Annotated in this window: 194 protein-coding genes and 2 pseudogenes (2 of these 196 running past the window's edge); 67 read left to right on the forward strand and 129 right to left on the reverse strand. The window is 68.2% G+C overall.

From position 1 onward, the window contains the following. Both QXK92_RS08640 and QXK92_RS08645 read right to left on the reverse strand, forming a co-directional pair. On the reverse strand, positions 1-989 hold the 5' portion of the coding sequence (locus QXK92_RS08640) for a glycosyltransferase (RefSeq protein ID WP_306241243.1). It extends 178 nt beyond the left edge of the window; the window shows 989 of its 1,167 coding nt (coding positions 1-989); the start codon lies at positions 987-989; its stop codon lies beyond the left edge, outside the window. Positions 990-1,341: 352 nt separating this feature from the next. Next, complete coding sequence (locus QXK92_RS08645) at positions 1,342-2,022, reverse strand: methyltransferase (protein ID WP_306241245.1); 681 nt, start codon at positions 2,020-2,022, stop codon at positions 1,342-1,344. 711 nt (positions 2,023-2,733) lie between these two features. Here QXK92_RS08645 and QXK92_RS08650 point away from each other — a divergent pair. Further along, positions 2,734-4,083: a pyridoxal phosphate-dependent aminotransferase family protein gene (locus QXK92_RS08650; protein WP_306241246.1), complete on the forward strand. Its 1,350-nt coding sequence runs from the start codon at positions 2,734-2,736 to the stop codon at positions 4,081-4,083. A gap of 194 nt (positions 4,084-4,277) precedes the next feature. Here the strand turns inward: QXK92_RS08650 and QXK92_RS08655 are convergent. Further along, positions 4,278-5,110, reverse strand: a pseudogene (locus QXK92_RS08655) (glycosyltransferase); the annotation flags it as partial. Positions 5,111-5,153: 43 nt separating this feature from the next. Between QXK92_RS08655 and QXK92_RS08660 the strand changes: the two are divergent. After that, a complete protein-coding gene (locus QXK92_RS08660) occupies positions 5,154-5,606 on the forward strand; it encodes a limonene-1,2-epoxide hydrolase family protein (RefSeq protein WP_306241247.1) in 453 nt (150 codons plus the stop codon). Between the two features lie 205 nt (positions 5,607-5,811). Continuing rightward, positions 5,812-5,940, forward strand: coding sequence for a hypothetical protein (locus QXK92_RS08665; RefSeq protein WP_306241248.1), 129 nt, complete (start codon positions 5,812-5,814; stop codon positions 5,938-5,940). 9 nt (positions 5,941-5,949) lie between these two features. Here QXK92_RS08665 and QXK92_RS08670 read toward each other — a convergent pair whose 3' ends face one another. From QXK92_RS08670 to pgsA, 4 genes are all read right to left on the reverse strand, one after another. Then, positions 5,950-6,765 (reverse strand): hypothetical protein, encoded by an 816-nt coding sequence (locus QXK92_RS08670; protein ID WP_306241249.1) that lies wholly within the window; start codon positions 6,763-6,765, stop codon positions 5,950-5,952. A gap of 10 nt (positions 6,766-6,775) precedes the next feature. Then, complete coding sequence (pspA, locus tag QXK92_RS08675) at positions 6,776-7,597, reverse strand: phage shock protein PspA (RefSeq protein WP_306241250.1); 822 nt, start codon at positions 7,595-7,597, stop codon at positions 6,776-6,778. 135 nt (positions 7,598-7,732) lie between these two features. Continuing rightward, positions 7,733-8,047, reverse strand: a complete 315-nt coding sequence (clgR, locus tag QXK92_RS08680; protein WP_306241251.1) for a transcriptional regulator ClgR — start codon at positions 8,045-8,047, stop codon at positions 7,733-7,735. 77 nt (positions 8,048-8,124) lie between these two features. Then, positions 8,125-8,721: a CDP-diacylglycerol--glycerol-3-phosphate 3-phosphatidyltransferase gene (gene pgsA, locus QXK92_RS08685; RefSeq protein WP_306241252.1), complete on the reverse strand. Its 597-nt coding sequence runs from the start codon at positions 8,719-8,721 to the stop codon at positions 8,125-8,127. 58 nt (positions 8,722-8,779) lie between these two features. On the opposite strand from pgsA, the gene QXK92_RS08690 reads away from it, so the two are divergent. Then, positions 8,780-9,304 (forward strand): amino-acid N-acetyltransferase, encoded by a 525-nt coding sequence (locus QXK92_RS08690; protein ID WP_306241253.1) that lies wholly within the window; start codon positions 8,780-8,782, stop codon positions 9,302-9,304. Positions 9,305-9,380: 76 nt separating this feature from the next. Here the strand turns inward: QXK92_RS08690 and QXK92_RS08695 are convergent, their stop codons facing one another. After that, the gene (locus QXK92_RS08695) at positions 9,381-11,939 is read right to left on the reverse strand and encodes a DNA translocase FtsK (RefSeq protein WP_306241254.1); all 2,559 of its coding nucleotides are present in this window, start codon (positions 11,937-11,939) and stop codon (positions 9,381-9,383) included. A gap of 119 nt (positions 11,940-12,058) precedes the next feature. Here QXK92_RS08695 and QXK92_RS08700 point away from each other — a divergent pair, with 119 nt between their 5' ends. The 4 genes from QXK92_RS08700 (at position 12,059) to QXK92_RS08715 (ending at position 16,108) form a co-directional block, all read left to right on the forward strand. Continuing rightward, entirely contained in the window at positions 12,059-14,008 is a 1,950-nt protein-coding gene (locus tag QXK92_RS08700) for a SpoIIE family protein phosphatase (RefSeq protein WP_306241255.1), read from the forward strand. Between the two features lie 91 nt (positions 14,009-14,099). Further along, positions 14,100-14,414: a putative quinol monooxygenase gene (locus QXK92_RS08705; RefSeq protein ID WP_306241256.1), complete on the forward strand. Its 315-nt coding sequence runs from the start codon at positions 14,100-14,102 to the stop codon at positions 14,412-14,414. Continuing rightward, on the forward strand, positions 14,411-15,232 hold the full coding sequence (locus QXK92_RS08710) for a mycofactocin-coupled SDR family oxidoreductase (protein ID WP_306244284.1): 822 nt from the start codon (positions 14,411-14,413) through the stop codon (positions 15,230-15,232). The genes QXK92_RS08705 and QXK92_RS08710 overlap by 4 nt, the downstream gene beginning before the upstream one ends. 3 nt (positions 15,233-15,235) lie before the next feature. After that, positions 15,236-16,108 (forward strand): SAM-dependent methyltransferase, encoded by an 873-nt coding sequence (locus QXK92_RS08715; protein ID WP_306241257.1) that lies wholly within the window; start codon positions 15,236-15,238, stop codon positions 16,106-16,108. Between the two features lie 83 nt (positions 16,109-16,191). Here the strand turns inward: QXK92_RS08715 and QXK92_RS08720 are convergent, their stop codons facing one another. The 9 genes from QXK92_RS08720 to QXK92_RS08760 form a co-directional block, all read right to left on the reverse strand. Next, on the reverse strand, positions 16,192-17,868 hold the full coding sequence (locus QXK92_RS08720) for a ribonuclease J (protein WP_306241258.1): 1,677 nt from the start codon (positions 17,866-17,868) through the stop codon (positions 16,192-16,194). Between the two features lie 7 nt (positions 17,869-17,875). Then, a complete protein-coding gene (dapA, locus tag QXK92_RS08725) occupies positions 17,876-18,778 on the reverse strand; it encodes a 4-hydroxy-tetrahydrodipicolinate synthase (protein ID WP_306241259.1) in 903 nt (300 codons plus the stop codon). Between the two features lie 47 nt (positions 18,779-18,825). Beyond that, positions 18,826-19,578 carry an FAD-dependent thymidylate synthase gene (thyX, locus tag QXK92_RS08730; protein WP_133447631.1) on the reverse strand — a complete coding sequence of 251 codons (753 nt, stop codon included), beginning with the start codon at positions 19,576-19,578 and terminating at the stop codon, positions 18,826-18,828. A gap of 5 nt (positions 19,579-19,583) precedes the next feature. After that, positions 19,584-20,663, reverse strand: coding sequence for a restriction endonuclease subunit S (locus tag QXK92_RS08735; RefSeq protein ID WP_306241260.1), 1,080 nt, complete (start codon positions 20,661-20,663; stop codon positions 19,584-19,586). After that, on the reverse strand, positions 20,654-22,021 hold the full coding sequence (locus QXK92_RS08740; RefSeq protein ID WP_306241261.1) for a type I restriction-modification system subunit M: 1,368 nt from the start codon (positions 22,019-22,021) through the stop codon (positions 20,654-20,656). Before QXK92_RS08740 ends, QXK92_RS08735 begins: the two co-directional genes overlap by 10 nt. After that, positions 22,021-23,247 (reverse strand): winged helix-turn-helix domain-containing protein, encoded by a 1,227-nt coding sequence (locus QXK92_RS08745; protein ID WP_306241262.1) that lies wholly within the window; start codon positions 23,245-23,247, stop codon positions 22,021-22,023. Before QXK92_RS08745 ends, QXK92_RS08740 begins: the two co-directional genes overlap by 1 nt. Positions 23,248-23,297: 50 nt before the next feature. Then, on the reverse strand, positions 23,298-24,023 hold the full coding sequence (locus QXK92_RS08750) for a cell division protein DivIVA (protein ID WP_306241263.1): 726 nt from the start codon (positions 24,021-24,023) through the stop codon (positions 23,298-23,300). 89 nt (positions 24,024-24,112) lie between these two features. After that, complete coding sequence (locus QXK92_RS08755) at positions 24,113-24,595, reverse strand: dihydrofolate reductase (protein ID WP_306241264.1); 483 nt, start codon at positions 24,593-24,595, stop codon at positions 24,113-24,115. After that, positions 24,592-25,392, reverse strand: a complete 801-nt coding sequence (locus QXK92_RS08760; RefSeq protein WP_306241265.1) for a thymidylate synthase — start codon at positions 25,390-25,392, stop codon at positions 24,592-24,594. The genes QXK92_RS08755 and QXK92_RS08760 overlap by 4 nt, the downstream gene beginning before the upstream one ends. Positions 25,393-25,489: 97 nt before the next feature. Between QXK92_RS08760 and QXK92_RS08765 the strand changes: the two genes are divergently transcribed. Further along, positions 25,490-26,227, forward strand: a complete 738-nt coding sequence (locus QXK92_RS08765; protein WP_306241266.1) for a dienelactone hydrolase family protein — start codon at positions 25,490-25,492, stop codon at positions 26,225-26,227. A gap of 64 nt (positions 26,228-26,291) precedes the next feature. Here QXK92_RS08765 and QXK92_RS08770 read toward each other — a convergent pair whose 3' ends face one another. The 3 genes from QXK92_RS08770 to QXK92_RS08780 are packed head-to-tail and all read right to left on the reverse strand — an operon-like array spanning position 26,292 to position 29,337. After that, positions 26,292-27,383, reverse strand: a complete 1,092-nt coding sequence (locus tag QXK92_RS08770; protein WP_306241267.1) for an acyl-CoA dehydrogenase family protein — start codon at positions 27,381-27,383, stop codon at positions 26,292-26,294. Next, the gene (locus QXK92_RS08775; RefSeq protein WP_306241268.1) at positions 27,380-28,564 is read right to left on the reverse strand and encodes an acyl-CoA dehydrogenase family protein; all 1,185 of its coding nucleotides are present in this window, start codon (positions 28,562-28,564) and stop codon (positions 27,380-27,382) included. The genes QXK92_RS08770 and QXK92_RS08775 overlap by 4 nt, the downstream gene beginning before the upstream one ends. Then, entirely contained in the window at positions 28,561-29,337 is a 777-nt protein-coding gene (locus tag QXK92_RS08780) for an SDR family oxidoreductase (RefSeq protein ID WP_306241269.1), read from the reverse strand. The genes QXK92_RS08775 and QXK92_RS08780 overlap by 4 nt, the downstream gene beginning before the upstream one ends. A 102-nt stretch (positions 29,338-29,439) precedes the next feature. On the opposite strand from QXK92_RS08780, the gene QXK92_RS08785 reads away from it, so the two are divergent. Then, positions 29,440-29,766, forward strand: a complete 327-nt coding sequence (locus QXK92_RS08785; protein WP_306244286.1) for a PE-PGRS family protein — start codon at positions 29,440-29,442, stop codon at positions 29,764-29,766. Positions 29,767-29,778: 12 nt separating this feature from the next. Here the strand turns inward: QXK92_RS08785 and QXK92_RS08790 are convergent, their stop codons facing one another. The 6 genes from QXK92_RS08790 to QXK92_RS08815 form a co-directional block, all read right to left on the reverse strand. Further along, positions 29,779-33,018: a carboxyl transferase domain-containing protein gene (locus QXK92_RS08790; protein ID WP_306241270.1), complete on the reverse strand. Its 3,240-nt coding sequence runs from the start codon at positions 33,016-33,018 to the stop codon at positions 29,779-29,781. Positions 33,019-33,040: 22 nt separating this feature from the next. After that, positions 33,041-34,189: a PPE family protein gene (locus tag QXK92_RS08795; protein WP_306241272.1), complete on the reverse strand. Its 1,149-nt coding sequence runs from the start codon at positions 34,187-34,189 to the stop codon at positions 33,041-33,043. Positions 34,190-34,397: 208 nt separating this feature from the next. Next, positions 34,398-35,540, reverse strand: coding sequence for a PPE family protein (locus QXK92_RS08800; RefSeq protein WP_306244288.1), 1,143 nt, complete (start codon positions 35,538-35,540; stop codon positions 34,398-34,400). 14 nt (positions 35,541-35,554) lie between these two features. After that, positions 35,555-36,328: a PE family protein gene (locus QXK92_RS08805; protein ID WP_306241273.1), complete on the reverse strand. Its 774-nt coding sequence runs from the start codon at positions 36,326-36,328 to the stop codon at positions 35,555-35,557. Between the two features lie 191 nt (positions 36,329-36,519). After that, positions 36,520-38,046, reverse strand: coding sequence for a class I adenylate-forming enzyme family protein (locus QXK92_RS08810; protein WP_306241274.1), 1,527 nt, complete (start codon positions 38,044-38,046; stop codon positions 36,520-36,522). A 49-nt stretch (positions 38,047-38,095) separates the two neighbouring features. Continuing rightward, the gene (locus QXK92_RS08815) at positions 38,096-38,497 is read right to left on the reverse strand and encodes a nitroreductase family deazaflavin-dependent oxidoreductase (RefSeq protein WP_306241275.1); all 402 of its coding nucleotides are present in this window, start codon (positions 38,495-38,497) and stop codon (positions 38,096-38,098) included. A 174-nt stretch (positions 38,498-38,671) separates the two neighbouring features. Here QXK92_RS08815 and QXK92_RS08820 point away from each other — a divergent pair. Next, positions 38,672-38,899 (forward strand): annotated as a pseudogene (locus QXK92_RS08820) (thioesterase family protein); the annotation flags it as partial. A gap of 15 nt (positions 38,900-38,914) precedes the next feature. Here QXK92_RS08820 and QXK92_RS08825 read toward each other — a convergent pair. The 4 genes from QXK92_RS08825 to dapB are packed head-to-tail and all read right to left on the reverse strand — an operon-like array spanning position 38,915 to position 41,277. Then, positions 38,915-39,613 (reverse strand): GAF and ANTAR domain-containing protein, encoded by a 699-nt coding sequence (locus QXK92_RS08825; protein ID WP_306241276.1) that lies wholly within the window; start codon positions 39,611-39,613, stop codon positions 38,915-38,917. 25 nt (positions 39,614-39,638) lie between these two features. Next, complete coding sequence (locus QXK92_RS08830; RefSeq protein WP_306241277.1) at positions 39,639-40,091, reverse strand: flavodoxin family protein; 453 nt, start codon at positions 40,089-40,091, stop codon at positions 39,639-39,641. After that, positions 40,088-40,543 (reverse strand): hypothetical protein, encoded by a 456-nt coding sequence (locus tag QXK92_RS08835; protein WP_306241278.1) that lies wholly within the window; start codon positions 40,541-40,543, stop codon positions 40,088-40,090. The genes QXK92_RS08830 and QXK92_RS08835 overlap by 4 nt, the downstream gene beginning before the upstream one ends. Then, positions 40,540-41,277 (reverse strand): 4-hydroxy-tetrahydrodipicolinate reductase, encoded by a 738-nt coding sequence (gene dapB / locus QXK92_RS08840; protein WP_306241279.1) that lies wholly within the window; start codon positions 41,275-41,277, stop codon positions 40,540-40,542. Before dapB ends, QXK92_RS08835 begins: the two co-directional genes overlap by 4 nt. 103 nt (positions 41,278-41,380) lie before the next feature. On the opposite strand from dapB, the gene QXK92_RS08845 reads away from it, so the two are divergent. Together QXK92_RS08845 and QXK92_RS08850 are read left to right on the forward strand one after the other, a co-directional pair. Beyond that, a complete protein-coding gene (locus QXK92_RS08845) occupies positions 41,381-42,733 on the forward strand; it encodes an HNH endonuclease signature motif containing protein (protein WP_306241280.1) in 1,353 nt (450 codons plus the stop codon). 81 nt (positions 42,734-42,814) lie between these two features. Further along, positions 42,815-44,578, forward strand: a complete 1,764-nt coding sequence (locus QXK92_RS08850) for an alpha/beta fold hydrolase (protein ID WP_306241281.1) — start codon at positions 42,815-42,817, stop codon at positions 44,576-44,578. Here the strand turns inward: QXK92_RS08850 and QXK92_RS08855 are convergent. The 4 genes from QXK92_RS08855 to QXK92_RS08870 form a co-directional block, all read right to left on the reverse strand. Next, on the reverse strand, positions 44,575-45,657 hold the full coding sequence (locus QXK92_RS08855; protein ID WP_306241282.1) for a PDR/VanB family oxidoreductase: 1,083 nt from the start codon (positions 45,655-45,657) through the stop codon (positions 44,575-44,577). The genes QXK92_RS08850 and QXK92_RS08855 overlap by 4 nt on opposite strands. 3 nt (positions 45,658-45,660) lie before the next feature. Next, positions 45,661-47,397 carry an SDR family oxidoreductase gene (locus tag QXK92_RS08860; RefSeq protein ID WP_306241283.1) on the reverse strand — a complete coding sequence of 579 codons (1,737 nt, stop codon included), beginning with the start codon at positions 47,395-47,397 and terminating at the stop codon, positions 45,661-45,663. A 3-nt stretch (positions 47,398-47,400) separates the two neighbouring features. After that, positions 47,401-48,327, reverse strand: coding sequence for a metal-dependent hydrolase (locus tag QXK92_RS08865; protein WP_306241284.1), 927 nt, complete (start codon positions 48,325-48,327; stop codon positions 47,401-47,403). A gap of 64 nt (positions 48,328-48,391) precedes the next feature. Continuing rightward, a complete protein-coding gene (locus QXK92_RS08870) occupies positions 48,392-48,853 on the reverse strand; it encodes an SRPBCC family protein (RefSeq protein ID WP_306241285.1) in 462 nt (153 codons plus the stop codon). Positions 48,854-48,961: 108 nt separating this feature from the next. On the opposite strand from QXK92_RS08870, the gene ald reads away from it, so the two are divergent. Then, positions 48,962-50,077, forward strand: coding sequence for an alanine dehydrogenase (gene ald, locus QXK92_RS08875; protein ID WP_306241286.1), 1,116 nt, complete (start codon positions 48,962-48,964; stop codon positions 50,075-50,077). A 33-nt stretch (positions 50,078-50,110) separates the two neighbouring features. Here the strand turns inward: ald and QXK92_RS08880 are convergent, their stop codons facing one another. From QXK92_RS08880 to QXK92_RS08905, 6 genes are all read right to left on the reverse strand, one after another. Continuing rightward, positions 50,111-51,139: a nitronate monooxygenase gene (locus QXK92_RS08880; RefSeq protein ID WP_306241287.1), complete on the reverse strand. Its 1,029-nt coding sequence runs from the start codon at positions 51,137-51,139 to the stop codon at positions 50,111-50,113. A gap of 4 nt (positions 51,140-51,143) precedes the next feature. Beyond that, entirely contained in the window at positions 51,144-52,475 is a 1,332-nt protein-coding gene (locus QXK92_RS08885; protein ID WP_306241288.1) for a pitrilysin family protein, read from the reverse strand. Beyond that, the gene (locus tag QXK92_RS08890) at positions 52,453-54,699 is read right to left on the reverse strand and encodes a polyribonucleotide nucleotidyltransferase (RefSeq protein WP_306241289.1); all 2,247 of its coding nucleotides are present in this window, start codon (positions 54,697-54,699) and stop codon (positions 52,453-52,455) included. The genes QXK92_RS08885 and QXK92_RS08890 overlap by 23 nt, the downstream gene beginning before the upstream one ends. A 334-nt stretch (positions 54,700-55,033) precedes the next feature. Beyond that, positions 55,034-55,570: a hypothetical protein gene (locus tag QXK92_RS08895; protein WP_306244289.1), complete on the reverse strand. Its 537-nt coding sequence runs from the start codon at positions 55,568-55,570 to the stop codon at positions 55,034-55,036. Continuing rightward, positions 55,567-55,836, reverse strand: coding sequence for a 30S ribosomal protein S15 (rpsO, locus tag QXK92_RS08900; RefSeq protein ID WP_036354818.1), 270 nt, complete (start codon positions 55,834-55,836; stop codon positions 55,567-55,569). The genes QXK92_RS08895 and rpsO overlap by 4 nt, the downstream gene beginning before the upstream one ends. A 99-nt stretch (positions 55,837-55,935) precedes the next feature. After that, positions 55,936-56,910, reverse strand: coding sequence for a bifunctional riboflavin kinase/FAD synthetase (locus QXK92_RS08905; RefSeq protein WP_306241290.1), 975 nt, complete (start codon positions 56,908-56,910; stop codon positions 55,936-55,938). Positions 56,911-57,074: 164 nt separating this feature from the next. On the opposite strand from QXK92_RS08905, the gene mntR reads away from it, so the two are divergent. Further along, a complete protein-coding gene (mntR, locus tag QXK92_RS08910) occupies positions 57,075-57,779 on the forward strand; it encodes a manganese-binding transcriptional regulator MntR (protein ID WP_306241291.1) in 705 nt (234 codons plus the stop codon). A gap of 42 nt (positions 57,780-57,821) precedes the next feature. Here the strand turns inward: mntR and QXK92_RS08915 are convergent, their stop codons facing one another. The 5 genes from QXK92_RS08915 to QXK92_RS08935 form a co-directional block, all read right to left on the reverse strand. Further along, on the reverse strand, positions 57,822-59,075 hold the full coding sequence (locus QXK92_RS08915) for an acyl-CoA dehydrogenase family protein (protein WP_306241292.1): 1,254 nt from the start codon (positions 59,073-59,075) through the stop codon (positions 57,822-57,824). Positions 59,076-59,078: 3 nt separating this feature from the next. Continuing rightward, positions 59,079-60,281 carry a lipid-transfer protein gene (locus tag QXK92_RS08920; protein ID WP_306241293.1) on the reverse strand — a complete coding sequence of 401 codons (1,203 nt, stop codon included), beginning with the start codon at positions 60,279-60,281 and terminating at the stop codon, positions 59,079-59,081. Between the two features lie 153 nt (positions 60,282-60,434). After that, a complete protein-coding gene (gene truB / locus QXK92_RS08925; RefSeq protein ID WP_306241294.1) occupies positions 60,435-61,334 on the reverse strand; it encodes a tRNA pseudouridine(55) synthase TruB in 900 nt (299 codons plus the stop codon). Next, positions 61,331-62,011: a 4'-phosphopantetheinyl transferase gene (locus QXK92_RS08930; protein ID WP_306241295.1), complete on the reverse strand. Its 681-nt coding sequence runs from the start codon at positions 62,009-62,011 to the stop codon at positions 61,331-61,333. Before QXK92_RS08930 ends, truB begins: the two co-directional genes overlap by 4 nt. Further along, the gene (locus QXK92_RS08935; RefSeq protein WP_371934500.1) at positions 62,008-62,970 is read right to left on the reverse strand and encodes a metallophosphoesterase; all 963 of its coding nucleotides are present in this window, start codon (positions 62,968-62,970) and stop codon (positions 62,008-62,010) included. The genes QXK92_RS08930 and QXK92_RS08935 overlap by 4 nt, the downstream gene beginning before the upstream one ends. Positions 62,971-63,077: 107 nt before the next feature. Between QXK92_RS08935 and QXK92_RS08940 the strand changes: the two genes are divergently transcribed. Both QXK92_RS08940 and QXK92_RS08945 read left to right on the forward strand, forming a co-directional pair. Then, positions 63,078-63,653: a DUF3558 domain-containing protein gene (locus QXK92_RS08940; RefSeq protein WP_306241296.1), complete on the forward strand. Its 576-nt coding sequence runs from the start codon at positions 63,078-63,080 to the stop codon at positions 63,651-63,653. Positions 63,654-63,672: 19 nt separating this feature from the next. Continuing rightward, positions 63,673-65,373: a CocE/NonD family hydrolase gene (locus tag QXK92_RS08945; protein ID WP_306241298.1), complete on the forward strand. Its 1,701-nt coding sequence runs from the start codon at positions 63,673-63,675 to the stop codon at positions 65,371-65,373. Here the strand turns inward: QXK92_RS08945 and QXK92_RS08950 are convergent. Both QXK92_RS08950 and QXK92_RS08955 read right to left on the reverse strand, forming a co-directional pair. Next, positions 65,332-65,892: a DUF1802 family protein gene (locus QXK92_RS08950; RefSeq protein ID WP_306241299.1), complete on the reverse strand. Its 561-nt coding sequence runs from the start codon at positions 65,890-65,892 to the stop codon at positions 65,332-65,334. The two genes, QXK92_RS08945 and QXK92_RS08950, sit on opposite strands and share 42 nt — an antisense overlap. Next, a complete protein-coding gene (locus QXK92_RS08955; RefSeq protein WP_306244292.1) occupies positions 65,889-66,167 on the reverse strand; it encodes a DUF2277 domain-containing protein in 279 nt (92 codons plus the stop codon). Before QXK92_RS08955 ends, QXK92_RS08950 begins: the two co-directional genes overlap by 4 nt. A 46-nt stretch (positions 66,168-66,213) precedes the next feature. On the opposite strand from QXK92_RS08955, the gene QXK92_RS08960 reads away from it, so the two are divergent. The 3 genes from QXK92_RS08960 to QXK92_RS08970 all read left to right on the forward strand — a co-directional run bounded on the left by QXK92_RS08960 (position 66,214) and on the right by QXK92_RS08970 (position 71,710). Then, positions 66,214-66,963, forward strand: coding sequence for an enoyl-CoA hydratase (locus QXK92_RS08960; protein ID WP_306241300.1), 750 nt, complete (start codon positions 66,214-66,216; stop codon positions 66,961-66,963). A 10-nt stretch (positions 66,964-66,973) separates the two neighbouring features. After that, positions 66,974-67,363 (forward strand): hypothetical protein, encoded by a 390-nt coding sequence (locus tag QXK92_RS08965; protein ID WP_306241301.1) that lies wholly within the window; start codon positions 66,974-66,976, stop codon positions 67,361-67,363. A gap of 261 nt (positions 67,364-67,624) precedes the next feature. Beyond that, entirely contained in the window at positions 67,625-71,710 is a 4,086-nt protein-coding gene (locus QXK92_RS08970; protein WP_306241302.1) for a PE family protein, read from the forward strand. Positions 71,711-71,720: 10 nt separating this feature from the next. On the opposite strand, the gene QXK92_RS08975 is transcribed toward QXK92_RS08970, so the two are convergent. The 8 genes from QXK92_RS08975 to QXK92_RS09010 form a co-directional block, all read right to left on the reverse strand. Beyond that, on the reverse strand, positions 71,721-73,028 hold the full coding sequence (locus QXK92_RS08975; protein WP_306241303.1) for an ABC transporter substrate-binding protein: 1,308 nt from the start codon (positions 73,026-73,028) through the stop codon (positions 71,721-71,723). Further along, positions 73,025-73,858, reverse strand: coding sequence for a carbohydrate ABC transporter permease (locus QXK92_RS08980; protein ID WP_306241304.1), 834 nt, complete (start codon positions 73,856-73,858; stop codon positions 73,025-73,027). The genes QXK92_RS08975 and QXK92_RS08980 overlap by 4 nt, the downstream gene beginning before the upstream one ends. After that, a complete protein-coding gene (locus QXK92_RS08985) occupies positions 73,855-74,754 on the reverse strand; it encodes a carbohydrate ABC transporter permease (protein ID WP_306241305.1) in 900 nt (299 codons plus the stop codon). The genes QXK92_RS08980 and QXK92_RS08985 overlap by 4 nt, the downstream gene beginning before the upstream one ends. 94 nt (positions 74,755-74,848) lie before the next feature. Beyond that, positions 74,849-76,189, reverse strand: coding sequence for an MATE family efflux transporter (locus QXK92_RS08990; RefSeq protein WP_306241306.1), 1,341 nt, complete (start codon positions 76,187-76,189; stop codon positions 74,849-74,851). A 5-nt stretch (positions 76,190-76,194) separates the two neighbouring features. Continuing rightward, entirely contained in the window at positions 76,195-77,217 is a 1,023-nt protein-coding gene (locus QXK92_RS08995; protein ID WP_306241307.1) for a bifunctional oligoribonuclease/PAP phosphatase NrnA, read from the reverse strand. Further along, the gene (rbfA, locus tag QXK92_RS09000) at positions 77,180-77,713 is read right to left on the reverse strand and encodes a 30S ribosome-binding factor RbfA (protein ID WP_306241308.1); all 534 of its coding nucleotides are present in this window, start codon (positions 77,711-77,713) and stop codon (positions 77,180-77,182) included. Before rbfA ends, QXK92_RS08995 begins: the two co-directional genes overlap by 38 nt. A gap of 18 nt (positions 77,714-77,731) precedes the next feature. Beyond that, a complete protein-coding gene (infB, locus tag QXK92_RS09005) occupies positions 77,732-80,599 on the reverse strand; it encodes a translation initiation factor IF-2 (protein ID WP_306241309.1) in 2,868 nt (955 codons plus the stop codon). Between the two features lie 76 nt (positions 80,600-80,675). Further along, positions 80,676-81,044, reverse strand: a complete 369-nt coding sequence (locus QXK92_RS09010; protein ID WP_306241310.1) for a YlxR family protein — start codon at positions 81,042-81,044, stop codon at positions 80,676-80,678. A gap of 267 nt (positions 81,045-81,311) precedes the next feature. On the opposite strand from QXK92_RS09010, the gene QXK92_RS09015 reads away from it, so the two are divergent. Then, positions 81,312-82,613: a PE domain-containing protein gene (locus tag QXK92_RS09015; RefSeq protein ID WP_306241311.1), complete on the forward strand. Its 1,302-nt coding sequence runs from the start codon at positions 81,312-81,314 to the stop codon at positions 82,611-82,613. Between the two features lie 72 nt (positions 82,614-82,685). Here the strand turns inward: QXK92_RS09015 and nusA are convergent, their stop codons facing one another. Continuing rightward, positions 82,686-83,717, reverse strand: a complete 1,032-nt coding sequence (nusA, locus tag QXK92_RS09020; protein WP_306241312.1) for a transcription termination factor NusA — start codon at positions 83,715-83,717, stop codon at positions 82,686-82,688. Next, on the reverse strand, positions 83,714-84,244 hold the full coding sequence (gene rimP / locus QXK92_RS09025) for a ribosome maturation factor RimP (RefSeq protein ID WP_306241313.1): 531 nt from the start codon (positions 84,242-84,244) through the stop codon (positions 83,714-83,716). The genes nusA and rimP overlap by 4 nt, the downstream gene beginning before the upstream one ends. 196 nt (positions 84,245-84,440) lie before the next feature. Here rimP and QXK92_RS09030 point away from each other — a divergent pair, with 196 nt between their 5' ends. Together QXK92_RS09030 and QXK92_RS09035 are read left to right on the forward strand one after the other, a co-directional pair. Next, positions 84,441-84,977, forward strand: coding sequence for a hypothetical protein (locus QXK92_RS09030; RefSeq protein ID WP_371934148.1), 537 nt, complete (start codon positions 84,441-84,443; stop codon positions 84,975-84,977). Then, the gene (locus QXK92_RS09035) at positions 84,974-85,420 is read left to right on the forward strand and encodes a ferritin-like domain-containing protein (protein WP_306241315.1); all 447 of its coding nucleotides are present in this window, start codon (positions 84,974-84,976) and stop codon (positions 85,418-85,420) included. The genes QXK92_RS09030 and QXK92_RS09035 overlap by 4 nt, the downstream gene beginning before the upstream one ends. A gap of 221 nt (positions 85,421-85,641) precedes the next feature. Here QXK92_RS09035 and QXK92_RS09040 read toward each other — a convergent pair whose 3' ends face one another. The 8 genes from QXK92_RS09040 to mqo all read right to left on the reverse strand — a co-directional run bounded on the left by QXK92_RS09040 (position 85,642) and on the right by mqo (position 96,366). Continuing rightward, positions 85,642-87,396 (reverse strand): proline--tRNA ligase, encoded by a 1,755-nt coding sequence (locus QXK92_RS09040; RefSeq protein ID WP_306241316.1) that lies wholly within the window; start codon positions 87,394-87,396, stop codon positions 85,642-85,644. Positions 87,397-87,694: 298 nt separating this feature from the next. After that, the gene (locus QXK92_RS09045) at positions 87,695-89,287 is read right to left on the reverse strand and encodes an MFS transporter (protein ID WP_306241317.1); all 1,593 of its coding nucleotides are present in this window, start codon (positions 89,285-89,287) and stop codon (positions 87,695-87,697) included. A gap of 22 nt (positions 89,288-89,309) precedes the next feature. Next, the gene (cobA, locus tag QXK92_RS09050; protein WP_306241318.1) at positions 89,310-90,542 is read right to left on the reverse strand and encodes a uroporphyrinogen-III C-methyltransferase; all 1,233 of its coding nucleotides are present in this window, start codon (positions 90,540-90,542) and stop codon (positions 89,310-89,312) included. A 20-nt stretch (positions 90,543-90,562) separates the two neighbouring features. Then, positions 90,563-91,933 (reverse strand): cobyrinate a,c-diamide synthase, encoded by a 1,371-nt coding sequence (locus QXK92_RS09055; RefSeq protein ID WP_306241319.1) that lies wholly within the window; start codon positions 91,931-91,933, stop codon positions 90,563-90,565. Continuing rightward, entirely contained in the window at positions 91,927-92,550 is a 624-nt protein-coding gene (gene cobO, locus QXK92_RS09060) for a cob(I)yrinic acid a,c-diamide adenosyltransferase (RefSeq protein ID WP_306241320.1), read from the reverse strand. The genes QXK92_RS09055 and cobO overlap by 7 nt, the downstream gene beginning before the upstream one ends. 14 nt (positions 92,551-92,564) lie before the next feature. Next, positions 92,565-94,406: a magnesium chelatase subunit D family protein gene (locus QXK92_RS09065; RefSeq protein ID WP_306241321.1), complete on the reverse strand. Its 1,842-nt coding sequence runs from the start codon at positions 94,404-94,406 to the stop codon at positions 92,565-92,567. After that, on the reverse strand, positions 94,403-94,885 hold the full coding sequence (locus tag QXK92_RS09070; RefSeq protein WP_306241322.1) for a GNAT family N-acetyltransferase: 483 nt from the start codon (positions 94,883-94,885) through the stop codon (positions 94,403-94,405). Before QXK92_RS09070 ends, QXK92_RS09065 begins: the two co-directional genes overlap by 4 nt. After that, positions 94,885-96,366 (reverse strand): malate dehydrogenase (quinone), encoded by a 1,482-nt coding sequence (mqo, locus tag QXK92_RS09075; RefSeq protein ID WP_306241323.1) that lies wholly within the window; start codon positions 96,364-96,366, stop codon positions 94,885-94,887. Before mqo ends, QXK92_RS09070 begins: the two co-directional genes overlap by 1 nt. Positions 96,367-96,478: 112 nt before the next feature. Between mqo and QXK92_RS09080 the strand changes: the two genes are divergently transcribed. Beyond that, positions 96,479-97,504 (forward strand): alpha/beta hydrolase, encoded by a 1,026-nt coding sequence (locus tag QXK92_RS09080; RefSeq protein WP_306241324.1) that lies wholly within the window; start codon positions 96,479-96,481, stop codon positions 97,502-97,504. 7 nt (positions 97,505-97,511) lie between these two features. Beyond that, positions 97,512-98,891 carry a mycothione reductase gene (gene mtr / locus QXK92_RS09085; protein WP_306241325.1) on the forward strand — a complete coding sequence of 460 codons (1,380 nt, stop codon included), beginning with the start codon at positions 97,512-97,514 and terminating at the stop codon, positions 98,889-98,891. A gap of 1 nt (position 98,892) precedes the next feature. Here the strand turns inward: mtr and QXK92_RS09090 are convergent, their stop codons facing one another. Next, entirely contained in the window at positions 98,893-99,366 is a 474-nt protein-coding gene (locus QXK92_RS09090) for a Fur family transcriptional regulator (protein WP_306241326.1), read from the reverse strand. A 134-nt stretch (positions 99,367-99,500) separates the two neighbouring features. On the opposite strand from QXK92_RS09090, the gene QXK92_RS09095 reads away from it, so the two are divergent. Next, positions 99,501-100,628 carry a HoxN/HupN/NixA family nickel/cobalt transporter gene (locus QXK92_RS09095; RefSeq protein ID WP_306241327.1) on the forward strand — a complete coding sequence of 376 codons (1,128 nt, stop codon included), beginning with the start codon at positions 99,501-99,503 and terminating at the stop codon, positions 100,626-100,628. Here the strand turns inward: QXK92_RS09095 and QXK92_RS09100 are convergent. Continuing rightward, positions 100,625-109,972 (reverse strand): PE family protein, encoded by a 9,348-nt coding sequence (locus QXK92_RS09100; protein WP_306241328.1) that lies wholly within the window; start codon positions 109,970-109,972, stop codon positions 100,625-100,627. The two genes, QXK92_RS09095 and QXK92_RS09100, sit on opposite strands and share 4 nt — an antisense overlap. Before the next feature lie 536 nt (positions 109,973-110,508). On the opposite strand from QXK92_RS09100, the gene QXK92_RS09105 reads away from it, so the two are divergent. From QXK92_RS09105 to QXK92_RS09195, 20 genes are all read left to right on the forward strand, one after another. Continuing rightward, positions 110,509-118,857, forward strand: coding sequence for a PPE domain-containing protein (locus tag QXK92_RS09105; protein ID WP_371934542.1), 8,349 nt, complete (start codon positions 110,509-110,511; stop codon positions 118,855-118,857). A gap of 36 nt (positions 118,858-118,893) precedes the next feature. Then, positions 118,894-119,229: a hydrogenase maturation nickel metallochaperone HypA gene (locus tag QXK92_RS09110; RefSeq protein WP_306244293.1), complete on the forward strand. Its 336-nt coding sequence runs from the start codon at positions 118,894-118,896 to the stop codon at positions 119,227-119,229. A gap of 278 nt (positions 119,230-119,507) precedes the next feature. After that, entirely contained in the window at positions 119,508-120,563 is a 1,056-nt protein-coding gene (locus tag QXK92_RS09115) for a hydrogenase expression protein HypE (protein WP_306241330.1), read from the forward strand. A gap of 54 nt (positions 120,564-120,617) precedes the next feature. After that, positions 120,618-122,420: a nickel-dependent hydrogenase large subunit gene (locus QXK92_RS09120; RefSeq protein WP_306241332.1), complete on the forward strand. Its 1,803-nt coding sequence runs from the start codon at positions 120,618-120,620 to the stop codon at positions 122,418-122,420. A 4-nt stretch (positions 122,421-122,424) separates the two neighbouring features. Further along, a complete protein-coding gene (locus QXK92_RS09125) occupies positions 122,425-123,294 on the forward strand; it encodes a NifU family protein (protein ID WP_306244295.1) in 870 nt (289 codons plus the stop codon). After that, positions 123,291-123,914 (forward strand): DUF5947 family protein, encoded by a 624-nt coding sequence (locus QXK92_RS09130; protein ID WP_306241333.1) that lies wholly within the window; start codon positions 123,291-123,293, stop codon positions 123,912-123,914. The genes QXK92_RS09125 and QXK92_RS09130 overlap by 4 nt, the downstream gene beginning before the upstream one ends. Further along, positions 123,911-124,561: a DUF6084 family protein gene (locus QXK92_RS09135; protein WP_306241334.1), complete on the forward strand. Its 651-nt coding sequence runs from the start codon at positions 123,911-123,913 to the stop codon at positions 124,559-124,561. Before QXK92_RS09130 ends, QXK92_RS09135 begins: the two co-directional genes overlap by 4 nt. Then, positions 124,558-125,874 (forward strand): hypothetical protein, encoded by a 1,317-nt coding sequence (locus QXK92_RS09140; protein ID WP_306241335.1) that lies wholly within the window; start codon positions 124,558-124,560, stop codon positions 125,872-125,874. The genes QXK92_RS09135 and QXK92_RS09140 overlap by 4 nt, the downstream gene beginning before the upstream one ends. Then, complete coding sequence (locus QXK92_RS34070) at positions 125,862-125,981, forward strand: hypothetical protein (RefSeq protein ID WP_371872375.1); 120 nt, start codon at positions 125,862-125,864, stop codon at positions 125,979-125,981. The genes QXK92_RS09140 and QXK92_RS34070 overlap by 13 nt, the downstream gene beginning before the upstream one ends. Before the next feature lie 13 nt (positions 125,982-125,994). Next, entirely contained in the window at positions 125,995-126,480 is a 486-nt protein-coding gene (locus tag QXK92_RS09145) for a hydrogenase maturation protease (RefSeq protein ID WP_306241336.1), read from the forward strand. After that, entirely contained in the window at positions 126,480-126,728 is a 249-nt protein-coding gene (locus QXK92_RS09150) for a HypC/HybG/HupF family hydrogenase formation chaperone (protein ID WP_306241337.1), read from the forward strand. Before QXK92_RS09145 ends, QXK92_RS09150 begins: the two co-directional genes overlap by 1 nt. A 1-nt stretch (position 126,729) precedes the next feature. Beyond that, the gene (gene hypF / locus QXK92_RS09155; protein ID WP_306241339.1) at positions 126,730-129,039 is read left to right on the forward strand and encodes a carbamoyltransferase HypF; all 2,310 of its coding nucleotides are present in this window, start codon (positions 126,730-126,732) and stop codon (positions 129,037-129,039) included. Further along, positions 129,036-129,755 (forward strand): hydrogenase assembly protein HupF, encoded by a 720-nt coding sequence (locus tag QXK92_RS09160; RefSeq protein ID WP_306241340.1) that lies wholly within the window; start codon positions 129,036-129,038, stop codon positions 129,753-129,755. The genes hypF and QXK92_RS09160 overlap by 4 nt, the downstream gene beginning before the upstream one ends. Continuing rightward, positions 129,752-130,417, forward strand: a complete 666-nt coding sequence (locus QXK92_RS09165) for an SIS domain-containing protein (RefSeq protein WP_306241341.1) — start codon at positions 129,752-129,754, stop codon at positions 130,415-130,417. The genes QXK92_RS09160 and QXK92_RS09165 overlap by 4 nt, the downstream gene beginning before the upstream one ends. Then, positions 130,414-131,526, forward strand: coding sequence for a hydrogenase expression/formation protein HypE (hypE, locus tag QXK92_RS09170; RefSeq protein ID WP_306241342.1), 1,113 nt, complete (start codon positions 130,414-130,416; stop codon positions 131,524-131,526). Before QXK92_RS09165 ends, hypE begins: the two co-directional genes overlap by 4 nt. Positions 131,527-131,546: 20 nt before the next feature. Continuing rightward, complete coding sequence (locus QXK92_RS09175; RefSeq protein ID WP_306241343.1) at positions 131,547-131,819, forward strand: HypC/HybG/HupF family hydrogenase formation chaperone; 273 nt, start codon at positions 131,547-131,549, stop codon at positions 131,817-131,819. 8 nt (positions 131,820-131,827) lie between these two features. Beyond that, a complete protein-coding gene (gene hypD, locus QXK92_RS09180; RefSeq protein ID WP_306241344.1) occupies positions 131,828-132,964 on the forward strand; it encodes a hydrogenase formation protein HypD in 1,137 nt (378 codons plus the stop codon). Next, positions 132,961-133,692: a DUF6390 family protein gene (locus QXK92_RS09185; protein WP_306241345.1), complete on the forward strand. Its 732-nt coding sequence runs from the start codon at positions 132,961-132,963 to the stop codon at positions 133,690-133,692. The genes hypD and QXK92_RS09185 overlap by 4 nt, the downstream gene beginning before the upstream one ends. A gap of 21 nt (positions 133,693-133,713) precedes the next feature. Beyond that, positions 133,714-134,829, forward strand: coding sequence for an alkaline phosphatase family protein (locus tag QXK92_RS09190; RefSeq protein WP_306241346.1), 1,116 nt, complete (start codon positions 133,714-133,716; stop codon positions 134,827-134,829). Positions 134,830-134,946: 117 nt separating this feature from the next. Beyond that, entirely contained in the window at positions 134,947-135,891 is a 945-nt protein-coding gene (locus QXK92_RS09195) for a PPE family protein (RefSeq protein ID WP_306241347.1), read from the forward strand. Positions 135,892-135,943: 52 nt separating this feature from the next. Here QXK92_RS09195 and QXK92_RS09200 read toward each other — a convergent pair whose 3' ends face one another. The 13 genes from QXK92_RS09200 to dxr form a co-directional block, all read right to left on the reverse strand. Beyond that, the gene (locus QXK92_RS09200) at positions 135,944-136,720 is read right to left on the reverse strand and encodes a 3-oxoacyl-ACP reductase (RefSeq protein ID WP_306241348.1); all 777 of its coding nucleotides are present in this window, start codon (positions 136,718-136,720) and stop codon (positions 135,944-135,946) included. Next, positions 136,717-138,084, reverse strand: coding sequence for an aldehyde dehydrogenase (locus QXK92_RS09205; protein ID WP_306241350.1), 1,368 nt, complete (start codon positions 138,082-138,084; stop codon positions 136,717-136,719). The genes QXK92_RS09200 and QXK92_RS09205 overlap by 4 nt, the downstream gene beginning before the upstream one ends. Beyond that, positions 138,081-138,830 carry a gamma-glutamyl-gamma-aminobutyrate hydrolase family protein gene (locus tag QXK92_RS09210; RefSeq protein ID WP_306244296.1) on the reverse strand — a complete coding sequence of 250 codons (750 nt, stop codon included), beginning with the start codon at positions 138,828-138,830 and terminating at the stop codon, positions 138,081-138,083. The genes QXK92_RS09205 and QXK92_RS09210 overlap by 4 nt, the downstream gene beginning before the upstream one ends. Then, entirely contained in the window at positions 138,796-140,163 is a 1,368-nt protein-coding gene (locus tag QXK92_RS09215; RefSeq protein WP_306241351.1) for a glutamine synthetase family protein, read from the reverse strand. The genes QXK92_RS09210 and QXK92_RS09215 overlap by 35 nt, the downstream gene beginning before the upstream one ends. An 18-nt stretch (positions 140,164-140,181) precedes the next feature. Next, entirely contained in the window at positions 140,182-140,736 is a 555-nt protein-coding gene (locus QXK92_RS09220) for an alpha/beta hydrolase (protein ID WP_306241352.1), read from the reverse strand. A gap of 39 nt (positions 140,737-140,775) precedes the next feature. Continuing rightward, entirely contained in the window at positions 140,776-147,279 is a 6,504-nt protein-coding gene (locus QXK92_RS09225; RefSeq protein WP_306241353.1) for a PPE domain-containing protein, read from the reverse strand. Between the two features lie 296 nt (positions 147,280-147,575). Beyond that, positions 147,576-148,433, reverse strand: coding sequence for a type I methionyl aminopeptidase (map, locus tag QXK92_RS09230; RefSeq protein ID WP_306241354.1), 858 nt, complete (start codon positions 148,431-148,433; stop codon positions 147,576-147,578). Between the two features lie 261 nt (positions 148,434-148,694). After that, entirely contained in the window at positions 148,695-149,279 is a 585-nt protein-coding gene (locus QXK92_RS09235) for a DUF1707 domain-containing protein (RefSeq protein WP_306244298.1), read from the reverse strand. Positions 149,280-149,322: 43 nt separating this feature from the next. Beyond that, complete coding sequence (locus tag QXK92_RS09240; RefSeq protein ID WP_371934543.1) at positions 149,323-151,131, reverse strand: penicillin-binding transpeptidase domain-containing protein; 1,809 nt, start codon at positions 151,129-151,131, stop codon at positions 149,323-149,325. 157 nt (positions 151,132-151,288) lie between these two features. Beyond that, on the reverse strand, positions 151,289-152,143 hold the full coding sequence (locus QXK92_RS09245; RefSeq protein ID WP_306241356.1) for a GNAT family N-acetyltransferase: 855 nt from the start codon (positions 152,141-152,143) through the stop codon (positions 151,289-151,291). A 49-nt stretch (positions 152,144-152,192) separates the two neighbouring features. Continuing rightward, positions 152,193-153,365: a flavodoxin-dependent (E)-4-hydroxy-3-methylbut-2-enyl-diphosphate synthase gene (gene ispG / locus QXK92_RS09250; protein WP_306241357.1), complete on the reverse strand. Its 1,173-nt coding sequence runs from the start codon at positions 153,363-153,365 to the stop codon at positions 152,193-152,195. 20 nt (positions 153,366-153,385) lie between these two features. Beyond that, positions 153,386-154,600 (reverse strand): RIP metalloprotease, encoded by a 1,215-nt coding sequence (locus QXK92_RS09255; RefSeq protein ID WP_306241358.1) that lies wholly within the window; start codon positions 154,598-154,600, stop codon positions 153,386-153,388. A 19-nt stretch (positions 154,601-154,619) separates the two neighbouring features. Next, positions 154,620-155,831 carry a 1-deoxy-D-xylulose-5-phosphate reductoisomerase gene (gene dxr, locus QXK92_RS09260; protein WP_306241359.1) on the reverse strand — a complete coding sequence of 404 codons (1,212 nt, stop codon included), beginning with the start codon at positions 155,829-155,831 and terminating at the stop codon, positions 154,620-154,622. A 131-nt stretch (positions 155,832-155,962) separates the two neighbouring features. Here dxr and QXK92_RS09265 point away from each other — a divergent pair, with 131 nt between their 5' ends. The 4 genes from QXK92_RS09265 to QXK92_RS09280 all read left to right on the forward strand — a co-directional run bounded on the left by QXK92_RS09265 (position 155,963) and on the right by QXK92_RS09280 (position 159,533). Continuing rightward, the gene (locus QXK92_RS09265) at positions 155,963-156,634 is read left to right on the forward strand and encodes a fasciclin domain-containing protein (protein WP_306241360.1); all 672 of its coding nucleotides are present in this window, start codon (positions 155,963-155,965) and stop codon (positions 156,632-156,634) included. Between the two features lie 146 nt (positions 156,635-156,780). After that, positions 156,781-158,511, forward strand: a complete 1,731-nt coding sequence (locus QXK92_RS09270) for a cytochrome c biogenesis protein DipZ (RefSeq protein ID WP_306244300.1) — start codon at positions 156,781-156,783, stop codon at positions 158,509-158,511. A gap of 78 nt (positions 158,512-158,589) precedes the next feature. After that, a complete protein-coding gene (locus QXK92_RS09275) occupies positions 158,590-159,165 on the forward strand; it encodes a fasciclin domain-containing protein (protein WP_306241361.1) in 576 nt (191 codons plus the stop codon). A gap of 113 nt (positions 159,166-159,278) precedes the next feature. Next, positions 159,279-159,533 carry a DUF2631 domain-containing protein gene (locus QXK92_RS09280; RefSeq protein ID WP_306244301.1) on the forward strand — a complete coding sequence of 85 codons (255 nt, stop codon included), beginning with the start codon at positions 159,279-159,281 and terminating at the stop codon, positions 159,531-159,533. Here QXK92_RS09280 and QXK92_RS09285 read toward each other — a convergent pair. Further along, on the reverse strand, positions 159,526-160,329 hold the full coding sequence (locus QXK92_RS09285) for a DUF4097 family beta strand repeat-containing protein (protein WP_306241362.1): 804 nt from the start codon (positions 160,327-160,329) through the stop codon (positions 159,526-159,528). The two genes, QXK92_RS09280 and QXK92_RS09285, sit on opposite strands and share 8 nt — an antisense overlap. A 236-nt stretch (positions 160,330-160,565) precedes the next feature. Between QXK92_RS09285 and QXK92_RS09290 the strand changes: the two genes are divergently transcribed. Continuing rightward, complete coding sequence (locus QXK92_RS09290; protein WP_371934179.1) at positions 160,566-161,774, forward strand: IS110 family transposase; 1,209 nt, start codon at positions 160,566-160,568, stop codon at positions 161,772-161,774. Positions 161,775-161,810: 36 nt separating this feature from the next. Here QXK92_RS09290 and QXK92_RS09295 read toward each other — a convergent pair whose 3' ends face one another. The 7 genes from QXK92_RS09295 to pyrH form a co-directional block, all read right to left on the reverse strand. Then, positions 161,811-162,293 (reverse strand): histidine kinase, encoded by a 483-nt coding sequence (locus QXK92_RS09295; protein ID WP_306241364.1) that lies wholly within the window; start codon positions 162,291-162,293, stop codon positions 161,811-161,813. Positions 162,294-162,319: 26 nt separating this feature from the next. After that, on the reverse strand, positions 162,320-163,189 hold the full coding sequence (locus QXK92_RS09300; protein WP_306241365.1) for a cytochrome c biogenesis CcdA family protein: 870 nt from the start codon (positions 163,187-163,189) through the stop codon (positions 162,320-162,322). A 2-nt stretch (positions 163,190-163,191) separates the two neighbouring features. After that, positions 163,192-163,692 (reverse strand): protein disulfide oxidoreductase, encoded by a 501-nt coding sequence (locus QXK92_RS09305; RefSeq protein WP_306241366.1) that lies wholly within the window; start codon positions 163,690-163,692, stop codon positions 163,192-163,194. Between the two features lie 443 nt (positions 163,693-164,135). Then, positions 164,136-165,230 carry a 23S rRNA (adenine(2503)-C(2))-methyltransferase RlmN gene (gene rlmN, locus QXK92_RS09310; RefSeq protein ID WP_306241367.1) on the reverse strand — a complete coding sequence of 365 codons (1,095 nt, stop codon included), beginning with the start codon at positions 165,228-165,230 and terminating at the stop codon, positions 164,136-164,138. A 163-nt stretch (positions 165,231-165,393) separates the two neighbouring features. Further along, entirely contained in the window at positions 165,394-166,335 is a 942-nt protein-coding gene (locus tag QXK92_RS09315; protein WP_306241368.1) for a phosphatidate cytidylyltransferase, read from the reverse strand. A gap of 32 nt (positions 166,336-166,367) precedes the next feature. Continuing rightward, positions 166,368-166,925 carry a ribosome recycling factor gene (gene frr / locus QXK92_RS09320; protein ID WP_306241369.1) on the reverse strand — a complete coding sequence of 186 codons (558 nt, stop codon included), beginning with the start codon at positions 166,923-166,925 and terminating at the stop codon, positions 166,368-166,370. 91 nt (positions 166,926-167,016) lie between these two features. Further along, positions 167,017-167,784, reverse strand: coding sequence for a UMP kinase (gene pyrH, locus QXK92_RS09325; protein WP_306241370.1), 768 nt, complete (start codon positions 167,782-167,784; stop codon positions 167,017-167,019). A gap of 275 nt (positions 167,785-168,059) precedes the next feature. On the opposite strand from pyrH, the gene QXK92_RS09330 reads away from it, so the two are divergent. Both QXK92_RS09330 and QXK92_RS09335 read left to right on the forward strand, forming a co-directional pair. Continuing rightward, positions 168,060-168,296 carry a CsbD family protein gene (locus QXK92_RS09330; protein ID WP_306241371.1) on the forward strand — a complete coding sequence of 79 codons (237 nt, stop codon included), beginning with the start codon at positions 168,060-168,062 and terminating at the stop codon, positions 168,294-168,296. 222 nt (positions 168,297-168,518) lie between these two features. Then, positions 168,519-169,250 (forward strand): response regulator transcription factor, encoded by a 732-nt coding sequence (locus tag QXK92_RS09335; RefSeq protein ID WP_306241372.1) that lies wholly within the window; start codon positions 168,519-168,521, stop codon positions 169,248-169,250. Between the two features lie 12 nt (positions 169,251-169,262). Here the strand turns inward: QXK92_RS09335 and QXK92_RS09340 are convergent, their stop codons facing one another. Together QXK92_RS09340 and QXK92_RS09345 are read right to left on the reverse strand one after the other, a co-directional pair. Then, positions 169,263-170,201, reverse strand: a complete 939-nt coding sequence (locus QXK92_RS09340) for a lysophospholipid acyltransferase family protein (RefSeq protein ID WP_306241373.1) — start codon at positions 170,199-170,201, stop codon at positions 169,263-169,265. Between the two features lie 111 nt (positions 170,202-170,312). Further along, on the reverse strand, positions 170,313-170,993 hold the full coding sequence (locus QXK92_RS09345; protein WP_371934501.1) for a DUF1942 domain-containing protein: 681 nt from the start codon (positions 170,991-170,993) through the stop codon (positions 170,313-170,315). A 312-nt stretch (positions 170,994-171,305) separates the two neighbouring features. Here QXK92_RS09345 and QXK92_RS09350 point away from each other — a divergent pair, with 312 nt between their 5' ends. Continuing rightward, positions 171,306-171,725 (forward strand): MarR family winged helix-turn-helix transcriptional regulator, encoded by a 420-nt coding sequence (locus QXK92_RS09350; RefSeq protein WP_306241374.1) that lies wholly within the window; start codon positions 171,306-171,308, stop codon positions 171,723-171,725. Between the two features lie 3 nt (positions 171,726-171,728). Here the strand turns inward: QXK92_RS09350 and QXK92_RS09355 are convergent, their stop codons facing one another. The 3 genes from QXK92_RS09355 to rpsB are packed head-to-tail and all read right to left on the reverse strand — an operon-like array spanning position 171,729 to position 174,843. Beyond that, the gene (locus QXK92_RS09355) at positions 171,729-173,141 is read right to left on the reverse strand and encodes an amidase (protein WP_306241375.1); all 1,413 of its coding nucleotides are present in this window, start codon (positions 173,139-173,141) and stop codon (positions 171,729-171,731) included. A 26-nt stretch (positions 173,142-173,167) separates the two neighbouring features. Then, positions 173,168-173,983, reverse strand: a complete 816-nt coding sequence (gene tsf, locus QXK92_RS09360) for a translation elongation factor Ts (protein ID WP_306241376.1) — start codon at positions 173,981-173,983, stop codon at positions 173,168-173,170. Between the two features lie 23 nt (positions 173,984-174,006). Beyond that, the gene (gene rpsB, locus QXK92_RS09365) at positions 174,007-174,843 is read right to left on the reverse strand and encodes a 30S ribosomal protein S2 (RefSeq protein WP_306241377.1); all 837 of its coding nucleotides are present in this window, start codon (positions 174,841-174,843) and stop codon (positions 174,007-174,009) included. 303 nt (positions 174,844-175,146) lie between these two features. Here rpsB and QXK92_RS09370 point away from each other — a divergent pair, with 303 nt between their 5' ends. Further along, positions 175,147-175,704, forward strand: a complete 558-nt coding sequence (locus QXK92_RS09370) for a M23 family metallopeptidase (RefSeq protein ID WP_306241378.1) — start codon at positions 175,147-175,149, stop codon at positions 175,702-175,704. Here the strand turns inward: QXK92_RS09370 and QXK92_RS09375 are convergent. The 10 genes from QXK92_RS09375 to QXK92_RS09420 form a co-directional block, all read right to left on the reverse strand. Next, complete coding sequence (locus QXK92_RS09375) at positions 175,641-176,537, reverse strand: tyrosine recombinase XerC (protein ID WP_306241379.1); 897 nt, start codon at positions 176,535-176,537, stop codon at positions 175,641-175,643. The two genes, QXK92_RS09370 and QXK92_RS09375, sit on opposite strands and share 64 nt — an antisense overlap. A gap of 32 nt (positions 176,538-176,569) precedes the next feature. Then, positions 176,570-177,730 (reverse strand): lactate 2-monooxygenase, encoded by a 1,161-nt coding sequence (locus QXK92_RS09380; protein ID WP_306241380.1) that lies wholly within the window; start codon positions 177,728-177,730, stop codon positions 176,570-176,572. 35 nt (positions 177,731-177,765) lie between these two features. Beyond that, entirely contained in the window at positions 177,766-178,617 is an 852-nt protein-coding gene (locus QXK92_RS09385) for a siderophore-interacting protein (RefSeq protein WP_306241381.1), read from the reverse strand. 33 nt (positions 178,618-178,650) lie between these two features. Further along, positions 178,651-179,790, reverse strand: coding sequence for a DNA-processing protein DprA (dprA, locus tag QXK92_RS09390; protein ID WP_306241382.1), 1,140 nt, complete (start codon positions 179,788-179,790; stop codon positions 178,651-178,653). Continuing rightward, positions 179,787-181,298 (reverse strand): YifB family Mg chelatase-like AAA ATPase, encoded by a 1,512-nt coding sequence (locus tag QXK92_RS09395; protein WP_306241383.1) that lies wholly within the window; start codon positions 181,296-181,298, stop codon positions 179,787-179,789. Before QXK92_RS09395 ends, dprA begins: the two co-directional genes overlap by 4 nt. After that, a complete protein-coding gene (locus tag QXK92_RS09400; protein WP_306241384.1) occupies positions 181,298-181,675 on the reverse strand; it encodes a YraN family protein in 378 nt (125 codons plus the stop codon). Before QXK92_RS09400 ends, QXK92_RS09395 begins: the two co-directional genes overlap by 1 nt. Before the next feature lie 121 nt (positions 181,676-181,796). Further along, positions 181,797-183,692: a serine/threonine-protein kinase gene (locus QXK92_RS09405; RefSeq protein ID WP_306241385.1), complete on the reverse strand. Its 1,896-nt coding sequence runs from the start codon at positions 183,690-183,692 to the stop codon at positions 181,797-181,799. Between the two features lie 76 nt (positions 183,693-183,768). After that, positions 183,769-183,999, reverse strand: coding sequence for a deoxyribodipyrimidine photolyase (locus QXK92_RS09410; protein ID WP_306241387.1), 231 nt, complete (start codon positions 183,997-183,999; stop codon positions 183,769-183,771). Between the two features lie 48 nt (positions 184,000-184,047). Continuing rightward, positions 184,048-184,869 (reverse strand): formate dehydrogenase accessory sulfurtransferase FdhD, encoded by an 822-nt coding sequence (gene fdhD, locus QXK92_RS09415; RefSeq protein ID WP_306241389.1) that lies wholly within the window; start codon positions 184,867-184,869, stop codon positions 184,048-184,050. Positions 184,870-184,931: 62 nt separating this feature from the next. Beyond that, the gene (locus tag QXK92_RS09420; RefSeq protein WP_306241390.1) at positions 184,932-185,924 is read right to left on the reverse strand and encodes an NAD-dependent epimerase/dehydratase family protein; all 993 of its coding nucleotides are present in this window, start codon (positions 185,922-185,924) and stop codon (positions 184,932-184,934) included. A gap of 127 nt (positions 185,925-186,051) precedes the next feature. On the opposite strand from QXK92_RS09420, the gene QXK92_RS09425 reads away from it, so the two are divergent. Together QXK92_RS09425 and QXK92_RS09430 are read left to right on the forward strand one after the other, a co-directional pair. Beyond that, on the forward strand, positions 186,052-187,407 hold the full coding sequence (locus QXK92_RS09425) for a wax ester/triacylglycerol synthase family O-acyltransferase (protein WP_306241392.1): 1,356 nt from the start codon (positions 186,052-186,054) through the stop codon (positions 187,405-187,407). A gap of 57 nt (positions 187,408-187,464) precedes the next feature. Then, on the forward strand, positions 187,465-188,214 hold the full coding sequence (locus tag QXK92_RS09430; RefSeq protein WP_306241393.1) for a GAF and ANTAR domain-containing protein: 750 nt from the start codon (positions 187,465-187,467) through the stop codon (positions 188,212-188,214). 4 nt (positions 188,215-188,218) lie between these two features. Here QXK92_RS09430 and QXK92_RS09435 read toward each other — a convergent pair whose 3' ends face one another. From QXK92_RS09435 to rplS, 4 genes are read right to left on the reverse strand one after another with little or no spacing between them, the layout of a single operon-like run. After that, positions 188,219-188,524: a DUF2469 domain-containing protein gene (locus QXK92_RS09435; RefSeq protein ID WP_012393608.1), complete on the reverse strand. Its 306-nt coding sequence runs from the start codon at positions 188,522-188,524 to the stop codon at positions 188,219-188,221. A gap of 43 nt (positions 188,525-188,567) precedes the next feature. Continuing rightward, complete coding sequence (locus QXK92_RS09440; RefSeq protein ID WP_306241394.1) at positions 188,568-189,275, reverse strand: ribonuclease HII; 708 nt, start codon at positions 189,273-189,275, stop codon at positions 188,568-188,570. Positions 189,276-189,277: 2 nt separating this feature from the next. Continuing rightward, entirely contained in the window at positions 189,278-190,132 is an 855-nt protein-coding gene (gene lepB / locus QXK92_RS09445) for a signal peptidase I (protein ID WP_306241395.1), read from the reverse strand. A gap of 57 nt (positions 190,133-190,189) precedes the next feature. After that, entirely contained in the window at positions 190,190-190,531 is a 342-nt protein-coding gene (rplS, locus tag QXK92_RS09450) for a 50S ribosomal protein L19 (protein WP_044510756.1), read from the reverse strand. A 377-nt stretch (positions 190,532-190,908) separates the two neighbouring features. On the opposite strand from rplS, the gene QXK92_RS09455 reads away from it, so the two are divergent. Then, on the forward strand, positions 190,909-191,862 hold the full coding sequence (locus tag QXK92_RS09455; RefSeq protein WP_306241396.1) for a hypothetical protein: 954 nt from the start codon (positions 190,909-190,911) through the stop codon (positions 191,860-191,862). A 102-nt stretch (positions 191,863-191,964) separates the two neighbouring features. On the opposite strand, the gene trmD is transcribed toward QXK92_RS09455, so the two are convergent. The 5 genes from trmD to QXK92_RS09480 form a co-directional block, all read right to left on the reverse strand. Then, entirely contained in the window at positions 191,965-192,651 is a 687-nt protein-coding gene (gene trmD, locus QXK92_RS09460; protein ID WP_306241397.1) for a tRNA (guanosine(37)-N1)-methyltransferase TrmD, read from the reverse strand. Continuing rightward, positions 192,648-193,169 carry a ribosome maturation factor RimM gene (gene rimM, locus QXK92_RS09465; protein ID WP_306241398.1) on the reverse strand — a complete coding sequence of 174 codons (522 nt, stop codon included), beginning with the start codon at positions 193,167-193,169 and terminating at the stop codon, positions 192,648-192,650. The genes trmD and rimM overlap by 4 nt, the downstream gene beginning before the upstream one ends. Before the next feature lie 10 nt (positions 193,170-193,179). Beyond that, complete coding sequence (locus QXK92_RS09470; RefSeq protein WP_036354608.1) at positions 193,180-193,422, reverse strand: RNA-binding protein; 243 nt, start codon at positions 193,420-193,422, stop codon at positions 193,180-193,182. Positions 193,423-193,430: 8 nt separating this feature from the next. Beyond that, positions 193,431-193,913, reverse strand: a complete 483-nt coding sequence (gene rpsP / locus QXK92_RS09475; protein ID WP_306241399.1) for a 30S ribosomal protein S16 — start codon at positions 193,911-193,913, stop codon at positions 193,431-193,433. A gap of 276 nt (positions 193,914-194,189) precedes the next feature. After that, complete coding sequence (locus tag QXK92_RS09480; RefSeq protein WP_306241400.1) at positions 194,190-194,609, reverse strand: nuclear transport factor 2 family protein; 420 nt, start codon at positions 194,607-194,609, stop codon at positions 194,190-194,192. Between the two features lie 44 nt (positions 194,610-194,653). Between QXK92_RS09480 and QXK92_RS09485 the strand changes: the two genes are divergently transcribed. After that, entirely contained in the window at positions 194,654-195,532 is an 879-nt protein-coding gene (locus QXK92_RS09485; protein ID WP_306241401.1) for a D-alanyl-D-alanine carboxypeptidase family protein, read from the forward strand. 13 nt (positions 195,533-195,545) lie between these two features. Here QXK92_RS09485 and QXK92_RS09490 read toward each other — a convergent pair whose 3' ends face one another. The 5 genes from QXK92_RS09490 to ffh all read right to left on the reverse strand — a co-directional run bounded on the left by QXK92_RS09490 (position 195,546) and on the right by ffh (position 202,413). Next, a complete protein-coding gene (locus QXK92_RS09490) occupies positions 195,546-196,148 on the reverse strand; it encodes a TetR/AcrR family transcriptional regulator (protein WP_306241402.1) in 603 nt (200 codons plus the stop codon). A gap of 1 nt (position 196,149) precedes the next feature. Next, a complete protein-coding gene (locus tag QXK92_RS09495; RefSeq protein WP_306241404.1) occupies positions 196,150-197,970 on the reverse strand; it encodes an amidohydrolase family protein in 1,821 nt (606 codons plus the stop codon). Between the two features lie 43 nt (positions 197,971-198,013). Then, positions 198,014-199,699: a serine/threonine-protein kinase gene (locus QXK92_RS09500; protein WP_306241405.1), complete on the reverse strand. Its 1,686-nt coding sequence runs from the start codon at positions 199,697-199,699 to the stop codon at positions 198,014-198,016. 63 nt (positions 199,700-199,762) lie between these two features. Beyond that, entirely contained in the window at positions 199,763-200,842 is a 1,080-nt protein-coding gene (locus QXK92_RS09505) for an amidohydrolase family protein (protein ID WP_371934502.1), read from the reverse strand. Between the two features lie 5 nt (positions 200,843-200,847). After that, positions 200,848-202,413: a signal recognition particle protein gene (gene ffh, locus QXK92_RS09510; RefSeq protein WP_306241406.1), complete on the reverse strand. Its 1,566-nt coding sequence runs from the start codon at positions 202,411-202,413 to the stop codon at positions 200,848-200,850. A 205-nt stretch (positions 202,414-202,618) separates the two neighbouring features. On the opposite strand from ffh, the gene QXK92_RS09515 reads away from it, so the two are divergent. Continuing rightward, complete coding sequence (locus QXK92_RS09515) at positions 202,619-202,885, forward strand: hypothetical protein (protein WP_306241407.1); 267 nt, start codon at positions 202,619-202,621, stop codon at positions 202,883-202,885. Here the strand turns inward: QXK92_RS09515 and QXK92_RS09520 are convergent. Further along, on the reverse strand, positions 202,875-203,198 hold the full coding sequence (locus tag QXK92_RS09520) for a hypothetical protein (RefSeq protein ID WP_306241408.1): 324 nt from the start codon (positions 203,196-203,198) through the stop codon (positions 202,875-202,877). The two genes, QXK92_RS09515 and QXK92_RS09520, sit on opposite strands and share 11 nt — an antisense overlap. A 3-nt stretch (positions 203,199-203,201) precedes the next feature. Here QXK92_RS09520 and QXK92_RS09525 point away from each other — a divergent pair, with 3 nt between their 5' ends. The 3 genes from QXK92_RS09525 (at position 203,202) to QXK92_RS09535 (ending at position 206,787) form a co-directional block, all read left to right on the forward strand. After that, complete coding sequence (locus QXK92_RS09525) at positions 203,202-204,188, forward strand: hypothetical protein (RefSeq protein WP_306241409.1); 987 nt, start codon at positions 203,202-203,204, stop codon at positions 204,186-204,188. Continuing rightward, the gene (locus tag QXK92_RS09530) at positions 204,188-204,964 is read left to right on the forward strand and encodes an alpha/beta hydrolase (RefSeq protein ID WP_306241410.1); all 777 of its coding nucleotides are present in this window, start codon (positions 204,188-204,190) and stop codon (positions 204,962-204,964) included. The genes QXK92_RS09525 and QXK92_RS09530 overlap by 1 nt, the downstream gene beginning before the upstream one ends. A gap of 116 nt (positions 204,965-205,080) precedes the next feature. Further along, complete coding sequence (locus QXK92_RS09535) at positions 205,081-206,787, forward strand: DEAD/DEAH box helicase (RefSeq protein ID WP_371934544.1); 1,707 nt, start codon at positions 205,081-205,083, stop codon at positions 206,785-206,787. A gap of 99 nt (positions 206,788-206,886) precedes the next feature. On the opposite strand, the gene QXK92_RS09540 is transcribed toward QXK92_RS09535, so the two are convergent. From QXK92_RS09540 to sepIVA, 11 genes are all read right to left on the reverse strand, one after another. Next, entirely contained in the window at positions 206,887-209,358 is a 2,472-nt protein-coding gene (locus QXK92_RS09540) for a [protein-PII] uridylyltransferase (RefSeq protein WP_371934545.1), read from the reverse strand. A 39-nt stretch (positions 209,359-209,397) separates the two neighbouring features. Next, positions 209,398-209,736, reverse strand: coding sequence for a nitrogen regulatory protein P-II (gene glnB, locus QXK92_RS09545; protein WP_055577570.1), 339 nt, complete (start codon positions 209,734-209,736; stop codon positions 209,398-209,400). A 2-nt stretch (positions 209,737-209,738) separates the two neighbouring features. After that, on the reverse strand, positions 209,739-211,145 hold the full coding sequence (locus QXK92_RS09550; protein WP_306244304.1) for an ammonium transporter: 1,407 nt from the start codon (positions 211,143-211,145) through the stop codon (positions 209,739-209,741). Between the two features lie 156 nt (positions 211,146-211,301). Next, entirely contained in the window at positions 211,302-212,636 is a 1,335-nt protein-coding gene (ftsY, locus tag QXK92_RS09555; protein ID WP_306241414.1) for a signal recognition particle-docking protein FtsY, read from the reverse strand. An 86-nt stretch (positions 212,637-212,722) separates the two neighbouring features. Further along, positions 212,723-216,319 (reverse strand): chromosome segregation protein SMC, encoded by a 3,597-nt coding sequence (gene smc, locus QXK92_RS09560; RefSeq protein WP_306241415.1) that lies wholly within the window; start codon positions 216,317-216,319, stop codon positions 212,723-212,725. 189 nt (positions 216,320-216,508) lie between these two features. Next, complete coding sequence (locus QXK92_RS09565; protein WP_306241416.1) at positions 216,509-216,784, reverse strand: acylphosphatase; 276 nt, start codon at positions 216,782-216,784, stop codon at positions 216,509-216,511. Further along, entirely contained in the window at positions 216,777-217,184 is a 408-nt protein-coding gene (locus QXK92_RS09570) for an OsmC family protein (protein ID WP_306241417.1), read from the reverse strand. Before QXK92_RS09570 ends, QXK92_RS09565 begins: the two co-directional genes overlap by 8 nt. A gap of 84 nt (positions 217,185-217,268) precedes the next feature. Beyond that, positions 217,269-218,141, reverse strand: coding sequence for a DNA-formamidopyrimidine glycosylase (gene mutM, locus QXK92_RS09575; protein ID WP_306241418.1), 873 nt, complete (start codon positions 218,139-218,141; stop codon positions 217,269-217,271). A gap of 283 nt (positions 218,142-218,424) precedes the next feature. Continuing rightward, a complete protein-coding gene (gene rnc / locus QXK92_RS09580; RefSeq protein WP_306241419.1) occupies positions 218,425-219,150 on the reverse strand; it encodes a ribonuclease III in 726 nt (241 codons plus the stop codon). Further along, the gene (locus QXK92_RS09585) at positions 219,147-219,743 is read right to left on the reverse strand and encodes a DUF177 domain-containing protein (protein WP_306241420.1); all 597 of its coding nucleotides are present in this window, start codon (positions 219,741-219,743) and stop codon (positions 219,147-219,149) included. Before QXK92_RS09585 ends, rnc begins: the two co-directional genes overlap by 4 nt. 52 nt (positions 219,744-219,795) lie before the next feature. After that, positions 219,796-220,533 (reverse strand): cell division protein SepIVA, encoded by a 738-nt coding sequence (gene sepIVA / locus QXK92_RS09590; RefSeq protein ID WP_306244306.1) that lies wholly within the window; start codon positions 220,531-220,533, stop codon positions 219,796-219,798. Positions 220,534-220,806: 273 nt separating this feature from the next. Here sepIVA and QXK92_RS09595 point away from each other — a divergent pair, with 273 nt between their 5' ends. The 4 genes from QXK92_RS09595 to QXK92_RS09610 form a co-directional block, all read left to right on the forward strand. Next, positions 220,807-221,562, forward strand: a complete 756-nt coding sequence (locus QXK92_RS09595; RefSeq protein WP_306241421.1) for a thioesterase II family protein — start codon at positions 220,807-220,809, stop codon at positions 221,560-221,562. 660 nt (positions 221,563-222,222) lie between these two features. Beyond that, entirely contained in the window at positions 222,223-223,974 is a 1,752-nt protein-coding gene (fadD26, locus tag QXK92_RS09600) for a long-chain-fatty-acid--AMP ligase FAAL26/FadD26 (protein WP_306241422.1), read from the forward strand. After that, positions 223,971-229,508 (forward strand): polyketide synthase, encoded by a 5,538-nt coding sequence (locus QXK92_RS09605; protein WP_306241423.1) that lies wholly within the window; start codon positions 223,971-223,973, stop codon positions 229,506-229,508. The genes fadD26 and QXK92_RS09605 overlap by 4 nt, the downstream gene beginning before the upstream one ends. Continuing rightward, a protein-coding gene (locus tag QXK92_RS09610) for a type I polyketide synthase (protein ID WP_306241424.1) crosses the window boundary here: on the forward strand, positions 229,505-230,686 show its 5' end (the start). 3,330 nt of this gene lie beyond the right edge of the window; only the first 1,182 of its 4,512 coding nucleotides appear in the window; the start codon lies at positions 229,505-229,507; its stop codon lies beyond the right edge, outside the window. Before QXK92_RS09605 ends, QXK92_RS09610 begins: the two co-directional genes overlap by 4 nt.

Raw genomic sequence — 230,686 nt, forward strand, 5'->3', positions numbered from 1 at the left:
ACCACCCGGTTGGCAATCTCCCACTGATCCCCGCCGCCGGGGACCACCACCAGCGGCACCCCGGCCAGCAGGGTCTTGGCGACCATCCCGTGACCGCCGCCGCAGACCGCCACGTCGGCATGCGTCAACAGCTCGTCCTGACGGCCCAGCCCGACCGCCGCCCAGGGCGGCACCTCCAACTCCTCACCACCCAGCCGGGACACCACCACCCGCGCGCCTACCGGCAGGGTCTCCCCCGGTCTCAGGGCTTGTAATGCCAGTTCGGCCATCCCGATGGTGCCCGTGGACGCCGTGGAAGGGGCGACCACAACCACCGGCCCCGAACCCGGCGGGATCTGCAGCACGCGGTCGGTCGGCTCGAAGTGCAACGGACCTACCACGACGGCCTCGACCGGCCAGTCCGGGCGGGGGACTTCCAATGCGGGCAGGGTGGCGATCAGCCGTCGCAACGGCCCGGGATCATGCGCCGGCAGCCCGATCTCGACCCGGACCGCCGACCGCTGCCCCAGCCCCGCCCGCACGGAGCGCGCCGTCAACGCCCGCATCACGGTGTCGCGCAGCTTGCCCCGCAGCCCCGTGCCGGGCGCCAGACCGCTCCCGATCGGCGGCAACCCTTTCGACGGCAGATAAAGCGGGTGCGGGCAGAGCTCGACCCACGGGATCCCCAGCAGCTCGGCGGCCAAGCCGCCGCCGGACGTAATGACATCGGACACAATCAGATCCGGCGCCAGGTCGCGCAACGTCGGGGCGATGAGCACCGCCATCCGTGCCGCGCGGCGGTGAATCCGGGACCCCGCGTCGAGATCCTCGTCGGTGGCCACCAGGCCGTCCAGCTCGACCGCATCGATCCCCGCCGCGCGGGCGGTATCCAGCCACTCCACCCCGGTCAACAAGGTCGGCGAATCCCCGGCCACCAGGAAGCGCCGGCACAGCGCAATCGCGGGAAACGAGTGTCCAGGATCGGGTCCGGCGACCACGGCAACGCGCATCCGCCTCACCCTGCCACACCCGATCTCGCCTACGGTGGTCCCGCGATTATCGCCCTAGCCCAGTCAGACCACCCCGCTACCACGCCTCAGCACTACCATTCAAGAGGTAGGCGCAGTCTTGCCCCCTTGATTCCTACGTGAGGCAAGCGCGGCAGCACGATTTGACGACCATCGGCTGATTTAGAAGAGGACTACAAGAGAGCCGAAGCCGAGGCGCAGGGTTTGCGGCACCGACTTCGAAGCACTCATCTACGTCTGAAGATGCCCTCGAACCGAGCTCACCTTGTCCAGATTCTTTCAGGCGAAAGCAAGCGGTTCCGACGGACACAGCGGTACTGGCCGGAACGCCGTGTCACGCCGCAACACCGAACAGGTAGAAGGCCGAACGCCAACCTACTTGCATATAAGCCAAGCTCAGCATGCCTAGCCGAAGAGACTTACGTGGCGTGCGCTTGGCCTCCAACAGCTCGAGACCATGCGCCGCGGCGAGCTTCTCAAGCCTTGTTCGGTACCAGAGGGGAAACAGAATCAGAAGCCGCCCTCCGTCGGTCAAGTAGTCGCTCACTTGGCCGAACAGAGTGGGCAGGAAGCGAACCGAGGTCGCAAACTGTTGTTCGTCGCTTTCGAACTCAAGTGAAACAAATGGTGGATTCGCCAGAACGATGTCGAACTTGCCCTCGACGTTGGAGAACATGTCGCTCCGCTGCACCGTCACGTTCGTCAGGCCGTGGCGGCGACAGTTCTCAATGGTGTTCTCGACCGCATTCGAATTGATGTCTACCGCTACTACCTCGCTAGCTTTCGGCGCCGTGAACAAGGCGAATACTCCGCTGCCACAGCCGAGATCGAGTACCCGGTCCCCCGGCCGGCAATACCGGGCGGCGGCGTGCTCGTTCTCCAGCGGCTTGTAGACGCTGGGCGAGACAACCAAGTGCTTACCTTCGATCTTGATCGAGGGAAAAGCAGAATTCAGCATCCCGACATAGGGATACCAGAACTTCATGAATGCACGCTTGGCCGGCGACAATGCCATCTAGATCTCCTTCGTTGTTTGTCACGCCACTAGGGCGCTCAGACGTTCACACCCACCACCTCGCACCCGGAGCCCCGACCCGCTTACCGCTTTCGGCACAAAAGAATCCCGCGCAGGGCGACCAAGAAACCGCAGAAACATACAGCAATCTGGCACAGCTATGCGAATGTCCGACTGTTCACTTGTTACGCGGGATACTAAGACATTGTTAGATAAAGTTGCGAGCTTTCAATCCCACAGGGACGAACCTTGAGACGCCCCCGTTGCGCGTGTCACGTTTACGTATCATCAAGTTTCAGTCCCACGTCGGCTAGCGACCCTCTTTATTGCGAATGCCAAAATTTTTCCATCCGAACTAGTATTAATACGCAAGATGTTGATTTTAGACATTTATGTTTCAAGTGTTGCGCCAATATCTCATTCGCCTGCCAGCAACCTTCGGCCGCCTAGATGCCGAAAGTTACAGTGGCACTTAGTCATTCGAAGCAAAATGACCCATGGGACAGATGAATATCCGGGGTGGATGCACCGTGCCGAAAGCATGTTTATTTAAGTTTATTAAAGGTGTTTACATCAAGGCAGGCTCGGGCTAGTCTTGCCTCCAGCATCCCTTTGACATGGGATCTGCGCTCCCAAAACATCTGCTTACTCGCTTGCTCAAGCAACACTCTCAAGGTATTTCAATAACACATCACATGAGGAGGAATACTCATGACCGAACTGGCAGCAAAATTAGAATCTTTACCCGTGAGATCCGCCGCATTGGACCCGGCGACATTGACAGGGAGCATGTTGGACTTCCGCGATGTCACTGGCGACCATCTTATTAATCGACTGGATGATTTTTATGAATGGCAGGACCGACGGCGCGAGCACAGCCTATGGTTTATGGGCCGATCCACCGAAGCAGGTCCGCGGCGCCGCGTCACCGCCTACGACGACGCCGGCCGGAGAATGGACGGGATCAACTTCGCCTCTCAGGACTACCTTTCACTGTCGGGTCATCCTGCGATCAAGGCCGCTGCTGTAGATGCGATCGAGGAGTACGGCGTTCACAGCGCGGGGTCCCCTGCTCTGGTAGGAAACACTTCGGTCTCTCTAGCGCTGGAACGCCGCATTGCTGAGTTCGTGGGAGCTGAGCACGTCAGCCTTTTTCCAACGGGCTGGGCCGCAGGTTACGGAGTGGTCAAGGGATTGGTCCGCCCCAGCGATCACATCCTGATGGACCGGCTGTCTCACGCCTGCCTCCAGGAGGGTGCGCGCGCCGCGACACCGAACATCCGGTTGTTCGGACACAACGACGTCGCCGACTTGCGCGCGCAGCTTGAATCAGTCCGTTCTCATGACACCCGTAACGGCATCATGATCGTCACCGAGGCGCTGTTCTCGATGGACTCCGACACACCCGACATCGCCGCCATGCAGGATCTCGCGAAAGAATTCCGGGCGACGCTGGTAGTTGATGTTGCACATGACCTCGGCTGCCTCGGCCTCGATGGCCGCGGACATATCGGACTGCAGGGCATGATCGGCAAGGTGGATCTGGTGATGGGATCGTTCTCCAAGACCTTCGCGTCCAATGGGGGCTTCGTTGCGACGAACCACCGAAAGGTGAAGGAATACCTTCGTTACTACTCCTCGCCGAACACCTTCTCCAACGCGCTGTCGCCGATCCAGGCCGCCGTCGTTCTGCGAGCGTTCGAAATCGTCGACAGCCCGGAAGGTGCTTCGCTGAGGCAGCAGACGATGACCAACGTTCAGTTGTTACGTGGGCGTTTAAGCCAAGCGGGTTTCGAAACTTACGGCGCCCCCTCACCGATCGTCTGCGTGAAAATCGGCAATGAGGGCCTTGCCCGTCTGACAAGCCGGTGGCTGCAGGCCAATGGTCTAGTCGCCAACCTCGTCGAGTTTCCCGGAGTCGCAAAGGGGAAGGCGCGCCTACGAATGCAGGTTATGTCGAACCACACCGACCAAGACATCTCCGACGCCGTGGCCCGCGTCGCAGCGGCCCACCGATACGCAAAAGCCGAGATCACGGAGGTTGCCGACGCGTCCGATTGAACTCAAAGGGGGCGAGAATGCCTCATTCGGCTAGTCACACGCACCACGTCGCGAGGACTCCTTGTGCCTCAGCCCGCAGACTTGCCACTGCCAGGATACTTCTACCATCGAATGCGCGGTTGCGGGGAGCATTTGTGGCTGCCTTCCTCTGGCGGCCTGCGGCACGCTTGGGTAGGCATGCCGCAGGCCGACTTTGGTTCAGCCACCAGCGGCACCCCGGCCAGCAGGGTCTTGGCGACCATCCCGTGGCCGCCGCCGCAGACCGCCACGTCGGCGTGCGTCAACAGTTCGTCCTGACGGCCCAGACCCACCGCCGCCCAGAGCGGCACCTCCAACTCCGCACCGCGCAGTCGCGACACCACGACCCGCGCCCCTACCGGCAGGGTCTCCCCCGGACTCAGGGATTGCAATGCCAGTTCGGCCATCCCGATGTTGCCGGTGGACGCCGTAGACCGGGCGAGGGCAAGGTGGCGATCAACCGTCGCAACGGCCCGGGATCATGCGCCGGCAGCCCGATCTCGACCCGGACCGCCGACCGCTGCCCCAGCCCCGCCCGCACGGAGCGCGCCGTCAACGCCCGCATCACGGTGTCGCGCAGCTTGCCCCGCAGCCCCGTGCCGGGCGCCAGACCGCTCCCGATCGGCGGCAACCCTTTCGACGGCAGATAAAGCGGGTGCGGGCAGAGCTCGACCCACGGGATCCCCAGCAGCTCGGCGGCCAAGCCGCCGCCGGACGTAATGACATCGGACACAATCAGATCCGGCGCCAGGTCGCGCAACGTCGGGGCGATGAGCACCGCCATCCGTGCCGCGCGGCGGTGAATCCGGGACCCCGCGTCGAGATCCTCGTCGGTGGCCACCAGGCCGTCCAGCTCCACCGCGTCGATCCCCGCCGCGCGGGCGGTATCCAGCCACTCCACCCCGGTCAACAACGTGGGCGAATCCCCGGCCACCAGGAAGCGCCGGCACAGCGCAATCGCGGGAAACGAGTGTCCAGGATCGGGTCCGGCGACCACGGCAACGCGCATCCGCCTCACCCTGCCGCACCTGAGCTCGCCTACGCTGGCGACTATGACTGAGCTGACTCAGAGAGGGCCCGGATCCGGAGCCGAAACCACCGACAACATCCGTGTGGTCGAAGACTTCCTCAACGCCCTGCAGGCCGAGGACTTCGACACCGTCGACGAGTTGTTGCACGACAAACTCGTCTACGAGAACGTCGGGTTCTCCCGAATTCGGGGCGGCCGCAAGACGACAGCGCTGCTGAGCAAGATGCAGGGGCGCATCGGCTTCGAGGTGAAGATCCACCGCATCGCAGCCGACGGCTCCGCCGTCCTCACCGAGCGCACCGACGCACTGATCCTGGGCCCTCTGCGGCTGCAGTTCTGGATCTGCGGGACCTTCGAGCTGCAAGACGGGCGAATCACGCTGTGGCGCGACTACTTCGACAGCTACGACATGCTGAAGGGGTTCCTGCGCGGCGTGGCCGGAGTGGTGGTTCCGTCGCTGCGCGCGACGCTGTAAAGGCATCGGCCGTCACGGCGGCGGACAAATACGAAATTCCGCGTCAGGTTCCGAAACACCGCGCGACGCCTGGGGTGAGCTGGCGATCCCGGACGGGCATGTCGGCGGCAAAGGTGGGCTGATCGGCGACGGCGGCAACGGCGGCAACGGCGGCGACGGGCTGGTAGGCAAGGCCGGCAACGGCGGCAACGGCGGCAGCGCCTTCTTGTGGGGCCTGGGTGGTAACGGCGGCAACAGCGGAGTCAGCGCCACGGTTGGTGCCGTCGCCGGCGCCGGCGGCACCGGCGGACTGCTGCTGGGCCTGAACGGCCAGAACGGACTGCAGTTCCCGTAGCAGCGAGACCTAGATCGCCCGCGGCAACCCGCCGAGCTCGTCGAACGCCTGCGCCCAGCTCAGCAGGCGATCGGTCGCACCGACCAGCTCGTCACGGTAGCGTTGCTGCGAAAGGGTGGCTGCGCCTTCACCGTTCGCAGAAGACACCAATTGCGCTGCCGCAGTAACCATTTCGTTGTACTGACGGACCCCGGCGCCGAGCTGCGCGGTGTAGGCGTTGATGGTCGGCACCAGGTAGTGACGAGATGCTTCAGTGTTGTGCGCGGCTCGCTCCATCGACACCACCTCGGCGGCGGTCGCCGCCATGGCCGCCGAGGTTCGCTTGGCGGCGTCGGTCAGGTCGCTGATCTCGTCGGGCGGCAACATCTCGCCCCGCTCGATCACGCCCAGCAGCGAGAAAAAGCCACGCTCGGAGGCCCCCAGGGCGTACATGGCGGGCCGGGCGGCCGAACCGGCGGGCGGCAGCCGGCGAGGACTGGCCGGCCGCTGCGCGGGCAGGGGCTCGGACTTCAACCAGTAGTAGCGGAAGAACAACAAGGTCGCCGGAATCACCATGACGACGGCGACGGCGCCGGTGATCTGCAGCAGTAGCGCGAACCAGCCCCAGGCCGCCAACACCGCGGTCACCAGACCCCAGAACACCACCCCGGCGGTGAAGATCCAGGCCCACCGCAGGGCGCGGCGCCGTCGGCGCAACTGGCGCGCTCGCGGATCGCTGGCGGCGCTGATCTTGCGGGCGAGCAGGTCGGTCACGTCGGCGGCGGTGTCGAATCCGCGCTGCAGCAACCCGCGCCACAGACCCCGCTGATTCGACTTCGCCGCCATCGGCTCGCCCCTACTGACCGAACGGCTTATCGGGGACGGCTCCGCCCGGCTCAGTGGCCGGGGTTGCCGGGGTGACGCCCGGTGCGGCCGCGCCGCCGGCGGGCAGTGCCTCGCCCCGCATCGACGCGCGGATCTGCTCGAGGCGGGAATGACCGGCCATCTGCACCCCGGCCTGCTCGACCTCGAGCATGCGGCCCTGCACCGAGCTCTGCGCGAGCTCCGCGGAGCCGATCGCATTGGCGTAACGACGTTCGATCTTGTCGCGCACCTCGTCCAGGCTGGGGGTGTTGCCCGGCGCGGCGAGCTCACTCATCGACCGCAGCGACGCGCTGACCTGCTCCTGCATCTTGGCCTGCTCGAGCTGGCTGAGCAGCTTGGTGCGCTCGGCGATCTTCTGCTGCAGCACCATCGCGTTGCGCTCGACGGCCTTCTTCGCCTGCCCGGCCGCCTGCAGAGCCTGGTCGTGCAGCGTCTTGAGGTCTTCGACGCTCTGCTCGGCGGTCACCAGCTGGGCCGCGAAGGCCTCGGCGGCGTTGTTGTACTCGGTGGCTTTGGCGGCGTCCCCGCTGGCGACGGCCTGGTCGGCCAGGGTGAGCGCCTGACGAACGTTGACCTGCAGCTTCTCGATGTCGGCCAGCTGCCGGTTGAGCCGCATCTCCAGCTGACGCTGGTTACCGATCACCTGCGCGGCCTGCTGGGTCAACGCCTGGTGGGTGCGCTGCGCCTCCTCGATGGCCTGCTGGATCTGCACTTTCGGGTCGGCGTGCTCGTCAATCTTGGAATTGAACAGCGCCATGAGGTACTTCCACGCTTTGACGAACGGATTGGCCATCAGTTAGCTCCGCCTTCGCTTCTTCTTGTGGTCCGGATGGGCCGCAACGCTTACCCTGCCGCTCAATTTAGTGGGTCAGCCGTCGTCGCCCCACCCATGGTGCATATCTCGTGGACGCGGGTCTACCCGCGGCGCTCACGCCACGGCCAGTGAGACCACCGGAGGGATGACCACCTTGATGCTGGTATCGATGGACGCAGCGCGGCTGGTGCGCTCTTCGCGGGCCATCCGCTCGCCGGCGTCGATCAGTACCTGCGACAACGGGACCTGCAGGGCGTCGCAGATCGCGGTGAGCAGCTCGCTGGACGGTTCTTTGCGGCCGCGCTCGATCTCCGACAAGTACCCGAGACTCACCCGCGCCGAATCGGACACCTCCCGTAGCGTCCGGCCCTGCGACGTCCGGGCCCCCCGCAGCACGTCGCCAACCACCTCACGCACTAGTGACGCCATCGTGCTCCCCTTCGTCTGGTCATCCCCAAGAATTCCTGGGACTTCACGTGAACGCAGGCGGTGGGCGCAATGGTTCCCTAGGCGTCGTGTTGGGTTCGGCGAATTTCTCTGACCGTCGACGCGACGTAGTCGATGCCGGTGACCACGGTCAGAACAATCGCCAGACCCATCACCACCACCGCCGCGGTGTGCAGAATCCCGGACAGGGGCAGCACGAACAGCCCGATCGCCACCGCCTGGACCACCGTTTTGAGCTTGCCGCCCCAGCTGGCGGGAATGACGCCGCGGTGGATGACAGCCAGCCGCAACACGGTGATCGCCACTTCGCGGGTCATGATCAGCACCGTCACCCACCACGGCAGGTCACCGAGCATGGACAGCCCGATCAGGGCGGCTCCGATCAGCGTCTTGTCGGCGATCGGGTCGACGAAGGCGCCGAATTCGGTCGCCATGCCGTAGTTGCGGGCGAGCTGGCCGTCAAAGCGATCGGTGATGACGGCCACCGCGAAGATCGCCCACGCCACGACGCGCGCATAGGTGTGGTGACCGTCGCCGTAGAACAGCGCGTAAAGAAAGATCGGAACCAGCAGTAACCGCACCAGGGTGAGGACATTCGCCAGATTCGCGATACGGGCCTGACCCGCTGCCTGACCCGCCTGCGGTTGCCCCGACACGGCCTCAGAATAACGGCTGGCCAGCTCATGTGGTCAGTGATGTCGATACTGTTGCCCCGTGACCGAGAATCGACGGGATTACCGGCCGGTTGTTCGGCGGGCGCGAACGTCTGACGTCCCTGCGATCAAACAACTGGTGGACACCTACGCCGGCAGGATTCTGCTGGAAAAGAATCTGGTGACGCTTTATGAGTCCGTCCAGGAATTCTGGGTGGCTGAAGACCCGGACATGACCGGGAAAGTGGTCGGCTGCGGCGCACTGCACGTGTTGTGGTCGGACCTCGGCGAAATCCGCACGGTCGCCGTCGACCCGGACCTGACCGGTCACGGAGTCGGCCACGCGATCGTGAACCGGCTGCTAGAAGTGGCCCGGGAGCTGGAACTCGAGCGGCTGTTCGTGTTGACGTTCGAGACCGAGTTCTTCGGTAGGCACGGGTTCACCGAGATCGAGGGCACTCCGGTGACCGCCGAGGTGTTCGAGGAAATGTGCCGTTCGTACGACATCGGTGTCGCCGAATTCCTGGATCTGAGCTACGTCAAGCCCAACATTCTGGGTAATTCCCGGATGCTGCTGGTCCTGTAGCCCCCCGCGAGCAGACGCGAAATCACGCAAAACCGGCGGTTTTAGCGCGATTTCGCGTCTGCTCGCGCTGTTGGGCCTAGTCCTCGTCGAGGTCGCTGCCGTCGGCGCCGCTGCCGCCCCGGATCAGCGCCAGGGTGCCGGCCAGCTCATCCGGCTTGACCAGCACCTCGCGGGCCTTGGAGCCTTCGCTGGGCCCGACGATGCCGCGGGTCTCCATCAGGTCCATCAACCGGCCGGCCTTGGCGAAGCCCACCCGCAGCTTGCGCTGCAGCATCGAGGTCGAGCCGAACTGGCTGGACACCACCAACTCGACGGCCTGCAGGAACACGTCCATGTCGTCGCCGATGTCGGGATCGACGTCAGCGCGCTCACCGCTGGGCTTGGCTGCGGTGACACCCTCGGTGTATTCCGGTTCGGCCTGGTCCTTGCAGGCGGCGACGACGGCCTGGATCTCCTCGTCGGTGATGTAGGCGCCCTGCAACCGGATCGGCTTGCCGGCCCCCATCGGCAGGAACAGGCCGTCGCCCATTCCGATCAGCTTTTCCGCGCCGGCCTGGTCCAGGATTACGCGGCTGTCGGTCAGCGATGACGTCGCAAACGCCAGCCGGGACGGCACGTTGGTCTTGATCAGCCCCGTCACCACGTCCACCGACGGGCGCTGGGTGGCCAGCACCAGGTGGATGCCGGCGGCGCGCGCCTTCTGGGTGATCCGCACGATGGCGTCCTCGACGTCGCGCGGCGCGGTCATCATCAGGTCGGCGAGCTCGTCGACGATCGCCAGGACGTACGGATAGGGCCGGTACACCCGCTGGCTGCCGAGTGGCGCGGTGATCTCGCCAGATCGCACCTTGGCGTTGAAGTCGTCGATGTGCCGCACCCGCGACGCCTGCATGTCCTGGTAGCGCTGTTCCATCTCCTCGACCAGCCAGGCCAGCGCCGCCGCCGCCTTCTTCGGCTGGGTGATGATCGGCGTGATCAGGTGCGGAATGCCTTCATACGGCGTCAGTTCCACCATCTTCGGGTCGATCAGGATCATCCTGACCTCTTCCGGGGTGGCGCGGGTCAGCAGCGAGACCAGCATGGAGTTGACGAAGCTGGACTTGCCCGAGCCGGTGGAACCCGCCACCAGCAGGTGCGGCATCTTGGCCAGGTTGGCCGAGATGAAGTCGCCTTCGATGTCCTTGCCCAGCCCGATCACCAGCGGGTGGTGGTCCCGGCGGGTCGACGGCGCGGTGAGCACGTCGGCCAACCGCACCATTTCGCGGTCGGTGTTGGGCACCTCGATGCCGACGGCGGACTTGCCCGGGATCGGGGCCAGCATCCGCACGCTCTCGGTGGCCACCGCATAGGCGATGTTCTTCTGCAGCGCGGTGATCTTCTCCACCTTGACGCCGGGGCCGAGCTCCACCTCGTAGCGGGTGACCGTCGGCCCGCGGGTGCAGCCCGTGACCGCGGCGTCGACCTTGAACTGGGTGAGCACCTCGCCGATGGCGCCGGCCATGTGGGTGTTGGCGGCGCTGCGCTTCTTGGGCGGCTCACCGGCCACCAGCAGATCGAGCGGCGGCAGTGTGTAGGGACCTTCGACCACCCGGTCGAGCACTGGGGTGTCTTGTTTTTCGGCTTTGTCGGCCTTCGCTCCACGCCGACGGGTCCGCGGCTCGGGAACGGTCGGCGTCTCGTCGGCGATGGGCTCGGCGAGCGCCGCGTCCGCCGCCGTGGGCCAGGGCTTCGGCTCGTCCTCGGGGCGCAGCGGGGCCTCGTCGTAGTAGCCGTCCGAGAAGTCCTCGGAGGGGGCGACTTCGACCGTGTCCGCGTCGTCACCGGCGAAGTCGTCGTATTCGTCATAGTCGTCGTATTCGCGTTGGAACAGTCTGGTGCCGAACATGTTTCGCAGGGCGTCAGGCACCTCGCGGATAGTGATGCCGGTCAGCAGCAACACCCCGAACAACGCACAGATGAACAACAGGGGCGCCGCGATCCACGCGGTCAAGCCGTCCGAGAGCGGCCCACCGATCGCGAAGCCGATGAATCCCGCTGCGCGCTTGCGTAATTCGGGGTCCTCCGGCGATCCGGACCACAAGTGGCGAAGGCCGAGAAACGACAGTGCGATCAGGCTGGAGCCGAGGATCAGCCGCGGCCGCGCGTCGGGGTCGGGCTCCGTGCGCATCAGCACTATCGCCGCGGCGGCCGCAACCAACGGCAGCAGCACAACACCTGAGCCGACGAATAGGCGCAGACCTGAATCCACCCACGCCCCCACCGGTCGGGCGGCGCCGAACCATGAACTGGCGGCAACGATTACGGCGACGCCCAGCAACGCCAGCGCGATCCCGTCCCGGCGGTGTCCGGGTTCGATGTGGCGGGCCTGACCGATCGAGCGCGCCGCGCTCCCGGTCCCCCTGGCGGCCATCATCCAACTGGCGCGAGCAGCCCGTCCGCACGCGCGTCCGGTCAGCACGAGCACCGACTGATTGCGGCGTTTGGCGGGCCTGCTGACCCGTTTGACGGGCTTGCCCGGACGCTTCTTGGGTGCACGGGGAGACGCGCTTGCTCGCCCACCTGCGGCCCCGGCCCGCGAAGTGGCCCCTGACCTGCTCGTTCGTGTTCCGGAGCGGGCTGCGGTCTTACTGGCCATGCCCGCAAGCGTAGTCGCATCAATAACATCAACACCACCCGCCACACTGGTAACGGATCGTTAATCCCGGCTTGCTCATCCCGTTACCGCGCAGGCTGCGGAGAGTGCATTGTGGTGGGGTGCTGGAAGATAGGCATCTCGACAGCCGGGTCGGTGATCCGGCGGTGGTTCGGTCGGTATTCGAGGCGTTGGACGTCATGGCGTGTTGCTGGCAGGGGCCGGAGCTGCGCCTGATCGCGGCGAACGCCGCGTTCCGCTACGTCGCAGGCCGAGACGACGTGATCGGATGCACCGTCTCCGAGGTGTTCCCCGAACTGGACGGTCAGCTGATGAACCCGGTGATCGAGCGGGTCTACTCCACCGGCCGCACCGAAGTCGGACGGGAGTGGCGAGTCCAGTGGGAGCACCCGGCGTCCAATCGGGTCGAGGAACGCTGGCTCAGTTTCGTCGTCGCACCACATACCGACAACCGGGAATGGGTGCTCGCGTACGCGATCGACGTCACCGACCAGGTGATGGAGCGTGAGCTCGCTGGGCGGCAGGCCGCCGAGGCCCAACGCCGCTACGAGGCGACCCGCGATGTCGTCGACGAACTGCAGCGGGCACTGCTGCCCATCGAGCTGCCGGTCGTCCCGCATATCGACCTCGCTGCCCGCTACCTGACCGCCTCGCGCGACCAGGCCGCCGGCGGGGACTGGTTCGACGCGCTACCGCTGGACGACGGCCGCATGGCACTGGTGGTCGGGGACGTAGTGGGGCATGGCGTGGCGGCGTCGGCGGCCATGGGACAACTTCGCGCCGCGCTCGAACTGGCGGTGACCACGGCTGCGGACCTCGGCTCTGCCATCGCCCAGGTCGACGCGTTCGCCGCACAGAAGCGACCGCTGCGGGCCGCGACCGTCGCCATCGTCGTGATCGACCCGCGGACCGCGGACATGGAGTTCTGCCTGTGCGGGCACCCGCCCCCCGTCGTTGTCGGGGCGGACGGCAACACCCGGTTTCTACACCAAAGCGGAAGCGCCCCACTGGGAGTCGGGCATCACCATGCGGTCATCCGGAGATCGCTCAAGGCCGGCGATGTGGTCCTGCTGTACTCCGACGGACTCATCGAGCGCCCGGGCAGAACCATGGCAGACGGTTATGCGGAGGTGGCGCAAGTGGCGGCCGACGCGGTGGCGAACCGGGTGCTGCCCACCGGCGCGGCGGTTTCACCGGCAGCTCGTGCGTGCCAGCTGACCGTCGAATTACTCACGCGCACAGGCTATGACGATGATGTAACCACGCTGGCGGCACAGCTTGTCGCCGCACCCCCGCCCGAGCTGGCCGTGTCCACCATCGCCGACGATCACGGCATCACCGAAGCGGTCGACGGGATCCGAACGTGGCTGGCCGCGCTCGACATCAGCGACGAGGCCACGCTGGCGATAGAGCTGGCCGTTAACGAAGCGGTCGCCAACGTCGCGGTACACGCCTATCCCGACTGCGCACCCGGACCGTTGCGTATCTCGGGCGTTCTGCGTTCCGGCGGGGTGGCCGAAGTGTGCGTCGGCGACGACGGGCAGTGGCGTACGCCCGGAATCGCCGACATCGGCCGCGGGCGTGGTTTGGCGATGATGGAACGGCTCCTGGACGAGGTGACGATCAAACATGACGGCGCGCCCCGGCCGGCCGGGAAAGGCACGGTACTGACGCTGCGCCACAAGGTATCTCGGCCCGCGCTGGTCGCCTCCGGAAGCTTCGGGAGCAGCCCGTCGCCTGCGCCGCCTACTTACCGCGCCGAGCGCAACGACGAACCCGGCAAAGCGACGCTGACGGTGACCGGCGCCGTGGATGCGCTGACCGCCGACCGGTTCAACGCTGACCTCTCCGACGCCGCCCAGGGCGGCACCGTCGGGCTGACCGTGCTGCTGGACCAGGTCACGATGCTGACGAGCAGAGGTGTGCGGGCGCTGTTCATGACCCGCGAGCAGCTGGCCGCCCACCAGCGGCCGTTCACTCTGGTGGCCGCTTCGGGCACTCCGGCGGCCGTCGTGCTCGATCTGGTGGGCCTGGAGCGCACCACGGAGTAAGGCGACGGCTGAAACCGTCGTGCGATAGCGGTGTGAGTAGGGTGGCCACAGTGCTCGAACCCGCCCGCCAAAGTCGCCAGGAGGCCCCAGCATGCCCGTCGTCGTCGTCGCCACACTGACCGTCAAGCCCGAATCGGTCGACACCGTCCGCGACATCCTCACCACCGCGGTCGAAGAAGTGCACGGCGAGCCGGGCTGCCAGCTGTATTCGCTGCACCAGACGGGCGAGACCTTCGTCTTCGTGGAGCAGTGGGCCGACGAGGAGGCGCTCAAGACCCACAGCACGGCGCCCGCGATCGGCAAGATGTTCGGTGCCGTCGGCGAGCACCTGGCCGGGGCGCCGGACATCAAGATGCTGGCCCCGGTTCCGGCCGGCGATGCCGACAAAGGGCAATTGCGCGCCTGATGGCCCGGCCCCTGGAAGGCAAGACGGCCTTCATCACCGGCGCCGCGCGTGGTCAGGGACGCGCCTATGCGGTCCGGTTGGCCACTGACGGCGCGAACGTGATCGCCGTCGACCTGTGCGACCGGATCGACAGCGTGCCCTACCCGCTCGGCACCGCAGAGGACCTGGCACAGACCGTCAAACTCGTGGAGGACGCCGGGGGGCGCATCGTCGCCCGACAGGGTGACGTCCGGGACCGCGCTTCGCTGGAGGCTGCGTTGCAGGCGGGCCTCGACGAGTTCGGCCGGCTCGACATCGTGATCGCCAATGCCGGGATCGCCCCCATGCAGTCGGCCGACGGCTGGCGCGACGTCATCGACGTCAACCTGACCGGCGCCTACCACACCGTGGACGTCTCGACGCCGACCATGATCGAGCAGGGCGAGGGCGGCTCGATCGTGCTGATCAGTTCGGCCGCGGGCCTGGCGGGTGTGGGCAGCGCAGACGCCGGCTCGATCGGCTATACCGCCGCCAAGCACGGTCTGGTCGGACTGATGCGACTGTACGCCAATCTGCTTGCACCGCACGATATTCGGGTTAACTCGGTGCACCCCTCCGGAGTCGACACACCGATGATCAACAACGAGTTCATCCGCCAGTGGCTGACCGATCTGGTCAGCAAGAGCGGTCGGGCACCCGGCATGAGCAACGCACTGCCAGTGCAGATTCTGCAGGCGGAGGACATCGCCAATGCGGTGGCGTGGCTGGTGTCCGACCAGGCCCGCTACATCACCGGAGTCACGTTGCCGGTCGACGCGGGCTCAGTGAACAAGCGGTAGCTCGTGGCCCGAAACCCCGCTGCCGGAACCGCGTTCGGACCGATGCTGTTGGCCGCGGTCGAGCAGAACGAACCGGCCGGCCGCAGGCTGGTGGACGACGACCTCGCGGAGCTTTTCCTGCCGTTGCCGCTGCGCTGGCTCGCCGCCGCTACCCGCGCGACGGTGTTTCGGCGGGCGCTGATCGGCGCATCGGAGCGGACCGGCCCGGGATTATGGGCCAATCTGGCCTGCCGCAAACAGTTCATCGGCGACAAGCTCGCGGACGCTCTTGAGGACATCGACGCGGTGGCGATACTCGGCGCGGGCCTGGACACCCGCGCCTACCGGTTGACCCGCCAGATCCGCAGACCGGTCTTCGAGGTGGACCTGCCGGTCAACATCGCCCGCAAGGCCAGGACTGTCCGCAAGGTGCTGGGTGAGCTGCCGCTCTCGGTTCGGTTGGTGGCGTTGAACTTTGAGCGCGACGACCTGTTGACCGCACTGGCCGAGCACGGCTACCGGCCCGACTACCGGACGTTCTTCATCTGGGAGGGTGTCACGCAGTACCTCACCGAGGACGCCGTCCGCGCGACGTTGCAGGGTCTGCGGCCGACCGCGCCGGGCAGTCGACTGGTGTTCAGCTACGTCCGTCGCGACTTCATCGACGGCACGAATCGCTATGGCTCCCGCGCGCTGTACCGCTCGGTGCGGGGACGCCGCCGGCTGTGGCATTTCGGCCTGCTGCCCGACGAGGTCGCGGCCTTCCTCGAGGAGTACGGCTGGCGACTGGTGGAACAGGTCGGGCCGGACGAACTCGTCGAGCGCTACGTCAGGCCCACCGGCCGCACGTTGCCTGCATCCCAGATCGAATGGTCGGCCTACGCCGAGAAGGTCTAGCGGTGTCTGCCACCCCGTCGAGCGTGGAATCTACGACGCCTCAGCGGCGTGTCGCGTCGTGAACTTCACACTCGCGGGGCCGTTTACACCTCGAGGATCGTCGGCACGATCATCGGCTGCCGGCGGTATGTCTCGCCCACCCATTTACCGACGGTGCGCCGCACGCTCTGAGCGATGCGGATCGGATCGGTGACGTTGTTGGCCGCCAACGATTCCAGCTCTGCCTCGACCTTGCGCACGACGGGTTCCAGCGCCTTGGGGTCCTCGGAGAAGCCCCGGGAATGCAGGTGCGGGGTGGTCACCGGCTTACCGGTGCCCCGGTGCACCACCACGGTGACGGCGACGAAGCCCGAGGACAGAATGAGCCGCTCCCCCAGCGTGATTTCGCCGACGTCGCCGGTGATCAGGCCGTCGACGAACATCTTGCCGACCGGTACCGCTCCGGCGATGCTGGCCTTCCCGGCGACCAGGTCGACGCTGACGCCGTTCTCCGCCAACATGATCGACTCCTCCGGCACCCCGGTGCTGGCGGCCAGCTTGGCGTTGGCCCGCAGGTGCCGCCAGGTGCCGTGCACCGGCATGACGTGGCGCGGGCGTACCCCGTTGTAGAGGAACAGCAGTTCGCCGGCGTAGGCATGACCCGAAACGTGAACTCGCGCTTGGGCGTTGGTGACAACGCGGGCGCCGATCTTGGCCAGTGCGTCGATGACACCGTAAACCGCTTCCTCGTTGCCCGGGATCAGCGACGACGACAGCACGATGAGGTCACCGGCGGTCAGGGTGATGCTGCGGTGCTCGCCGCGGGACATCCGCGACAACGCGGCCATCGGCTCGCCCTGAGTTCCGGTGGTGACCAACACCACCCGGTTGGCCGGCATCTCCTCGGCCGCGGCGATGTCGATCAGGTCGGAGTCGGCTACCTTCAGAAAGCCGAGCTCGCGGGCAATGCCCATGTTGCGCACCATCGACCGCCCGACGAACGACACCCGCCGGCCCAATGCCACTGCGGCGTCGATGATCTGCTGGACACGGTCGACGTTGGAGGCGAAACACGCCACGATGACGCGTCCGTCGGCACCGCGGATCAGCCGGTGCAGTGTCGGGCCGATCTCGCTCTCCGACGGCCCGACACCCGGATGCTCGGCGTTGGTGGAGTCGCACAGGAAGAGGTCCACACCTGCGTCGCCGAGCCGCGACATCCCCGGCAGGTCGGTGGGACGGCCGTCGAGCGGCAGTTGGTCGAGTTTGATGTCGCCGGTGTGCAGCACGGTGCCGGCACCGGTGTAGACGGCGATGGCCAGCGCGTCGGGGATGGAATGGTTGACCGCGAAGTACTCACACTCGAACACTCCGTGCCGGCTGCTCTGCCCCTCTTTGACCTCGACGAACACCGGCTTGATGCGGTGCTCGCGGCACTTGGCGGCGACCAGCGCGAGGGTGAACTTGGAGCCGACGACCGGGATGTCGGGCCGCAGCTTGAGCAGGAACGGGATCGCGCCGATGTGGTCCTCGTGGGCGTGGGTGAGGACCAGCGCCTCGATGTCGTCCAGCCGGTCCTCGATATGGCGCAGATCGGGCAGGATCAGATCGACGCCGGGTTCGTCGTGGGTGGGGAACATCACGCCGCAGTCGATGATCAGCAGTCGGCCCAGATGCTCGAAAACCGTCATATTGCGGCCGATTTCGCTGATCCCGCCGAGCGCGGTGACCCGCAACCCGCCCGCGGTCAATGGACCGGGCGGTGCGAGCTCCTCGTACAACGTCAGATCACCGTAGAACAGAGGCGGCGCGCATATCGGCCGCCAGTGCGTCGAGTTGCTCCGGTGTCGCCGGCACCTGCGGCAACCGCGGGTCGCCGGCGTCGATGCCCTGCAGCCGCAGGCCTGCCTTGGACAGCGTCACTCCGCCCAGCCGGCTCATCGCGTTGCACAGGGGCCCCACCGAGAGATTGATTTTGCGGGCTGTCGCCACGTCACCGGAATGAAAGGCGGACAACAACTCACGCAGCTGACCCGCCGCCAGGTGGGAGATCACGCTGATGAAACCGGTGGCGCCCATGGCGAGCCACGGCAGATTCAACGCGTCGTCGCCGGAGTAGTAGGCCAGGCCGGTCTCGGCGATGATCTGACCCGCGCCGTGCAGGTCGGCCTTCGCGTCCTTGACGCCGACGATGTTGGGATGTGCCGCCAGCGTTCGCAGTGTGTCGAATTCGATCGGCACCACCGAGCGCGGCGGGATGTCGTAGAGCAGCACCGGCAGGTCGGTTGCGTCGGCGACGGCGGTGAAGTGCGCGATCAGCCCGGTCTGCGGCGGCCGTGAGTAGTACGGGGTGACCACCAGCAGTCCGTGTGCACCCTCGGCTGCCGCCGCCTTGGCCAACTTGATGCTGTGTGCGGTGTCGTAGGTGCCGGCGCCGGCGATGATCCGCGCCCGGTCCCCCACGGCCTCCAGGACCACTCGCAGGAGTTCGCGCTTCTCGTCGTCGGTGGTGGTCGGCGACTCACCCGTGGTTCCCGAGACGACCAGACCGTCGCATCCCTGGTCCACCAGGTGGCTGGCCACCCTCGCCGCGGCGGCGGTGTCCAGAGCGCCGTCGGCGTCGAATGGTGTCACCATCGCGGTCAGCAGGGTTCCCAGCCGCGCTGGGGCATCGAATCCGACGGTGCTCACGGTTCCCCAGATTACCTGGCTACGGCGAGGTTCATAGCACCGCGGGCTCAGGCTTCGGTCGCGAGCGGGCTGGTTGCGACCTCACTGCCGTCGGCGAGCGTGGAGACCTCGAAGTCGGCGAACACCGCGGGTGCGACGTCGACCAGCTGGCGCAGGCACGCGATGGCCAGCCGCCGAATCTCGATGTCGGCGTGCTCGCTGGCCCGCATCGCGATGAAGTGCCGCCAGGCCCGGTAGTTCCCGGTGACGACGATGCGGGTCTCGGTGGCGTTCGGCAGCACCGCGCGGGCGGCCTGGCGGGCCTGCTTGCGACGCAATACCGCGTTGGGTTGGTCGGCGAACTTGGCCTCCAGCTTGGCCAGCAGCTCGATGTAGGTGGCGCGGCTGGCGTCCGCGGCGGCGGTCAGGATCTCGCGCAGCTCCGGATCGTCCTCGATGCCGGGCGGCAGCACCACCTGGGAGTCGTGCTCCGGAACGTAGCGCTGGGAGAGCTGCGAGTAGGAGAAATGCCGGTGCCGGATCAGCTCGTGGGTGCACGACCGAGAGATGCCGGTGATGTAGAACGACACGCTGGCGTGCTCGAGCACCGAAAAATGCCCGACGTCGATGATGTGCCTGATGTAGCCGGCGTTGGTCGCGGTCCGGGGATTGGGCTTGGACCAGCTCTGGTAGCAGGCCCGGCCGGCGAACTCGACCAGCGCCGAACCCCCGTCGGCGTCGGTGGTCCAGGGGACGTCCGGGGGCGACAGGAAGTCGGTCTTGGCGATCAGTTGCACGCGCAGCGGCGCGGTTTCGGCCACGGCGATCAGCCTATCTGGCCGACGAGCACGGCGTCCCCGATGCGCACCTCGCCCGACATCAGCAGCGGGAGCAGCGCGTCGCGATACGCCGCCAGCCGTGCGATCTCGATGCGGCGCGTCTGACACAGCGCACCGAGGTCCGTGATGGTCTGCGCCGCATCCGGAGGCAGCCGCCGGACGTCACGAACCCCGACGTCGAGTAGGTCGCGCGGGCGGATCCGCTGATGACTCCCTGATGTTCCCACCACCTGTCGCTGCAACGCTTCTGAGACGTCGGCCTGGCACAGCGCGGCCCAGAGCACCGAGGCGCCGACGCCGGCTGGGGTCAGTACGACGAACTCGCTGCTGGCCACCGGCAACTGTGGTGGCATGTCCGCCACGTTCCAGACGCGGGGAATGCGGGGGTTGAGTTTGGCGAACAGCACGCACGGCTGCCTCAGCAGGAATTTGCCGCTCCTGATCGATGCACCCGCGACCACGAGGGGTGTCGCGCCCTCGTCGAACGCCGGAAGGCTGAAATGCGCAACGAACTCGGGGAAATGCTGCGGATCCGCGAATTCGCCCGATCGGGCCGCCAGGCTCGACAGCGGCACCCGGTGCGAGACCATCTCGGCCATGCCCACCATCAGGGCCTCAGCCGCTGCTATCACGCGCCGGCCGGCGGCGATCTTGTGATCGACGGCGCCGAGCAGAGCGCCGATCCGCGGCCGGTGCTCGGCCGAGACATCAGGTGCCGGAATGTCGCAGAGGATGCTCTGATTGAGCAGCGGCTGCCCGGATCCGCAACGGTGCCCATTGAGTCCAACGGCCCGCAGCGCGTAGTACCAGAAGCGCGTCTCTGCCGGGTTTTTTGGGCGGCAGGTGAACGCATTGTCGGTGACCCAGATGTCGGAATCACTGTAATGCACGCTGCCGCAATATGTTCCGACCCGACCGATGACTATCACGGGGCCGGCGGCGTTACTTGCGGCTGCTGAACCGATCGCCCCGTTGGCGCCGTAGACCCGGAACGGCCCGCGGATCCGGGGTTCCGGCGCCGCGCGGCCGCTGCGGAAGTCAAGATGATCGCCCAGCCTCAGCGCCACTGGACGCGTCCTAATCGGTCGCGCACCACCGCATCCAGCCGATCGGATTCGTCCAGGGCGTCCAGCAGCTCTGCAGTCAACCGCGCGATCTTCTCGTCGGGAGGTTCAGCGCCGGGTTGGGCGGTGGCCGCCCCGACGAAACGCCCGGGACTGAGCACGTATCCCGCGGCTCGGATCTCGTCCAGCGTGGCCGATCTGCAGAACCCCGGGATATCTTGATAGTCGGCATTTTTGGAAAGCCACGCGTGATAGGTCTGACCTATCCGGAGGATCTCGTCAACGGCCAGCGCGCGCTCGGCGCGGTCGACAAGGTGCCCGAACCCGCGCGCATCGACGAAAAGCACCTGACCCGCCCGGCGCGTCTTGGCCTTGTCAAAGAACCACAGGCACACGGGAATCCCGGTGTTGCGGAACAGCTGGGTGGGCAGGGCCACCATGCAGGACACCAGGTCCGCGTCGACGATGCCAGCCCGAATCTTCCCTTCGCCGGCCGTATTTGACGACATGGAGCCGTTCGTCATCACCACTGCGGCCCGGCCCTGTGGCGCGAGCTTGGACAGGATGTGCTGAATCCAGGCGAAATTGGCATTCTTGGCCGGCGGAACACCGAAGCGCCAGCGCGGATCCTGCTCGTTGCGCGCCCAATCCTTGATATTGAATGGCGGATTGGCCATTACGTAATCCATCTGCACGCCAGCGTGCTGGTCACGGACGAAGGTGTCTCCGCGAGCCAGACCCCTGTCGTCGATGCCGTGCACGGCCAGATTCATCCTGGCCATCCGCCACGTGTCCTCGACGCTTTCCTGCCCGTAGATGGCGATGTCACCCGGCCGGCCCTCACGCGCGGCGATAAATTGCTCTGTCTGGACGAACATTCCACCGGAGCCGCAACACGGGTCGTACACTCGTCCGTTGCCCGGCTGCAGGACCTCGACGATGACCCGGACGACGCTCGGCGGTGTGAAGAACTCGCCACCACGACGTCCTTCCGCGCGGGCGAAACTGCCCAGGAAATACTCGTACACCTCACCCATGAGATCCCGGTGGCCACCGGCCATGGCGGCCTGATCGAGAATCGCGATGAGTTCACCGAGGCGGCGCTCGTCGACGCGCTGGTAGTGCCGCGGCAGCATTCCGGCCAGCGCCGGATGTTCCGTCATCACCTCGTCCATCGCCCGGTCGACCAGCTCACCGATGTCCGGCGCTTCGGCGTTGTCGGCCAACGATTTCCAGCACGCGTCGCAGACGTGTTTAAGGAACACCAGTCCGAGGACGACGTCTTTGTACTGGCTGGCCGGCAGGGAGCCGCGCAATTTGTTGGCGGCGTGCCACAGCGTGTCCTTCAAGCTTTGATCCATCAGCCGGCTCGCTTACCGGCTGCGCGCAACTCCGCGGCCAGATCGCCGCGGTCAGCAACCTCCACGCGGCTCAATTCCAGCCAGGACGCCATCTGTGACAGCTCATCGGCCAGCGCCGCGGCGACCCTCGGCCGCGCGATATCCGGCTCGCCGAAGGCGCCCACCACCTGCAGCGTGTCCCCGGCACGGTCGGCCTTGAGGTCCACCCGCGCCACCAGCTCGCCATCGAGCAGGAATGGCCACACGTAATAGCCGTACTGCCGTTTGGCGGCAGGGGTATAAATCTCGATGCGGTAGTGGAAATCGAAGATCCGCTCCACGCGCGGCCGGAAGAAGATGAGCGGGTCGAACGGACAGAGCAGCGCAGTGCCGCGATCGCGGCGCGGAACCGTCCTCCCGGCCCGCAGGTAGCCCGGCGCGGACCAGCCCTCGACGTCCACCGTTTCGATCTCGCCCGCGGCCACCAGCCCGGCAATGGCCGGTTTCGTCTGCTGGGCGGACAGCCGGAAGTAGTCGCGAATGTCGGCCTCGGTGCCGACGCCCAGTGATGTGGCCGCGCGCAGCGTCAGCTCTCGGACGGCTTCGTCATCGTCGACCTCGCGGGTGAGCACCTCGGCGGGCAACACCCGCTCCACCAGGTCGTAGTGCCTCGCGAAACCCACCCGGGTGGCGGTGGTCAGCACTCCGGAGGCGAACAGCGCCTCACACACCCACTTGGTGTCGCTGCGGTTCCACCAGGCGCCCTTGGCCCTGCGCGGCGCCGCTTCCAGGTGCGTCTCGATCTGTCCGGCGGTGCTGGGGCCCAGCTCGGCGACGGCGGCCACGATGTCGTCGGCCAGTTGCGGGTTGGCTTTGACGATGTGGGTGCCCCAGCGCCCGTGCCGGTACTGACGCATCCGCCAGCGCAGCAGCGGCCAGTCGTCGACCGCCATCAGCGCCGCTTCGTGCACCCAGTACTCGGCCAGCAGTCGCGACTTCGGCGGCCCCCACGCGGCGCTGTCCAGCATGTCGCGGTCGTAGGGTCCCAACCTGCTGAACACCGGGGCGTAGTGGGCGCGCACCGCCACCGAGACCGAATCCAGTTGCAGCACCTGGATCCGCGAGATGAGCCGCCGCAGGTGTGCGCGGGTGACGACGCCGCCCGGACGGGGCTCGCTAAACCCTTGCGCCGCAACGGCGATCCGCCGGGCCTGCGCGGCGGTCAGCCTGGCTTTGCGGACCGACACGGCGCCGAGACTACCGGTCCGCGCGGTCCGGCGGCGGGACCGGCGCGGGGTTACGCCGTCCTGACTTGGCGATCCGCCGTCCCGTTGGTTGCCGACTGGTTGCGCTGTTCGTATGCCGACTCGAGTGCAGCCGGCACCGGTTCGAGGTCGCGGTAGACGCTCATCAGCTGTTCCAGCACGTTGATTCGTTGCTGTGTCGCCTGGTCCACCGCACGCCGGGCCTGCTCACGGTAGTGATCGGCCTCCTGCTTGGCGTCGGCGAGGAGTTGGTCTCGCTCGCGCCGGGCCTGATCCCACGCTTCACCGATCTCCGATTCGGCGTCGTTGCGCATGTTTGCCAGTTCGGCTTCCTGCTTTGCCTTGGTCTCTTCGTATTCGGCCTGCAGGGCGTTCAGCTGCTCAGCCATCTCTGCCAACCGCTCCTTCGACTTCTGCTGCTCGGCTTCCGCATCGGCCTCGGCCGCCGCGATCATCGCGTCCGCTTCCGCGCGCGCCTCGGATTGCATCTGCGACACCTCGTCGACCGCACGCCTGAGCATCTTGGCCATCCGCTGTTGCATCGCGTGCGGCGAGGGCGAGGTGTCGGTGAGCAACGCCACTTCCTTGCGCAGCGCGGCCGCTTGGTCGCCGGATTCTTGCAGCCGCGTCCGCAGGCTCTCCACGTCGTCACGCAGCAGCCGCTGCTTGGTGGTCAACACTTCGATGTGCGCGTCCACCGCGGCCTGGTCGTAGCCCAGGAACTTGCGAGAAAACGTCTTCACGGGTTCGGTTACCACTCTTGATTCCCCCTTCTGATGCTTGATATCCGGTGAGACCGCCCCCAAGCCGAGTATGTCAGCTCAATCGGTCGCGCCGAGGGGGCCGATCACGGATGGAAGTAGCTGTGAAACCGGTAACGTAACCCTGCGCGGCTGACCTGCCACTCCCCCGTTTCACCCTGCCACGACTCGTCGAGCACGGGTGCCAGCGCGTCTTCGTCGTCGCGCGGTAGGTCGATGTCGACCTCGGTGACCTCACACCTGCTGGCCAGCGGTAGCGCCAGGGCGTAGATCTGACCACCACCGATAACCCACGTCTCGGGCTCGGTGAGGGCCTGGTCGAGCGACCCGACCACCTCGGCCCCGTCAGCCGTGAAACCGGCCTGGCGGCTCAGGACGACGTTTCGCCGGCCCGGTAGCGGACGGAAGCTGGGCGGCAGCGATTCCCACGTGAGCCGGCCCATCACCACCGTGTGCCCCATGGTGATCTTCTTGAAGTGCGCCAGATCCTCCGGCACCCGCCACGGTATATCGCCTCCGCGCCCGATCACACCAGATGTCGACTGAGCCCAGACCAGGCCTACCTTCATACGGCTACTGGGGCTTTGATCGCGGGATGGGGGTCGTAGTTTCGCACTTCGATGTCGTCATAGGTGTAATCGAAAATCGAATCCCTATGAGCCAGATGCAGTTTCGGGTATGGCCGGGGCTCGCGCGTGAGTTGCAGCCCGACCTGCTCGACGTGGTTGTCGTAGATATGGCAGTCGCCGCCGGTCCAGACGAATTCGCCGACCTGCAGGCCGGCCTGGGCCGCCATCATGTGCGTGAGCAGCGCGTAGCTGGCGATATTGAACGGCACTCCGAGGAACAGGTCGGCGCTGCGCTGATACAGCTGGCAGCTCAGACGGCCGTCGGCCACGTAGAACTGGAAAAACGCGTGGCACGGCGGCAGCGCCATCTGCGGGATCTCGCCGACGTTCCAGGCCGAGACGATGATGCGGCGACTGTCCGGGTCGGTGCGCAGCAGCTCGAGTGCGGCGCTGATCTGGTCGATGTGCTGCCCGCTCGGAGTGGGCCAGGATCGCCACTGCACACCGTAGATGGGCCCGAGATCGCCGGTGGTGCTTGCCCATTCATCCCAGATGGTGACGCCGTGCTCGTGCAGCCAGCTGACGTTGGAGTCGCCGCGCAGGAACCAGAGCAGTTCGTAGACCACCGACTTCAGGTGCACCTTCTTGGTGGTGATCAGCGGGAAACCGGCCGACAGGTCGTATCTGATCTGCTGGCCGAACAGGCTGCGGGTGCCGGTGCCGGTGCGGTCGGATTTGGCGGTGCCGGTGGCGAGCACCTGACGCAGCAGGTCCTCGTACGGCGTCGCGATCGGCACGCGGTCAGCTTAGCGCGATCGCAAGCGCGGCGAAGCCGGGCGCGGCGAAGCCGGGCGCGGCGGGGCGCCGGGACGGCGACGGAGTAGAACGGACACCATGCCGAAAATCACCGACCACGTGACCACCGCCGACGGCACCTGCAACGTGACTCTTCACACTCCGGAGGGTGCGGGTCCGTGGCCGGGTGTGGTCATGTTTCCCGACGCCGGCGGGGTCCGCGACACCTTCGACCAGATGGCGGCCAAGTTGGCCGGCTTCGGTTACGCCGTGCTGCTTCCCGACGTGTATTACCGCGAGGGCGACTGGGCCCCGTTCGACATGGCCACCGCCTTCAGCAACCCGAAGGAACGGGCCCGCATCATGTTCATGCTGGGCACCGTGACGCCGGACCGGATCACCCGCGACGCCACTGCGTTGTTCGACTATTTGGCCGGACGCCCGGAGGTCCGCGGTGAACGCTTCGGCGTCTGCGGCTATTGCATGGGCGGCCGGATCTCGGTACTGCTGGCTGGCCGGCTCCCGGAGCGGGTCGCCGCAGCGGCGTCGTTCCACGGCGGGGGCCTGGTCAGCGACAACGACCAGAGCCCGCACCTGCTGGCCGACAAGATGAACGCGCTGGTGTACGTGGGCGGCGCGGAGAATGATCCGTCCTTCACCGCCGATCAGGCCGAGCAATTGGAAAAGGCGCTGACGGCGGCGGGCGTGCGCCACACGATCGAGTGGTACCAAGCCGGACACGGGTTCGCCGTCCCGGACAACCCGCCTTACGACCCTGTCGCCGACGAGCGGCATTGGGCGGCAATGACGCAAACGTTCGCCGAGGCACTCGCCTGACCGTGCCGAGCCGAGGGGCACGCCGCCACACGCGGGAGGTAGCCCAACGCGCTCGCGAGCGCCATTAGGTGGCCGGGAGGTCGACGAGGTCACCGAGCCGTGAACGGTGCCGGTAGGCGGTGCCGAACACCAGTTGATCGCTCTTGGCGCGCTTGAGGAATAGGTGCGCGGGATACTCCCAGGTCATGCCGATGCCGCCGTGCAGCTGCACGCACTCCTCCGCGGCGTGCACCGCCGCGCCACTGCAGTAGGCCTGCGCCAGAGACACTGCCACCGCCGCATCGTCATCGCCGCGGGCAGTGGTGTCGGCCGCGTAGCGGGCCGCCGACATCGCCGAGCTGACCTCGAACCACAGATCCGACAGCCGATGCTTGATCGCCTGATAAGAACCGATCGCGCGGCCGAACTGCTTGCGCTCCTTCGCGTATGCCAGCGTGGTGTCGAAGCACCACTGCGCGACACCGAGCTGCTCGGAGGCCAGTAGCGCCGCGCCCGTGTGCAACGCCGCCGCCACCGCTTCGGTACCGGCTCCGACGAAAGTCGAGCTGGCACCTGAAAACTGAACATCCGCAATGGGTCTCGTCATGTCCAGGGCCAGTCTCGGTGACACCTGCACGCCGTCGCCGTCGCGCGGGACGGTGTGCAGCTCAAGCCCTTCCGGTCCGGCAACGGGCACCACCAGCACGCCGGCCTCCGCGGCGCCGGCCACGCTGGTGACCTGCCCGCTCAGGCCGCCATCGCCGACGTCCAGTCCGGTGACCGCATCCCAGGGGGCGGTGGACAGCGGCACCACCAGTGCCGCGCTGAGTTCGCCGGAGGCCAACGCTGACACAGTCTCGGTGTCACCGGCCCGCAACAACGCGACGGTGGCGAGCACCGCGCTGGACAAGTACGGCACCGGCGCTACGGCGCGACCGATCTCCTCCATCACGACGGCGGCCTCGCGGGCGCTCGCGCCCGCCCCGCCGAGCGACTCCGGTACCAGCAGACCCGCCACACCGAGCTCTACTGCCAGCGTTCGCCAGACTCCGGAAAAGTCTTGTGGCGGAGTGTCGTAACACTTCGCCACCGATTCCGGCGGACACCGGTCGGCGAACAACTGCCGGACACCGTCGCGCAACGCGTCCTCGGTGTCGGAGTACAGCAGGTCGCTCATCGGGGCAGGTCCTTCCACGCGAGGGCCTTGTCCACCCGGTGTTCGCCGGGCAGGCCCAGCACCCGTTCGGAGACGGTGTTGCGCAGGATCTCCGAGGTACCGCCTTCGATCGAGTTGCCCCTGGCGCGCAGGTAGCGGTACCCCGGCTCGCGGCCGGTCAGATCCACCACCTCCGGCCTGCGCATGGTCCAGTCGTCGTAGCGCAACCCCGCCTCGCCGTGCAGTTCGATCTCGAAGCCCGAAATCGCTTGCGCTATGCGGGCGAAGGCAATCTTCATTCCCGCACCTTCTGGTCCGGGCTGACCACTGGCGGCCTGCTGGCGCAGTCGCTCACCGGTCAGGCGGAGCACCTCCGCCTCGACCCACAGCCGCATCAGCTCGTCGTGCATGGCCGGATTGCGCAGTGCCGCATCACTGCGCCAGGCCTTGGCGACCTTTCCGATGTGGCCGCTCTCCCGCGGCGTGCCGGCCCGCGATCCGATCGCGACCCGCTCGTTGTTGAGCGTGGTGGTCGCCACCCGCCAACCGCCGCCCTCGGGACCGAGCCGGTTGGCATCGGGTACCCGGACGTCGGTGAGGAAAACCTCGTTGAACTCGGCTTCGCCGGTAATCTGACGCAACGGCCGGACGTCGACGCCCCGCTGCGTCATGTCGCACAGAAAGTAGGTCAGGCCCGCGTGTTTGGGGACGTCGGGGTTGGTGCGTGCGACGAGGATCGCCATCTGCGCGTGCTGCGCCTGCGATGTCCAGACCTTCTGCCCGTTGACGACCCACTCATCGCCGTCGCGCACGGCGCGGGTAGCCGCGGCGGCCAGGTCCGATCCGGCACCCGGTTCGCTGAACAGCTGACAGTAGATCTGTTCGCCAGTGAACAACGGACGCAGGAACTTTCGCTTCTGCTCATCGGTCCCGTACGCAATGATCGTCGGCGCGGCCATACCCATGCCGATGTAGTTCTTGACGGTGCCGCCCATGGGCGCACCCGCCGCGGCCAACTGCGCGTCGACCCGCGCTTGCGCGCTCCGCGGCAGATCGAGTCCGCCGAAACCAACCGGCAGATGCACCCACGCCAAACCCGCGTCGTACTGTGCGCCAAGGAAGTCCCGCGCCGAAGTGCCGGCCGGGTCGTGTTCGTCCAGCAGCGCACGGACCAGGGCGTCCAACTCGGCCTCGGTGGTCACTGCCGGCCGCCGGACTGATAGCCCTGCGCCGGCCCCAGCAGCAGGCCGCCGTCGATCACCAAGGTCTCGCCGGTGATCCAGCTGGCCGCATCGGAAACCAGGAACGCGACCGCACCGGCCACATCGTCGGGCTCGCCGATCCGGCCCAGCGCGATCGAGGACGCCAGCGGGTCCTCGTGGTCCTTCCACAGCGCCTCGGCCAGCCGGGTGCGGACCACGCCGGGGGCGATCGCGTTGACCCGGATCCGGGGCGAAAGTTCCAGTGCGAGTTGCTTGGTGACGTGAATCAGCGCCGCCTTGGTGGCGTTGTACAGGCCCATAGCCGGCGACTGGTGCATGCCACCGATCGAGGCGGTGTTGACGATGGCGCCACCGTGCTCTCCCATGCCCGACTTGACCACCAACGACGTCCACAGCAGCGGCGCCCACAAGTTGACGTCAAAGATCTTGTTGAACCGGGCGTGGTCCTGGTCGATCAGCGGGCCGTAGGCCGGGTTGGTGCCGGCGTTATTGATCAGGATGTCCACTCGCCCGAACCGCTCGAGGGTCAAGTCGACGCAGCGCCGTGCGGCATCCTCGTCGACCGCATGCGCGCCTACGCCCAGAGCGCGCTCGCCCACCTCCGCCGCGGCGGCGTCTGCCGCCTCCTGCTTCCTCGCGGTCAGCACCACATTGGCGCCCGCGTCCGAAAGCTTCTGTGCGATCGCCAATCCGATGCCCCGCGAGGCGCCCGTGACAATGGCGGTGCGGCCGGTTAAGTCCAAAGAGGTCATGTGCTTACGCCTTCTGTTGTTTCAAGAAAGAAGCCCGCCTGGTGCAGGTTTGAAAGTTCGTGAACGTGGTATGCGATTTGCATGTTAGCGAAATCACATCTCCTGAAACCACTGGTGGTGGCCGGGGCTGTCGCTGCAGCAATTGCCGCGGCACCGATGGCCGCCGCTGACGTTGCCGCGACCGGGCCGGGCGCTACCAGTACCGGCATCACCCACTTCATCCCGCTGGACCCCGGTGGCGGCGGTTGCGACGCCAACGGCAACTGCGGTTCCGGTGGCACCGACCAGGGACCGAACGGCGGTCCTGGCGGCCAGGGCTGCATCCCGGGCGTCGGGTGCGGCAACGGGGGCCAGTTCTGGGGTCCGGGCGGGGTTCCCGGCGGCGAGGGCTGTCTGCCGGGCGTCGGCTGCGGCTCCGGCCACGCCTGACGGACCTGGATGTCAGGAGTCCCGGAGCCTGGTGATCCAGGCGCGGGATTCCGCCGGGTCTATCACGTCGTCCAATTCGAAGGTGGTGCCGGCGCGCAGCGCTTTTCCGTGCTGATAGGCCGCGGCGACGAGTTTGTCGAACAGCGCCTGGCGCTGGGGCTCGTCGGGCGCGGCAGCCAACTCCTTGCTGAACCCAAGGCGCACAGCACCTTCCAGTCCCATGCCACCGATCTCACCGGTGGGCCACGCGACCGTGAACTGTGGCGCGCGGAACGAGCCGCCGGCCATGGCCATCGCACCCAGGCCGTAGCCCTTACGCAGAATGATCATCCCGAACGGCACGGTCAGTTGCGCTCCCAGGATGAACATCCGACCGAATCGGCGCACTGCGGCGTCTTTCTCTGCCTCCGGGCCGACCATGAACCCAGGTGTGTCGCACAGCGATACCACGGGCAGCCGGAATGACTCGCACAGTGTCAGGAAGTCGCCCACCTTATCGGCCGCTTCCGCATCGATCGCGCCGCCGAGGTGATGGCTGCTGTTGGCGATCAGGCCGTAGGGCGTGCCCTCCACTCGGACCAGGGCGGTGACGACGCCGACTCCGTAGTCGGGTCGCAGTTCCAGCACCGAACCGACGTCGACGATGCTGTCGATAGCCCGGTGCACGTCGTAGGCGCGTAACCTGTTCTGCGGCACCACATGCCGGGCCAGACGCGGATCCGGCGCCGCCCAGTCCGCCACGGCGCCCTGGAAATAGGACAGATACCGCTTGGCCAACGACACCGCATGTGCCTCGTCGCGGGCCACCAGGCTCACCACGCCGTTGCGCCGCTGGACATCGATCGGCCCGATCGCCTCAGGCGGGTAGGCACCGAGGCCGCCGCCTTCGATCATCGCCGGGCCGCCCATGCCGATGTTGGCATCCGGCGTCGCGATGATCACGTCGCACACCCCGGCCAGCGCCGCATTGCCGGCGAAGCAACGCCCGGAAACGATCGAGATGAGGGGCACCCGGCCGGACAGTCCGGCAAGCATCCGGAATGTCGGTACGTCCAGCCCCGCCATCCCGCCGACGTCCGTGTCGCCCGGACGCCCACCACCGCCCTCGGCGAAAAGCACCACCGGGATCCGTTTCCGGACGGCGAGGTCGAACACGCGGTCGGTCTTGGCATGGTTGCGCATGCCTTGCGTCCCGGCCAGCACCGTGTAGTCGTAGGACACCACCACGGCCCTTGCGGACTGGGGGCCGAAGCGATCCGCGCCGATGGTTGCCAGCCCGGCGACCAGGCCGTCCGCGGGAGTGTTGGCGATCAGGTCTTCTTCGGAGCGCCGGCTGCGCTGGGCGGCGATGGCCAGCGCGCCGTACTCCACGAAGCTGCCCGGGTCGACGAGATCGGCGATGTTCTCCCGCGCGGTACGACGGCCCGACTTGTGCCGCTTGGCCACCGCGGCCGGACGGCCCTCGTCGAGCGTCACCAGGTGCCGTTGCCGCACTTCATCCAGATCCTCCCTGGGGTGATCCAGATCCACTGCGGCCGAGCTCTTCTCATCACCGGAACCGGATTCCGTGCGGGTAAAGACCACCAGTGGGTCTCCGGTCCCGACGACCTGTCCCGGGGCCACCAGGTTGCGAACCGTGCGCAGCGCGTCGGGTGCCACAAGAACGTGTTGCATCTTCATCGCCTCGAGCACCACCACCTGACCCCCGGCGCCCACCTCCGTGCCGTCACGAGCCACCTCGACGACCGTCCCGGCGAGCTGCGCCCGGAGCACCTCCTCACCCGGGTAGAGCTCGACCGCCGCCGGCGCCGGGTGCTGTCGCTGGTGCGCCGCGGCCGCCGACGCCAATCGGGGAAGTCTGTCGTCGACGAAACTCGTTGTCACCAAACCAGATTGAAATTCACTGTCGGACAACAGCTCTTGCAGCACCGCGATGTTGGTGCCCACGCCCTCGATGCTGAACTCCTCCAGCGCGGTGTGCGCCTTGCGGGCCGCGGCGGCAAAGGAGGTGCTGTGCACGTGGGTGATCACCTTGGCCAGCAGCGAGTCGTACCGCGGGCTGGGTGCCAGACCGGGCCGGCCGTAGGTGTCGACGCGCACTCCCGGACCGGTCGGCGGGGTGAAAGCCGTCAGAGTGCCGGCGCTGGGCAGCACCGCACCGTCGGGCGCGATGGTCTCCATGTTGACCCGGGTCTGGATGGCGATGCCGGACCGGGCGGCAGGATCACCGGCGATATCGGTTCCGTCGGAGGAGATTCCGGGAGGGATCGCCAGGTCGCCGAATGTGGCGCCACCGGCGATGGCCAACTGGATACCGACCAGGTCCAGACCGGTGACCTGCTCGGTCACGGTGTGTTCTACCTGGATGCGCGGATTGATTTCCAGAAACACGAATTGTTCTCCGCGGACCAGGAATTCGACGGTGGCCAGACCGTGCAGAGCCACCCTGGCACACAGTCGCGCCGCCGCCCCGTGCAATTCACGACGCAGGCCGTCGGAAAGGTGCTGGGCGGGCGCGATTTCCACCAGTTTTTGGTACCGCCGTTGAATGCTGCAGTCCCGATCGCCCAGCGCGAGAGCACGGGTCTGATGGGCATGCGGAGCAGCGACGATCTGCACCTCGACGTGCCGTGCGTCGGGGAGCAACGCTTCGGCGAACAGCGCCGGATTACCGAACCCGAGTTGGGCTTCCGCCGCGGCGAGGCGGTAGGCATCCTCGATCTGGTCGGCGCGCTCGACCCTGCGCATCCCCCGCCCCCCGCCGCCGGCGAGGGCTTTGAGCATGATGGCGCCGTTCTGCGCGGCGAAGAACGCGCGGATGTCCTCGACGCCGGCCGGACCGTCCGTGGCGGCCAGTACCGGCACGCCGGCGGCGATCGCCGCCGCGCGGGCCGAGGTTTTGTTGCCCACCAGTTCGAGGACGCCGCCATCCGGACCGACGAACACAAATCCGGAATCCGCGCAGGCGCGGGCGAATTCGGGGTTCTCACTGAGGAATCCGTATCCCGGGTGGATCGTCGTCGCCCCCGCCGCCTTTGCCGCGCCGAGCACCGCGGTCCGGTCGAGATAGGCTGCTACCCCGTTGCCCGGCAATGCGATCGCTTCGTCGGCCGAGTACACGTGGGGGCTATCGGCGTCATCCTCGGCGTAGACCGCGACGGTGCGCCAACCGAGTTCGGTGGCGGTGCGAATGATGCGGTGAGCGATCTCGCCGCGATTTGCGATCAGGACATCGCGCGGTGGTGGCCGCATAGGGCACAGCGTACGGCCCGGTTCAAAGGAGTCCTTGCCTGGGCATAACGACCGGCTTGACGCCGAAGCGGGGCCCCGGGCGGGTACGGCCGTCGAAGATGGCCGCGACACTTCCGGGAGCGGGCGTCGGTTGCTCGAACGAATCCTCGTCCCGGGGCACCTCCCAGTAGGTGCCCTCGGCAGCCGGAATATCGGCGGCCGGCACTGAATTCGACCAGCTCGCCGGAACCGACAGTGCACCGACCAGGTGCGCCGTGCCCAGTCCGGCAACCGTCGGGGTTTTGCCGACGACCCCCGGCTTCGCCGAGTGAGCCGCAGCGCCGTGATGGGCCGCGTCGTGCGAAATCTCCTTGGGCTCGTCGTCATCGTTTCCGCCACTGCCGATCTGGCCGACCGAGTAGTCCCAGTAGGTGGCCCTGTTGTGATCGAACGTGCCGGCCCACCACAGTTCTTCGCGGTCGAAAGCGATGAACAAGTCCAGCAACGTGGACCCGGTGCTGGCCGGGGCCTCGGCCGGTCCGGCCAGGCTCAATACGGCGTCCGGCCCTGCACCGACGATCGCGCCCAGCGCCGCCTGCTCCGCGGAAGCAGAACCGGATGCGGCGGCTTGAGCGACAGCCGCGGCTTGGTTGCCGAGACCGGCGGGATTCGTCATCTCCGTGGGGCTCAGCAGCGGATCAAGCCTTCCCGCTGCTGCCGAAGATGCGGCATAGGCGTACATGGCGGCGGCATCGCGCGCCCACATCTCGCTGTAAGCCGACTCGACGGCGGCGATGGCAGGCATGTTCTGCCCAACCGTGTTGGTCTCGATCAGTGCGGCCAGCTGGGCTCTGTTGGCCGCGACCTCGGCCGGCGGCACCGTCATCGCGAAGGCGGTCTCGAATGCGGCCACCGACGACATCGCCTGAGCGGCCGCGACCGCCGACGCGTCGGCGGTGCGGCTCAGCCACGTGACAAACGGCTGGGCGGCGGCCGCCATCGACAATGACGCCGCACTGACCCATTCTTGGGTGCTCAGCCGGGTGATGAGCGACTCGACGGAGGTCGCAGCGGTGCTCAGCTCGTCCGCGATACCGTTCCAGGCACTCGCCGCTGTGAGCAGCGGAGCGGCGCCCGCGCCCGTATGCATGAGGGCGGAGTTGACCTCCGGCGGTAGCGCTCCAAAGTCCACGTGAGATGTTCCGTCGTTGCGTAGGCCCGCTGCGGGCTTCTTCTACGAGGCGGTTACGTCAGCGCCGATGCTGGCTAGCCCCCCGACTAGTGGTCGCGTGAAGGCGCGGCCCCCAGAAACGATACCGGCCACCGCTCAGCGTGATTTTAATGAGTTTTAGCAATCGCGCTCCTCGCCAACTTGCCGTTCTCATAGGAACTTCCAATGATCAGCCGATGACGTGTTTGGGCATGACCACCGGCTTGAACCCGTAGCGAGGTCCGGCCATGCCGGACCCGCCCTTGGCCGCCATCGCCGCTCCGGGTGCCCCGGGCACACCGGCGACCACTCCGGTTTCCTCGGGCACCGCCCACCCGCTGCCCTCGCCGACCGTCGTGCCGGTGGTGACCGCCGGCGCCGCGGCAGACCAGCTTGCCGGCACGGAAAGCCCGCCGACCGACGTTGCCGCGCCCATCAGCGGAGCGGCACCAGCACCAACCGGGCTCACCACGTTGGCCACCGCGGCGGCGCCCGCCGGACCGATCCCGGCGGCCGCCCCGGCGGCGGGCAGCGTATCCAGGGTGTGTTGCAGGAACACTCCGGTGGTGATTCCGGCAGTGGTGAACCATCCCGCGGTGTTGACCGCGCCGTTGATGGTGTTCTGTACGAACGGGACGGCCAGCAGATCGGTGATGGCTTGGGTGACCGGATCCAGCGCCGCCGCGTCGGCTGCTGCCGGAGACGCCAAGACTCCAACCGCGTTGGGGATGTCGCCGATCAGAGTGTTCAATCCGGACTGCTGGGCGGCTCGGGTTACTGCCGCGGCCTGGTTGGCCACCGCCGCGGGGTTGGTGGCCTGCGCCGGCACCGCCAGCGGGTTCAGCTTCCCCGACGCGGCCGAGGACCCCGCGTAGCCGTACATGGCCAGCGCGTCCTGCGCCCACATTTCGCCGTACTGCGCCTCGACCGCCGCGATGGCAGGGGTGTTCTGTCCCAGTACGTTGGTCGCCACCAGGACGGCCAGCAGGGCCCTGTTCGCGGCCACCTCTGCCGGAGGCACCGTCATCGCGTGCGCCGTCTCGAACGCCGCCGCGGACGCGACCGCCTGGGAGCCCGCCAGCGCCGTGGATTCCGCGGTGTAGGTCAGCCAGGCCAGGAAGGGTTGCGCCGCAGCGGCCATGGACAGCGAGGCGGGCCCCATCCACTGCTCGGTGGTGAGCGCACTGATCACCGACTCGAAGGAATCCGCTGTCGTGCTCAGCTCGACCGCCAGTCCGTTCCACGCCGCGGCGGCGGCCATCATCGGCGCGGCCCCGGCGCCGGTGTACATCCGCATGGAGTTGATCTCCGGAGGCAATGCGCCAAAGTCCAGCATGTGCAATCCCTTCAGGCGTGCACCGGCCGGGCCATGACCAGGGGTTTGACCCCGTAGCGCGGCGCCCCGAATCCGGTGCTGCTGCGGCTCGCTGACGCCATTCCCGGCATGCCGGGCAGCAGTGTCGTTCCTGTCACCGTCGGCGCCGCGGCGGCTGTGGTGCCCATTGATTTCGGCGCGGTGCTCGACACCAGGGCGGCGGGGCCGGCCCAGGCAGATGAGGCCGACATCGTCGGGGGTGCCCCGACGATCCCGGCGGCGACGGGTGCCGACCCGACACCCGCTGCCCCTTCCATGCCTGCGATATCGGCGGCACCGCCTGCGGTATCGGCGGCACCCTCTACCGCACCTTCTTCGACCGGCACTAACAGGCCTCCGTTGGCCATGCCCACCAGATTCGAGGCTGCCGAGGCCCAGTTGCCTACCCCGATATTGACGATGTTGGCCACGTCGGCCAGCGGTGAATCCGTCAGGGCAGCCGGTAGTGCAGCGGCGGCCGAATTGGCCGACTCGGTCGCGGCGTACGTCTGCGCGCTGAGGCCGAGAGTGTTGACGAAGGCGTCGTACATGGCGGTTGCTTGGTCGCTGACCTGCTGATAAAGCGTGCCGTACGCGGCGAACAGGGATGCCTGCAGCGCCGACACCTCGTCTGCGGCGGCGGGAATCATGCCGGAGGTGGTCGGCGCCGCAGCGGCGGCGTTCTGAGCGGCCTGCTGGGCGCCGACGGTCTGCAGCTTCCCCGCTGCGGCCAGCAACTCGTCGGGTTGTGTGGTCACGAAAGACATGTGTTGCTCCTCTTGTGTACGGACAGTCGGGACTGTTTGTGATTGCTGAAGATCCGCACCCCCGTCCGGCAAAAACGGCGCGCCGATTCACGGCTTCGTTACACCGCCAAATTGAGCGTGTCACTTTGCTGTGGTATGTGCGCCCAAATCACCGATAGAGGAGGTGATTTTCGGGCGAAAAGCCGGGTGCGTCAGCGCAACGCAGGACCCCACTGCGCGTTTTCGCGCAGCCTGGCTTTGAGCAACTTTCCGCCGGCGTTGCGTGGCAGCGGTGTGGTCGCCACCGTCACGTACTGCGGGACCTTGTAATCGGCGAGTTGCTCGCGGCAGTATTCGAGCACCACCGGCACATCGATCTGCTCTCCGACAAGCACCGCGCCGACCTTCTCCCCCATGACGTCGTCCGGCACCCCGAGAACGCATGCATCGATGACGCCGGGCGCGGCTAGCAGCGCCGCTTCGACCTCGACGCTGGAGATGTTCTCACCGCCGCGGTTGATGATGTCTTTGAGCCGGTCGACGATGTGCACGCGTCCGGCCTCGTCGACGCGCACCACGTCTCCGGTGTGCAGCCAGCCGTCCACGATGGTGCTGGAGGTGGCCTCTGGCCGGTTCCAGTAACCGGCGGTGATATTGGGCCCTCTGGTCACCAATTCACCGACAAGCTGGCCGTCTTTGTCCGGAATCAGACCGAGATCCACTGAGGGCACCGCGTATCCGACGGAGTCGGCGTGCTCGACGGCCTCGGCGTCGGGCAGCACGGTCATCAACGACGCGGATTCGGTCATACCGTAGCCGTTGAACACGGTGGCAGCCGGAAAGGCCTGCTTTACGGACCGGACCAGCGAGGGTGCGATGGGCGCCCCGCCGTACCCTACCCAGCGGACACCGGACACATCGGCGTTGGCGAACTCCTTGTGCCGCAGCAATAACGCGTATATCGCCGGAACGGTGACCATCACCGAGATGCGCTCGGCGCCCAGCGAGGATACCAACTCGTCCAGGTTGAGGCTGGGCATGATCACTGCCGCACCACCGAGCCGGGTGGCCGCCAAAAGCTGTGAGTTACAACCTGTCACGTGGAACAGCGGCACCGAGATGAGGGTGCGTAAGCCCTCACCTAGGTCGCGCGGCTGGTCGATACACCGGATCCCGTTCTCGGTGTTGGTGACGAATGCTTCGTGGGTGGTCGGCACGCCCTTGGGATGCCCGGTGGTGCCCGACGTATAGAACAGCGCGGCAACATCTTTGGGGCCGAGATCTTCGGCAACATAAGGCGGGCCGTCCGGCAGCGGCGTATCCGCGGCCAAGTCGATATGCGCGCCCGCATCGGACAGGACGAAATCCACCTCCGGCTGGGCCGATCGTGTATTGACGGCGACCGCGATGCCGCCGGCCATCACTGTGCCCCAGAACGCCAGCACCCAATTGACTCCCGCGGGGTAGCGCACCGCGACCCGGTCCCCCGGTTTCAGACCGCCGGCGCGCAGGCCGCCGGCAACGCGTGACGCACGGTCCCAGAGCTGACGGTAGGTCAGCCGCTCCGCGCCCAATTCGACCAAGGCTTCGCTGTCCGGCCGGGCAGTCACCTGCGCGTGGAGCATGTCGAGCAAGGTGGCCGGGATGTCGTCGTAATGTGCGACGCCGTCCCTGTCGGCGGTGATCCCGTCTCGCGGGAAAGGGTTGCTGCTGCGCGAAATTTCCACTACGTCAGGCATGCCCGTTCCTCCCGTCGCCCGTGTCATTACGCTAGGGCGAAACGCAGGATCAGGCCAGTGCGAATTTGGCGAAGCTGTCGACGTCGAAGGCGTGAAAAGCTCTGCGCCGGGCTGCCGGCAACTGGGGATCGACGCTGGCTGCGTCGACCACTTGCGGTCGCACCACGTGGTAGGTCCGGCCCTTGCAGCGGATCGTCGCGGATCCGGCCGCAAGCACATTGCGCAGCCAGTCGACGCCGGTTCCGTAAGGCAGCGGCACGACGATCCCGTCCGGGACTGGGACCGCGACGACCGGTGTGGCATAGCGCCGTCCCGAATTCCGCCCGGTGTGCTCGATCACCGACGCATACCAGAAGCGACGGCCGGCCACCGCCATCATGGCCGGGTTGAGTACGTGCTTGTTGAACTGTCGGACCGCATCTCGAACGCGCGGCTTGATGGAGGTAGTCATACTCTCCGAGCTTGCTCGCACCGCTGGTCTCGGGACAGGGGCCTTGGTCCACTCCTGCGGGGACTTCTGCCGATGACCGAATATGGCTGTCCTATCGTCGTTGCGGTGACGATTCAGGAGCCGTTCTTCACTGCCGACGGTGACCGCTACATACCGGGCCCGATGGCACGGCGGACCCATTGGGGCACGGCCGGGCTGCGCCATATCAATGCCGACTACACGGTTACCGCGATCCGCTTGCCGGACGGCGAATTCGTGGCTTTGGCGGCCCAGAGCCATTACGGCACAGCCGGAGTCGCCACCGGAAGCGCGACGCTGTTCGACCGGCACGGGCCGATCGGCACCAGTTCGGCACTCGCACTTGGTCAGCCGGCGGAGGCGTTTCGGCCGGCGCACACCTGATTCTGGTGAATCCGCTTACGAAAGCCCGGATTCATGCGCCTTCACCAGCCACCGCGCAACGTCGACCAGCTTCGTGTGGGTCTCCTGCGACACCTTGAGCAGCATGCGGAACGCATGCAGACCGTCGACGTTGTTGCGCTCCATCAGCAGGCCCTTGGCCTGGCCGATGACGTCCCGGCTGTCGAGCGCCCGCTGAAAGCGCGCCTCCGAGCTCAGGCGGGCCAGCGCAACCGACGCGTGTTGAGCCAGCACCTCGCCGACGAGAACAGATTCCTCGTCGAAGACGCCTGTCTCGCCGCCGTAGAGGTTGAGAGCACCGAGACTTCCTCGACGCACGAACAATCGGAATGCCAAGAGACTCCGGATGCCACGGTCCAGCGCCGCGCCGGCAAAGCGTGGCCATCGCACTTCGCTGGCCATGTCGTCGATCTTGACCGTGTGGTGTTCGCGCAGCGCGCTCAGACAGGGTCCCTCATCCAGGGTCGACTGCAATTGGTCCAATTCCGCGACGACCTGATCGGTGGGAGCGCGTGATTCCACGCGGTCTCCCTCGAGAAGCGAGATACCCGCCCAGCGTGCACCCGGCACGATCTGCACCGAGGCTTGCACGATCTCGTGCAGCACCGTCTTCGGGTCCCGGTGGCCCTCGAGTTCGACCGCGAGGCTGCCGAGGCGGTGCAGAAGCTCACCCTCTGAACTAGGCGGTGTGCCCATCGCGCTGCTCCCGTCTCCGGCCGGCTCAGCCCATTAACGTCGCGGCGATCGTCGCGCCCAGGTTCCAGCACTGCTCGAGGTCCGTCTTCGACGGCTTGCCCGACACCACGACATGATCCGCCGCCTTCACCCACGCCAGGCCGGCGGTGATGCCGTCGACAGCTCGCACGGCTCCCTCGCTGCCCTCGTTGCCATGGATGTAGACGCCGAACGGTCTGCCCCCACTAGCGTCGAGCAGCTGGTAGTAAGACTGATCGAAGGCGTGCTTGAGGGCGCCGCTGATGTACCCGAGATTGGCCGGGGTGCCGAGCACATATCCGTCGGCATTGAGCATCTCGACCGGCGAAACGGTGAGGGCCGGGCGCCGGATCACCTCCACGCCCTCGATCTCCGGGTCGGTCGCGCCGGCCACGACTGCCTCGAACAGCTCCTGACAGTGCGGACTCGGGGTGTGGTGGACGATCAGCAGCGTGGTCACGCTTTGGCCTCCAGCTGGACCGCAGCCTTCATCGCTTCCCGGGCCCGACGCCGATCCCCCGCATAGTCATAAGCGCGCGCCAGTCGGTACCAGCGCCGCCAGTTGTCGGGATCGTTTTCCAGCTCGGTACGCACGGTTTCGAACAGCGCATCGGCGGCACCGCGTTCGATGCGCCCGGATGCCCGCCTGGGCAGCGCGCTGACGTCGAGTTCCATTCCGTCGTCGGCGATGCGACGGGCCAGTTGCTGATGGGCGAATCCGGCGCGCAGCGTCGCGATCATCGCCCACAGTCCAAGAAACGGCATGATCAGCAGCGCCGCCCCCAAGCCGACGGCCGCGGGCCGGCCTGACCCGATCATCACCAGGGCAATGCGGCCGAGCAGGAAGAAATACACCAGCATCGCCGCGCAGAGGAAGGCGATCAGCAGCTGGATCCGCAGAGTCTTCGTCATGTCAGGTTGAGCAGCGGCTCTATACCTATGGTCAGTCCCGGGCGCTCGCGGATGCGACGGACCGCCAACAGCACGCCGGGGACGAAGGACGTGCGGTCCAGGCTGTCGTGGCGGATGGTCAGCGTCTCTCCCTCGGTGCCGAACAGGATTTCCTGGTGCGCGACCAGTCCGGCCAGCCGCACCGCATGCACCGGAATGCCGTCGACGTCCGCCCCGCGGGCACCGGGCAGGCTGGTGGTGGTGGCATCGGGGTTGGGCGGCAGGCCTTTTCGGGCCTCGGCGATCAGCTTGGCGGTTCGGGTGGCGGTGCCCGAAGGCGCATCGGCCTTGTGCGGGTGGTGTAGTTCGATGACCTCGATCGAGTCGAAGAACGGCGCGGCCTGTTTGGCGAAGTGCATGGACAACACCGCGCCGATGGCGAAGTTCGGTGCGATCAAAACGGACGTACCCGGATTCTTCGCGAGCCAGGACTCGACCAGCTCGATGCGCTCGTTGGTGAAGCCCGTGGTGCCGACGACGGCGTGAATGCCGTTGTCGATCAAGAACTTCAGATTGTCCATCACGACGTCAGGGTGAGTGAAGTCGATGACGACCTCGGTGCCGCTGTCGCTCAGCAGGCTCAGCGCGTCCCCCTGGTCCACCTGCGCCGAGAGGGTCAGATCATCGGCGGACTCGACCGCCCGCACCATCGTTGCCCCGACTTTGCCTTTTGCTCCCAGTACACCGACCCGCATGGCGTGAAGCCTACTGGGCAGGGTTTCATCCACAGTCGGGTGTTTGTCCACAGGCCGGGATTCCGAAACGGCGGACGAACCCGCCGTTCAATAGAATTCGAACATGCGTGCGATCACGGCTTCGGCGGAATTGGTGGCCGCTTTCGACGCCCTCGACGCCGCCGTCGCCTCAATCGCTGACCTGCAGCACCAGATGCTGGACCCTGTGGTGCGGTGCAGGGCCCTGGAACGCCTCGAAACCTCCCGCCGACAGCAAGCCGTGGTCAGCCACGACCTGATCGCGGGCCTCGCCACGGAAGACCCTGCCGACATCGGCGGCCCCACCCACCAGGTCATCGCCGACTGGTGCCGCATCAGCTACGCCGAAGCGCGCCGCCGCATCCGCGACGCCACCCAACTGGCCCCACGCACCACACTCACCGGCCAGCGGTTGCCCCCCGAACTCCCGGCCACGTCCCAGCAATGGCGTCGGGGCCTGCTCGACGCCCAGCACCTGCGAGTGATCCAAACGTTTGTCCGCAATCTGCCCACCCCCACCCCGGCCACCGTCATCGAGCACGCCGAACACCTGCTGGCCCAGCAAGCCACCCAACTTCGGCCCGACCAACTCGACAAAGCCGCCAAACGCGCCGCCGTCCTGATCAACCCCGACGGAAAATTCTCCGACCACGACCGCGCCCGCCAGCGCAGCTTGACCTTCAAACCCCAGCGCGCCGACGGCATGAGCGAAGCCACCCTCATCGCCACCCCCGAACTGCGCGCCAACATCGAAGCCTGGCTGGCTCGGTTCGCGGCCCCTGGCAAGTGCAACCCCGACAACCTCTCGTCGGATGCCACCCCCGAGATCGACACCCGCACCCCCGGCCAACGCCAGCATGACGCCCTCAACGATCTGCTACGCCGCCAGCTCGGCGACCCCGGTCTCGGCCAGCACAACGGCCTGCCCGTCACCGTCGTAGTGACCACCACTTTGCAGGAACTGACCACTGCTACCGGCCACGGCGTCACCGCCAGCGGCACTGTGATCCCGATGCGCGAACTGGTCGAAATGGCCAGCCGCGCCGTCCACTACCTCGCCATCTTCGACGGACACTCCAACCGGCCCCTCTACCTCGGGCGTGCCCGCCGCATCGCCTCAGCCGATCAACGACTGGCCCTGATCGCCGCCGAACGCGGCTGCACCTTCCCCGGCTGCGACGTCCCCGCCGACAAATGCGAAGTCCACCACATCAACGAATGGGCCACCGGCGGCAACACCGACGTCGACACCCTCACGCTGGCCTGCGCCCCTAACCACAAACTGATCGAAAGAGGTTGGACCACAACCAAATTTGCCAACCATCGCACCGCGTGGACCCCGCCGAAGCGCTTCGACCGCGGCGGCCCCCGCACCAACGATTACCACCACCCTGAGCGACTTCTCAACGACGACGACGACGAACGGGCCGGGCCGTAGGGATGCGGCAAGACGCGGCACGCCGACGCCTCTCTAGGCTGGGATGGTCGAGACGTCGGTGTGAGAAGCGGAGGTGCGCGCGTGAGATCCAGCGAAATCCGGATCCGCGAGGCCAAGCCGAAGGACTACGCCCGGGTCGCGGCGATGCACTATCCGGTGTGGCGTCGGTCCTGGCAAGGCATCGTGGCCACCCACGTCCTGGACATGATCAGCACGCCGAAGACGTGGGCCGACACGTTCTATCCGACGACGCTCAAGCGGGGCGGCTGGCAGATGTGGATGGCCGAGGCCCGGGGCAAGCTGCTGGGAATGACGCTGTTCGGGCCGGACCTGTCCAACCCCCAGCACATTCAGATCGACGCGCTCTACGTCGTCGACGAGAGCCAGCGCCACGGCATCGGCGGCATGCTGCTGAGCAAGGCGCTACGCACCTATCCGAACAACGACATCATCCTGTGGGCCGCCAACAAGAACGAAAAGGCCCGGAACTTCTACGAAAAGCACGGCTTCACACTCGACGAGCGCACCTACGTATGGAAGCCGCTGCCCGGTGTGACCGTGCCCCACGTGGGTTACCGCCTGTACCGCTCGCTCGGCGAGGAGCCGCCAGAACAGGCAGCGGCGCCCGTCGAGGCACCGGCGAGCATTCCAGCCGTAGTCTCGCTGATCGCGCCACCGGTAACCGCGCCGAGCACAGCACCCGCCGCCTCCCCGATCCGGCCCCACCCGATCGAGGTACCCCAGGCCCACCTCGACGACCTGCGCCATCGGCTCAGCACCGCGCGCTGGCCGGCCGAAATCTCCGGAGCCGACTGGGATTACGGCACCGAACAAGCGTTCCTCAAGAACGTCATCGATCACTGGCTGCACCGCTACGACTGGCGGGGCACCGAGGCCGAAGTCAATGCTGCCGGTTCATTCCTCACCGAGGCCGCCGGCCAGCGGGTGCACTTCCTGCACACCAGGTCAGCCCGTGACGACGCCATTCCGCTGGTCATCACCCATGGCTGGCCGGGTTCGGTGGTGGAGTTCTTCGATGTACTCCCCCTGCTGCAGAAGCGTTTTCATGTGGTGCTGGTGTCGATGCCCGGGTACGGCTTCTCCGGACCTACGAAAGAGCGCGGAGTCGACGTGGCGAAAGTCGCCGCTGCCGTCGCAGACGTGATGGCCCAGTTGGGATATGACCGCTTCCTCGCGCAAGGTGGCGACTGGGGTGCACTGGTCACCCGCCACCTCGGTGAGCACTACCCCAAGCACGCGGTCGCGATTCACACCAACATGCTGTTCTCGCCACCCGACCAGAACGACCAGGCACTGCTGGCCGATGTCACCGAACAGGAATGGGCGGCGATCGCGGCGGGCGTGGAACGGGTCAAGGACGGCACCGCGTACATGGAAATCCAGTCCACCCGGCCACATTCGCTGGGTTTCGGCTTGGACGACTCGCCGCTGGGCCTGGCCGGCTGGATACTCGAGAAGTTCCACGCCTGGTGCGATATCTCTGACGGCATGCCCATCAGTACCGATCGGCTGATCGACAACCTGATGTTCTATTGGCTCACCGGCACCGCCACGTCGGCGGCGCGACTGTATTGCGAGTCCGCCCGCGCGGGCACCGGCCCGCTCAGCGACTGGTCCGGCCGTGTCGACGTTCCGACGGGTTACGCCGTCTATCCCGGCGAGATGCTGCAGACTCCGCGCGCATGGGCCGCCGCCCGATACAACCTGGTGCACTACACCGTTCATGAGCGCGGCGGTCATTTCGCCGCGTTCGAGCAGCCACAGGTGTTCGCCGACGACCTGACCAACTACGCCGATGTGCTGGTCGAAAAAGGGGTCTTCTAGGCGTCGATCACCAGGCGGCCGCCGGCCGAGCGGGAGACACAGATCAGCATCTCGTCTGCTGCCTCAGCGGTGCGGCCGCGCCGATCCACCTGCCCGGCAATGACTTTGACCTTGCAGGTGCCGCAGAACCCCTGCTGGCAGGAGTAGGCCGTCATCGGGTCGTGGTCGAGCATCACGTCGAGCGCCGAGCGGTTCGCCGCGACGCTGAGCACCTCCCGCGAGCGGGCCAGCTCCAGCTCGAAGGGAACTCCGTCGACGATCGGGGCCGGGCTGAACCGTTCGTAATGCAGTGGCGCGTCTGCGTGTTCGTTGCGGGCCACCCGGACCGCCTCCAGCATCGCGGCCGGCCCGCAGACGTACACCGCGGTCGTAGGTCCGGCCCCGGCCAGCAGGTCATCCACCGTGGCGATCCCGCCGCGTTCGTCGTCGGCCCACACGGTGACCCGCTCCGGTCCCAGCGCAAGCACTTCGTCCAGCAGCGGCATGTGCTCGCGGCTGCGACCGGCATAGACAGCGCGCCAATTGATTCCGCGCTGAGCAGCCACTCGCATCATCGGCAGGATGGGCGTCACCCCGATGCCGCCGATCACGAACAGCACCTCTCGCTCGGACGTTCCGAGATAGAACGCGTTGCGGGGACCTTCGAACACCAGGGTGTCACCGACGTCGAAGGCGTCGTGCATCTCGATCGACCCGCCGCCACCGTCGGGGATGCGGCGTACCGCGATGCGGTAGTCGGTCCGGCGTCCGGGCGGTCCGCACAGCGAGTACTGCCGCCGCCGGCCCGAGGGCAGCTGCACGTCGATATGCCCACCCGGCGTCCAGGACGGCAGCAACCCCCCGTCCTCGTCGGCCAGCGTCAGGGCGACCACATCGGGGGCGACGAACTCGCGTGCGATGACCCTCGCGCGGTGTGTGCGCGGCACCGGCGTCACCCGCGAAGGCTTCCACCGCGATGCCGCGGCGAGGCCGCCCATCACGGTGCGTATCCCCCACAACACCGTGAAGAAGCGGTCGTGGTCACGACGGCCATAGAGGTCGGCGGGCCTACTCGTCCAAATGCTGTCCGGCACGGTCATTCCCTATTGCTGCCTGATGTCCAGGCGGGCCAGCAACCGAATCGCGGACGGGCTGATGCGCCGCATCGCATACCCGAGCCTGGACTCCGGAGCGACGGGCAGCACCGCCGGACCGGTCCTGACGGCTTTGACGATCGCCTTCGCGGTGGCCTCCGGGGTGTAGTTGCGCCGACGGTAGGCGGCGTCCGCCTTGGCGCGGGCCTGTTCCTGCTGCTGCGCCGACATGCCGGCGTAGACGGTGCTCCTGGCGATATTGGTATTGACGAAACCCGGGCACACGGCCGTGACGGTGATGCCCTCGTCGGCCAGGTCGGCCCGCAGGGCTTCGCTGAATCCCAGCACCGCCGCCTTCGTCGTGCTGTAGGCCACCATCGATTTCGACGGCAGGAAGGCCGCCGCCGACGACAGGTTGATGATGGTTCCGCCCTCGCCGCGCTTGACCATCTGGGCGCCGAAGGCCCGGCTGCCGGTGATGACGCCGCGGACGTTGACCGCCATGATGTCGTCCCAGTGCCGCGGCGAGGTCTCCAGGAACCGGCCGGCCATCCCGATGCCGGCGTTGTTCACCAGGATGTCCACCACACCGTGATCGTTAAACACCTGTGCGGCAAGGTCATTCATCATGCCCTCGTCGGTGACGTCGGCCTGGTAGACGACCGCCTGGGCGCCGGCAGCACGCACGGCGTCCGCCGTTTCGCCGGCGCCGCCGGGGTCGCGGTCCACGATCACGACCTTCGCCGCGCCGTTGCGGGCCAGTTCTACCGCGGTCGCACGGCCGATGCCGGAGCCGGCCCCGGTGACCAGGGCCAGCTTGCCGTCCACTTCCCGCGGGCCGGCGCGCACTTCAGATTCGGGCTCGCCGGCGACGACCTGGTCGATCCATTCCGCGGTCAGCCGCGCGATGACGTCGGGTCGCGAGGTGACCACCCAGTGCCCGCCCTGGATCGGGACGACCCTGCCCGTCGGTGGAATCGCGCCGATATACCGTTGCAGCGCCGGGGTGATGAAGAGGTCTTTGCCGGGGATCAGCACCTGCACCGGGACGGCGGTCTGCGGCACCTCGTCGCCCGGCGACACCAGCGGCGCGGGCAGGTTTTCGCGGTACAGGTTCAGGCCGTTGAGGTAATCGCCGAGCGTGCGCTGCGGCGTGATGCGGCGGCTCAGCGTGCTCGACCGCCCGAACCGTTCCAGGCCTTCGACGACTTTCACGCCGAGCCGGGACCGAAAGAACACTTCGGGCAGCCCAGGGCTCAGGAAGAACCCGACGTACACCGACGAACTCGCCTGCCGGGCCACCCGACCGATCTCGCGCGGGCTGCGGGCCGAGCGCACGAACTGACCCATGTGCCGCACGTGCGGCCCCGAAATCGAGGTGAACGAGGCAACTTTGGCCACCACCGCCTCGTCGGTGACCGCCGACCACGCCTGCACCGAGCCCCAGTCGTGTGCGAGCAGATGCACCCGTCCGACGCCCAAGCTGTCGATCACGGTGCCGATGTCGTCGACCAGCTGCGGCAGGGCATATCCGGATCTGCTTGCCGGCGAGGATGATTCACCTGCGCCGCGCACGTCGTAGGCGACCACGTTGTAGCGCTGGGCGAGCAGGTCGGCAACCCCGTCCCAGACGTGATGGTTGTCCGGATAGCCGTGAATGGCCAGGACCGTCGGGCGCCCTGGATCGATGTCGTTGTAACAGTGTACGGCCAGCGTGACACCGTCAGATGCGTTGACAGTAGCCATGTTTCAGTGCGAGGCCCGTGCAGCGGGCGACACCGCGAGATAGTCGACGGCGCGCTCCAGCCCACCCAGCTGGGACGGGTGGAAGCCCGGGCGATAGTAGGACCCGACGACACCGATCAGCCGGCGCAGCCCGGGCACCAGCCCGCGCCGTGCGGCGCGCAGGTAGTCGCGCCAGCGCGCCTTGGTGCCGGGCGGCACGCACGGGTCCACCGAGAACATGAACCGCACGCCGCGAATCCACAACAGGGTAAGCACCGGTGTCACGGCCAGCTGGGCCCGCACCTGCCGCCAGTACCCGGCCCGCAGGTGCCGCATGGTGTCGAATGCGACGGCCTTGTGTTCCACCTCTTCGGCGCCGTGCCAGCGCAGCATGTCCAGCATCACCGGGTCGGTACCGACGGCGTCCAGCGCCGGCGAGTCCAGGATCCACTCGCCCAGCACGGCGGTGTAGTGCTCGATCGCCGAGATGAACGCCACCTGCTCGAGCAACCAGGTGTGCTGCCGGCGCACGCTGCGATGCGGCCGCTCCCCCAGGAGCTTTCCGAATAGCCAGCGCACCTGGTCGGTGAACGGCGTCAGATCGATACCCTGCGCGTCGAAGTGGGCCAGCACTCCGGAGTGCGCCTGGGAGTGCATCGCCTCCTGCCCGATGAATCCCTGCACGTCCAGGCGCAGTTGGTCGTCTTTGATCAGCGGCAGCGTCTTCTTGAAGACGTCGACGAAGAATTCCTCACCGGCGGGCAGCAGCAGGTGCAGCACATTGAGGACGTGGGTGGCCATCGGCTGGCCGGGCACGTAGTGGAACGGCAGGTCGGCCCAATCGAAAGAGACGTTGCGCGCCTCGAGAACCAGGCGTTCATGGTCGACCGGCGCCCTGGCCGAGTCCGACCTCGAATGCGGACCCACCGCCCGATCGTCAACTGTGCTCATCACGGCCCCCTTGCCTCGAGTGGCAAGTGTACTGAAATGCCCCAGGTATGCGATACCCGCGGTACTACCTTTTCTCGGCGCGCTGCTTCAGACGCTGCAGCGTCAGCTCGATGTGCTTGGCGTTGGCCGCCGTCCGATCGGCGACTCCGGTGGCCCTACCTGCCACTTTGGCGAACCAGCCGGGCCGGCGGTCCCAGGTGCTCTCGGTCACCCGGCAGCCGCCGTCGGCCGGCACGATGTCGTACTGCCAGCGTGCGATCGGGAAAATCGTGTGCCGCACGTCGAAAGCGAAGACCTTGCCCGGCTCGGCGTCGGTGACGGTGCATTTCGTCGTCCAGCGTTTGCTGCCGTTCTCGTTATGACCGACGAACACCGCCCCCTTGGTGACCGCGGCACCCTTGCGCAGCTCCATCGACACCGCCTCCTCGGCCAGCGCGGCCAGCGTCGGAAGATCGGTGATCAGTCCGTACACCGCCTCCGGGCTGGCGTCGATCTGGACGGTCGCTGTCGCCGAGGGCTGGTTCATGGGCTGATCATAGCCAGGGCGGTCACCGCCGAATCTGCGATGTTTGAGTTGTCTCCGAACGCGTGGCGTGGCTCGCGTCATCCCCGATGTTTCTTCACACTGGAAGTCATGCGCATCGGAATTCCGACCGAGACCAAGAACAACGAATTCCGGGTCGCGATCACCCCGGCCGGGGTGGCGGAGTTGGTTCAGCACGGTCATGACGTGCAGGTTCAGGCCGGGGCCGGGGAGGGGTCGGCGATCACCGATGCCGAGTTCAAAGCGGCCGGGGCCGTGCTGGCCGATACCGCGGCCGAGGTGTGGGCCGCGGACCTGGTGTTGAAGGTCAAGGAACCGATGCCCGCCGAATACGCCCACCTACGTTCCGGGCTGGTCCTGTTCACCTACCTTCACCTGGCTGCCTCGCGATCGTGCACCGACGCACTGCTGGCCTCCGGGGCCACCTCGATCGCCTACGAGACGGTCCAGACCGCCGACGGATCGTTACCGCTGCTGGCTCCGATGAGCGAGGTGGCCGGGCGCCTCTCCGCTCAGGTCGGGGCCTATCACCTGATGCGGACTCAGGGCGGCCGCGGCGCCCTGATGGGCGGGGTGCCGGGGGTCAAACCCGCCGACGTCGTGGTGATCGGCGGCGGCACCGCCGGCTACAACGCGGCCCGGGTCGCCAGCGGCATGGGGGCATCGGTGATGGTGCTCGACGTCAACCTGCACAAGCTCCGGCTGCTCGACGCGGAGTTCGCCGGCCGGATCGGCACCCGCTACTCCTCGGCCTACGAGCTGGAGGGCGCCGTCACACGCGCCGACCTGGTGGTCGGCGCGGTGCTCGTGCCCGGCGCGAAGGCGCCCAGCCTGATCCCGAATTCGCTTGTGGCACAGATGAAGCCGGGAGCAGTACTGGTGGACATTTCGATCGACCAGGGTGGCTGCTTCGAAGACTCCCGCCCGACCACCCACGACGATCCGACGTTCACGGTGCACGACACGCTGTTCTACTGCGTGGCCAACATGCCCAGCGCGGTACCCAAGACGTCGACGTACGCGCTGACCATCGCCACCATGCCGTATGTGCGCAAACTGGCCGATCTGGGGTGGCAGGCCGCCTGCCGGTCAGATCCCGCTCTGGCCAAAGGACTTTCGACGCATGCGGGCGAACTGCTGGCCGACCATGTGGCCGAGGACCTGGGCCTGCCGTTCACCGATCCGGCCGGCCTGCTCGCCGGTTAGCGAACCCGGTCAGCAGGCCGGTCAGCAGGCCGGTCAGCGAATGTAGGGGGCCAGCGCGGTGACGATGTCGGCCGCCGGGCCGCTGCGGGTCTCCCGGTAACCCTCGCCCGCCCACAGGTTTGTGCCGTGCGGGTCCTCCATCTCGATCGCCGCCGCGCGGATCGGCTTGGTCATCTGATTGACCTCCGGATATCCAAGCGGCGCAACGTGATCCAGCAGACGGGTGAAATTGTTCGCCAGACCACGGGCATAGCGGCCGGAGAACGCGCGGGTGACGACGGTCGAGTCGAACTCCGGGTTCTTCAGCGCGACCCGGTAGGCCGGATGGGTGCCGGCCTCGTCGGCCAGCAGCAGCGCGGTGCCCACCTGCGCGGCCACCGCTCCCCTGCGCAACACCGCCGCGATCTGTTCGACGGTGCCCAGCCCGCCGGCCGCGATCATCGGCACATCGTGCGCGCTGCCGATCCGGTCCAGCAGCTGGTGCAGCGACTCGGCGCCGGGCTCCATGTCCGGCGCAAACGTGCCGCGGTGGCCTCCGGCCGCGGGGCCCTGGACCACCAGGTTGTCCGCACCTGCGGCGACGGCGATTCCGGCCTCGTAGGCCGACGTCACCGTGACCGACACCAGCAGGCCCTGCGCGCTGAGCATCCGGATGACATCCGGCGGCGGCGCCCCGAAGGTGAACGACACCATCTCCGGGCGCACGTCGGCCACGACCTCGAGTTTGCGTTGCCAGTCGTCGTCGTCGCCGTGCACCGGATGACCCACTTCGACGCGGTAGTGATCGGCGACCTCTTCGAGGTCTTCGGCGTAGTACTCGAGTTGCACCCAGTCGGCGACGCTGGGCTGAGGGACGAACAGGTTGACCCCGACGGGTCCCGTCGTCGCGGCGCGCGCCTTGGCGATATCGTCGGCGAACTGCTCGGCGGTCAGGTAGCCGCCGGCGACCATGCCGAGCCCGCCCGCGTTCGACACCGCCGCGGCCAGCTCGGGGGTCCCAGGGCCGCCAGCCATCGGCGCACCCACGATGGGCGCGGCGATGTCCCAGAAACCCAAAACCATCGGGTTAACTTACCATCGCTCGAAGTTGTTGGGGCAGCGATCGTTTCGTGCTGTACGGGCCGAGGACGGCAGCGCCGTAGGGCTTGTTCAGCAGGCGCCGGGCCACCGCGTTGACCTCGTCGAGGGTGACCTGCTCGATCTTTCGCAGCGTGTGCTCGATGCTGCGGTGGCTGCCGTAGTTCAGCTCGCTGCGACCGATCCGGCTCATCCGGGAGCCGGAGTCTTCCAGGCCCAGCACCAGCCCGCCGCGCAGCGACCCTTTGGCGATCCGGCATTCGTCCTCGGTGATGCCGTCGCGGGCCACCGACTCCAGCACTTCGTTGGTGATCTTCATGACGTCGGCGAAGCGTTCGGGCAGGCAGGCGGCGTACACCGAAAGCGCGCCACTGTCGGCGAAGATGTCCAGCGACGAGTAGACCGAGTACGCCAGTCCCCGCGCCTCGCGGATCTCCTGGAACAGCCGCGAACTCAGCCCGCCGCCCAGCGCGGTGTGCAACACCGACATCGCCCAGCGGTGCTGCCAGCCGCGGCCCGGCGTGCGGACGCCGAGCGAGACATGCGTCTGCTCGGCGTCTCGACTGCTCATCACCAGGCCGGGGTCGCCGGTCACCCGCCCCGCCCCCTTGCGCGGCGCCACCGGCCGGCGCCCGCGCACCAGGCGGGCCGCGAAGTGCTCGCGCGCCAGCGCGACGACCTCGTCGTGGTCGACGTTGCCGGCCACGGCCACGACCATCCGCTCCGGGGTGTACCGGCGCAGGTGGAACGAGTGCAGTTGCGACCGCGACATCGACGACACCGATTGCACGCTGCCGATCACCGGGCGGCCCACCGGGTGGTCACCGAACAGCGCCGTCATGAACATGTCGGCCAGCGCGTCCTCGGGGTCGTCGTCGCGCATTGCGATCTCCTCGAGGACCACATCGCGTTCCAGCTCGACGTCCTCGACGGCACAGCGACCATTGAGCACCACGTCGGCGACCAGGTCGATCGCCAGCGCCAGGTCGGTGTCCAGCACGTGCGCGTAGTAGCACGTGTGTTCCTTGGCGGTGAACGCGTTGAGCTCACCGCCCACGGCGTCCATCGACCGAGCGATGTCTACCGCGGTACGGGTCGGCGTCGACTTGAACAGCAGATGCTCGAGGAAGTGCGCGGCACCGGCCACGGTCGTGCCCTCGTCGCGGGATCCCACCCCGACCCAGACACCGACCGATGCCGAGCGCACCGCGGGCAGATATTCAGTGACGACGCGCAGACCGCCGGGCAGGGTAGTACGACGCACTGCTCCCTTATCCGGGGGCGAAGCGCCCCCGGTGTCAGCTGCTGACCGTCGCGGCATCGGCGGGCGCTGCTCCCGAAGGCTCCGGAGCGGCAGCGGCATCGTCGTCGTCCACCAGAACCAGCGAGATCTTGCCCCGCTTGTCGATGTCGGCGATCTCCACCCGCAGCTTGTCGCCGACGTTGACCACGTCCTCGACCTTGGCGATCCGCTTGCCCTTGCCGAGTTTGGAGATGTGGACCAGACCGTCGCGTCCCGGCAGCAGCGACACGAACGCACCGAAATCGGTGGTCTTGACCACGGTTCCGAGGAACCGCTCCCCGACCGTCGGCAGCTGCGGGTTGGCGATGGCGTTGATGCGGTCGATCGCGGCCTGGGCCGAGGGACCGTCGGTGGCCCCGACGAACACGGTGCCGTCGTCCTCGATGGAGATCTGCGCGCCGGTCTCCTCGGTGATCGCGTTGATGACCTTGCCCTTGGGCCCGATGACCTCACCGATCTTGTCCACCGGCACCTTGATGGTGGTGACCCGGGGGGCGTACGGGCTCATCTCGTCGGGACGGTCGATGGCCTCGGCCATGACCTCGAGAATGGTGAGCCGGGCGTCCTTGGCCTGCGCGAGCGCGCCGGCGAGGACCTTCGAGGGGATCCCGTCGAGCTTGGTGTCCAGCTGCAGCGCGGTGACGAAGTCCTTGGTGCCGGCGCACTTGAAGTCCATGTCGCCGAACGCGTCCTCGGCGCCCAGGATGTCGGTCAGGGTGACGTAGCGGGTTTCTCCTTCGACGTCGTCGGAGACCAGGCCCATCGCGATGCCGGCCACCGGCGCCTTGAGCGGCACCCCGGCATTGAGCAGCGCCAGCGTGGACGCGCAGACCGAGCCCATCGACGTCGAGCCGTTGGAGCCCAGGGCCTCCGACACCTGCCGGATGGCATACGGGAACTCCTCGACGCTGGGCAGCACCGGGATCAGAGCCCGCTCGGCCAGCGCGCCGTGCCCGATCTCACGCCTCTTGGGCGAACCGACCCGGCCGGTCTCGCCGGTGGAGAACGGCGGGAAGTTGTAGTGGTGCATGTAGCGCTTGGAGGTTTCCGGCCCGAGCGAGTCGATCTGCTGGGCCATCTTGACCATGTCCAGGGTGGTCACACCCAGGATCTGGGTCTCGCCGCGCTCGAACAGCGCGCTGCCGTGCGCCCGCGGAACGACAGCGACCTCGGCCGACAACGCGCGGATGTCGGTGATGCCGCGCCCGTCGATGCGGAAGTGGTCGGTAAGGATGCGCTGGCGGACCAGTTTCTTGGTCAGCGAGCGGAACGCGGCGCCGATCTCTTTCTCCCGGCCCTCATAGGTGCCGGCCAGTCGCTCGACCACCTGGGTCTTGAGCTCGTCGGTGCGCTTGTCACGCTCGGCCTTGCCGCCGATCGACAGTGCCTCGGTGAGTTCGTCGGTGGCCACCGATGCCACCGAGTAGTAGACGTCGTCCTCGTAGTCGGGGAACGTCGGGTAGTCGCGCGTGTCTTTCGCGGCCGCCTCGGCCAGTTCCTGCTGCGCCGTGCACAGGGCGGCGATGAACGGCTTGGCCGCCTCCAGCCCTTCGGCGACCACGGTCTCGGTCGGCGCCTGGGCGCCGCCCTCGACGAGCTCGATGACCTTCTCGGTGGCTTCGGCCTCGACCATCATGATCGCGACGTCCCCGTCGACTTTGCGGCCGGCGACGACCATGTCGAACAACGCACGCTCGAGCTGCTCGACGGTGGGGAAGGCAACCCAGGTGCCGTCGATGAGCGCCACCCGGACGCCGCCGACCGGTCCGGAGAACGGCAGGCCGGAAATCTGGGTGGACGCCGACGCGGCGTTGATCGCCACGACGTCGTACAGGTCGTTGGGGTCCAGGCTCAAGACCGTCACGACGACCTGGATCTCGTTGCGCAAGCCGTCGACGAAGGACGGGCGCAGCGGCCGGTCGATCAGCCGGCAGGTCAGAATCGCGTCGGTGGAGGGCCGGCCCTCCCGACGGAAGAACGACCCCGGGATACGTCCCGCGGCGTACATCCGCTCTTCGACATCGATGGTCAGGGGGAAGAAGTCGAAATGTTCCTTCGGGTTCTTGCTGGCGGTGGTCGCCGACAGCAGCATGTTCTCGTCGTCGAGGTAAGCGACCACCGAGCCGGCAGCCTGTAAAGCCAGGCGTCCCGTCTCGAACCGGATGGTGCGGGTGCCGAAGCTCCCGTTGTCGATGGTGGCGGTGGACTCGAAGACGCCTTCTTCGATTTCAGTCGCAGACATAACGTCAGTGCGGCCTCTCTGGTTATTCAGCTGTTTCGCAAGTCGGTGCGCGAGCAAACCAGGGAGCAGTGTCTGAATGCGGCTACGGCCATCGATCGAAGCTGCCGACCTGCCCCAGATCCTGGGAGCCCGGCAGCCACTACCGAAGACCGCCCGATACAGAGCTGCTTCCCGTGACACGCGTGGCGACTCGCTGGAACGGCGCACGCGGATCTGCGCGAACCGCACCAAGGTGCTCGGGCCGAACAGGCCCAGAACGTCCTCACTCTACACCGAGCTAACTCCGGGTACTGGAAACATGGGGGCACAACCCGCCACCCTGTGCGTCCGACCTCTAGCTCCGGGGTGCGCTGCTGATGTCCTCGACGCACACGGCGAACCGCCGCTGGGAATACGTGTAGCCCAGGCCGCTGGTGCACTGATCCACCGAGACGGGTGGGTCCAAGTCTCTGAGGATCTGGGTGGCGCGCTGCCGGTTGGGCACCGAGACGTCGTTGCAGTCGACGCGGAAGGGATCGGCGATGTGGTGTGGATCCACGCTCATGCAGCCACCGATCACCCAGTCGATGTCCAGGCAGACGGTAGCGTCCGAGCCGCTGATCGAGTTGTGGGTCGAGTACGACGAATCGACGTCAGACGGGCACTGGGCCCGGTCTTTCACGACAGCGACAACTTTGAAGTTGGACTCCGGGCTCCCGCACGGCGCCTTGGCTGCCTGCGGCTGAGCAGCGGTGCCGCCAAGCCGCAGACAGTCCCCCACTGTGAATTCACTCAGGTCGGAGCCACTTTTCCCCGCCGAACACCCGGTCCCTGCGCCGACGACGACGGCCACGATGAGGGCCGCGACGGCGCCTGACGCGCCACGGGTCAGCGGCGCAGACCCAGCCGCTCGATCAGCGAACGGTAGCGCTCCACGTCGACCTGGGTCAGGTACTTGACCAGGCGCTTGCGGCGGCCGACGAGCAGCAGCAGGCCGCGGCGCGAGTGGTGGTCATGCTTGTGGACCTTGAGGTGCTCGGTGAGGTCGGCGATGCGCTTGGTCAGCAGCGCGATCTGCGCCTCCGGGGATCCGGTGTCGGTCTCGTGCAGACCGTAGGACTTCAGAATTTCTTTCTTCTGCTCGGCAGTAAGCGCCACGAAAACATCTCCATCAATAGGTCCGCGATCAAGGATTTTCACAGCGCGGCCACCGCGAACCGCAGCACGCGCCGATGTCGTCGGGCAGTCTAGCAGGGCTCAGGGCTGGTTCAGCAGGCCGCGGGTGCGCTCGGTGTCCCTGCCGATCTCCTCGACCAGGTCGGCGATCGAGTCATATCTCTGCTGACCGCGAATCCGCGCGACGAAGTCCAGCGCCACATGCTGGCCGTACAGGTCGGCGCTGGTGTCCAGGACGAAGGCCTCCACGGTGCGGGTCCGCCCGGAGAATGTCGGGTTGGTGCCGACGGACACCGCGGCCTGGTACCGCTCACCAGGAATCACGGTGCCGGTCACCGGCCCGTGCCCGAGCACCGTGAACCATGCCGCGTACACGCCGTCGGCCGGAATGGCGGAATACATCGGCGGCGCCACATTCGCGGTGGGAAACCCAAGTTCGGACCCCCGGCCGTAGCCTCGCACCACGACGCCTTCGACCCGGTGCGGGCGGCCCAGCGCTTCGGTAGCCGCCAGCACGTCGCCGGCGTCCACGCAGGACCTGATGTAGGTCGAAGAGAACGTCACGGTCTCGTTGCTGTGGTGCTCGGACAGCAGCGACATCGCTTCCACCGCGAACCCGAACCGGTCACCGGCCTTGCGCAGGGTTTCGACGCTGCCGGCCGCCTTCTTGCCGAAGGTGAAGTTCTCACCCACCACCACCTCCACCACGTGCAGGTGCTCCACCAGCAGCTCGTGGATGTAGCGGTCCGGCGTGAGCTTCATGAAATCGGTGGTGAAGGGCATCACCAGGAAGACGTCGATGCCCAGCTCCTCGACGAGTTCGGCCCGCCGCGTCAGCGTCGTCAGCTGGGCCGGGTGGCTGCCCGGATAAACGACCTCCATCGGATGGGGGTCGAAGGTCATCAGCACCGACGGCACGCCGCGGGCGCGGCCCGCCTTGACCGCATGCGCGATCAACTCGGCGTGCCCTCGGTGCACCCCGTCGAAGACCCCTATGGTCAGCACACATCGGCCCCAGTCTGTGGGGATCTCGTCCTGGCCGCGCCACCGCTGCACGCCGCAAGCCTATCGGGTGTCCGGTAGGCCGCTTTCATACCGAGGCCGCGTCCACGCCGGGGACTGCTCGGCGGGTCCGCTCCTGGGCGCAGACGCGATGTCGTGGGTGCAGGCTCGGCGCCCACGGCGCCGGATTAGGCGTGGATTGCCTAAGATTTGTGGTTGTGAGGGCTGACGACGAGCCTGGCGGGCTCACCCCGGTTGCCCAGGACTATTTGAAAGTCATTTGGACTGTCCAGGAGTGGTCCCCCGACGGGGTTCCACAGAAGGTGAGCACCAAGATGCTCGCCGAGAAGATCGGGGTGTCCGCCAGCACCGCATCGGAGTCCATCCGCAAGCTCGCCGAGCAGGGGCTGGTGAACCACGAGAAGTACGGCGCGGTGACGCTGACGGAATCTGGCCGGCGGGCGGCGCTGGGCATGGTGCGCCGGCACCGGCTGCTGGAGACGTTCCTGGTCAACGAGCTGGGATACGGCTGGGACGAGGTGCACGACGAGGCCGAGGTGCTCGAGCACGCGGTGTCCGACCGGCTGGTGGCGCGCATCGACGCCAAGCTGGGCTACCCCCACCGCGACCCGCACGGCGACCCGATACCGGCCACCGACGGGCAGGTGCCGACGCCACCGGCGCGTCAGCTGTGGGCCTGCCGCGACGGCGACACCGGCAAGGTGGCCCGCATTTCCGACGCCGACCCGGAAATGTTGCGGTACTTCGACAGCGTGGGAATCAACCTGGATTCACAGCTGCAGGTGCTCACGCGCCGCGAATTCGCCGGCATGATCTCGGTGGCGGTGTCGTCGGGCGACAGGGCGACGGCCACCGTCGAGCTGGGCAGCCCGGCCGCGCGGGCGATCTGGGTAGTGGGCTAGCGGCGTGTGTGGCGTTCTCGCCTTCGCCGAGCGGACCGTCTCTCAGCCCGACAGCAGCCCCTTGGCGATGTGGGTCACCTGAACCTCGTTGCTGCCGGCGTAAATCATCAATGACTTCGCATCGCGCGCAAGCTGTTCCACGCGGTACTCCGCCATGTAGCCGTTGCCGCCGAACAATTGCACGGCGTCCATCGCGACGTCGGTGGCGGCCTCGGAGCTGTACAGCTTGATCGCCGATGCCTCGGCGAGTGTCAGCGGTTTGCCGGCCTGCTGGCGCTCGATGGTGTGAAACACCATGTTCTGCACGTTCATCCGGGCGATCTCCATCCTGGCCAGTTTCAGCTGGATCAGCTGGAACTGCCCGATGTTCTTGCCCCACAACGTGCGACTCTTCGCGTAGTCCACACACAACCGGTGGCATTCGTTGATGATGCCCAGCGCCATCATCGCAATGCCGATCCGTTCGGCGGCGAAGTTGGCCCGGGCGCTCTCCCGGCCGTCGCCGTCGCCGGGCTGCTCACTTTCGCCCAGCAACCGGTCGGGAGTCAGCCGGACGTTGTCGAAGAACAACTCCCCCGTCGGCGAGGACATCATGCCCATCTTCTTGAACGGCTTGCCCTGGGTGAGGCCGGGCATCCCGGAATCGAGCACGAACACCAGCACCGGCCGGTTGCGTGGGTCCGTGGCGGAAGCACCGGCCGCATCGTCGGCGAGCTTGGCGTAGACGACCAGCACATCGGCGTACGGCCCGTTGGTGATGAACGTCTTCTGGCCGTTGAGGATGTAGTCCTGGCCATCCCGTTTGACATAGGTCTTCATGCCGCCGAACGCGTCCGAGCCGGAATCCGGTTCGGTGATGGCCCAGGCAGCGATCTTGTTCAGCGTCATCAAATCGGGCAGCCAGCGCTCCTTCTGAGCCAGGGTGCCGCGGCTCATGATGGTCGCCGCACCCAGGCCCAGGCTCACCGACGCCGTGCTCAGCAGCCCGATGCTGACCCGGGCGATCTCGGACACCAGCACCGCGACCATCGAGCCCTGGGCGCCGAAACCGTCTGCACTGTCAGCTTTTTCGGGCTCGGAGTCACCGTCCTTGCTGGCGCGCTCGCGGTCGAGCATCTTCTTCACCGATTCCGCAGCCAGCACATCGAGACCGAACTGGCTGAACAGTTTGCGCGCGATCGGGTAAGGCGGCATTTCGCCGGTTTCCAGGGCATCCAGGTTGGGCCGGATCTCCTTGTCCACGAACTGACGGACGGTGTCGCGCACCATCAGATCGGTTTCGGACCACTCGATCACAGCTCAGCGCTCGGCGCGCTGGTAGGCGGTGACGACGGCCGCGCCACCCAGCCCGATGTTGTGCTGCAGGGCGGCGCTGACGTTGTCCACCTGGCGCTTGTCCGCGGTTCCGCGCAGTTGCCAGGTGAGCTCGGAACACTGCGCCAGCCCCGTCGCACCGAGCGGGTGGCCCTTGGAGATCAGCCCGCCCGACGGGTTGACCACCCAGCGTCCGCCGTAGGTGGTCTGGTTGTCGTCGATCAGCTTGGGCGCCTCGCCCTCGCCGCACAGGCCGAGGGCTTCGTAGAGCAGCAGCTCGTTGGCGGAGAAGCAGTCGTGCAGTTCGATCACCTGAAAGTCGTCGGGACCGAGCCCCGACTGCTGGTAAACCTGTTGGGCGGCTTGCACATTCATGTCGTAGCCGATGATGTTGCGGACGCTGCCGTCGAACGTGGAGCCGAAATCGGTGGTCATCGACTGCCCGACGATCTCCACCGCCTGCCCGGCCAGGTCATGCCGGGCGACGTAATCCTCGCTGGCCAGCACCACCGCCGCCGATCCGTCCGAGGTCGGTGAGCACTGCAGTTTGGTGAGTGGGTCGGAGATCATCTTCGCGGCCAGGATGTCATCGAGGGTGTACTCGTCCTGGAACTGGGCGTAGGGGTTGTTCACCGAATGCTTGTGGTTCTTGAAGCCGATCTTGGCGAAATGCTCAGCCGTGGTGCCGTACTTCTTCATGTGCTCGCGGCCGGCCGCGCCGAACATCCAGGGCGCCACCGGAAAGGCGAACTCGTCGATCTCGGCCAGCGCCTTGACGTGCCGGCCCAGCGGGGACTCCCGGTCGTTGGCGCCGCCCTGCAAGGAGCCCGGCTGCATCTTTTCGAAGCCCAGCGCCAGCACGCAGTCGGCCAGCCCGCCGCGAATGGCCTGCGCGCCCAGATACAGCGCGGTGGACCCGGTGGAGCAATTGTTGTTGACGTTGACGATCGGGATCCCGGTCATGCCGAGCTCGTAGAGAGCCCGCTGTCCGCAGGTGGAGTCGCCGGCCACGTATCCAACGAAACCCTGTTCGATCTCGGGGTAGTCGATGCCCGCGTCCTGCAGCGCTTTGGTGCCGGATTCCTTGGCCATCTGCGGGTAGTCCCAGCCTTCACGCCGGCCCGGCTTCTCGAACTTCGTCATGCCCACGCCCACGACGAAAACCTTGTTACGACTCTTAGCAGGCACCTTTGCCCCCTCGGCTTGATCGACTTGTCTCCCAGTGTGCAACTCGGCTGACCAAGACGGCCGACCGGGGGCGGTCCAACGTCGAGGCTGAAGAATTGCAGACCCGTACTCGCACTTTCGCTGCAGAGTTACAGCCTCGGCGAGCAGAGAGCTCTACAACGTCGACGGGCGGATCACCACCACCGATCTGGTGCGGCGACCCTCGTCGCACAGCAACGCGATCACCCGGCCGTCCTCGGCGGCGGCCGCGTACACGCCATCGAGACCGGCCGGTGTCAGCGGCCGGCCGTTGGCGGCGGCGTCGGCCTCCTCGGCCGTCAGGTCACGACGCGCGAACATCAGCAGGCACGCCTCATCGAGGCTCAGCGACAGGCGCGGGCGCTCGGCCAGGTCCTCGAGCGTCACGGCGTGGCGCAGGTCGAACCGCCCGACCCGGGTGCGCCGCAGCGCGGTCAGGTGACCACCCACACCGAGCGCGGCGCCGAGATCGCGGGCCAGCGCGCGGATATAGGTGCCCGACGAGCAGTCGACCGCCACGTCGAGATCGATCAGGCCCTCCGCGCGACGCGTCGCCAGCACCTCGAACCGGTCGATGCGCACCGGCCGGGCCCGCAGTTCGACGGCCTGACCTTCGCGGGCCAGCTGGTAGGCGCGCCGGCCGGCGACCTTGATCGCGCTGACCGCCGACGGCACCTGCTCGATGTCACCGCGCAGCCCGTCCAGCGCCGCCGCGATCGCCTCGTCGGTGACGTGGTCCGCCGGAACCGACTGCAGCAGTTCACCTTCCGCGTCATCGGTGGAGGTGGACTGGCCCAGCCGGATGGTGGCCGCATACGACTTCGTCGTGGCGGTCAACAGGCCGAGGATCTTGGTGGCGCGCTCGATGCCGATCACGAGGACACCGGTGGCCATCGGGTCCAACGTCCCGGCATGACCCACCCGGCGGGTGCCGAAGATCCGTCGGCACCGCCCCACGACGTCGTGACTGGTCATCCCGGCCGGTTTGTCGACAACGACCAATCCGGCGCCCAGCCCGGGGCCGGTTTCGGTCATAGCACGATCGCGGTGAGCACCAGCCCGCGCTCGACCGACCAGCGCCCGGTCAACGACGCCAGCGGCGGACCCGACAGGGCTTCGGGATCGATCAGGATCCGGGAGACGAAGCGGCCGGCGGCCGGCGAGTCCGCCTGGAACGTGATGTGTGCGTCCTCGAAACCCAGCCAGCGCTTGGTCAGCGGGAACCACGCTTTGTACGTTGCTTCCTTGGCGCAGAACAGGATTCGGTCCCAATGCAATTCGTTCGGCAGTGCCGCAGGAATCTCGGCGCGCTCGGCCGGCAGGCTGATCGCGTCCAGCACGCCGTTGGGCAGCACATCGTGCGGTTCGGCGTCGATGCCCACCGAGCGCACCGGCCCGTCACGTCCCACCACCGCGCCCCGGTAGCCGGCGCAGTGGGTGAGGCTGCCGACGACACCGTCGGGCCAGCACGGTTCGCCCTTGTCCCCCTTGAGGATCGGGACGGGCGACACGCCGATCTCACCCAGCGCCACGCGGGCACAGTGCCGCACGGTGATGAACTCATTGCGCCGCTTGGCCACCGACCGGGCGATCAGCGGCTCCTCCTCGGGCAGCGGCTGCAGGTCCGGCGGGTCCGAATACAGCTCGGCATGGCCCAGGTTGTCGACCAGGGTGCCGGGCAGCAGCGACGACACCAGCGTGCGGGTGTTCACCGGGACTGCCGCTGGCGCAGTCGTTCCTGAAATTGGGCGTGCTGGGCCCGCATCTCAGGGGTGATCGTGAAGTGCCCGCCGAAGTCGTTCAGGTAGCCCGGCGCGTACTGCGGGTCGGGCAGCACCTGGCGCAGCCAGCTGTACGGCTTGCGCCGGCGCCACTCGCGCGGGTAACCCACCGACACCTCTTCGAACCGCACGTCGTCGTACCAGGTGGTGCGCGGAATGTGCAGGTGACCGTAGACCGAGCAGATCGCGTTGTAGCGGGTGTGCCAGTCGGCGGTCTTGGTGGTGCCGCACCACAGCGCGAACTCGGGGTAGAACAGCGCGTCGCAGGGGTCGCGCACCAGCGGGAAATGGTTGACCAGCACCGTCGGCTGCATCCAGTCGAGCTGTTCGAGGCGGGCCCGCGTCTTGGCGACCCGCTCGCGGCACCAGGCATCGCGGGTGGCGTACGGCTCACAGGACAACAGGAACTCGTCGGTGCACACCACGTTGCGTTCCTTGGCGATGGCCAGACCTTCGGCCTTGGTGGCGGCTCCGTTCGGCAGGAACGTGTAGTCGTACAGCAGGAACATCGGCACGATGGTGGCCGGGCCGCCCCGCTCGGTCCACACCGGGAAAGGGTGCTCAGGGGTGACGACGCCCATCTCGTCACACATGTTGACCAGATAGTCGTAGCGGTCACGGCCGAAGATCTGCAGTGGGTCTTTGTTGGTGGTCCACAGTTCGTGGTTGCCCGGCACCCAGATCACCTTCGCGAACCGCCGCCGCAGCAGATCCAGCGCCCAGCGGATCTCATCGGTGCGTTCGGCGACATCCCCGCAGACGATCAGCCAATCGTCCGGCGACGACGGATGCAGCGACTCGGTGACGGGCTTGTTGCCGAGGTGACCGGTGTGCAGGTCCGAGACAGCCCACAGTGTCGGCTGTCCCCCGCCCTGCTCATGTCCTGTCACGATTCACCACCCTAGCGATCCGCAGTGGATTGCCTCGTTTCGCTCACGGCTGCATTGCAGCGACTTGTACACTCCCGGCAAGAGGATCGCCGGGAGCAGGGGGTGTCGTGTTCGCCAAAGTGCGTCTGGCTGCAGCGCTGAGTGCGCTGGTCACAGCGGTGATCATCGGCTTCCAATTCGCTCCCCCGGCCCCGACGGCGCGCGGGCCCGTCGAGCTGCGGTCAACGGCTCAGCCGATGGAAACCACCATGAAGAGCCCGATCGTTGCGACGAGCGACCCGAGTCCGTTCGATCCCTGCACCGATATTCCGTTCGACGCGGTGCAGCGGCTGGGACTGGCTTTCACCCCTCCGGAGCCGCTCGAAGGCCTGCGCTGCCAGTTCGACGCCGGCAACTACCAATTGGCCGTGGAGCCGATCGTGTGGCGGACCTACGCCCAGACGCTGCCCGCCGACGCCGTCGAGACCACGATCCAGGGCCACCGCGCCGCCCAGTACTGGACCTTGAAGCCGACCTATCACAACAGCTTCTGGTACATCTCCTGCATGGTGACGTTCAAGACCAGCTACGGCGTCATCCAGCAGTCGCTGTTCTACTCCACCGTGTATTCCGAGCCCGACGTCGACTGCCCGTCCACCAATCTGCAGCGGGCCAACGACCTCGCTCCGTTCTACAAATTCTGATCCTGCCTACTCTGGCTGTGTGAGCATCACATCCCTTCGGCGTGAGCAACTCAAGCAGCGGACTCTGACCAGCGGTCTCGGCCGTCGGGCCGCTCTCGGCGCGATCGGCGCCGCGTTCGGACTACCACGAGCCACCACGCGTTACACCGTCGACCGCGTCGAGATTCCGATGCGCGACGGCGTCCATCTCATCGCCGACCACTACGCGCCCCAGACGTCCAAGCCGACCGGCACGTTGCTGGTGCGGGGACCCTACGGGCGCAAGCTGCCGTTCTCGCTGGCCTTCGCCACCCTGTATGCGGCCCGCGGCTATCACGTGGTGATGCAGAGCGTCCGGGGCACCTTCGGCTCGGCCGGCGAGTTCGAGCCGATGGCCAACGAGGCGGACGACGGCGCCGACACGGTGCAGTGGTTGCGCGAGCAACCGTGGTTCACCGGCCGCTTCGCCACCGTCGGGCTGTCCTACCTCGGCTTCACCCAGTGGGCGCTGCTCAACGATCCGCCCCCGGAACTGGCCGCCGCGGTGATCGCGGCCGGTCCGCACGACTTCTGCGAATCCACTTGGGGCACAGGCACATTTGCGGTCAATGACTTCCTCGGCTGGAGCGACATGGTGAGCCGGCAGGAGGACCCCCGCCGCCTCCGGCACGCCATCCGGCACCTTCGGGCGCCCCGCAAAGTGGCGAAGACCGTCCAGAGGGTTCCGTTCGGGCCGGCCGCACGCGATCTGCTCGGCTCGGGGGCACCCTGGTTCGAAACGTGGGCGACGCAACCCGAACCCGGCGACCCTTTCTGGGAGCGGTTGCGCTTTCCCGACGCGCTGGATCGCGCCGAGGTGCCGGTGTTGCTGCTCGGCGGTTGGCAGGACCTGTTCGTCGGCCAGACGACGCGGCAGTACCGGCACCTGTCCCGGCGGGGGGTGAACGTCGCGATGACGGTCGGCCCCTGGACGCACGTCCAGATGATCACCAAAGCCCTCCCCCTCACGACGCGGGAAACGCTGGACTGGCTGGACTTCCACCTCGGCGGCGCACCGGCGCTGAGCCGCCCGAGCCCCGTGCACGTCTTCGTGACCGGCCAGGGCTGGCGTCACCTGCCCGACTGGCCGCCGGCCACCGACGAACTGGCCCTGTACCTGCAGCCCTACGGGCACCTGGGCGACACCCCGCCGGAGACCAAAACCCGGCCCGCGAACTTCCGCTACGACCCGAAGAACCCGACCCCGACGACCGGCGGGCCGCTGCTGTCGGCGAAGGGCGGCTACCGCGACGACACCGAGCTCGCCCAGCGCGACGACGTGCTGAGCTTCACCGGCGCCACCCTGACCGAGGACCTGTTCGTCTATGGCAGCCCCGTCCTGGAATTGGCGCACAGTTCCGACAACCCGCACGTCGATTTGTTCGTCCGGGTCAGCGAAGTGGATGCCAAAGGCCAATCCCGCAACGTGAGCGACGGGTACCGCCGGCTCGGGGACTCCGCGCGTAGCGTCCGCGTCGAACTCGATCCGATCGCGCACCGCTTCGCGGCCGGGTCGCGCATTCGCGTCCTGATCTCCGGAAGCTGGGTCCCGCGCTATGCGCCCAACCTGGGCACCGGCGAACCGGTGCTGACCGGACGCGAGCTCAAGCCGGCCACCCACTCGGTGCACTTCGGCGAGTCCCGATTGCTGCTGCCGGCTTCAGGCGATGGCGGCACGGACCCGGTGGACGACCTCGGCTAACTCGGCATCGGCGTGCACGGGCGCCGACAGCTGGGGCGCGACGGGCAACTGCACCCAACTGGTACAGCCGGCGTAGTCGGGGGTGCGGGTCAGCCGCACCGGTTCGACGAGCGGTATCGCCGACACCACCAGGACGGCGAGCTGATGTCTGGGCCGGAAGTCGAGGCGGTCGGCGCGCACCGAATCGGCGGTCCAGATATGCAGATCCTCTATGTCGGGCAATCGCTCGGTCCGGTTAACCGCAAGTGCAGCAACGATTTTCGCAGCTGCTCGCACCGTCACCCAGTCCTCGGTGCTGTCCGCGGCGCCGGCTGCGAGCAGATCCTGATGCTCGGGACGGACGCGCTGGGCGTGGCTGTGCGCCACCGTCGGGAACAGCAGGAACTCGTCGGCAGCCACCTCGAAGCGCTTCTCGCCGATGCCGCCCTTGCGCAGCAGGATCGTCTGGCGTCCGTCGAGCAGCGCCCGCACCGCCGCGCTCCACTCTTTGAGCGCTGTCGTGGCTCGAGCGCTCGTCATCTCAGCGCTTGGCGGGCCACTGCTGGACCTTCTTGAGGGGCGCGGCGCAACGGCGGGACGGTCTTGGGCGGCTGGCGCCGAGGCGGCAGCGCGTCGAGCAGCCGGGCGGTCGAGGCGGTCACCTCGGCGACCGCGGCTTCGAACGCGTCGGCGTTGGCGGCGGACGGATGGGTGATCCCACTGACCTTGCGTACGTACTGGCGCGCCGCGGCCGCGATCTCCTGGGCAGTGGCGGGCGGCTCCAGCCCACGAAGTTCGGTGATATTGCGGCACATGGTCTCCACGATAAGCGCGGCATCGGCTTTGGCTACGGTAAGAGCCATGACCGACGAGATCCTGCTGATCGACACCGACGAGCGGGTGCGCACCCTGACCCTGAACCGTCCGCAGTCCCGCAACGCGCTGTCCGCGGACCTGCGCGACCAGTTCTTCAGTGCCCTCGCCGACGCCGAGGCGGACGACGGCGTCGACGTCATCATCGTCACCGGCGCCGATCCGGTGTTCTGCGCCGGACTGGACCTCAAGGAGCTGGGCGGGCAGACCGCTCTGCCCGATATCTCGCCACGCTGGCCGGCGCTGACCAAGCCGGTGATCGGCGCCATCAACGGTGCCGCGGTCACCGGCGGGCTCGAGCTCGCGCTCTACTGCGACATCCTGATCGCCTCCGAGCAGGCCCGTTTCGCCGACACCCACGCCCGGGTCGGCCTGCTGCCGACCTGGGGCCTGAGCGTGCGACTGCCGCAGAAGGTCGGCGTCGGACTCGCCCGGCGGATGAGCATGACCGGCGACTACCTGTCGGCCGCCGACGCACTGCGTGCCGGGCTGGTCACCGAGGTGGTGGCGCATGACCAACTGCTGCCCACCGCCCACGCCGTCGCAGCCTCCATCGTCGGCAACAACCAGGATGCGGTCAGGGCGCTGCTCGCGTCCTACCACCACATTGACGACGCCCAGATCGGCGGCGGTCTGTGGCTGGAAGCCGCTGCGGCACGGCAGTTCCGCACCAGCGGCGACGACATCGCGGCGAATCGTGAGGCGGTACTGCAACGCGGACGTTCCCAGGTGCGCTAGCCGCCTTGTGATGCCACAACCGGCTCCGCAACGCGCACGGCGTTCGAGCACCGACGTCGTCCTCACGGTCGTCCTGTTCGTCGCGCAGTTCGCGGCCAGTGTGCTCTCCTTCATCGGCGCGTTGGGGCCGGCGATGTGGTTGATGCTGCCCGGGTGCAGCGACAACTGCGACAGCGCCGGCGTCGAGCACTTCTACTCCCAGACCGGCTTCGGTATCGCCGTGGTCGCCGGTGGGATCATTGCCGGTTTGCTGGTGGCGGTGATCGGTTCGGTGACAGCCGGAATTCGACGGTCGGTGATGTGCCTCTGGCCCGCCCTGGGCCTGACCATCGTCGGTGTCACTTTCGTTGCCGCACTATTCATCTGGTTGAACGCCGTACCTGACACAGCGCCACGCTGAACTCGACCGTGACGTACCCGGCGAGCGTCGCCGGCAGTGGCTGACCGGTTCGGTGAAATGCGGCCCGGCGCGCCCACGGCCAGGGCCGACCGCCCGACCCGCTCGCCCGGCTGAACCGTATGATGCACAAATGTATTTTATCTGTTGACGTATCGGATTTGGCACCGTATTTTTTCTGGTAGCGCCGAGCGGGCGGCGCGCCCACCTTCCCCTCTGCTCCCCTCTGCGCGCGATGCATCGCGGCTCGAGAAAGGCATTGCCATGTCATTCGTCATCACATCGCCGGAGTCGATCACTGCGGCCGCCTCGGACCTGGCCCGCATCGGATCGGCCATCAGCGAGGCCAATCTGGTTGCGGCACTGCCCACTTCGTCAGTGTTGCCGGCGGCCCAGGACGAGATCTCGGCCGCCATTGCCGCGCTGTTCGGCAATCACGCGCAGCACTACCTGGCGATCAGCGAGCAGGCGGCGAACTTCCACGCGCAGTTCGTGCAGTCGATCGGCACCGCCGCCGGGTCCTACGCCACCGCCGAAGCGGTCAACGCGTCGCCGTTGCAGGCCATCGAGCAGGGTGTGCTGGGTGCGGTCAACGCCCCCACCCAACTGCTGCTGGGCCGTCCGCTGATCGGCGACGGCGCCAATGGTGCGGCGGGTAGCGGTCAGGCCGGCGGCGCGGGCGGAATCTTGTGGGGCAACGGCGGTGCCGGCGGTTCGGGTGCCGCCGGCCAGAGCGGTGGCTCCGGCGGGGCGGCCGGATTGATCGGTAACGGTGGAGCGGGCGGTGCCGGCGGGGTGGGTGGTGCCGGTGGAACCGGCGGCGCGGGCGGTTGGCTGTGGGGCAGCGGCGGCGTGGGCGGTTCAGGTGTCGTCGGCGGCGCCGGCGGCACCGCCACCCTGCTCGGCTCCGGGGGTGCGGGCGGCGCCGGTGGATACGGCGGCACCGGCGGCACCGGCGGCTGGCTCTGGGGCAACGGCGGGGCCGGAGGTTCGGCCGAGGCCGGGTACTTCGGCGGAGCCGGCGGGGCGGCCCGGCTGCTGGGCGCAGGCGGAGCCGGCGGCGCCGGTGGATATGGCGGCACGGGCGGCACCGGCGGCTGGCTCTGGGGCAACGGCGGGGCCGGTGGCGCCGGAATCGACGGCGGCAGCGGTGGAGCCGGCGGCAATGCTGTGCTCCTGGGCAGCGGCGGCGCGGGCGGTGTCGGGGGCGTGGGCACATCCTTGACACCGCACGGTGGTACCGGCGGAAACGGGGGTACGGGCGGGTTCCTCTACGGCGACGGCGGGGCCGGCGGCACCGGCGGCGCCGGCGTCGCGGGGGTCAGCGGCGGCGCCGGCGGGTCAGGCACCTCTGGCGGCGACGGTGGCGCCGGGGGTATCGGCGGACGGGGTTCGCAGCTGCTCGGATCCGGTGGAGTCGGCGGCACCGGCGGGCAGGGCGGTGCGGGCGGCGCCGGCGGCAACGGCAGCCACGGCGGCGCGGGCCAGACCGGCCAGGCCGGCGGCAATGGCGGGAACGGCGGCGTCGGCGGCGTGGGCGGCACCGGCAACGAGGGCGGCTGGTTGAACAAGATCTTCACCCCCTCGGGCGGCCAAGCCCTCGGTGGTGCGGGCGGCAACGGCGGTACCGGCGGAGCCGCCGGCGACGGCGGCAACGGTGGCGACGGCACCTGGAACATGAACGGCGGCAATGGCGGTAACGGCGGCAATCCCGGCACCGGCGGCGCCGGTGGGGCAGGTGGCGCCGGCGGCCGCTTCGGCCAGGCGGCAAGTGGCGCAATCGGCAACAGCCCGCACAGCGGCGGAAACGGCGGAAACGGCGGCGCCGGCTCGGTCTCGGTTTCACCCGGCGTCAAGGGGAATGACGGTGGCAACGGCGGCAACGGCGGCCTGTACGGCAACGGTGGCAACGGGGGTGCCGGAGGCAACGGCACGTTCGGTTCCGACGCGATCGCCGGCGCCGACGCCGCCAGCGGCAGTGCTGGCGGGAACGGCGGCACCGGCGGCAAGGGCGGTGCCCTGGCCGGCAACGGTGGCAACGGCGGGGCCGGCGGGCACGGCGGCGACGGCGGCGACGGCGGCCGGGGCTTCGACGGCCAGGTCGGCAAGGCCGGCGGCGGCACCGGTGGTGACGGCACCAACGGCGGCCGGGGCGGCAACGGCGGAGCGGGCGGCAATGGCGGGGCCGGGGGTACCGCCACCGCGGGACAGGCCGGCAAGCAGGGTGCCGGCGGCAATGGCGGCAATGCAGGCAACGGCGCCGTCGGAGGGAACGGCGGCAACGGCGGCGACGGCAGCTTCGCCAACGGCGGCAACGGCAACGGCGGCAACGGCGGCAACGGCGGCAATCGCGGAGTCGGCGGCACCGGCGGCGCCGGTGGACTCGGTCCCGACGGCACCACCGGCGCCCGCGGAGCCGACGGCTACACCCCCGTCAGCGGCGGCAACGGCGGCAATGGCGGTAACGGGGCCACCTCGGTAAACCCGAACGTGGCCGGCGGAAACGGCGGCAACGGCGGCAACGGCGGCTCTCACGGCAACGGAGGCACCGGCGGGGCCGGTGGCAACGGTGCATCCGGCACCAACGCGGTGGCCGCGGGCGGCGACGGCACCAGCGGGAGCTCCGGCGGAAACGGCGGCACTGGCGGCAAGGGTGGCTCGATGGCCGGCAACGGCGGTACCGGCGGAGCCGGTGGAAACGGCGGCGAGGGGGGTGATGGCGCGGTCGGCTTGAACGGCCAGCCGGGCAAATTCCCCGGCGGCACCGGCGGCGACGGTATGAACGGCGGCCGTGGCGGCAACGGCGGCGCCGGCGGCAACGGCGGGGCCGGCGGCACGGCAACCGCCGGGCAGGCCGGCAAGCAGGGCGTCGGTGGCAACGGCGGCAACGCCGGTGACGGCGCCGTCGGCGGCAACGGCGGCAAGGGCGGCGACGGCAGCTTCGCCAACGGCGGCAACGGTAGTGGCGGCACTGGCGGCAATGGCGGCAACCGAGGAGTCGGCGGAACCGGGGGGGCCGGCGGCACCGGGTCCGCCCCCGGCGCCCGGGGCGCCGACGGCTACACCCCCACCAGCGGCGGGAACGGCGGCAACGGCGGCAATGGCGCGGACTCCTTCAACCCGAACCTGGCGGGTGGCGACGGCGGCAAGGGCGGCAACGGCGGGCTGGACGGCAACGGTGGCAACGGCGGACGCGGCGGAAACGGAGCCACCGGCACTAACGGAACCAACAACACCACGGCCGGGGGCACCGGCGGCAACGGCGGCAACGGCTCGGCCGGGGGTTCCGGCGGCGCCGGCGGCAACAGCGGGGTGTTCCACGGCAGCGGCGGCAACGGAGGTGCCGCCGGTTCGGGCGGCAATGGCGGCAGCGGCGGCGCCGGCGGAAACGGGACATCAGGCACCACGGGCATGCCCCATGGAAGTGACGGGGGCACTGGCGGAACCGGCGGCCAGGGCGGTCAAGGTGGTCAGGGCGGAACCGGCGGAGCCGCGGGCAAAGCGGTAAATCTGAACGGCGGCACGAACGGCATTCAGGGCGCCGGCGGCAACGGCGGCCAAGGCGGCGGCGGAGGTAACGGCGGGACTGGCGGCAACGGCGGCAACGGCGCCTCGGCCAGCGGCATCACCCCGCAGGCCGGCAACGGCGGCAACGGCGGTGCCGGCGGCACCGCGGGCAAGGGTGGCAACGGCGGCGCAGGCGGAGCCGGCTCCACCACCGGAACCACCGGCGGCACCGGAATGCAGGGCAAGGGCGGCAGCGGCGGCGCGGGCGGAAACGGCGGAAACGGCGACACCACCGGTGTGGCAAACCCCACCGCCGGCAACGGCGGGACAGGCGGCGCCGGCGGTGAAGGCGCCACCGGCGGCACCGGTGGCGCGGGCGGTCACGGCGGCAACGGCGGCGTCGGCAATAACGCGGACGGCGGCGCGGGCGGCACCGGTGGCCGGGGCGGCAAGGGCAATCTCGGCGCGGGCGGCGTCGGCGGAATCGGCGGCAACGGCGGAAACGGCGGCAACGCCACCAACTCCTACCTGGCGGGCAACGGCGGCAATGCGGGCAACGGCGGCTACGGCGGTGACAGCACCAACGCCCCGGGTGCGTCGGGCGGCACCGGCGGCACCGGCGGCACCGGCGGCACCGGAATCAGCAACGGCGGCAACCTCTCTCGGCCGGGCGGCTTCGGCGGCACCGGGGGGACGGGTGGCACGGGTGGCGCTGGACGATATGGCTTGCAGATCCTGGCCGGCTCCTTCGGCAACACCGGGGGACCCGGCAGCGGATCCGGCGGCATCGCGGGTGGCACCGGTGGCGGCGGCGGTGCCGGGGGCAAGGGGGGCGGAAGCTGACCGCCGGCCCTCAGTGGCGGAACCCGGAGAGCTTGCGCTTGATCTGTCGGTTGTAGATCGCCTGCAGCTGTTTCTGGATGCTGCCGAACGTTGCGCCGACGTCAGCCCCCTTCAGGCCGATGGACTCCAGACCGGCGGATATGACACGGTCGCCGCCGGGAAGGAAGACGCGGGCGTAGTCCTGCGGACGGGTGTGTGGCAGCTGCTCGAAGGCCACCCGGGCTCGCGGATTGTCGTTCAGATACCGCTGCTGGCTGGGGTCGTCTGCTGCCGATTTCCGCACCGCGAGATAACCCGTGTGCTGACTGAAGTACGCGGTGTTACGCGGATTCGTGACGTACGCGATGAACTTGAGCGCGTTGAGCTTTCGATCGTCGGACAGCTTGGTCGGGATCGCCAGACCGGCACCGCCGGTCGGGCATGCGGCTGCTCCGCCGGGGCCGGTCGGCAACGGCGACACGCCGAAGTCGAACCGGGCCGCGGCGGTGATCCCGACCAGCGCGCCCGTCGAGGCCACCGTGGAGGCGAGGATGCCGGTGGCGAACTCGTTGGCGATATTGTTGGCAATCGCCGCGTACCGCTTGTCGTGGATCGATTCGCGCAGAAAGGTCCCTGCCGCGATGGTCGCCGGGTCGGTGAACCTCAACGTCCACTGGTCGGAATACGCACCGCCGAACGCCCAATTCGGCCCTTCGAAGGTCCAGGAGATCGCTTCGGAATTCGACCAGCCGTGCGCCAGGTTGCCCGCGCCGACAACGCTCTGCAGGCGCGGTCCCCACTCGTCGAACTCCGGCCAGGAGATCGGCCCGCGGTCCGGCAGCCCGGCCCGTTCCCAGGCGGCCTTGTTGTAGTAGAACAGCGGCGTCGACCGCGCATACGGCACCGCGTAGTGGTGCCCGCCGAACTCGTAGTCGGCCAGCAATGAGTCGACATAGTCCGTGGTGTCCACGCCCACCTGGCGGAACAGGTCGTCCAGCGGGGCCAGGACGCCACTCAGCGCGAAGTGGAACCACCAGATGTCATCCAGCACAACGACATCGGGCACGTCGGCGCCGATGAGCGCAGCGTTGAACTTCTGCGCGACCTCGTCGTAGTCCTTCCCGGCATCGATCAACTTGACCTGCAAGTCCGGGAATTCCTGCTGGAACCGGTTGATCAGCTCGCGCTCCACCCCGGTCGACAGACCGGGATGGTTGGACCAGAACGTGATCGGGCCGTTTCCGGACTTGACCGGGCTACGGTCGCCCATGCCCGCGCAGCCGGCCGTCACACCGGCCGCCGCCAATGTCAGCAGCGCTCTGCGGCTCAGCACCGTCACCCCTTCACCGCACCGGAGGTCAGGCCCTTGATCATCTGCCGCTGCAAGACAATGAAAATCAACAGGATCGGCAACATCGCCAGCAGCGTCACCGCCATCACCGGGCCCCAGTTGGTGACGCCTTCGGCCTGCTGCAGGAAGGTCAGGCCCACCGGCAGCGGTGCCACCGACTCGTCGTCGGACATCAGGAACGGCCACAGGTATTCGTTCCACTCGTTGACCACCGTGATGATGCCGAACGCCACCATCGTGGGCCCGGACATCGGTAACACCACCTGCAGCAGCAGTTGCCACCAGCGCGCGCCGTCCATCCGTGCCGCTTCGATGACCTCGGCAGGAAGCGACAGAAAATGGTTGCGCATCAAGAAGGTTCCGAACGCGACACCGGCCAGCGGCAGGATGATGCCGGGAAAGGTGTTGCGCAGGCCCAATTGAGAGATCAGCGCATAGTTGGAGATCACGGTGATCTGGTTGGGCACCATCAGAGCGGCGATGATCAACAGGAACACCGCGTTACGCCCGGGAAACCGCACGAACACCAGGCCGAAGGCGCTGAGCACGCCGAGGACGAACTTCACCGCCGCCAGCGACGAGGTGATGATGACCGAGTTGCGCACATAGGTCCAGAACGGAATCTGTTGCGTGGCAGTCCGGTAATTCTGCGGATGCCAGTGCGGCGGCCACCAGGTTGTCGGCTGCGAGTAGACGTCGGGCTGCTCTTTCAGCGACGTGAAGAACACGAACGTCAGCGGTCCGGCGATCAGCGCGACCACCACCAGCATCGCCGCGTAGCCGAGCAGACGTGCGGGGCGAAAGCGATCGGAACTCACTGGCGCTGCTCCCTGTCCATGACGCGCACCTGGTAGTAGGTGATGGCCAGCAGTACCAGGAACATGATCGTGGCGACGGCGGCGCCGTAACCGGCGCGGAAGTTTCGGAAAGTCTCGAGATACACCTGGTAGACCATGGTGGTGGTGCCGGTGCCCTCCGGGCCGCCGCGGGTCATGACGTTGATGACGTCGAAAACCTGCAGCGAGCTGATCAGCACGGTGATCGACAGGAAGAACGTGGTGGGACGCAGCTGTGGCAACGTCACCATCCGGAATGTGGTCCACCGGCCGGCACCGTCGATCTGCGCCGCTTCCAACAGGTCTCGTCGCACCCCTTGTAGCGCTGCCAGGTAGATGACGAAGGTGTAGCCGAGGTTCTTCCAGATGTAGGTGACGATGATCATGAACATGGCCCAGTGCGCGTCCTGGTAGAAATCGGGAACCCCGAGCCCGACGCGGCGCAGCAGGTCCTGGATCAGACCGAAGTGCGGGTCGAAGACGAACTGGGCGGCCAGCCCCACGGCAGCACCGGAGATCACGAACGGCGCGAACACCGTGGAGCGCACCACATTCCGGCCGCGCAGCGGCTGATCGAGCAGCATGGCCAGCGCCAGCCCCAGCACCATCGAGCCGGCCACCGCGGCCACGGTGAACACCGTCGTGTTGAGCACGATGCGCGCGGTGTCGGAACGGGTGAACCATTCCGCGTAGTTCGACAGGCCGATGAATTCGGCTTGCGGGTCGGAGATGTTCCAGTCGAAGAAGGACAGCCGGATGTTGTCGGCCAAGGGGCGGTAGATGAACAGCGCCAGCAGCGCCACGTTCGGTCCGACGAGGACGAGGAACAGCGCGTAGTCACTCCACGGGCGGCGCCGGGCCCGCTGCGTCGTCCTCACCGGCGCAGTCTAGCCCCGGGTATCGGCGCCGAGATTGCTATCAGGGCTGTGGAGAGGTGACCAATCGCAACCGCCACCGCAATCTCGGCGCGCATCAGAGCGGGCCCGTCCCGGTGACGGCCCAGCGCCCCGACAGCGCCCGCCAGGCGCCGAAGACCAACCGCAACACCATGAATGTGCTCAGCCCCGACCAGATCCCGGTCAGCCCCCAGCCGTAGGCCAGCGACAGCCAGATCAACGGCAGGAACCCGAGCAAGGCGCTCGCGACGGTGGCGGTGCGCATGAACGCGGCGTCACCGGCCCCCAGCAATACGCCGTCCAACGCGAAAACGATTCCGGCGATAGGCAATTGGGCCACCATGAACCACCACGGGACCGCCACCGCGGTGAGCACGGAGTGGTCGTCGGTGAAGAGGTGGGGCAACACCGGAAAGCCGGCCCCGAACGCGACGGCCAGCAGCACCGCCGCCAGCAGCGAGAACCACGTCACCCGCCACGCGACCCACCTGGCATGCGCGGCGTCACCGGCCCCCAGCGCGGCACCCACCAGTGACTGCGCCGCAATGGCCAGCGAATCGAGAACGAGGGCGAGAAACGTCCACAGCTGCAACACGATCTGGTGGGCGGCCAGCGCGGCGGCACCGAACCGGGCCGCTACCGCAGCGGCCGAGACGAAGCAGATCTGAAAAGCCATGCTGCGCAGGATCAAATCCCGCCCCATCACCAGCTGGGCACGCAGCGCGGCACCGTCGAGCCGCAGCGGCACCCGCTCGGCGAGCAGGGCGCCGCCGAACAGCAGCGCCGCCAGCCACTGACCGATCAGATTGGCCACCGCCGACCCCGCCAGACCCAGCCGCGGCAGGCCGAGAAAGCCGTACACCAGCACCGGGCACAGCACCGCCGAAAGCCCAAAGCCCGCAACCACATAACGCAACGGCCGCACGGTGTCCTGCACGCCGCGCATCCAGCCGTTTCCGGCGAGCGAGACGAGAATCGCCGGGGCACCCAGAATAGCGATCCGCAACCACGGCAGCGCCGCGGACGCGATCTGGTCACTCGAGCCGATCGCAGACACCACCGGCACCGCCGTGACCTGCACGACGACGACGATCGCCGCGCCCAGACCCACGCCGAGCCACGTCGCCTGGACACCCTCGTGCACGGCGGCGGCGCGGTCTTCGGCGCCGAAATAGCGCGCCGCGCGCGCCGTCGTGCCGTAGGACAGGAAGGTCAACTGGGTGCTGACCAGGCCGAGCACCAGGCTGCCGACAGCCAGGCCGGCCAACGCCACCGCGCCTAGCCGCCCGACCACCGCGGTGTCGAAGAGCAGGTAGAGCGGCTCCGCAGCCAGCACACCCAGAGCCGGCAGGGCCAGCGCGGCGATCTGCCGCCCCCCGGCAACCGGTCGGCCAGGGCCGGGCCCGCCGTCGTGCAAGGCCGCTAGTCGAGCGCCGTGCGCAGCGCCGCCACCACGTCGTCGATGGTGCCGGCGGTGGAATAGCCGGCCGCCAACCGGTGCCCGCCGCCGCCGAAGCCCATCGCGACCGTGGCCAGGTCGATCGATTTGGCCCGCATCGACACCGACCAACGCTGTGGTTCGACTTCCTTGAACACCGCTGCCACCTCGGCCTGCTGCGTGGTGCGCACGATGTCGACCACGCTCTCCACTTCCTCAGAGCGGGAGTGGAGCCACTCGTGGTGGTCGACCACCGCGTAGACCAGTCCCAGACCGCCTGCGGCGTCGGGCAGCAGGCGGGCCGTGCCCAGCACCCGGGACAGCATCGGTAGCCAGGCGTACGGGTGGCTGTCCATCAGCGAGCGGCTGACGGCGGCGTTGTCCACCCCGATGTCCACCAGGCGGGCGGCCAGCCGGAGCGCCCTCGCGCTGGCCCACCGGAACGACCCGGTGTCGGTGGTCAACCCCGCGTAGATGCAGTGCGCCACCGCCCGGTCGATCGGTTTATCCCAGACGTCGAGGATCTCGGCGACCATCATCGTGGTCGAATCCGCGGACGTGTCCACGTAGTTCGCGGTGCCGAACAGTCCGTTGGACGCGTGGTGGTCGATCACCAGCATGTGCTGGTCATCCGCGGCCAGATCCTGCAGCGAGCCGAGCCGGTGCATGCTGGGGACGTCGACGGTCACCACCAGGTCGACGTCGCGACGCACGTCGTCGGGACCCACCAGCAGGTCGCATCCGGGAAGCGAACGCAGCGACTCCGGCAGGTTCGCCGGCGCTGCGAAGCTGACCTGGACTCGTTTGTCGCACCTGTCCAGCACCATGCCCAATGCCAGCCCGGCGCCGATGGTGTCGGCATCGGGATGGACGTGACAGATCACCGCCACCGACTCAGCGGCAGACAACAGCTGCACGGCGCCGGCTGCATCGACGCGCGCCCCGTTGAGGCGCGGTATGCCGGTCAGCTCAATCTTCGGATCGATCTTGCGATTGATAATCGTCATCGGTGTCCTCAGCTTCGATGCCTCGAGCACTGCCAAGTCCCCCGGCGACCAGCGGTTCGGCCGCCGATCCACTATCACGGTACGGGTCGGCCTCCCCCGCCGGTTTGGCACCCACCCGAACCCGCGCCAGATCGGCATCCGCGGCGCGGGCACGCGCCAGCAGCTCCTCCATCCGGTTCACCGTGTCCGACGTCGTGTCGCGGGTGAAGGTCAGGGTCGGCGTGAAGCGCACACCGGTGCCCGCTCCGACCTTGGTGCGCAGCACTCCCTTGGCGCGGTCCAGCGCCGCCGCGGCACCCGGATAGTCGGGCTCGTCGTCCAGCGTCCGGCCCATCACCGTGTAGTAGACCGTCGCGTCGTGCAGGTCGTTGGTGACCTTGGTGTCGACGATGGTCACACCGGCCAGCCCCGGATCCTTGATCTCGTATTCGATCGCCGAGGCGACGATGGTGCTGATCCGTTTGGCCAGCCGGCGTGCCCGTGCGGGGTCAGCCATGGGCGCTCAGCACCGTCGTCATGACCGTTCCTTCTGAACGAGCTCGAAGGACTCGATGATGTCGCCTTCCTTGATGTCCGAGTAGCCCAGCGTCAGACCGCACTCGAAGCCCTCCCGGACCTCGGTGACGTCGTCCTTCTCCCGGCGCAGCGAGTTGATCGACAGGTTCTCGGTCACCACGATGTTGTCCCGCAACAACCGGGCCTTGGCGTTGCGGCGCACCACCCCGGAGGTGATCATGCAGCCGGCGATGACACCGACCTTGGAGGACCGGAAGATCGCGCGGATTTCCGCACGACCCAGCTGGTTCTCCTCGTAGATCGGCTTGAGCATGCCGCGCAGGGCCTTCTCGATCTCGTCGATCGCCTGGTAGATCACCGAGTAGTAGCGGATCTCCACGCCTTCGCGGTTGGCCAGCTCCGTCGCCTTGCCCTCGGCGCGCACGTTGAAGCCGATGATGATCGCATCTGAGGCCGAGGCCAGGTTGACGTTGGTTTCGGTGATGCCACCGACACCGCGGTCGATGACGCGCAGCGCCACCTCGTCGTCCACCTCGATGCCCATCAGGGCCTCTTCCAGCGCCTCGACGGTACCGGCGTTGTCGCCCTTGAGGATGAGGTTCAGCTGGCTGGTTTCCTTCAGCGCCGAGTCCAGGTCCTCCAGGCTGATCCGCTTGCGGCTGCGGGCGGCCAGCGCGTTGCGCTTGCGGGCACTGCGCCGGTCGGCGATCTGGCGGGCGATGCGGTCCTCGTCGACGACCAGCAGGTTGTCACCGGCACCGGGCACCGACGTGAAGCCGATGACCTGCACCGGGCGCGACGGCAGCGCCTCGTGGACGTCCTCACCGTGCTCGTCGACCATGCGGCGCACGCGGCCGTAGGCGTCGCCGGCGACGATCGAGTCGCCGACCCGCAGCGTGCCGCGCTGGATCAGCACGGTGGCCACCGGACCGCGACCGCGGTCCAGGTGCGCCTCGATGGCCACACCCTGGGCCTCCATGTCGGGGTTGGCCCGCAGGTCCAGGGCGGCGTCCGCGGTCAGCAGCACCGCTTCTTCCAGCGCCTCGATGTTGGTGCCCTGTTTGGCGGAGATGTCGACGAACATGGTGTCGCCACCGAAGTCCTCTGCCACCAGGCCGTACTCGGTGAGCTGACCACGGATCTTGGCCGGGTCGGCGCCCTCCTTGTCGATCTTGTTGACCGCCACCACGATCGGCACGTCGGCGGCCTGCGCGTGGTTGATGGCCTCCACCGTCTGCGGCATGACGCCGTCGTCGGCCGCGACCACCAGGATGGCGATGTCGGTGGCCTTGGCACCGCGGGCACGCATGGCGGTGAACGCCTCGTGACCGGGGGTGTCGATGAAGGTGATCAGCCGCTCAGTGCCCTCGAAATTGACGCCGACCTGGTAGGCACCGATGTGCTGGGTGATGCCGCCCGCCTCGCCCTCACGGACGCTGGCGTTACGGATGGTGTCCAGCAGGCGCGTCTTGCCGTGGTCGACGTGACCCATCACGGTGACCACCGGCGGACGCGTCTGCAGGTCCTCCTCGCCGCCCTCGTCCTCGCCGTAGGTCAGGTCAAAGGACTCCAGCAGCTCGCGGTCCTCGTCCTCGGGGCTGACGACCTGAACGTTGTAGTTCATCTCGCTGCCCAGCAGCTCGAGCGTCTCGTCGCCGACCGACTGGGTGGCCGTGACCATCTCGCCCAGGTTGAACAGCGCCTGCACCAGCGCGGCCGGGTTGGCGTTGATCTTGTCGGCGAAGTCGCTCAGCGATGCGCCGCGGGCCAGCCGGATGGTCTCGCCGTTGCCGTGCGGCAACCGCACACCGCCGACGACCGGGGCCTGCATGTTCTCGTATTCAGCGCGTTTGGCCCGCTTGGACTTGCGGCCACGCCGGGGTGCGCCGCCGGGACGGCCGAACGCACCGGCTGCACCGCCGCGCTGACCGGGACGGCCGCCGCCACCACCGCCACCGCCGGGGCCACCGCCGCCGGGACGACCGCGGAAGCCGCCGCCACCGCCGGGCGCCGCGCCGACACCGCCGCCGCCGCGGTAGTTACCGCCGCCGCCGCCGCCGGGACCGCCACTACCACCGGGGCGGGCGCCACCGGGCCGGGGTGCGCCGGTCCGCGGCGGACGGGGCCCGCCGGAGGCGCCACCGGGACGCGGCGGCATGCTGCCGGGCGAGGCTCCGCCCGGCCGCGGCGCGCCCGGGCGGGGTGCGCCGGGACGCGGAGCCTGCGGGTGCGGACGCGGGATCGGCCGGTCGACCGGCTGTGCCGAGGAGAACGGGTTGTTGCCGACGCGGGGGGTACGCACGCCGGGCTTGGGCATGGGACCCGGACGCGGACCCGGCGTCATCCCTGGTTGTGGGGCCTGTGGGGCCGCGGGCTGTCCCGGTGCGGGCGCCGCCGGGCCGGGGGTCGGCGGGGCCGGGGGCGCGGGCTTGGCCCGAGCCGCGGGAGCCGGCGGGGTGGCCGGCGCAGCGGGTGGCGCCGGAGCCGCCGGGGCGGCCGGGGCGGCCGGGGCGGCCGGCCGGTTGGGCGCCGCCGGCTTGGCGGGAGCGCTGGTGGGCGCGCCGTTTCCGACGGCCTTGTCCAGTGCGCGGTCGAGTGCCGCATCGGTTGCCGCGGGCGCCACCTTCTCGGCGGGCCGGGCCGCCGGCGGGGCGGCAGCCGGCGGAGCTGACGGTGCGCTCTTGGCTGCACCGGCCGCGGGCTTGCCACCTCCGAACGACTCGCGGAGCCGCCGGGCCACGGGTGCTTCCACCGTGGATGATGCCGATTTGACGAATTCGCCCTGCTCGGTCAGTCGAGCGAGGACTTGCTTGCTGGTGACACCGAGTTCCTTTGCCAACTCGTGTACGCGGGCCTTACCTGCCACTACATCTCCTGTCTATGAGGCGACAAGCGGTTGGGCCGCGCCTCGGGTTTAGCTATGACGCATGGTCATCGGGACTTCACGGTGTGCTCATGTTCGTTGCTACCTGTTCTGTTGCCTTGGTGGACGGGCCCGCCAGGGAACTGACGTGCTCGATCACCGCGGATGTATCCGGTGAACCGGTGATGCGCAGCGCGCGGGTGAAAGCTCGCCGCCGAATCGCTTCTTGTACGCACTTCGGGCCGGGGTGCAACCAGGCACCTCGCCCCGACAGGCTTCCGGCAGTGTCAACGATTACGGAGTAGTTACCGTTCCCGGTCGACCGAGCCACCACTCGAAGCAGTTCGACGGCCAGCTCTCGCTTCCGGCATCCGACACACGTCCGCACCGGTCCGCTGGGGTTGTCCGGGCGTTGGCGCGCCGAGACCGAAGGCTCGCGCTGGATCACGGCTCAGTCTAGCGTCACCCGACCAGTGGTCAGAACCACCCGGGGTGCGGGTCAGCGCTCGCCTCACCCCGGTGATCTCCGAGCGTCGGCCCGCGCGTGCTTGAAGCGCTCAACGCTCAACACCCGGTGGGCTCAGCATTCCCCCGCACGCCGGCACTCAATTCAGTACACGACTACTGCGGATCACCCGATCGATCGGCGTGAGGCTGGTTTGCCTGATCCCACGATCAGTGCGAGGCCCTCAAACGAGAAAAGGGGCGTATTGCCATGTCGTATGTGCTCGCTGTGCCGGAGATGATGGGGTCGGCAGCAACGGAACTGGCGACCATCGGCTCGAGGCTCGGCGAAGCCAACGCGGCGGCAGCGACCTCCACCAGCACGGTGCTCGCTGCCGCGTCCGATGAAGTATCCGCGGCCATCGCGGATCTGTTCTCGGCCCACGGTCGGGAATTTCAGGCGATGAGCGCCCAGGCTGCGGCTTTTCAGTCCCGAGTCATCGTGGCGCTGAGTTCGAGTGCGGAATCGTTTATCAGCGCGGAAGCCGTCAATCTTTCGGCGCTCGGAAACTCGCTCTGGACCTCGATCTTCGGATCATCGGCCATCGAGCCGGTCCCGGCCGGGCAGAATCCGGCCTTCAGCGGCACACAGGACCTGCTCACCCGCATTGAAACGGCGGCGCTGCGGCCGTTGAAAACCTTCCTGACCTTGACCGGGATTTACGACCAACTCGGGACACTGGGTTCTCCGGTTCAGCAGCTGTTTGTCAGCGGCCTCTTGAACCCGCTCTTCAGCGACGCGCCACCGCGCCTCTTGACCGCGCTACTGGGCGAAACGGTTCGCTACACCACCTATGAGGGGATGAGCGTCGTCGAGATCGTCCCGGCAAACCCGACCGGCAATTATGTCGTCGCACTGCACGGTGGCGCATTTGTCTGGCCGCCGATGATCTTCCACTGGCTCGGCTACTCAGTGATGGCGTATCAAACCGGCGCGACCTTTGCGGTGCCGATCTACCCGCTGATTCAGCAAGGCGGTACGGCCGGCACCGTGGTACCCAAAGTGGCCGGCTACATCTCCACCCAAATAGCGGCTCACGGCGCTTCCCACGTGAGCGTGCTCGGTGACTCCGCGGGCGCAACCATCGGACTATCGGCCGTCCAATATCTGGTGGCCCACAACCAAGCCGTGCCGCGATCGATGGTTCTACTGTCGCCACTGCTGGACCAACGGCTGGTCAATCCGAACATCGGCCTGATCGACGACCCGTTCTTCCCCGATCGCTCGAACAGGATCTATCAGGCCAACCAACTCTGGGCGGGCGATCTTGCGCTGACCGATCCCCTGGTAAGCCCGCTATTCGGGTCCCTCGCGGGGCTCCCGCCGACCTATGTCTACGCGGGCTCCTTGGATCCCGTCGCGCCAGACCAGTTCATCCTTGCGCAAAACGCCGTGTTGCAATCGGCGCCGATCAACTTCGTCCTGGCCACCGGCGGCTTCCATGACTGGATTCTGCTGAGCCCGGGCGGTCTGCGCTACTGGCCGCAGATCGAGCGGGAGCTCGGTCTCTGAGCCGCTGTCAGGGCCTCGGCGGCCGAGTTGACGCGGGCCACCGCGGCCATCAGCGCGCCGCCAGGTTGCGCTTCAGCGCTCGTGCGCCATCCCGTGGCTCGCGCCCTCCTCGGGCTGCCCCGGCGCGTCGCCCCGGATGTCGATGCGCCACCCCGTCAGGCGGGCGGCGAGCCGGGCGTTCTGTCCTTCCTTGCCGATGGCCAGCGACAGCTGGAAGTCGGGAACCACGACGCGGGCGGCGCGGGCGTTCGCGTCGATCACCGAGACCGAGACCACCTTGGCCGGTGACAGCGCATTGGCCACGAAGCGCGCCGGGTCCTCGTCGTAGTCGATGATGTCGATCTTTTCGCCGGACAGCTCGCTCATCACATTGCGGACCCGTTGCCCCATCGGCCCGATGCAGGCGCCCTTGGCGTTCAGACCGGGCACCCGCGACGCGACGGCGATCTTGGACCGGTGGCCGGCCTCGCGGGCGACCGCCACGATCTCCACCGAGCCGTCGGCGATCTCGGGCACCTCGAGCGAGAACAGCTTGCGCACCAGGTTCGGATGCGTCCGCGACAGCGTGATCAGTGGCTCGCGGGAACCGCGACTGACCCCGACGACGTAGCAGCGCAGCCGATTGCCGTGCTCGTAGCTCTCGCCGGGCACCTGTTCGGCGGCCGGGATCACCCCTTCAGAGGCCTTGGCCTCGGTACCTATCCGGACCACGACCAGGCCGCGGGCGTTGGCCCGGCTGTCGCGCTGGATGACGCCGGCGACGATCTCGCCCTCCCGGGTGGAGAACTCGCCGAAAGTGCGCTCGTTCTCCGCGTCGCGGAAGCGTTGCAGCATCACCTGCCGTGCGGTGGTGGCGGCGATGCGGCCGAATCCCTCGGGGGTGTCGTCCCACTCGCTGATGAGGTTGCCGTCTTCGTCGGTCTCGCGGGCGATCACCCGCACCACGCCGGTTTTACGGTCGATCTCGATGCGCGCGTCGGACTGGTGTCCCTCGGTGTGCCGATAGGCGGTCAGCAGCGCGGATTTGATGGTCTCGAGTAGTTCGTTGACCGAGATGCCCCGGTCCACCTCGATCGCATGGAGCGCGGCCATGTCGATGTTCATGCTCCGGCCTCCGTCCCCTGTGCCTGCCCCAACAACTCCAGCTCCGCTCGGGCTGGTGGCGAAAACTCAACTTGTACAACGGCTTTGACGACATCGGTCAACGGGATCTCCCGTATCGCCAGCTCGCGGCCGGCGCGGACCACCAGCGACAGCGTGCCGTTGCCGGCTTCGGCGACCCGGCCGGACAGCTGTGATCCGTCGGCCAGCGCGAGGTCCACCTTGCGGCCCCGCGCTCTGCGGAAGTGCTTCTCGGTGGTCAACGGGCGTTCCACGCCGGGCGAGCTGACCTCGAGGATGTAGCCGTCAGCGCCAGGACCGTCCAGACCGTCCAGCAAATCCGACGCCGTGCGGGATAGCGCCGCGATGGTGTCCAGGTCCAACGCGGTGTCGCCGTCGGCGATCACCGTGATGCGCGGCGGGCGCGTGCGGCTGTTGATGACCACGTCTTCGATCTCGTAACCTGCGCGCGCGAACTCTGCGGTCAGTAGCTCGATCACCTGCGTCTGCGAAGGTAGCCCGGTGGTCACGGCGAGCTCCTCATCTTGAGTTGTCGGTCATCGGCGGGCGCACGGCTTTCACAGCGAACTCAGAGAGCCCGGCTACCAACGATACGCCAGGATCCGCTATTGACGCCCGTACAACGACGCCGTAGTCGCATCGCCGGTCCCAGACCGCGTCGTGGCTGGCGCTGACGCGGTGCGCGGTGATGGCAGGATGTGGGGCGTGTCCAGAGCAGTACCCGTCATCAGCAGGCGGCGCGTGCTCGCCGGTGGTGCCGCTCTCGCACTCGGGGTGGCGGCAACCGCCTGCGGCGAGTCGGCGCCCAAGCCTCCGTCCGTTGAGGAGCTGGTGGGGCCGTTGGACCAGGCCCGGCATGACAGCGCGCTGGCCGCTGCGGCCGCCGGAGCGATCGGGAGTCCGCCGCAGATCGCCGCCGCGCTGACTGTGGTCGCCACGCAGCGCGCCGCGCACGCGCGGGCGCTGTCCACCGAGATCGCCCGGGCCGCGGGCAAGCTGGTTTCTTCGACCAGTGAAACGGGCAGTGTTACCTCGAGCACCAGCCCGACCGAGCCAGAGGCACCGCCCCCGCCTCCGCCACCGGTTTCCGACGTGATCGACTCGCTGCGCAAATCGGCGGAGGATGCCAACCGCCTGGTGTCGACGTCGTCGGGTTACCGGGCCGGACTTCTCGCCTCGATCGCGGCGTCGTGCACCGCGTCCTGCGAGGTGGCACTGGTGCCGGGAGGTCCGTCGATATGAGTGGTGGCAAAGACGCCGACGTCACCGCGCTCAGCGACGCGCTGGCCGTCGAACACGGCACCATCTACGGCTACGGCATCGTGTCGGCGCTGTCGCCACCCAGCGTGAACGACCTGGTGGTGGAGGCACTCAACCAGCATCGCCAGCGCCGCGACGACGTCATTGCGATGCTGAGTGCCCGCAAGGTCACACCCGCGCCGGCCGCCGCGGGCTATCAGCTGCCTTCGCCGGTGGGCAGCCCGGCGGATGCGGCGCGGCTGGCGGCACGCATGGAGAACGACGGGGCGACCGCATGGCGGGCGGTCGTCGAGCACGCCGAGACCGCCGAGGACCGCGCGTTCGCCTCGACCGCGCTGACCCAGAGCGCGGTGATGGCCGCCCGGTGGAACAAGGTGCTGGGCGGCTGGCCGATCACCACGACGTTCCCGGGCGGGAACGAGTAGTTGATAGCCACGGCGGCGACCCGCCGCGCGCGGCACCGCCGCGCTTGCGATCGCCGCTAGGCACACGGCGGCGACCCGCCGCGCGCGGCACCGCCGCGCTTGCGATCGCCGCTAGGCACACGGCGGCGACCCGCCGCGCGCGGCACCGCCGCGCTTGCGATCGCCGCTAGGCACACGGCGGCGACCCGCCGCGCGCGGCACCGCCGCGCTTGCGATCGCCGCTAGAGGCTGATCGCGGCGACCAGGTCGGTGGTCAGCGAATCGCCGACGGCCAGCTCGCTGGTCTGCCCGCTGAAACGATTGCGCAGCTCCACCCGGCCGTCGGCCCAGCCGCGCCCGACCACGACGATCCAGGGCACGCCGAGCAGCTCGGCGTCCTTGAACTTGACCCCGGGTGAGGCCTGGCGGTCGTCCAGCAGCACATCGACTCCGATTTTGTCCAGGTCGGCGGCCAGCTTGGCGGCGCCCAGCCGGGCCTCGGGGTCCTTATTGGCCATCACCAGGTGCACCCCGAACGGCGAGATCGACGCCGGCCAGCGCAGGCCGAGCTCGTCGTGGTGCTGTTCGGCGACCACGGCGACCAGACGCGACACCCCGATGCCGTAGGAGCCCATGGTCAGCCGCACCGGTTTGCCGTCCTCGCCGAGCACGTCGGCGCTGAACGCGTCGGTGTACTTGCGGCCCAGCTGGAAGATGTGGCCGATCTCGATGCCGCGGGCCATGACGAGCGGGCCGGCGCCATCGGGGGACGGGTCGCCCTCACGTACCTCGGCGGCCTCGATGGTGCCGTCGGCGGTGAAGTCACGGCCCGCCACCAGGCCGACCACGTGGCGACCGGGTTCGTCGGCACCGGTGATCCAGCTGGTTCCGTCCACCACGCGCGGGTCAACCAGATAACGGACTTCGTTGTCGCGCAGCGCTTTCGGGCCGATGTAGCCCTTCACCAGAAACGGGTATTTCGCGAAGTCCGCGTCGTCGAGCAATGCGTACTCGGCCGGTTCCAGTGCCGCGCCGAGTCGCTTGTCGTCGACCTCGCGGTCGCCGGGCACGCCGATGGCCAGCAGCTCCCACTCCTCGCCGGGCTGGCGGACCTTCAGCAGGACGTTCTTGAGGGTGTCGGCAGCTGTGACGGGGCGGTCCAATGCCTCGTTGGCCCAGGCGACCAGGGTGGCGATGGTAGGGGTGTCGCCGGTGTCGTGGACTTCGGCATCCGGCAGTCCGGCCACAGTTTCAGCGGGCAGGCCCTCGGGGCGGGCGGTGGTGACGGCTTCGACGTTGGCGGCATAGCCGGACTCCACGCACCGGACGAAGGTGTCCTCACCGATCGGGCTCTCGGCGAGGAACTCCTCGGAGGCGCTGCCGCCCATCGCACCCGACACCGCCGAGACGATGACGTAACGCACGTCGAGCCGCTCGAAAATGCGCTGGTAGGCCTCCCGGTGGGCGTGGTAGGAAGCCTTGAGGCCGGCGGCGTCGAGGTCGAACGAGTACGAGTCCTTCATGAGGAACTCGCGGCCGCGCAGGATGCCGGCGCGCGGGCGCGCCTCGTCGCGGTACTTGTTCTGGATTTGGTACAGGGTCAGCGGGAAGTCCTTGTAGGAGCTGTACTCGCCCTTGACCGTCAGGGTGAACAGCTCCTCGTGGGTGGGGCCAAGCATGTAGTCATTGCCCCGACGGTCCTGGACCCGGAACACGCCATCGCCGTACTCCGTCCACCGGTTGGTGGTCTCGTAGGGGGCGCGTGGCAGCAGGGCGGGAAACAGGATTTCCTGGCCGCCGATCGCGTTCATCTCCTCGCGGACGATGCGCTCGATGTTGCGCAGCACTTTCAGGCCGAGCGGCAGCCAGCTGTACAACCCAGGGGCGATCGGCCGGACGTATCCGGCGCGGATCAGCAGTTTGTGGCTGGCCACTTCTGCTTCGGCGGGGTCGTCGCGCAGGGTGCGCAGGAAAAGCTCGGACATCCGGGTGATCACAGGCGGCAAGCCTACTTGGGGGCCGGGTGCGTCCCGCGTCACGTGGGCCGCGGGCAGGGTCGGGCGACGCCAGGGCCGGCCACGGCGGCGGCCCCTGCCCCGCGCCGAGACTGCGGATCTGCAGAGAAAGTGCGAGAAGAGGCAACCAATTTCGCAGTCTCAGCGCAGCCTCGTTGGGCACGACGGGGTGTAAAACCTCGGCCCATCACCGAGACTGCGGATTTGCAGAGAAAGTACGAGAAGAGGCAACCAATTTCGCAGTCTCAGCGCGAAACGCCAGACCGAGATGGAGAAAGGCCTACAGCTCCCCGGCGTCGATCGCTTCCTTGACCTCTTGGGCGTGCGCAACCTGCTCGGGCGTGTAACCGATGAACAGGGCCGCAATACCGACGATCACCGCCGCTCCGGCAATCCACAGCAGGCCGTAGGTGTAGCCGTGGTCGAGCGCCTGCAGCTGCATGTCGTTCATGAACTTCACCGGGCCGGTCGTACCGCCCAGGAACAGCGTGCGCGACGTGATGACGGCCTGGATGACGGCCAGCACCAGCGGCCCGCCCAGACTCTGCAGCATCAGGGTCATCGCCGACACCGGGCCGATCTGGTCGAATCCCACGCCCGCGATAGCGGCCAGCGTCAGCGGCACTACCACCATGCCGATGCCGATCCCGCCGATCACGATCGGCAGCACCAGGTTCGGGAAGTACGGCGCCCCGCGGTGCATGCACATCGAGCCGTAGATCATCGCGCCGAGCAGCAGCCAGCCGCCGCCGATCGTCAGCACCCGCGGCGAGAACCGCGACACCAGCTGCGACGAGATACCAAGGCCGATGCCCATGGCGATCACGAACGGAATAAAGCCGACACCCGCGCGCAGCGCGCTGTAGCCCAGGATGTCCTGCACGTACAGGCCGATGGAGACCGTCAGGGTGAACATGACGCCGCCGGCCAGGAAGATCGCGATAAAGGTGACCAGCCGGTTGCGGTCGCGGAACAGCTGGAACGGGATGACCGGGTTCTCGGCGGTGCGCTCGACGATGGCGAACGCGATGGCCGCCAGCACCGCCACCACACCGGAACCGATCGTGGTGACCGACACCCAGCCCTTCTCCGGGCCCACCGAGAAAGCGAACACGGCGGCGGTGCACGCCAGCGTGGCCAGCATGGCCCCGGCGGCATCGAGCTTCATCCGCTCGCGGTTGGTCTCGCGCAGCGCGGTGCGGGCCAGGTAGATCATCACCAGCCCGATCGGCACGTTGACCATGAAGGCCAGCCGCCAGGAGTACTCGGTCAGCGCCCCGCCGACCACCAGGCCCATCACGGACCCGATCGCTGTCATGGCCGCGAAGACGGCGGTCGCGGCGTTACGCGCCGGGCCCTTCGGGAAGGTGGTCGCCACCAGCGCCAGACCGGTCGGTGAGGCGATAGCCGAACCGACACCCTGCGAGAGCCGGGCGATGACCAGCGTCACCTCGTCCCAGGCCACCGCGCACAGCACCGAGGAGATGGTGAACAGCGCGACACCGACGATGAAGGTGCGTTTGCGCCCGATGGTGTCTCCGAGCCGGCCACCGAGCAGCATCAGCCCGCCGAAAGTCAGCACATAAGCGGTGATCACCCAGCTACGGCCGGCGTCGGACAGGCTGAGCTCGTTCTGAATCTTAGGAAGCGCGACGATCGCGACCGTGCTGTCCATGGTGGCCAGCAGCTGCATCCCGCCGATCGCGATCACCGCGGCGATGAATCGGCGTGAGGGCAACCACGTGGGGTAATACCTGCTCAAGCGCTGCAAAGGGGTCTCCACTGTTTGCGTGGGACGCTCCTGGGCCGAACGTTCCGAGCGTCCCTCAGTCCAAGTGTGGACTGCCCGCTCTGAGTCGTTGAGAGCCGTCATAGCGGGTTACCTTACAGTAATCTTAAGAATTGTTTAAACCCTGAGCGCCGCCGAGACCCGCCACGGGCCCGATAACGATGATCGCGGGAGGTCGAATGCCCTCCGCGCGGACCTTCTCCGGCGTGTCCGCCAGGGTCGCCCGCAACGTCTGCTGGGCCGCCGTCGTTCCGTGTTGCACCACCATGACCGGAGTATCCCCAGGTCGGCCGCCTTTTAACAGCGCGGCGACAAAAAGTTCGATCCGTTCGACCGCCATCAGCAAAACAATGGTCCCGGACATTGCTGCCAAAGCATCCCAATTCACTAACGATTCGGGATGATCGGGCGCCAAATGGCCGCTGACCACCACAAACTCGTGATTTGTGGCCCGGTGAGTCACCGGAACGCCCGCCAGAGCGGGCACGGCTATGGCACTGGTCACACCTGGCACCACAGTCACCGGAATTCCCGCCTCGGTGCATGCCAGGACTTCCTCGTAGCCCCGGGCGAACACGAACGGATCGCCCCCTTTGAGCCGGACGACGAACTTGCCGGCCCGGGCCCGCTCGATCAGGACCTCGTTGATCGCGTCCTGGGCCATGGCCCGCCCATACGGGATCTTGGCGGCATCGATCACTTCGACGTGCGGCGACAACTCCGCCAGCAGTTCGGGCGGAGCGAGCCGGTCGGCTACCACCACGTCGGCCTGCGCGAGCAGCCGGCGACCGCGAACGGTGATCAGCTCGGGATCACCCGGACCACCGCCCACCAGCGCCACCCCACCGCGCAGGATCTCCTCGGACCCCCAATCGGGGCCCTCCGCCGCGATGACGCCCTGCTGCAGCGCCTCGCGGATGGCCGACCGGATGGCCGCCGAGCGCCGGTGCTCACCGCCGGCCAGCACCCCCACCGACAGCCCCGCGTAGCTGAAGGACGCCGGCGTCACCGCCGTTCCCTCGACCGCGACGTCCGCGCGAACACAGAAGATATGCCGCCGTTCGGCCTCGGCGACGATGGCGGCGTTCACCTCCGGGTCGTCGGTGGCCGCCAGGGCGTACCAGGCGCCGTCGAGGTCGCCGTCTTGGTAGTCGCGCAGCGAGAGGCTGATCCCGTCCATCGCCTCGACCGCACGGGTGGCGCTGCGGGTGATCACGTGGACGTCGGCGCCGCTGGCGATCAGCAGCGGCAACCGGCGCTGAGCGACGCCTCCCCCGCCGACGACGACGACCTTTCGGCCGGTCAGTCGCAGTCCCACCAGAAAGGGGCTCTCGGTCACCGGGCAAGCTTAATGTCGCGCTAGACCCGCGGCTTGGCGGCCTGCGCGACGAAGCGGGCCACCGCTTCGGGCGCCGCGGCCGGATGGATATGCAGATACGACGCGTGCACACCGGCGTGGACGGCGCCGTCGTGTTTGCGGTCGGCCTGGCCGCCCCGGTAGACCCAGGCCGGCTGGTAGCTGTCGGCGAAGGTGACCGTGGTGCGGTGGAATTCGTGGCCTACCACCCGCTGCCCGGCCGCGAACAGCGACGAATCGGTAACGGCCACCGCGTCGCGATACCCCAGGGTCAGTTGCTCGGTGAACCGCGCCGACCCGGCCAGCACCCCGCACATCGGAAAGCCGTCCAGCTCGTCGGCGAGATAGATCAGGCCGGCGCATTCCGCATGCACGGGTGCTCCCGTGGCGGCCAGTTCGGCGATCTGGCGCCGGACGACGTCGTTGGCGGACAGCTCCGCGGTGAACTGCTCGGGAAACCCGCCTGGCAACAGGACCGCGTCGGTCCCCTCGGGCAGGCTCTCGCTGAGCGGGTCGAATTCGGCGACCTGCGCCCCGGCGGCCCGCAGCAACTCGGCGTGCTCGGCGTACCCGAACGTGAACGCCTTGCCGGCCGCCAGAGCGACACGGACTTCCCTGCCCGCGGCTCCCACCGCGGTGGCCGGCTCCCACGGCGGGTCCTCCACCCGGCCGCCGGCGGCCGCCACCACCGCGGCCACATCGACGTGCCGCGCAACCAGGGCCGTCATCGCCTCTATCGCCTGCTGGGCGTGGCGGCCGTACTCCACCGCGGTGACCAGCCCCAGATACCGTGACGGCAGCTCCAATTCGGTGTCGCGGGGGATGGCGCCCAGCACCGGAACCCCGGCCTGCTCACAGGCCTGCCGCAACACCAGCTCATGGCGGGCCGTCCCGACCCGGTTGAGGATGACGCCGCTGATCCGGGTATGCGGATCGAAGGTGGAAAAGCCGTGCAGCAGTGCGGCCATGCTGTGACTCTGGCCCCGCGCGTCGACCACCAGGATCACCGGCGCACCCAGCAGCCCCGCAACGTGTGCGGTGGATCCCGCGGCAGGACCGGTCGCGTCCGGGCCGATGCGGCCGTCGAACAGGCCCATCACCCCTTCGATGACCGCAATGTCGGCGCCGCGGGCGCCGTGGCCGAATAACGGGCCGATGAGCTTGTCCCCCACCATCACCGGGTCGAGGTTGCGGCCGGGCCGCCCCGCGGCCAGTGCGTGGTAGCCAGGGTCGATGAAGTCGGGGCCGACTTTGAAGGGCGCCACCCGGTGGCCGGCCCGACGTAGTGCGCCGATCAAACCCGTTGCCACCGTTGTCTTTCCGCTGCCCGATGCGGGTGCGGCGATGACGACGGCGGGCGTTGAGCTCACCATTCGATGCCCTTCTGGCCCTTGCGGCCGGCATCCATCGGGTGTTTCACCTTGCCCATGTCGGTCACCAGGTCGGCGGCCTCGATCAGCCGTGCCGGCGCGTCGCGGCCGGTGATCACCACATGCTGGTGGCCCGGGCGGTCCCGCAGTGCGTGCACCACCTCCTCGACATCGAGCCAGCCCCACTTCAGCGGGTAGGTGAACTCGTCGAGGACATAGAAGTCGTGCCGCTGCTCCTGCAGGCGGCGCCGGATCTCGGTCCAACCGTCGGCGGCGGCTGCGGCATGGTCGATTTCGCTGCCGGACTTGCGCGACTTGCGTGTCCAGGACCAGCCGGAACCCATCTTGTGCCACTCGACCGCGCCACCCGCGCCGGTGCGTTCGTGCAGTTGGCCGAGCTCGCGGAATGCCGCCTCCTCCCCCACCTTCCACTTCGCACTCTTGACGAACTGGAAGACCGCGACGCTCATCCCGACGTTCCACGCCCGCAACGCCATACCGAACGCCGCCGTCGACTTGCCCTTGCCCTCGCCGGTGTGCACCGCCAGCACCGGAGTGTTGCGCCGCGCCCGGGTGGTCAGGCCGTCGTTCGGCACCTCGGTCGGATTACCCTGTGGCATAGTCGATTACCAGCTCACGCGACGCTGCGGACGGCCTGGGTGAGGTGATCGGCGTGCAACTGCTCGAGCCGGATGGCCGGCGCGCCCAGCTGCCGCGCCAGCTGCCCCGCCAGGCCCAGCCGGACGTAAGAGGTCTCACAGTCGATGACGACGGCGGCCGCACCTTCGGCCACCAACCTGGCCGCCGCAATCTTGCTGCGGCCCAACGGGTCCGGCCCGGCCGTGGCGCGCCCGTCGGTGAGCACCACCACCAGCGGACGGCGGGCACGGTCGCGCACCTTCTCCCGGATGACCAGTCCCCGCGCGGCCAGCAGGCCCTCGGCGAGCGGAGTTCTGCCGCCAGTGTCGAACCGGGCCAGCCGTCGCCCGGCGATGTGCGCCGACGACGTCGGCGGCAGCAGGATTCTGGCCTCCTGCTGCCGGAAAGCGATCACGGCGACCTTGTCGCGGCGCTGGTAGGCGTCGCGCAGCAGCGACAGGGCGGCCCCGCCGACGGCGGCCATCCGGTCGCGGGCGGCCATCGAGCCCGAGGCGTCGACGACGAAGATCACCAGGTTGCCTTCCCTGCCCTCGCGAACGGCCCGGCGCAGGTGGCCGCCGTGCAGGCGCAGCGGACCGGCCCGGTCGGCGTCCTCGGCCGCGGATAACAGGGTCGCGAACAGATGCAGGCCGTGCGCGCCCGGGTCGGACGGGTCGGCGGCGGCCACCACGCTGCCGGCGGCGTTGCGGGCGCGCGACCGCCGGCCGGGCGCGCCTTCGCCGACCCCGGGCACCGTCAGCGCCCAGGTGCGAAAGACTTTTGCCGGTGGCGCGCTGGGCCGGGGAGCCGGCGGCGCCTGCGTCTGAATCGAATCCGGCTGCGAGGCAAGGTCGTTGGCGGACTGACCGCCGCCGGGAGGATCGGGATCCGGTTCCGGCTCGCCCTGGGATTCCGCATCCGCGCGGGCCAGCGCTTCGTCGAGTTGGTCGCGCTCGATGCCGTGATCGTCGAACGGGTCGCGCCGGCGACGATGCGGCAACGCCAGTTCGGCGGCGACCCGGATGTCCTGTTCTTCGACGGTCAGGGCACCACGCCAGGCCGCGTGGGCGGTGGCGGTGCGGGCCACCACCAGATCGGCACGCATGCCGTCGACGTCGAACGCCGCGCACAGTGCGGCGATCCGCCGTAACTCGTTGTCAGGCAACACCACGTCGTCCACAAGGGCCCGGGCGGCGGCGATGCGCCGGGCCAGTTCGGCGTCGGCGTCGGCGTATTTCCGGGCGAACGCGTCGGGATCGGCTTCGTAGGCCATCCGCTGCCGGATCACCTCGACGCGGACGTCGACGTCACGCGAGGCGTGAACGTCGACGGTCAGGCCGAACCGGTCGAGCAACTGCGGACGCAGTTCTCCCTCTTCGGGATTCATTGTTCCGATCAACACGAACCGGGCTTCGTGGGTGTGGGAGATACCGTCACGCTCGATGTGCACGCGGCCCATGGCCGCGGCGTCGAGCAGGATGTCGACCAGGTGGTCGTGCAACAGGTTCACCTCGTCGACGTAGAGGACACCCCCGTGTGCGCGGGCCAGCAGGCCCGGCGAGAAGGCGTGTTCGCCGTCGCGCAGCACCCGCTGCAGATCCAGCGAGCCGACCACCCGGTCCTCGGTGGCCCCCAACGGCATCTCCACCAGACCGGCGCCGCCGGAGTCTGTCGCGGCCGACAACAACGCGGCGAGCCCGCGCACCGCCGTCGACTTGGCGGTGCCCTTTTCGCCGCGGATGAGCGCGCCGCCGATCTCCGGACGCACCGCGCACAACAGCAGCGCGAGCCGCAACTGGTCATGCCCGACGATCGCGCTGAACGGATAAGGCTTCACCGGGCACCCGCCGCGGGCGAACCAGGTCCCGAACCAGGTCTCAGCATCGGCACGTGCGGGATGCCGTCGTCGAGAAAATCGTCACCGTCGCGCACGAACCCGTGCCGGGCATACATATCGAACAGGTATTTCTGCGCGTCGATGCGGCAGGGGTAGTCGCCGACCTCGGCCAGGGCGGCGCGCAACAGGCGGGTGGCGTGACCGTGTCCGCGGGCACTGCGCTTGGTGCACACCCGGCCGATCCGGAAAGCCTTCTCACCGCCGGCGTGTTCCTCCATCAGACGCAGGGTGCAGATCACCTCGCCGTCCGGAGATTCCAGCCAGAAATGCCGGGTTTCGGCGAGCAGGTCGCGTCCGTCCAGTTCCGGGTAGGGACAGGCCTGCTCGACCACGAACACCTCGACCCGCAGTTTGAGGATTTCGTAAAGGGTCCGCGCGTCAAGGTCTTTGAACCAGGAGCGGCGCAACGCCTCACTCATTACGCCGCCTCCAGCTGCAACGCCTTGTTCGTCCACGACCTCAGTTCGTCGTACAGGGCGGGTTCACGCGACAAGTCAGCTCCCAGTGACGGCACGATCTCTTTGAGGGTAGGTAACCACGACGGGTACCGGTTGGCGAAACAGCGCTGCAGCACGTCCAGCATCGCCGGGACAGCGGTCGAGGCACCCGGCGAGCCACCGAGCAGGCCGGCGATGCTGCCGTCGGCGGCGCCCACGATGGTGGTGCCGAATTCCAGCGCACCGCCCTTGCCCCGGGCGCGCCGGATCACCTGCACGCGCTGCCCGGCAACCGTCAGCTCCCAGTCGGAATCCACTGCGGTCGGCGCGAATTCACGCAAAGCCGCGACCCGGTCCGGTTCGGTGAGGCGCAGCTGGGCGAGCAGATACCGCAGCAACGTCCTCTCCCGGACGCCCACGCCCAGCATGGCCGGAAGATTCGCCGGCCGTATCGACCGGGGCAGATCGCTGACGTGGCCGTGCTTGAGGAATTTCGGTGACCAGCCGGCGTACGGCCCGAACACCAGCCACGGCCGGCCGTTGACCAGTCGCAGGTCCAGGTGCAGCGCGCCCAGCGGCGGGGCTCCTGGCGACGGGCTCCCATACACCTTGGCCCGGTGCGCGGCGGTGAGTTCGGGGTTGGCGGTGCGCAGGAACCGGCCGCCGATCGGGAACCCGGCAAAGCCGCGGATCTCCTCGATTCCGGCCTTCTGCAGCAATGGCAGGGCGTCGCCACCGGCGCCGACGAAGACGAATTCCGCTGCCAACTTACGTTTTTCACCCGTGCGCCGGTTGCCGACCGTAACCGTCCAGCCACCGTCGCGCTGACGCGACAAGCCGCGTACCTCGTGGCCGAACAGCGCGGTGGCACCGCTTTTGACGCAGTAACCGATGAGCTGTCGTGACAGGGCTCCGAAGTCGACGTCGGTGCCGCCGGCGGCCCAGTTCAGGGCAACAGGTTCGGTGAAGTCGCGACGGGCGGCCATCAACGGCAGCCGGCGTGCGAACTCGGCAGGGTCCACGATCAGTTCGGTGGCGGCGAACAACGGGTTGCGAGCCAGAGCGTCACGGCGTCGCCGCAGATAGTCGACGCCGGCGGCGCCACGCACGAAACTGACGTGCGGAACCGCGTGCAGAAAAGCCGGCACGTCGGTCAGGATGCCGTTCTCGGCCGCGTAAGCCCAGAACTGCCGGGTGATCTGGAACTGCTCGTTGACCGAGACCGCTTTGCTGATGTCGATCGTGCCGTCGGGACGCTGCGGGGTGTAATTCATCTCGCACAGCCCCGCGTGACCGGTGCCGGCGTTGTTCCACGGGCTGCTGCTCTCGGCGCCGACGCCGTCCAGGCGTTCGATCACGGTGATCGACCAGTCGGGCTCGAGCCGTCGCAACAACGCCCCAAGGGTGGCGCTCATGATTCCGGCACCCACCAGCACGACGTCGGTTCTGGCTAGCTGTGCCACGCCGATCGCTAGTCCTTTCCCCTGGAGAATGCCGGTCCCCAAGGTTATCGCCGAAGGAGTTGGCCACCCAATCCACCGCATCGGCCGAGGCCGCAACCTCTAAGCTGGCCTCGTGACTGGCTGGGTGCCCGACGTCCTGCCCGGCTACTGGCAGTGCACCATCCCGCTCGGGCCCGATCCGGACGGTGAGGGCGAGATCTTCGCAACGCTGGTCCGCCGTGGCCCGCAGTCGGCGGCCGACCACGCGGTGCTGGCCGTGCACGGCTACACCGACTATTTCTTCAACACCGGGCTGGCCGACCACTTCGCCGACCGCGGCTTCACCTTTTACGCCCTGGACCTGCGCAAGTGCGGCCGCTCCCACCGGGCGGACCAGACGCCGCATTTCACCACCAGGCTGGACCGCTACGACGACGAGCTCAACCACGCACTGGCGCTGATCCGCGAGCAGTCCGACACCCGAGTGCTGATGTACGGCCATTCGGTGGGCGGGCTGATCGTCTCGCTGTGGCTGGACCGATTGCGCCGGCAGAGTGCGGGCACGCCGGCCGGTGTCAGCGGCCTGGTGCTCAACAGCCCGTTTCTGGACCTGCACGGCCCGGCGGTTCTGCGTCTGGGCGTCACCTCGGCCACCATCGCCGCGCTGTCGCGGATGCGCAGCAAGGGTGTCGCCCGGGCCAGCGGCAGCGGCGGTTACGGCTCCAGCCTGCACCGGGACTACCACGGCGAATTCGAGTACAACCTGCAGTGGAAACCATTGGGCGGCTTCCCGGTCACGTTCGGCTGGTTGCACGCGGTGCGCCGCGGACAAGCCCGGCTGCACCGCGGGCTCGATGTCGGGGTGCCCAATCTGATCCTGCGTTCGGACCACACCGTGCCCGAGAGCGCCGAACCGGCGGCCCTGCAACGCGGCGACGCGGTGCTCGACGTCAGCCAGATCGCGCGGTGGGCCGGCTGTATCGGCAACCGCACCAGCATCATTCCGGTGCCGGATGCCAAACACGATGTGTTCCTGTCGCTTTCCCAACCGCGTCAGCTAGCGTATCGCCATCTGGACCGCTGGCTCGACGAACACCTCAGCAGGCTCAACGACACCGACGCCTCGGTCCCGCCCGAGAACCAGTCGGGGAAAGGGTGACGCATCGATGGAGACCTACGACCTCGCGATCATCGGAACCGGTTCGGGCAACAGCATTCTCAACGAACACTATGCGGCCAAGCGGGTGGCGATCTGCGAACAGGGCGTCTTCGGCGGCACCTGCCTCAACGTCGGGTGCATTCCGACCAAGATGTTCGTCTACGCAGCCGAGGTGGCCAAGACCATCCGGGAAGCGGCCCAGTACGGCGTCGATGCCCACATCGACGGGATTCGCTGGACCGACATCGTTTCGCGGGTGTTCGGGCGTATCGACCCGATCGGCCCGAGCGGCGAAGACTACCGCCGGTCGGCACCGAATATCGACGTGTACGGCAGCCACACGCGCTTCGGACCGGTCGCGGCCGACGGGCGATACCTGCTGCGCACCGAAGACGGCGAGGAATTCACCGCCGACCAGGTGGTGATCGCCGCGGGTTCGCGGCCCACCGTTCCGCCGGCCATCACCGCCTCCGGCGTGAAATACCACACCAGCGACACCATCATGCGGATTCCCGAGCTGCCCGAGCATCTCGTGATCGTCGGAAGTGGTTATGTGGCAGCGGAATTCGCGCATGTTTTCTCAGCACTGGGTTCGCGCGTGACACTGGTGATCCGAGGCAGCTGCCTGCTGCGCCACTGCGACGACACCATCTGCGAACGGTTCACCCGGGTGGTGGCGAGCAGGTGGGAACTGCGCACGCACCGCAACGTCGTCGGCGGGCACAACCGGGGTTCCGGTGTGTCGCTGCAGCTCGACGACGGCAGCACCCTGGACGCGGACGCGCTACTGGTGGCCACCGGGCGGCTGCCCAACGCCGACCTGCTGGACGCCGAGCAGGCCGGGATCGACATCGAGGACGGCCGCGTCGTCGTCGACGAATACCAACGGACCTCCGCACGTGGGGTTTTCGCGCTCGGCGACGTGTCATCGCCGTATCAGCTCAAGCATGTGGCCAACCACGAGGCACGTGTGGTGCAGCGGAATCTCCTCTGCGACTGGGATGACACCGGGTCGATGGCCGTCACCGATCACCGGTTCGTCCCCTCGGCGGTGTTCACGGATCCCCAGCTTGCCAGCGTCGGATTGACCGAAAACCAGGCATTAGCACAGGGATTCGACATCTCGGTCAAGGTTCAGGACTATGGCGACGTCGCCTACGGCTGGGCGATGGAGGACACCACCGGGATCGTCAAGCTGATCGCCGAACGCGGCACCGGCCGGTTGCTGGGCGCGCACTTCATGGGCCATCAGGCGTCGTCGCTGATTCAGCCGCTGATCCAGGCGATGAGCTTCGGACTCACCGCCCACGAGATGGCCCGTGGCCAGTACTGGATCCACCCGGCGCTGCCCGAGGTGGTGGAGAACGCCCTGCTGGGCCTGAGCTGACTCAGTCCTGCGCCAGCTGCTGACAGGCCGGACACAGGCCGTGCAACGTCAGGCCGGCGCGCTCGGAGAGCGCGAAGGAGCTGCCCGCTATCGCGTGCTCGAGCGCCGAGCTCAGCTGGCGGGCCGGCACCTCGATGATCGACCCGCACCGGGTACACACGGCGTGGTGATGCGGCGCGGTGGCCATGCCGTAGGTGGTGACGCCGCCCTCGAGCGTCAACGCGTGCAACACCCCCTGGTCGACCAGGGTGGTCACGGTGCGGTAGATGGTCGCGAGGTCGGGGGGCTGGACTCCCGGCGCCAAGCACGCCGGCAACCGGTGCTGGATCTCGGCCACCGACAAGTGGCCGTTTACGGGTTCGAGTACCGCCAATACCTGGATCCGCGAGGCCATCCGACGCAGCCCGCGGGCGCGTAGCAGTTCGCCGATCCGCTCGGTGGCCGCCGGGTCCAGGCCCGCCGGTTCAGTCGTCACCTGTTCAGTGTCGCGCTGCCGGCCCGGGATTGCCAGCGCGGCCCTGCGGCGCGTCGGCTCCTGCAAGTCACTTGCAGCCATTTGACCGGCGAACCTACAGTTGAGCGCGTCTTCGACGGCGGGAAGGATCTCGGATGTCCGGTGATCAGCTCGACCGGCGGTCGCCCTGGTCACGGCTGCGGGCGGCGCTGTCACCCGCGGAGTGGGGACGGCTGGGACTGATGCTGGCGGTGATCGCCGCGCTGCATCTGGTGGGGTGGCTGACCCTGATCCTGGTGGTGGAGCCGGCGCATCTGAGTCTGGGCCACAAGGCTTTCGGCGTCGGCATCGGACTCACCGCGTACACCCTGGGGCTACGGCACGCGTTCGACGCCGACCACATCGCCGCCATCGACAACACCACCCGCAAGCTGATGAGCGAAGGCCAGCGGCCCCTGGCCGTCGGCTTCTTCTTCTCGCTGGGACACTCCTCGGTGGTGTTCACCCTGGCGCTGCTGCTGGCGCTCGGGCTGCGCGCCGTGGTCGGTCCCGTCGAGGACGATTCGTCGCGGCTGCATTTCTATACGGGGCTGATCGGCACCAGCGTCTCGGGCGGGTTCCTGTACCTGATCGCCCTGCTCAACATCTTCGTGCTGGTCGGCATCCTGCGAGTGTTCAAGCGAATGCGGCAGGGCGAGTTCAACCCCGAAACAGATGAGGCTGAACTCGAGCAGCAGCTGGACAATCGCGGCCTGATCAACCGCTTCCTCGGACGCCTCACCAAGTCGATCACCAAGTCCTGGCACATGTACCCACTGGGACTGCTGTTCGGCCTGGGCTTCGACACCGCCACCGAGATCGCCCTGCTGGTGCTGGCCGGCACCAGCGCGGCCTCCGGGCTGCCCTGGTACGCCATCCTGTGCCTGCCGGTGCTGTTCACCGCCGGCATGTGCCTGTTGGACACGATCGACGGCTCGTTCATGAACTTCGCCTACGGCTGGGCGTTCTCCAACCCGGTTCGCAAGATCTACTACAACTTCACCGTCACCGCGCTGTCGGTGGCGGTGGCACTGCTGATCGGCACGGTGGAACTGCTCGGGCTGTTCGCCGACCATCTGGGCTGGCGTGGTGGCCTGTGGGACTGGATCGCCGGCCTGGACCTGAACACGGTGGGCTTCGTCGTCGTCGGGATGTTCGTCCTGACCTGGGCCGTCGCGCTGCTGGTGTGGCGTTACGGACGGCTCGAGGAGAAGTGGGCGCCGGCGCCGGAACGCGTGGGTTAGCTGGATCCGCCGCCGCCGGTGCCGCCGGTGCCACCGGAGCCGCCGTTGCCGCCGAGCGCGCCGACGGGTCCGCCGCCCGTGATACCGGTGCCGCCGCCGATACCGCTGCTGCCCGGGACACCGCTGGATCCGGTGCCGCCGGTGCCTCCGGTGCCGCCGTTGCCGCCCTTGCCGCCGGTGCCCCCGGCCTGACCGCCGGTGCCGTCTCCGGCGTCACCACCGGAGCCGCCCTTGCCTCCGACACCGCCGGTCCCGCCGGTTCCCGCGGTGTTGGCGCCGCCTGCGCCACCGAGACCGCCGGCGCCGCCGAGCCCACCGCTGTAACCGGTACCGCCGCTGACCGGGCCGTCTGCGCCCTGCCCACCCGCGCCACCCTGGCCTCCGACACCGCCTGTGCCGGCGCTGTTTCCGGCGTAGGTGGTACGGCCACCGGTACCGCCCTGGCCGCCCTGACCACCGACTCCTGCCGCGCCCGCACTTGCCGCCGCGCCGGCGCCGGTGCCGGCCAGCCCGCCGCTGCCGCCGGCTCCGCCGGTGCCACCGGTCCCGCCGCCGCCGGCGACGTTGCGTCCGTCGTCGGCGAAGCCCGCACCGCCCTTGCCGCCCTGCCCGCCGGTACCCCCGGCACCACCGGCGCCGTTGGTTCCGCCGGTGGCGGCGCTACCGCCCTGGCCTCCGGTGCCCCCGGCTCCGCCGGTTCCGCCGGTGTCGCCCGGGCGCAACCCGGCATCTCCGGTCCCGCCGACGCCTCCGACGCCGCCGGTTCCGCCTTTGCCGCCGACGCCACCGTTGGCGCCTGCCGTCGCGGTGCCGCCGGACCCGCCGGTGCCGCCGGTTCCGCCGCGGCCGGCGGTGGCGCCGTAGTCGGCGTCGCCACCCTGGCCGCCGACACCGCCCGCACCACCGTTGCCCGCGGCGTGACCGGTGCCGGTCGCGGCGCCTCCGCTTCCGCCGGCGCCGCCTCCGCCCCCGACGCCGCCGTTGGCGCCCAGGCGCCCACGGCCACCCTGGCCGCCGGTGCCGCCCTGGCCGCCGTTGCCGCCATCACCCGTCGCGCCCGCCGCGCCCTGGCCGTTACCCGCAGCGCCCCCGGCGCCCGCGGCGCCGCCGGTACCGCCCTGGCCGCCCGCTCCCGCCGTGCTGCCCGACCCGGTCTGGCCGCCACCGTTGCCGCCGGTTCCGCCGGTTCCACCGGTGCCGCCCGCCCCGCCGGCGCCGTTGGTTCCGCCGCCGACCGTCGCGCCGCCGGCACCGCCCTGGCCGCCCGCCCCGCCGATGCCGCCTTGCGCGCCGTCGCCGGCGCCACTTCCGACGTTCCGGGACAGCCCGGCGCCGCCCTGGCCGCCCTGACCACCGGCGCCACCGGCCCCGGCGACCCCACCGAAGTAGTCGGTCCCACCGACACCGCCGGTGCCGCCGACCCCACCGGCGCCTGCGCCGGCCCCGGTGTCGGCGCCGCCCTGACCGCCCTGCCCGCCCTGGCCGCCCGCGCCGATCGGGTCGCCGAACCTGACGTTGAGGCCCCCCGTACCGCCGGTGCCGCCTTGACCACCGGTGCCGGCGGCACCCCCCTGCACGCCGACGCCGCCCTGGCCACCGGTGCCGCCGGTGCCGCCAGTCAAGTTGGTGCGGCCGCTGCCGCCGGTCCCGCCCTGGCCACCGGCGCCACCGGCACCACCGGAGAACTCGTTGGCACCGGCACCGCCCTGACCACCGGCACCACCGGTGCCGCCGGTGTGGCCGGTCCCGGCCGCGCCGTCACCACCACGCCCGCCGGTCCCGCCGGCGCCGCCGTCGCCACCGCCGGCGTAATCGTTGGGGTTCGCGCCCACGGCGCCTCCGGTACCGCCCTGGCCGCCGGTACCGGCACCACCGCGCACGTCGGCGCCGCCCTGGCCGCCGGTACCTCCCTTGCCGCCCGCGCCGGCGCCGCTGCCCAGGTTCTCGCCGCCCTGGCCACCGGTGCCGCCCCGGCCTCCGGTGCCGCCGCCGAGACCGGTGTCGGTGCCGCCCTGGCCGCCGGTGCCGCCCTGCCCGCCGGTGCCGCTGGCGTACTCACCCGTGCCGCCTTGGCCGCCGGTGCCGCCCTGACCGCCGGCGCCCGCCGTGCCGGCCGCACCGGCGCCGGTGCCGGCCGTTGCGCCGGCGCCACCGGTTCCGCCGGTGCCCCCGACGCCGCCCCGACCGCTGCCGTCTGCCGCGGTGCCCTGCCCCGCGCTGCCGCCGGTGCCGCCCTGACCACCGGCGCCGCCACCGCCGTTGGTTCCACCGGCGGCCGCCGCACCGCCCTGACCGCCGACGCCGCCGGCGCCGCCCAGGCCGCCGGTGAAGCCGGTGCCGTTGGGGAGGCTGTTGTCGGCGCCGGTGCCGCCCTGGCCGCCCGTGCCGCCGGTGCCGCCCCTGCCGCCGGTGCCGCTGCCGCTGAGGTCAGCGCCGCCACTGCCGCCGGCTCCGCCCGCGCCGCCCTGCGCGGGAGCCGTGCCGGCGGCGCCCTGACCGCCCTGGCCGCCCGCGCCGCCTTGGCCGCCCGTCATGCCGGCGGTGACGTTGCCGGCGCCGGTTCCGCCGGCACCTCCGTCTCCGCCGATTCCCGATGCACCGGTTGCGCCACCGGTGCCTCCGGTTCCCGCCGCGCCGCCGACGCCACCGGAACCGCCGTCGCCACCCCGGCCTCCGTCTCCGCCGCCCAGGCCGGTGTCGGCGGTACCCGAGCCGCCGACACCGCCGTGGCCGCCGGTCCCCCCGGCGCCTCCGCTGCCGTTGACACCCGTGGTGCCACCGGAGTTACCGCCCTGGCCGCCCTGACCGCCCTGGCCGCCGGCGCTGCCGTTCTTGCCGGTGCCGGCCAAGCCGTCGGCGCCGCTGCCGCCGATGCCTCCGGCACCGCCGGTGCCGCCGTCACCGGCCGACCCGCCGCCCTGGCCGCCGCGTCCGCCCTGCCCGCCGGTACCGGCGGCGCCCGCGTTGCCACCCAGGCCGGCGCCGGCGCCCGCCGCTCCTGCCGTCCCGCCGGCGCCGCCCGACCCGCCGGTGCCGCCGTCGCCCTCGGCGCTACCGGCACCGCCGGTACCGCCCTGGCCGCCCGTGCCACCGGATCCGCCGTCACCGTTGTAGGCACTGCCGTTGCCGCCCTGACCGCCGACGCCGCCGGCCCCACCCCGGCCACCGGTGGAGCCGGTGCCGGCAGGACCGGTGGTGCCCGCACCGCCGGTGCCGCCGACGCCGCCATCGCCGCCGATGCCGCCCGCGCCGCCGCCGCTGGCGTCCAGCCCACCGGCACCGCCGGTGCCACCGGCACCGCCGTTTCCGGCACCGCCGCCGAGGTCGGCGGCGCCCTGACCGCCTGCGCCGCCGTTGCCGCCCGTACCGGCGGTGATCAGGACGTGGTTGTTGGTGCCGCCGACGCCGCCGGTCCCACCCTGGCCGCCGTCGCCGCCGAGGCCCACCGCTCCGCCGGTGCCGCCGGTGCCGGCCAGCCCGCCGGCACCGCCGGTGCCGCCGCGCCCGCCCGTGCCGCCGGTGCCGGCCCCGACGCCGGTGTCCGGACGACCCGTGGCGCCGGTACCGCCCTGACCGCCGGTGCCACCCGCTCCGCCGCTGCCATTGATGCCGCCGGCACCCGCGTTGCCGCCCGCGCCACCGACGCCACCGGCACCGCCGGTGTAGCCGTTGCCGTTGCCGTCCCGGCCGGCGACGCCTCCGTCACCGCCGCGACCACCCCTGCCGCCGTCACCGGAGAGGCCCTTGCTGCCGGCCGCCCCGGTGCCGGCTCCGGATGCGCCGCCGGCGCCGGCGTCACCACCGCGACCGCCGGTGCCGCCGGTGCCGCCGTCGCTACCGGCAACGGTCGCACCGGTGCCGCCCGCACCTCCTGTACCGCCACTACCCCCGCGGCCGCCGTCACCATTGGCGCCACCCGCGCCTGCCGAACCGCCCTGGCCGCCCGCGCCGCCGGCGCCGCCGGCATACCCTGCTTGACCGGCGAGCGTGTTGGCGCCACCCGCACCGCCATCGGCACCCTGGCCACCGGTACCGCCGGTGCCCGCGCGGCCCGCGCTGCCCGCGGCGCCTACGCCGCTGCCGGCCGCCCCGCCGGCGGCCGCGTCACCCCCCTTGCCGCCGGCGCCGCCGTCCTGTCCGGCGGTACCCACGCCCGCGGCGCCGGCCGCGCCCGCACCGCCCCGGCCGCCGTCGCCACCCTGGCCGCCCGCGCCGTTGGTGCCACCGGCGCCTGCTGAACCGCCGTGGCCGCCGGCACCACCGGCGCCGCCGGAATACCCGGCCTGGCCCGCTGATGTGTTGGCCGCACCGCTTCCGCCGTTGCCTCCGTGGCCGCCGGAGCCGCCGCTGCCCGCCTGACCAGCACTGCCGGCAGCACCGACACCGGTGCCTGCCGCGCCGCCGGCACCCGCGTCGCCGCCTTGACCGCCGGCACCGCCGGCCTGTCCCGCGGTCCCGACGCCTGCCTGACCGTCACCGCCGCGACCGCCGGAACCGCCGTCGCCACCCTGGCCACCAGCACCGTTGGTGCCACCGGCACCGGCCGACCCGCCCTGACCGCCGGCGCCACCGGCACCACCGGCGTATCCGGTGCCGCCCGCGACGCTGTTGGCGTCACCGGACCCGCCGTCACCGCCGTGGCCCCCCGCACCGCCGGTGCCCGCGTGACCCGCGCCGGCGGCGGCACCCGCACCCGTGCCGGCCGCTCCGCCGGCACCGGCGTCGCCGCCATGACCGCCGGCACCGCCGGCCTGACCGACCGTGCCGACGCCCGCCTTGCCGTCACCACCGCGACCGCCGGCGCCACCGTCACCACCCTGACCGCCGGCACCGTTGATGCCGGTCGAGCCTGCCGAACCACCCTGGCCGCCAACGCCTCCGGCACCACCGGCATAGCCCGTACCGCCCGCGCCGGTGTTGTCGCCGCCGGTCCCACCCGTGCCACCGGCGCCGCCCGTACCGCCGCTACCGGCGTGCCCGGCACTGCCGGCTGAACCCGCCCCGGTACCGGCGATGCCGCCGCTGCCCGAGTCTCCGCCTTTGCCGCCGGCGCCGCCGCTCTGACCCGCGCCGCCCACGCCCGCGGCACCGACACCGCCGGCGCCGCCGGTGCCACCGTCACCGCCCTGCCCGCCATCGCCGTTGACGCCGGTGTAGGCCGAACCGCCAAAGCCGCCGGCACCGCCGCGACCCGCCGAGCCCCCGGCGCCGCCGGTGTGGCCGCTTCCGGCCAGGCCGTCGGCGCCGGTGCCGCCATCGCCACCGCGGCCACCGGCACCGGCGTCGCCCGCGGTGCCACCCTGGCCACCGAACCCGGCGGCGCCACCGGCCCCGCCGATGGCCCCGTTACCGCCTTGGCCGCCTGCTCCGGGACCGTTGCCGGTGTCGACGGTGCCCGCGCCGCCCTTACCACCGCCGCCGGCCGCCCCACCGGCACCGCCGTCACCGGCACGGGCGGTCTCGCCGCCGGCGTCACCGCCGTCGCCACCGCGACCGCCGTTGGCGCCGTTACCACCGTTGTTGCCGGTGCCGTCGAGGCCGGCGCCGCCACTGCTGCCGGCGCCACCGGCGCCACCCTTGCCACCGTCGCCGCCGTTTCCGCTGGCTCCGGCGCCGGAGCCGGCCACCCCGCCCCGTCCCCCGGCACCGCCGTCTCCGCCGAAGCGACCGTTCTGGGAAGCTCCCGCCGCCCCGCCGTCACCGCCGGAACCACCACCGCCGCCGGTACCGCCGTCGCCGTTCACGCCGCCCGCGGCCGCCGTGCCGCCCTGGCCGCCCGCACCTCCGGAGCCGGCGGTACCGCCGCCTCCGGCGACCCCGGTGGGACCGAGTGCGGTGCCCCCGGTACCGCCGTCGCCACCCGCGCCACCTGTCCCGCCGGTACCGCCCGTGCCCCCGGCACCGGCGGCCCCACCAGTGCCGCCGACGCCGCCGGTTGACCCGGTCCCGCCTTTGCCGCCGAAGCCGCCGTAGCCGTCGCTGCCCACCACGGACTTGCCCCCGTCGCCGCCGTTGCCGGCCGCGCCGCCGCTGCCGCCGGCCCCTGCGACGCCGCCGGGCGCACCAGCGCCACCGGTGCCACCGGCACCACCGCTGTTGCCCGCGCCGCCGATACCGCCCTGGCCGTTGTATCCGCTGGCAGTGCCGCCGACCCCGCCGTCGCCGCCGGCGCCTCCGGTACCGCCGGCGCCCGCCAGGTTGCCGGACGCCTTCGCGGCTCCGCCGGTACCACCGGCGCCGCCTTTACCGGCGGTTCCGCCCGTTCCCGCCGCGCCGTTGAAGGCGCTGTCGCCGCCGGCACCGCCCGCTCCGCCCGCACCCCCGGCACCGCCGTCACCAGCGGTCGCACCGATGCCGCCCACACCGGCCGCACCGCCGGCGGCGCCTGCACCACCGTTGCCGCCCTGGCCGCCGGCCCCCGCCGCACCGGTACCGACCGAGACGCCCGAGCCGCCGCGGCCGCCGCTACCGCCGACGCCGCCGTCACCACCGCTGCCATTGACGCCCGTCGCTCCACCGGCGTTGCCGCCGAGGCCCCCGAAGCCGGCGTCGCCGCCTGCGCCGCCGTTGTGCCCGGTGCCGGCGAGGCCGTCGGCACCGTTACCGCCGTCGCCGCCACGTCCGCCCTGGCCACCGCTGCCGTCAACCCCGCCGACACCGCCGGTGCCGGCCGCCCCGCCACTGCCGCCCCGGCCACCGACCCCGCCGGCGGCGCCGGCCCGGGCGCCGCTGCCGTTGTCCGGAATGCCATTGCCGCCGACACCGCCGCGGCCACCGGCGCCGCCGTCCCCACCGTCGCCGTTGTGCGCGGTGGCACCCCCGGCGTTGCCGCCGACACCGCCGGCACCACCGTCGCCCGCATAACCGCCGGCGGCTCCGTAATAGGTGGAAATGCCGCCGCCGTCGGCGCCGTTTCCACCGTCACCCGCATTGCCGCCGTCGCCGCCGACTCCCGCAGCGCCCGCGCCGGTCCCCGCAGTTCCGCCGCTGCCACCGTTGCCGCCCCTGCCTCCGAACCCTCCGTTCTCGGTGCCGCCGGCAGCGCCGCCGTGCGCGCCATCCGCACCGACGCCACCGGCGCCACCGGCACCGTTGATTCCGCCGGCGGCCGCCGCGCCACCCTGGCCACCGCCGCCGCCGGCCCCACCGTCGCCCCCGTTGCCGGCCACTCCCGCGGGAGCCAGCCCGTTGCCCCCTAGCCCGGCAGCGCCACCGGAGCCGCCTTTGCCACCGGCACCTCCGGTGCCTTCAGCGCCGGCCACCCCGCCGTTGCCGCCCAGGCCGCCGGTACCGCCGCCGCCGCCGTTACCGGCGTAGCCGCCCAATCCGTCCTCGCCTGCCAGCACATCGCCGCCGGCACCGCCGCTGCCGGCCGCACCGCCCACACCACCGGTACCGGCGACGCCACGATCCGCTCCGGCGCCGCCGGTGCCGCCCGCTCCGCCGTTGCCGCCGCTGCCCCCGGTGCCGCCCTGACCGGCCAGGCCTGACGAGATGCCGCCGGTGCCGGCCGCTCCGCCGGTGCCGCCCGCTCCCCCGCTGCCGGCGACGCCGCTGAGCGAGGTCGCCGCCCCGCCGGTACCGCCGGCGCCGCCCGTGCCACCGGATCCGCCATTGCCGGCGACACCGTCGAAGGTGGCGGCCGCACCATCGGCACCGGCACCCGCGTCGCCGCCTCGGCCGCCCTCACCTGCCCGGCCGCCGGTGCCGCCGGTACCGGTGGCACCCCCCTGACCGCCGGCACCCCCGTCGCCGCCCGAACCGCCGTCGCGCGCGACGTTGCCCGTGGCTCCGGCGACACCGTTGCCGCCCTGGCCGCCGGCACCGCCGGCCCCGCCGCTGCCGTTGGTGCCGCCCGTCCCCGCGCTACCTCCTTGACCGCCTGCGCCGCCATGACCACCGGCATAGCCGGCCGCACCGGCGGTGGTGCCGTCGGCGCCTGCACCACCCTCGCCGCCCTGGCCACCGCCACCGCCGGAACCGCCGTGGCCGGCCGAGGCCGCGGCACCGGCACCCGAACCGGCTGCACCGCCCGCCCCCGCGTCACCGCCGGCGCCACCCGCACCGCCCGCCCCGCCGGCTTTGCCGGCCGTGGTGACGCCTTGGGCACCGGCGCCGCCGTCGCCACCGTCGCCACCGACACCGCCCACACCATTCGTGCCGCCGACGCCCGCGGAGCCGCCCTGGCCACCGGCGCCACCGGCGCCGCCGGCAAACCCGTCAACGCCGGCGGGCGAACCGTCGGCGCCCACCCCACCGTGACCGCCCTGACCGCCCGCCCCACCGGTACCGGCGCTGCCCGCCGCGCCGCCGCCGTTACCGAACCAATTGGCCGCTCCCCCAGCGCCGCCCGCACCCGCAGCGCCGCCGTCGCCGCCGGTTCCGCCCGCAACGCCGACACCCGAGCTGACGCCTCCCATGGCTCCGGCACCGCCCGCACCGCCGGTGCCTCCGACGGCTCCGGCGCCGGCCGAGCCGAACAGCAGAGCGTTGTTGGAACCGCCGGCGCCGCCAGCACCTCCGATGCCTCCGTTGCCGCCGCCGCCGGCAATGCGCGCGCCCGCGTCGCCGGCGAGGCCGGTTCCACCGGCGCCACCCGTACCGCCGATGCCGCCGGCCCCGCCCTGGCCGAACAGCACCTGCATGTTGGCCCCGCCGGCACCACCCGCGCCGCCCGCGCCGCCGGCCTGCCCTGCCGCACCGGCGGCACCCGCCCCGCCGGCCCCACCGTTGCCCCCGCCGAAGCCACCGAGAAGTCCGCTGGCCCCGCCGGCACCGCCGTTGCCACCGGCGCCGCCTGCAGTGACCGCCGCCCCGCCCGCTCCACCGTTTCCGCCCCGCCCGAACAACCCGGCCGATCCGCCGGCGCCACCGTTGCTCCCGGCGGCCCCGGATCCGCCATTGCCCCCGCTGCCCCACAGCCATCCGCCGTCGCCACCACGGCTGCCGGTGCCCGCCGCGCCGTCGGCGCCGTCGCCGATCAGCGCGCGGCCGGTGAGGAACTCGCTGGGGGCGTTGATGAGATTCAGCGTCGCCTGCTCGATCTGCTGCAGCAGGTTTCCGTTTGCGGCCTCCGCCGCGGCATACGAGCTACCGCCGCTCGCCAGCAACTGGGCGAAGCGCTCCCGGAACAGCTCCACCTCAAGGCTCACCGCGCGGTATTGCTCAGCGTGGTCGGTGAACAGCGCGGCGATCGCCGCCGAAACCTCGTCAGCGGCCGCGGGCAGCAGATTCGCCGTGGCCCCGCCCGCCTGAGCGTTCGCCGCGCCGAGGGCCGATCCGATCCTCGTCAGATCATTCGCCGCCACGGCCAATACGTCGGGTGCTGCAAACAGGAAGGACATGCCCCGGACCCTCTCAATTGGTTGGCTGCTGGCGAATCGAACACGCGGAGTATATGAACGTGGGCCATTTCATTCCAGCAATTCACGCAGAAATCTAGCAATTATTCTTGACGACCGCAATGCGAATCTTTTAGTACCGGCGACGCGACCGACCGCCCCCTGCAGCCGACCGATCAGTGCCGATCCGTGTGATGAAAACCCCTCTTGTACAGCCCTTTTCGCGGCAATACGGGTGCACTCGAGACGGTACCGGCCAGCTCAGGCCCCCTCCTGGACGCTAACCCCCCAGCCGGGTACTGCGATCCGCATAGCGGCCTTCAGGGGGATGGAAGTTTCTGAATAATATTCAGAAATTGCTGAATTTTCTTCAATTATCGGACGCCGGGAAGGATCACTCCGAAACGAGTTAACCTAATCGTGCGAAAACCGCGATAAACGGTCTCGGATGCTGCTAATTTCTAGCGCCGTCTGCACTCGCAGGGCTTACCGGCCCGAGGTGGGCGCGCATGGTCGTCAGAGGACATGAAGGGCTGGGCATGGACTTTCCGATGTTGGCACCGGAGATCAACTCCGCGCTCCTCTACGGGGGCGCCGGGTCGGGTCCGTGGGTGGGGGTCGCGACGGCCTGGGACGGGCTGGCCGCCGAACTCAGCGCGGCTGCTGAGTCCTTCGGATCCGCGACGTCGGGGCTGGTGGGTGGTGCGTGGCAGGGCGCGGCCGCATCGGCGATGCTCGCCGCGGCCGCTCCGTACGCCGGTTGGCTGCACGCCGCGGCGGCCGGAGCCGAGGGCGCGGCGGCTCAGGTGCGAGCGGCCGCCGAGGAGTTCGAGTCGGCGTTGACGAGCGCCGTGCCGCCCGCGGCGGTCGCGGCCAACCGCGTCGAGTTCGTGTCGTTGGTGACCTCCAACTGGTTCGGTCTCAACGCCCCGGCGATCGCCGCCGCCGAAGCGTCCTACGAGCAGATGTGGGCGCAGAACGTCGCCACCATGTTCGGGTACTACTCCGGCGCGTCGGCGGTGGCCGCCGCCATTCCCTCCTTCGCCTCGCTGCCCGACCTGCTGAACGACTCGGTGATCAATTTCGGGTTGGCGGATGTGGGTCGGTTCAATGTGGGGTGGGGGGATGTGGGTGCGTTCAATGTGGGTGGGGGGAATTTGGGGAATTTCAATGTGGGTAGTGGGAGTGTGGGGGATTCGAATCTGGGTGGCGGGAATCTGGGGAGTTTGAATTTCGGGTGGGGCAATCTGGGGTCGTCGAATCTGGGTGGGGGGAACCTGGGCAGTGTCAACTTCGGCAGCGGCAACCTGGGCAGTCTGAATATCGGCAGTGGGAATGCGGGGAGTCTGAATTTCGGGTTCGCCAACACCGGCGACGGCAATATCGGGCTGGCCAATACCGGCAGCGGCAACATCGGGATCGGGTTGACCGGGGACAACAAGTTCGGGTTCGGCGGCTTGAACTCGGGGGTGGCCAACACCGGGTTGTTCAACTCCGGTTCGGGCAATTCCGGGTTCCTCAACGCGGGGTCGGGAAATACGGGGTGGTTGAACTCCGGCACCGGTAACTGGGGCTTTACCAACTCCGGCAACTACAACACCGGGTGGGCCAATTCCGGTGTGGCGAACTCGGGTTGGTGGAACTCGGGCAGCTTCAACACCGGCGGCCACAACACCGGCAGTTACAACACCGGCTTTGCCAACCCCGGGGACTACAACACCGGCAGCTTCAACGTCGGCGACACCAACACCGGGGACTACAACCCCGGCAACATCAACACCGGATACGCCAACACCGGTGACCTCAACACCGGCGCCTTCATCTCCGGAGACCGCAACAACGGCCTCTTCTGGCGCGGCAACGGCCAGGGACTGATCACCCTGAACTACTCGGTGATCGAGACAACGATGTACAAGAACACATTTTTTGCCTCGTATAACGCGCCGAATTTCTACGAGCAACAACTACAGGCTTACTACAACATGCCGTATACGGTGCAGACGACGTTGCATACGTTGTTCTCCGTCGGTGGGGAGCCGGGCTTCGGTAATGTGACGACGTCGGAATCGTCGGGCTTCTTCAATTCCGGTGCCGGTAATTCCTCGGGGTTCGGCAATTACGGGTCGGGCAGTTCGGGGTTGTTCAACATCGCCTCGGGCGCCAGCGGGTTGAGTTCAGGGCTGGGCAACATCGGCGGTCTGCTCTCGGGGGCACTGAACACCGGAGTCGCGGTCTCGGGCCTCTACAACGCCGGTTTGGGGGCAGGTCAGGGTGCGCTGGCGGTGGTCTCCGGTTTCGGCAACATCGGCTCGAACCTGGCCGGCATCGACATCTTCACCGCCCTGCCCCACAACATCGGCTTCGCCGACGTCGGCTTCTGGAACATCGGCAACGGCAACGTCGGCAACTTCAACTACGGCAACGGCAACCTGGGCAACTACAACGGCCTGGGCTTCTCCTTCCTGCCCCCCTTCCTCAACCCCTTCTCCAGCAGCGGCAACACCGGCGACTTCCTCACCGGCGGCGGCAACACCGGCAACTGGGCCGTGGGCAGCGCCAACATCGGCCACAACAACGCCGGCAACGCCAACATCGGCTACCGCAACTACTTCGGCGACGCCAACATCGGCGCCTGGAACTTCTTCTCCAGCGCCAACCAAGGCAGCTACAACATCTTCGCCCAGGCCAACATCGGCGACCACAACTTCCTCAGCCTGGCCAACCTGGGCAGCGCCAACCCCCTGGGCATCGCCAACTGGGGCTCCAACAACTTCGGGCTGGCCAACCTGGGCAACCTCAACCTGGGCTGGGCCAACAACGGCAGCGCCAACATCGGCCTGGCCAACACCGGCGACTACAACCTCGGCCTGGCCAACACCGGCACCGGCAACATCGGCATCGGCCTCACCGGCGACCACCAAATCGGCATCGGCGGCCTGAACTCCGGCTCGGGCAACACCGGCCTGTTCAACTCCGGGGCCAACAACACCGGCCTGTTCAACGCCGGAAACGCCAACGTCGGCCTACTCAACACCGGCGACAACAACCTCGGCCTGCTCCTCGCCGGCTCCAGCAACGTCGGCCTGCTCAACGCCGGAAACGCCAACGTCGGCCTACTCAACGCCGGCACCTACAACTTCGGCCTGCTCAACGCCGGCGACCACAACTACGGCCTGTCCAACACCGGCACCGGCAACTGGGGCTGGGCCAACTCCGGGCAGTACAACACCGGCTGGTACAACTCCGGCCAAGCCAACAGCGGCTTCGCCAACTCCGGGGACTACAACACCGGCTGGAACAACTCCGGAGACCTCAACACCGGCTTCGGCAACGCCGGGGACTCCAACACCGGCGCCTACAACGTCGGCAACCTCAACACCGGCATCGCCAACCCCGGTGACCTCAACACCGGCGCCTTCAACACCGGCAGCTCCAACAACGGCTTCTTCAACACCGCCGACCACAACGGCACCGCCGGCTTCTCCGCCACCATCCCGCTACCCCAAACCATCCTCGGCGACACCGGCATCACCGTGTCCAACTCCATCACCTTGTTCACCATCCCCGCCGGCACCGGCTTCTTCAACGCCACCACCTCCCCCTCCTCCGGCTTCTTCAACTACGGCTTCGGCGGCGCCGTCTCCGGCTTCGGCAACTCCGGCACCGGCACCTCCGGCCTGCTCAACTTCACCAGCGACTCCGACGGATTCGCCTCCGGCATGGCCAACTTCGGCAACGCCATCTCCGGACTGTTCAACGCCGGAGACTCTTCCACCCTCAACCCCGCCAACCTCGACATCATCTCCGGGGTCGGCATGAGCGGACACAACCTGGCCGGCCTATTCGGCATCACCTACACCAGCCCCGCCAACCTGGGCTGGGGCAACCTCGGCGGCGGCAACGTCGGCAACGGCAACTGGGGCAACTTCAACTTCGGCCTGGGCAACGAAGGCTCCACCAACGTCGGCAGCGGCAACCTGGGCAGCACCAACATCGGCAACGCCAACTGGGGCTCCAACAACTTCGGCAGCGCCAACACCGGCAGCTCCAACTGGGGCTTTGCCAACCTCGGCGACTTCAACTTCGGCCTGGCCAACACCGGCACCGGCAACATCGGCCTGGCCAACACCGGCACCGGCAACATCGGCATCGGCCTCACCGGCGACAACCAAATCGGCTTCGGCGGCTTCAACTCCGGCACCGGCAACACCGGCCTGTTCAACTCCGGCACCAACAACACCGGCTTCTTCAACTCCGGCAGCCACAACACCGGATCCTTCAACACCGGCAACTACAACACCGGCAACTTCAACCCCGGCAACTACAACTTCGGCAACCACAACATCGGCACCTTCAACACCGGCCACCTCAACATCGGCAACTACAACACCGGCGCCCACAACATCGGCAACACCAACACCGGCGCCGACAACATCGGCAACACCAACACCGGACTCGGCAACACCGGCAACCTCAACACCGGCGCCTTCATCGCCGGCAACCAAGACATCGGCCTGTTCTGGCGCGCCAACAACATCGGCATCAACTTCTCCCTCGACATCCCGATCCACACCACAATCAACTACTTCTTCGGCGATCCGAACGTCCCCGACGAGTCCGCCGGCGCTTTCCTCGTCGACTACACCAACACCTACACGCTGCTGCAATTCTCCGGACTGGGAAACACCACCACCGCACCCAGCAGCGGCATCGGCAACACCGGCGGCGGCAACAGCAGCGGCTTCTTCAACACCGGATACGGCACCAGCGGCTTCCTCAACACCGCCGTCCTGGACCCCATCACCAACGGCTTCACCAGCGGCTGGCAAAACTACGGACAAAACCTCGCCGGCATCCTCAACACCGGCACCTACATCACCGGCCTCTACAACACCGGCATCAACAACTTCCAAACCCCCGACCTCATCACCGGCCTGGCCAACACCGGCCAGGACATCAGCGGCTACTTCAGCAGTGGGCTGAACTTCGGTTTGGCGGATGTGGGTCGGTTCAATGTGGGGTGGGGGGATGTGGGTGCGTTCAATGTGGGTGGGGGGAATTTGGGGAATTTCAATGTGGGTAGTGGGAGTGTGGGGGATTCGAATCTGGGTGGCGGGAATCTGGGGAGTTTGAATTTCGGGTGGGGCAATCTGGGGTCGTCGAATCTGGGTGGGGGGAACCTGGGCAGTGTCAACTTCGGCAGCGGCAACCTGGGCAGTCTGAATATCGGCAGTGGGAATGCGGGGAGTCTGAATTTCGGGTTCGCCAACACCGGCGACGGCAATATCGGGATCGCCAATACCGGCAGCGGCAACATCGGGATCGGGTTGACCGGGGACAACAAGTTCGGGTTCGGCGGCTTGAACTCGGGGGTGGCCAACACCGGGTTGTTCAACTCCGGTTCGGGCAACTCCGGGTTCCTCAACGCGGGGTCGGGAAATACGGGGTGGTTGAACTCCGGCACCGGCAACTGGGGCTTTACCAACTCCGGCAACTACAACACCGGGTGGGCCAATTCCGGTGTGGCGAACTCGGGTTGGTGGAACTCGGGCAGCTTCAACACCGGCGGCCACAACACCGGCAGTTACAACACCGGCTTTGCCAACCCCGGGGACTACAACACCGGCAGCTTCAACGTCGGCGACACCAACACCGGGGACTACAACACCGGCAACACCAACACCGGATACGCCAACACCGGTGACCTCAACACCGGCGCCTTCATCTCCGGAGACCGCAACAACGGCCTCTTCTGGCGCGGCAACGGCGAAGGCCTGATCACCCTGAGTTATGCCGTCACACAAACCACCTCATACAAGGACACGTTCTTCGTGGCCTACAACAGCCCGGCTTTCTATTACGCGCAATTGGCCGCGTATCAGAACATGCCGTATACGGTGCAGACGACGTTGCATACGTTGTTCTCCGTCGGTGGGGAGCCGGGCTTCGGGAATGTGACGACGTCGGAATCGTCGGGCTTCTTCAATTCCGGGGCCGGGAATTCCTCGGGGTTCGGCAATTACGGGTCGGGCAGTTCGGGGTTGTTCAACATCGCCTCGGGCGCCAGCGGGTTGAGTTCAGGGCTGGGCAACATCGGCGGTCTGCTCTCGGGGGCACTGAACACCGGAGTCGCGGTCTCGGGCCTCTACAACGCCGGTTTGGGGGCAGGTCAGGGTGCGCTGGCGGTGGTCTCCGGTTTCGGCAACATCGGCTCGAACCTGGCCGGCATCGACATCTTCACCGCCCTGCCCCACAACATCGGCTTCGCCGACGTCGGCTTCTGGAACATCGGCAACGGCAACGTCGGCAACTTCAACTACGGCAACGGCAACCTGGGCAACTACAACGGCCTGGGCTTCTCCTTCCTGCCCCCCTTCCTCAACCCCTTCTCCAGCAGCGGCAACACCGGCGACTTCCTCACCGGCGGCGGCAACACCGGCAACTGGGCCGTGGGCAGCGCCAACATCGGCCACAACAACGCCGGCAACGCCAACATCGGCTACCGCAACTACTTCGGCGACGCCAACATCGGCGCCTGGAACTTCTTCTCCAGCGCCAACCAAGGCAGCTACAACATCTTCGCCCAGGCCAACATCGGCGACCACAACTTCCTCAGCCTGGCCAACCTGGGCAGCGCCAACCCCCTGGGCATCGCCAACTGGGGCTCCAACAACTTCGGGCTGGCCAACCTGGGCAACCTCAACCTGGGCTGGGCCAACAACGGCAGCGCCAACATCGGCCTGGCCAACACCGGCGACTACAACCTCGGCCTGGCCAACACCGGCACCGGCAACATCGGCATCGGCCTCACCGGCGACCACCAAATCGGCATCGGCGGCCTGAACTCCGGCTCGGGCAACACCGGCCTGTTCAACTCCGGGGCCAACAACACCGGCCTGTTCAACGCCGGAAACGCCAACGTCGGCCTACTCAACACCGGCGACAACAACCTCGGCCTGCTCCTCGCCGGCTCCAGCAACGTCGGCCTGCTCAACGCCGGAAACGCCAACGTCGGCCTACTCAACGCCGGCACCTACAACTTCGGCCTGCTCAACGCCGGCGACCACAACTACGGCCTGTCCAACACCGGCACCGGCAACTGGGGCTGGGCCAACTCCGGGCAGTACAACACCGGCTGGTACAACTCCGGCCAAGCCAACAGCGGCTTCGCCAACTCCGGGGACTACAACACCGGCTGGAACAACTCCGGAGACCTCAACACCGGCTTCGGCAACGCCGGGGACTCCAACACCGGCGCCTACAACGTCGGTAACCTCAACACCGGCATCGCCAACCCCGGTGACCTCAACACCGGCGCCTTCAACACCGGCAGCTCCAACAACGGCTTCTTCAACACCGCCGACCACAACGGCACCGCCGGCTTCTCCGCCACCATCCCGCTACCCCAAACCATCCTCGGCGACACCGGCATCACCGTGTCCAACTCCATCACCTTGTTCACCATCCCCGCCGGCACCGGCTTCTTCAACGCCACCACCTCCCCCTCCTCCGGCTTCTTCAACTACGGCTTCGGCGGCGCCGTCTCCGGCTTCGGCAACTCCGGCACCGGCACCTCCGGCCTGCTCAACTTCACCAGCGACTCCGACGGATTCGCCTCCGGCATGGCCAACTTCGGCAACGCCATCTCCGGACTGTTCAACGCCGGAGACTCTTCCACCCTCAACCCCGCCAACCTCGACATCATCTCCGGGGTCGGCATGAGCGGACACAACCTGGCCGGCCTATTCGGCATCACCTACACCAGCCCCGCCAACCTGGGCTGGGGCAACCTCGGCGGCGGCAACGTCGGCAACGGCAACTGGGGCAACTTCAACTTCGGCCTGGGCAACGAAGGCTCCACCAACGTCGGCAGCGGCAACCTGGGCAGCACCAACATCGGCAACGCCAACTGGGGCTCCAACAACTTCGGCAGCGCCAACACCGGCAGCTCCAACTGGGGCTTTGCCAACCTCGGCGACTTCAACTTCGGCCTGGCCAACACCGGCACCGGCAACATCGGCCTGGCCAACACCGGCACCGGCAACATCGGCATCGGCCTCACCGGCGACAACCAAATCGGCTTCGGCGGCTTCAACTCCGGCACCGGCAACACCGGCCTGTTCAACTCCGGCACCAACAACACCGGCTTCTTCAACTCCGGCAGCCACAACACCGGATCCTTCAACACCGGCAACTACAACACCGGCAACTTCAACCCCGGCAACTACAACTTCGGCAACCACAACATCGGCACCTTCAACACCGGCCACCTCAACATCGGCAACTACAACACCGGCGCCCACAACATCGGCAACACCAACACCGGCGCCGACAACATCGGCAACACCAACACCGGACTCGGCAACACCGGCAACCTCAACACCGGCGCCTTCATCGCCGGCAACCAAGACATCGGCCTGTTCTGGCGCGCCAACAACATCGGCATCAACTTCTCCCTCGACATCCCCCTGAGGACGAGCATCAGCTGGTTCTCCGGCAACCCGTATGTCCCGGACGAACTGGCCTCGGCTTTCCTGGTCGACTACACCGACACCTACACGCTGCTGCAATTCTCCGGACTGGGAAACACCACCACCGCACCCAGCAGCGGCATCGGCAACACCGGCGGCGGCAACAGCAGCGGCTTCTTCAACACCGGATACGGCACCAGTGGCTTCCTCAACACCGCCGTCCTGGACCCCATCACCAACGGCTTCACCAGCGGCTGGCAAAACTACGGACAAAACCTCGCCGGCATCCTCAACACCGGCACCTACATCACCGGCCTCTACAACACCGGCATCAACAACTTCCAAACCCCCGACCTCATCACCGGCATCGGCAATATCGGCGCCAATATCACCGGATTCTTCCGCCAGTTGTTCTGATCCACAGCGGTTTTCGGGGTGTTACCGTTGGCGACGGTGCATGAGCTCTCGCTGTGCCACGCGATCGCCGGGGTGGCCAAGTCCCACGCCGCGGGTCGTCACGTCGACCTGGTGCGGGTGCGGATCGGCGCCCTGCGGCAGGTCGTGCCCGAATCCCTGTCCTTCTGCTGGACGCTGGTGCGCGATGCCGAGGACATGCCGGACGCCGAGTTGCACATCGAACACGTCGCCGCGCAGATCCGCTGCCGTGCCTGCGGCCGCGGGTCGGAGGTCACTTCGCCGTGGTCCATCTGGTGTCCGGAATGCGAAAGTCCCGACGTCGAAGTACTGTGCGGCAACGAGTTTCTGGTTATTTCACTCGACGTGTCCTGAAATCCCGTCCGTACAAAGTTATTTCAGCGTAAGCGATCTTGCGAAAGGTCCGCAGCAGAGTAACTGACGGAGCCGAAAATAAACTACGCCCGTTGCGTGCCAGACGATTTGATCGAAGCGGTCACGTTATGCAATGCGTGTGCAACTGAAGTTCTGGCACATCGAACCGTTGACATTGCTCCCCACCGCGAGTAGGCCTGAAAATAGCGCCGTGCAAGTGGGCCGACGGTCGACTCCGGCGGCGTAGGGGTCTCAGCCCGGCCCCGGAAAGCTGCACTATGCCCACAGAAGCAGCAGTCAAAGCAGAACAAACGTTGATTCACGTTCTGTGGATCAACGCCGGCCTCAGTTGCGACGGTGATTCGGTGGCGTTGACTGCCGCCACCCAGCCCAGCGTCGAGGAGATCGCCCTAGGTGCCCTCCCCGGTCTCCCGCAGGTCGCCGTCCACTGGCCGCTGATCGATTTCGAATGCGGACCCAACGGAGGCGCGGACGATTTCCTGGAATGGTTCTTCAAGGCCGATCGAGGCGAGCTCGAGCCATTCGTGCTGGTTGTCGAAGGGTCCATTCCCAACGAGCAGATCAAGAGCGAAGGCTATTGGTGCGGCTTCGGCAACGACCCGGCCACCGGCCAACCGATGACCACCAGCGAGTGGCTGGACCGGCTGGCACCCAAGGCCACCGCAATCGTCGCCGTCGGCACGTGCGCGACCTATGGCGGCATCCACGCCATGGCCGGCAACCCGACCGGCGCGATGGGTGTGCCCGACTACCTCGGGTGGGACTGGAAGAGCAAGGCCGGCATACCGATCGTCTGCGTGCCGGGCTGCCCGATCCACCCGGACAACCTGGCCGAGACGTTGACATACCTGCTGTACATGGCGACCGGCCAGGCACCGATGATCCCGCTCGATGACGCCCTGCGCCCCAAGTGGTTGTTCGGCCAGACCGTGCACGAAGGGTGCGACCGAGCGGGCTACTACGAGCAGGGCGACTTCGCCACCGAGTACGGCTCGCCGAAATGCATTGTCAAACTTGGCTGTTGGGGCCCCGTGGTGAAGTGCAATGTGCCCAAGCGGGGCTGGATCAACGGCATCGGGGGCTGCCCGAACGTCGGCGGCATCTGCATCGGGTGCACGATGCCCGGCTTCCCGGACAAGTTCATGCCGTTCATGGACGAGCCGCCCGGCGGCAAACTGTCCAGCACCGCCTCGGGTCTGTACGGGACCGTGATCCGAAGCCTGCGTCACATCACGGCGAAGACCGTTGACAAGGAACCGCGTTGGCGCCACAAGGGCACCGAACTGGTCACCGGCGCCCGCCGTACCTGGTGAACGGCTCAGTTCACCATTCCCAGAGAGCCGTCTAGACGGAGAGCAGTATTCGCTATGACAACCATCATTCCCGAACCGTCAACGTCCAAGCGGGAACCCGGTCAGCTCGTCGAGATGGCCTGGGACCCCATCACCCGGATCGTCGGCAGCCTCGGCATCTACACCAAGATCGACTTCGAGAACCGTGAAGTGGTCGAGTGCCACAGCACGTCGTCGATCTTCCGGGGCTACTCGATCTTCATGAAGGGCAAGGACCCGCGCGACGCCCATTTCATCACCAGCCGCATCTGCGGCATCTGCGGCGACAACCACGCCACCTGCTCCTGCTACGCGCAGAACATGGCCTACGGGGTCAAGCCGCCGCACATCGGCGAATGGATCGTCAACCTGGGCGAGGCCGCGGAATACATGTTCGACCACAACATATTCCAGGAGAACCTGGTGGGGGTCGACTTCTGCGAGAAGATGGTCGCCGAGACCAACCCCGGTGTGCTGGCCAAGGCGGAGAAGACCGCCGCACCACATGCCGACGCGCACGGGTACAAGACGATCGCCGACATCATGCGCTCGCTGAACCCGTTCAGCGGTGAGTTCTACCGCGAGGCACTGCAAGTCAGCCGCTGGACCCGAGAGATGTTCTGTCTCATGGAAGGTCGGCACGTGCATCCCTCCACGCTGTACCCCGGCGGGGTGGGCACCGTGGCCACCATCCAGCTGATGACCGACTACATGACCCGGCTTATGCGCTACGTCGAGTTCATGAAGAAGGTCGTCCCGATGCACGACGACCTGTTCGACTTCTTCTACGAGGCACTGCCCGGCTACGAGAAGGTCGGCCTGCGCCGCACCCTGCTGGGCTGCTGGGGGTCGTTCCAGGATCCCGAGGTGTGCAACTTCGAGTACAAGGACATGGAGCGCTGGGGCAACGCGATGTACGTCACCCCGGGCGTCGTCGTCGACGGCAAGCTGCTCACCCATTCCCTGGTCGACATCAACCTGGGCATCCGGATCCTCTTGGGCAGTTCGTATTACGACGACTGGACCGACCAGGAGATGTTCGTCAAGACCGATCCGCTGGGCAACCCGGTGGACCGTCGGCACCCGTGGAACCAGCACACCAACCCGCATCCGCAGAAGCGCGAAATGGACGGCGGCAACTACAGCTGGGTGATGTCGCCGCGCTGGTTCGACGGCAAGGACCACTTGGCGCTCGACACCGGTGGCGGCCCACTGGCCCGGTTGTGGTCGACCGCGCTGGCCGGCCTGGTCGATATCGGCTACGTCAAGGCCACCGGCAACAGCGTCAAAATCAACCTGCCCAAGACGGCGCTGAAGGGCCCGGTGGAGTTCGAGTGGAAGGTGCCCAGGTACGGCTCGAACACGATCGAGCGCAACCGCGCCCGCACCTACTTCCAGGCGTACGCGGCCGCCTGCGGACTGTACTTCGCCGAACAGGCACTGGCCGAGATCCGGGCCGGACGAACGAAGACGTGGGAGAAGTTCGACGTGCCCGACGAGGGCATCGGCTGCGGGTTCACCGAGGCGGTGCGCGGCGTGCTGAGCCACCACATGGTGATCAGGGACGGCAAGATCGCCAACTACCACCCGTATCCGCCGACCCCGTGGAACGCCAACCCGCGTGACAGCTACGGCACGCCGGGCCCCTACGAGGACGCGGTGCAGGGGCAGCCGATCTTCGAGGAGAACGACCGGGAGAACTTCAAGGGCATCGACGTGATGCGCACCGTGCGCAGCTTCGATCCGTGCCTGCCTTGCGGCGTGCACATGTACCTGGGCAAGGGCAAGACGCTGGAGAGACTGCACACACCCACCCAGTCACCCGCTGCCGGTGAGTGAGGAGATGGTGGATGTCCCGCAGAACTCCGACTCGGAAGCGCAATGGCGCGCCGCGGGCGATCGGATCCAGACGCTGCTGGATTCCTTCACCGCCGGCGGGACGGCCGCCTACGAGCGGGCGCAGCACCTGGTGCGCGAAGTGGTCGGGCTTTACGGCGCTGGGCTGGAACGGATTCTGGCCCACGCGGGCCCCGAGTTGACCGAGCGGCTGGCCACCGACGACCTGGTGGCCAGCCTGCTCCTGGTGCACGGTCTGCATCCGCACGATATGCGGCGCCGGGTGTCCGAGGCGCTCGACCGGGTGCGGCCCTACCTGGGATCGCACGGCGGGGACGTCGATCTCATCGAGATCGAGGGCGGCACGGTGCGACTCGCATTCCAGGGCAGCTGCAAGAGTTGTCCCTCCTCGGCGGTGACATTGGAGCTCGCGGTGGAAGACGCGATCAGAGCTGCCGCACCGGAGATCACCGACATCGAGGTGGTGACGACCGCACGGACCGACGTGATCCCGGCCGAATCCCTGCTGGCCCCGATGCGTTCGGGTGCAGTCCCTGCCTGGCACGCCGCGCCGGAGTTGGCCGGCCTGGCACCCGGCGAGGTGGCGGGCTTCCTGATCGCCCCCGTTCCGGTGCTCGCCTGCCGGGTGGACCAGCGGATCTTCGTCTACCGGGACCGCTGCCCGGTCTGTGCGGACACTCTGGCCGGGGCACTGCTGCACGGAAGCATGCTCGAATGCCCCAGGTGCGGGACGCAATTCGACGTCGTTCGGGCCGGCGCCGGGCCCGGCGGCCACCTGGAGCCGCTGCCGCTGCTGGAGCGCGACGGAGTGCTGTCGGTGGCGCTGCCACGCGAGATACTGGGGGCTTCGGCATGAGCGGTCCCTACGACGTGTTGACCCGTATCAACAGCCGGCGGCCCCCCGAGCCGGCCGGCGAACGGTGCGAAATGTGTGCCGAGTCGATTGCCGACGAGCACCAGCACGTGGTCAATGTGGCTGGCCGACAACTGATGTGCGTGTGCCGCGGCTGCTACCTGCTGTTCACCGACCCGCACGCCGAACTGCGCTACCGCGCGGTGCCCGACCGGTATCTGGCATTCCCCGGGTTCGCGCTCGACCGCCGGGCGTGGGAGGCGATGCAGATTCCCGTCTCAGTGGCGTTCTTCTTCACCAACTCCGCGCTGGGCCGCACCGTCGCGTTCTACCCCGGCCCGGCCGGTGCCTGCGAGTCCGAGCTGGAGCTGGACATGTGGGAGGCGATCCGGGCCGCCGACCGCCGCGTCGACCTGCTCGCCGACGACGTCGAGGCGCTGCTGGTGCGGGTACCGGAAAGTGGTTCGCCGCAGACGTTTCTGGTGCCGATCGACGCCTGCTACGAATTCGTCGGCCGGCTGCGGATGCTGTGGCGCGGCTTCGACGGTGGCCAGCAGGCGCGACACTTCATCGACGACTTCTTCGCGCAGATCGCCGCCCGGGCCCGGGATACCCTGCCATGACCGAGCACCTGGATGTGTCGTTCGCCGTGCTGGACGTGGCGCCCGAACCCTATGCCGTCACACCGATACTGACCGCGCGTATCGGCGTCGTCGCCGAGGACCCCGTGCACGCGATCGCGCTGCGCTGCCAGGTCCGCATCGAACCACTGCGCCGCTCCTACACCGACGAGGAGGCCGCCGGCCTCACCGACCTGTTCGGCACCCGGGATCGCTGGGCGACCACCCAGCGCACCTTTCTGTGGCAGCACTGCGGCGCGATGGTGCCGGGATTCGCCGGCAGCACGACGGTGGCGCTGCCGCTCGAGTGCACCTACGACTTCGAGGTCACCGCGGCGAAGTACCTGCACGCGCTCCGCGACGGTGCACTGCCCCTGCAATTCCTGTTCAGTGGAACCATTTTCGTGAAGTCCGCGCGAGGATTCTCGGTGCAGCAGGTGTCCTGGGACTGCGAGGACCGCTACGACATGCCGGTCAGTGTGTGGCGCGACCTCATCGCCGTGCACTACCCCAACACCGGTTGGGTGCGTCTGCGGCACGAGACCGTCTCGGCGCTGGCCGGTTACAAGTCGGCGCACGGCTTGCTCGATCTCGACCATGCGGTGACCGCGCTCCTGACCGAGTCGGCAGTACGGGAGATGGCACCATGAGCTGGGACCAAGCCCGCGCCGTCGCGGACGCGGTGCTCTACGAGGGGTACCTGCTCTATCCCTATCGCGGGACATCGAGCAAGAATCAATCCCGTTGGCAATTCGGCGTACTCGGCCCACCCGGTGCTGCCGCGGCCGGACTCGGCGAGGACGAGGCACTGGCGGCGCAGTTCCTGGTCCGCTCGGGTGATGCGATCACCCTGGTGGTGCGTTTCCTGCAACTGCAACACCGTCAGGCCCAACGAGAGGTCGCCGGCGGCTTCGAGTCGGTCGACGCGCTCAGCACCGCAGCCGGGTCCTGGCTCACCTGGGACGAAGCGGTGGAGTGCGAGCTTTCGTTCGGCCCGTTGGCTTTCGACGACGCGCCGTTCGACCTGCCGGTACTGGCCTCCGCCGCGACCGAGATCGAGTCCGTCGGCGGCGGCCGCCTAGTCCGGGATCGGCGCGAGGTACGCGCTCACCTCACGGTCTCCGTCGAGACGGATGGGGATCTGCTGCGAATGTCCCTGCGGCTGGCCAACACCGGGACGACGGCCGGCGACAAGCGCGACGCGCTGGCCCGCTCGATGATCGGCTGCCACGTGATCGCCGCGGTCGAAGGCGGTGAGTTCGTGTCGCTGTTGGAGCCACCGGCCGCCGCGGCGGGCGCGGCAACACGGTGCCGGCACCATCGGTGTTTCCCGGTGCTGGCCGGACCGCCGGATGCCCGCGACATGCTGCTGATCTCGCCGATCATCCTCTACGACCACCCCGAGGTGGCCGAACAGAGCAGCACAGCACTGTACGACTGCACGGAGATCGACGAGATCCTCACGCTGCGCGTGATGACGATGACCGACGACGAGAAGGCGCAGGCCCGGGCCACCGATCCACGCGCTGCGCAGATCATCGACCGGTGTGACGCGATGTCCGCCGAGGACATGGGCCGCCTGCACGGAGTGTTGCGCGATCCCCACCGGGCCGCCGGGCTCGTTCCCGACGTACCCGACGGTATCGACTGGTGGGATCCACTGGCCGACAACGCGGTCCGCCCGGATGTCGACGCCGTGCTGGTGCACGGAGTGCGGGTGGCGCGCGGCAGCCGGGTCGTGTTGCGACCGCGCCGCAACGCCGACGCCCAGGACATCTTCGTGGCCGGCAAGACCGCCCGCGTCACCTCGGTGCACCAGGACGTCGAGGGCAACAGCCACGTGGCGGTGGTGGTGGAGGACGACCCGGCGGCCGACCTGCACGACTGGTACGGCCGCTACCTGTACTTCTCCCCCGACGAAATCGAACCGCTCACCGAAAGGAACCCGTCATGGATGTCTTAGGTTGGATATTCCTTGCGCTCATCGCGCTGGTCGTCGCGGCCGCAGTGGGCCTGGGCCTGGCGTCCCTGCCGGATGCCAAGCGGTACCTGCGATTGCGGCGCATGTAGGTCGGGACGGCCCGTGGCAGCGCGCATTCTGGTAGCCGGCATCGGCAACATCTTCCTCGGCGACGACGGTTTCGGCTCCGAGGTGGCCCGACTCACCGACGTTCCGCACGATGACGCACGCGTCGTCGACTACGGCATCAGCGGCATGCATCTGGCATACGACCTGCTCGAGGAGTGGGACGCGCTCATTCTCATCGATGCCATCCCCGGCCGCGGCAGTCCGGGAAGGTTGCACGTCTTCCAGGCCAATCACGACAGCGATTCCGGTGCAACCGGTTTGGACGCGCACAGCATGGATCCCCAGACGGTGTTCGCCAGCCTGCGGGCATTGGGCGGCGCCCCGCCCTACACCGTCATCGTCGGATGCGAGGCCGGCAGCGTCGAGGAACACCTGGGACTGACCGAACCGGTCGCCGCCGCCGTCCCGCGCGCCGTCCGCGCGGTGCGCAAAATCGTTGCGGCGTTGCAGGCTTCGGCACCGGCAGAGCGGCAGTGCTGATGTGTCTGGGGATTCCCGGCCGGGTGATCGGGATGCTGGAGGGATACGAGGGCCAACTCGCCCTGGTCGACGTCGCCGGGGAGCAGCGCAAGGTCAACATCGGGATGCTGCCGGAGGAGATCTTCGAACCGGGCGACTGGGTGATCATCCACATGGGCTTCGCCGTGCAGAAGACCGACCGCGCCGGCGCCGAGGAGGCCATGGCAGGCCTGCAACTGATGGGCCGGGGCCCTGCGGAGGGCGGTTGAGGTGACCACCGCACCCCTGACCCGGTCTGACGATGTGCGGCGGCGCATCACGGTGACCGGGGTGGTTCAAGGGGTCGGCTTCCGTCCGTTCGTGCACCGCCTCGCCGTGGAACTGGGGCTGACGGGATTCGTCGGGAACGACTCGGGTGCGGTGTTTCTCGAGGTGCAGGGAGATCGCGGCCGGGTGGACGAATTCTCCCGCCGCTTACGCGGTGAGGCACCCCCACTGGCCCGCATCACGTCGGTATCGGTGACCGACGCCGAATTTCCCGACGCGAGCGCACCGGCATTCCGCATCGTGGCCAGCCAGGCCGTGGACGGACCGGCGACGCCGATCCCACCCGACGTGGCGGTGTGCGACGACTGCCTCGCCGAACTGTTCGACCCGCACAACCGCCGCTACCGCCACCCGTTTGTCACGTGCACCAACTGCGGGCCGAGGTTCACCATCATCCGGTCGCTGCCCTACGACCGGCCGGGCACCACCATGTCGGGGTTCGCCATGTGCGGTCGATGCGCCACGGAGTACCACGATCCGGCCGATCGGCGGTTCCATGCCCAGCCCATCGCGTGCCCGCAGTGCGGACCGTCACTGTGGTTCGACGGCAAGCACGGGCGCACCGACGGATCCGACGCGGCTGTCTCGGCGGCCCAGCAGGCGCTGGCTTCGGGCGCCGTCGTCGCCGTCAAGGGCATCGGCGGCTACCACCTGGCCTGCGCCGTCGACGACGAGTCGGTGGTCACCGCATTGCGGGCACGAAAGTCGCGCGGGGGCAAGCCTTTCGCTGTCCTGGTTCGCGACCTCACGGTCGCGCGGCGGTATGCGCGCATCGATGACACCGAGGCCGCGGTCTTGGCCGGTCCGGCGCGGCCGATCGTGTTGCTGCGCCGCCGGCCCGGCGCACCGGTGGCCGGCGCGGTCGCACCCGGCAGCCCCCTGATCGGCCTGATGCTGCCGTACTCCCCTGTTCACCATCTGCTGCTGGACGGACCGCTCGACGCGGTGGTGCTCACCAGCGCGAACCGCTCCGACGAGCCGATCTGTTTCACCGAACGGGATGCCGCAGAACGACTTCCGCTGTTGTGCGACGCCGTCCTGAACCACGACCGGCCGATTCACGTGCCGTGCGACGACTCGGTGGTGCGCGTGGTGGACGGGCGGGAACTGCCGATCCGCCGCTCACGCGGCTATGCGCCGCTGCCGGTCGAGCTCGGTCTCGACGGCCCCGCGGTGCTGGCCGTCGGTGGCGAGCTGAAGAACACGTGCTGCCTCACCGACGGTTCGCGCGCCTACCTGTCCGGTCATCTCGGCGACATGGCCGGGTATGAGGCGCTGCGGTCCTTCGAGCGGGCGGTAGGACAGCTCAGCGAGATACGCGGCCGTCCGGCACGATTGGCGGCCGATCTGCATCCCGGCTACCACACCCGCGCCTGGGCGGAGCGGCACGCGCAGGACCGGCCGCTGGATCTGGTTCAGCACCACCACGCGCACGTCGTGTCGCTGCTGGCCGAACACGGGCGACTCGGCGAGCCGATCGTCGGGGTGGCCTTCGACGGCACCGGCTATGGATGCGACCAGACCATCTGGGGCGGCGAGATCCTCATCCTGGGTCACGACAGTCACCGGTTCCGGCGGGCCGGGCACCTGCGCCCGGTGCCGCTGCCCGGCGGCGACGCGGCGGTGCGCAATCCGTGGCGCATGGCCCTGTCCCAGCTGTGGCAGGCCGGGATCGGCTGGGATGCCGATCTGGCGCCGGTGCGCGCGGCCACGGCCGACGAATTGCGGCTCACCCGTTCCCTTCTCGAGAGCGGGGCGGCGTGCGTGCCGTGCTCCAGCATGGGGCGGGTGTTCGATGCGGTCGCCTCTGTGCTGGACGTGCGCCACCGGATCGACTACGAGGGCCAGGCGGCCATCGAATTGGAGATCCTGGCGCACGCGGCGCCGGCCGTCGAACCGCTGCACCTCGCGGTGAACGCGGACGGGATGATCGACCCCGCTCCGATGATGCGGGCGATGGTGGCGGCGCTGCGGGGCGGAGTGCCGGCGGCGGCGCTGGCCGCGGGCTTTCACCGGGCGGTGGCCGAGGCCGTCGCCGACGTGGTGTGCCGGGTGGCCGGCCCGATCCGGCTGGCCGGGCTTACCGGCGGCGTCTTCCAGAACGTACTGCTGCTGGAGCTATGTCGTAAAAAGCTGCAGGACAGAGGCTTTGAGGTGCTGACCCACCGGGCCGTGCCGCCGAATGACGGGGGGCTGGCGCTGGGCCAGGCCGCCGTCTGTCTGCTGATCGCGCGGGAGGAGGGACACCGATGAACAGCAGCACCGTCGTGGAAGGCGGACTCGCGGCCGGTTTGGCTGCTGATCTGGCGAGTGCGGCCTTCACGGCAGCCAGGCGGTTCGCCGCGGGCGCCACCATGTGGTCGATCGCGCCGTCGTGGGAACCGCATGCCAGGCACATCGCGGTCGAGTTCGTGCACCCGGTGATCGTGGGTAAGCGGGCACTGCCGGCGGTCGCACTGACCGGGCCTGACCTGGCGGACCTGGTCCGGGTGTCGGTACGGCCCGGTGACCTGGTGATCGCGGTCGCCGGCGCCGACGACCCGGACGTGCGATCGGTGGCGCGTCGCTGTCCGGCCTGGGGAGCCACCACCATCTGGATCGGCAGCGGTAGCCGGCCCGAACCCGGAGCCGCCGATCATGTGCTGTGGCTGGACGACCCCGATCCCCTGGTTCCCGTGACCGGTGGCTTCGTGTTGTTCTACCACCTGCTGTGGGAACTGACCCATGTCTGCTTTGAGCACCCTGGATTGTTGAAAGCGCCTCCCGCCGAGACGGTTTGCGTCACCTGCAGCGACGAGGGCCGGCTCGGTGAAGTGCTGGCCCCGGGTGACGGCGACCATGCCACCGTGCGAACGGCACGGGGCACCGAAACGGTGGTCACGACCCTGATCGGGCCGGTCGCTGCCGGCGACCTGGTGGTCGTGCATGCGGGGACGGCGATCTCACGCGCGGCGCGGGAGGACTCATGACGGACCAGGAGCCGACCAACTTCCTCTACCCGTTCATCGACGCGCAGGAAGAAGATCCCGATTCGCTGCTGGCCGACCTGGCGGCGTCTGCACAGGCCAAGGCCGCCGAGAGCCTCGCCGTGCGCCGTGCCACCCTGGCCGCCAATGCCGGCCTGATGGAGCGTGCCGCAACTGAAATGGCGCGGCGGTTCGGCGCCGGCGGACGGATGTTCACCTTCGGCAACGGCGGCAGCAGCACCGATTGCACCACGCTGGCCGGGCTGTTCGCCCGCCCGCCGGTCGGAAACCCCTTGCCGGCCTGGTCTTTGAGCACAGATCAGGCGATCGTCACCGCGCTGGGCAACGACGTGGGATTCGAGTTGGTGTTCGCCCGCCAGTTGATCGCGCGGGCCACGTCCGGCGACATCGCGGTCGCCATGTCCACCAGTGGGAGTTCACCGAACCTGCTCACCGCGCTCGCAGAGGCCCGCCAACGAGGCTTGTACACCATCGGTTTCGCGGGATATCACGGCGGCGCGTTCGCGGACAACCCGAATGTGGACGCCTGCTTCACCGTCGGATCCCAGAGCGTGCACCGGATTCAGGAAGCCCAAGCGCTGCTCGGCTATCGGCTGTGGCTGGCCGTGCAGCACAAGTGTGACCAGAAGGTGGGGGCCGCATGACGAACTCAGCCGGGGAATACCTCTCGTCAGGACCGCGATTCGCCGAGGGGCAGGTGATCGAGCGCATCGAGTCGTTCCGCAGGCGGCGTCCCCGCTTACTCGACGACCACATCACGCTGGCGCACGGAGCCGGCGGCAAGGCGTCGGCGGCACTGGTGGACGCCGTGTTCCTGGACGCCTTCCGCAACCCGCTGCTCGAGTCACTGGGCGACGGTGCGGTGCTCACCCTGCCCGGGGGCCAGCGGATCGCCATGTCTACCGACTCATTCGTGGTGCAGCCCAGACGGTTTCCGGGTGGCTCGGTGGGGACCCTGGCCGTGCACGGCACCTGCAACGACCTCGCGATGGCCGGTGCCGTGCCGTCCTGGATCTCGGCGGCCTTCGTACTCGAGGAGGGCTTCCCGATCGCGGAACTGCGGGAGATCGTGGCCGACATGGCGTCCGCGGCCGCCGATGCCGGTGTGCAGATCGTCACCGGTGACACCAAGGTGGTGCCCAACGTCGCCGCCGACGGCATGTTCATCACCACCACCGGCACCGGGGTGATACCCGCCGACCGCGCTTTGTCGGCCGGGTCGGTGCGTGCCGGCGACAGAGTGTTGCTGTCCGGGACGATGGGCGATCACGGCATGGCGGTTATGCTGGCCCGCGGTGACCTGGCCATCGAGGCCGACATCGCCTCGGACACGGCGTCATTGAGCCCGCTGGTGGAGCTGTTGATGACGGCTGCGCCGTCCACCCGGTGGCTGCGCGACGCCACCCGCGGCGGGGTGGGAACGGTCTGCAACGAACTGGCCCAGTCCTGCGGGCTCGGCGTGCTGCTCGAGGAAGAGCGCCTGCCGGTACAGCCGATGGTCACCGGCGCATGTGAACTGCTCGGCATCGACCCGCTCTACGTCGCCAACGAAGGAAAGTTCGTCGCCGTGGTGCCGGCCGGGGAAGCCGAGGCGGGGCTGGCCGCCCTGCGCTCCCACCCGCTGGGCGCCGAGGCCGCCGACATAGGTCAGATCGTGACCGAACCGCGCGAAAGCGTGCTGCTACGAACCGGATTCGGCGGCACCCGGATCGTCGACATGCTGGTCGGCGACCCGTTGCCGCGAATCTGCTGACATCAGAGAGGAGCCGGCCGATGTGCCTGGGCATTCCGGGACGGATCGTCGCCATCACCGATCCCGCGAACCATTTGGCCAAAGTGGACGTCAGTGGTGTGCAGCGCACCATCAGTGTGCGCCTGCTGGAAGGCGACCCGCCCGCGCCCGACGACTGGGTGCTGGTCCACGTCGGCTTCGCGATGGCCAAGATCGACGAAACCGAAGCGCTGCTGACCCTGGCCGCCATCAAGAAGCTCGGCGAGGCCTACACCACCGAGCTGGAAGCCTTCGATTCTTCCGCGATTGTTTAGGGAGCGCAATGAGATTCGTCGACGAGTTCCGGGACCCGGCGGCGGCCCGCACGCTACTGAGTGCGATCGAGCACCTCGCGGGGGCCGGTCCCGAGCACTTCAAATTCATGGAGGTGTGCGGCGGTCATACGCACACCATCTACCGCCACGGCATCGAACATCTGCTGCCCGAGAACGTGGAACTCGTGCACGGCCCGGGCTGCCCGGTCTGTGTGATCCCGATGGGCCGCATCGACGACGCGATGTGGCTGGCCGAGCGGCCCGGTGTGATCTTCACCTGTTTCGGCGACATGATGCGGGTGCCCGGCTCGGCCGGAAGTCTGCTGGACGCCAAGGCGCGCGGCGCGGACGTACGGTTCGTCTACTCCCCGTTGGACGCGCTGAAGATCGCCCTCGACAACCCGCATCGCGAGGTGGTGTTCTTTGCGATCGGCTTCGAGACCACCGCTCCGTCCACCGCCGTGACGCTGGTGCGGGCCCGTGAGTTACGGCTGCCCAACTTCAGCGTGTTCTGCAACCACGTCACGATCGTGCCGCCGATCAAGGCGATCCTGGAATCGCCGGACCTGCGACTGTCCGGATTCATCGGCCCGGGACACGTGTCGACGGTGGTGGGCAACCGGCCCTACCGGTTCGTCCCGCAGGTGTACCGAAAGCCGTTGGTGGTCGCCGGTTTCGAGCCGTTGGACATCCTGGCCTCGGTCGCGATGCTGCTGCGGCAGATCCGCGAGGGCCGGTGCGAGGTGGAGAACCAGTACAAGCGGGTGGTGCCGGAGAACGGCAACCCCGCCGCGCTGGCCCTGATGGGCAGGGTGTTCGCACTGCGACCGCATTTCGAATGGCGCGGGCTCGGTTTCATCTCGCAGAGCGCACTGCGCCTGCACGACGACTTCGCGGATTTCGATGCGGAACAACGCTTCTCGATGCCCGGCGTGCGGGTCGCCGACCCCAAGGCGTGCCAGTGCGGCGAGGTGCTCAAGGGCGTCCTCAAACCGTGGGAGTGCAAGGTTTTCGGCACCGCCTGCACACCCGAGACACCGATCGGCACCTGCATGGTGTCCCCGGAGGGGGCCTGTGCCGCCTACTACAACTTCGGGCGCATGCACCGTGACGCCGTCACGGTGGCGGGGTCAGCCCAGCCGTGACCGACGCGGCGGGCGCCGAGATGTTCGCCCGATACGCCTACGCGCCCAACGCGCTCGGCTATTGCGGCCCGCCGCTGGGCGCCACCCTGCGGGACGGCACGGTGGACGATGTGCTGACCGCGGCGCGCCGCTTCTCCGGCGCCTGGCCGTATCTGCGGGTGCTGTCGCGGCTGACTCACATCGCCGATCCGCTGGACCATCGGTTGGTCGAGTCGTATTGGCTCGGCGGCGGTGTCGGAGCGGAAGTCGCCGGGCCCCGATTCTTCGGCGAACTGCTCGCCATCATCGGCCCACAGGCCGGCCGATACTGGTCACACCTGACCCCCGACCTGGCCGGCGAGGCGGCCGGTAACCACTGCTTTCACGTCTTCGGCGTGTATCCCTGGACGCGTTTCCTGGGCCGCGGCATGGATGAACACCCCCTGCATGTGCTCGACAGTTGCCGGATCAACTGGGGCACGGTCAGCTCCCGCACCGGTGACGCTGTCGAGGTGCGGTGCCGGCGGCTGGTGTGGGACGGCCGGGGGCTCGGTCTGTCCGAACCGGAGCACCGGGTGCTCGAGGTCTGGGCCGACGGGTACTGCGCGGTGCCGGACGTGGCGGCCGGTGACGACGTCGCGCTGCACTGGGGCCGGCTGTGCGGCCGGCTGCACCCGGACCAGGTGCGCGCGCTCGCCGACAGCACGGACCGGCAAATACGGGTGACCAACCAACGTCTTGATAGGTGATTCCGTGTCACACTGGCCCTCGTGCCCGATTCCCTGTGCGACGTGCTGCCCAGCACGGCGGCTCTGCTCGGGGTACCTGGCGCGGTGGACGCGCTCGGGCTGACGGAATCGCTCGGGGACGTCGACCGGATCATGGTGGTCCTGGTCGACGGGCTGGGCTGGCACCTGTTGCCGGATCTGGTTGACGACGCCCCGCTGCTGGCCTCCGTGCTGGCCGGTCGCACGGGCCGGTTGCGCCAGCTGAACTGCACGTTCCCGTCCACCACGCCGACGAGCCTGGTGTCACTGGGCACCGGCGCCCAGCCCGGGCAGCACGGCATCCTCGGCTTCACCCTCAACATCCCGGGCACCGACCGCGTGCTCAACCACATCCGGTGGCGGGACGAACCGCCGGTGGACGAATGGCAGCCTCTCCCAACGTGGTTCGACCGGTTCGCCCATGCCGGGGTCAAGGCCCGCGCGCTGCTGCCGGAGTGGTTCATCGGCAGCGGTCTGACCGAAGCCGCCTACCATGGCGCCCTCTTCCTGCCCACGCACGCCGACGACGACTACGCACAGCTGATGATCGACGAGGTGCACGCCGCCCCCGGCCTGATCTACGGCTATACCGCTGACCTGGACACGATGGCGCACGTGTTCGGCGTCGGCTCGCCGGAGTGGCATGAAGCGGCGGCCCGCGTCGACGCCCTGCTGAGCAGGCTGGCCGAGTCGCTGCCCGCCAATGCGGCGCTGCTGGTGACCGCAGACCACGGCGGCCTGAACGTCGCCGCGGACGCGCGTATCGACATGGACGCCAACCCCGAACTGGCCGCCGGGATCAGAGTGGTCGCCGGAGAGCCGCGCGTGCGCTACCTGCACACCGAGCCCGGCGCCACCGCCGACGTAGTGGCCGCCTGGACCCAACGCCTCGCCGGTCGCGCCGATGTCTACACGCGCGACCAGGCCGTCACGGCCGGGTTGTTCGGTCCGGTCAACCCGGTTCATCTGCCCCGCATCGGTGACGTCGTAGTCGTGTGCACGGGCGGATCGGCGGTCCTGGCGACCGGCCACGAACCGCCGGAGTCGGCACGGCTGGTCGGCTTTCACGGTGCGGCGACAGCGGCCGAGATGGCCATCCCGCTGATCGAATTGCTCTAATCAAACTCAAATCTCTTTTGCATCCTCGCGGTGCGCCGGGCGCGATAGATTCAAATTTGTGGAGCTCCCAGCCGTCGTGTGTGCGCGTCGCCTGTTCGCAGGGCGGGAGATCTAGCCGTGGATTACGGGCAGTTGCCGCCGGAAATCCACTCGGCGCGAATGTATTCGGGCCCTGGTGCGCAGTCGCTGCTGGACGCTGCGGTCGGGTGGAGCAACGTCGCTGAGGGACTCGAGGAGGCCGCGGACGGATTCCGCCACGTGGCCGCGAAGCTGAACTGCGGCTGGCAGGGTACGGCGGCAGTCGCCATGACCCAGGCCGCGACGCCCTACCTCGGGTGGCTGAACGCCGCAGCGGCCAAGAGCAGACAGACCGCCGAGCACGCCCGGGCGGCCGCGGCCGCGTACCAGGAAGCCTATGCGGCGATGGTGCCCCCGCCGGTGGTCGCGGCCAACCGCTCCCACCGTGCGTCGCTGGCGGCGGCCAACGCGCTGAGCCAGGACACTCAGACGATCGCGGAGATGGACGCACACTACGAACAGATGTGGGCCCGCGACGTCGAGGCCATGTACACCTACGCCGAATCCGCGGCCGCCGCCGCGCAGCTGGCGCCGTTCACCTCCGGCCCGCTCGCCCTGGACCTGCCGGTGCTGGCCCGGCAAGGTGCACTCGGCGACCCCGACGTGATGGCCGCCGGCTCGCAGTTGATCTCCTCGATACCGCAGGTGTTGCAGTCGCTTTCGGCATCGCCGTTGACGTCCCTGGGCACCGCCCTTGCCACGGTGTCCTCGTCACTGGCGAAGCTGAGTTGCCTTGCCGTCCCGGTGAAGTTCCCGATGCACCTGCTCAACTTCCTCGGCAAGGGCCCGGCCGCGGCCCGCAAGGTCCAGGCAACGGTCCAGGCGACCTGGGGCAGAGGCATGTCGGTCGGCCGGCTGTCGGTGCCACCGGCCTGGGGCACCGCGGAACCACCCAAGCCGGCCGTTATCGACCTCTACTGCTCGAGACGGCGCCTGCGAACCATCGGAGGGCTCGCGGTCAGCGGGAGCCTGGTCTACTCCTAACGCCTCGCCGAGGCCGCGGTCAGGCCCGGTCCGGCTTCCGGAACTATGTCGGCTACAGCGGCGTCACATAGGCGGAACTGATACCGCCGTCCACCAAGAACGTCGAGGCGGTGATGAACGAGGCGTCGTCACTGGCCAGAAATGCGACGGCAGCGGCGATCTCGTCGGGGTCGGCGAAGCGCCCCAGCGGCACGTGCACCAGCCGGCGGGCGGCCCGCTCGGGGTCTTTGGCGAAAAGCTCCTGCAGCAACGGTGTGTTCACCGGTCCCGGGCACAGTGCGTTGACGCGGATCCCCTGCCGGGCGAATTGCACCCCGAGTTCCCGCGACATCGCCAGCACTCCGCCCTTGGATGCGGTGTAGGAGATCTGCGACGTCGCCGAGCCCATGACCGCGACGAAGGACGCCGTGTTGATGATCGAACCCTTGCCGGCGGGCACCATGTGCCGCAGGGCCGCGCGGCAGCACAAATACACCGATTTCAGGTTGACGTCCTGGACGTGTTGCCAGGCAGGCAGTTCGGTGCTCTCGATCAGGTCGTCCTCCGGCGGCGAGATGCCGGCGTTGTTGAACGCGATGTCGACCGACCCGCATGCGTGCGCGGCGCCGTCGAATAGCTTGTTCACCGACTCCTCGTCGGAAACATCAACTGCCACATACAGTCCGGAGAGTTCTTCGGCGGCAGCACCACCGGCCTCGGCGTCGATGTCGCCGATGACGATGGTCGCGCCCTCGGCGTGCATGCGCCGCGCCGCGGCCAGCCCGATGCCGCTGCCGCCGCCGGTGATGACCGCCACCCGGCCCGCCAGCCGTCGACTCAGGTCGATCACTGCTCCTCCTTGATGGCGATGAACACGTTCTTGGTCTCGGTGAAATGTAGCGGGGCGTCGGGCCCGAGCTCACGGCCCACACCGGATTGTTTGAACCCGCCGAACGGGGTGGTGTAACGCACCGAGGAATGCGAATTCACGGACAGGTTGCCGGATTCCACCGCCCGCGACACACGCAGGGCGCGGGACAGGTCGTTGGTCCAGATCGAACCCGAAAGACCGTATTCGGTGTCGTTGGCCAGCGTGACAGCGTCGTGCTCGTCGTCGAAGGGCAGGACGGTGACGACCGGACCGAAGATCTCCTCGGTGACGCTGCGGTCGGTCCGCCTCGGGGTGAGAACCGTTGGCGGGAACCAGAATCCGGGACCAGCAGGGGCGGTGCCGCGAAACGCGACGGGGGCATTCGGGGGCACGTAGGAGGCCACCTTGTTCCAGTGCGCCCGCGACACCAGCGGACCCATCTGGGTGCCGTCGGCCGCGGGGTCGCCCACCACGACGGCGCGCACGGCGGGTTCGAGCAGCTCCATGAAGCGGTCGTAGACACTGCGCTGCACCAGGATCCGGCTGCGTGCGCAGCAGTCCTGACCGGCGTTGTCGAACACCCCGTCCGGCGCCGTCGCGGCCGCCCGCTCGAGATCGCAGTCGGCGAACACGATGTTGGCGCTCTTGCCACCGAGTTCCAGCGTCACCCGCTTGACGTGCGCCGCCGCACCGGCCATCACCTTCTTGCCCACCGCGGTGGATCCGGTGAACACGACCTTGCGGATGCCCGGATGGGTGACGAACCGCTCCCCCACCACCGAGCCCTGACCCGGCAACACCTGCAACAGGTCGCCGTCCAGCCCCGCTTCGACAGCCAGCTCACCCAGGCGCATGGTGGTCAGCGGCGTCCACTCGGCCGGCTTGACCAGCACCGCGTTGCCCGCCGCCAGCGCAGGCGCGATCCCCCACGTCGCGATCACCATCGGGAAGTTCCACGGGGTGATCACCCCTACCACGCCCATCGGCTCGTGGAAGGTGACGTCGATGCCGCCGGCGACGGGAATCTGCTTGCCGGACAAGCGTTCCGGGCTGGCACTGTAGTACTGCAGCACGTCGCGGACATTGCCCGCCTCCCACCGGGCCGAACCCAGTGGGTGCCCGGAATTGGCGACTTCGAGCGCGGCCAGTTCGTCGAGGTGCGCGTCGACGGTGGCCGCGAACGCCCGCAGTCCGGCGGCGCGTTCGGCCGGCGCCAGCCGCGCCCAGCGCCGCTGCGCGGCGCTCGCCCGTGCCACCGCGTCGTCGACGGCGGCGGCGTCGGCATGCTCGACCGAGCGCAGCACCTCTTCGGTGGCGGGGTTGATCAGCTGCGCGGAGGTCATGCGGCCGCATAGGATCGGGCGGCGTCGACCAGGGCGGTGAACAGCCGCAGATCGTCCAGCGACTTCTCCGGATGCCATTGCACCGCAAGGGCGAACGCATCCCCGGGCAGCTCCACCGCCTCGACGACGCCGTCCACGTCCCACGCGCTGACCACCAGCGCCTCGCCCACCGCGTCGATCGCCTGATGGTGGTAACACGGCACCTCGGCGGTCTCGCCGATCAGCGCCGCCACCCTGGTTCCGGGAACGGTGCGCACCGGCAGCCTGCTGAATACGCCGTTACCGGCGCGGTGACCGGAGTGGCCGATCACCTCGGGCAGGTGCTGGTGCAGGGTGCCGCCATAGGCGACGTTGAGCAGTTGCGCGCCACGGCAGATGCCCAGCACCGGCAGCCTGCGGTCCAGCGCGGCGCGCAACAACGCGAACTCCCACGCGTCGCGGTTGACGCGCGGCTCGTCGGTGGTGGCATGGGGTTGCTGCCCGTACGCCGCGGGGTCCAGGTCGTAGCCCCCGGTGATCACCAGCGCGTCCAGGCTGTCCAGCAGCCGGTTCACCGCGTCGACGTTGACCGGCTGCGGCGGCAGCAGCACCGGTATCCCACCGGCCAGCATGACGCCCTCGAAGTAGTCGGCGGGCAGGTACGCCGCGGGAATGTCCCACACCCCGGTCCGCACCTGCTCCAGGTACATCGACAGTCCCACCACCGGGGCGTTACAGCCGCTCAAAGCCACGAATCCTCTCCCAATCGGTGACCGCGGCGTTGAACGCCCGGAGTTCGACGCGCGCGTTGTTCAGGTAATGCGCGACCACGTCGTCGCCGAAGGCCTCCCGCGCCAGCGCCGACTCCCCGAACAGCGTGGCGGCCTCGGCCAGCGTTCCGGGCAATCGCTCGACGTCCTGCGCCTGGTACGCGTTGCCGGCGTAGGGCTCGCCGAGTTCCAGGCCCCGGTCGATACCGTACAGACCGCCCGCGATCAGCGCGGCGACCGCCAGGTACTGGTTGACGTCGCCACCCGGTATCCGGCATTCCACCCGAATGCTGCGTCCGTGCCCCACCACCCGCAGTGCGCAGGTGCGGTTGTCCAGCCCCCAGGCCACCGCGGTCGGAGCGAAGCTGCCGTCGGCGAAACGCTTGTAGGAGTTGATGTTCGGCGCGAAGAACAACGTGAGTTCGCGCACCGTGGCCAGCAGGCCGGCGACGAAGCTACGGAACGTCGCCGACATGCCGCCGCTGCCGTCGGCGAATGTCGCGGTGTCGTCCGGGCCGCGCAGCGACAGATGGACGTGACAGCTATTGCCTTCGCGCTCATCGTATTTCGCCATGAACGTCAGGCTCTTGCCGTGCTGGTCGGCGATCTCCTTGGCGCCGTTCTTGTAGATGGCGTGGTTGTCGCAGGTGACCAGCGCCTCGTCGTAGCGGAAGCCGATCTCCTGCTGGCCGTTGTTGCATTCGCCCTTGATCGCCTCGACCCGCAGACCCGCGCCCTGCATCCCCAGGCGGATGTCGCGCAGCAGCGGCTCCATGCGCGAGGAGGCCATGATCGCGTAGTCGATGTTGTAGTCGCTGGCCGGCGTCAGGTCCCGGTAGCCGCCGGCCCACGCCTGACGGTAGGACTGGTCGAACACGATGAATTCCAGCTCGGTGGCCACGTCGGCGACCAGTCCGCGCTGCGCCAGCCGGTCAAGCTGGCGGCGCAGCACGGCGCGTGGCGACACGGCCACGGGGCTGCCGTCGGCCCAGGCCAGGTCCGCGATCACCAGCGCGGTGCCCGGCAACCACGGCACCGGGCGCAGCGTCGACAGGTCCGGCGTCATCACCATGTCGCCGTAGCCGGTCTCCCAGCTCGACATGGCGTAGCCGGGCACGGTGTTCAGGTCGACATCGACGGCCACCAGGTAGCTGCAGCACTCGGCGCCGTGCGCGGCCACCTCGTCGACGAAGAACCGGCCGGCCACCCGCTTGCCGACCAGCCGGCCCTGCATGTCGGTGAACGCGACGATGACGGTGTCGATGTCACCGGTGCCCACCAGCTGCACCAGTTCCGTCAACGCCAGGCGTGACGAATCATGTTGTGGCACTTGACTGAACCCCCGCGCCTACCAGGCGCTGGTGCGCAACACGATTTCGGTGGCCAACTGTGCTGTCGACTCCTGGGCGTTGCGGCGGCCCGCCAGGTCCACGACCCGGTAGTCGGAAAAGACCAGCCGCTGGCTGTCGCGCGCCGCGTCTCGCGCGGCGGGAGAGCTCACCAACACGGTGGTGCCGATCTCCACCGGTGGGCAGTCGTCGTCGCGAACCACCCCGTCGGCACCGGCCACGGCCGGGTGCCCGCGATCGATGGCGACCAGGCCGGCGAACCGGCCCAGCCTCGTAGCCGCCAGTTCCCAGGCGAGTTCCGCGCCGTCGCGGTCACCCACCACCACGGCCCAGCCGATCCCCAGCGAATCGAGGATTCCGATGACCGACTTCGCGGTCAACCGCGGATCCGCGGCGATCACGACGGTTCGCAGCGACGCGGTGTGCAGGCGCTCGCAGATCGCGTCGTACGCCACGACGGCGCGCTGCTCGGCGCCGAGGATCACCACCACGACACCCTTCTCCGGACCGGCAACTCCTACCTGGGCGGAGAACCCGTCGAGCGTGGTCATCATCCTGGACACCCCGCCAAAACTACGCCCAATGGTCCGCGTTTACACGCCGGGAAGCAGACCCGTCAGTTGGCGGAGCAGGAAGGTGGCGACCTCGAACGCGAGATTGCCGACATAGAGCGCCCGCGGCAGGTAACCGACGTCCAGCAGACCTGCGTTGTAGATCCCGAGGTTGGCGAAACCTGACAGCGTGGCGCCGACATTGAGCAAGCCCGAATTGGCGGCGCCGAGATTCAACGGGCCGGACAGCGCCGTGCCCAGATTCAGCGTCCCGGAGTTGCCCAGCCCGGCGAGCAGCAGGCCGGAGTTGCCGGCGCCCGGCGTCACCAGGCCGGAGTTGCCCGCACCCAGTGTCAGCAGACCCGAGTTGCCCAAACCCGATGCCAGCCAGCCGGAGTCGCCGGCATAGATGTTCAGCAGGCCCGAACTGCCCGCGCCCGGGTTCAGCGTTCCCGAGTTGCCGGCGCCGGCGTTGTAGTTCCCGGACGTGCCGAAGCCGAAGTTCTGGTTACCGGAGCTTCCCGTGCCGGGGTTGTTGATGCCGGACGTCCCCCCACCGACGTTGCCGGTGCCCGCGTTGCCCGCTCCGGGATTGCTGGTGCCGGAACTGCCGGCCCCGATGTTGGTGCCGCCGGAACTGCCGAAGCCGATGTTGCCCGAACCGGCATTGCCGCCGCCGACGTTGCCGCTGCCCGAACTGCCGGCCGTGCCGTTGTTGTTGTTGCCGGAGCTGCCCGCGCTGCCCGCGTTGTCGGTGCCGGAATCCCCGCCGCTGCCGGAGTTGCCCGAACCCGAGCTGCCCGAGGCGGCGATGTTGCCGGTGCCTGAACTGCCGAAGCTGATCGCGTTGTTGTTGGCGCCGGAACTGCCGGCGCTGCCGTTGTTGTTGGAGCCCGAGTTCCCGGCGCTGCCGTTGTTGCCGGTACCCGAGTTGCCCGCAGTGCCGTTGTTGCCCGAACCGGAGCTGCCGCCGGCGGCGTTATTGCCCGAGCCGGACGTACCGGCGCCGCCGTTGTTGCCGGTGCCCGACTGTCCGCCGCTGCCGTTGTTGTTGAAGCCCGAGTTTCCGGCGGTCCCGTTGTTGCCGGTGCCTGAGCTGCCACCGGCCGCCGCGTTGTTGAGGCCCGAGCTCCCGAAGGTCGCCCCGGTGTTGCTGGTGCCCGAGTTGCCGCCGCCGCCGCTGTTGTTCAGACCTGAGTTGCCGGCGCTGCCCGCGTTACCGGAGCCGGAGTTGCCGCCGCTACCGGAGTTGCTGGTTCCCGAGTTTCCGCCTGCGGCAATGTTATTGGCGCCCGAACTGCCGAAGGTGACGCCCGTGTTGTTACGGCCCGAGTTGCCGCCACCACCGCTGTTGCTGAAGCCCGAGTTGCCGGCGCTGCCGGAATTGCCTTCGCCGGAGTTACCCGCGCTGCCCCTGTTCCCGATGCCCGAATTGCCGCCCGCGCCGGCGTTGGCCTCACCTGAACTGCCCAGCGACCCGCTGTTATTGGTGCCGGAGTTTCCGGCGCCCCCGCTGTTGTTGGTCCCCGACTGTCCGGCGCTGCCGCTGTTGCTGAAGCCGGAGTTCCCGCCGCTGCCCTGGTTGCCTTCGCCGGAGCTGCCGTTGCTGCCGGAGTTGTTGGAGCCGGCGTTGCCGCCGCCGGCACCGCTGTTGCTGGTACCCGAGTTGCCGCCACCGACACCGCTGTTGAAATTGCCGGAGTTTCCGCCGCCGGCCACATTGTTTCTACCGCCGGAGTTGCCGCCGCCCGGGCTCGCGTTGCCTGTACCAGAATTGCCGCCGTTGGCGAACCCGCCGTTGTCTTTCCCGGAATTGCCTGAGCTGCCGAAGCCACCGTTGCCGGTGCCCGAGTTCCCGCCGCCCGCACCACCGTTACCGATGCCTGAGTTTCCACCGCCCAGACCGACATTGTTGGCACCCGACGTGCCGTTGCTGAGGCTGTTTCCGAAGCCGGAAGTGCCGGACGCCGCGGCATTGTTGAACCCTGACGAGCCCGCACCGTTGTTGGTTCCCGAGGCGGCGACCGGAGCCCCGTTGCCGGTGTTGTTGTCGCCGACGTTCCAGCTGCCGGAGTTGTTGTTGCCGGTGTTGGTGTTCCCGGAGTTGTTGTTGCCGGTGTTGGTGTTCCCGGAGTTGCCGTCGCCGGTGTTGGTACTGCCGGTGTTGTCGTTGCCGGTATTGGTACTGCCGCTGTTTCGGCTACCGGTATTGGTGTTGCCGGAGTTGTTGTCGCCAGAGTTGGTGTTTCCGCTGTTTCCGTCGCCGGTGTTGGTGTTGCCGGAGTTGCTGGATCCGGTGTTGGTGTCGCCGCTGTTGCCGGTACCGGTGTTGGTCCTACCGGAGTTGTTGGCCCCGGTGTTGGTATTCCCGCTGTTGCCGTCGCCGGTGTTGGTGAAGCCGGCGTTCTTGTTGCCCGTGTTGGTGTTGCCGGAATTGAAGTCAAACCTGTTGGTATTGCCTGAGTTTCCGTTGCCGGTGTCGGTGAAGCCGGAGTTCTTGTCGCCGGTGTTGGTGTTGCCGGAGTTGAAGCTGCCGGTGTTGGTGCTTCCCGAGTTCTTGTCGCCGGTATTGGTGAAGCCCGAGTTGTAGTTGCCGCTGTTGGTGTTACCCGAGTTGCCCGTGCCGGTGTTGGTGTTGCCTGAGTTCCGGAAGCCAGTGTCGGTGAAGCCGGAGTTGTAGCTACCGGTGTTGGTGTTCCCTGAGTTGTAGCCGTCCGGGATGCTGGGGTTGTAGTAGCTGTTGGTGTTCCCCGAGTTGAAGTTGCCGGTATTGGTGTTGCCGGAGTTGGCGTTTCCGGTGTTGGTGTTGCCGGAATTGAGGTTGCCGGTGTTGGTGTTGCCCGAGTTGCGCGCACCGGAGTTGGTGTTGCCGGAGTTGAGGTCGCCGGTGTTGGTGTTGCCGGAGTTGTGGTTTCCGGTGTTGGTGTTGCCGGAGTTGTAGCTTCCGGTGTTGGTGTCGCCGGAGTTGTAGCCGTCGGGTCGGGAGGCGTCGCCGAAGGTGTTGGTATTGCCCGAGTTCAGGTTGCCGGTATTGGTGTTGCCCGAGTTCTGGTTGCCGGTATTGGTGTTCCCGGAGTTCTGGTTGCCGGTATTGGTGTTCCCGGAGTTCTGGTTGCCGGTATTGGTGTTCCCGGAGTTCAGATTGCCGGTATTGGTGTTGCCCGAGTTGTAGTCGCCGGTGTTGGTGCCACCGGCGTTGTAGTTGCCGGTGTTGGTGCCACCTGCGTTGTAGTTGCCGGTGTTCGTCCCACCGGCGTTGTAATTGCCGGTGTTCGTCCCGCCGGCGTTGTAATGGCCGGTGTTGGTGCCACCGGAGTTGTAGTTGCCGGTGTTCGTGCCACCGGAGTTGTAGTAGCCCGCGTTGGTGCCGCCCGAGTTGTAGTACCCGGTGTTGGTGCCGCCCGCGTTGAAGCTGCCGGTATTGGTGCCGCCCGCGTTGTAGCTGCCGTAGTTGGTGCCACCGGCGTTGAAACTGCCGGTGTTAGTACCACCAGAGTTGAAATTGCCCGTGTTGGTGCCACCGGCGTTGTAGTTGCCGGTGTTCGTCCCGCCGGCGTTGTAGTCACCCGTGTTGGTGCCGCCCGAGTTGTAGTCGCCGGTGTTGGTGCCGCCCGAGTTGTAATTGCCGGTGTTGGTGCTGCCCGCGTTGAACCGCCCGGTGTTCGTGCTGCCGGAGTTGTAGAGGCCGGTGTTGGTGCTGCCCGAGTTGAACAGGCCGGTGTTGGTGCTGCCCGCGTTGAAGAATCCCGTGTTGCCGCTGCCGGAATTCCACAAACCGGTGTTCAAGTTGCCAGCGTTCCAGAATCCGGTGTTGTAGTTACCGGAGTTCATCGCGAAGGTGTTGCCGGTGCCGCCGTTCCACCAGCCCAAGTTGCCGCTGCCGGCATTACCGAAGCCGATGTTGTAGTTCCCCGAATTACCGAAGCCGATGTTGCCGCTGCCCGAGTTCCCGAAGCCGATATTGAAGTTTCCGGAGTTGCCCAGGCCCAGGTTGAACCACCCCGAGTTCAGTCGGCCGATACCGAACTGGTTGTCACCGGTGAGCCCCAGCCCGACGTTGTTGTTCCCGGTGTTGCCGAAGCCGATGTTGTTGGTGCCGTTGTTGCCCCACCCCTGGTTGTTGGTTCCGGTGTTCCCGCCACCCTGATTGCCGGTCCCGGTGTTTCCCATGCCGGGGTTGTTGTTGCCGACGTTGCCGTTCCCGGCGTTGCCGTTGCCCCGGTTGCCCTCTCCGACGTTGCCGCTGCCGGTGTTGCCGCCACCCTGGTTGTTGCTGCCGGCGTTGCCGTTGCCAACGTTGCCGCTCCCGGTGTTGCCGCTGCCGGCGTTCGAGTTGCCGATGTTGCCGCTGCCGGTGTTGTTGCTGCCCTGGTTGCCGTTGCCCAGGTTGTTGTCACCGGTCCCCAGTCCGATGCCGCGGTTGCCGCTGCCCGCATTCCCGTTGCCGATGTTGCCGCTGCCGGTGTTGTTGCTGCCCTGATTGCCGTTGCCCAGGTTGTTGTCACCAGTCCCCAGCCCGATGCCGCGGTTGCCGCTGCCCGCATTCCCGCTACCGATGTTGCCGCTACCGGTGTTGTTGCTGCCGATGTCGCCGTGACCGACGTTTCCGTTGCCCTGGTTGCCCGACCCCAGGTTGTTGTCGCCTTTGTTGCCGAAACCGGCATTGCCGTTGCCCAGGTTGCCATTACCGGTGTTGTTGTCGCCCCGGTTGCCCAAACCTGAATTGGCATTGCCGAAGTTGCCGTTGCCGACGTTGTCGTTGCCCCGGTTACCGTTGCCCTGGTTGTTATTGCCGGTATTGCCGTCGCCTGAGTTGGCGTTGCCCTTGTTCCCGTCACCGGTGTTGTTGTCGCCGGCGTTACCGAAGCCGGCGTTGCCGTTGCCCTTGTTGCCGTCGCCGTTGTTGGCATTGCCGGCGTTGCCCAGTCCGGCGTTGTTGTCGCCCTTGTTGCCGTTGCCGACGTTTCCATCGCCCAAATTGCCGGAACCGCCGTTGGCGCTGCCCTTGTTGCCGTCGCCTCCGTTGGTGTTGCCCAGGTTGCCGTCACCCACGTTGTTGTCGCCCTTGTTGGCGTCGCCGGTGTTGCCGCTACCCAGGTTGCCGTTGCCCCGGTTGTTGTTGCCTTCGTTGCCGTTTCCGACGTTCGAGTCACCCAGGTTGCCCATGCCCTGATTGGTGGCGCCCTTGTTGCCGTCGCCGATATTGCCGTCGCCGAGGTTGCCGTTGCCCTGGTTGTTGGCGCCTTTGTTGCCATCTCCGGCGTTGCCGCCGCCCAGGTTGCCGTCGCCGGCGTTGCCGTGGGCGAGGTCGCCGGTGTTGTTGTTTCCGTCGCCGCTGTTCAGGTTGCCGATGTTGCCGTTTCCGGCGTTGCTGTTGCCGGTGTTGCCGCTACCGGTGTTGAAGTTGCCGCGGTTGCCGTCGCCGGTGTTGCTGATGCCCTGATTGCCGTTGCCCTGGTTGCTGTTACCGGTATTCCCGTTGCCCGGGTTCGAGCCGCCGGTGTTGCCGTCACCGTTGTTCAGGACACCGTTGTTGCCGTTGCCTACGTTGCCGTTACCGGTGTTGCCACTCCCGGCATTGCCGCTGCCCCGGTTCCCGTCCCCGGCGTTGTTGCTGCCCCGGTTGCCGTTGCCCTGGTTGGAGTTGCCGGTATTCCCGCTGCCGCGATTGTTGTCGCCGATATTGCCGTTACCGTCGTTGCCAGTGCCCTGGTTGCCGCTGCCGCCGTTGGTCGAACCGGTGTTGCCGTCACCGTTGTTGCCGCTGCCCCTGTTGCCGCTGCCGACGTTGTCGTTGCCCCTGTTTCCGTTGCCGCTGTTGCCGGTGCCCTGATTGCCGATGCCGGCAGCCAACGCCGCTGCGGCGGATCTGGGCGCTGCGACCGGATCGCCGGCAGCAGCCGCCCCCGGAACGGGGGTTGCTTCAGCGGCGCGGCTTGTCTGCGCGGCTGCGCTGTCTGCCGCGGGAGTTGCGGCCGGCGGGTTCGCCCGGATCCCCAGCAACCCGGCGACCCGGCCGGCCAGGTCCTGTAGGGAGCTCTGCCATGGCACCAATTGAGCGACGGCAGCCGAAACCTGCGAATAGTAATCCGACATTGCCGCGACGTCCTGCGCCCACATTTGCTCATAGACCGCTTCGGCCGCCGCGATAGCCGGGGTGTTCTGCCCGAACAGGTTCGAGAAAACCAGTGATAACAATTGTCCTCGATGCGCGACCAATGCGGCTGGATGCACCGTCGCGGCCCTGGCCGCCTCGAAAGCCCCGGCCGCGACCCGCGCCTGACCGGCAACCTCCGCCGCCCCGGACGCCGCCGCATTAAGCCAGCCCACATAGGGGGCGGCGGCGTTTGCCATCGCCGCCGCGGACGGCCCCTGCCAGACGCCACCAGCCAGCCCTGACGTCACTGAATCGAAAGATGCTGCAGCCGAATCTAATTCACTGGCCAATCCGTCCCATGCCGCCGCAGCGGACAGCATGGGGGTAGGGCCGGCTCCGGTGAAGATACGGGCAGAGTTGACCTCCGGCGGAAGGGCGAAGAACGTCATGACCCGGCCAGGGAGCAACTCGACGCACGAGCCGCGCCACTCGCCCAACCGTGCGCAGGTCGCACCATACCGCCTCCAGAATTCAGCCCGAGCAGTCAAGCTACAACACAGGAAGCTGTCCGATATCCGAATTCGTAGAACGCACTTCTACTTTAACCGGAGCAAATGTGCGCTGTTGAATTCATCTGGTGCGGCAGTTATTGCTACATTTCCTCGGGGCCCCGTTGCGGACAGACGCGAAATCGCACGACTGCGGGTGAACCAGTGCGAGTTTGTGTCTGCTCGCGCCAACAGGCTCAGGGCAGGGTGAGGATTTCCGCGCCCGTCTCGGTGACCAGCAGGGTGTGCTCGAACTGCGCCGTCCACTTGCGGTCCCTGGTGACCACCGTCCAGCCGTCGTCCCAGATCTCGTAATCCAGGGTGCCGAGGTTGATCATCGGCTCGATGGTGAACGTCATCCCCGGCTGGATGACCGTCTCCACCGCGGGCTGGTCATAGTGCAGCACCACCAGCCCGTTGTGGAACGTGGTGCCGATGCCGTGGCCGGTGAAGTCGCGAACCACGTTGTAGCCGAACCGGTTTGCATAGGATTCGATGACGCGGCCGACCACCGACAGCTGCCGTCCCGGTTTGACGGCCTTGATGGCGCGCATGGTGGCCTCGTGGGTCCGCTCGACGAGCAGCCGGTGCTCCTCGGAGACGTCGCCGGCCAGGAAGGTCGCGTTGGTGTCGCCGTGCACTCCATTGATGTAGGCGGTCACGTCGATGTTGACGATGTCGCCGTCCTCGATCACCGTCGAGTCCGGGATGCCGTGGCAGATCACCTCGTTGAGCGATGTGCAGCACGACTTCGGGAAATTTTTATAGCCCAGTGTCGACGGGTAGGCGCCGTTGTCGACCATGTACTCGTGTGCGATGCGGTCGAGTTGGTCGGTGGTGACGCCCGGCGCGACGGCTTTGCCCGCCTCTTGCAGCGCGCGCGCCGCGATCTGGCCCGCCACCCGCATCTTCTCGATGACCTCGGGGTCTTGCACCCAGGGCTCGGAGCCCTCTTTGGCGGTGGACTTGCCGACGTACTCCGGGCGCGCGATCCACTTGGGTACCGGCAGCGTCGGGGAGAGCACGCCGGGAGACAGCGCGGTTCGAACAGGCATGGCAGCTAGCTTAACGATGCTGCGCCGTTAGTGCCGCCGAGCGGCTGCGCCGCATCGAGCCTGCAGAATTGGCGAGCCCCACTCGCACTTCCACTGCAGAATTACAGCCTGGGCGCACCGACCCGCTGCCGGGCTCACGTACACCATCGAGCCTGCCGAATTGGCGAGCCCCACTCGCACTTCCACTGCAGAATTACAGCCTGGGCGGAGCGTCCAAGCCGATCCGGCGCCACACCGCACATTGCGAAGGCCGGCGGGCAGTCACAACCGGGGACGGCGCAGCAACGTCCGTCGCGGCCCGCGGATGATCACCGAGCCGAACACCACCTGACCGCTCAGCACCACGTGCGGATTGCCTTCGGCCGGCGGGTCTTTGCGCCGATCCGACGCACTGCCCACATAGGCTTCGACGTTGTCGATCGACGCGCTGGCCCCCTCGGGCAGCCACAGGTTCAGCGAGCCGAACTTCATGTCGATCTCGATGACCACCACCGGACCCGCGAACCGTGCCTTCGTCAGGTCCAGGTCGATCGACCCGAACCGGCGCACCAGCGACAGCCGGGTGGGCACCGTCCACTCCCCGTGGCGCTTCAGGGAGCCGGCCCAGCCCCGCAGTTCCACGCGGTCGGTCGCCGAGGTGACGATCTCTCCCGGCGCGGGCAGGTCGCCGACCAGCCTGTCCAACTCGTCGCGAGTGCGCGCGTAGGACACCTGGCGGGTGCGCTGTTCGAACTCGTCGATGTTGATCAGCCCGAGCGCCAGGGCATTCTGCAGTCGGCGCATGGTGCCGTTGCGGTCGGCGTCCGACACCCGCATCGCCGCCATGTCTCCGCCCGGCCCGGTCATGCTCACCTTCGCAACTTACCGCTGTTGCGAGCCTGCAATCGCGTTAGGCCAGGTAGCCGGGCGGTAGCGAGTCGAACATCACTTTCGTCATCCGCACGGCGTACTCCGAGCTGCCGCCTCCGACAATCAGGGCAGCGAACGCCAGGTCACCGCGATATCCGGCGAACCAGGAATGCGAGCCGCCCGCGAATTCGGCTTCCCCGGTCTTGCCGTAGATCTCCCCGCAGCCCGCGATCTCTTTTGCCGTGCCGTTGGTGACGACCAACCGCATCATCGGGCGCAACGCCTCGACCATCTTCGGGCTGATCGGCGTGTTGTCGCCGGCGACCGTGGTCGGCCGGCCCGCGATCAGCTGCGGCACCGGGGTCTTCCCCGCTGCGACGGTCGCCGCCACCAGGGCCATGCCGAACGGGCTGGCCAGCACCCGGCCCTGGCCGAAGCCGTCCTCGGTGCGTTCGGTTAGGTCAACCGTCGGCGGCACCGAACCGGTGACCGTGGTGATCCCCTCGACCTGGTAGTCCAGCCCGATGCCGTAGCGGGTGGCGGCCTGCGTCAGCCCGCGCGGCGGCAGTTTGGCGCTCAGTTCGGCGAACGTGGTGTTGCAGGAACTGGCGAATGCGCGCGACATGGGCACCACACCGAGATCGAAGCCGCCGTAGTTGGGAATGGTGCGGTGGCCGATGTCGATGTGGCCCGGGCAGCCGACCATCGTGTTGGGGGTCGCCATGTCGCGGTCGACGGCGGCACCGGCGGTGACCATCTTGAAGGTAGAGCCGGGCGGGTACAGGCCGGTGGTGGCCAGCAGGCCCTCGGCGTTGGCACCGGCGTTCTGAGCGATCGCCAGGATCTCTCCGGTCGACGGCTTGATCACGACCAGCATCGCCTTGCCACCCCGGGTGTCGACCGCATGCTGAGCGGCGTCCTGCACAGCCCGGTCCAAGGTGATCGACACCGACGGCGCGGGCGAGCCTTCGACCTCGTGCAGCACCGCGACGTCGACACCGTTCTGGTTGGTGCTGACGATGCGCCATCCGGCCTGGCCGTCGAGCTGATCGATCACCGACTTCTTGACCTCGGCCATGACCGCCGGCGCAAAGTGCGGATCGGTGGGCAACAACTCCGGATGCGGGGTGATCACGACGCCGGGCAGCTGCCCGATCGCCGGGAACACCCGGTTGCTGTCGTCGGGCAACAGCGTGGCCAGGTCGATCGGCTGGGTGGCCGAGCTGGCCGTTTCAGCCAGCAGCTGAGGATCGTTGAGCGTGTCGTTGAACGGATGCAGTGCGTCGATGACGGCGTGCGCGGTGCCGATCAGGTCGGGTCCCGCCTTGGTGGCGTCCAGCGAGTAGTTGTAGATGTAGCCGGGCGCCAGGACGTCCGAGCCGCCCAGCTCGTTTACCGAGGCGCGCCGCGGCTGGTCGGCACGCAACGCGAACGTCTGGTGTTCCCCCAGCTTCGGGTGCAGCCCGGTGGTCGCCCAGCGGACCTGCCAATGCCCTTCGTCGCGAGCCATCTTCAACTGGCCGTCGTAGGTCCAGGTCCGGTTCTTCGGCAGGTGCCAGGTGAAGCGGTAGACGACGGTGCCGGTGTCCTCGGCGTACTTCGAGCTCAGCACCTGTGCGTCCAGGTGGGTCGCTTGCAGGCCGGCCCAGGCGGCATTGAGCGCCTCGCGTGCCTCATTGGGGTTGTCGCTGAGCTGAGCGGCGGTCGCGGTGTCCCCGACGGACAAGGCCGCCAGGAACTTCTCGGCGGCGGGGCCTGGCCCTTCCGGCTTCGGGGTGCATCCGGGCAGTACGACCAGCGCCATCAGCAGAACTGCAACGGATGTTGCCAGTGTGGTTTTTGAGCCTATTGTGACCATCGGTACTGATGTTAAGAACTGATGCGGTCACGTCGGCGCAGACACACCGAGACCTGACCGTTATCCGCGCGAAAGCAACGAGGCTGCGATTTCGAGCGCCGAGTGTCGCAGGGCGGTTCCACTCGCGGAATGAACCGCTACCCCGCCACTAATCCAGCAGCACCGTGGCGAACGTGCCGACTTCTTTGAAACCGACCCGGGCGTAGGCGGCCCGGGCGACGGTGTTGAAGTCGTTGACGTAGAGACTGGCGATGCGCCCGCTGCCGACGATGACGGCGGCCAGCGTCGCGGTGCCGGTGGTGCCCAGTCCGAGGCCCCGCCGCTCGGGGTGCACCCACACCCCCTGGATCTGGCCGACCGACGGCGACTGCGACCCCACCTCCGCCTTGAAGATGACCTGCCCGTGCTCGAAGCGGGCCCAGGCCCGTCCGGCCGCAATCAGGCTGGCCACCCGCCGCCGGTAGCCTCGGCCGCCGTCGCCCAGCCGCGGGTCCACGCCGACTTCGCCGATGAACATGTCGACGGCAGCCACCAGGTAAGCGTCGATCTCCTCGGGCCGCACCTGCCGCACTTCGAGATCCAGCGCGCAATTGGGATGACTGTCCAGCGCCATCAGCGGTTGCCGATCGCGCACGTCGCGGGCCGGGCCCCAGGCCGGCTCGAGTCGCTGCCACATCGGCAGCACCAGATCGGCCCGGCCGACCAGCGACGAGCACCGGCGGGCCGTGCTCTTGGCTTCGTCGGCGAAAGCGTTCAGGTCGATCAGATTGCCGCGTAGCGGGATGAGGTTAGCCCCGGCGAAGCACAGCGATTCCTCGGGAGCGCGCCGGGTCCACAGTTCGCCACCGATGGAGTTGGGTTCGACACCGTAGTCCGCGACTCGCGCGGCCACCATGCAGGATTCGACCGGATTGTCACCCAGGACCCGCCATACCGCGGCGGCATCGCGCACCACCGAAACCCGTCTCTCGCCGACGAGGCGCAAGATGGGCGGAGCCGACATCTCATAACTCTCTGTGGTGCGTACCGGGGGCCAGTTAACTTGGCCCCTATCAGCTTACGGTCACAATAGGCGAACCGCTCGCTGCCGTCCCGGGATCGTCTTCGGTTTCCAGGCCCATTTCCTCGGCGAGCCGCATCGCTTCCTCGATCAGCGTCTCGACGATCTGCGCTTCGGGCACGGTCTTGATCACCTCGCCCTTGACGAAGATCTGGCCCTTGCCGTTGCCCGACGCCACTCCGAGGTCGGCTTCGCGAGCCTCGCCCGGACCGTTGACGACGCAGCCCATCACCGCGACCCGCAGCGGCACCTCCAGGCCGTCCAGGCCGGCGCTGACCTCGTTGGCCAGCGTGTAGACGTCGACCTGGGCCCGTCCGCACGACGGACACGACACGATCTCCAGCTTGCGCGGCCGCAGGTTCAGCGACTCCAGGATCTGGGTGCCGACCTTGACCTCCTCCACCGGCGGCGCCGAGAGCGACACCCGGATGGTGTCCCCGATGCCACGCGAGAGCAACGCACCGAAGGCCACCGCGGACTTGATGGTGCCCTGAAATGCCGGACCGGCCTCGGTGACGCCGAGGTGCAGCGGGTAGTCGCACTGCGCGGCCAGCTGCTCGTAGGCCGCCACCATCACCACCGGGTCGTTGTGCTTGACGCTGATCTTGATGTTGCCGAAGCCGTGCTCCTCGAACAGCGACGCCTCCCACAGCGCCGACTCCACCAGCGCTTCGGGGGTGGCCTTGCCGTACTTCTGCATGAACCGCTTGTCCAGCGATCCCGCATTCACCCCGATGCGGATCGGGATACCCGCGGCGCCGGCGGCCTTGGCGACCTCCCCGACGCGGCCGTCGAACTCCTTGATGTTGCCCGGGTTCACCCGCACCGCCGCGCAGCCGGCGTCGATGGCCGCGAAGATGTACTTCGGCTGGAAATGGATGTCGGCGATGACCGGGATCTGGCTGTGCCGGGCGATCTCGGCCAGCGCGTCGGCGTCTTCCTGCCGCGGGCAGGCCACCCGGACAATGTCACAACCAGCCGCAGTCAATTCCGCGATCTGTTGCAGCGTCGAGTTGACGTCATGGGTCTTGGTCGTGCACATCGACTGCACGGAAATCGGGTAGTCGCTGCCGACGCCGACGTCGCGGACCATGAGCTGACGCGTGGGACGCCGAGGAGCGAGCGTGGGCGCCGGTGGTTGCGGCATACCCAGGCCAATGGTCACTGTGTTTCGCCTTCTCTCTATTACTGGAAGAGCCGGATCGGGTTGACCAGGTCAGCGGTGACCGTCAACAACATGTAGCCGACCACGAAGATCAGCACCACATAGGTCGCCGGCATCAGCTTCAGATAGTTCACCGGCGCGGCGGCAACCTTGCCGCGGGCCGTACGGATCGAGTTGCGGATCTTCTCGAAAACAGCCACCGCGATGTGGCCGCCATCAAAAGGCAGTAAAGGCAACAAATTGATGGCGCCCAGCACGAGGTTCAGCTGGGCCAGGAAGAACCAGAACGCCACCCACAACCCGTGGTCGACGGTGTCTCCGCCGACGATGCTGGCACCGACCACGCTCATCGGCGTCTGGGGGTCGCGCTGTCCGCCGCCGATCGCGTGGAAGAGCGCCCCGACTTTGGTCGGGATGGCGGCCAGCGACTTGCCGACCTCGACAGTCAGCTGGCCGGCGAACGCGACGGTGGCCGGCGCGGCCGACAGCACGTTGTAACGGGTTGGTTCATTGCGCGGAGCGCCGACACCGATGGCGCCGACGTTGGCCGGCTCGAGTTTGTTGTCCTGTCCGGTGGGGACATAGCGGCGGGTGGATTCGACAGTGACGTTGGTGGTGATCGTCTTGCCGTCGCGCTCGACGACGATCGGCACGCTGCCGTGCATCTTGCGCACCGCCGTGGCCATGTCCTCGAACGTGCTGACCGGGGTGTCGCCGACCTTGACGACGACGTCGCCGGGGCGCAGTCCCGCGAGCGCCGCGGGCCCCGGGCCGTCACACTTGTCGAGCTTGCCCTGGCTGACTTCCTGAGCGACACAACCGGTTTCGCCGACGATGGCCTTCGTGGACGGGTGCAGATTCGGCAGACCCCAGATCAACGCGATCGCGTAGAGCAGCACCAGGCAGATGACGAAGTTCATACCCGGACCGGCGAACAGCACGGCGACCCGCTTCCAGGTGGCCTGCTTGTACATCGCGCGGTCCTGCTCGTCGGGAGCCAGCTCCTCGACCGGGGTCATACCGGCGATGTCGCAGAAGCCGCCCGCCGGGATGGCCTTGAATCCGTATTGGGTCTCGCCGCGCTGGGTGGACCACAGCGTCGGGCCGAAGCCGACGAAGTAGCGGCGCACCTTCATGCCGGTGGCGCGGGCGGCCCACATGTGGCCGCACTCGTGCAGTGCGACCGAGATGAGGATCGCGAGTGCGAACAGCACAATGCCGATAACGAACATCATCTGTCTGTTACGACCTTTCTCACGCCATGCCCGAGACTCTGACCGCCGCCGGTGCCGAGCTTGCTGCCGCGATCGCACGTTGCGCTCGCTCACGGGCCCAGCGCTGCGCCTCGAGTACGTCATCCACGGTAGCTGGTGACGCGGCCCATTGGTCGGCAGCGTGCAGCACGTCGGCAATAGTGGCGACGATGGCAGGAAACCGGATGCGTCCGGAAAGAAACGCCTCTGCCGCTTCCTCATTCGCCGCGTTGTAAACGGCGGTCAGGCAGCCTCCGGTTCCCCCGGCCTGTCGCGCCAGCTCGACGGCCGGGAACACCTCGGCGTCCAGCGGCTCGAATTCCCAGGTAGAGGCGGTGGAGAAGTCGCAGCAGGTGGCCGCCCCCGGCACCCGGTGCGGCCAGCCCAGCGCCAGTGAAATCGGCAACTTCATGTCCGGAGGGCTGGCCTGGGCGATCGTGGAGCCGTCGGTGAAGGTCACCATCGAATGCACGATCGACTGCGGGTGTACGACGACCTCGATGCGGTCGTAGGGAATGCCGAACAAGAGGTGGGTTTCGATGAGTTCGAGCCCCTTGTTGACCAGCGACGCCGAGTTCAGGGTGTTCATCGGGCCCATCGACCAGGTGGGGTGGGCGCCGGCCTGTTCGGGGGTGACGTGCTCGAGGTCGGCGGCCGGCCAGCCCCGGAACGGTCCCCCGGAGGCGGTCAGGATCAGCTTGGCGACCTCGTCAGGGGTGCCGCCGCGCAGGCACTGAGCCAGCGCGGAGTGTTCGGAGTCGACCGGAACGATCTGCCCGGGCCGAGCCGCGCGCAGCACCAATGGGCCGCCGGCGACCAGAGACTCCTTATTGGCCAGGGCCAGCCGAGCGCCCGATTCCAGCGCGGCCAGGGTCGGCCGCAGGCCCAGCGCCCCGACCAGCGCATTGAGGACGACGTCCGCCTCGGTCTCCTGCACCAACCGGGTGACGGCGTCAGGGCCCTGAAATGGGATGTCCCCCGCCCGCTCGGCGGCGCCGGTGTCGGCGACGGCGATGTTGGTGACTCCGGTCTCGGCGCGCTGACGCAGCAGCGTGTCCATGTTCCCGCCCCCGGCGGCCAGCCCGACGATCTCGAACCGGTCCGGGTTGGCCGCGATAACTTCCAGCGCCTGGGTGCCGATGGAACCGGTGCTGCCCAGCACCAATACGCGTACCCGCTCGACGGGAGCCTGGCCGTCACCCGAGAAAGTCACCCACCCATTGTGCCGTCTTTTCGAAATCGCACCCATCCGTGATCGCCGCCACTCCGAATGACTTCATGTACGGCACCAATGGCGGCGTCGGCCGTCAGTTCAAATTTGTTTCCTAACAAAGGAATTGACACGTGATGAATACTCAGGCCAAGTCAGTGGCAGCAGCGGCTCTCGCGGCGATCGCGATCGCGGGTGTCGCCGGCTGTTCCAACGGCAAGCCCGCATCCCAGGGCACCAGCAGCGCGACCTCCGCGAGCGTTTCGGCGACTGTGAGCTCCGCACCTTCGTCGGCCAAGGCTGACCCGGCCGCCGACCTGATCGGCCCCGGCTGCTCGGAGTACGCGGCCCAGAACCCCACCGGACCCGGCTCGGTGGCGGGCATGGCGCAGGACCCGGTGGCGACCGCGGCGTCGAACAACCCGATGCTGACCACCTTGACCTCGGCGCTGTCCGGCAAGCTGAACCCGCAGGTGAACCTCGTCGACACGCTCAACAGCGGCCAGTACACCGTCTTCGCGCCCACCAACGCCGCGTTCGACAAGCTGCCGGCAGCCACCCTCGACCAGCTCAAGACCGACGCCAAGCTGCTCAACAGCATCCTGACCTACCACGTGGTGAACGGTCAGGCGAGCCCGGCCAAGGTGGCAGGCACCCACAAGACGCTGCAAGGCGCCGACGTGACGGTGACCGGAGCCGGCAACGACCTGAAGGTCAACAACGCGGGGCTGGTGTGTGGAGGCGTGCACACCGCGAACGCCACCGTCTACATGATCGACACGGTGCTGATGCCCCCGGGCCAGTGACATCGCGTCTATCAGGACAACACTTTCTGGACAAGGCAGCCCACCTCAGGTGGGCTGCCTTTTTCTTGACGGATTTCCCTGGCCTTTGCCTGGCCTTTCCCTGGAGTTGAACCAATCCGGGACCGCCGCCGTGACGAATGACTGACATGTGGACCCTGGCGCTGATCGGCTTTATCGGCGGTTTGATCACCGGCATCTCACCGTGCATCCTGCCGGTGCTGCCGGTGATCTTCTTCTCCGGTGCGAACAGCACCTCGCGCGAAGCACCGGCCGAAGGTGCGGTGGCGGTCAAACACAAGGTGAATCGATCGGAGGCGACCCGCCCCTACCGGGTGATCGGCGGGCTGGTGCTCAGTTTCAGCGTGGTGACCCTGCTCGGCTCGGCCTTGCTGTCGGCGCTGCACCTGCCGCAGGACGCCATCCGCTGGGTGGCGCTGGTCGCGCTGGTGGCAATCGGGGCCGGTCTGATCTTCCCCCGTTTCGAGCAGCTGCTCGAGCGGCCCTTTTCCCGTATCCCACAGAAGCAGATAGCCATGCGCGGCAACGGTTTCGGGCTCGGACTGGCGCTGGGTGTGTTGTATGTGCCGTGCGCGGGGCCGGTGCTGGCCGCGATCGTGGTGGCCGGGGCGACCGCGCGGATCGGTGCCGGCACAGTGGTGCTCACCACCGCTTTCGCCGTCGGCGCCGCTTTGCCGTTGCTGTTCTTCGCGTTGGCCGGCCAGCGAATAGCGCAGCGGGTGAGCGCATTTCGGCGTCGCCAGCGCGAGATCCGGATCGGCGCCGGGATCGTGACGATCCTGCTGGCGGTCGCGCTGGTGTTCGACCTGCCGGCCGCGCTGCAGCGCGCGATTCCCGACTACACGGCTTCGCTGCAGGAGCGGGTCGGCGGCTCGCCTCAGGTGCAGGAGAAGCTCGGCGGAATCGTCACCGATCAGAACGTCGCGTTGTCCAATTGCACACAAGGCGGCACCAAGCTCGAAAACTGCGGGCCCGCACCGGATCTGCGGGGCATCACCGGGTGGCTGAACACCCCGGGAAATCAGCCGATCGCGCTGAAGTCCTTACGCGGCAAGGTCGTTCTGATCGACTTCTGGGCCTATTCCTGCATCAACTGCCAACGGGCCATCCCGCACGTGGTCGGCTGGTACCAGGCCTACAAGGATGCCGGCCTGGAAGTGATCGGCGTTCACACCCCGGAGTACGCGTTCGAGAAAGTGCCGGAGAACGTGGCCAAGGGAGCGGCGGATCTCGATATCAAATACCCAGTGGCGCTGGACAATAACTACTCGACGTGGACCAACTACCGCAACCGGTACTGGCCGGCCGAGTACCTGATCGACGCCAATGGCACGGTACGTCACCTCAAGTTCGGCGAGGGCGGCTACCACGACACCGAGCAGCTGATCCGACAGCTCCTCAGCGATGCCAGGCCGGGCGTCACGCTGCCCGGGCCGGTGGGTGCACCCGACCTCACGCCGAAGGCGATCACCACGGCCGAAACCTATTTCGCCGTCGGCAAAGCCGTCAACTACGGGGGCGGCGGCGAGTACGACGAGGGCACCCAGACGTTTCGCTATCCGCCCACCCTGGCGGCCGACAGCTTCGCCCTGACTGGCCCGTGGGCGCTGGACTACCAGGGCGCCACCGCAACCGGCGACGATTCGGCCATCAAGCTCAACTATCACGCCAAGGACATCTATGTCGTCGTCGGCGGCACCGGAACACTCACGGTGACCCGCAACGGCAAACCCACCAGCATGGCGATCGACGGGCCGCCGACCTCGCACCAGATCGTCGCCGATCCACGTCAGGGTTCGGGCACCATCGAGGTGCGTCCCAGCAAGGGACTCCAGGTTTTTTCCTTCACTTACGGCTGACACCCGTCCGGACGCTGTCCGGCTCCGAATCAAAGATGACAAGGGTCCGTCCCACTCACCACGAGGAGCGAACTAACCATGAAGAAAACATCAATGGCAGCAACCGGTTTCGCGGTAGCGCTGATGTCGTGCGGCGTAGCGCTGGCTCCCACGGCAGCGGCGAGCGACCTGGTCGGTCCTGGATGTGCGGACTACGCGGCGGCCAACCCCACCGGCCCCGCGTCGGTGCAGGGCATGTCGCAGGTTCCGGTCACCGAGGCGGCGGCCGCCAACCCGCTGCTGACCACGCTGACGTCGGCGCTGTCCGGCCAGCTCAACCCGCAGGTCAACCTGGTCGACACGCTCAACAGCGGCCAGTACACGGTGTTCGCACCGACCGACGCCGCGTTCGGCAAGCTGCCGCCCGCCACCATTGACCAGCTCAAGACCGACTCGAACCTGCTGACCAGCATTCTCACCTACCACGTGGTCAGTGGGCAGGCCAGCCCGAACCGGGTGATCGGCACTCACAAGACGTTGCGGGGCGCCAACGTCACGGTCACCGGCATGGGCAACAACATCCGGGTCAACAACGCCAATGTGGTCTGCGGCGGCGTGTCGACGGCCAACGCGCAGGTCTACCTGATCGACACGGTGCTGATGCCCCCGGCGTAAGGCCTGCAGCCACGTTGCGGCGATCCCTCCGGGTGGAGTGCTGACCGCAGGCCAACGGCCTGTGCCAGAATGTTCAGGCAGTGTCAGTCCGAGTGACAACCGGAGGGATCGCCGTGGCCAGTACTGAGGTAGAGCCGTTTGCCGGCGTCGACGAGGCCGAGGTGCCGTCCGCGCGCTGGGGATGGAGCCGCATCAACTACCGCACCTGGCACGCCGTCGGGATCTTCGTCGTCATCTTCCTGCTGGCAATGCTGCGCGGTAACCACGTCGGCCATGTCGAGGACTGGTTCCTCATCGGATTCGCCGCGCTGTCGCTGTTCGTCCTGGTGCGCGACATCTGGGGTCGCCGGCGCGGCTGGCTCAGATAGCCGGTGCAGCGGCCGGGTCGCGATGGATGTGTACATCGCCGGAGCCGCTGCGGACTTGTAAGACAAGCGTTTCATCATCGGCTTGCGGACCGTCCGCCGCCGCCAGGCAGTTGGTGACGCTGCCGGAGCCGGTGACGATGTCGAACCGGACGGCCGTGCCTTCCGGAACGCCGACCGCAACCTCACCACTGCTGGTGTGCGCCGATACGACGCCGCGGATGCCCGCCTCTACGATCACGCCTCCCGACGCGGTCCGCGACCTGACGGCGCCACGCAAGGTGTCGACCGACAGCGATCCGCTGGCCGCCTTGAACTTCAGCTCGCCGTCGAGGTTCTCGACGCGCACCGCACCAGAGGACGTGGCGATCGATGCGTAGCCTTTGATCCGCTGCACGGACAGCGAGCCGGAAGCGCTGGTGCTCTTCAGCTTTCCGGTGACCGCGTCGATGTCGATGTCGCCGGCGGCGGCCGCGACCCGCACGTCGCTGTAATCGCCTTCGGCGCGCAGCTCGGCCGATCCCAGCGTGGCGGACACCCGGGAGCCAGACGGCAGTGCGATGTCGATCTGCACGGCGCCGCCCCGGTGTCGCGCCCGCTTGGGTGTGGAAACCGTCAGCCGGCCGTCACGGAAGTCGACGCGGACGTGTTCGGCAGTCCACACGTCGGCGTCGCACGTGTCGTCGTCCGGGCGCAACTGTACGGAGGTGTCGGTGCGATCGGTCGCCGTGAGCCGCACCGACCCTGTTCCGGCTGCGACTCGGACGCTGATGGGATCAGGTGTGGTGAATAAGGACATGGTGGTCCTTACCTTTCTTGCAGGGTGTTCGTTGCCGTCGGCCGTAGGCTTCGAATCGCCCAGGGGCAGCGGGTATGGCTTTCATGTGGTCGCCATCGTTGATGGCCGAAGGAGATTGGCCGCCTGTTGTCCCGCGACGACTCGACCGCTAATTGAGAGATGCGATTTGATCGCTGTGTAAGGACGTGACGGCGTGGTCGTCTGCTGGGTTGGTCGGACCGATAGCGAGCAGGGAGGTGGTTGTGGCACAACCGTTGTGGGCTGGGGTTGATGGTGGGAAATCGGACCACTATTGCGTGGTCATCGATGCCGACGGGAAGCGGCTGCTGTCGCGGCGGGTGGCCAATGACGAATCCGCGCTGCTGGATCTGATCGGCGCGGTCCAGACGCTGGCTGATGGTGGTGAGCTGACCTGGGCGATCGATTTGAATGCCGGTGGGGCGGCATTGCTGATCACCTTGCTGATCGCCGCCGAGCAACGGCTGCTCTATATTCCGGGGCGCACCGTGCACCATGCCTCGGGCGGTTACCGCGGGGAAGGGAAAACCGACGCTAAAGACGCCGCCGTGATCGCCGATCAGGCGCGGATGCGCCGCGACCTGCAACCGCTGCGAGCCGGGGACGACATCGCTGTGGACTTGCGGATCCTCACGGCCAGGCGCACCGATTTGGTGGCCGATCGCACCCGGGCGCTCAACCGGTTGCGCGCCCAGCTGCTCGAATATTTCCCTGCCCTCGAGCGTGCCTTCGACTACAGCGCCAGCAAGGCCGCGCTGACCCTGCTCACTGGGTATCAAACACCCGACGGGCTGCGTCGCGCCGGTGCCGCCCGGCTCGCGCTCTGGCTGCGTAAGCGCAAGGCCCGCAACGCCGATGCCATTGCCGCTGCCGCTATGGAGGCGGCTAACGCCCAACGCACCGTCGTACCCGGACAGCAAGTGGCCGCGGCCTTGGTGGCCCGGCTGGCCGAGGAGGTGATGGCCCTCGACACCGAAATCGGCGACACCGAAGCGATGATCGAGGAGCGATTTCGCCGCCACCGCCACGCCGAAATCATCCTGAGTTTGCCCGGCTTCGGCGTCACCCTTGGTGCCGAGTTCCTGGCCGCCACCGGCGGGGACATGAGCGCTTTTGCTAACCCCGACCGCCTGGCCGGCGTCGCGGGGCTGGCCCCAGTCCCGCGCGACTCCGGACGCATCAGCGGCAACCTCAAACGCCCCCGCCGCTACAACCGACGTCTGCTGCGGGCCTGCTACCTGGCTGCCCACATCGCCATCCGCACCGACCCGGCATCGCGGACTTACTACAACCGCAAACGCGCCGAGGGAAAACGCCACACCCAAGCCGTGCTTGCCCTTGCCCGACGACGCCTCAACGTCCTGTGGGCAATGCTGCGCGACCACAAGCCATATCAACCCACCGCACCTAGCGCTGCGGCGGCTTGACAACTTCATTGAGAATCTCCTCGGTGTTCAGTGTGTTCAGCGCGCCCAGCCGGTGAGGCGGTGCGCATTGCGGTGTGTGGACCGGCCGCCGCCCGCGGCGGTGGCCGCGGCTCGTACCAGCCAGCTGTTCAGCGAGGCGCCCTCGCGGCGCGCCGCCGCTTCTACCGGAGCCCGCAGGCCTTCCGGCAGGCGGAGGGTGACGCGCCAGGTGGCGCCGTCGTCGTCGAAAGGCGGGACGACCACCTGCTCGTCGGGGCCGTCGACACTCAGCTCCTCCGGCGCGACGTTTACGACGAACTCCGGGTCGCGGCCTCGCAACCGAAGTTCGACCGACCCCGGTGCCAGCTCGCCGGTGATTTCGTCGGCGGCTGCCGAGAGAGCTTCCAGCAGCGCCAACCGCAGGGCGGACTCCAGCGTGGCGGTCAACCGCTCGGCCAGATCCTGCGCGTCGGTACCGGCGGCCGATGCGGCCACCGTCAGCTCGTCGCGCACCGTGTCGATATAGGGCTGCAGATCCACACTGTCATAATGACACCATTGTGGTGTCACACACAACCATGTGTAGTGTCACGGCCGCGTCGGCGTCGGTACCAGGTGCCCGCCAACACGGCCGCCAACGCCACGGTCAGTGCCACCACCCATGGCCAGCCACCGTGCTCGTGCACCCAGCCGGCAATCGCGCCCTGCACGCGAGCGGCGGCGGCGATCACGGCGTCATCAGGGTTGCCCTTGGCGTCGAACAACCGCACTTCGTACACCCCGTAATAGGTGACATACGCCCCCACCAGGACCAACAGCACGCCGCTGAGGCGATTGACGAACGGCAGGACCGTCCGCATCCTGGCGACCAGCGTCGAGCGCGCGGTTGCGGCCGCGACCGCCAACGCGCCCACGACCAGCGTCAGACCCGCGATGTAGGAGGCGTATACGGCCACACTGCCGAGTACCGAGCCACCGCGCAGTCCGGCCCCGGTGACCGCCAGGAACGGTCCGACCGTGCATGACAGCGAGGCGATCGCGTAGCTGATCCCGTATCCGTAGAAGGAACCCAGCCGCGCGCTCGGCGCCCACCGCGGGCCGAACGGTGCCAGTGCCGTCAGTTCCCGGCCGGACAGCAGCCAGCCGCCGAGCGCAATCAGCATCACGCCTATCACCACCGTCGCGTAGGGCAGGTAGCGCTGCACGGTGGTGGCCGCCGAGATGGTCAGCGCGCCGAACACGCCGAAGACCGTCATAAACCCCAGCGCCATTCCCAGGGTCGCGGCCAGCGCTCGGCCGACGGCGGTGACTGGGCCGACTGGCTGCCGTCCCCGGACGACCAGCAGCAGATAGGCAGGGAGCATGGCGAATCCGCACGGGTTCAGCGCTGCCACCAGTCCGGCGGCGAAAGCCAGGCCGATGAGGGCGTCGTTCACCCTCAGGACGTCAGCGCCGCGACCCGGCCCTGCAGGTCCTGCTGCGAAATGGCCGAGGTGGTGTTGTTGACGAAGGTGGAGGACCCGTCCGCACGGTAGAAGACCCAGGCGGGCTGCCACGGGACGTTGTAGCGCGCCCAGATCGCACCGTCGGCGTCATTGAGGTTGGTGAAGTTCAGGCCGTATTTAGACACGAAGCCCTGCATCTGCCCGACGTCCGAGTGGGCCGCGATGCCGACGAATGTGACGCCCGGGTTCGCGGCGGCGACCTGGCTGAGGCCGGGCGCCTCGGCGTTGCAGAACGGGCAGAACGGCGTCCAGAACCACAGCACCGCCGGCTTGCCCTGCAGGGTGGCGCCGTTGAACGGGGCACCGCTGAGGGTGGTTCCGGTGAAATTCAGCCGATCGTCGGCGGCGACCGCGCGCGGAGCGACAGTCAGCCCGAGCGTCAGAGCGACCGCGGCTGCGGCGGTGAAGATCTTCAGCAGGGACAGCAGTTTCATGAACACCTCATTCGCCGGCTTTTGCTTTGAGCACGTATGGCCAGCGGGGAAAGGTTCAAAACCTTGCGGCATCTGGGCGGCGGGGGCTCACTCAGAGTGCGACATTGGCGGCCGCTACTCGCGCTTTCGCTGCAGATTTGCAGGCTCAACGAGCTGCCCTACCCGCCTTCGGCGGCCAGCTGTCCGCACCGCAGGCACAATCGCGTGCGCTCCAGCTACCCGCCTCCGGCGGCCAGCTGTCCGCACCGCAGGCACAATCGCGTGCGCTCCAGCTACCCGCCTTCGGCGGCCAGCTGTCCGCACCGCAGGCACAATCGCGTGCGCTCCAGCTACCCGCCTTCGGCGGCCAGCTGTCCGCACCGCAGGCACAATCGCGTGCGCTCCAGCTACCCGCCTTCGGCGGCCAGCTGTCCGCACCGCAGGCACAATCGCGTGCGCTCCAGCTACCCGCCTTCGGCGGCCAGCTGTCCGCACGCGGCGGCGATCTCGCGGCCGCGGGTGTCCCGCACCGTGCACGAAACACCCTGCGCGCGAACACGTCTCACGAACTCGCGCTCCACAGGCTTCGGGCTGGCATCCCAGTCGCTGCCCGGGGTCGGGTTCAGCGGGATCAGGTTCACGTGCGCCAGTGCGCCCAGCGCCCGATGCAGCAGCTTGCCCAGCAGGTCGGCCCGCCAGGGCTGGTCGTTGACGTCGCGGATCAGCGCGTACTCGATCGAGACCCGCCGGCCGGTCACGTCGGCGTAATAGCGGGCCGCCTCCAGCACCTCGCTGACCTTCCACCGGTTGTTGACCGGCACCAACGTGTCGCGCAGTTCGTCGTCGGGCGTGTGCAGCGACAGCGCCAGCGTCACCCCGAGCCGCTCGTCGGCCAGTTTGCGGATCGCGGGGGCCAGACCCACCGTCGACACCGTCACCGAACGCGCCGAGATCCCGAACCCGGACGGCGGCGCCTCGGTGATCCGCCGCACCGCGGCCACCACCCGGGAGTAGTTTGCCAACGGCTCCCCCATGCCCATGAACACCACGTTCGACAAACGGTCACCGAAGTCGTCGCGTAGCGCCACCGCCGCGGCCCGTACCTGCTCGAGGATCTCGGCCGTCGACAGGTTGCGGGTCAGCCCGCCCTGCCCGGTGGCACAGAACGGGCACGCCATGCCGCAGCCGGCCTGCGACGAGATACACACGGTGTTGCGCTGCGGGTAGCGCATCAGCACCGACTCGACGGTGGCGCCATCGCCCGCCCGCCACAACGTCTTGCGCGTCTGGCCGGCATCGCAGGTGACCTCGCGTGCGGCGGTGAGCAGCACGGGGAACATCGTGGTCGCGACGGCATCGCGCACCGCCGCGGGCAGGTCGGTCATCTGGTGCGGATCGGCGATCAGTCGTCCGTAGTACTGGTTGGCGAGCTGCTTGGCGCGAAACGCCGGCAGGCCCATCTCCGCGACGGCCTCCGCGCGCCCGGCCGCATCCAGGTCGGCCAAATGCCGCGGCGGCTTGCCGCGGCGGGGCGCCTCGAATACCAATTGCTGGACCATGACCCGTCCAGTCTGTCACGCCGAATCAGGTGCGAAAGCTCACACAGCGCCGCCGTCGCCGCCGGTGCCACCGGCGCCCCCGGTCGATGAGCTTTATCGGCGTCTCACGGCGTGACAGATTGATCCGCCGCCCGGCGACCGGAATCGACCAGCCGGCGGTGTCTCAGGGCAACAGCGTCAGAACGGTCCAGGCGGCCACCGCGGATGGCAGGATGCCGTCGAGCCGGTCCATCAGACCGCCGTGGCCGGGCAGCAGCCGCCCCATGTCCTTGATCCCCAGATCACGCTTCACCTGGGACTCGATCAGGTCGCCGAGCGTGGTCGTCAGCACGAACAGCAAACCCAGCAGCGCGCCGACCCACCACAATTTGCCGGCCAGAAAAGTGGCCGTCAGGATCGTCGCGGTGATGCCGAAGACCAGCGAGCCGCCGAAGCCCTCCCAGGACTTCTTCGGGCTGATCATCGGAACCATCGGATGTTTGCCGAACAGTGCTCCCACCGCGTATCCGCCGGTGTCCGAGCACACGACGGCGATCATCATGCAGAACACCCAGCCCGGGCCGTGCTGAGGGTCATAGACCAGCATCGCGGCGAACGACGCGAACAACGGGACCCAGACGCACAGGAACACGGTGGCCGAGACGTCGCGCAGGTAGTTCCTCGCCGGTGGCACACCGTCGGCTGCTGCCTGATCATCGGCGGCCGGCTGCTCCTGCATGAACAACCGCCAGATCATGCAGACCACCACCATGCCGCCGAATCCGGCGAGCGCGCCGACGGCCCGGTACGGCCAGGTCAGCCAAACCGTCACCTGGCCACCGATCAGCAGCGGGATGACCGGGATCAGATACCCGGCCTCACGCAACCGGCGGACCACCTCGTGGCTGGCCACCACGGTGGCCAGCGCGCAGTACGCGACCCAGAAATGCGGAAACCAGAGCAAGGTCGCGATGAGGACCGCGCCGATGCTGGCGCCCACCGCGATCGCCGCCGGCAGATCGCGCCCGGCCCGGGACGTCTTCTTCACCGGCTCGGTGGAGACGTGTGCCGGTTCGTGGGCCGGTTCGTCGGACGGGCTTCCGGTGCCGGCATCGTAGGTTGCCACGGACGTCAATGGACTGAGCTGCGGGGTGGTCGTCAGACCTCCAGCAGCTCGGCTTCCTTGTGTTTGACCAGCTCGTCGATCTGGGCGACGTACTGGTGGGTGGCCTTCTCCAGGTCCTTCTCCGCGCGCCCGACCTCGTCCTCGCCGGCCTCGCCGTCCTTGCGGATGCGGTGCAGCTCCTCCATCGCCTTGCGGCGGATATTGCGCACCGAGACTCGGGCGTCTTCGCCTTTGGACTTCGCCTGCTTGACCAGCTCCCGGCGCCGTTCCTCGGTGAGCTGCGGTATGGCGACCCGGATGATGGTGCCGTCGTTGGTGGGATTGACTCCCAGGTCAGAGTTGCGGATCGCGTTCTCGATGGCGTTCAGCTGGCCGGCCTCGTAGGGCTTGATCACCACCATCCGCGCCTCGGGAACGTTGATGCTGGCCATCTGGGTGATCGGCGTCATGGCACCGTAGTAGTCGATCGCGATCCGGGAGAACATTCCCGGGTTCGCGCGGCCGGTCCGGATGGTGGAGAGGTCGTCACGGGCCACCGATACGGCCTTTTCCATCTTCTCCTCGGCATCGAAGAGAGCCTCGTCAATCACGTGCGCCGCTCCTTCCCCCGCAAGCGGGTGGTGCCCCCGCATCGGTGCTAGCTGCATCGTCGCAAGCGCGGACCATTATTTCGTCTTCCCGTCAGGTGGTGACCAACGTCCCGATTTTCTCACCTGCCACCGCCCGGGCGATATTGCCGTCGGTCAGCAGGTTGAACACCAGGATCGGCATGCCATTGTCCATACACAGACTGAAGGCGGTGGCATCGGCCACCCGCAGGCCACGGTCGATGACCTCGCGGTGGCTGATCGCGGTGAGCAACTCGGCGTCGGGATTCTCGCGAGGGTCCTCGGCGAACACACCGTCGACCGCCTTGGCCATCAGCACCACTTCGGCGCCGATCTCGAGGGCCCGCTGTGCGGCAGTGGTGTCGGTGGAGAAGTAGGGCAGTCCCATACCCGCGCCGAAGATCACCACGCGACCCTTCTCCAGGTGCCGCACCGCGCGCAGCGGCAGGTAGGGCTCGGCCACCTGACCCATCGTGATCGCCGTCTGGACGCGGGTGGCGATGCCTTCCTTCTCCAGGAAGTCCTGCAGCGCAAGGCTGTTCATCACGGTACCGAGCATGCCCATGTAATCCGAACGGGTGCGTTCCATACCGCGCTGTTGCAGCTGCGCACCACGGAAGAAGTTGCCGCCGCCGATCACGACGGCGACCTGCACGCCGCTGCGGACCACTTCGGCGATCTGCCGGGCCACCAGCGCGACGACGTCGGGATCCAGCCCGACTTGCCCCCCACCGAACATCTCGCCACCGAGCTTGAGCAGCACGCGCGAGTACTTCGACGACGAGCCGTTAATCCTTGGAGCCGCCGAGCCGGCGGCGTCGGGCTCCCTGGACTCCGTCATCAGTCTCCTCGCATGAGAGTGCCATCCCGGTCACCACCCCGGAACGGCGCCTCATCATCCTGCCTCATTGCCACGCTCTGGCGTGGGCGGGGTGCACAATCTCGCTGCTCATGTTTGACCGCCGCAGGGTGGGGGAATCCGCAGCACGCGGCGATGGATCGGCGTCTTGAGAAGCAGGACCCGCATCGTCATGAAGCAGCGGTCGTTTCTTCGACCGGTGAACCCACCCCCGAAGACCCGTCGTCGCTGATGCGACGGCCACTGAGAGGAACACCATGGCGGACAGCAACTCCGGCCCGGCTGAAGCAGTCAAGGGAATCGTCGAGGACGTCAAAGGTAAGGCCAAGGAAGCCGTCGGTACCGTGACCGGGCGCGGTGACCTGGTCAACGAGGGCGAAGCGCAGCAGGACAAGGCCGAGGCGCAGCGCGAGGCGGCCAAGAAGGAAGCCCAGGCGGAGGCTGCCCGCGGTGCCGCCCAGGTCGCCGAGGAACGGCAGAAGTCCAACCAGTAGAGCTTGTTTCGAGGATGGGCCCGGTCTGTGCATACGGACCGGGTCCATCGAACTTTGCGGAGAAGTCGCCGTTTCGCAGTACCCGCGGTATCAAAAATGGAATAATCGCACGCTGAACGGGGTATTCGGCATTCCATCGGGGCGGCATCTCTACCGGAGGTGACGAACGGGGTCGGAGGATGGTTCGCTGGGATTGCGGGCACCTAGGTTTGGAGATGGCGGTTGGACGTTCTTCTGCTCACCAATGAGGCCGACTTTCAATCCGCGTTGCCCACTTTGGACACGTTCGCCCTGACCGTTCGCGTCGCACCTCTGGGCGACGGAGAAGTCGGCCTCACCGAGGGCGCGGATGTCGCCATCATCGATTCCCGCACCGACCTGGTGGCCGCCCGCTCGGCTTGCCGGCACCTGACGGCCAATCGGCCGGAACTGGCTGTTGTCGCCGTGGTGGCGCCGGCCGATTTCGTCGAAGTCGACATCGACTGGAACTTCGACGACGTGTTGCTGGCCGCGGCCGGTGCCGCCGAGTTACAGGCTCGACTGCGCCTGGCCATCACCCGCCGACGTAAGGCCGTCGGCGGCACGCTGGAGTTCGGCGACCTGCTGCTCCATCCGGCCAGCTACACGGTGTCCCTGCACGGCAAGGACCTGGGCCTGACGCTCACCGAGTTCAAATTGCTGAATTTCCTTGTGCAGCATGCTGGTCGGGCCTTCAGCCGGACGCGCCTGATGCATGAGGTGTGGGGTTACGAGAGTAACGGCCGGGTGCGCACCGTCGACGTGCACGTGCGGCGGTTGCGCGCCAAGCTCGGCCCCGCGCACGAGTCCATGGTCGATACCGTGCGGGGCGTCGGGTATATGGCGGTGTCTCCCCCGCAACCGCGCTGGATCGTCGGCGAGCCGATGCTCAATCCGGTGTGGACGGAATTCGACCGCGACTCAATCGCCCAATAAGCGGGCGCACGGTCAGCCGAACACCGGCAGTGCCCGCTTGCGGGCCAGCGCATCCATGCCGCGCTGGATGCTGTCCTGGACCTCGCGGTACTTGGCGTCGACGTAATCCTCATCCTCGGCGCGTTCGGGGTCGTGATCCAGCTCGATCGGCGGCATGAACCGGGTCCTGATCTTGGCCGGTAGCGGCAGCTGCGGCAGCGCCGCCGGCGCGATACCCCAGGGCAGCGAGATCGCCACGGGGAACACCTTGAGCCGAAACAGCTTGTCCAGCCGCAACATTCGGGAGAGACGGTCACCACGGATGAGCACCGGCATGGCGTCGGCGCCACCGACGGTGGCGATCGGCACAATCGGGACGCCGGCGCGGATCGCCATCTTCACAAAGCCCTTGCGCCCGGCCAGGATCGCGCGGTCGCGTTCGACCCACGGCCGCAATGAGTCCACCTCGCCGCCGGGCCACAGCGCCACGTCGCGTCCCTCGGCGAGTGCGGTCGCGATGGCATCCGGCGCCGCCGGCAGCACGCCCATCGCGCGGAAGTACTTGCCGATACCCGGAATGGCCATCAGCGCGTCGTGGGCCGTGCCGTGCAACGGGCGGTCGGGGCCGAACCGTCGCCACCATTGCAGGCCGACGGTCCATGCGTCCCAGACGAACGGCGCGCCCGAGTGGATGCCGATCAACAGCGCGGGTGCCGGGCCGATGTTCTCCCAGCCGTCGATCTCCATGCGAAACCAATAGTCCACCAACGCATTCCAGAAAAACTTCTGGCGGTGCATGGTGTCCTCGTCCTGGCCTTCGAGGTCCCACGCGCCGGCGCGCTGCGCCACCCAGCCGCTGACGCCGCCGTCCTGCTTGTCGCGCTTCTTCTGCATGGCCGTCCGCGCGTCGTCGGCGAATCGCTGCGCCTGGTCGCGGACTTCCGGCGGCCGGTGGTCTGTGGTGTGGGTCATACCGTGTTCATACCCACAACGCGCATAGACAACTCACATTGCTGCCGGCTCCTGCCGCGAACAGCAACCTCCCCGCGCCATGGCCGTGGCGCGGGGAGGGGGCGATGCTGGTTAGCTCTGCTGAATCGGCTCGTTAGGCGTCATCCCAGGAGCCGGGTTCGGCTGGCCGGGCATGGTGTTCGGCTGGCCGGGCATGGTGTTCGGCTGGCCGGGCATGGTGTTCGGCTGGCCGGGCATGGTGTTCGGCTGGCCGGGCATAGTGTTGGGCAGCTGGCCCGTCTGGCCCGGGACCGAGTTGGGCGCCGGTGCGCTCGCCGGGTTGGTGTCCCACACCAGCACGTCCTGCATGCCGTCGTTGTAGACGACCTCGCTCGGTGCCGGCCCGGTCACGTCAAAGTAGATCTTGCCGGTCGAGGTGCCGCCCTGAGTGATCGGAGCGGGGCTCAGACCCTGCGGGGTGGCCGGCGCACTGATCACCCGGTAGTTCTGCTCGCCGGCGCGGGCATTGAAGTTGGACACGACCGGAGTCACCACGCCGCTGTTGGCGCGGGCGTTGATGTCGGCCTGCCACAGCTGGCCCTGCGGGGTGTAGCCGGGGATGGTCACGTTGGCCGGCTGCAGGTTGCTGACGGTGTAGTCGGTAACCAGCGCGCCGTCGACCAGTGTTTGCGGGGTGCCGAGTCCCTCGGGGACGCCGGGCGTGGCCGCCGCGGCCGCCGCACCGAAAAGGCTCACTGCCGCAATTCCCGCGGCTGCGATGGCAGTTTTAGCAGTGGTGGTGGTGAACTTCACGCTGAATCCTCTCCGTTGGTGTCGTTCGAGGCGGCGCGCGCCCTTGACTCAAGCGCTCAACCGCACCCCGGTCGCATTACCGGTGCCGCCGCGGCTCAAACACCCGCAGGTGCCGAAACCGTCACCTGCGAGCTTTCTAGCTGGGTAAACATCGCGAATTTGATTTGGGCCACATCCAATTCGCCGACTCACTTGCGCAACACCGGTCACTGCATTTGGGCGGAGACCGAATTGGCGGCGATTTCCTTACTCGCGGAATCACGCGGCTTTGTTCGCCGACGCCCAGGCCGCTGATATGTCAATATCCCTGATATGACTTCGGTCCAGGACGCGCCGCTGGGATATCTGCTGTACCGGGTGACGACCCTGCTCCGGCCTGAGGTGGCCGCGGCGCTGAGTCCCCTGGGGCTCACGCTCCCCGAATTCGTGTGTCTGCGGATCCTGTCCCTGAGACCAGGCTTGTCGAGTGCCGAGTTGGCCCGTGGCGCCGGCGTCACGCCTCAGGCCATGAACACGGTGCTGCGCAAACTCGAAGACCTCGGTGTGGTGTCGCGACCGGCGTCGGTGTCCTCCGGCCGCGCCCTGCCGGCGTCCCTGACCAGCCAGGGCCAGGAGTTGCTGCAACGGGCTGAGGCGGTGGTGCGCACCGCCGACGCCCACATCCTCTGCCGGCTCAGCGACGCCGAACAGCGCGAGTTCAAGAACATGCTCGTCAAGCTCGGATCGGACTGAACGTCAGTCGTGGATCCTTGCCCACGGCCGGGCCTCTTCGAGTTCATAGGCCAATTCGAGTAACCGCGCCTCCCGGCCGGTGTCGGCCGCCAGCATCATTCCCACCGGCAGCCCGTCCGCTGACTGCGCCAGTGGCAGCGAGATCGCGGGTTCGCCGGTCACGTTCTGCAGCGGAGTGAAGGCTACCCAGTCGATCAGCCGGTCGATGACTTGCTGATAGTCGGAGGGCGCGAGGTGTCCGATGGCGGGCGTCGGCTCGGCGAGGGTCGGAGAGAGCAACACGTCGTAGTCGCCGAAGAACCGGGCGCTGCGCCGAGGCAGACCGCGCAGCCGCGCGATGGCCAGTGGCACCCGGTGGATGTTGCGTCGGGTGTGCCGGGCCAGTCCCAGTGTCAGCTCGTCCAGCCTGGTGCGGTCGAAGGTGTCGCCGAACAGTCGGCGACCGCTACCCACCTGCGCGAACGCCAGGAAGCCCCAGTACAGGACGAAGTCGTCGACGAAGCTGGCCGGCACCCAGTCGTTGTCGATGTAGCTGACGTGATGGCCCAGTTCCTCGAGCAGCGCCGCCGATTTCAGGGTCAACTCCCTGATCTCGGGACTCGCCTCGCGCCGCACGGAACTGGTCAGTGCCGCGATCTTGAGGCGCTGCTTCCCCGGTCGCGTCACGTCGCCGATCGGCGGCAGCTTGGGATTGCGCCACAGCCGCTCGGCCTCACGGTAGAAAGCCGCGGTGTCGCGCACCGAGCGGGTCAGGACGCCGTTGGCGACGATGCCCACCGGCAACCGCCGGTATTGCGGGTCCAGCGGCATGCGCCCGCGCGACGGCTTGAGCCCGATCAGCCCGTTGCACGCTGCCGGGATCCGGATGGAACCGCCGCCGTCGTTGGCGTGCGCGATGGGCACCACCCCGGCGGCGACGAACGCGCCGGACCCCGAGGACGAGGCGCCGGCGGTGTGGTCGGTGTTCCAGGGGTTGCGGACCGGCCCCAGCCGCGGATGCTCGGCGGCGGCGCTGAACCCGAACTCCGACAGCTGGGTCTTGCCCAGCGATATCAGTCCGGTGTCGAGCACCACCCGGGTGACCGCACTGTCCGCGCTGGCCGGTCGCGGCTCCCAGGCGTCGGTGCCGTTCATCGTGGGCTGTCCGACGACGTCGATGTTGTCCTTGATCAGCGTCGGCACGCCTTCGAAAAAGCCTGTGCGGAAGCCGCCGCCGTGTTGCCCGGCGGCGGCCCTGGCCGCGTCGAAGGCCTGGTAGGCCAGGCCGTTCAATGCTGGGTTGACCGCCTCCGCGCGCGCGATGGCGGCCTCGACGGCATCAACCCGGCCCACCCGGCCGGTGCGGATCGCCTCGGCCAGGGCGACCGCATCCAGGTCGCCTAGGGCGTCGTCGCGAAAAGCGTGTACCCGAGCCATGCGTCGAGTGTCGAGGCAGACCCGGACTAGGCCTGCCCCACCTCGAAGCGCACGAAGCGCGTCACCGTGACTCCGGCCTCGTCGAGCAGTGCCTTAACCGACTTCTTGCTGTCGGACACCGACGGCTGCTCGAGCAGCACGCTGTCCTTGAAGAAGCCGTTGAGGCGGCCCTCGACGATCTTGGGCAGCGCCTGCTCCGGCTTGCCCTCGGCCTTGGCCGTCTCCTCGGCGATGCGGCGCTCGCTGGCCACCACGTCCTCGGGGACGTCGTCGCGGGACAGGTAGCGCGCCTTGAGGGCGGCGATCTGCAGGGCAACCGAGTGCGCCGCGTCGTTGTCCTCGCCGGTGAATTCGACGAGCACCCCGACGGCCGGCGGCAGGTCAGCGGCCCGCTTGTGCAGGTAGGTCTCGACGTTGCCGTCGAAGTACTGCACGCGGCGCAGCTCCAGCTTCTCGCCGATCTTGGCCGACAACTCGGCGATGGCCTGCTCGACCGTCTTGTCGCCGATGCTGGCCGCTTTGAGGCTCTCGACGTCGGTCGCCTTGGACTCCAGGGCGGCGTTGACGACCTCGTCGGCCAGGGCCTGGAACTCCGCGTTCTTGGCGACGAAGTCGGTCTCGGAGTTCAGCTCGATCAGTGCGCCCTGCTTGGCGGCCACCAGACCTTCAGCCGTCGCACGCTCGGCACGCTTGCCGACGTCCTTGGCGCCCTTGATCCGCAGCGCCTCGACCGCCTTGTCGAAGTCGCCGTCCGAGTCGGCCAGCGCGTTCTTGCAGTCGAGCATTCCAGCACCGGTCAGCTCCCGAAGTCGCTTGACGTCGGCAGCGGTGAAATTCGCCAATGCTCAGCCTTTCTTGAGATATCTCAGGATGCGTCTGTTGTTGATTCGGGGGTGCCACTCGGGGCTTCGGCGGCGCCGGCGGTAGCGGCGGCACCGGCCAGCAGCTCCTGCTCCCACTCGGGCAGCGGCTCGGCGGCTTCGGCCTCGGGCTTGCCGTCGCCACGGCCCAGCCCGGCACGGGCCTGCAGACCCTCGGCGACCGCGGAGGCGATCACCTTGGTGAGCAGCGCGGCCGAACGGATCGCGTCGTCGTTACCCGGGATCGGGTAGTCGACCTCGTCGGGGTCGCAGTTGGTGTCGAGGATCGCGATCACCGGGATGCCCAGCTTGCGGGCCTCGCCGACGGCGATGTGCTCCTTGTTGGTGTCGACGACCCAGATCGCCGACGGCACCTTGGCCATGTCGCGGATACCACCGAGGCTGCGCTCGAGCTTGTTCTTCTCGCGGGTCAGCATCAGGATTTCCTTCTTGGTGCGACCCTCGAAACCACCGGTCTGCTCCATCGCCTCGAGCTCCTTGAGGCGCTGCAGACGCTTGTGCACGGTGGAGAAGTTAGTGAGCATGCCGCCCAGCCAGCGCTGGTTCACGTACGGCATGCCGACACGGGTCGCTTCAGCGGCGACGGATTCCTGTGCCTGCTTCTTGGTGCCGACGAACATGACGCTGCCGCCGTGGGCGACGGTCTCTTTGACGAACTCGTACGCCTTGTCGATGTAGGTCAGCGTCTGCTGCAGGTCGATGATGTAGATGCCGTTGCGGTCGGTGAAGATGAACCGCTTCATCTTGGGATTCCAGCGACGGGTCTGGTGCCCGAAGTGGGTGCCGCTGTCAAGCAGCTGCTTCATGGTTACAACAGCCATGGCAATGCCCAGCTTTCAATGTCGGTTGTCGCCCGGAATCGGTTGAGACCGGGCCCTGGCGCCTGCTGCGATGCCGAACCCGCGTCCGGGGACTAACGGGACCGCTCGGCATGCTGATGCGGGTCCCTCGATTACTGGGCCGCGTTGCAGACGCGCGAAGTCAGCCCGCTTTCACGAGCTGCGTAGAGGAGTTTACACCGCGCGGGCGGGTGGTTTTTCCCGCTGCCCACCGGGCCGATCCCAGCGTCCACAGGGCCGTCCCAGTGACTGGCGGGGCGTGGGCGGGTCCGGTGCACTACCCGGATGCGATGGATATTGCTGGTCCTGGCGGTGTGTTGGGTGCTGCTCAACGCTCCGCCGGCCGACGCCGCCGGTGAGCGGCTGCAGTGGCCGCTGCGTCCGGCACCGGCAGTGACGCGCGCGTTCGATGCACCCAAGCCCGACTGGCAGGCCGGGCACCGTGGCGTTGACCTGGCGGGCAACCCGGGCCAGGCGGTCTACGCCGCGGGCGATGCGACGGTGATCTTCGCGGGGCTCTCGGGGGGCCGCCCGGTGGTGTCGCTGGCTCACCCCGGCGGCTTGCACACCAGCTACGAACCGCTGCGCGCGCGGGTGCGGGCCGGCCAGACGGTGGCATCCGGCGCGGTCATCGGTGAGTTGTTGGCCGGGCACGCCGGGTGCCCGGTGGCGGCGTGTCTGCACTGGGGGGCGATGTGGGGTCCGGCCTCGCACGCGGACTATGTCGACCCGCTGGGCCTGCTGGCGTCGACGCCGATCCGGCTCAAGCCGCTGACGGGTCAGGCCCGCGGGTGCGCCTGGTCATGCACCGCGCGCAACCGGGCGACCGCGACGTGGGTGTAGAGCTGGGTGGTGGCCAGGCTGGAATGGCCGAGCAACTCCTGCACCACCCGCAGGTCCGCTCCCCCTTCGAGCAGGTGGGTGGCGGCGCTGTGCCGCAGCCCGTGCGGTCCCATGTCGGGTGCGCCGTCCACCGCCGCGACGGTCTGGTGCACCACCGTGCGGGCCTGCCGCACGTCGAGCCGGCGGCCGCGCGCGCCCAGCAGCAGCGCAGGGCCGGACTCCGCGGTGGCCAGCGCCGGACGCCCGTTCGACAGCCAGGCGCTCAGCGCTTCGGCGGCCGGTGTCCCGAACGGCGCCGTGCGCTGTTTGTTGCCTTTCCCCAGCACCCGCACCACCCGATGCGCGGTGTCGACGTCGTCGACGTCCAGACCGCAGAGCTCGCTCACCCGGATGCCGGTGGCGTAGAGCAGTTCGACGATCAGCCGGTCGCGCAGGGCCAGTGGATCACCCTGTTCGGCTCCGGATTTAGCGGCCGTCATGGCGGCCAGCGCCTGGTCCTGGCGCAGCACCGACGGCAGCGTGCGGTGGGCTTTGGGCACCTGCAGGCGGGCGGCGGGATCGGTGGCCAGCAGGCCCCGGCGCACGGCCCAGGCGGTGAAGGCCTTGACCGAGGAGGTGCGGCGGGCCAGCGTGGTGCGGGCCGCCCCCGCACCGGCGGCCCCGGCCAGCCACGACCGCAGCACCGGCAGGCTCAGGGTTTGCAGATCCGATCCACGCGCGGTGAGGAAATCGAACAGCGAGCGCAGGTCGCCGCGGTAGGCGCGACGGGTGTGCGCCGAGCGACCGCACTGCAGTTCCAGGTATTCGTCGAACTCGTCGAGGACGGCCTGCATTCCCTCACGCTGACACGGCGCGCCCCGGTCTTTCAGAGGACGCGCCGCAGCGTGTCCGGGGTGAGATCTTTGAGCGACGGGTAGCCGTCCACGGCCATGGTCAGATCCGCTTCGGCGAGCAGGCTGCGCAGTACGTGGACGACGCCATCGACCCCGCCCAGGGCCATCCCGTAGGCGTAGGGCCGGCCGACGCCGACCGCGGTGGCGCCCATGGCCAGCGCCTTGACGACGTCGGCTCCGCTGCGGATGCCCGAGTCGAACAGCACCGGCAGCCCGCCGGCGGCCTCGACGACGCCGGGCAGGCAGTCCAGTGCCGGCAACCCGCCGTTGGCTTGGCGGCCGCCGTGCGTCGAGCAGTAGATGCCGTCGACGCCGCCGTCGATCGCGCGCCGGGCGTCGTCGGGGTGGCAGATGCCCTTGATGATCATCGGCAGGTCGGTCAGGGACCGCAGCCAGGTGAGGTCGTCCCAGGTGAGCGGGTTTCCGAAGGTCTGCGCCCAGGCCAGCACCGTGCCCTGCGGGTCTTCCTCGGGCGGCCGTTGCAGCCCGGCGCGGAACACCGGGTCGCTGGTGTAGTTACTCAGGCAGTGACCCCGCAGTTGCGGGAAGTTGGCCGTGGTCAGGTCGCGGGGGCGCCAGCCGGGGATCCAGGTGTCGAGGGTGACGATGATGGCCTTGTAGCCGGCGGCTTCGGCCCGCTGCACCAGGCTGGCGGCCAAGTCGCGGTCCTTGGGCGTGTACAGCTGGAAGAACCCGGGGGTGTCGCCGAACAGCGCGGCGACGTCTTCCAGCGGGTCGGCGGTCAAGGTGGAGACCACCATCGGCACGCCGGTGCGCGCCGCCGCGCGCGCCGTCGCCAGGTCGCCGTGCCCATCCTGTGCGCACAGGCCGATGACACCGATCGGCGCCATGAACAACGGCGAGGGCAGTGTCAGGCCGAACATCTGCACCGACAGGTCGCGCTCGGCGGCACCGACGAACATGCGCGGCATCAAACCCCAGCGGTCGAACGCCTCGCGGTTGGCGCGCTGGGTGCGTTCATCGCCTGCTCCCCCGGTGACATACGACCAGACTGAGGGCGCCATCGCCTTTTCCGCCCTGGCCTCCAGCTCGGCGAACGCCATCGGAAGCGAGGGCGCTACCCCGGCCAGACCCTGGAAATAGATTTCGAGCTGATAGTCGCCGAATGCCATGACTTAGAGGATGCCAGCCCGCGTCTGAGCCGAACCTACTGCTCCGCGGACTCCGCCTCAGCCAGCTCCTTTTTCCACTGCCGGAACGACTCCTCGGTGCGCCCGCGCCGCCAGTAGCCCGAGATCGAGGCAGCCCACTGGGCGTCGACGCCGCGCTCCTTGCGGATGTAGGGCCGCAGATTGTGCATGACGGCCTGCGCCTCGCCATGGATGAAGACATGCACCTGGCCGGGCAGCCAACGGGCGGTGGTGACCGCCTCGATCAGCGGGGCGTGGTCACCGGCGCGATCCTCCGGCACCAGATCCGCGCGTCCGCCGCGGTACACCCAGTTGACCTCGACTCCTTCCGGGGCGGTCAGCGGTATCTCGTCGTCGGGGCCGGCCACCTCGATGAACGCCATGCCCACCGCCGAGTCCGGCAGTGCCTCCAGGGCTGCCGAGATGGCCGGCAGCGCGGCCTCGTCGCCTGCCAGCAGGTGCCAGTCGGCGGCCGGGTCGGGCGCGTAGGCGCCGCTGGGGCCCATCAGATAGATCGGCTGGCCCGGCTGGGCCGTGGCGGCCCACTGTCCCGCCACTCCGTGCTCGCCGTGCACCGCGATGTCCAGCGTGATCCGTTCGGCGGCCTCGTCGACTCGGCGGACGGTGATGGTGCGCACCGGCGGCCGCTTCTCCGGCGGCAGTCCGGCGAAGCTGTCGATCGTCAGCGGCTGCGGCAGCGCAGCCACGTCGATGCCCTCGGCGACGAACACCAACTTGACGTAGGAGTCGGTGAACTTGCTGGGCACGAACGTGTCGAAGTTGTTGCTGCCCAGCACCACCCGCACCATGTGCGGCGTCAGCTGCTCGGTACTGACCACCTCGAAAGCCTGCACGGGCCGGCCTGCCACGTTTTCTCCTGTCCCGATCTGACCCCACGTCGACTATACGAGTCGGCTCTGGCGACGCCGCTGACGCACAATCCGCCAGCACCCGTCGCGGCACTCGGCCAGACCCATGAGTTCCAGCAGTGCCAGCGGCCCCAGCACGAGTTCTGGCGCCAAGCCCGCGGCGACGGCGATCTCGTCGACCACGGACGCGCCCCGGCCGGGTAGCGCCTCATAGACGCGTCGCTCGGTCTCCCCCAGCTCGTCGAGGGCGGTGGCGGGCCGCGGCTCGTCGGGCGCCAGCTCACCGATGTGGCCGACCAACTCCACGACGTCCTCGTAGCGGGTGACCAGCTCCGCGCCGTTGCGCAGCAGCGCGTGACAACCCGCCGATGCCGACGACGTCACCGGCCCCGGTACCGCGGCCACGACGCGGCCCAGCGATCGCGCCCAGGCGGCGGTGTTCGCGGCCCCACTGCGCAGTCCCGCCTCCACCACCACCGCGGCGCCCGCCAGGGCGGCCACCAGCCGATTGCGGGTGAGAAAGCGGAACCGGGCCGGGCGTACCCCGGGCGGGTACTCGGTGCAGACCAGACCGTGTTGGGCGATGCGGTGCAGCAGCGCGGAATGACCGGCCGGGTACGGGATGTCCAGCCCGCTGGCCAGGACGGCGACGGTGATCCCGTCGGCGGCCAGGGCGGCGCGGTGAGCCGCCCCGTCGATGCCGTAGGCGGCGCCGGAGACTACGGCGATGTCGCGCTGCGCGAGCCCGGAGGCCAGTTCGCCGGCGATGTGTTCGCCGTAAGCCGTCGCGGCCCGGGTGCCGACCAGTGCGGCCGCACGCGCGGCCACGTCGTCCAGGCGCGCGGGACCCGCCGCCCACAACACCATCGGCATGGTGTTCCTGGACCGGGCGCCGTCGAACGCGGCAAAGGCGAGCACCGGCCACTCGTCGTCATCCGGCGTCACCAGTCGGCCGCCACGGCGGTGAATCACCTCGAGATCCGTTGCAGTCCGGTCGATCTCGCGGCGCGCCGCGGTGAGCCGGACGAGGTCGTCATCGACCAGGCCGCGCCGGACCCGCTCGGCCGCCTCTTGCGGCCCGACACTGGCCACCAGGGCCGCGAGTTCCGCGCAGGGCGGTTCGGCGACCCGCGACAGGTATGCCCAGGCGCGCATCGTGGAGCTGTCGCTCATCGCAGCGCCCCCGCCTGCCGGAAACTCAGTGCGGTCGCGACCTCGGACAGACCGGGCGAGGTACGGCCGGCCAGATCGGCCAGGCTCCACGCGACGCGCAGCGTGCGGTCCACGCCGCGGATACTGAGCAGGCCGTCGTCCAGCGCCTTGCCCAGCGGCTCCATCGCGGTGCTGCTGGGCCGGAATTTGCGCCGCAGCAACGGTCCGGTGACTTCGGCGTTGGTGCGGAAACCGTGGGAGCGCCACCGCTCGGCAGCCGCTTCCCGCGCCGCCGTCACCCGCTGGCGCACCTGCGCCGTCGATTCCCCGGCGGCCACCCCGAACGCGCCCGCCCGGACCGGATTCATCTGCACTCGCAGATCCACCCGGTCCAGCAGCGGGCCGGACAGCTTGCCCAGATACCGGCGCTTGACCGCTGCGGCGCAGATGCAGTCCTGCGGGTCGGCCGGTGCGCACGGGCAGGGGTTGGCGGCCAGCACCAATTGGAACCGCGCCGGGTAACAGGCCACCCCGTCGCGCCGCGCCAGCCGAATTTCGCCGTCTTCCAACGGTGTTCGCAACGCTTCCAATACGCTGACGCTGATTTCCGCGCATTCGTCGAGGAACAGGACGCCGCGGTGCGCGCGGCTGACCGCTCCCGGGCGGGCCATTCCCGAGCCGCCGCCGACAAGCGCTGCGACGGTGGAATTGTGGTGAGGCGCGACAAACGGGGGCCGCCTGAGCAGCGGTGTATCGGCGGACAACAGTCCGGCGACCGAATGGATCGCGGTCACCTCCAGCGATTCGCTGTCCGACAGCGGTGGCAACAGGCCCGGAAGCCGTTGTGCGAGCATCGTTTTGCCTACGCCGGGCGGTCCGGTCAGCATCAGGTGATGGGCTCCGGCGGCGGCCACCTCGACAGCGAACCGGGCCTGCGACTGGCCCACCACATCGGCGAGATCAGCGGGCGGCTCCTCGAGGGGGGCCGACGCGACGATCCGTTGATCCAGGGCGGCCGTTCCGCCGAGCCAGCCCTGCAGCTGCCGCAGCGTGCGCACCCCCCAGACGTCGATGCCGTCGACCAGGCTCGCCTCGGCCAGGTTGTCGGCCGGGACGACGACCGACGGCCAGCCGTCCCGCTTGGCGGCGAGCACAGCCGGCAGCACCCCGCGCACCGCCCGCACCCGCCCGTCCAGCGACAACTCCCCCAGCAGCACCGTCTTCGCCAGCCGATCCCAGGACGTCTTCCGTTGCGCCGACAGCACCGCCGCAGCCAGCGCAATGTCGTAGACCGACCCCATCTTCGGCAACGTGGCAGGTGACAGTGCCAGCGTCAGCCGCACCATCGGCCATTCGTTGCCGGAGTTGTTGACCGCCGCGCGCACCCGGTTGCGCGACTCCTGCAATGCCGCGTCCGGCAGACCCACCAGATACACACCGGGCAACCCCGAGGCGATGTCTGCTTCGATCTCCACGATCTGCCCGTCGAGCCCTTGAACGGCAACAGAGAACGCATGTCCCAGTGCCATCAGCCGATGCCTTGCACGTGAGTGAGCTCCGGTACCGGCTGCCGACCGACCCGCACCCCGATCACGTCGATGCGGATCGCGGCCCAGCGTTGATCTTGTCCGGCGAGCCACAGGGCGGCCAGGCGGCGCAACCGCCGCACTTTGGCTTCGGTCACCGCCTCGGCCAGCCCGCCGTAACCGTCCCCGGTGCGGGTCTTGACCTCGACGAAAACTATTGTGCTGCAGGTTTTCTCATAAGCGATGAGATCAAGTTCGCCGTAGCGGCAGCGCCAGTTACGGCCCAGAATCTCAAGCCCATGGCGGGTCAGATGGTCGACGGCCAGCTGTTCGCCCCAAGCCCCGAGCTGAGCTCTCGTCATCGATCTGTGGGTCGTCATGCCGCACAAGGTGCCCGCGGGTGCCGACATCGGCGGCCCGCAACCGGGGCCTCAACGCGCCGGAACCAGGGTTCTATCCCCAGTTGCCCAGTTATTCACAAGATCTGCGGCGCAATGCCTTTCAGTCACCGGTCCTGACGTACTTGTCCTCGTAGTCGTTGTTGGCCGCACATGCCGAACCTGAGATTTCCTGGTGGCCGCGCCCGGTCAGCTGCCCGATCGGATCCTGAGGTGGCTGAGGCATCGGAAAGTCGACCGTATTCCGCACCGTGGACGTCCCGCCCTTGGCGCACGATCGGGAAAAGCTGTTGTTCTGACGCCAGCTTCCGTTAAAGAAGACCAATGGGGTAACGACGTCCGGGGCGAAAAATACCGTCATGCAGCGCGTCGCATCGCGCAGGCAGTCGGTGACTGATGTGAGGTCGTACTCGTAGGTCTTCGTCTTGAAGGACAACGTCTCGTGATAGCGGCCGCGGGCTCCCGCTGCCGGCGACGCCACCCGCGGCGCAACAGCGGTGGGATCATCGACTCCGTCGGCCTGACCGACATCTCCGGTCCGCCTCACCGTCACCGTTCTCGTGCTCGAACAACCCTCGGCATCTTCGGCCCTTGCTTCACCGAAGAGCGAGCCGTCCGGCCGGGGTCGCAGCGAGATCGCGCGGAACTGCTCGACATCCTGGTCATGACATTTCCAGCGTGCGGTGTACACCGAAATCCAGACGCCGCCGATGTCGTCGAATACCAAGTCGGAAGCCGGCTTGTCCGACGTCGCACGACTCACCGCCGTGGCCACGCAACCCCGTGCGGCACATTGTGACCGCACCGCCCACTGCCGCTTGGTTGGCGACGAGTCTGTTATCGGCTTGCCACCCAATGTGGTTTCGGGTCCGTAGTCAACCGTGAAAACACCGGTGAACGGACCGGTGTTGGCGAGTGCGGCGGGCGGTTTGGGGACCGGTTTGCGGGGCTCCGGCCAGACGAGGAAGGCGACCACGGTTCCGATGACGACGAGCACCGCCGTGAGTCCCGCCGCGGCCATCTTGGCCGGGAATTTCTTGCGCCCCCTGGCATCCGGTGTGGCCGGCGGGTGCGGTGCGGCGAGGGTCGGATCAGTCGCCGACGGCCGGCGATCCGCAACCTGCGTTTCGTCATCTGAAACGGAAGGCGCTGCGCGAGAAGCCATGTCGACCTTCTGCACGCCGACCGGATCCGTCAGTGCCGCCCGGGCGGCCGCCGCCAGCTCCGTCACCGCCGCATAGCGGTCATCCGGATTCTTCGCCATCCCGGTGGCGATGACCTCGTCCAGTGCGGCCGGCAATTCGCCGCGGAGAACCGACGGCCGGGGCGGCGGCAAACCGAGATGACCGCCGATCTGTTGTTCGATGCTCTTGCCGGGGAACGGTTGGCTGCCGGTCAGGCATTCGTGCAGGACGCATGCGAGGGCGTAGGTGTCGGCTCGCGCATCGGACTGCCCACTGGTCACCCGTTCGGGGGCCAGGTACGCCCAGGTGCCGATCACGTTGCCGGTGCCCGTCATCTGCGTCTCCCCGGCCGCGCGGGCGATGCCGAAATCGATCAGATACGCGAAGTCGTTTTCTGCGACCAGGATGTTGGACGGTTTGACGTCGCGGTGCACCAGGCCGACCCGGTGCGCAGCGCGCAGGGCCGAGGCCACCTGTTCGACGATGCCGATGGCACGGGACGGCTCCAGCGGGCCATCGGCGAGGACGGTTTGCAGGTCGCGCCCCTCAATCAGGCGCATGTCAACGTAGAGGCGACCCTCGATCTCCCCGAAGTGGTGGATGGGCACCACATGCGGGTCGGTGAGACCGGCGGCGGCCAGGGCCTCCCGGCGGAAACGCTGCTCGAACATGGGGTCACTGGCCAGATTGGCCGGCAGCACCTTGACCGCGACCACCCGCTGCGTCTCGGTGTCGAACGCGCGCCACACCTCGCCCATGCCGCCCCGGCCGATCAATTCGATCAGCCGGTAACGGCCAAAGGGTGTCCCCTCCACGGCGCCTCCCCAGCGGACTGTCGCTTCAAGTCAGCAACAGATTAGACGGAAGGCAGCGCCAGTGCTGGGCAGTCGATCAGGTCTTCTTGCTGGGGATGATGATGACCACGATCAGCGTGAAGATGCTGAAGAACAGCCCGAGGATGCCCCAGAACAGAGCGCTGCGGCCCTTCATCGACGCGACCAGGGCGCAGATGACGGCCGCGATGACGCTGCCTATCGCGACGAAGATCCCTTTGATACCGCGCAGGATGAATCCCGCTGCCTCGGGATTGCTCTGCGCGGCTAACACCATTTCATGCAGCACGGCCGTCTCCTCACGTATGTGATTCCGAGCGGCTACCCGCGCCGGGGGTCACTCAACCCGGTCCGCCCGGCTGTAGACGTTCATCGAGTCCTCCCGCAGGAAAGCCACCAGCGTGATCCCGGATTCCTCGGCCAACGCTACGGCCAGCGACGACGGCGCGGACACCGCGGCCAGCACCGGGATGCCGGCCATCAGCGCCTTCTGCGTCAACTCGAACGACGCCCGCCCGCTGACCAGCAACACCGATCCGGCCAGCGGCACCCGCCCGTGCTCCAGCGCCCAGCCGACGACCTTGTCGACCGCGTTGTGCCGGCCGATGTCCTCCCGCACCGCGAGCATGGTGCCGTCCACCCCGAACAGGGCCGCCGCGTGCAAGCCGCCGGTGGCGGCGAAGACCTTCTGCCCGCCGCGAAGCTGATCCGGCATCGCCCGCAACGCGGCCGCGGAGACGGTTGCCGGGTCGTCGCCGGGCGCATGCCGGCTGATCAGTCGCACCGCCTCCAGCGAGGCCTTGCCGCAGACCCCGCACGACGAGGTGGTGTAGAAGTTGCGCGTGACGTCCAGGCTCGGCGTTTCGACACCGGGCGCCAGCGTCACGTCGAGCACGTTGTAGCTGTTGGCGCCGTCGTCGTCGCGGCCGTCGCAGTAGCGGATGGTCTGCACGTCTGCGCGCTGCGCGATGATCCCTTCGGTGAGCAGAAATCCTTGCGCCAGTTCGAAATCCGACCCCGGGGTGCGCATCGTGACGGTGCTCGGCGTGCCGTTGAGGCGTATCTCCAGCGGCTCCTCGACGGCCAGGGTCTCCTGACGGGTCGTCGCCTGGCCGGCGGCCAGATGCCGGACCCGCCGGCGCGCGGTCAGGTGCCGCACAGGGTCTTCCCCGCCGACCTCGCAGTCTGCGCTGTCACGGCCTCAACGTACCCCGGGCGGCCTCACACCGCTGAGGCCAGCGACTCGAGCGCCTCCGCCGACGTGTGCGTCGGATGCCAGCCGAGTTCGCGTTGGGCCCGGGTGGTGTCCATGACCACCGACGCGCGCGCCACATGCAGCCACTCCATCAGCGAGGGCACGAACGGCAGATGCGAGATCGCGGCCGATGCGGCCGACGCCGCCACGGCAGGCACGCGTACCGGTCGGCCACCCAGGGCCCGGGCGACATCGCTGATCGTCACCACCCCGTTGCCGGCGATGTTGTAAGCCCCCGGCGGGGCCGGGGCGACGGCCGCCAGGGCAATCGCGGCGGCGACGTCGTCGTGGTGCACCAGCTGCAGCGGCACTCCCGGATCAGGGATCACCGGCTTGAGTTTCTGCAGCACCTTGGACACCGCGCGCATCGGAGCGGGCAGCTGGTTCCACGGCATCGCGTCGGCCAGCGCGGGCGCCTCGGGACCCGCGACGATGCACGGCCGCAGCACGAACACATCCAGCGGCGAGTCCGCGGTGATTTCGGCCAGCACCGCTTCGCAGGCCGACTTCTGCGCCGAGTAGTAGTGCTCGGCCGAACCACGGGTCGGAACGTCCTCGGTCAGCGGCACCGGGTTGTCCGAGTGGTAGCCGTAGGCGGCCACCGATGAGGTGTAGACCAGACGGCGTGGCTGTCCGGATGCCTTCTGCGCTTCGACGGTCGCCTCGAACACGTTGCGGGTGCCCTGCAGGTTGACCCGTTCGCTCTCCTCGCGCGAGCCCATCACGATGAACGCCAGGTGGACCACCACGTCGGCGTCGGCGACCAGGGCGTCGACCGCCTCACGATCGAGGATGTCGCCCTGGACGTACGTCGTCTTGGTCCAGCCGCGCGTCAGCGGATCGAACGGCCGGCGCGCCATCCCGAGGATCTTGGTGATAGCCGGTTCGCGCTCCAAAGCCGTGACAGCCGAAATGCCGATCTCCCCGGTCGGACCGGTCACGGCGACAGTAAGTCCCATTTGAACGAAGCTTCCCATCGCCGGCTCTGGCCAAACGCAAAAAGTCGTAGCTCACAGATGTGTGCGAACTGCGGCAGATGGTTATTCATAGCGCGTTCACATCGGGCCTCCCGGCGAAAGAGGAACCATGCAGCTGATAGCACCGGCCGACTCCATGTTCCTGGTCGGCGAATCTCGCGAACACCCCATGCACGTCGGCGCGCTGCAGTTGTTCAAGCCGCCGGAAGGTGCCGACGACGATTTCGTGACCGAGGCCTACGAGTCGATGCTGCGGTGCACTGACGTCCAACCCACCTTCAACAAGCACCCGGCGTTCTTCGGTCCGGTCACCAACCTTGCGTGGTCGCATCAACGCGAGGTCGAGCTCGACTACCACTTCCGTCGCTCCGCGCTGCCACGCCCGGGACGGGTCCGCGAACTGCTCGAGTTGGCCTCCCGGCTGCACGGCAGCCTGCTGGACCGCCACCGTCCGCTGTGGGAAGCGCACCTGGTGGAGGGCCTCAACGACGGGCGCTACGCGGTATACACCAAGTTCCACCACTCGCTGATGGACGGAGTGTCCGCGCTGCGGTTGATGCAGCGCGCCTTCACCGACGACCCCGAAGATGACGAAGTGCGGGTGCCATGGGAGCTGAAGCCCCGGCAGCGGGCCGGCGGCCACAAATCGTCGCCGCTGGACACGCTGACCGACACCGTGCGCTCGACCGCCGCTCTGGCGCCGTCGACACTGTCCCTGGCCCGTGCGGCGTTGCTGGAGCAGCAACTGACCTTCCCGTTCCGGGCACCGAAGACCATGTTCAACGTGAGGATCGGCGGCGCCAGGCGCATTGCCGCCCAGTCCTGGCCGTTGGAACGGATATTCGCGGTGAAGGACGCCGCGAATGCCTCCTTCAACGACGTCGTGCTGGCCATGTCCGCCGGGGCGCTGCGGACCTATCTGATCGAGCAGAACGCTCTCCCGGACACCTCGCTGATCGCGATGGTGCCGGTGAGCCTGCGCAAGGAAGGTGAGGCCGAGAGCGGCGGGAACTCGGTGGGCACCGTGCTGTGCAACCTCAACACCCACATCGAAGACGCGGGAAAGCGCATCCAGGGCATCAGCTCGTCGATGAGCGAGCAGAAAGAGGTGTTCAACCAGCTGCCCAAGGTTCAGCAACTCGCCCTGTCGGCCTTCATGACCGGCGGGCTGTTCCTCGGACTCATTCCCGGGTTCATCCGGACCGCCCCGCCACCGTTCAACATCGTGATCTCCAACGTGCCCGGCTCCAAGGAGCCGCTGTACTGGCGGGGAGCTCAAATGGTGGGCAACTACCCGTTGTCGATAACCTTGGACGGTCAAGCGATGAACATCACGGTGACCAACAACGCCGAGAATCTGGACTTCGGGCTCGTCGGCGCCAGAGGCAGTGTGCCGCACCTGCAACGCATGCTGAGTCACCTGGAGACATCTCTGAAAGATCTCGAACGCGCCGTCGGCGTGTGAGGCCGTGCGCGGCCCCGCTACTCTACGGCCATAGCAGCGCCGAAGGGAGGAAGCGACGTGGCCGACGAAACCACCGCCGCGAGTGCAGCACCTGGTGCACTCACGGCTGACCCGGGAACGGTTTTCGCCGCCCTCGCCGAGATCATCTATCAGGGTTCAGATGCGACCCAGATGTATGCCGCGATCTGCGTGGCAGCCACCCTGGTGGTCCCGGGTTGTGACCACGCCAGCCTGTTGGTCAAGCGGGACGATCGTTATGTGACGGTGGGCGCCAGTTCGCGCCTGGCCCACCGCATCGACGATCTCGAACGCCGTTCCGGCGACGGTCCGTGCATCGATGCGATCGAGGAAGAGACGCCGCAGATCGAACCCGACCTGACCAAGCCGAACCAGTGGCCGCACTTCGCCGCCCGGCTCATCGAGGAGACGCCGGTGCGCGGCGCGATGGGTTTTCGGCTCCTGATCGACAAGCGCAAAGGCGCGGCGCTGAACCTGTTCAGCGAGACTCCCAACAAGTTCGACTCGGAGGCCGCGGGCCGTGCCGCGGTGCTGGCGTCCTTCGCCAGCGTCGCAATTAACGCCATCGCGCACGGCGAGGACGCCACCAGCCTGCGCCGGGGGCTGCTGAGCAACCGGGAGATCGGCAAAGCGGTCGGCATGCTGATGATGCTGCACGACATGAACGAGGACGACGCCTTCGATCTGTTGCGGCGCCACTCGCAGAGCCTCAACATCAAACTCGCCGACGTGGCGCGCAAGGTCATCGAGTCCCGCGGCAATCTGCCGGACTCGGAGGAGGACGCCTGAGCTGCTATTCAGGCAGCCGCAGCTCGGGCTTCTCGACCTCTTCGATGTTGACGTCCTTGAACGTCACCACCCGCACCTGCTTGACGAAACGAGCCGGGCGGTACATGTCCCACACCCACGCGTCGGCCAGGCGCAGTTCGAAATAGACCTCGCCGTCGGCGTTGCGCGGCACCATTTCCACGCTGTTGGCGAGATAGAAGCGGCGCTCGGTTTCCACGACGTAGCTGAACTGACCGACGATGTCCTTGTATTCGCGGTACAGCGAGAGCTCCATCTCGGTTTCGTACTTTTCGAGATCCTCGGCACTCATCAGTTCAGACGTCCTTCTCCCGGAGCTGCTGCCCCATCTTCTCTCAACAGAAATCGTCGCCATCGCTCGGGCACTCTGCGATGAACTCGGCCGTGCCGCCCGTCGCGACCCGGCGCACGTTGATGAACGAATACCGGTGTTGCGGGCACGGACCGAGCTCTGCGAGCGCGCGACTGTGGGCCGGCGTGCTGTATCCCTTGTGGTCGGCGAAACCGTAGCCGGGATGGTCGGCATCCATGGCGACCATCAGCCTGTCCCGGCTGACCTTGGCCAGCACGCTGGCCGCGGCGATGCAGGCGGCCGCCGCGTCGCCGCCGATCACCGGCAGGGACGGGACCGACAACCCGGGCACCCGGAAGCCGTCGCTGAGCACGTATCCCGGCCGCACCGACAAGCCGGCCACCGCGCGCCGCATGCCTTCTATGTTGGCCACGTGCACACCGCGGCGGTCCACCTCGGTCGAGGGAATGAACACCACGTGATAGGCCAGTGCATAGCGACGGATGAGCGGAAACAGCTTCTCCCTGGCCTTCTCGGTCAGCTTCTTCGAATCATCAAGGGCCGCAAGGCTTTCCAGCCGTCCCGGACCGAGCACGCAAGCGGCCACCACCAGCGGGCCGGCACACGCGCCGCGACCGACTTCGTCCACCCCGGCGACCGGGCCCAGACCGCTGCGGTACAGCGCGGATTCCAGCGTGCGTAGACCGGCAGACTTGCGGATCACCGTCCGCGGTGGCCAGGTGGTGGCCATGGTCACTGACCCTGCTGAGGGTCAATCGAACTCACACCACCCCATCGCTTGGGCGGCCACACGATGAATCGGGCCTTGCCGATGACGTTGGCGACCGGCACGGTGCCTGCCGTGGGGTCACCCGTGCACTGCATCGGGCAGTGGGCGCGGGAATCCGCCGAGTGCGTGCGGTTGTCCCCCATCACCCACAACCGCCCCTCCGGCACGGTGACGGGCCCGAACTCGCTGCCCAGGCACGGGTAGACCGACGGGTCGGCCATCATCGTGCTCGGGTCCAGGTAAGGCTCCTTCAACGGCTTGCCGTTGACCGTAAGCCCGGTGTCCGCGCGACACTGCACCGTCTGCCCGCCGACTGCGATCACCCGCTTCACCAGGTCGTTTTCGTCGGGCGGCACGAAACCGATGAAGGACAGCGCATTCTGGACCCAGCGCACCAGGGTGTTGGGTGAGCGGATCGACTTGTAGCCGACGTTCCACGACGGCGGACCTTTGAAGACGATGACGTCGCCCGGTTTCGGTGAGCTGAACCGGTAGGTCAGCTTGTCGACCATGATGCGGTCACCGACACATGTGGAGCACCCGTGCAGGGTGGGCTCCATCGACTCCGAAGGAATCAGGTAGGGACGCGCCACGAAGGTCAGCATCACGTAGTAGAGCACGATCGCGACGACCGCGAGTGTGGTCAGTTCCCGCAGCGTCGAGCGCTTCTCGGGTTTGTCCTTCTTCCGCTTTCCCTTGGGATCGGCGACGGCCTCGCCCTCCGGATCGGTCTCCGGCGCAGCCGACTCCGGCTTGGCGGTGTCCGGCCGGCGCTCCGAGGGCGAGTCCTCCGGAGAAGAATCCTCAGTGTCAGTCACGAGATCAGGGTAGCCAGCACGAGGCGTGGGGCTGTGGACGCCGGGTCGCGTCCGCGGTCAGCGCTTTTCCTTGATCTTGGCCTTCTTGCCGCGGAGCTCACGCAGGTAGTACAGCTTGGCGCGACGGACGTCGCCACGAGTCACCACCTCGATGTGGTCGATGTTCGGCGAATGGACCGGGAAGGTCCGCTCGACGCCAACGCCGTAGCTCTCCTTGCGCACCGTGAACGTCTCGCGGATGCCGCCACCCTGGCGACGGATCACGACGCCCTTGAAGACCTGGATGCGCTCTTTGGCGCCCTCGATCACCTTGACGTGAACGTTGATGGTGTCGCCCGGGTTGAACGCGGGGATGTCGTCGCGCAGCGACGCCTGGTCGACGAAGTCCAGCCTGTTCATTGGAAAGACACTTCCTCGGGGTTTGCGACTTGGCCGACCGCACGCAGGCATGCGACGGTCACCAAGCCGATGGTTAGGGCTTCTTGGGTGTATCCCCCAGCAGGCGGTAGGCACCGGGCCCGCCGACAACCGCTGAACGACAACTGGCCAATTGTGCCAGACGGGGCGCATGCAGTGAAAATCACAGGAAACTGTAGTGGTTCGCGACCGCCCTAAACCGCCTGCAAGTGGTACATATAGCTGGGGTCGAACCGCGCGGATCCAAACCCTTCCCAGGACCCGCTAAAGCCGGATACCCGGCGCAGATGGCACGGAATTGCGCAGCGGCCGCCCCGCACGGATGCCTTGAAGAAGCCCGAGGATGCCGAAGGAGTGCCATGCGAGCCCGGCCGCTGACGTTGCTTTCCGCCGTAGCGGCGGCTGCGTTGGTGGTGGTGGCCGGGTGCGAGGCCACGGTCCACGCGAAAACGTTCAACTCCACCGATCAGACGGCGACCCAGCAGCAGGCCCAGCCGCAGCAGCAGCTGGTCGAGCTGTTGCTGCGGGCCATCACCCCCACCGCACAGCCGATGGCGCTGCCGAGTCTCACGCCGAGCGGGCTGGCCGGCGTGCAGGCGCGCATCCAGCAGGCCACCGACCAGGCTGCGGCCAGCGGCGCCACCCTAGCGGTGGCCATCCTTGACCGCGCGACCCACCAGCTGGTCTCCAACGGCAACACCCAGATCATCGCCACGGCGTCGGTGGCCAAACTGTTCATCGCCGATGACCTGCTGCTGCGAGAGTCCGAGGGCAGGTCGGTGCTCTCCCCCGAGGACCGCCAGTCACTGGATGTGATGCTGCAGTCGTCCGACGACGGGGCGGCCGAGCGTTTCTGGGGCCAGGACGGCGGCGACGCGATCATCACCCAGGTGGCGAGCCGGTACGGCCTGACCTCGACGGCGCCGCCCAGCGACGGGCGGTGGTGGAACACCATCAGTTCGGCGCCCGACCTGATCCGCTATTACGAAATGCTTCTCGACGGCTCGGGTGGGCTGCCCATGGAGCGCGCCAAGCTGATCGTCAACGACCTGGCCAAGTCGACCCCGACGGGCATCGACGGCTATCCCCAGCGCTTCGGGATCCCCGACGGTCTCTATGCGGAACCAGTCGCGGTCAAACAGGGCTGGATGTGCTGCATAGGCGCCGACTGGATGCATCTGTCGACCGGCGTAATCGGCAAAGACCGCCGCTACATCATGGTGATCGAGTCGCTGCAGCCCTCCGATGACGCGACTGCGCGCGACACCATCACCCAAGCGGTCAAGACGATCTTCCCCAACGGCCGCATCTAGTGCATCACCGAGCCTGCAAAATTGCAGGCCGCCACTCGCACTTTCGCTGCGGATTTACAGGGTGGATGAGTGCGCCCGGGTGTAGGGGGGTGGACGCCTAAATCAGTCCAGCAGCTCCGGCCGGCGTTCCCGCGTCCGCTGCAGTGACACCTCGCGGCGCCAGGCGGCGATCCGCGCATGGTCACCCGACAGCAGAATCTCCGGGACGTCCAGGCCGCGCCAGCTCGGCGGGCGCGTATAACTGGGACCCTCGAGCAGGCGGTCCAGGCCCGGCGAGTGCGAATCGTGTTGAGCCGACGCAGGATTACCCAGCACACCGGTCATCAGTCGCAGCACGGCCTCGATCATCACCAGTGCCGCCGACTCGCCGCCGGGCAGCACGTAATCGCCGATCGACACCTCTTCCACGCGCATCCAGCGCGCGGAGTCCTCGACCACCCGCTGGTCGATGCCCTCGTAGCGCCCACAGGCGAAGACCAGATGCCGCTCCGAACTCCACCGCTGCGCGGTGGACTGGTCGAAGAGCACCCCGGCGGGACTGGGAACGACCAGAAGCGTGTCGTCCGAACAGATTTCGTCCAGCGCCTCACCCCATACCGGCGCCTTCATGACCATGCCCGGTCCCCCGCCGTAGGGCGAGTCATCCACCGAATGGTGCAAGTCGTAGGTCCACCGCCGCAGATCGTGCACCTGCAGGTCGACGAGACCCGATGCAATAGCCTTGCCGGGCAGCGATTCCCGCAGCGGCTCGAGGTACGCCGGGAAGATTGTGACGACGTCGATTCTCATTCCAGATCCAGCAGACCGTCCGGCGGTTCGATCTCGAGGGTGCCGTCGTCCAGCGACACCGACGTCACGATCGCGCTGACGAACGGCACCAGCAGTTCACCGGATTCGCTTTTGACGGCGAGCAATTCGCCGCCTGCGGTATGCAGGACCTCCGCGACCACGCCGATCTCCTGACCCGCTGCGGTGCGGACCCGGAGTCCCTCCAGCTGGTGGTCGTAGTAGGTGTCCGGCTCGTCGATCGGTGGCAACTCGTCGGAGTCGATGACGAATAGGCAGCCGCGCATCGCGTCGGCGGTGTCACGGTCGGCGACCCCGGCCAGGCGCACCAGCAGCCGGGCGCCGTGCGGGCGCGCCTTTTCGACGACGTAGCTGCGGGCCGGACCCGGATCGCGGGGCTTCTTGGCGCGCAGGGTGGCACCCGGCGCGAACCGGACGTCGGGATCGTCGGTGCGAACGTCGACGACGAGTTCGCCGGTGATGCCGTGCGCCTTGGCCACGCGCCCGACGATCAGCTCCATGTGAGCGCTGCTATTGGTCGGTGTCCACCACGTCGACGCGGATTCCGCGGCCGCCGATACCGGCGACCAGGGTGCGCAGCGCGGTGGCGGTACGTCCGCCCCGGCCGATCACCTTGCCCAGGTCGTCAGGGTGGACGTGGACCTCGACGGTGCGCCCGCGACGGCTGGTCACCAGGTCGACCCGGACGTCGTCAGGATTGTCGACGATGCCACGGACCAGGTGTTCGACGGCGTCGACCACGACGGTGCTCATGGCGCCGGTCAGCTTTCGGTGGCTTCGGACTGCTCGCCGGCTTCGGCCGGTGCCTCCGCCGCGGCGTCGGCGGGCGTCTCGTCGCCCTTGGCGGCCTTCTTCGGCGCGGACTTCTTCTTCGGCTTGGTGGCCTCGGTGGTGGGTCCGCCGTCGGCGGCCGCCAGCGCGGCGTTGAAGAGCTCGAGCTTGCTGGGCTTGGCCGGCTTGACCTTCAGACGGCCCTCGGCACCGGGCAGGCCCTTGAACTTCTGCCAGTCACCGGTGATCTTCAGCAGCTTGAGGACGGGCTCGGTGGGCTGGGCGCCGACGCCGAGCCAGTACTGCGCGCGCTCGGAGTCGATCTCGATCAGGCTCGGCTCTTCCTTCGGGTGGTAGCGGCCGATGACCTCGATGGAACGACCGTCGCGACGGGTGCGCGCGTCGGCAACCGCGATGCGGTACTGGGGATTGCGGATCTTGCCAAGCCGGGTGAGTTTGATCTTCACAGCCATGGTTAAGCGACTCTCCTGTGGTGTCACGCTGCAATTCAGCGACGGGGGCGGGATGCCCGGGTCCGGTTTTGCCTCGCGTGTGTGACCACCCGGCGATCGTGATCGCGGGGCGGACAGCGGCCAATTGTGCCAGAACGGGGTCCCCGGGCGTTAATTGGCGTGGCGACCGCAAGAGCGGGCGCTGCGCCGCGCCGCGCCGCGCTCAGATTGCCGTCATGGTCGTGTCCGGGGGCCGTGGCACGACCCTGACGGCAATCTCGGCGACAGTGCACCCAGCTACATGACCTTCTGGAACGTCTTGGTCTCGACACGGCGGGTCATCCGCCAGCCCTCGGCCGTCCGCACGAACTCGTCGTCGTACCAGAGCCCGCAGAACAGGATCTGCTCCTTGTCGCCGCCGAGCACCATCGGGTTGAAGCAGATCACCCGCGACGAAGCCGTGTCGCCGTCGATGCGAACCGAGAAGTTTCCCAGCATGTGCGAGTACACCGGGAAGTTCGGCAACACCTCCGACAGCCACTTCTTCACCTCGGGGTACTCGCCGGCGATCCCGCCCAGGGCGGTGTAGTCGATGTGCGCGTCGGGGGTGAAAACCTTGTCCAGGTCGTCGAATCGGCGCTGGTCGATCGCCGTGGAGTAGTCGACGAGAAGCTGCTGGATCTCCAGCCGATCGGATATCTCTTCCAGGCTCAACATGTCTCGATTCAACACCGCGGTCCCGAACGATAAAATGTGCCTCCATGCGAAAGCTCATCGCCGCGGCCGCCGCGCTGCTCACGGTTACGTTGCCGGGCGCCATCCCGGTGGCGCACGCGGACACCGACGTCCAACAGGCAGCGGGTTCGATGCCCATTCCCGACGGTCCGGCGCAGACCTGGATCGTCGCCGACATGGACAGCGGTCAGGTGCTGGCCGGCCGCGAGCAGAACGTCGCCCACCCGCCGGCGAGCACCATCAAGGTGCTGCTCGCGCTCGTCGTGCTGGACGAGGTGCCGCTGGACTCCACGGTCGTCGCCGACCTCACCGATACCGCCGTCGAGTGCAACTGCGTCGGGGTGAAGGTGGGCCACAGCTACACCGCGCGCCAACTGCTCGACGGCCTGCTGCTGGTGTCGGGCAACGACGCCGCCAACACGCTGGCCGACATGCTGGGCGGCCAACAGGTCGCGGTGGCCAAGATGAACGCCAAGGCCGCGTCGCTGGGGGCGTCGAACACCCATGCGGCGACGCCTTCCGGACTGGACGGGCCCGACGACTCCGGCTGGTCGACGGCGCATGACCTGGCGGTGATCTTCCGCGCGGCCATGGCGAACCCGACGTTCGCCAGCATCACCGCCGAGCCGTCGGCGATGTTCCCCGGCGAGAACGGCGACCAGCCGATCCTGAACCAGGATGAGTTGCTCGCGCGCTACCCCGGTGCCATCGGCGGCAAGACCGGGTTCACCAACGCGGCCCGCAAGACTTTCGTCGGAGCGGCTAGCCGTGGCGGCCGGCGACTGGTGATCGCCATGATGTACGGCCTGGTCAAAGAGGGTGGGCCGACCTACTGGGATCAGGCGGCCAGCTTGTTCGACTGGGGCTTCGCGCTGGGCCCGCAGGCGGGCATCGGCTCGCTGTAGCAGCGGCGGAGCGTCAGGCGGTGACGCTCGGCCAGGCCGCGGTGAGCAGCGCGGTCAACACCGGAATCCTGCGCTCGGCGATCTCGGGCTGTGGCAGCACCCCCTCGACCACCGCGGCTCCGTCGAAGACGTTGGTGAGCAGGGCCACCAGCACCGGAAAGGAATCGTCCGGGAAGCCGTCCGCGCCGGGCATCGCACGCGCCGCGTCGAAGATCTTCGCCGAGTACTGCCCCAACTCGTGTTGCAGCGTCTCTCGGAGCTTCTCGTCGGTACGCGCGGCGATGAGCAGTTCATAGAGCACCGCGTTCGTCGGGCCGCCGGTGATGTCGCGCAGGATCGTCAGCGCCGCTTGCAGTGCCGGCTGGTCGGCCGGTATCTCGGCGACCTGCTTGTTGAAGGTTTCCAGCTGCCGGCGCAGCACCTCGGACGCGGTGGCCGCCATGAAATCGCCCATCGTCTCGAAGTGACGGAACAGGGCGCCCACCGATACCCCGGCGCGTTTGGTGATCACCGCGGCCGAGGCCCGGGCATATCCCACCTCGATGATGGTGTCGATGCAGGCCTGCAGGAGCCGGCCGACGGTCTCCTCGCGCCGCTGCTGCTGCGTCCTGGCCATCTCAGGCCGACAGGCTCATCGCTGCCGACTGGCGCTCGCCCGCGCGCAGGTAACGGCCCGACTTCACGGTCTGGCCGTAGCCCTCGCGGAACTCGCCGTTACGGTAGACGACAGCACCTCCCACACCGGTGGCGACCACGGTCGCGTCATTGCGGTTGACCATGCGCCGCAGGCCGCCGTAGAAGGGCACCGCCTCCTCGTGGTAGCCGTCCACCGAGTCATCCAGGTGGGCGGGGTCGATCACCACGAAATCCGCACGGTCGCCCTCACGCAGCGTGCCGGCGTTGAGCCCGAACCACTCGGCGACCTCGGCGGTGAGGCGGTAGATCGCTCGTTCCGGCGTCAGGAACGGCGACCCGGCCCGCTGTGCCTCCTGGATGCGCTTGAGCAGTCGCAGCGGGAAGTTGTAGAAGGCCATGTTGCGCAGGTGAGCGCCGGCGTCGGAGAAACCCATGTGGATGCTCGGGTCGGCGGCCAGCTTGTCCAGCTGCTTGGGCCGGTGGTTGGCAACGATGGTCGTCCAGCGCACGTTGCGCTCGCCGTTCTCGACCAGAATGTCGAGGAACGCGTCCAGCGGATGCAGCCCGCGTTCGTCGGCGATCGCGCCGAAGCTCTTGCCGACCAGCGACTCGTCGGGGCACTCCACGATCACCGCGTCGTGGAAGTCGCGGTGCCACAACGAGGGTCCGAGCTTGCGCCGGTCGAACTGCCGACGGAATTCCCGACGATAGGACTCGTCTGCCAGTAACTCGTTGCGCTGCAACTGATCCCGCAGGTGCAGCGCGGCCGTACCGGCGCCGAATTCTTCGAAGACCGGCAGATCGATTCCGTCGGAATACAATTCGAACGGCACCGGCAGGTGCTGGAAGCGCACGCTGGCGCCCAGCAGTTTGTTGAGCACCCGGGTGCCGCGGCCGAAGGTGTGCACCGCCAGCGGCATCGACTTGGCGTCCGCCGACACCAGCATGCTCATCCGGACGCCCTTGCGCCGGTTGAGAAGCCGGCTGCTGGTCAGGAAGAACATCAGCGGGGACACCGGGCTGTTGACGTTGGGTGCGCTCTGCAGAATACGGCCGCGCTTGCGCAGCACCTTGATCAGGCGGCGCCGCTCGCGCCAGGTCGCGAAGGTCGAGGGCAGTGCCCGTGACCGGAACCGTTCCCCGTCGAGCTTGTCGATCGGCGCGTCCATCCCGGACATGCCGAGCATCCCGGCATCGAGCGCCTCGTCCAGCATTCGCGCCATCTTCTCCAGCTCGGCATCGGTGGGGCGCACGGTTTCGTCGGTGGCCCGCTCGAGTCCCAGCACCGCGGTCCGCAGATCCGAATGACCGAGCATGGAGCTCACGTTCGGCCCCAGCGGCAGCGCGTCGATCGCCTCGACGTACTCCGCCGGCGACGACCACGTCTTGTTGTTCTGCAGCGCGCCCAGGACGAAGTCGCGCGGCACCGCCTCGACGCGGCTGAACAGGTCGGCGGCGTCTTCGGAGTTGGCGTACACCGTCGACAGTGAGCAGTTGCCCAGCATCAAGGTGGTGATCCCGTGGCGTACCGACTCACGCAGACCCGGGTCGAGCAGAATCTCGGCGTCGTAGTGGGTGTGGACGTCGATGAAGCCGGGCGCGATCCACTTTCCCTTGGCGTCGATCACCTCCGGACATCCCGTCTCGTCCAGCGGGCCGGCCGATACGGTGGCGACCACGCCGTCACGGATGCCCAGGCTCCGTTTCTGTGGCTTGGCGCCGGTTCCGTCAAACCACAGGCCGTCGCGGATGATCACGTCGAAAGTCACAGTTCCTCCAAGAATGGCTGGCTGGGCTGCCACGAAGCTAACATAGATAGCGATCGCTCGCAATCTTTCCCAAGGTTCAGCGCCCCGGCCCGGAAGGCCTGGTGGTCGGCGGTTCCGGTGCCACCGTGGTCGCCGTCGTCGTGGTGCCCGGCGTGCCGGTCACCGGGTCCGGCACGTTCACCGCGGGCGGGATGTCACCGCTGCGGTCCGCCACGGCCGGGATGCGGATGAGACCTCCCAACTGGCCGCATTCGTTGCTGCGTACCGTCACGGACATCTCGCCGGCCAGGTCGCCCTGGGATTGCAGCCGCAGCGTCAGCACCTGGGTGGTCATCTGGGTGCTCGCCTGCCCGGTGGGCCCGATGCACGGAAACTTCGTGGTCTCCGGCCTGGACCGCCACTGGCCGTCGATGAACTCCAGCAGCAGCGGATGAACGTCAGGCGATTTCACCTGCGCGTGATCGGTGTCGTCGAGCAGCGTCGCCGCCGCCAGGCAGCGGGTGGGCGTGCAGGACGAGCGGATCGCCCACCAGGTCTGGACGTCGGGCGGCTGCGGCGTGGGATTGTCGTTGAAGGTCTGCCGGGAGCGCTGCACCTCGATGCGATAGGTGCCGTCCAGTGGGGGCGGTGGGGCAGCCTTGGTGGTGGCCGCCACGGCGCTCGACGTGGTCGACGGGCCCCCGGCGCGGACAGGAGTATCGGTGTGGCGCCCGACGCTGATGACAGCCGCGGACAAACCGGCCAACAATGCCAGGGCGACGGCGCCGATCAGTATCCGGCGCGGACCGAATCGCCTGGTGCGCCCGGTTCCGCTGGAAAAGGCGTCCAGTCGCCGCGCCAGCGAGCCCGCGGCGGATCGCAGGAGTCCCGCCGGCGGCCCGCTGGCCGGTTCCAGGACCGGTGCTGGCGGTGCCGGTTCCGGCCACGCGTAGACCGGGTAGTCGACGACGTAGGCGGGCTCGGCGGCAGGCTGCTCGACGGGTGTCGCCGCAGCGTCGTGGTCGGCGATTCCCGCCCGATCGGCGAGGGCGGCGGCGAACTCGCGGCAACTGCCGAATCGATCCGCCGGCTGGTCGGCCTGCGCCCGCCCGAGCACGTCGTCCAGGCGGGCCAGGTCCGGGCGCAACTCGCTGAGTCGCGGCGGGGTCCCTGCCGTCGGCGGCGCCCCGGTGAACAGGTGCAGCGCGGTCGCCGCCAGCGCGTACTGATCAGCGCGTCCGTCGACGGCGGCGCCGGTAGCCTCCTCGGGCGCAGCGTAGCCAGCTTCACCGGGCGGGCGCTGCAATCCGAAGTCGCACAACATCACTTGTGGGTCGCCGGCGCCCGGCGCGGTCACCAGGATGTTGCCGGGCCGGACGTCGCGGTGCAGCACGCCACGCAGGTGGGCAAAGTCCAGGGCAGCCGCCGCGGCCGTGATGATCCCGAGCACTTCACCGATCGGCAGTACCGCGGGGAAGCGATCGGCCATCAACCTGGCGACGTCGGTACCGTCGACGTAATCCGTTGCGATCCACAGCTGTCCGTCGGACTCACCGCGTTCGTGCACCTCGACGATGTTGAGGTGATAGAGGTTCGCCACCGCCACGGTCTCGCGGTGAAACCGGGCGCGGAAGTCGTCGTCGGCCGCGGGCGGCAGGACCTTCAGCGCCTGCCATCCGGGCAGATCCGGCCGCTGGGCCAGGTATACCTCGCCGGTCGCCGACGAACTCAGTTGCCGCACGACGGTGTAACCGGCAAAGGTTGCGCCGCTGGCCAACGCCATTCAGCGATGGTAACCACCGAGTTGCGGCCGGACGCGCTGCGCCCGGCTAACACTCGGCGAAATCTAATGTCCGGGGCGGAACACCTTGCCGCGCAGGATCACCAGATCAGGCCGGTTCAGCACGGCCGCGCCCCGGCGGGGGTCGTCGGCGTAACACAACAGGTCCGCCGATGCGCCGTGATCCAGGCCCGGCCTGCCCAACCAGCGCCGGGCGTCCCAGCACGCTGCCCCGAGAGCCTCCTCGGCGCTCATGCCGATCTTGCGCAGCGCGTCGACCTCGTCGGCGATACGTCCGTGCCTGATGGTGCCGCCCGCGTCGCTGCCGGCATACACCGGCACACCGGCGTCGCGCGCCGCGGCGACCCGCTGGTATCCGCGGTCGTAGAGGTCGCGCATGTGCGCGGCGTACGTCGGGTAGCGCACGGCAGCGTCGGCGATGCCCGGGAAGTTCTCCAAGTTGATCAGCGTCGGCACCAGCGCGGTGCCGTGCCGGACCATGAGTTCGATCGTCTCGTCGGTGAGGCCGGTGCCGTGTTCGATGCAGTCGATGCCGGCGTTGATCAGGCCGGGCAGCGCATCCTCGCCGAAGACGTGCGCGGTGACGCGGGCGCCGAGCGCGTGGGCGGTGTCGATCGCCGCCTTGAGGACGTCATCGGACCACAGCGGCGCGAGGTCGCCGATCCCCCGGTCGATCCAGTCGCCGACCAGCTTGATCCAGCCGTCTCCGCGCCTGGCCTGCTCGGCGACGAGATCCGGCAGCTGCGCTTCGTCCTCCATCTCGGCGGCCAGCCCGGGGATGTAGCGCTTGGGTTTGGCCAGGTGCCGTCCGGCCCGGATGAGGCGGGGCAGGTCGTGATGGTCGTCAAGACTCCGGGTGTCGATCGGTGAGCCGCAGTCGCGCAGCAACAGCGCGCCCACGTCGCGTTCGACTTCGGCCTGGGCAATCGCTTCGTCCAGTTCGACTGCGCCGTGTTCGCCGAGCCCGACGTGGCAGTGCGCGTCCACCAGCCCCGGCAGGATCCAGCCCCCATCGAAGATGGTGTCGGCGCCGGAGACCGGCTCGGAGCTGATGCGGCCGTCGACTATCCACAGTTCGGTGGCGATGTCGCCGGGCAGGGCGAGCCCCCGCACGTGCAGTCGCACTGCGGCTATTTCTGGCCGGGGAACTTCAGCTTGGACAGGTCGAAGTCGGCCAGCCCCGGCGGCAGTTCGTTGAGGCCTTCCGGCATCTGCGACAGGTCGGGGAACCCGGCCGGCATGCCGGGCATGCCGGGCATGCCGGCGCCGAATGGACTGCGCGTCTTCGGCGGCGTCGGTCCGCGGGCCCCCTTCTTGCCCTTCTTGCCTTTGGAGTTGCGGGACTTTCGGGTCGCGGACTTACGGCCCAGCCCGGGGATGCCCATGCCGCCGAGCATCGAGGACATCATCTTGCGCGCCTCGAAGAAGCGGTCCACCAGCTGGTTGACCTCGGAGACCGTGACGCCGGAGCCGTTGGCGATGCGCAGCCGCCGCGAGGCGTTGATGATCTTCGGGTCGGCCCGCTCCTGCGGCGTCATGCCGCGGATGATGGCCTGGATCCGGTCGAGGCTCTTGTCGTCGACCTCGGCCAGCGCGTCTTTCATCTGTGCCCCGCCGGGCAGCATGCCCAGCAGGTTGCCGATCGGGCCCATCTTGCGCACGGCAAGCATCTGCTCGAGGAAGTCCTCCAGCGTCAGCTCACCGGCGCCGATCTTGGCGGCGGCGGCCTCGGCCTGTTGGGCATCGAAGACCTGCTCGGCCTGCTCGATCAGGCTCAGCACGTCGCCCATACCGAGGATGCGGCTGGCCATCCGGTCCGGGTGGAAGACGTCAAAGTCCTCGAACTTCTCGCCGGTCGAGGCGAAAAGGATTGGCACACCGGTGACTTCGCGGACCGACAGGGCGGCACCACCACGGGCGTCGCCGTCCAGCTTGGTCAGCACGACGCCGGTGAACCCGACGCCGTCGCCGAATGCCTGCGCGGTGGCGACCGCGTCCTGGCCGATCATCGCGTCCAGGACGAACAGGGTTTCGTCGGGGTGGACGGCGTCGCGGATGGCCGCGGCCTGGGCCATCAACTCCTCGTCGATGCCGAGCCGGCCGGCGGTGTCGACGATGACGAAGTCGAAGTGCTTGGCTCTGGCCTCGGCGATGCCCGCCGCGGCGACGGCGACCGGGTCGCCTGGCCCGGACTCGGGTGAGGCGCCGGGGTGCGGCGCGAACACCGGGACGCCGGCGCGCTGACCGACGACTTGAAGCTGATTGACCGCGGCGGGACGCTGCAGGTCGCAGGCCACCAGAAGCGGGGTGTGGCCCTGGTTCTTCAACCGGAACGCCAGCTTGCCGGCCAGCGTCGTCTTGCCCGAACCCTGCAGGCCGGCGAGCATGATCACCGTCGGCGGGTTCTTGGCGTAGGCGATCTCGCGGGTCTCGCCGCCGAGGATGCCGATCAGTTCCTCGTTGACGATCTTGACGACCTGTTGCGCCGGGTTGAGCGCGCCGGACACCTCATGCCCGCGGGCGCGTTCCTTGATCCGGTGGACGAACGCCCGGACCACGGGCAGCGACACGTCGGCTTCCAGCAGCGCGAGCCGGATTTCGCGGGTAGTGGCCTCGATATCGGCGTCGGTGAGGCGGCCTTTGCCGCGCAGCCCCTGGAGGGCACCGGTCAAGCGATCGGACAGCGATTCAAACACGACAGCCAGCCTAGTGGTGCTGCCGTCGGGGCGGCAGACAAGGACCGAGTCGGGCGCTGGGGGTCACCACCAGCAGTCCTAGTGGTCCTGTTGCCGTGGGCCCGCGACACTGTCACGAGGCAGACGACACGCCGATGCGGGCGTGCGTGGTTTCAGTTTCGGCGAAGCCTGGTGGATCGAGGTTGGAAAACGCTACTTTTGCCCCGTGGTCACTGTGCTCGCAGACATGGCCCCCGCACCATCGGCGTCTTCTCCGGTGCTGCTGGTGGTCGTCGTGTTTCTGCTGTTGGTGGTAGCGGCCGCGGTGGCTGTCGTGATCTGGCTACGCCGCTCGCGGCGGCCGAAGCAGCCACCGCAGTGGGGCCCGCCGCCACCGCAATGGGGCCCGCCGCCGCCGCAAGGCCCGCCGCCCCCACAAGGCCCGCCGCCCCAGTGGTCGCCGCCTCCCCCGCCAGGTCCGCCTACCGGTTGAGGATCAGCCCGGTGAGCAGCGACGAAGCATTGGCGCCGACACTCAGTAGCGCCAGTGTCGTCAGGTCACGCCGGACGGCGACCGCCAGCACAGCCGCCTCGGCGAGGGTCACCGCGACCTCCGTCAGCAGTAGCCGCGCAATAGTCGGGTCCGGCGCCAGGACCCACCACGCCACCGGATGGGTGACCGCGTTGACGCCGATCGTCAGCATCAGCGCCGACCACCACCGCAGCCCGACGATGCCCACGAGGCCGCCGACGTACCACAGCGATTCGACCGCGACCGTGATGACGAAAGCGGTCAGCTGGGACACGCGATGACTTTACGGGTGATCTGGCTGTTCGCGGGGGCCGCCGCAGTTGCCCTGGCCATCGCAGTGCGCGCTCCGCTGGCCACCACGGTGCTCGGGCTGATGGCCTTTGGGGTCCTGCACAACGTCCTGGAATTGCGCTACGTCACTGGACGTTTCGCAGCCGTACTCTCCGGCCGGCTGCTGTCGTGGCTGCTCGGGTTGATCACCGTCATCGTGCTGTGCCGGCTGGCCGCCATGATCGTCGGCGAGCCGGCGCGGCTGGCCGAGATCGTCATCGGCTACGCGGTGCTCTTGGCTGCCTGTGTGGCGGGGTTACGGGGGCCGGCGCTGGTCGCGGCGGCAGCGGTGCTGGCGATCGCCACGGCCGCCTCGCTGAGCTGGCCCGCCTACCACTTCGTCGTGCTGTCGCATCTGCACAATGTGGTGCCGCTGTTCTTCCTGTGGGAGTGGTCGGCCCGGCTGCCCACCCCGGCGTTGCGCCGGTCCTTCCGATCGGTGCAGCTCGGCTGGGTGCTGGTCGTTCCTGCGATGCTGCTGTCCGGTGTGCTCGACCGCCACTTCGGCGGTACCAGTTCGTCGCTGGCCGGGTTCGCGGGAAATCCCCACCCCATCGTGGCGGCCAGTGCCCCGCCGGCGGCCGTGCTGACCGAGATGGGCCTGAGGCTGCTCGTCGTGTTCGCCTTCCTGCAGACCATGCACTACTTCGTCTGGGTGTACTTCTTTCCCCGCCATGCACCCGATGCGGCGCGGGCATTCGAGGTGCGCGTCCCGTGGCTGAGCGGCGCGCGGGCGTGGACGCTGGGTGCCGCCGTCGGAGTGGCCCTAGCCGTCGTGTTCGTCACGGACTACGCCTCCGGCAAGGCGGTGTACTCCGCGTTCGCCAGCTATCACGCCTACCTGGAGTTCCCGGTGATCCTGGCCACGCTGCTCGGCCTGGGCGCGGCCACGGTGCCGAACCGCGCCGAGTACCAGGCAGTCGGAGCGCGGTGATGCTCGAAGTCATCGACAAGGGCTCCCGCACCGGCCCACCGCTGCTGTTCGTACACGGCGGCTGGCACGGCGCGTGGTGCTGGGAGAACTTCCTGAACTATTTCGCCGACGCCGGCTACCGCGCCGTCGCGGTGAGCTTGCGCGGCCACGGCGCCAGTCCCGCACCCAAGGCCCTGCGGTGGTGCTCCATGGCCGACTACGTGGAGGACGTCCGCACGGTGGCCGACTCACTCGGCGGCCCACTGGTGCTCATCGGCCATTCCCTCGGCGGCTTCGCCGTGCAGCGGTATCTGGAAACCCGGCGTGCGCCCGCCGCGGTGCTGGTCGGCTCGGTGCCCCCGAAGGGTTTCCTGCGGCTGGCGATGCGCGTCTGGCGCCGCCATCCCCTGATCGCCATGCGGGCCTTCACCGGCGGCACGTTGCTCGAATTCGTCGACACGGCGACGCTGGCCCGCGACTACCTCTTCTGTCGGCAGACACCCGAGGAGATCGTCGAATCCTGCCGGTCGCAGGCCGGGCCCGAAAGTCTGCGGGCGGCCGCGCTGGATCCGATGATCCGGCGGGTCCGGACCGGACTGGTGACGACCCCGATGCTCGTTCTGGGCGCCGAGCATGACGGCTTCGTCAGCACCGCGGAAGTGCGGGCGACGGCCCAGGCGTACCGGACCGAACCGGAGTTCTTCTCGATGGGCCACAACATGATGCTCGAACCCGGGTGGCCCGACGTCGCCACGCGCATCCACGACTGGCTGCAGACCCGCGACCAGCCAATCTGACCGGACAGCCACGTCGTTGCAGCGCCGAAAAGCGTTGTCGTGCTAGATTTCACAGCCACTGCGCCGTCTCGCGCGGCCAAGCCACCAGGCCGAATCTGTATGGGGGGAATGTGTCGCTGCAGCCGGTCAGCCACTTCCCGGCCGACACGACCCGGTCGCTGCGCGGCTGGCAGCGTCGCGCGCTGGTCAAGTACCTGGGAACCGAGCCGCGGGACTTCCTGGCGGTGGCCACACCCGGTGCCGGCAAGACCGCCTTCGCCCTGCGGATCGCCGGCGAGCTGATCGCGCACCGGGCCGTCGAGCAGATCACCGTCGTCGTGCCCACCGAGCACCTCAAGATCCAGTGGGCACAGGCCGCCGGACGCCAGGGACTTTCCCTGGACCCGAAATTCTCCAACTCCAACCCGCAGACCTCGCCGGAGTACCACGGCGTGGTGGTCACGTACGCCCAGGTGGCCGCCCACCCGACGCTGCACCGGGTGCGTACCGAACAGCGCAAGACGCTGGTGATCTTCGACGAGATCCACCACGGCGGTGACGCCAAAACCTGGGGTGACGCCATCCGGGAAGCCTTCGGTGACGCGACCCGCCGGCTCGCCCTGACCGGGACGCCGTTCCGCAGCGACGACAGTCCGATCCCGTTCGTGAACTACGAACCCGACGCCGACGGCCTGATGCGGTCCAAGGCCGACCACACCTACGGCTACGCCGAGGCGCTGGCCGACGGCGTGGTCCGCCCCGTGGTCTTCATGGCCTATTCCGGGCAGGCCCGCTGGCGGGACAGCGCCGGCGAAGAGCATGAGGCGCGGTTGGGCGAACCACTGTCGGCCGAGCAGACCGCCCGCGCCTGGCGCACCGCATTGGACCCGGCCGGCGAGTGGATGCCGGCGGTGATCGCGGCGGCCGACCAACGGCTGCGCCAGAAGCGTGAGCATGTGCCGGACGCGGGCGGGATGATCATCGCCTCGGACCGCACCGCGGCGCGCGCCTACGCGACCCTGCTCACGAAGTTGACCGGCGAGGCGCCGACCGTCGTGCTCTCCGACGACCCCGGCTCGTCGGCGCGCATCTCGGAGTTCTCCGCCAGCACCAGCAGGTGGCTGGTCGCGGTGCGGATGGTGTCCGAGGGGGTCGACGTGCCGCGGCTGTCGGTCGGTATCTACGCCACCAGCGCCTCGACGCCGCTGTTCTTCGCCCAGGCCATCGGGCGGTTCGTGCGATCCCGACGAGCAGGTGAGACGGCGAGCATCTTCCTGCCGTCGGTGCCGAATCTGCTGCAGCTCGCCAGCGAACTCGAGGCGCAGCGCAACCACGTGCTGGGCAAACCGCACCGCGAATCCGAGGGCGACCCACTCGAAGAGGACCCGGCCACCAAGACGCAGACCGAACCCGGCGAAGAGAAGGGCTTCACCTCGCTGGGCGCCGACGCCGAACTGGACCAGGTCATCTTCGACGGCTCGTCGTTCGGCACCGCAACCCCGGCCGGCAGCGACGAGGAGGCCGACTACCTCGGCATCCCCGGCCTGCTCGACGCCGAACAGATGCGTGCGCTGCTGCACCGACGGCAGGACGAGCAACTACAGAAACGGGCGCAAGCAGGCACCCCGGCGGTGGCGCTGACCACGCACGGTCAACTGCGCGACCTGCGCCGCGAACTCAACGCCCTGGTCTCCGTGGCCCACCATCGCACCGGCAAGCCGCACGGCTGGATCCACAACGAGCTGCGCCGCCGCTGCGGTGGGCCGCCGATCGCCGCGGCCACCAGCGATCAGCTCAAAGCGCGGATCGACGCCGTGCGCCAGCTCAACGCCGAGCCGGTGTAACGCGAGCCAAAACCTTTCGCCGAGCGTGGACGATGCGACGGTGAATCGGCGTGTCCCGTCGTGAGGTTCACACTGAGGGCGGTGGCTCAGAGCATGGCGCTAGTCCCCGACGGGCTCGTCCTCCAGCACCACCGCGGGCGCACCCAGCACCGCCAGCAGGTGCTTCTCCACCGCGGACCGCGCATTGAGCTCCGGCGGCACCGCCACACAGAACACGTCGGCTGCCGTCGACCCGAACGTGTTGACCTTGGCCCAAAGGATGTCGGTCTCGGCGCGCTCGAGCGCACGGGTCAGCAACGCGAGCAGGCCGACCCGGTCCATGGCGCGGACCTCCAGGATCAGCTGACCCGGGGTGTCGGTGTCCAGCCAGAGGATGCGCGGTGGGGCGGTGGAACGGGTGACGGGCACTCCCACCTGGACCTCGCCGGCCCGGGCGGTGGCCGAGCTGGTGGCCTCCATGTCGCGCTTTTCCAGCGTCCCGCACACGTCGATGTCGCCGTGCAGGGCGCCGACGAACTGCTGGCGCAGCAGCTCGGCCGCGGGCGGCGAGCCGAACAGCGGCGACACGATGAATTCGGTGATCACCACGCCCTCGTGGATGTTCACCGAGGCCGAGTGGACCCGCAGCGAGTTCAGCGCCAGCACGGCCGCGGCTTTCGACACCAGCCCGCGCTGATCCGGGGCCACCATCACCGCGCACAGCCGTTCGCCGTCACCCCCTTGCAGCTCGACGTGCACGCCCTGCCGCTCAGCCAGCGAAAGATAGTGCGGCGCAGTCGGTTCCGCTTGCGGAAGCGTCTCCCCCGCCATCGCCAGCCGGCAGCGCCGCACCAGGTCCTCGACCAGCGACGCCTTCCAGTCACTCCACACGCCCGGACCCGTGGCCTTGGAATCGGCCTCCGACAGCGCGTGCATGAGCTCGAGCAGCTGCGGGTCACCGCCCAGCGCCTCGGACACCGCCTCGATGGTCTTGGGGTCGTTCAGGTCGCTACGGGTGGCCGTGATCGGCAGCAGCAGATGGTGGCGGACCATCTTGGAGATGGTGTCGACGTCAGCGGGCGACAAACCGAGCCGCTGCCCGATCGGGATCACCAGATCAGCGCCGAGCACGCAGTGGTCCATTCCGCGGCCCTTGCCGATGTCGTGCAGCAGGGCACCCAGGGCGAGCAGGTCCGGTCGCGCCACGTTGGTGGTCAACGGTGCCGCGTGCACGGCGCACTCCACGACATGACGGTCCACGGTCCACTTGTGCGAGACATCGCGCGGCGGCAGGTCGCGGATCGCATCCCACTCGGGCAACAACTGCCCCCACAACCCGGTGCGGTCCAGCGCCTCGATGGTGGCTACCGCGGTGGGACCGGCCAGCAGCACCACCAGCAGGTCGTCCAGGGCCTCCCGTGGCCACGGTGTCGGCAGCGGTGGCGCGCTGTCCAGCCGGCTCAGCGTGGCGGCACCGATGGGCACGCCGGTGTCCGCCGCGGCGGCGGCCACCCGCAACACCAGACCGGGGTCGCTTTCGGGACGGGCGTCGCGGGCCAGCACGATCTCGCCGGCGTACTCGACGACACCCTCATCCAGCGGTCGCCGCTTGGGTCGCCGCATCAGGGCGGTCAAACCGCGCTTGGGCAACGCGTTGGCGGCGGTGCGCAGTCCGGTGACGGCGTGGAAGCTGATGGTGCGACCGGCGCTGGACAGCATCCGCGCCAGGTCGAATCGGTCCCCGACGCCAAGCTTTTCGCTGATCTCGTCGGCGAACTGCGCCAGCAACTGGTCACGACCCCGGCGGGAGACCACGTGCAATTCGGTCCGGACGTCGAGCAACGTCAGGTACGCATCGTCCAGCGAGCCGACAGCGGTATCGGCCCGGGCCATCCCGTGACGGTCGATGAGTTGCGCCAGCGCCAGCGCGTTGAGCAACTGGACATCGCGCAACCCGCCGCGGCCGGACTTCAGGTCGGGTTCGGCGCGGTGCGCGATACGGCCCAGACGCAGCCAGCGGGCGTGCGTCATCTCCACGAGTTCGTCCATGCGAGAACGGATTCCGCTGCGCCACTGCCGTTTGATCCCGTCGATCAGTTCGGCCGACAGGGCTGCGGATCCGGCGATGTGCCGCGCCTCGAGCATGCCCAGGGCGGCCGTCAGATCGGCGTTGGCGGTGCTCAGCGCCTCGCTGACGGTACGCACGCTGTGATCGAGCCGGATGTTGGCGTCCCACAACGGATACCACAGTTTGTCGGCGGTCGGCCCCAGTACTTCGGGCGGCTTCCCGTCGTGCACCAGCACCAGGTCGAGGTCGGAGTACGGAAGTAGCTCACGACGGCCGAGGCCGCCGACCGCGACGATGGCGTAGCCGCTGTCGTCGGTGATGCCGATTTCGGAAGCCTTTGCGGTCAACCAGTTTTCGTGCAGGTCCAGCACTGCCTGCCGCATCTCGGCAGGTTTCATGCCGCTGAGGCCGTCAGACAGCAGTTCGCGCCGCGCGGCAGCCAGATCGACTGCCGCAACGGCGCTTCCTGCTTGCGGTGCTTCCGTTTTCGAGGTTTCAGAAGGGTCCGGCCGGTTCGGTGTCACACCCGGCCGGCCCATCTGCCTTGGTTCGGCAACGCGCGACTACAGAGCGTCAGAACCGCGCTCACCGGTGCGCACCCGCACGATGGTGTCCACGGGGCTGACCCACACTTTGCCGTCGCCGATCTTGCCCGTCCGTGCCGCCCGGACAATGCTGTCCACGACCTTGTCGACGATGGAGTCGTCGACGACGACCTCGATCCGGACCTTGGGCACGAAGTCGACCGAGTACTCAGCGCCCCGGTAGACCTCGGTGTGGCCCTTCTGCCGCCCATAGCCCTGGATTTCGCTGACCGTCATGCCCAGGACGCCGGCGTCCTCCAGGCTGGTCTTGACGTCGTCGAGGGTGAACGGCTTGACGATCGCGGTGATCAGCTTCATATCTATTCCGCCTCAACTTTCTCGGCCACTCGCGCCTGCAGGCCGTTCGGGGTGTCCGGCAGGCTGGCGCGGGGAAGAACCGAACCGCTGGCAACCGCGAAATCGTAGCCGCTCTCAGCGTGCTCCGACTCATCGATGCCCGCCGCTTCCTGCTCTGCTCCCAGCCGCAGCCCAATGGTGTACTTCAGGATAAGCGCCAGGATCAGCGTGACAACGCCCGAGTAGGCCAGAACGGTGAACGCGCCCACTGCCTGGCGTTCCAGCTGGTCGAACCCGCCGCCGTAGAACAGGCCCTTGGACACGCCCGCCACGCCGTTGATCGCGACGCTCTCGGGGGCGGCGACCAGGCCGACCATCAACGTGCCGGCGAGACCGCCGACCAGGTGGACGCCGACAACGTCGAGCGAGTCGTCGAAGCCGAGCTTGAACTTCAGACCCACGGCCAGCGCGCACAGCACACCGGCGACCACGCCGATGATCAGTGCGCCCAGTGCGTTCACCGACGAGCACGACGGCGTGATCGCGACCAGCCCGGCGACGATGCCGGAGGCGGCACCCAGGGTGGTGGCGTGGCCGTCGCGGATGCGCTCAGTGAGCAGCCACGCCAGCATCGCCGCCGCAGTGGCGATCGTGGTGGTGACGAACGTCGACCCCGCGGCGCCGTTCGAGCTGGTCGCCGACCCGGCGTTGAAGCCGTACCACCCGAACCACAGCAAACCGGCGCCCAGCATCACGAACGGCAGGTTGTGCGGACGGAAGAGCGTGGTCGGCCAACCCTTGCGCTTGCCCAGGACGAGCGCCAGCATGAGGCCCGCCACACCGGCATTGATGTGCACCGCGGTTCCACCTGCGAAGTCGATCGCGTGCAGCTTGTTGGCGATCCAGCCGCCCTTCTCCGAGGCGAACCCGTCGAAGGCGAAGACCCAGTGCGCGACCGGGAAGTACACCAGCGTCGCCCACAGGCCCGAGAACACCAGCCAGGCACTGAACTTGAGCCGGTCGGCGACCGCGCCGGAGATCAGGGCGACCGTGATGATCGCGAACATCAACTGGAAGGCCACGAACACCGAGGCCGGCAGCGTGCCCGCCAGCGGGATGTCCGTCGCCGCGACGCCCTTGGACGCGTCGGCGGCAACCGAGTTGCCACCGATGAGGCCCTTCAGGCCCCAGTATTCGGTCGGGCTGCCGACGACATTGCCGGTGTCGTTGCCGAATGCCATGGAGTAGCCGTAGAGCACCCACAGCACCGTCACGACGCCCATCGCGCTGATGCTCATCATGATCATGTTGAGCACGCTCTTGGCACGAACCATGCCGCCGTAGAAGAACGCCAGGCCCGGCGTCATCAGCAGCACGAGTGCCGCACTCGCCAACATCCAGGCCGTATCGCCGGTATTGGGCTGGCCCATCACAGGGAAACTCACTCGCTATCACCTCCAGTCAGCGTTGGGAGGGCCCCAGAATGATGACTGGTGACCTGACGAGAACCATGCGCATAAGTTGTTGCGGCAATGGAGCCGCCGTGTTTCGTCAGGATTAACGTAAAAGTTGCTGTGTAAGAGCTTTCAGCCCAGCAGGGCGTCGACGAACGCCGCCGGCTCGAACGGTGCGAGGTCATCGGCTCCCTCACCGAGCCCGACCAGCTTCACCGGCACGCCCAGCTCCTGCTGAACGCGGAAAACGATGCCGCCCTTGGCCGTTCCGTCCAACTTCGTGAGCACCGTCCCGGTGATGTCGACGACCTCGGCGAAAACCTTGGCCTGCGCCAGGCCGTTCTGGCCGATGGTGGCGTCGAGCACCAGCAACACCTCATCAACAGCTGCCCGGCGGCTCACTACTCGTTTGACCTTGCCCAGTTCGTCCATCAGGCCGACCTTGGTGTGCAACCGCCCGGCGGTGTCGATCAGGACGACGTCGGCACCGGCCTGGATGCCTTTGTCGACGGCGTCGAACGCCACCGACGCCGGATCGGCCCCCTCGGCGCCGCGCACCACTTCCGCCCCGACCCGCGACGCCCAGGTTTCCAGCTGGTCGGCCGCGGCGGCCCGGAACGTGTCGGCCGCCCCGAGCACCACGCGACGTCCGTCGGCTACCAGGACCCGCGCCAGCTTGCCGACCGTGGTGGTCTTTCCGGTGCCGTTGACGCCGACGACCAGCAGTACTGAGGGATGGTCGGCGTGCGGCAGCGCCCGGATGGATCGGTCCATCTCCGGGTGCAGTTCTTTGATGAGCACGTCCCGCAGCACCGCGCGGGCGTCGGCTTCGGTGCGGACGTTGCTACTGGCCAGCCGGGTTCGCAGCTGGGACACCACCGCTTCGGTGACCACCGGGCCGAGGTCGGCCACCAGCAGGGTGTCCTCCACGTCCTGCCAAGAGTCCTCGTCCAGGTCACCGCCACCGAGCAGGCCGAGCATGCTGCGGCCGAGCGCGTTCTGCGACCGTGCCAGCCGCCCGCGCAGCCGCTCCAGCCGCCCTTCGGTGGGCTCGATCGCCTCGATCTGCGGCGCTTCGGGCGCGGGCGCCGGCTCCGTTATCGGCTCCGGCTCGGGTACCGGCTCCGGCTCGGGTATCGGCTCCGGTTCGAGCTTGGGTTCGAGCTTCGGCTCGGGAAGGTGGACCTCAGAAATGGGACGCTTGGGGGCGTCGCGCGGGATGGTGGCGTCGTCGCCGACGGCCGGCAGACCGGTGGTGTCGATCCGTTCCGGTTGCAGCGTCGGGGTCCGGCTGAACGTGATGCCGGACGACGCCGTATAGCCCCCGGAGCGGTCGATCGCCTCGGGTGTGGGCTTGGGCGCGAGGCTGATCCTGCGCTTGCGGTAGCGCACCAGGCCGAAGACCAGCGCGGCGATGATGACCAGGGCGGCGATGACCGCGATGGCGATCCAAAGACCTTGCGACACGCTGATGAATCCTTCCCAGAACTATTTCCCAGAACTACGGGGGCCGGTACGGGCTGGCGGACTGTCAGCCCCACGCTACGGGCAACCTACGAAGAGTTGGCCACCAGCCGGTCCACCTGCTGACCGCGAATGCGCTGCGAGATGACGGCGGTGATCCCGTCGCCCTGCATCGTCACGCCGTACAGCGCGTCGGCCACCTCCATAGTGGGCTTCTGGTGGGTGATGATGATCAGCTGCGAACGGTCCCGCAGCATCTCGAACAGGCTGATCAGCCGGCGCAGGTTGGTGTCGTCGAGCGCGGCCTCCACCTCGTCCATGATGTAGAACGGCGACGGGCGGGCCCGGAAGATGGCAACCAGCATGGCCACCGCGGTCAGCGCCTTTTCGCCGCCGGACAGCAAAGACAGCCGGGTGACCTTCTTGCCAGGCGGGCGGGCCTCGACCTCGATGCCGGTGGTCAGCATGTCGTCGGGCTGGGTCAGCCGCAAGCGCCCCTCGCCGCCGGGGAACAGGGTGGTGAAAACCGTCTGGAATTCGCGTTCGACATCGACGAACGCCTCGCTGAACACCTGCAGGATCCGGGCGTCGACTTCGGCGACGACATCGAGCAGATCCTTGCGCGCCGCCTTGACGTCCTCGAGCTGGGTGGACAGGAAGTTGTATCTCTCCTCCAGCGCGGCAAACTCCTCGAGGGCCAGCGGGTTGACCCGGCCCAGCTCGTTGAGCTCCCGCTCGGCGCGTTTGGCCCGGCGCTCCTGGGTGGTGCGGTCGAACGGCATCGGGGCCGGCGCGACCACCTGTTCACCCCGCTCGCGGGCCTGTTCGAACTCGGCCATCTCCAGATCGGTGGGCGGCAGCGGGACGTCGGGGCCGTATTCGGCGATCAGGTCGGCCGGCGCCATCCCGAACTGCTCGAGCACCGTCTGCTCGAGTTGTTCGATCCGCAGCGCCGCCTGCGCGTTGGCCACCTCGTCGCGGTGCAGGGAATCGGTGAGTGCGGCCACCCGCGCGCCGAGCAGATTCGTTTCCTCACGTACCGCGGTCATGGCCGCGGACCGCTGCTGGCGCTCGGCGGCCAGCTCGTCGCGCATCAGTGACGCCGCGTCCACCACCCTGCTGAGCCGCCGGGCCAGCAGCCGTCCCGACTCGGCCACCGCCGCCGCCACCGCGGCTGCGCGCATCCGGGCGGCCGCCGCTTGTTCGGCCCGGATCCGAGCCTCGCGTTCGGCCGCGGCGGCACGGCGCAGCGAATCGGCCCGCCCGCGCACCGCGTTGGCGCGCTCTTCGGCGGTGCGTACGGCCAGCCGGGCCTCGACCTCGAAGCTGCGTGCCGCATCGGCGGCAGCCGCGATCTCCTGCCGGTCGACCGGCTCGGCCTGCTGGACGTGTTCGGTCTCCTGCGCATTGCGCAAACGCGTCTCGAGTTCGACGACCTCGTCGAGAGTGCGGCCCCGGCCCGCTTCGAGCTCTTCACGCTGGGCCAGCAGCCGGTTCCATTCGTCCTCGGCCGTTCTGGCCTCTTGCCCCAGCCGGCCGAGCTGGTCGTACATCGCCGAGATGGCGGTGTCGGATTCGTTGAGGGCGGCCAGCGCGTGCTCGGCCGCATCCTGACGGGCGGCCTGCTCGGTCAACGCGCCGGACAGCGCCGCGCTGAGCTGCGCCACTTGCGACTCCGCGGCGGCCAGTTCGTTGCGCGCCTTCTCGATCTCCGACGCGATCTCCAACGTGGAGACCTTGCGGTCGGACCCGCCGCTCACCCAGCCGGCGCCCACCAGATCGCCGTCGCGTGTCACCGCCCGCAGCTGCGGATGGCCGGCGACCAGCTCCAGCGCTGCGCCCAGATCGTCGACCACCGCGACGCCCGAGAGCATGGCCACCATCGCCCCGCGCAACCGCGGCGGCGCCTCGATCATGTCCAGCGCCCACACCGCGCCACCCGGCAGGCCGACCTGCGGCTGCGGCTGGGCCGGCCAGTCGCCGAGGACCAGCGCCGCGCGGCCACCGTCGGCCTGTTTCAGTGCGGCGACGGCATTGCGTGCGGCTCCCAGACCGTCGACCGCAAGCCCGTCGGCCGCCGAGCCCAGCACCGTGGCCAGCGCCGCCTCGTAGCCCGGACGCACCTTGACCAGTTCCGCGATCGAACCGAAAAGCCCTGCGGCACCGTGGTTCCGAGCCAGCCACGCGGTGCCGTCCTTGCGCTCCAAACTCACCGAGAGCGCATCGATGCGGGCCCGCAACGACGCCACCTGACGTTCGGCGGCACGTTCTGCGGCCTGCAGCTCGGTGACCCGTTCGTCGGTCTGACGCAGCGCGGCCATCGTCCGTTCGTGTTGCTCGTCGAGGCCTACCTCGCCCTGGTCCAGTTCACCGACCCGGCTCTGCACGCCCTCGAACTCGGCTCGGGTCTGCTCCACCCGGGCCGCGGCGTGTTCGATCCGCTCGGACAACCGCGCGACGCTGTCGTCGATCGATTCGACGCGCGCCCGCATCGTCTCCACCTGACCGGTCAGCCGCGCCAGGCCCTCCCGCCGGTCGGCTTCCGCCCGAACCGCCGCGAGGTGAGCCTTGTCGGCCTCCACCGCACGGCGCTCGCGTTCGGCCAGCTCGGCGCGCGCGGCATCGAGCCGGGTGCGGGCCTCCGCCAGCTCGGCCAGCAACTGCTCCTCGAAAAGCGCGACCTGTTCGGCCTCGGCGTCCAGTGCGTCAGGGTCGGTGTCGCTGGTCCTGGACGGCTCGATATCCAGGTGGTGGGCGCGTTCGCTGGCGATCCGGACGGTCGCGCCGACGCGTTCCGCCAGCGCTGACAAGCGAAACCAGGTCTGCTGAACGGCTTCGGCACGTTGCGACAGCTCGGTCAGCGATTCCTCGTGGGCGGCCAGCTCCTCGGATGCCACCGACAGCCGGGCGGCGGCTTCGTCATGCTCGCGCCGCATTCTCGCCTCGGTGTCGAAGATGGCCTGCCGCTCGGAACGGCGGTTGACCAGGTCGTCAGCGGCCAGTCTGAGGCGGGCGTCGCGCAGATCGGCCTGGATGGTCTGGGCTCGACGGGCCACTTCGGCCTGGCGGCCCAGCGGTTTGAGTTGGCGCCGCAGCTCGGTGGTGAGGTCGGACAGCCGGGCCAGGTTCGCGGCCATCGCGTCGAGCTTGCGCAGCGCTTTTTCTTTACGCTTGCGGTGCTTGAGCACGCCCGCGGCCTCTTCGATGAAGGCCCGGCGGTCTTCGGGGCGGGACTGCAGGATTTCGTCCAGCTTGCCCTGACCGACGATGACGTGCATCTCCCGTCCGATGCCGGAGTCGCTCAACAATTCCTGCACGTCCATCAAACGGCAACCGCTGCCGTTGATTTCGTACTCGCTGGCGCCGTCGCGGAACATCCGGCGGGTGATCGAGACCTCGTTGTAGTCGATCGGCAGCGCGTTGTCGGAGTTGTCGATGGTGACGGTGACCTCGGCACGGCCCAGCGGCGCGCGCGAGGACGTCCCGGCGAAGATGACGTCTTCCATCTTCCCGCCGCGCAGCGTCTTGGCCCCCTGCTCCCCCATCACCCAGGCCAGCGCGTCGACCACGTTGGACTTGCCGGATCCGTTGGGACCGACGACCGCGGTGATCCCCGGCTCGAAACGCAGAGTCGTTGGCGCGGCGAAGGACTTGAAGCCCTTCAGCGTCAGACTCTTGAGGTACACGAGGGGCCAGATTACCGCTCGGACTGTGCGACCCTTCGCCGCACGCGACGGCCCGGGCGGCAGTTTCGGTCGGATTCAGTCGTTGAACAGGCGACCGGTGTCGCAGTGGCCACAGCTGACACTTTTGTCTCTGGCTGGGGCCGCGCCTGATGTGCCCGGCTTCACGCCACCGCGGGGGAACGACCGGAGCTATCGCTCGACGAACCCGCTGAACTGCTCCGTCGGCTCCGACCAGTCGGCGATCACCTTGTCCACCCGTCCCGGCGTGCTCTCACCCCGCAACAGTTCGAGGAGCCGTTCGCCGCCCTCACGCGTTCCATTGGCCACCACCAGCACGCGGCCGTCGGCCTGGTTGGCCGCGTAACCGGTCAGGCCCTGCTCCAGCGCCCGGCACCGGGTCCACCAGCGAAATCCGACGCCCTGGACATGGCCGTGCACCCAGGCGGTCAATCGCACGTCAGACATCGACCACCTCGAACGTCACGGTGGTGCCGGACTTCAGTGTGCGCCCGACGGTGCAGACCGCGTCGATGGCCCGGTTGACGACGGTGATGAGGCGCTCCTTCTCCTGGTCTGTCAGGCCGGAGAGATCCAGCTCGAGCTTCTCCTCGAGCAGGGGGTAGACCTCGTTGTCGCGGTCAGCGGCGCCCGAAACCCGGATCACGGCCGGGTAGTCGTCTCCCAGGCGGCGGGCCAGCGGTTGGTCACTGGACATCCCGCTGCACGCGGCGAGTGCGATCTTCATCAACTCACCGGGAGTGAACACGCCTTCGACGTCCTCGCTGCCCACCAGCACCTGTGCTCCGCGGGAGCTGTGTCCGGTGTAGCGGCGCGTGCCGGTGCGTTCCACCCACAGATCAGTCATGACTTCCCTTCTTTTCGTTGAGCCTGCGTTGAGGGCGTGGATTCGACGAAATTGCCGCCCTGGACGCAGGGTCAATCCATATCGTCAACCACGTGGTCTCGGCTGGCAGCGCGGGCAGTAGAACGACGAGCGGTTCATGAACTTCTCCCGGCGCATCACCGCTCCGCACCGACGGCAGTTCTGGCCTTCTCGTCCGTAGGCGTCCAGCGAACGGTCGAAGTAGCCCGATTGCCCGTTGACATTGACGTATAGCGAATCGAAGGACGTGCCGCCCTTCGCCAGTGCCTCACGCATCACCTCGGCCGCCGAGTCCAGCACAGCCGTGAGCTTGGGCCGCGACAGGGTGTCGGCGATACGGGCGCCGTTGACTTTGGCCCGCCACAGCGCCTCGTCGGCGTAGATGTTGCCGATCCCCGAGACCACCTGCTGGTCGAGCAACTGGCGTTTGATCTCGGAGTGCTTGTGCCGCAACACGTCAACCACCGCTTTGGCGTCGAATCGGGGATCGAGCGGATCACGGGCTATGTGCGCGACGGGTTCCGGAACGACGCTGCCGTCCACGGTCAGCAGGTCGGCCAGCAGCCAGCCGCCAAAGGTGCGCTGGTCGGCGAAACTGAGCACCGTCCCGTCATCGAGCAACGCGGAGATCCGGACGTGGTCTTCGCGCGGCACCACGCCCAGCAACATCTGGCCGCTCATGCCCAGGTGGACGACGAGCGCGGTGTCCGGCTCGTCCTCTTCGGCATCCGGGGTGCGCAGGGTCAGCCACAGGTACTTGCCGCGCCGATCGGTTCCGGTGATGCGCGCGTCGAGCAGGCGCGCGGTCAGATCCGCGGGCCCGGCTTCGTGACGGCGCACGGCACGGGGATGGTGAACCCGGACGCCAGTGATCGTCTTTCCCACGACATGGGTATGCAGACCGCGCCGCACCACCTCGACTTCAGGTAGCTCAGGCATTTAGTGATGATCGCAAGCGCGGCGAAGCCGGGCGACGCGGGTCATCACCATGGGACCCGTGATGATCGCAAGCGCGGCGAAGCCGGGCGACGCGGGTCATCACCATGGGACCCGTGATGATCGCAAGCGCGGCGAAGCCGGGCGACGCGGGTCATCACCATGGGACCCGTGATGATCGCAAGCGCGGCGAAGCCGGGCGACGCGGGTCATCACCATGGGACCCGTGATGATCGCAAGCGCGGCGAAGCCGGGCGACGCGGGTCATCACCATGCGCGGAGCACGTCACGCGGACGTCTTCCCCGCGGAGTCCAGTTCCTCGACCGCGTCCAGCGCCTTGTACGCCGCAGACGCCGCCTTCTGCTCGGCCTCCTTTTTGGAGCGCCCCACACCGGATCCGTATTCGGTATCCATCACCACCACCACCGCGGTGAATTCCTTGTCGTGGTCCGGTCCGGTGGAAGTGACCAGGTACGACGGCGGACCCAGGGCGCGTGCCGCGGTCAACTCCTGCAGGCTGGTCTTCCAGTCCAGGCCGGCGCCGAGAGTGGGCGCCGCGTCCAGCAACTGACCGAATAGCCGCAAAATCGTCTCGCGCGCCACCTCGATGCCGTGCTGCAGATAGATCGCGCCGAGCAACGATTCCATCCCGTCCGCCAGGATGCTCGACTTGTCGGCGCCACCGGTGTTGGCTTCACCGCGGCCGAGCAGCACGAACGCGCCCAGCCCGTCTTCGGTCAGGGTGCGTGCCACGTCGGCGAGCGCGTGCGTGTTCACCACGCTGGCCCGCAGTTTGGCCAGGTCGCCTTCGGAACGGTCGGGGTGGCGGTGGTACAGCTCATCGGTGATGGTCAGCCCCAGGACCGCGTCGCCGAGGAACTCCAGACGCTCATTGGTGGGCAGCCCCCCGTTCTCGTAGGCATAGCTGCGGTGCGTCAGCGCCAGTGAGAGCAGGTCGTCGGGCAGATCGACACCGAGCGCCTCGAGCAGTGTCTGTCGCGGCTGGCTCACTGCTCACCTCGCTGTTCGGTCTCCGCGTCATCGGAATGGGGCAGCATCGCGGCCAGCTTGGCCCATCGGGGGTCGATCTGTTCATGCCGGTGACCGGGCTCGGCAGCCAGCGAGACCCCGCACTGCGGACACAGCCCCGGGCAATCCGGCGAACACACCGGGGAAAAGGGCAACTCCAGGCCGACGGCGTCGATGATCGGCTGCTCGAGGTCGATGGTCTGGTCGACGACGTGGCCCACCTCGTCTGCCTCGGTGGTGGCTTCGGTGGCGCTGTCGGGATAGGCGAAGAGCTCCGTCAGCCCTACCTGCACCCGGCCCTGGATCGGCGACAGGCAGCGGGAGCATTCGCCGGCAGTCGGTGCTTCCACCGTGCCCGTCACCAGTACGCCTTCGGACACCGATTCCACTCGCAGATCCAGGTCTAGCGGCGCGCCGGCTTCGATGGCGATCAGCTCCACACCGATGCGTACCGGACTTTCGACGGTGTCGTGGATCTCCATCATGGACCCCGGACGTCGTCCCAACCGGGCGACGTCGATGGTCAACGGGGTAAGAGCGCGTCGCTGCGCGGTGTGGCCGTGCTGCCTTGCCATACGGGAATCCTACGGCGCGCAGCCCGCAGGTCTACTGCTTATGAGGCGCGGACTACCGAGTTGCGTAGTCGTGGGTGCCCGCCGCGGTGCGCAGCTGGTGACGGCCGCGGCCGACGGAGCGCAGTGTGCCGTTGAGGAACTCCTCGAATTCGGCAAGCTTGTTGTCGACGTAGATGTCGCATTCCCCGCGCAGCCGGTCGGCCTCGGCGTGCGCGGTGTCGATGAGCCGGGTGGATTCGGCGTGAGCGGCCTGGACCACCTCGTTCTGCGACACCAACCGCTGCTGCTCCTTGATGCCTTCCTGCACGGCCTTCTCGTAGGAGATGTTGCCGTTCTCGATCAGCCGGTCACATTCGGTCTTGGCCCGGCTGACGCTGGCTTCGTATTCACGCTTGGCCGAGGCGGCGATGCGCATCGCCTCTTCGCGCGCCTCGCCGACCATCCGCTCGCTGTGCTGACGCGCCTCGCTGACCATCCGGTCGGCTTGCGCTTTGGCGTCGGACAGCAGCCGGTCCGCCTCGGCGCGGGCATGGTTGATCATCGACTCCGACTCGGTGGTCGCCGACGACACCATCGAGTCGGCGTGCGACTTCGCGTCGTGCAGCATCGAGTCACGGGCGTCGAGCACGTCTTGTGCATCGTCGAGCTCGCCCGGGATCGCGTCCTTGATGTCGTCGATCAGTTCCAGCACGTCGCCGCGGGGCACCACGCAGCCGGCCGTCATCGGCACGCCACGGGCTTCTTCGACAATGGCGCTCAACTCGTCCAGCGCTTCAAAGACTCGGTACACGGCCATACCCTCCTGGCGTTATTTGTTGTTACCAGTGTGCCTGGTGTTACGTCTGTGACAGCGGTGATGACTCCGGTGTGTCGGGCCCAATTTTCGGCTGCTTGTCTTCGGTTGGTTGTCGCGGTCACGGTCTCGACGGCCCGCAGACGATTCGTATGCACCTGGTTTGCCCACCAGACTATCGCCGCAGACCCCCCGTGGGCAGTGCATTGGCCACCGCCCACCCGCAGCGCGGCCGTCACGAAAGCGATCAGGCACTTTCCGGATCACGCTATGCTGGCCGGTGTGCACGGGAGTTCGACAAAAAGCGGCAAAGGCGGAAATTCCGATAAACCTACGCTGTATATTTTTCCGCACGCCGGAGGAACCGCAAAAGACTACGTTCCCTTTTCCCGCGAGTTTTCGGACAATATAACGCGTATCGCTGTGCAGTACCCCGGTCAACGCGACGGCGCGGGACTCCTACCACTCACCAGCATTCCCGCCCTCGCCGACGATATCTTCGCGATGATGAAGCCCGCGGCCCGTCCCGAAGTTCCAATAGCATTCTTCGGGCACAGCATGGGCGGAATGCTGGCATTCGAAGTCGCACTTCGCTTTCAGTCGGCTGGATATCATGTGCTGGCTTTTTTCGTGTCCGCCTGCTCGGCTCCGGGCCACATTCGCTATAAGCAGATCAAAGGCATGTCCGACAACGAGATGCTGAATCTGGTTGCCCAGATGACCGGGATGAATCCGGAATTCTTCAATGACGAAGAATTTCTGGTCGGCGTGCTGCCGACGTTGCGGGCGGCCCGTGCCATCGCCGGTTACGACAGCCCGCCGGAGACGAAGCTCGCGTGTCCCATCTACGCCTCCATCGGCGACAAGGACTGGATAGCCACTCAGGACGACATGGCCCCCTGGGGCGACCGCACCACCTCGGAGTTCACGCTTCGGGTGTTTACTGGCGACCACTTCTATCTGAACAGCAACCTGCCGGAACTGGTCGACGACGTCGAGACCAGAACGCTGGAGTGGGCGGACTGAACTTAGCCGCGCCGCGTCGTGGACCCTCCCGGACGGCGAACCTGGCGCGGCTGATTGCGTCGCGGCAAAGCTTGGCGGGCAGCGCGCTCCGGCTAGACGCCGAGGTTCGCCGGCACGGTGCCGCGACGTGCGGCAACCGGACCTCCGGAAGAAGCCGTCCAGCGCCCACCGACGGTGGTGTTACCCTCGTCACAACGGGACGCCGGTCCCAGAAAACGAGCGGTAGCGGGTTGGAAAATTTCAGGCGCGGTTCTCACCAGACCAACATCCGCCACCGGAGTATCACAGGTCACATCCATCACAGCAATCAGCAGGAGTAGACAAGATAGAGCGCAGATCAGCCGACTGCGACCGTGCGCGATGACCTCCGCGATGGCTGTGGGAAGCGTGTGGATTTTCCGATAATGCCCCCACCCGTACCGAGAGATGATTACTTTTGAACACGCGACTAGTTGTAAGGGGAGCGGGATTAGTCCAGGGGCGATCATCCGGCGGCACACAGCAGTGCTTCGGTGGGGATGCAAATCATCGTCGACATGGACTACGCCATGCACGCGTGCCGCTCACCGGCACTAGTCGCACCGCTATGCGGCCCCGTTAGATCTGACGCGAGGCCGCAATAGTGCACCAGGGCAAAAGTTCGAACGGGAGTGTTAAGCGATGCCGGTGACTGACGGGTCATTGCCCGCTTTGCTGAAGCAGCGGGCCGATCACCAGGCCGATACCGCGGCGTACACGTTCATCGATTACGGACTGGATCCGAACGGCTTTGCTGAAACACTGACCTGGTCTCAGGTCTACGGCAGCGCCTGTGTGATTGCCGACGAACTCAGGCTGTGCGGCGCGCCCGGCGACCGGGTGGCGATTCTGGCGCCGCAGGGATTGGAATACGTCGTCGCATTCCTCGGTGCGCTACAGGCCGGATTCATTGCCGTCCCCCTGTCGACGCCGCAGTACGGTATCCACGACGACCGCGTTTCCTCGGTGTTGCGGGACTCCCGGCCGGTCGCCATTCTCACCACGTCGTCCGTGGTGAGTGATGTGTCGAAATATGCAACCCCACAGAGTGGCCAGGCCGCTCCCTTCATCATCGAAGTCGATCTGCTGGACCTGGACTCGCCACGCGATTCGGCGCAAGCCCTGCGGTTATCCAGTGGCGCGGCCTATCTCCAGTACACGTCCGGATCCACTCGCACGCCGGCCGGCGTCATTGTGTCGCACAAGAATGTCATCGCGAATGTGACGCAGAGTCTGTACGGCTATTTCGGGGACCTCGCGAAGATTCCCAACGGAACCGTGGTGTCGTGGTTGCCGCTGTTTCACGACATGGGCCTCATTCTCGGAATCTGCGCGCCAATGGTCGCCGAACGCAGTGCGGTGTTGCTGAGCCCAATGGCCTTCCTGCGACGCCCTGCCTGCTGGATGCAACTGCTTGCCACCAACCCGGCACCCTTTTCCGCTGCACCGAATTTCGCTTTCGAATTGGCCGTACGACGAACGTCCGACGAGGACATGGCCGGTCTCGACCTGAGCGACGTGGTCGGCATCGTCAGCGGCAGCGAACGGATCCATGTCGCCACCGTGAAGCGCTTCACCGAGCGATTCGCCAAATTCAATCTCAGCCCCACCGCGGTGCGGCCTTCCTACGGCCTCGCCGAAGCCACGCTCTACGTGGCCGCGCCAGAACCGGGAACCGCACCCAGGACGGTGCGGTTCGACTACGAACACCTGTCCGCCGGACAGGCCAAGCGCTGCGGCTCCAACGGGTCGGTCGGCACCGAACTCATCAGCTACGGCTGCCCCGACCCCGCTGCGGTGCGCATCGTCAACCCGGACACCATGGTCGAGAACATGTCCGGCGATGTCGGCGAGATCTGGGTGCACGGCGACCACGTGGCCCTGGGTTACTGGCAGAAGCCCGAACAGACCAACCGCATCTTCAACGCCCACATCGTGGACCCGGCCCCCGGCACCCCGGAGGGGCCCTGGCTGCGCACCGGAGATCTGGGCGTCCTGTCCGAGGGTGAGCTGTTCATCATGGGCCGGATCAAAGATCTGCTCATCGTCGACGGCCGCAACCACTACCCCGACGACATCGAGGCGACAATCCAGGAGATCACCGGCGGCAGGGTTGCCGCGATCTCGGTGCCCGACGACATCACCGAGCAATTGGTCGCCATCATCGAGCTGAAGCGGCGCGGCGCCTCGGCCGAAGACGCCTTGCTCAAGCTCCGCTCGGTCAAGCGTGAGGTCACCTCGGCGATCTCGCGGTCGCACAGCCTGCGGGTCGCCGACCTGGTCCTGGTCTCTCCCGGCTCCATCCCCATCACCACCAGCGGCAAGGTCCGGCGTTCGGCCTGCGTCGAGCGGTATCGAAGCGACGGGTTCAAGCGGCTGGACGTGAGCGTATGACGGCGAGCATCAGCGGCGAGGCCGACCTACGCCACTGGCTTGTCGATTATCTGGTCACCAACATCGGGTGCCGGCCCGACGAGGTCGACCCCGAGCTGACCCTCGCCGATCTCGGTGTGAGCTCCCGCGATGCCGTCGTGCTGTCCGGCGAGCTGACCGAATTGCTCGGCCGGACGGTCTCCCCCATCGACTTCTGGGAGCATCCGACGATCAACGACCTGGCCGCACACCTCACCTCCCCCGAGCCCGAACCCGAAACCGCCGCGCTGAGCCGTCCGGGGCGTAACTCACTGGACGAGCCGATCGCGGTGATCGGCATGGGGTGCCGCTTCCCCGGTGGCATATCCGGGCCGGACGCGTTGTGGGACTTCCTGTGTGAACGCCGTTCCTCGATCGGCAAGATCCCCGACGAGCGATGGGAACTCTTCGACGACGGTTCGGCTGAAGTCAGGGCGGTGCTCGCCCGGACCACGCGGTGGGGATCCTTCCTGCCCGACATCGACGCGTTCGACGCGGAGTTCTTCGAAATCTCGCCCAGCGAGGCCGACAAAATGGACCCGCAGCAGCGGCTGCTGCTGGAAGTGGCATGGGAAGCCTTGGAGCACGCCGGAATTCCGCCCAGCTCGCTGCGCCGCTCGCAGACGGGCGTGTTCGCCGGATCGTGCCTGAGCGAATACGGGGCCATCGCCGCCACCGACCTTGCGCAGATCGACGGGTGGAGCAACACCGGCGGTGCGATGAGCATCATCGCCAACCGCCTGTCGTATTTCCTCGACCTGCGCGGTCCCTCGGTGGCGGTGGACACCGCCTGCTCGTCGTCGCTGGTGGCGATTCACCTGGCCTGTCAGAGCCTGCGAACCCAGGACTCACAGCTGGCGATCGCGGCCGGGGTGAACCTGCTGTTGTCCCCGGCCGTGTTCCGCGGTTTCGATCAGGTGGGCGCCTTGTCGCCGACGGGTCACTGCCGCGCCTTCGACGCTGCCGCCGACGGGTTCGTCCGGGGTGAGGGCGCCGGGGTGGTGGTGCTCAAGCGGTTGACGGACGCCCAGCGCGACGGCGACCGGGTACTGGCCGTCATCTGCGGCTCGGCGGTCAACCAGGACGGCCGCTCCAACGGGTTGATGGCGCCCAACCCGGCCGCCCAGATGGCCGTATTGCGCGCCGCGTACGCGAACGCGGGCATGCAGCCCACCGAAGTCGACTACGTCGAGGCACACGGCACCGGAACCCTGCTCGGCGACCCGATCGAGGCCCGTGCGCTGGGCACCGTCCTGGGTCGAGGCCGCCCCGCCGACGCTCCCCTGCTGCTGGGGGCCGTCAAGACCAACCTGGGGCACACCGAGGCCGCGGCCGGAATCGCCGGCTTCATCAAGACGGTCCTCGCGGTGCAGCGCGGTCAGATCCCGCCGAACCAGCGCTTCGAAAGCGCCAACCCGCACATCCCGTTCGCCGATCTGCGAATGAAAGTCGTTGACAGCCAGACCGATTGGCCAGAGACGGGACACCCGCGCCGGGCCGGCGTGTCGTCGTTCGGCTTCGGCGGAACCAACGCCCATGTCGTGATCGAGCAAGGCCAGGAGGTGGCCGCAGCACCCGGGCCGCTTGCGGAGCCGCCCGTCTCGACGCTGATCGTGGCGGGCAAGACGCCGCAACGCGTATCCGCGACAGCAGCGGTGTTGGCCGATTGGCTGGAGGGGCCCGGCGCCGCCGTGCCGCTCGCCGATGTCGCCCACACCCTCAACCACCACCGGTCGCGTCATACCCAGTTCGGCACCGTGGTGGCCCGCCGTGGCGAGCATGGCCGCGCACAGGCCATTGCCGGGTTGCGGGCACTGGCCACCGGCCAGCAGGTACCCGGTGTGGTGGGTCCGCAGGCTGCGGCTGCGGGGGCGGGGACGGTGTTCGTTTATTCGGGGCGGGGATCGCAGTGGGCCGGGATGGGTCGCCGGTTGCTGGCCGATGAGCCTGCGTTCGCGGCGGCGGTGGCCGATTTGGAGCCCGATTTTGTTGCCCAGGCCGGCTTCTCGCTGCAGGAGGTGCTGGCTCAGGGCGCCGAGCTGGTGGGGATCGAGCAGATCCAGTTGGGTCTGATCGGCATGCAGCTGGCGTTGACCGCGCTGTGGCGCTCCTACGGGGTGGAGCCCGATCTGGTGATCGGGCATTCGATGGGTGAGGTGGCCGCGGCGGTGGTCGCCGGTGCGTTGACCCCGGCCGAAGGGTTGCGGGTGACGGCGACCCGGTCCCGGTTGATGGCGCCGCTGTCCGGGCAGGGCGCGATGGCACTGCTGGAGCTCGACGCCGCGGCCACCGAGGCGCTGATCGCCGACTACCCGCAGGTGACCCTGGGCATCTACAACTCACCGCGCCAGAGCGTGATCTCCGGGCCCACCGCGCAGATCGAGGAGTTGATCGAGAAGGCGCGCGCTCAGGACCGGTTCGCCAGCCGGGTCAATATCGAAGTGGCCCCGCACAATCCGGCAATGGACGCGCTGCAGCCGGCGATGCGCGCCGAGCTCGCCGACCTGCAGCCGCGCACCCCGGTGATCCCGATCATCTCCACCACCTACGAAAACCCCGACATCACAGCGGTATTCGACGCCGAACACTGGGCCGTCAACATGCGCAACCCGGTGCACTTCCAGCAGGCCATTGAGCGGGCCGGCGAGCAGCACCACACCTTCATCGAGGTCAGCGCGCACCCACTGCTCACCCACGCCGTCATCGACACCCTGCACAGCGCGCAGCACGGCACCCGGTACACCAGCATCGGCACGCTGCAACGCGACACCGATGACACGATCACGTTCCACACCGCCGTCAACACGGTCCACAGCGCCCACCCGCCGCACACTCCGCATCCGCCGGAACCGCACCCGCCGCTGCCCAGCACGCCGTGGCAACATTCCCGGCACTGGATCGACCCCCGACGACCTGCCGATTCCGTGATCGCGGCGCCGTCTCCCGGCACGCTGCTCGGCCGGCACAGCAGGGTCACCACCGTGGCCGGTGGTCTGCCGTCACACCTGTGGCAGGCCCGGCTCGCTCCCGACGCCAAGCCGTACCGCGGCCGGCACCGCTTCCACGGCGCCGAGGTGGTTCCCGCCTCCGTCGTACTGCGCACATTGCTCTGCGCCGCAAGCGAACTGGGCTACCCATCGCTGTCCGCTGTGCGATTCGACCAGCCCGTCTTCGCCGATCAACCGCGGCTGATCCAGGTGGTGGCCGACGACCAGTCGATCAGCCTGGCCTCGCGCCCGGCCGACACCGACCGCTGGACACGCCATGTGACCGCACAACTTGCAGCGGCCCCGCCGGAATCCGGACCCGTCATTGCCCACCGGACCCGGCCCCTGCTCGATGACGACGACATGCCTGACGTCACCGGACAGCTCGCGCTGCGCGGCGTCGACGGTCTGCCGTTCAAGTGGACCCTGGACTCCTGGCAGCCCACCGCCAACGGCGTGCAGGCGGCGATCGAGCTGCCCGAGTCGCTGCCCGACGGTTCCATCGGGCCACTGCTCGACGCCGCCGTGATCGTCGGGGCGCTGTCGGAGATCGACGATGCACGCCTGTATGTTCCGGCCTCCATCGAACGGGTGTGGCTGCGCGAAGACGGCACCGGCCCCCGCGGCGCAGTGCTGGTGACCAACATGGGCCGCGACGCCGAGGGCATCACGGTCGACGTCGTCGCCGGGGCCCACGGCCACGCACCGTTGCTGTCGGTACAGTCCCTTCGCTACCGGGCGCTGGACCTCGCCGCCGCTCCGGCCGCCGAGCACTCGGACGCGCGCACCTTCGCCCACATCCTGGAATGGCAGCCGCGCGTCGACCGCGGCGATGCGCTGGGTCCCGGCACCCTGGCGATCCTCGGCGACGACGGCGGCGCACTGCGGGACGGGTTGGCGCAGCAGGGTTTCGGGCCAGGCGCCGTGTCCGACGCACGGTACGTGCTGTATGTCGCTGAGTCCCGGCCCGCCGACGCGACCGACGTCGACTTCGCCGTCCGGGCGTGCGCGGAACTCAGCGCCGCGGTCCGCGCCCTGGCACAGCGCACCGACCGGGTCACGCTGTGGATCGTCACCCGGGGAGTGCACGAGTCGGCGACCGCGTCCGCGCTGCGGCAGAGTTTCCTGTGGGGCCTGGCCGGCGTGATCGCGGCCGAGCACCCCGACTTGTGGGGCGGGCTGGTCGATCTCGCCGAGCCAGAGCCAGAGCCAGAGCCAGAACCAGAGTCAGAGTCAGCCGGCGGCCTCGCCGAGCTCATCCAGCATCCGAGCAAGTCGATCCTGGTGCTGCGCGACGGCGTCGTGCTCGCACCGGCGCTGGCGGCGCTGCGCGGCGAACCAGTACGCAAGCCGGTGCAGTGCAGGGCGGATGCGGCATATCTGATCACCGGCGGCATGGGCGCGCTCGGGCTGCTGATGGCCGGCTGGCTGGCCGACCGCGGCGCCCGGCGGCTGGTGCTGACCGGCCGCACCCCGTTGCCGCCCAGACGGAACTGGGAACTCGCGACCCTGGACGCGGGACTGCGGCACAAGATCGACGCGATCCGCGCCCTGGAAATGCGCGGCGTCGCAGTCGAAGCCGTCGCCGTCGACATCGGCTGCCGCGACCAGTTGCAGGCCCTGCTGGACCGACGGGACACCGACGGTGCCGCACCGATCCGCGGGGTCATCCACGCGGCCGGCGTCACGCGCGACCAACTGGTGACCACCATGACCGACGACGCCGTGCGCGAGGTGATGTGGTCCAAGATCGGTGGCAGCCAGGTGCTGCACGACGTGTTCCCGCCGGGCAGCGTCGACTTCTTCTTCCTGACGTCCTCGGCCGCAACGGTATTCGGAATCCCGGGACAGGGGTCCTACGCAGCGGCCAACTCCTACCTGGACGCGCTGGCGCGGTCGCGGCACCAGCAGGGTTGCCACACCATGAGTCTGGACTGGGTGGCCTGGCGCGGACTCGGTTTCGCCGCGGATGCCCAGATCGTGAGCGACGAGCTGGCCCGCCTGGGGTCGCGTGACATCACGCCGGAAGAGGCATTCACCGCGTGGGAGCACGTCGACGGCTACGATGTGGCACAGGCGGTGGTGCTGCCGGTTCCCTCGACCGCGGACGGATCTGCGCTCGACGACAACTATTTGATCCCGGCCCGGGACTGGTCGGCGTATTCGGCGTCGGACCTGCGCGCAGAATTCGAGAATGGGCTGCGTGGCATCATCGCGCGCGAGCTCCGACTGCCCGAGAACGACCTGGACAGTCACCGTCCCTTCGCCGAACTCGGGCTGAATTCGCTGATGGCGATGGCGATTCGGCGCGAAGCCGAGCAGTTCGTGGGCATCGAACTGTCGGCGACCATGCTGTTCAACCATCCCACCGTCGCCGCGCTGGCGGCCTATCTGGCCAATCGGGTTGCACCCGAGCAGGATTCGGGCGAAGACCAGATGGCCGCGCTCTCCGCGTCGGCCGGCAGCGTGCTGGACAGCCTCTTTGACCGCATCGAGTCGACGTCGTCCGAGGCCGAAAGGCCTTCGTGATGCGCACGGCTTTCAGCCGGATTTCCGGTATGAGTGCGCAGCAACGCGCCGCACTGTCAGGCGAGTTCGAGAAGATCTCGCGGATCGCGGTGGCCGAGCCGATCGCGGTGGTCGGGATCGGCTGCCGGTTCCCCGGTGGTGTCACCGGTCCGGACAGCTTCTGGGACCTGCTGGTGGAGGGCCGCGACGCCATCTCGCCGGTGCCCGCCGACCGGTGGGACGCCGAGGCGTTCTTCGACCCCGACCCGCTGACACCGGGGCACATGACCACGAGGTGGGGCGGGTTCGTGCCCGACATCGCCGGTTTCGACGCCGAGTTCTTCGGCATCACCCCGCGCGAAGCCGCGGCGATGGATCCCCAGCAGCGGATGCTGCTCGAGGTGGCGTGGGAAGCCCTCGAACACGCAGGCATACCGACGGATTCGCTGTCCGGTACCCGCGCCGGGGTCATGATGGGCGTCTACTTCAACGAGTACCAGTCCATGCTGGCCGCCAACCCCGACACGGTGGACGCCTATACCGGAACCGGAAACGCGCACAGCATCACCGTCGGCCGCATCTCGTATCTGCTGGGGCTGCGGGGCCCGGCGGTGGCGGTGGACACCGCGTGCTCGTCGTCGCTGGTGGCGGTGCACCTGGCCTGCCAGAGTCTGCGGTTGCGGGAAACCGATGTGGCGCTGGCCGGTGGCGTGAGCGTCACGCTGCGCCCGGAGACCCAGATCGCCATTTCCGCCTGGGGCCTGCTGTCCCCGCATGGCCGCTGCGCCAGCTTCGACGCGGCCGCCGACGGTTTCGTGCGCGGTGAGGGCGCCGGCGTCGTGGTGCTCAAGCGACTGACCGACGCGGTGCGCGACGGCGACCGGGTGCTGGCGGTGGTACGCGGGTCCGCGGTCAACCAGGACGGCCGCTCCAACGGGGTCACCGCGCCGAACACGGCCGCGCAGTGCGACGTGATCGCCGACGCGCTACGGTCCGGCGACGTGGCGCCCGAGAGCGTCAACTACGTCGAGGCGCATGGAACCGGAACGGTCCTCGGTGACCCGATCGAATTCGAGGCGCTGGCAGCGACATACGGTCTTACCAAGGGTGACGGCGGCGCGTGTGCGCTCGGCGCGGTCAAGACCAACCTCGGTCACCTCGAGGCGGCCGCCGGGATCGCCGGCTTCATCAAGGCCGCG

The organism is Mycobacterium sp. TY815, assembly GCF_030755135.1.
Taxonomy (GTDB): Bacteria; Actinomycetota; Actinomycetes; order Mycobacteriales; family Mycobacteriaceae; genus Mycobacterium.

Excerpts from the sequence above, each read along its gene's own strand:
- QXK92_RS08645 (WP_306241245.1), bottom strand. The coding sequence starts at position 2,022 with ATGGCATTGTCGCCGGCCAAGCGTGCATTCATGAAGTTCTGGTATCCC.
- QXK92_RS08650 (WP_306241246.1), top strand. The coding sequence starts at position 2,734 with ATGACCGAACTGGCAGCAAAATTAGAATCTTTACCCGTGAGATCCGCC.
- QXK92_RS08660 (WP_306241247.1), top strand. The coding sequence starts at position 5,154 with ATGACTGAGCTGACTCAGAGAGGGCCCGGATCCGGAGCCGAAACCACC.
- QXK92_RS08670 (WP_306241249.1), bottom strand. The coding sequence starts at position 6,765 with ATGGCGGCGAAGTCGAATCAGCGGGGTCTGTGGCGCGGGTTGCTGCAG.
- pspA (WP_306241250.1), bottom strand. The coding sequence starts at position 7,597 with ATGGCCAATCCGTTCGTCAAAGCGTGGAAGTACCTCATGGCGCTGTTC.
- clgR (WP_306241251.1), bottom strand. The coding sequence starts at position 8,047 with ATGGCGTCACTAGTGCGTGAGGTGGTTGGCGACGTGCTGCGGGGGGCC.
- QXK92_RS08695 (WP_306241254.1), bottom strand. The coding sequence starts at position 11,939 with ATGGCCAGTAAGACCGCAGCCCGCTCCGGAACACGAACGAGCAGGTCA.
- QXK92_RS08705 (WP_306241256.1), top strand. The coding sequence starts at position 14,100 with ATGCCCGTCGTCGTCGTCGCCACACTGACCGTCAAGCCCGAATCGGTC.
- QXK92_RS08740 (WP_306241261.1), bottom strand. The coding sequence starts at position 22,021 with ATGGATCAAAGCTTGAAGGACACGCTGTGGCACGCCGCCAACAAATTG.
- QXK92_RS08755 (WP_306241264.1), bottom strand. The coding sequence starts at position 24,595 with ATGAAGGTAGGCCTGGTCTGGGCTCAGTCGACATCTGGTGTGATCGGG.
- QXK92_RS08765 (WP_306241266.1), top strand. The coding sequence starts at position 25,490 with ATGCCGAAAATCACCGACCACGTGACCACCGCCGACGGCACCTGCAAC.
- QXK92_RS08770 (WP_306241267.1), bottom strand. The coding sequence starts at position 27,383 with ATGAGCGACCTGCTGTACTCCGACACCGAGGACGCGTTGCGCGACGGT.
- QXK92_RS08780 (WP_306241269.1), bottom strand. The coding sequence starts at position 29,337 with ATGACCTCTTTGGACTTAACCGGCCGCACCGCCATTGTCACGGGCGCC.
- QXK92_RS08790 (WP_306241270.1), bottom strand. The coding sequence starts at position 33,018 with ATGCGGCCACCACCGCGCGATGTCCTGATCGCAAATCGCGGCGAGATC.
- QXK92_RS08805 (WP_306241273.1), bottom strand. The coding sequence starts at position 36,328 with ATGTCTTTCGTGACCACACAACCCGACGAGTTGCTGGCCGCAGCGGGG.
- QXK92_RS08810 (WP_306241274.1), bottom strand. The coding sequence starts at position 38,046 with ATGCCTGACGTAGTGGAAATTTCGCGCAGCAGCAACCCTTTCCCGCGA.
- QXK92_RS08815 (WP_306241275.1), bottom strand. The coding sequence starts at position 38,497 with ATGACTACCTCCATCAAGCCGCGCGTTCGAGATGCGGTCCGACAGTTC.
- QXK92_RS08825 (WP_306241276.1), bottom strand. The coding sequence starts at position 39,613 with ATGGGCACACCGCCTAGTTCAGAGGGTGAGCTTCTGCACCGCCTCGGC.
- QXK92_RS08835 (WP_306241278.1), bottom strand. The coding sequence starts at position 40,543 with ATGACGAAGACTCTGCGGATCCAGCTGCTGATCGCCTTCCTCTGCGCG.
- dapB (WP_306241279.1), bottom strand. The coding sequence starts at position 41,277 with ATGCGGGTCGGTGTACTGGGAGCAAAAGGCAAAGTCGGGGCAACGATG.
- QXK92_RS08845 (WP_306241280.1), top strand. The coding sequence starts at position 41,381 with ATGCGTGCGATCACGGCTTCGGCGGAATTGGTGGCCGCTTTCGACGCC.
- QXK92_RS08855 (WP_306241282.1), bottom strand. The coding sequence starts at position 45,657 with ATGACCGTGCCGGACAGCATTTGGACGAGTAGGCCCGCCGACCTCTAT.
- QXK92_RS08860 (WP_306241283.1), bottom strand. The coding sequence starts at position 47,397 with ATGGCTACTGTCAACGCATCTGACGGTGTCACGCTGGCCGTACACTGT.
- QXK92_RS08865 (WP_306241284.1), bottom strand. The coding sequence starts at position 48,327 with ATGAGCACAGTTGACGATCGGGCGGTGGGTCCGCATTCGAGGTCGGAC.
- QXK92_RS08870 (WP_306241285.1), bottom strand. The coding sequence starts at position 48,853 with ATGAACCAGCCCTCGGCGACAGCGACCGTCCAGATCGACGCCAGCCCG.
- ald (WP_306241286.1), top strand. The coding sequence starts at position 48,962 with ATGCGCATCGGAATTCCGACCGAGACCAAGAACAACGAATTCCGGGTC.
- QXK92_RS08880 (WP_306241287.1), bottom strand. The coding sequence starts at position 51,139 with ATGGTTTTGGGTTTCTGGGACATCGCCGCGCCCATCGTGGGTGCGCCG.
- QXK92_RS08885 (WP_306241288.1), bottom strand. The coding sequence starts at position 52,475 with ATGCCGCGACGGTCAGCAGCTGACACCGGGGGCGCTTCGCCCCCGGAT.
- QXK92_RS08890 (WP_306241289.1), bottom strand. The coding sequence starts at position 54,699 with ATGTCTGCGACTGAAATCGAAGAAGGCGTCTTCGAGTCCACCGCCACC.
- truB (WP_306241294.1), bottom strand. The coding sequence starts at position 61,334 with ATGACCGAAACCGGCCCCGGGCTGGGCGCCGGATTGGTCGTTGTCGAC.
- QXK92_RS08950 (WP_306241299.1), bottom strand. The coding sequence starts at position 65,892 with ATGACGAGCGCTCGAGCCACGACAGCGCTCAAAGAGTGGAGCGCGGCG.
- QXK92_RS08955 (WP_306244292.1), bottom strand. The coding sequence starts at position 66,167 with ATGTGCCGCAATATCACCGAACTTCGTGGGCTGGAGCCGCCCGCCACT.
- QXK92_RS08960 (WP_306241300.1), top strand. The coding sequence starts at position 66,214 with ATGACCGACGAGATCCTGCTGATCGACACCGACGAGCGGGTGCGCACC.
- QXK92_RS08965 (WP_306241301.1), top strand. The coding sequence starts at position 66,974 with ATGCCACAACCGGCTCCGCAACGCGCACGGCGTTCGAGCACCGACGTC.
- QXK92_RS08970 (WP_306241302.1), top strand. The coding sequence starts at position 67,625 with ATGTCATTCGTCATCACATCGCCGGAGTCGATCACTGCGGCCGCCTCG.
- QXK92_RS08995 (WP_306241307.1), bottom strand. The coding sequence starts at position 77,217 with ATGACGATTATCAATCGCAAGATCGATCCGAAGATTGAGCTGACCGGC.
- rbfA (WP_306241308.1), bottom strand. The coding sequence starts at position 77,713 with ATGGCTGACCCCGCACGGGCACGCCGGCTGGCCAAACGGATCAGCACC.
- QXK92_RS09015 (WP_306241311.1), top strand. The coding sequence starts at position 81,312 with ATGTCGTATGTGCTCGCTGTGCCGGAGATGATGGGGTCGGCAGCAACG.
- nusA (WP_306241312.1), bottom strand. The coding sequence starts at position 83,717 with ATGAACATCGACATGGCCGCGCTCCATGCGATCGAGGTGGACCGGGGC.
- QXK92_RS09035 (WP_306241315.1), top strand. The coding sequence starts at position 84,974 with ATGAGTGGTGGCAAAGACGCCGACGTCACCGCGCTCAGCGACGCGCTG.
- QXK92_RS09045 (WP_306241317.1), bottom strand. The coding sequence starts at position 89,287 with ATGACGGCTCTCAACGACTCAGAGCGGGCAGTCCACACTTGGACTGAG.
- QXK92_RS09055 (WP_306241319.1), bottom strand. The coding sequence starts at position 91,933 with ATGGTGAGCTCAACGCCCGCCGTCGTCATCGCCGCACCCGCATCGGGC.
- cobO (WP_306241320.1), bottom strand. The coding sequence starts at position 92,550 with ATGCCACAGGGTAATCCGACCGAGGTGCCGAACGACGGCCTGACCACC.
- QXK92_RS09070 (WP_306241322.1), bottom strand. The coding sequence starts at position 94,885 with ATGAGTGAGGCGTTGCGCCGCTCCTGGTTCAAAGACCTTGACGCGCGG.
- mtr (WP_306241325.1), top strand. The coding sequence starts at position 97,512 with ATGGAGACCTACGACCTCGCGATCATCGGAACCGGTTCGGGCAACAGC.
- QXK92_RS09095 (WP_306241327.1), top strand. The coding sequence starts at position 99,501 with ATGTCCGGTGATCAGCTCGACCGGCGGTCGCCCTGGTCACGGCTGCGG.
- QXK92_RS09100 (WP_306241328.1), bottom strand. The coding sequence starts at position 109,972 with ATGTCCTTCCTGTTTGCAGCACCCGACGTATTGGCCGTGGCGGCGAAT.
- QXK92_RS09105 (WP_371934542.1), top strand. The coding sequence starts at position 110,509 with ATGGACTTTCCGATGTTGGCACCGGAGATCAACTCCGCGCTCCTCTAC.
- QXK92_RS09115 (WP_306241330.1), top strand. The coding sequence starts at position 119,508 with ATGCCCACAGAAGCAGCAGTCAAAGCAGAACAAACGTTGATTCACGTT.
- QXK92_RS09120 (WP_306241332.1), top strand. The coding sequence starts at position 120,618 with ATGACAACCATCATTCCCGAACCGTCAACGTCCAAGCGGGAACCCGGT.
- QXK92_RS09125 (WP_306244295.1), top strand. The coding sequence starts at position 122,425 with ATGGTGGATGTCCCGCAGAACTCCGACTCGGAAGCGCAATGGCGCGCC.
- QXK92_RS09130 (WP_306241333.1), top strand. The coding sequence starts at position 123,291 with ATGAGCGGTCCCTACGACGTGTTGACCCGTATCAACAGCCGGCGGCCC.
- QXK92_RS09135 (WP_306241334.1), top strand. The coding sequence starts at position 123,911 with ATGACCGAGCACCTGGATGTGTCGTTCGCCGTGCTGGACGTGGCGCCC.
- QXK92_RS09140 (WP_306241335.1), top strand. The coding sequence starts at position 124,558 with ATGAGCTGGGACCAAGCCCGCGCCGTCGCGGACGCGGTGCTCTACGAG.
- QXK92_RS34070 (WP_371872375.1), top strand. The coding sequence starts at position 125,862 with ATGGATGTCTTAGGTTGGATATTCCTTGCGCTCATCGCGCTGGTCGTC.
- QXK92_RS09150 (WP_306241337.1), top strand. The coding sequence starts at position 126,480 with ATGTGTCTGGGGATTCCCGGCCGGGTGATCGGGATGCTGGAGGGATAC.
- QXK92_RS09160 (WP_306241340.1), top strand. The coding sequence starts at position 129,036 with ATGAACAGCAGCACCGTCGTGGAAGGCGGACTCGCGGCCGGTTTGGCT.
- QXK92_RS09165 (WP_306241341.1), top strand. The coding sequence starts at position 129,752 with ATGACGGACCAGGAGCCGACCAACTTCCTCTACCCGTTCATCGACGCG.
- hypE (WP_306241342.1), top strand. The coding sequence starts at position 130,414 with ATGACGAACTCAGCCGGGGAATACCTCTCGTCAGGACCGCGATTCGCC.
- QXK92_RS09175 (WP_306241343.1), top strand. The coding sequence starts at position 131,547 with ATGTGCCTGGGCATTCCGGGACGGATCGTCGCCATCACCGATCCCGCG.
- hypD (WP_306241344.1), top strand. The coding sequence starts at position 131,828 with ATGAGATTCGTCGACGAGTTCCGGGACCCGGCGGCGGCCCGCACGCTA.
- QXK92_RS09205 (WP_306241350.1), bottom strand. The coding sequence starts at position 138,084 with ATGACCTCCGCGCAGCTGATCAACCCCGCCACCGAAGAGGTGCTGCGC.
- QXK92_RS09220 (WP_306241352.1), bottom strand. The coding sequence starts at position 140,736 with ATGATGACCACGCTCGACGGGTTCTCCGCCCAGGTAGGAGTTGCCGGT.
- QXK92_RS09225 (WP_306241353.1), bottom strand. The coding sequence starts at position 147,279 with ATGACGTTCTTCGCCCTTCCGCCGGAGGTCAACTCTGCCCGTATCTTC.
- map (WP_306241354.1), bottom strand. The coding sequence starts at position 148,433 with ATGCCTGTTCGAACCGCGCTGTCTCCCGGCGTGCTCTCCCCGACGCTG.
- QXK92_RS09235 (WP_306244298.1), bottom strand. The coding sequence starts at position 149,279 with ATGACCGGGCCGGGCGGAGACATGGCGGCGATGCGGGTGTCGGACGCC.
- QXK92_RS09245 (WP_306241356.1), bottom strand. The coding sequence starts at position 152,143 with ATGTCGGCTCCGCCCATCTTGCGCCTCGTCGGCGAGAGACGGGTTTCG.
- QXK92_RS09255 (WP_306241358.1), bottom strand. The coding sequence starts at position 154,600 with ATGATGTTCGTTATCGGCATTGTGCTGTTCGCACTCGCGATCCTCATC.
- QXK92_RS09270 (WP_306244300.1), top strand. The coding sequence starts at position 156,781 with ATGTGGACCCTGGCGCTGATCGGCTTTATCGGCGGTTTGATCACCGGC.
- QXK92_RS09275 (WP_306241361.1), top strand. The coding sequence starts at position 158,590 with ATGAAGAAAACATCAATGGCAGCAACCGGTTTCGCGGTAGCGCTGATG.
- QXK92_RS09285 (WP_306241362.1), bottom strand. The coding sequence starts at position 160,329 with ATGTCCTTATTCACCACACCTGATCCCATCAGCGTCCGAGTCGCAGCC.
- QXK92_RS09305 (WP_306241366.1), bottom strand. The coding sequence starts at position 163,692 with ATGAAACTGCTGTCCCTGCTGAAGATCTTCACCGCCGCAGCCGCGGTC.
- rlmN (WP_306241367.1), bottom strand. The coding sequence starts at position 165,230 with ATGGTCCAGCAATTGGTATTCGAGGCGCCCCGCCGCGGCAAGCCGCCG.
- pyrH (WP_306241370.1), bottom strand. The coding sequence starts at position 167,784 with ATGACGGAGTCCAGGGAGCCCGACGCCGCCGGCTCGGCGGCTCCAAGG.
- QXK92_RS09330 (WP_306241371.1), top strand. The coding sequence starts at position 168,060 with ATGGCGGACAGCAACTCCGGCCCGGCTGAAGCAGTCAAGGGAATCGTC.
- QXK92_RS09340 (WP_306241373.1), bottom strand. The coding sequence starts at position 170,201 with ATGACCCACACCACAGACCACCGGCCGCCGGAAGTCCGCGACCAGGCG.
- QXK92_RS09350 (WP_306241374.1), top strand. The coding sequence starts at position 171,306 with ATGACTTCGGTCCAGGACGCGCCGCTGGGATATCTGCTGTACCGGGTG.
- QXK92_RS09355 (WP_306241375.1), bottom strand. The coding sequence starts at position 173,141 with ATGGCTCGGGTACACGCTTTTCGCGACGACGCCCTAGGCGACCTGGAT.
- rpsB (WP_306241377.1), bottom strand. The coding sequence starts at position 174,843 with ATGGCTGTTGTAACCATGAAGCAGCTGCTTGACAGCGGCACCCACTTC.
- QXK92_RS09370 (WP_306241378.1), top strand. The coding sequence starts at position 175,147 with ATGCGATGGATATTGCTGGTCCTGGCGGTGTGTTGGGTGCTGCTCAAC.
- QXK92_RS09375 (WP_306241379.1), bottom strand. The coding sequence starts at position 176,537 with ATGCAGGCCGTCCTCGACGAGTTCGACGAATACCTGGAACTGCAGTGC.
- QXK92_RS09380 (WP_306241380.1), bottom strand. The coding sequence starts at position 177,730 with ATGGCATTCGGCGACTATCAGCTCGAAATCTATTTCCAGGGTCTGGCC.
- dprA (WP_306241382.1), bottom strand. The coding sequence starts at position 179,790 with ATGAGCGACAGCTCCACGATGCGCGCCTGGGCATACCTGTCGCGGGTC.
- QXK92_RS09395 (WP_306241383.1), bottom strand. The coding sequence starts at position 181,298 with ATGGCACTGGGACATGCGTTCTCTGTTGCCGTTCAAGGGCTCGACGGG.
- QXK92_RS09400 (WP_306241384.1), bottom strand. The coding sequence starts at position 181,675 with ATGACGACCCACAGATCGATGACGAGAGCTCAGCTCGGGGCTTGGGGC.
- QXK92_RS09420 (WP_306241390.1), bottom strand. The coding sequence starts at position 185,924 with ATGGGACTTACTGTCGCCGTGACCGGTCCGACCGGGGAGATCGGCATT.
- QXK92_RS09425 (WP_306241392.1), top strand. The coding sequence starts at position 186,052 with ATGCAGCTGATAGCACCGGCCGACTCCATGTTCCTGGTCGGCGAATCT.
- QXK92_RS09435 (WP_012393608.1), bottom strand. The coding sequence starts at position 188,524 with ATGAGTGCCGAGGATCTCGAAAAGTACGAAACCGAGATGGAGCTCTCG.
- QXK92_RS09440 (WP_306241394.1), bottom strand. The coding sequence starts at position 189,275 with ATGGCCACCACCTGGCCACCGCGGACGGTGATCCGCAAGTCTGCCGGT.
- rplS (WP_044510756.1), bottom strand. The coding sequence starts at position 190,531 with ATGAACAGGCTGGACTTCGTCGACCAGGCGTCGCTGCGCGACGACATC.
- QXK92_RS09455 (WP_306241396.1), top strand. The coding sequence starts at position 190,909 with ATGCGAGCCCGGCCGCTGACGTTGCTTTCCGCCGTAGCGGCGGCTGCG.
- trmD (WP_306241397.1), bottom strand. The coding sequence starts at position 192,651 with ATGAGAATCGACGTCGTCACAATCTTCCCGGCGTACCTCGAGCCGCTG.
- rimM (WP_306241398.1), bottom strand. The coding sequence starts at position 193,169 with ATGGAGCTGATCGTCGGGCGCGTGGCCAAGGCGCACGGCATCACCGGC.
- QXK92_RS09470 (WP_036354608.1), bottom strand. The coding sequence starts at position 193,422 with ATGAGCACCGTCGTGGTCGACGCCGTCGAACACCTGGTCCGTGGCATC.
- rpsP (WP_306241399.1), bottom strand. The coding sequence starts at position 193,913 with ATGGCTGTGAAGATCAAACTCACCCGGCTTGGCAAGATCCGCAATCCC.
- QXK92_RS09480 (WP_306241400.1), bottom strand. The coding sequence starts at position 194,609 with ATGTTGAGCCTGGAAGAGATATCCGATCGGCTGGAGATCCAGCAGCTT.
- QXK92_RS09485 (WP_306241401.1), top strand. The coding sequence starts at position 194,654 with ATGCGAAAGCTCATCGCCGCGGCCGCCGCGCTGCTCACGGTTACGTTG.
- QXK92_RS09490 (WP_306241402.1), bottom strand. The coding sequence starts at position 196,148 with ATGGCCAGGACGCAGCAGCAGCGGCGCGAGGAGACCGTCGGCCGGCTC.
- QXK92_RS09500 (WP_306241405.1), bottom strand. The coding sequence starts at position 199,699 with ATGGCGTTGGCCAGCGGCGCAACCTTTGCCGGTTACACCGTCGTGCGG.
- QXK92_RS09525 (WP_306241409.1), top strand. The coding sequence starts at position 203,202 with ATGACTTTACGGGTGATCTGGCTGTTCGCGGGGGCCGCCGCAGTTGCC.
- QXK92_RS09530 (WP_306241410.1), top strand. The coding sequence starts at position 204,188 with ATGCTCGAAGTCATCGACAAGGGCTCCCGCACCGGCCCACCGCTGCTG.
- glnB (WP_055577570.1), bottom strand. The coding sequence starts at position 209,736 with ATGAAGCTGATCACCGCGATCGTCAAGCCGTTCACCCTCGACGACGTC.
- QXK92_RS09550 (WP_306244304.1), bottom strand. The coding sequence starts at position 211,145 with ATGGGCCAGCCCAATACCGGCGATACGGCCTGGATGTTGGCGAGTGCG.
- QXK92_RS09565 (WP_306241416.1), bottom strand. The coding sequence starts at position 216,784 with ATGTCTGACGTGCGATTGACCGCCTGGGTGCACGGCCATGTCCAGGGC.
- QXK92_RS09570 (WP_306241417.1), bottom strand. The coding sequence starts at position 217,184 with ATGACTGATCTGTGGGTGGAACGCACCGGCACGCGCCGCTACACCGGA.
- mutM (WP_306241418.1), bottom strand. The coding sequence starts at position 218,141 with ATGCCTGAGCTACCTGAAGTCGAGGTGGTGCGGCGCGGTCTGCATACC.
- QXK92_RS09585 (WP_306241420.1), bottom strand. The coding sequence starts at position 219,743 with ATGGCAAGGCAGCACGGCCACACCGCGCAGCGACGCGCTCTTACCCCG.
- QXK92_RS09595 (WP_306241421.1), top strand. The coding sequence starts at position 220,807 with ATGCTGGCCGGTGTGCACGGGAGTTCGACAAAAAGCGGCAAAGGCGGA.
- fadD26 (WP_306241422.1), top strand. The coding sequence starts at position 222,223 with ATGCCGGTGACTGACGGGTCATTGCCCGCTTTGCTGAAGCAGCGGGCC.
- QXK92_RS09605 (WP_306241423.1), top strand. The coding sequence starts at position 223,971 with ATGACGGCGAGCATCAGCGGCGAGGCCGACCTACGCCACTGGCTTGTC.